Consider the following 225,577-nt stretch of genomic DNA (forward strand, 5'->3'; position numbering starts at 1 on the left):
CACGTCGAGGTCGTGAAGCGGCTGCTGCAGGCGGGCGTGGATCCCAACCACGTCAACCGGCTGGGCTGGACGGGGCTGCTCGAGGCCATCATCCTGAGCGACGGCGGACCGCGCCATCAGGCCATCGTGGCGCTGCTGATAGAGGGGGGAGCGGACGTGAATCTGCCCGACAAGGACGGGCTTACGCCATTGCAGCACGCGCGTCAGCGCGGCCAGACGGAAATCGTGCAGATGCTGGAGCGCGCCCGGGCGCGGTAGCGACCCGGGCGGCAAGATGGGCCGGCGCCGCGGGGCGGCCGGCCCGGCACACGCTTAGAACTGGTGGCGGATGCCCACGCCGGCGGCGGTGCTCTTCAGACCGTCGATGAACGCGTAGTCCGTGCCGTACGAACCGTAGGCGTACAGGTTGGTGCGCTTGGACAGGTCGTAGGTGTAGCCCACGCTGTACACGTTCATGTTGGCATCGCCGCCCGTCAGCTTGTCGTTGGACGGAGCCACGTGCTGCCACGAGGTGAACAGGCTGCCCGAGGCGCCCACCGGGAACGTCGCGCCCAGCATGTAGGAATTGGCCTTGAAGCCGTCCACGAAGCGGTTGGTGCCGAACTCATCGCTGAACGGCGTGCCCGACGGCAGATCCTGGCCGACGAACCAGCCGTCGGTGGTGCGGCCGTAAGCGGCAGCCAGCTTGACCACTTCCAGGTCGTACGAAGCGCCGACGGCGTATTGGCGCGGCGTGGCGCCGTTGTCGACGGTGCTGCGGTTGGCGCCGTTCAGCTGGTCGTACGTCAGCGTCACGTTCAGGGGACCCTGCACATAGCGCAGGCCGGTGGTGATGCCGCGCGTGTTGTCGGCGGTCTGGAAGCCGGTCTGGTCCGAGGTGGTGTCGTCCACGCTGAACGAGTAGCCCACGGCGAATTCAAAGCCGTTCACCGACGGGGTGCGGTACATGACCATGTTGTCCCAGCGCATGGTGTTGGCCGCGCTGAAACCCAGGCCCAGGTTGGATTGGGTGTAGCTGGTGTAGAAGGGGTCGATGTCGGCCAGGTAGTTCGAACCGACCGTGGCCTGACGGCCGAATTCCAGCGAGCCCCAGGCGTCGTTGGCCAGACCGATGGTGGCTTGGCGGCCGAACAGGCGGCCGGATTGGCCGCGCTGGCCGTTGGCCGAATCAAAGCCGCTTTCCAGCTTGAAGACGGCGCGCAGGCCGTCGCCCAGATCTTCGGATCCGCGCAGGCCCCAGCGGGAGCCGGCCTGGATGCCGTTGATCATGCCGACTTTGGAACCACTGTAGCCATCGCCCTTGATCTTGTTGTAGCCGAGCCCGGTGTCGATGACACCGTAGAGGGTGACTGACGGTTCTGCCTGGGCAACGCCTGCGAAAGAGGCCAGCATTGCCGCGGCGAGCAGCGTCTTTTTCATCCGGAAAACTCCTGAGTTGCAGTTGAAGAAAAAGCAAAAGGAACACGACGCCAAGCATCGACCCGACGGTGTTCCTCGGCGCATAGTGTAGAACAATGCGTTAATTGTCGTTATCCACCGTCAATTCTTGCCAAAATTCGAACACTTTCTAGTGGGACGTTCGGGTGCTTTTTCTGGGACGAAGCCGAGCGAATTGACCTTGCGGCGTCATAGTGGCATCTTGCCCAAAACCTCAATCACGGAACCCGCTCCTTGGACTTTCCCCAACCGCTCGTCACCGTCGACGCTGTCCTTCTTACCCTGCGCGAATCCGGCCTGGAAGTCGCGTTGCATCAGCGCGACCGCGAGCCGCTTCAGGGCGCCATGGCGCTGCCGGGTGGCGTGGTGCACGCCAACGAAGACACGTCCACCGAAGACAGCATCCGGCGTGTATTGCGCGACAAGACCGGCTTCGAGCCGCGCTACCTGGAGCAATTGCAGGTGTTTTCCGGTCGGGATCGGGATCCCCGTGGATGGTCGATGTCGGTCGCCTATGTGGCGCTGGTGCCCGCCGCCGAACTGGAAGCCGCCACCCGCGCGGAATTCCGTTTTGTCAGTGTGGACGCCTTGCCGCCGCTGGCGTTCGACCATGCGGACATCATCACTGCCGCCGTGGACCGCCTTCGCAGCAAATCCACGTACTCCACGCTGCCGTTTTTCCTGCTCCCCGAGCGCTTCACGCTGACCCAACTGCAGCACACCTACGAGGCGATCCTGCAGACCCGGCTCGAGAAGTCGAACTTCCGCAGGAAGATGGAAGCGTGGGGGGCGCTGGAGGCAACCGACGACGTGGTCGGGGGCGCGCAGCGTCCGGCGCGTCTTTACCGGTTGAAGGATTTCACCTTTTTCGACCGTAGCGTCGGCTGATTCGACGGGACGAGCCTTTTGCAACGCAAAGATAGTTGCAAAACAACAATAAGTAGGCATATACTGGCCTCACTTAGTTTTGAAATGCCACTAAGGGGCCATCATGTTCACCATCACTGCGGTAATCGAAGGACAGCGCAAGACCGATACGCCAGCCGCGTTCCGGTTTCCCGGCGGCGAAATGCAGGTCACCATTCCCGCCGGCTTGCGTGAACAGGCCGACGCCGCCCGCGAATTCCGCATCCACGCCTTGCTGAAGTCGGCCGACGACGTCATGCAGTTGCTGCTGCTGACCGACGCGCTGCGCCGCCTGAACCCGGCCGCGCCCGTGCACCTGGACATGCCCTATGTGCCGTATGCGCGCCAGGACCGCGTCTGCAATCCGGGCGAGGCGCTGGGCGCCGCCGTGTTCTGCAAGCTCATCAATGACCAGCAGTACGCCACGGTCACCATCGTGGAACCGCACAGCGACGTCACGCCAGCGCTGTTGCAGCGGGTGCGGGTGATCGACGCCGCCGCCTTCCTGAAGAAAGCGCTGGCCGCCCCGGCCTTTGCCCAGGGCGTCACGCTGATGGCCCCGGACGCCGGCGCCCGCAAACGGGTGCAGTCGCTGGCCAAAACGCTGTGCGTGGCGGACGTGCGCTACGCGGAAAAGGTCCGCGACCCGCAGACCGGCCGCATCACGGAAACCCGCGTGCCCGACGATATCCCCGCCCAGCCGGTGCTGGTGGTCGACGACATCTGCGACGGCGGACGCACGTTTCTGGAACTGGCCGCCGCCCTGGCCGACAAGACCCGCCAGCCGCTCTATCTGTATGTGACGCACGGCATCTTCAGCAAGGGCTTGACCGAACTGAAGGCGCGATACGCCGGGATTTTCACCGCCTACGACTGGACCCGCACCGAAGAGGGCGCCGCGACCGCCGCCGGTGCGGTGCTGGTCAACTAAGCATGCAGATCAACCAAGAACACAGATCAACCAAGAAGGAACCCGCCATGAATGCCCCCGACACCCTGGCCCCCCAGCTCAAGAATGGCCTGAATCCCTTCCTGCAGGCGGACTTCTACAAGACCGGCCACCCGTTCCAGTACCCCAAGGGCACGAATAAAATCCTGGCCAACTTCACGCCGCGTTCGGCCCGCCTGGCGCCGGTGCTGTCGGAACTGTTCGACGAGAAGATCGTCTGGTTCGGCCTGCAGGGCTTCATCAAGGAAATCCTGATCGGCCTGTTCAACCGCGAGTTCTTCGGCAAGCCCGCCAGCACCGCCGTGCGCCAGTACCAGCGCCGTGTGGACAACGCGCTGGGCAAGGGCGCGGTCACGGTCGATCACCTGCAGGCGCTGCACGACCTGGGTTATCTGCCGCTGGAGATCCGCTCGGTGCCGGAAGGCGCGCGCGTCGACATCCGCGTGCCGCCGGTTACCTTCATCAACACCCAGCCGGAATTCGCCTGGCTGGTGACCTACATCGAAACCCTGTTCAGCTGCGAGTCCTGGAAGCCGTCCACGGTTGCCACCATCGCCTTCGAATACCGCAAGCTGCTGACGTACTTTGCGCAATTGACCGGCAGCCCGATGGCGTTCGTGGACTGGCAGGGCCACGACTTCTCGATGCGCGGCATGGCCGGCCTGTACGACGCGCGCAAGTGCGGCGCGGGTCACCTGCTGTCCTTTACCGGCACGGACACGATCCCGGCCATCGACTACCTGGAAGACCTCTACAACGCGGATTCGGACCGCGAACTGATCGGCGGCTCGGTGCCGGCGACGGAGCACTCCGTGATGTGCCTGGGCAGCAAGGAAGGCGAGATCGAGACCATCCGCCGCCTGGTCAAGCAGGTGTATCCGGCCGGCATCGTGTCGGTGGTGTCTGACACCTGGGACTTCTGGCAGGTGGTGACGGACTTCGCCGCGGCGCTCAAGTCCGAGATCATGAGCCGCCAGCCGGATGCGCTGGGCAACGCGAAGGTGGTGTTCCGTCCGGACTCCGGCGACCCCGTGAAGATCCTGACCGGCTATTTCTGCACCGACGTGCCGGACGTGCAGGACCGCGCCGCCCTGCAAGCGGCGCAGGCCGCCGGCTTTGAGGCCGTGCGGGATGCGGCCACGGGCACGTACTGGCTCCTGGGCGAAGACGCGAGCGCGCAGCAGACGCTGCGCGCGCCGGAGGTGAAGGGCGCCGTGCAATGCCTGTGGGACACGTTCGGCGGCGTTCAGACCGATCGCGGCTACAAGCTGCTGGATCCGCACGTGGGCCTGATCTACGGCGACTCCATCACGCTGACCCGGGCGCGCGACATCCTGGTGCGCCTGGAACGCAAGGGCTTTGCGTCGGGCAACGTCGTGCTCGGCATCGGGTCGTACACCTATCAGTACCTGACTCGCGACACCTTCGGCTGGGCGTTGAAGGCCACGTATGCCGAGGTCAACGGCGAACCGCAGGAACTGGTGAAGGACCCGGTCACCGATTCCGGCGTGAAGAAGTCCGCCAAGGGCTTGCTGCGTGTGGACAAGACGCCGGACGGCTATGTGCTGCACGACCAGCAGACCCCCGAGCAGGCGGCGGGTGGCGCGCTGGTGCCTGTGTTCCGCGACGGCGAACTGCTGGTCGAACAAAGCCTGGCCGAGATCCGGGCGCGGCTGCAGGGATCGTGGACCTGCCCCGAAGCGGGCAGCATCCGCTGGCCGGCCTGCTGATCCCGCCGGCATTCGCCAGTATTTGCCGGCAGATCAGACGATAACGGCGCCCTTGCGGGCGCCGTTTCTCATACGTGGCGGCGAATCAGTCCGGCCGGCGTGCGCGCTTTTCCTCGCGCACGAAGATCACCACGCCCACGATCACCATCAGCGCCAGCGCATACCAGGTGATGGCGTACGTCAGATGGTTGTTGGGGAAGTTGATCATCGTAAGTCCGCCAACCGGCTCCCGGAGGGCATCCTTGCCGGGGCTGGACGCGGCGTCGGCGTCGATGAAGTAGGGCGCTACGTCGGCAAGTCCGCGCGCCGCCGCGATGCCGGGCAGATCGCGCGAATACCAGAGGTTGGCGGCCGGATCGTTGTTGCGCAGAAAGCCGCTGGCCGGTTCGCCCATGCGCAGCAGGCCCGTGACCTGGCCCGGCGCCGGCGGCTGGGCGCTGTTGGCTGCGTCCTTGCGCCATGCCGGCAGCACGAAGCCCCGGTTCACCAGCACGATGCCGCCGTCCGCCAGCTGCAGCGGCGTCATGACCCAATAGCCGCTACCCAGTTCGGTAGCGGCCTGCACCAGCGTCTGCTTGTCGAAGTGGTAGGTGCCGGAGGCGGTGACGTGGCGGTATTCGGCGTTGTCCTGCGTCAGCTGCGCCCATTCATTCTTGCCGGGGGCGGGCGCTGCCGGCGCATGGGCGCGCTGATCCACCTGCGCGATCAGCGCGCGCTTCCAGGCCAGCCGGTGTACCTGCCAGGTTCCCAGGGCGCAAAGCCCGGCGAAGATGGCAACAGCCAGCAACCCCAGGATGACCAGGGTTGCCTTGCTGCGCGGATTACGGGAGGTGTCGCGTGAAGAAATGTCTTTGACTACAGCCATCAGGGCATCTTGCGCATGTCATGCGGTGACATGGGCATCATGTTGGAGTTCAAGTGGTACATGATCCAGATGGATCCGCTGAGCGTGATGACGACCAGCACGAGCGTGAATATTAACGCCAACATGTTCCACCCGCTTTCGGACTTGGTGTCCAGGTGCAGGAAATAGATGATGTGGACCACGATCTGCACGACGGCAAAGGCCAGGATCACCAGGCCGGTGACCCGCGAGCTGTCGATGACGCGGTCCATGACCAGCCAGAACGGAATCGCGGTCAGGATGGCGGCCAGCACGAAGCCGGTCATGTAGCTCTTGAAGGTGCCGTGGCCGGCGCCGTCGTCATCGTCATGGTGGCCATCGTGATGATCGTGGCCGCTATGGCCTCCGTGGCCGCCGTGGCCGGTGTCGGCCAGGTTATCCATGTGCGACGTCATGGCAGCACTCCCATCAGATACACGAACGTGAACACGCCCACCCAGATCAGGTCCAGGAAGTGCCAGAACATCGACAGGCACATCAGGCGGCGGCGGTTTTCAGGGATCAGGCCGTGCATGCGCACCTGCAGCATCAACGTCACCAGCCACACGATGCCGAACGTGACGTGCAGCCCGTGCGTGCCGACCAGCGTGAAGAACGCCGACAGGAAGGCGCTGCGCTGGGGACCCGCGCCCTGGTGGATCAGGTGCCAGAACTCGTAGATTTCCAGCGACAGAAAGCCCAGGCCCAGGATGCCGGTGACGGCAAGCCACAACTGCGTGGCGCCGATGCGGTTGCGCCGCATCTCCAGCATCGCGAACCCGTAGGTGATGGACGACAGCAGCAGCAGCGACGTGTTCACCGCCACCAGCGGCAAGTCGAACAGGTCCGCGCCGGATGGGCCGGCCGCGAAGCTTCGGCCCAGCACGCCGTAGACCGCGAACAGGCACGCAAAGATGAGGCAGTCGCTCATCAGGTAGACCCAGAACCCAAGCAGCGTGCCGTTCTTGGGGTGGTGTTCGCCAGGAACGTAAAAGACGGGTTCCTGGGAAGACGGCGCGGCGCCGCCGGGCATGGGGTGGGCGAGGGTATCAGACATGTTGCGCTAGCAGCCTTGTGCGGGCGTCTTCCGTGGCGACGACCTCAGCGGCCGGCACGTAGTAGTCGCGCTTGTAGTTGAAGGTATGGATGATCGACACGAGGATCAGCGCCGCAAACGACAGCACCACCAGCGGCCACATGTGCCAGATCAGCGCAAAACCCAGCACCACGCTGATCCCCGCCAGGACGATGCCCGCCCAGGTGTTCTTCGGCATGTGGATCGGAATGAAACCCTGTTGCGGACGCTGGTAGCCGTGCTGCTTCATCTGCCACCAGGCGTCCAGGTCGTGCACGCGCGGCGTGAACGCAAAGTTGTACACAGGCGGCGGCGACGAGGTGGACCATTCCAGCGTGCGGCCATCCCACGGATCGCCCGTGGTGTCGCGCAACTGATCGCGGCGGCGGTAGCTGACCACGAGCTGGATGATGAAGCTGGCGATGCCGCACGCGATCAGCAGCGCGCCGAAGGCCGCGATCTGGAACCAGATCTGCAGCGACATGTCTTCAAAGTGGTTCACGCGGCGCGTCACGCCCATCAGGCCCAGCACGTACAGCGGCATGAAGGCCACGTAGAAGCCCACCAGCCAGAACCAGAACGAGCACTTGCCCCAGAACGGATCCAGCTTGTAGCCGAATGCCTTGGGGAACCAGTATGTGATGCCGGCCATCAGCCCGAACAGCACGCCGCCGATGATCACGTTGTGAAAATGCGCGATCAGGAACAGGCTGTTGTGCAGCGCGAAGTCGGCGGGCGGAACCGCCAGCAGCACGCCCGTCATGCCGCCGATCACGAACGTCACCATGAATCCCAGCGTCCAGAGCATCGGGACTTCAAAGCGGATGCGCCCGCGGTACATCGTGAACAGCCAGTTGAAGATCTTGGCGCCTGTCGGGATCGAGATGATCATTGTCGTGATCCCGAAGAACGAGTTCACGCTGGCCCCGGACCCCATGGTGAAGAAGTGGTGCAGCCACACCAGGTACGACAGCACGGTGATCACGACTGTGGCGTACACCATGGACGCATAACCGAACAGGCGTTTGCGGCAGTATGTGGACACCACTTCGGAAAAGATGCCGAAGGCCGGCAGGATCAGGATGTAGACCTCGGGGTGGCCCCAGATCCAGATCAGGTTCACGTACATCATGGCGTTGCCGCCGAAGTCCGCCGTGAAGAAGTTGGTGCCCACGTAGCGGTCCATCGACAGCAGCGCCAGCACCGCCGTCAGCACCGGGAACGCCGCCACGATCAGCACGTTGGTGCACAGCGCGGTCCACGTGAAGATGGGCATGCGCATCATCTTCATGCCGGGCGCGCGCATCTTCACGATGGTGACCAGCAGGTTCACTCCCGATAGCAGTGTCCCCACGCCCGCTATCTGCAAGGCCCATATGTAGTAATCGACCCCCACGTCCGGACTGTGCAGGATGCCCGATAAGGGGGGATACGCCAGCCAGCCGGTGCGGGCGAATTCCCCCACGAACAGCGACATCATCACCAGGATCACGCCGCCCGCGGTCATCCAGAAGCTGAAATTGTTCAGGAACGGAAACGCGACGTCGCGCGCGCCGATCTGCAGCGGCACGATGAAATTCATCAGTCCCGTGACCAGCGGCATCGCCACGAAGAAGATCATGATGACGCCGTGCGCCGTGAAGATCTGGTCGTAGTGGTGCGGCGGCAGAAAGCCGGTGGAGTCGCCGAAGGCCACGGCCTGCTGGGAACGCATCATGATGGCGTCGGCAAAGCCGCGCAGCAGCATCACGATGCCAAGGATCACGTACATGATCCCGATCTTCTTGTGGTCGATGCTGGTGAACCATTCGCGCCACAGGTAGCCCCACTTCTTGTAGTAAGTGACGGAACCCAGCAGCACGATGCCGCCAGCCGCCACCACGAAGAAGGTGCCTAGCAGGATGGGGTCGTGAAAAGGAATGGCGTCCCAGGTAAGCCGGCCGAAGATCAGCTTGGTGAGGTCAGGTTGATCAGGCATCTCGATTCCAGCAAAAAAACCGCGTTTACATGGAGCACGTCGCGTGCCGAAAAACCTGCCGCGCTAGAGCACCAGTCCTTCAGAGGCCGTGCACATGGCGCCGACATACTTGCGCGGCGGCGTTTCCGTAAGGCCCAGCTTCTCGCGCACTTGCGGGTCCAGGGTGGTGAGGTTGTGCGCGCCCGGTATGCCGGCGCCGCCTTGCGCGTCGATGGCCATCGCATCACGCATGCACATGCGGTTGGGTTCGACGCAGCGGTTCACGATGGCGTCGAAAAGGCCGGGCGCAACGGTGGCGTAAAGCTGCACCGGGTTGCGCTCGCTGGGTTGTTCAAGCTTCAGGTACGCCGCGCGGTCCAGCGTGGCCTGCGATTTCTGGGCCTGCGCGACCCAGTCGTCAAAGCCCTTCTGGTCCAGGCCATGGAAGCGGAAGCGCATGCCCGAAAAGCCCGAGCCGCTGTAGTTGGCGGACAGGCCTTCGTATTCACCGGGATGGTTGATGACGGCGTGCAGCGTGGTCTGCATGCCAGGCATGGCGTAGATCTGACCGGCCAGCGCGGGCACGAAGAAAGAGTTCATGACCGACGACGACGTGATCTTGAACTGGATGGGGCGGTCCACCGGCGCGGCCATTTCGTTGACGGCGGCCACGCCTTGCTCGGGATAGAGGAACAGCCACTTCCAGTCCAGCGCGACCACTTCGACGACCATCGGCTTGGTGTTGGGCGGCACTTCGCGGCCTTCGGACAGGCGCGCCAGCGGCCGGTAGGGATCAAGCTGGTGCGTGCTGACCCACGTGAGCGCGCCAAGCGCGATGATGATGAGCAGCGGGGCCGCCCAGATCAAAAGCTCCAGCATCGTGGAGTGGTTCCAGTCGGGGTCGTAGGCGGCTTCCTTGTTGCTGGCGCGATAGCGCCATGCGAACAACAGCGTGAGGATGATGACCGGCACGATGATGATGAGCATCAAGCCGGTGGAGATGATGATCAAGTTGCGTTGTTGCACGGCCACGTCGCCCGATGGCGACAGCAGGACCGCATTGCACCCGGCGAGCAGCGGCAGGGCGGCAAACAGGATCAATCCGCGGAGCCTTGCGAAGGACGACATGGTCATACCCCGAAACGTAACCGTGCGAAGTAAACGAAACACTACGCTGGAAGCCGCGAAAAATCTAGGGTAAAAAGAGCAAAAGTATGCACGGGAACGCGTGCGGGGCAGTCATGGGCCAAAACGCTTGCGGCTTCCTGCATGATGCGCGTACCGTGGTGCTGGTGTGTTGCAAGATCGTAGACAAGGCGTATTCAGAACCTTCTTTTGCGAGCGAACCCATGTCGACCACCACGCAGTATCCTGGTCATCCCTCTCCCGGTTCCGGACCCGGGGCGATCAGCGGCGGCACCAGCCACGCCAAGGTGGCGCCCGGTGAAATCGCCGTGGGGGTGGTCGTTGGACGCGCCTCTGAATACTTCGATTTCTTCGTCTTCGGCATCGCGTGCGTGCTGGTTTTTCCGAAGGTGTTCTTTCCCTTCGAAGGCCAGCTGGAAGGCACGCTGTCAGCCTTCATCATCTTCTCCTTCGCCTTCATCATGCGTCCCATCGGCACCGCGCTGTCGATGGCGATCCAGCGCCGATGGGGCCGCGCAACCAAGCTGACCGTGGCCTTGTTCGTGCTGGGCACCGCGACCGTCGGCATGGCGTTTTTGCCCAGCTATGAATCGATCGGCGTGCATGCCATCACCTTGCTCGCGGTCTTCCGCTGCTTGCAGGGCCTGGCGTTTGGCGGCTCGTGGGACGGGCTGCCGTCGCTGCTGGCGCTGAACGCGCCGCCCAACCGGCGCGGCTGGTATTCGATGATGGGTCAGCTGGGCGCGCCTGTGGGATTTCTGGTGGCCAGTGCGTTGTTTCTCTATCTGCACATCACGCTGACGGAGGCGGACTTCATTGAATGGGGCTGGCGCTATCCGTTCTTCGTGGCGTTCGCCATCAACGTGGTGGCGCTGTTTGCGCGGCTGCGGCTGGTGGTGACCGAGGAATACACGCAGCTGCTCGAAGAAGGTGAACTCGAGCCCATCGGCATCCGCGAGATCATCAGCCAGCAAGGCTACAACCTCTTCATCGGCGCCTTCGCCGCGCTGGCCAGCTATGCGCTGTTTCACCTCGTCACGGTTTTTCCGCTGTCGTGGATCGCTGTCAGCGGCACGCAACAGATTTCGGATGTGCTGATCGTTCAGATCATCGGCGCGGTGATCGGCATCCTGGGTACGGTCGCTTCCGGGTGGCTGGCTGATCGCATCGGGCGGCGCACCACGTTGGGTTTGCTTGCCATGCTGATCGGCGTGTTTGCGGTGGTGTCGCCCTGGCTGCTGGGCGGCGGGCCGAAGGCGCAGGATGCATTCATCCTGATCGGCTTTGCGCTGCTGGGTCTGTCTTACGGGCAGGCGTCTGGTACGGTCACTGCCAACTTCACGCGGCGGTTCCGTTATACCGGTGCAGCCTTGACCTCTGATATGGCGTGGCTGGTCGGCGCGGCGTTCGCACCGGTGGTGGCGCTGGGGCTGTCGGCGCGATTCGGGCTGGTGGCAGTCAGCGTGTACCTGCTGTCCGGCGTGGCGTGCACGTTGATTGCGCTGCGCATCAACAAGGTGCTTGAAACGCGCGATTGAATACGGGGCAGTGGGTTGCTGCCCCGGTGTCTGACGTTCAGCCCACAAACCCCTCCAGCACGTTTGCGACGTTGATGCCCACGTCGGCGACCGCATAGCCGCCCTCCATCGTGAACACCGTCGGCAAGCCAAGGTCGGCCAGCATGCGGCCGACCTGCGGATAATCGGCGCTCTTCAATTTGAACTTGGATATCGGATCGCCTTCGTACGTGTCCACGCCAAGTGCAACGACCAGCGCGTCGGCCTTGAACGCACGCACCGCATCCAGGCCCTGCTGCAATGCCGCCGTCCATGCCGCAAAGTCGCTGCCGGCGGGCAGCGGCAGGTTCAGGTTGCAGCCCTGGCCCGCGCCTTCGCCACGTTCGTCGGCGTAACCCAGATAGAAGGGGTACTCGGTGATCGGATCACCATGGACCGACACGGTCAGCACGTCCCCGCGGTCGTAGAAGATGCTCTGCGTGCCGTTGCCATGGTGATAGTCCACATCCAGCACGGCGACGCGCTGTGCACCCGCGTCGCGCAGGGCCTGCGCGGCCAGCGCCGCATTGTTCAGAAAGCAGTAGCCGCCAAAGAAGTCCGCGCCGGCGTGATGGCCGGGCGGCCGGGTCAGCGCCATCGCCGCGCGCAGGCCCTGGCCTTGGGATACGGCGCGCGCGGCGTCGATCGCGCAGGCCGCGCCCGCAGTCGCCGCTTCCCACGTGCCCGCCGTCAGCGGACAGCCGCTGTCGAACGAGAACAGCCCGACGCGCGCCGCGAAATTGGTGGGTTCGACGTCGTGCCGAAATCCGCGCACGGGCCAGATCGACGGCAGCACGTCCAGCTCCGCGTTGGCCGGATCCAGCGCAACCCATTCGTTCCAGGCGCTTGCCAGAAAGTCCACGTAGCGCGGCGTGTGCACGCGCTTGATCAGATCCATGTCGGTCGCGGACGGCACGCGCAATTCACCGATGCCGCGCTGACGCAGCGCGTCCAGCACGTATTCCAGCCTGGCCGGCGTTTCGTGGCAGGGAACCAGCTTGCCGCGGAACATCTCCTGGCGGCCGCTGTGTTTGTCGTGAACGGGATTGTGGAAGATCAGCACGATGGAAAGTCCTGGAAGGGGTAGGGCAGGCGGATGCGCCGCTACAGTGGCCGGAAAATATACAGCTCCACGGCGGGCAGCTCGCGCAAAACGGAATAGACGTCGCGTAATTCGAAAAATGCAGGGTACGCGCCGCTTACGTCCGCGACGCCCTGGCGCTTGAGCGCGAGCATCGTGCGCGGCACATGGAAATACTGCGTCACGGCCATCGCGCTTGTGTAGCCGTGCTGGCGCATGTAGGCGCTGGCGTGGCGGGCCGTGGCCCAGGTGTCGACGCCGGCGCTGTCCACGACGATGCGGTCGGCGGGCACGCCGCGCGCCAGCAGGTAATCGCGCATGGCGGCGGCCTCGTCCGTGCCGGCCGGATCCACGCCGCCACTGACGAACAGGACGCGGCATGTCGATGCGGCGTAGCAGTCGTAGGCGCGGTCCAGCCGCGCGGCCAGGCGCGGCGAAGGCTTGCCGCTGGGCTCCACGGTGTTGCCCAGCACGACCGCCACGTCGGCGTTCCGCGCGCTAGCCGACAGGCCGGTCGCGGCCAGCACGACAGCCGCCAGCAGCACGAGCGCCGCCAGCATCAACACGGCGCGGGCCGCAAATCGGTAGATCGAAAACGTCATGTCGCGTGTGGGAAAGAAGACGAGGGCAGGAGCTTACGGCAAAAGACGTTGCTGCCGCATTTGTCGTAATGAGAATCATGATTGATAATGCGGCCCTTTCCGCCTACAACATTCCGCTGCTCTCCATGTCCCGTCCACCGCCCTCCGAAAAAGGCTGGCTCGCGCATTACCGCGAGCTGATCGGGACGTGGACGCGGCGCAGCACGAGCCGGCACGACGCGGAGGACGCCGCGCAGGATGTCGTGACCAACATGCTGCGCAATGGCGAAGCCGCCGTGCTGGACCCGAAGGCCTACCTGTATGGCGCCAGCCAGAACCGCCTGAATGGCGAGTTCCGCCGTCAGTCGCGGCGCGAGGTGCTGAGCCTGGACACGTTGACGGATGCCGAGCATCCCGTCGACGTGGATCCCGAATCCTCGATACGCGCGGCGCAGCTTGCCGATGCGCTAAAGTCGGCGCTGTCCGAGCTGCCCCTCAAATGCCAGCAGGTGTTCCTGTGGAACAAGCTCGAGGGCTACACCCAGGCCGAAATCGCCGAGAAACTCGGGTTGACGCAAAGCACGGTCGAAAAACACATGAAGCGCGCGCTGACCCATATCCATGACCGGTTGCAAGATCATGCCCCGCACTGATTCCCGCGCGGACGCCTCCCGCACGCCTGCGACGCCGCGCGATCAGGCGGCGCACTGGTTCGCGCGCGAGCGATTGGGCGCGCTGGACGAGGCCGAACGGCGCGCGTTCGACGCGTGGCTGGCGGCGGACCCGGAGCACGCACGCCAGTACCGCGCGATGCAGGCCTTGTGGCGCGTGGCGGATAGCCTGCCGAAAGACGAGATGCGCGAAATCCTGGCGCGATCCGATGAGGCCCCCGCACGACCGGGCCGCCGCAGGTTTGCCGTGGGGCTGTCGGCCGCCTGTGCCTTGACGCTTGCCGCCGGTGTGATCGCCCCGCGGCTGTGGTCGCCGGCGCCCGGTTTCACGCAATCGCTTGCGACCGCCCGGGGCGAGCGCAAGCGCGTGGCCTTGCCCGATGGCTCCCTGGTGGAACTGAACACCGACACGCAACTCCAGGTCGCGCTGTATGCGGACCGGCGCGAGGTCGAACTGCTGGCGGGTGAGGCCTTGTTCACGGTCAGCCCCGATGCGGCGCGGCCTTTCACGGTGAACGCGGGCGCGGCGCAGGTGCTGGTGACGGGCACGCGTTTCAACGTCCGCCGCGAGGGGGATGCCGTGGCGCTGGCGGTGGACGAGGGCAGTGTGGCGTTCTCAGCGGGCTCATGGTGGAACAGGACCACGCGCCACCTGACGGCGGGTTACGCTGCCCGCTACGCGCCCGGCACTCCCCTGGACGCGCCGCATCAGGAAAACGTGGCGGCGATCACGGCCTGGCAACGTGGCCGGCTGGTGTTCCGCGACACGCCGCTGGCGCAGGTGGTGGCGGAGTTGAACCGGTATCTGCGCATTCCGTTGCGGATCGACGACCGCAAGCTTGCCCAACTGCGCGTGGCCGGCACCCTGCCGATCGACGAGCCTGAATCGGTGCTGGACGTGCTGCCTCACATCGCTCCGGTGATCGTGCTGTATCCGGCGGGCGGCGGCGCGGTCTTGGCGCCGCGTTAGCGCTGCTCTCGGCCAGGTCTGCGCGGGAAGCCGCAGTGCGGCCGTTGTCAGCCAGAATCATTTTGTTTCAAATATTCTATCGAGAATCATTCCGGTTTTTTCCGGCCTGCGGCGTCTATTCGATGAAAGGGGCCGTACGCGTGAAGCCGATCGACCCTGGAAGCAACCTTTGGCCAAGGGTGTCGAGCGCTTAAAGCGCGGGCAGTTGTACCGGAATTTTCTACTGATGATGGACAAGCAAGTTAAGCAGCGTGCAGCGGCGCGCAAGGCCGCCAAACGCGGTGCGCACGGCGCCTGCGGCGCGCTGGCGATTTCCCTGGCGTTGGCGTGGGGCGCCATGCCCAACGATGCCGTAGCGCAGACCGCGCCGGTGCAGATCAGCATCACGGCGCAGCCCCTGGGCGATGCGCTGCTCCAATTGGGCGAGCAGGCGTCGCTGGTGATCTTCTATCTGCCCGAGACCGTGCGCGGCCGTACGGCGCCAGCGGTGTCGGGACAACTGACGCCGGACGAGGCGCTGCGCCGGTTGCTGGCGGGCACCGGCATCGCATTCCAGCGCGATGGACGCAATGTGTCGCTGTCCGCGCCGTCCGGCGGCTCCGCCCAGCTCGAGCCCGTGACGGTGCACGGCGTGGCGGTGGGAACGGCGGACAGCTACGTGGCGCTGTCCAGCCAGAGCGGCAAGCTGGGTGTGCCGCTGATCGAGACGCCGCGTTCGGTGTCGATCGTGACGCAGGAGCAGCTGAAGGTGCAGGCGCCGCGCAACCTGGAAAGCGCGCTGGCCTACACGCCCGGCGTGCAGACGGAGGTGTCGGGGTCGAGCGATGCGCGGATGACGGGCGCCGTCATTCGCGGTTTCAGCGACGGCAGCGCCTACTTCAAGGATGGCCTGAAGCAACTGTCGACCGGCACGTATGCGTCCTGGAACGACAACATCGAAGAGCTCGACAGCATTGAGGTGCTGAAGGGTCCGGCGTCGGTGCTGTTCGGCCAGGGGCGGCCGGGCGGTGTCATCAACGTGGTCTCCAAGCGGCCCTCCGCGGATCACGTCAACAGCGTCGGCGCCAGCTACGGCACGTACAACCGCCGCCAGCTCACGGCGGACCTGGGTGGCGCGTTCGACGCCGAAGGCAAGGTGCTGTATCGCCTGAACGTGCTGGGCCGCGACAGCGACGGCCGCACGGACGGTTCGCGCGACGACCGGTTCTCCGTGGCGCCGTCGATCCTTTGGAACATCACGAACCAGACCCGGGTGACCCTGCTGGGCACGTATTCCAAGGAGCGCGCGACGCCTAAGAGCTGGTGGCCCAATCTGTATACCTATCCGGAGATCGGTGACCTGCCGCTCAGCCGCACCGCCGGTGACCCGGATTTCGACCGCTTCGACCGCGACACGAAGTCCATCGGCTACGCCTTCGAGCACGACACGGACAACGGCTGGCGTCTGCGCCAGAACCTGCGCTATTCCGAGATCGACATCGACTACCGGCACATCTACGCGATGGACCTGCTGGACGACCGGCGCACGGTCACGCGCGGCAGCCTGGCTCAGCGCACCAACGGCAAGACGTTCGCTGTCGACAGCCGCGCCTCGCGCGACTTCAAGTGGGGCGACCTGCAGCACACCTTTGCGCTAGGCGTGGACTACCTGCGATACAAGGAAAACGATGCGCTGGGCTTTGGCTGGGATGTCCCCAACCTGGACATCTACTCGCCAGTGTATGGGCAGAACATCGACTATCCCGAGCTGGATCCGTCCCGCACCGATCTGAAGCAGACCGGCATTTACACGCTGAACCAGTTCAAGTGGAACAACTGGGTCGGCAACGTCAGCCTGCGGCGCGACTTCGTGCGCACCACCCAGACCAGCACGACGCAACCGCGCATCAGCGACTCGGCCACCACCGGCAGCGTGGGCCTGCTCTATCTCTTTGACAACGGCGTGGCGCCGTACGTCAGCTATTCGACGGCATTCGATCCGATCACGGGGAAGCAGTTCGATGGCTCGGCGTTCAAGCCGCGCGAGGGCAAGCAGTACGAAGTCGGCTTGAAGTACCAGCCGCCCGGCACCGATGCGCTGTTTACCGCGGCGGTTTTCGACATTCGCCAGACCAACGTGACGACGCAGGATCCGGACCATCCGCGCTTCAGCGTCCAGACGGGCGAGGTGCGTTCCACCGGCGTCGAACTGGAGGCCAAGTTTCCGCTTTCGCGTGAACTCAGCGTGATGGCCGGCTACACCTACATCGACCCGCGCACGACCAAGAGCAACCGGCTGCAGGACGTGGGCCGCCAGCTCACGCAGACCGCGCGTCAGACGGCAAGCCTGTGGCTGGACTACCGGCCGCAGCTGGTGCAGGGCCTGATGCTGGGCGGCGGCTTGCGCTATCGGGGCAAGGCGCCGCTGAACACTGCGGCTGATGGCACCACGCAATACAACCCGGCCTTCACGCTGGCCGACGTTGCCATCGCCTATGAGACGCCGCGCTACCGCATCGCGCTAAACGTCAACAACGTGTTCGACAAGCGCTACTACACCTACACGTTCCGCGGCATGGAGCGCGAGACGATGCTGAGCCTGAACTATTACTGGTAGCGGGCCAGGGGGCGGGCCGCCCCGCGCTTGCGGGTAAACGCGCAGTGCGCGTCGGCGGGTGGTCATCCTGGTTAGAATCGGGAAGATATCGTCCCGCGCCGTTGTGGCTGGTGCACCGTCCCCATGAACCTGCCGTTTCCCATCCGCCAAGAATGTCCTCCCGGCGCCTGTGTGTGCGACCGGGAGCAGTTGCTTGCCAATCCAACGACGGACATGCGGGTGCTGCGGCTGACGCGCGAGGAAGAGAAGCGTCTGGTGGCGCGGCTGGAAAACATCACCAGCCTGGACGACCTGCGTGCGATGCAGGGGCGCATTCAGGCGCAGCTTGGCATCGTCATCCACATCACGCCCAGCGAAAACGAGGTGCGGACCTCGCGCGGCATTTCGATCCAGCTTGAAGAACTGCCGGGTCTGTGCCGCAAGACGCGGGCGTCGCTGCCAGCCGCGATCCGTCGCGGTTTCGACAGCCGGCCCGAGATCGTCTATGCGCTGCTGAACGAGCGGGATCTGCTGAGCGGCACGTGATAGGAAAGCGTACGGGTCGTGGGACGGCAATCTCGCCGTAGCAACGCGGTCCGGCGTCAGCAAATGAACGCGATCAATGTTTGCGAGGCGTGGCGCAGGAAAGCAGCGGCACCACGTCCGTAGGCGCGCGCCCGGCATCGGGCCGCGTGACGTCACGCTTCTTTCCGGTGCGGGCGGGATAGATAAGGAGCACGGCGCTGCCGGGTTCCAGCTTGGGACTCTGCGCCGTGCCGTAGGCGACGGTCCAGCCGCGCAGGGCCAGCGGCGCCAGCGTGTACTGCAATGCCGAGCCGGGCGCCACGTGGGCGACCTTGCCTGCGTAGAGTTCCTGCTGCGGCGTGTCGACGCCGTTGACGGTCTGGTAGGTGGCAATGCTGACCAGCGCCGCCGATTCGCCGTGACGCGCCAGGACGGCGGTCTTGTACTTGCCGGGCGGTACGTCCTGCAGGTTGACGGTGACGGTGTTGCCGCCCTGGCCGGCGGCGTTCAGATGCACGCCCACGACGTCCGCGTGGGAAAGCGTCTTGTCCGTGGTGTTGCGCACCCGCACGCTGTATTGCCCCGAGGTCCCCGTCACCGTGCACACGTCGATGCCGTGGGGGGAGGCGGCCTGCGTTGGTGCGGCCTGCGTTGGTGCGGTTTGCGAAGGCGCCGCCTGCCCGGACGTCGCGGCGGCGCTGGCCAGCAGCGCCGCAAACGGCAGGATCAGACGGCGGGTAGATCGAGAGGGCACGGCACGCTCCGGTTGAGGGCAGCGTGCCGGGCGGCGCGTTGCCTGCCCCTTTTTACACCACTTGACGGCCCGGGGCCCTCTGCTGCTCGCGCTTGCCGGCCAGCCAGTGCAGGATCAGCGCAAGCACCAGCAGTCCCGCCATGATGAAGCCCCAGCAGATCCAGCCCAGCACGGTGATCAGCGTACCCAGGCTGCCGGCAAAAGGCAGGACCTGGTTCAGGCCTTGCGCGGCCCAGACCAGGCCCCCTTGCAGCGATGCCAGCCATGCCGGGTCAACCCACGGCGCCGCCCAGGCCGGCGCCACCCACTGCGAGGTGTCGATCGCGGTGCCCGGCACCTGCGCCGTGGCGATGGTGGCCAGCACCCAGTCGGTCAGTTGCAGGGTCAGCGCCACCAGCCCGGTCCAGAGCGCCGCCAGGACGGCAAAAACGAGCCAGATGATTTTCTTCATTTGTTCAGGTACTCCGATGACTCAAAAAGAACGGCCACGATACCGGGGATTCTATTTCTGAAAAACCAGAGTGGATGTGACAAACATTAAGATAAAACCGAAGTTTTCGCCTGCTCGAGGATCTGCCGGACGAGCGGATGATGCTGGCCGCGGCGGTTGCGGATGGCGTGGATTTCCTCGTGCACGTCGTCGCAGCGCGCCAGTGGCCGCAGGCCGCGCAGCAGCGCAACGTCGTCCCCGCCCAGCCGGCTGAGCGGAAAGACGCCCAGGCCACGCGCCGCGAACACGGACATGAGGGCGCTGTCCTCGAACTCGCCCACGACGTTCGGGTAGACGCCCTGTTCGGCAAACCAGCGATCCAGCGTCTGGCGCAACACCGAATGGCCCGTGGGCAGCAGCACGGGCAGGCGCTCCAGACAGCCCGGAAAATCCAGCGTGTCCGGCTTGCGCACCAGCTTGGCCGGGCCGTACCAGTCCACCGGAGACGACACGAGGCGGTCGCTGGTCAGCCGCAGGTTGGGATTGGCGGGGGCGCCTTGGCCGGCCAGCACGAGGTCCAGGTGATGCCGCGCCAGCTCGCCCAACAGTTCCTCGACTTCACCTTCATGGCAGGTCAGATGCAGATCGGGCGTGTGCAGCACGGGCCCCAGCAAGGCGTGTGCCGCCAGCTTGGAGATGCCGTCCGACAGGCCCACTGACAGGCGCACGACGGGCTTGGTGGCGGCGGCACGCACTTCCTGCGGCAACACCTGCCCGATCTGGAAGATTTCTTCGGCGCGGGTAAAGGCGGCTTCGCCGGCGTCGGTCAGCGTCACGCCGCGGCCGGCCGGCTTGAGCAGCTGATGGCCCAGGTTCTTTTCCAGTTCGCGGACCTGCGCGCTGATGGTCTGGATGGCCATGTCCAGGCGCTCTGCGGCGCGGGAAAACCCGCCCTCCTTGGCGACCATCCAGAAGTAGTACAGGTGGCGGTAGTTCAGCATGGGTGTTGGCTCAGTCAGTCGGATCACTTCGGTTTTTTCGAACCTTAACTCACTTTCAGGCTGATTTCTCCATCCCCGGCGGATCCGGATCATGGGCACCTTCGAATCTAGCGGGGCAATCATGGACACTTTGATCACCTTCTTCAATGCCGATTTTCTCGGCACGCCAACCTGGAGCTGGCTGCTCTTCATCAGCATCGTCGTCAGCCTGCTGGCCTTTGACCTGGGCGTGCTGCACAAGGAAGACCGCGAGATCGGCGTGCGTGAAAGCCTGCTGCTTTCCGCCGGCTACATCACCGCCGCCGTGCTGTTCGGTGGCTGGGTCTGGTGGAACATGGGCGCCGAAAGCGGCATGGCCTATTACACGGGCTTCATGATCGAGAAATCGCTGTCCATGGACAACGTGTTCGTGATCGCGCTGATCTTCAGTTTCTTTGCGATCCCGCGCCAGTACCAGCACCGTGTGCTGTTCTGGGGCATCCTGGGCGTGATCGTGCTGCGCGCCACGATGATCGGCCTGGGCGCCGCGCTGGTCAGCAACTTCGGCTGGCTGCTGTATCTGTTCGGCGCGTTCCTGGTGTTCACGGGCATCAAGATGTGGATGATCGCGGACCAGACGCCTGACATCGCGACCAACCCGATCCTGAAGTTCCTGAAGCGTCACATGCGTGTCACGGACGGCCTGCGCGGCAACGCGTTCATGGTGACCGAAACCGATCCGGCGACGTCCAAGAAGGTGCGTTATGCGACGCCGCTGCTGCTGGCCCTGGTGCTGATCGAGTTCGTCGACCTGGTGTTTGCCGTGGACTCGGTGCCCGCAATCTTCGCCATCACGACCGACCCGTTCATCGTGTACACCAGCAACATCTTCGCGATCCTGGGCCTGCGTGCGTTGTACTTTGCCCTGGCGGCGATGATCCACCGCTTCCATTACCTGAAGTACGCGTTGGCCCTGGTCCTGGTGTTCATCGGCACGAAGATCTTCCTGGTCGGCTTCATCGGCAAGGTGCCTCCCGCGATTTCGCTGGGCGTGACCTTCAGCCTGATCCTTGGCGGCGTGCTGTTCTCGCTGTGGAAAACCCGCACGGATGAGCTGAAGCCTCAGTAATCCGGCTTACCGCCCCACGAACCCGCCCGCCGGCAACGCTCGGCGGGCGGTTTTTTTTGTGGCAAGCCATATGCGCCGGATATGGCAGGCGGGTGTTTTGTGGATTTGTCATTGGAAAGGGCCAGGCGTAGAGTCGGCGGCTGACAAACCGCTATTTCCGACGCGCGCTACCGAGTCTCACCACCGGGTCTCACCATCCGGCCGCCAAACAAGGAACGATCATGAATACCTGGTCCGCCAAGCAGTATTCCGCTTTTGAAAACGAACGCACGCGTCCGGTGCGGGACCTGGTGGCGGCGCTGCCCAACCTGGTGGTCAAGCACGCCGTAGACCTGGGTTGCGGGCCGGGCAATTCCACCGAGGTGCTGGCCAGCCGCTATCCGGACGCGGAGATTTCAGGCATGGACAGTTCGCAGGACATGATTGACGCCGCGCGCAAGCGCATGCCTGCACTGTCGTTCGAACTGGCCGACATCGCCAGCTGGAATCCGCCGCAGGCGTACGACGTGATCCTGGCCAATGCCGCGCTGCAGTGGGTGCCCGACCACGCCACGCTGTATCCGGCGCTGGTGGCCAAGCTGGCGCCCGGCGGCAGCCTGGCGGTGCAGACGCCGGACAACCTGGAAGAGCCCGCGCACCGTCTTGCCCGGCAGGTGGCCGGTGAGGCGCCCTGGGCCGCCAAGACGGGCGGCGTGAAGCATCCGCCGCGGCACAGCGCGGCCTGGTACTACGAATTGCTCAAGCCGCATTGCGGCACGCTGGATGTGTGGCGCACGACGTATCACCATCCGCTGGCGGGCGCCGCGGCGGTGGTGGAATGGTTCAAGGGCACGGCCCTGCGGCCGTATCTGGACAAGCTGGATGCCGATGAGCAGGCCAGCTTTCTGGCGCGCTATCAGTCGCTGATCGAAGCGGCCTATCCCGCGCTGGCGGACGGCACCGTGCTGTTGCCGTTTCCGCGGCTGTTCATCGTGGCGAGCGCGAAGCAGGCGTAGGGCGGGCAATCCCGCGGCCACACCGAACCCGGTTCTCCGCGCGAGGCCAAGCCCTTGGCCGGGCATCATTGCACGGCCGTCTGCCCGTCGGTCTTGTCCGCAAAGTAACGCGCGGGCGTCTTGCCCAGCGTCTTCTTGAACATCGTGATGAAGGCGCTGACCGATTCGTACCCCAGGTCGTCCGCCGTGCGTTGCACCGACACGCCCGCCGACAGCCGCTGCAAGGCCAGGATGATGTGCAGTTGCTGGCGCCAGCGGCCGAAACTCATGCCGACCTCCTGCTGCACCAGCCGCGCCAGCGTGCGTTCGCTCATGGCGACGCGCTTGCCCCACTGCGCGACGGTGCTGCGGTCGGCGGGGTCCGCGTTCAGCGCGCCGGCGATTTCGCGCAGACGCGGGTGGTCGGAGATGGGAAGGTGCAGCTGCTCGGTGGGCATGTGCGACAGCTGGTCCAGCAGCACGTCGGCCAGCTTGCGGTTGGCGTCGGCCGCGGCCTCGGCGGGCGTCAGGTTGGCCAGGTGCACGACCAGCTCGCGCACCAGCGGGGTGATCGACAGCGTGCAGCAGGCCGTGGGCAAACGCGGCGTGTCGGCCGGCACGAACAGGAAGCACATGCGCCCATTGGCGGTGACACGATTGCTGTGGGGTTGGCCGCCGGGAATCCAGACCGCGCACTGCGGCGGGACCATCCACAGGCCCTGCGCCACCGAGCACGTGACCCCGCCGCGCAGCGCCAGAACAAGCTGGCCCATGTGATGCTGATGCGTGGGCGATTCGTTGTCCCGCTCGGCCGCATGCACGGGCATGGCGAAGGCCCATTGCGTGGAACTGTCGGGATCGAACGGAGCGGTGGGCGTATCGGGCGTGCGCATGGGCGTCGGCCGGGCAGAAGGGCGCGTTTTGACCGGATTGCAAGAGAGTTTGTCATTATCTCGAAATTCGGTAAAGCGGACGATGCGTAAGCTGGCGGGATCGAATAGGGCCTCGATGCCTGAAGAATTTCCAAGCTGACTCCATGCAAGCCTCCCGCCACCCGATGCCAAGCCACCGCACACCCGGCCACCCCGCACCCGGCCAACCTATGTCCAGCCACGCTTCATCCAGCCACCCCATACCCAGCCGTCCCGCGCTGCTGATCTTGGGCATCCTGTTCATCGCCATGGCCTTGCGCGCGCCGTTCACCGGCGTGCCGCCGCTTATCGGCCTGATCCGTGCCGAGTTGAATCTGTCGTCGGCGGCGGCGGGGATGCTCATCACGCTGCCGCTGCTGGCCTTCGCGGTGGTGTCGCTGTTTGCCGCGGGGCTGGCGCGCCGCTTTGGACTGGAACGCACGCTTTTCGCGGCGCTGCTGCTCATCGCCGGCGGAATCGGGATCCGCGTGCTGGGCGATGCCGTGGGACTCTACGCGGGCACGGCCATCATCGGCGCGGGCATCGCGCTGGGCAACGTGCTGCTGCCCAGTCTGCTCAAGCGCGATTTCCCGCAGCGCCTGGCGGGCCTGACGTCGGCCTATGTGCTGACGATGGGCCTTGCAGCCGGGCTGGCCTCGGCCGTCGCGATTCCCCTGGCCGAATTGCCGTTGGCCAACCTTCAACTGGGCGGCTGGCGGTTTTCCACGCTGTGCATGCTGGCGCTGCCGCTGCTCAGCCTCTTGCTCTGGCTGCCGCAACTGGCCAACCATACGCCGCCCGCCGCGACCACCGCGCACGCACCGCACGGCGTGCGTCTGTGGCGCTCGCCGCTGGCCTGGCAGGTCACGGCGTACCTGGGCATCAATTCGTTCGTGTTTTATGTCGCGGTGAGCTGGCTGCCCGCCATCCTGCACGACGCGGGCTTTTCGCCCGAGCGCGCGGGCTCGCTGCACGGCTTCATGCAGCTGGCGTCCGCAGCGCCCGCGCTCTTTCTGGCGCCGTTGCTGCGCCGCTTGAAGGACCAGCGCGCGGCGGCGTTCTGCGCGGCGGGCGCGTCGTTCGTGGCGTTCACGGGCCTGATCGCGGCGCCCGCATGGGGTGTGGTGTGGATCGCGTTTCTGGGATTGGGCACCGGCGCGGGCATCATCCTGGGCCTGGCGTTTGTCGGGCTGCGCGCCAGCCACGCGCAACAGGCGGCGGCCCTGTCTGGCATGGCGCAATGCGTGGGGTACTTGTTCGCCGCGACGGGCCCCACCCTGGTGGGAAGCGTGCACGACGCGCTGGGCGGCTGGGGCGTTGCGCTGGGCGTGTGTGCGGCGTTGTGCGCGCTGATGGCGCTGGCTGGGCTGTATGCCGGGCGCGCTATCCAGATTGGCCGGCCTGGCGCTTCCACAGCTGCACCAGCGTCGGCGGCGCATCCGCCTCGGGCACGTCAAAAGTGATCCGCGGCGCGTCTGCGCCTTCGAACTCCACTTCAACGTGGAAGTAGCGCTGATCGCCGCGCGCATCCGGCCCGCAGGACACGGCCTTGGGCGCGGCATGCAGCAGCGCCTCGCACACTTCCTGCCGCACGCCGGGCGGGCAGGCAGTCATGTCGATGTGACGCGGCTGCGCCAGGCCCGGCAGGTAGGCAAGACCACCCTCGCGCGTCAAGCGCACCAGTTGGGCGAGATCCAGCGAGGGCAGTTCGATCATGGCAGCACTCCCACGGCCTTCCAGGCGTCGTCGATGGCGCGGCGCACGGCCGCATCGTGCTTCTCGCCGGCGATCTGGATCGTCAGGCCCGCAAAGTCCTTGAAGCCGGCGTCGTGGCGCAGGCGCTTGTCGCACAGCGTGTCGTACCAGACCTGGCCCGCGCCTTGCCACGCATTGCCATTCAACGCCGTGGCGGCCAGATAGAACGCGCGGTTCGGAATGCCCGAATTGATGTGCACGCCGCCGTTGTCGCGCGGCGTGTCGACGTAGTCGCGCATGTGCGCGGGCTGCGGGTCCTTGCCCAGCACCGGATCGTCGTACGCGGTGCCCGGCTCGGCCATGGAGCGCAGTGCGCGCGCCCGCACCTTTTCCGTGAAGAGGCCCTGGCCCACCAGCCAATCCGCCTGGCGGGCGGTTTGCCCCAGCGAATACTGTTTGACCAGCGCGCCGAACACGTCGCACAGCGATTCGTTCAGTGCACCCGACTGGCCCTGATAGAGCAGGGCGGCCTCGGTGTCGATGACGCCGTGCGTGAGTTCGTGGCCGATGATGTCGACGGCGATGGTGAAGCGGTTGAAGATTTCGCCGTCGCCATCGCCGAACACCATCTGCGCGCCGTTCCAGAAGGCGTTTTCGTAGTCTTCGCCGTAATGCACCGTGCCGATCAGCGGCAGGCCGTGCGCGTCGATGGAGTGGCGCTTGTACACGTTCCAGAACAGCTTGTAGGTCGAACCCAGATGCGCGTAGGCCTCGTCGACCGCGGCGTCGCCGCTGGGCCGCGCGCCTTCGGCCCGCACCAGTTTGCCGGGCAGCGTGGTGCTGTTGCCCGCGTCATGCACGGCGCGGTCGGGCGTGCCGGCCGGCGCCACCTGGCGTGCCGGCGCCAGCGTTGCGCGCGGCGGCTGCTCGGCCATCTCGCGCAGGCTGCGTTGCTGCTGATCGATGATCATCGTCTTGACGGCGGGCATGCTGACGCGCGCATCGGTATGCTGCGCAAGCCGGTCCAGCATGTACGGCGGGACCACTCCGATCAATGGAGCGGACTCGGAAGGGCGGGGCATGGTCGGTCTCCGGCAAAGGCGCCGGAGGACACCCCGGCGCATGCCTGGTTAACGTAGCAGATGGGTGAACAGCGCGCCGTAACAGGATGCGGCGCGATGCGCAGCGGCAACGCACGCGCCTCGACAGCGCTGCGCCGATCCGGTAGCGTCTTGCGCTTTCCCGTTTTTCCGGACCCTTGCATGACCACGCCTGACTACCGCATCGTTTCCTTGTCGCTCACCGATACGCACGTGCTGTTGACGCTTGCCGACGGCCGCGAGGTCAAGGAGCCGATCCGCCGGCACATCCGCCTGCACGAGGCGACACCCGAGGCGCGCACGCATTGGCAACTGGTGGACGATGGGCATGGCGTCGTGTGGCCCGCGCTGGCCGCACCTGTGCCGGAAGGGATGCTGAACGTGCACGATCTGCTGTGGGATCTGCGCTACGAGCAAGCCATGGCGACGCTGCAAGCCGCGCAATGGAAGCTCGACCGGCTGTCGGAAACCGATCAGGAACTGGTGGCCTTGTGGCGCATGGAGGCCGACATCAACAATGGCGGCTTCATGCAGTTTCTGTGCAACTGGGGCGACCAGACCTGCCAACTGGCGTTGCAGGCGCTGCGCAAGATCGGCGCGGTGCACATGCTGGATGTGCTGTCGCGCATGCGCGGACTGATCGACCGTTTCGAGGCTTCGCCCGAAGTGGTGCAGCTCAACGACATCTACGGCGCGATGACCGAGCAGGAGCAGGAAGAAATGGAGTCGCTGGATCACGCATTCTGGGACTACCCGGACTCGATAGCGCGGCTGGGATTGCGCTGGTACGGCGCCTGAAACCGGCAGAATCACTGCAGCAGAAACGTTCAGAAACGTATCGCCACATTACGTCGATACACGCCTGCGGCGGGTCGGCCGCTGCGGGATAGAATCCCGTCCTTCTTTCCCGGGGGGGACGCTCGATGCGGTATTTCCTTATCTTGGTGGGGGCGGCGGTAGTCGCCTATCTGCTCGCGCGCGGCATCGCGGCGGTGCTCTCGGACCGTAAACGCAAAAGAACAGACAGGGATTGGAAGTGAAGATGAAGCCGACAGATATCCAGATGGTCAAGACGATCGGCGCGGTCAAGCCGCGCAACGTGAAATTCGCCATTGGAACCGCACTCATCTTCCTGCTGATCCTGTTCATCGCCTTCGGATCGTGGTTCCAGGTCGATCAGGGCGAACGCGGCGTGGTGCTGCGCAACGGCAAGCTCGTGCGCGTGGCCGAACCCGGACTGGATTTCAAGACGCCGTTCATCGACAACGTGATGACGGTGTCCGTGCGCGACCACACCTTCGTGTTCGAAAAGCTCGAGGCCTACAGCTACGACCAGCAGCCCGCAACGCTGCGCGTGTCGGTCACGTACCGCGTGCCGTCCGAGCACGTGGCCGAGCTCTACTCCGAGTACGGCACCATCGCCAACCTGCAGATGCGCGTGCTGGAACGCAAGACGCCGGACGCGGTGAAGAACGTGTTTGGCCAGTACACCGCCGTACGCGCCATCCAGGAACGCCAGAAGCTCGGCCTGGACGTGAACAACGCCGTGCTCAAGACGATGGAAGGCGCGCCGGTCCAGGTGGTGGGCGTGCAGATCGAAGAGGTGGGTTTTTCGCAGGCCTACGAGCATTCGATCGAACAGCGCATGCTGGCGCAGGTGCAGATCGAGACGACCCGCCAGCAGAAGGAAACGGCGATGATCACCGCCGAGATCCAGGTGGTGAAGGCCAAGGCCGAAGCCGATGCGCGCCGTCAGCAGTTCACCGCGGAAGCCGACGGCATCCGCATGCGCGGCGAGGCCGAAGCGGCGTCGATCCGCGCCAAGGCCGAGGCGCTGGCCGCCAACACCAATCTGGTGAGCCTGAACGCCGTTGAAAAGTGGGATGGCGTGCTGCCGTCCACGCAGGTGCCGGGCGCCGCGCTGCCCTTCATCGGCATCAAGTAGCGGCCGCGCTGGCAGGATGCGCCGGCAGGGCGGAGAGCTCCCGCCGCCGACGCGCGAAGTCCACGATGTGTTCGCCGGACATCGCCTTGCTGTAGTACCAGCCCTGCACGACGATCTCCGCGCTGGATGCCAGCGCGGACAACTGCCCCTCCGTTTCCACGCCCTCGACGATGATCTGCAGGTTCAGCGCTTCGCAGAATCGCAGCAGGCCGCTCATCACCAGCGCGCCCCGGTCGTGGCTTTGCGCCATCACGAAGCTGCGGTCGATCTTGACCGCGTCGATCTGAAACTGGTGCAGGTAGCTCAGCGCCGAATACCCCGTGCCGAAGTCGTCGATATAGACGCGTGCGCCGATGCCATGCAGGCGGTCAAAAGCCGTGTGCAGCGCGTCGGCGTCTTCGACCAGCGCGTCTTCCGTGAGCTCGACCGAGACCTGGCCCTGCGCCTGCGCCAGCACTTTGATCAACCGGTCCAGAAAGGCCGGCGCCGTCAACGTGCCGCTTGTGACGTTGATGGTCATGGGCATCGTGAAGCCCTGCGCCCGCCACGCCAGGCATTGCGGCACCGCCTGCCGCGCCACCCAGAGATCGACTTCGCGCATCAGGTCCGCGCGCGCCAGCCAGCGCAGGAATTCCAGCGGCGCCTGTTGCGTGCCTTCGGGGCCGGTGGCGCGCAGCAGGGCCTCGCAGCCGGTGCATAGGCCCGTGCGCATCGATACCTGCGGCTGGAACTCCAGATAGAAGTCGTATTCGCTGATGGCGCGGATGCGTGCGACCTCGGCCTGGCGGCGCGCGCGCGTGGCGTAGGTGGACGCGACCGGGTCATGGGCATACAGCAGGGATTCTTCCTGCAACTGCGGAAAGGTGGTGTCCAGCGACTTGAAGTACACCGTGGCATCGGCTTGGCGCTGCCGCTCCAGCGCGAGCAGAAAGGGCACGTAGATGCAGGCGCCCAGCGCGACCAGCGCGCATTGCAGCACGATTCCCGCCAGGCTTTCGCCCGCGCCCAGGTAGGCGTTGAACAGCACGGGCGATGTCAGCGGCAGCGCCACGGTGGCGGGGGCCAGCCAGCCCAGTTGCACGACCGCCACGGCAACCAGCACGTTGACCACGGGCGTCAGCACGAAGGGCAGCAGCAAACGGGGATTCAGGATGAGCGGCAGGCCGAACAGCAGGATCTCGTTGATATTCAGCAGCGACACCGGAATGCTGGCCACCGCCAGCACCCGCAGCGAATCGCTGCGCGAAAACAGGAGGATCGCCACCACCAGCGACAAGGTTGCGCCGGAGCCGCCAATGAAGACGAACGCGCCCAGCAGCGTGCCGTTCAGCGCATAGACGCCTTCGTATCCCGCGGCCACGCTGGTGGCGTTGAGCCGGGTCGCCTGGTCCAGCACGTCCATGATGGGCGCCATGGCCTGCGCGCCGTGGATGCCGAAGAACCAGAACAGGGAATTGAGCGCCCCGACCAGCGCGCCGGACGTGTAGGGGCTGTCCAGCGACGCAAGGCTCAGCGGAATGTCGACCTGTGCCACGGCGGGGATGCTCAACGCCGCCGACAGCGCCGCCATTACCAGGCCGGCCGTCAGCAATCCCGGCACGATCATGTTCAACGAGTCGCGGACGTTTTCGCCGATCAGTCCGTCCGGCGCCAGTTGGGTCCAGCGGCGCCGGTGCAGCCAGGCCATCGCCGGCACGGCCGCGATGGGCGTGACGATCGCGATGAACAAGGTGAGCGTGGCGGCTGCGCGGGGGTAGGGCGTCAGCAGGTTTTCGGCGATGGCGACAAAGCACAGGCACAGCAGCGCGGTGGGCAGGTGCGGAAGCCGGTGGCGGATCGACAGCATGTAGCCGATGGCCGTGCCGGCCAGCAGCGGGATGACGCCCGACAGCGCGCGGTGCAGACCCGCCAGCAGATCGGCAATGCTGTCGGGCAGGCCGAACAGGCGTGCGCAAACGGACAGCACCAGGAACAAGGCGGAGACCAGCAGGCAGGGCATGGCCCACAGCAGGCCTTCGCGGATGGCGCGCAGGGAGTTGGCGCTTGCCAGGGCGGCCAGCCGATCTCTTGGGTACTGCGGAAAGATCGATTTCGGCATGGCCGTCTTGTGGCGCGAGGGGCCCGGGCGATGCATGTCGCCGGGGGTAAAAATCCGTTGCCGCATGCTAGCGCCTGTGTTCGGGCTTTAGCAATGCAAAAACGTGCCGGCGGCCTAGGGATTCCCCTCTGTCAATAATTGGAAATTCAGTCTTTTTGATAGAGGACAAGCCGGTCCGGACGCTATACGATCGGTGGAATCCGCCTTGCAAGGACCGCGCGTCCTTGCACATAAGCTTCACCAGGAGGAGACCTGGATGCCTCAATTGGATTGGACGCCCGGCGACACCGTGCCGGATCGTCAGGGTTATTACGAGACGCGGCTCGATACCGGCGGCACCGCGATTTCGCTGTACAGCGTGTTGGGCTGGATGCCCTTGAAGACGCCGGGCAACCTGGTGAGCTGGCGCGCGCTGCCGCCCGCCGTCGAACGCCAGGAAGCCGAACGCCATATACAAGAGATACGCGCTGCACAGAGCCACGTGCCGATGGACTACTAGCGGCGACACGCCACCATACGGCGGGCGCGTGGGGCGGCGCCTTGCAAAGACGAAAACCGCATCTATAATTGCGAATCATTTTCATCTCGTCTTGCTCTCAGGCGGCGACGCCGGGCCGCACCGCCATGCCATCCTCCTCATTTGCCTCTCGTGCAGAGGTGCAGTCCGTTTATCAGGCCCATCACCAATGGCTGCGGGGCGTGTTGCAACGCAAGCTGGGCAATGCGTCGGACGCGGCCGACCTCGCGCACGATACGTTCGAGCGCCTGATCCGCGCCAATCTCCGCGAACCGCTCAATGAACCGCGCGCCTACCTGCGCACCATCGCCACCCGTTTGCTGATCGGCCGGGCGCGCCGCGCCGCGCTGGAAGCGGCCTACGCCGAGACGCTGGCGCTGCAGCCCGTGGCCGTCGAACCCTCGGTCGAGGCCCGCGCGCTGATCCTGGAGGCGCTGGCGGAAGTCTGCGAACTGCTCGACGCCTTGCCGATGACCAGCCGCCGGATCTTCCTGATGGCGCAGATCGACGGCCTGTCGTATGCCGAGATCGGCCAGCAGCTGGGACTGACGCCCAACGCCGTGCAGAAGTCGCTGGCGCGCGCGTTGGTGCACTGCTACACGGCCGTATACGGCTGACCCCAGAATTCATGGACAACGCCAAGCTGCTGCGGCCCCACGCGCCCGAGGCCGGCGCCATCGATCCCAAAGTGATCCGGCAGGCGGCGGACTGGTGGGCGCGTCTGCGTGAAGACGCCAGCCCCGCCGAACGCGATCGCTTCGAGCGCTGGCGGCGGGCGGAACCTTCCCACGAGCTGGCCTGGCAGCGGTTGGGCGCCTTGACGCGCGACGTCGCGGCGGGCGTGGCGCAGGCGGGGCCGTCGGTGGCATCGCGCACCTTGCTGCAGGCGCCGCTGATCCAGTCCCGCCGTACCGCATTGCGCCTGATGTTCGCGGCCGTTGGCGTCGGACTGGGCGCCTGGGCCGTGGGTGAGCGTGACGCGATCCGCCGGTTGTCGGCGGACCTGCGCACCGGCACCGGCGAACGCCGGTCAGTGACGCTGCCCGACGGCACGCAGGTGGAACTGAACGCCGGCACCGCGGTGGATCTGCGCTATACCGCAAGCCACCGCGAACTGGTGCTGCTGCAGGGCGAAATCCTGATCGCGACCGCGCCCGATGCGAACGGCCGGCCGTTCAGCGTGCGCACGCGCGGCGGCGTGGTGACGCCGGTGGGCACGCGCTTTCTGGTGCGCGATCTGGAGGCTGGCCGCATGCGGGTGGCGGTGCTGGAAGGCGCGGTTGACGTGCGCGGCCTGTCGACGGACGCAGGCCCGCGGCGCGTGCGGGCCGGCGAACAGGCCGAGTTCACGGCGGGCGGCAGCTTTGCGCCGGGGACGCTGGAACCCGGCGTGTCGGCCTGGCTTGACGGCATGCTGATCGCGGACGAAATGCCCTTGTCGGCGTTCCTGAACGAACTGGGCCGCTACCGTCCGGGCCTGCTGCATTGCACGGACGCGGCCGGCGGGCTGCGCGTGGTGGGGGCGTTCCCGCTGGCCGACACCGACAAGGTCCTGGCCATGCTTGAAGAAATCCTCCCGGTGCAGGTGCGCCGCTATACGCGTTACTGGGTGACGGTGAGCCACGTGTGAATCGCGTGGCCTTGTGATTCTCATCCTTCGGTGAGCCGCGTTTCCCTCATTGCCGGCTTTTTTGTAACAGCAACGGCGGATATCCCGATCTCGCGCTTCATGTCAGGAAAGCAGCCCGTGTCTCGTGGCTGCGCCGACCTTTCATGAGCCTGGGAACCCTTACATGTCACCTCGTCCTGTCCGCGCCGTAAGCGCCGCGGCGCTTGTCCGACTTCCCCTGCGCCGCACGGCGCTGAGCGCCGCGCTGCGGCGTTTCACGCCCCTTGCGGCGGCTGCCGTCCTGGCGCCGGTGGCGGTGCATGCCCAGGCTCAGGCGCCGCGCGCCATCGCTTTCAGCATTCCGGCCGGGCCGCTGAGCGCGGCGCTGGGCACGTTTGGCGTGCAGGCGGGCGTGATGGTGGCGTCCGATCCCGGCCTGACCGCCGGCGCCACGACGCGGGGATTGACGGGCACGTACGCCGTGGGTGCCGCGCTCGAGCGCCTGCTGGCCGGCACGGGCCTGCAAGCTGTGGCGCGCGCCGAGGGCGGCTATCGCCTGCGGCAGGCGCCGGCCGAGGCGGCCACGACGCTGGCGCCCGTGACGGTGACGGGCACCTACAACACCACGACAGACGGCACGGGTTCGTACACGTCGCCGGCGGTCACCATCGGCAGGACGCCGCAGGCGCTCAAAGACATTCCGCAATCCATCACCGTGCTGACGCGGCAGCGGATGGACGACCAGGACATGACCAGCCTGCCGGACGCCGTCAACAACACCGCCGGCATGGTGGGCGTGCAGGGCGTGGGCGCCGGCGTCGCGATCAATTCGCGCGGCTTTCCCGTGGACCTGCTGCAATACGACGGCGTGTCCCTGCTGCGCAACAGCTACAGCCTGGGCAACTGGGAGCAGGATTCGCTGGTGTTCTATGACCGCGTAGAGATCCTGCGCGGCGCGGCGGGCCTCTTGCAAGGCGCGGGCAGTCCCGGCGGTGCGATCAACCTGGTGCGCAAGCGGGGCGGCGCAGAGCCCTCGGTGGTGGTGACGGGCAAGGTGGGATCGTGGGATCACTACGGCCTGACGCTGGATGCGGGCGGTCCGCTCAATGAATCGGGCACGCTGCGCGGGCGCGTGGTGCTGGACGAAGACCGCAGCCATTCGTACATCGACTACGTGTGGGACAGGACGCGCAACCTGTACGCCGCGCTGGACTACGACATCACCGAGAACACGACAGTGGGACTGGGCGTCAGCAATCGGTACAGCAAGTCGCGGCCCATGTTCGTCGGCTATCCCCGTTATGACGATGGCGGCAGCATCGATCTGCCGCGCTCGACGTTCACCGGCTCGACCTGGAACCGCGCCACCAACGACCAGACCATCTTCAATGCGGACATCACACATCGCTTCAACTCGTCGTGGCGCTTCCGGCTGGCCGGCGTGGCGATGGACGAAGACAACACGACCGTGCACCAGCGCGTCACCGGACCCGTGCAGCGTGACGGCAGCGGCCTGGACTATGGCAATTTCGGCGTGGACTTCACGAGCCGCCAGCGCGGCATGGACATGTCGGTGGCCGGTGACTTCAACGCCTGGGGCATGGCACAAGAGGTGGTGATCGGCGCCAACTACTCCAAGCTCACGACGAATGACCGGTTCACCCGCTCGTGGGAAAGCGGCGGCAATATCTTCGATCTGGACCATCACCGTCCGTGGCAGGACATGGATTCCATCGTCGCCGCCAGCGGCTACGATTCGCGCAGCGCCTACGACATCCGGCAGAAGGGCATCTACGGCACGTGGCGCGTCAAGCCCACGCAATCGTTGGCGCTGATCGGCGGCGGCCGCGTCGGCTGGTTCGACTACCGCTACAGCGGCGGGGGCGACACCACGACGTCATCGACCTCGGGCGAGTTCATTCCGTACGCCGGCGTCGTGTATTCGCTATCCGACAACTGGTCGGTCTACGGCAGCTACACCACGGTGTTCGAACCGCAGACCGAGCGCACGGTGTCGGGCAGCCTGCTCAAGCCGATCGAGGGCAACAACTATGAAGTCGGCTTGAAGGGCGAACTGGCGGATGGCCGGGTCAATACCCTGCTTGCCTTGTACCGCTACGACCACAAGAATCGTGCGGTCAATGATTACGACGCCGGGTTTGGCTGCAACGGCTGGTACTGCTCGCGCGCCGCCGGCAAGGTCCGCAGCCAGGGCGTTGAAGCCGAGATTTCCGGCGAGGTGGTCAGGGGCCTGGAGCTGTATGCCGGCTATGCCTACAACACCACCAAGTTCCTGGAGGACCCGGACAACCAGGGCAAGGTCTTCAGCACCTGGACGCCCAAGCACATGCTGCGCCTGGGGGCCAACTACAAGCTGCCGGGCACGTGGAACCGCCTGAGCGTGGGCGCCGGCGTGAGCACGCAGACGTCGACGATCAGTTCGGACCGCGAATTCAAGCTGGCGGGATTCACGATCTGGAACGCGCGCGTGGGTTACCAGGCCACGCCGGAGCTGAGTTTCGGGCTGAACGTGAACAACGTGTTCGACAAGAAATACTACGTGCCGTCGTACAACACGCTGTCCAGCAACAACTACTACGGCGAGCCCCGCAATGTGATGCTGACCGTGCGCTACGCGCCCAAGCTCTAAGGACGTCCGCGGCGCCTCGTGTATAACGTCCGGGACGGCGCCACCCGTGCGCGCCGTGCAAGGAGCCGATTTTGCGCGAGTTCGTGGCGACGTTCCTGGATGCCGGCCTGCTGGTGCTGGCGGTGCTGGCCTTTGTGCTGCCGGCGCTGTCGGCGCTGGCTTTGCTGCTGCGCGCCCGCCCGCATCGATTTCCGCGTTTGAACACCCCCGGCTGGCGCCGCGCCGGCGTGGCGGTGCTGTGGCTGCCGTTCATCGTCATGGCGGTGTATGGCGGGGTTGCGTGGTGGGCGGCCAGTGTTTACGACCGCTACTATTTCTTCGGCCTGCTGATCTGTTTTGTGTACCTGCTGTTCGCCATGCTGCTGTCGGGAGCGGGGCTGTTCTGGATCCGCACGACCCGGCGCCTGCCGTCCGCTTGAGCACCCGCCCGGCCGCGTTTTTCAGCGCATCAGCGCATGCACCTGGCTTGCCAGATCTTCAAGGGTGAATGGCTTCAGCAACACGGGCGCACCCGTCGCCGGTGCGTTGTTCCCCTCGGCGGTTTCGCCGTAGCCCGTGATGAACAGCACTTTCATTTCCGGCCGCAATGTCTTGCCGGTCTCCGCCACCCGCCGCCCGTTCACGCCGCCCGGCAAGGCCAGGTCGCAGACCAATAGGTCGATCCGGGCCTGCGTGGTCAGGTGCTTGAGCGCGCTGGCGCCGTCCGTCGCTTCGATCACATCGAAGCCGATTTCCTTCAGCACTTCGGCGGTGATTTCGCGCACGGCCGGATCGTCCTCGGCCAGCAAAACCGTCCCGCCCTGCAAGACCCGCGACGGCGAGACCGATGCCGTGTCCGCGGCGACCTGGATGCGGGCCCCGCCATGGCGCGGAAAGTAGAGGTCGATATCCGTGCCCAGGTCCGGTTGCGAGCGCACCTGGATGTGACCGCCGGACTGACGGACAAAGTCGTGAACCAGCGCAAGTCCCAGGCCGGTGCCGCGCTCGGCCGGCTTGGTGGTGTAGAAGGGTTCGAACATGCGTCGCATCGTCTCGGGCGTCATGCCGCACCCCGTGTCGGACACGCGCAACCGCACGTGGTCGCCCGGTTCCAGATTGCGCTCGCGCGCGTCCTCGGCGCCCAGGGTCACGTTGGATGTCTCGATGCGCAGCGTGCCGCTCGCGTACAGGGCGTCGCGCGCATTCAGGCACAGATTCAGGAGCGCATTTTCCAGCTGGTGCGCGTCCACCCAGACCGGCCACAACCCGGCGGCGCAGTCCACGTCCAGCGTGATCGCCGCTCCGGCGCTGCGCGTGATCAGCGCCTCCATGTCGGCGATGACGTGGTTGATGTCCACCGCCGTGCGCTCAAGCGGGTGGCGGCGCGAAAAATTAAGCAGGCGGCGCGTCAGGATGGCCGCCTTGTCGGCGCCGCCTTTTGCCACCGCGATGTGACGGGCGAGGTCATCGGTCCGCCCCTGCGCAAGGCGCTGGGACAGAAAATCCAGACTGCCGGAGATTCCCGTCAGCAGATTGTTGAAGTCATGCGCGACGCCACCCGTCAACTGGCCGATGGCGTCCATCTTCTGGCTTTGGCGCAGGGCCTCTTCGGTCAGGCGCAGCGCGTCGGCCTGGGCCTTTTCGGCGCCGACCCGCGCGGTGGTTTCAATGACGGTGTCGATCATGCCGGCGACATTGCCGTTTTCATCGCGCACGGGGCTGTAGCAGAACGTGAAGTTGGCCATCTCGGCGCGGCCGTATCGGTGGACGACGAGTGGGTAATCCTCGATGAAGGTGGCCTCGCCGGCGTAGGCGCGTTCGGCGATCGGGCCGATCAGCGACCAGGCTTCGCGCCAGATCTCATCGAACGGGCAGCCCAGCGCGTCGGGCTTGGCGCCCAGGATGGGGACGAACGCGTCGTTGTAGATCGAGATGAGCTCGGGGCCCCAGACCAGGCAGGACGGAAACCGGGACGACAGCACCATGCTCGCGGCAATGCGCAACGAGGCGGGCCAGGAAGCGATGGGACCGAGCGGCGTGGCAGACCAGTCGTGGCGGCTGACTCGTGCGCCCATTTCCCCGCCGCTGGCAAGGAACAGAGGCTTGGACGGGTCGTTCTGCATGGCACTCGATAGGGTGGCGGGGTAGGTGACCGATTCTATCCCAGCACTCGGGCGCGCGTGCGCGGACAGGAGGCTCGTATAGAATAAGAACAATTCCTATTTGCACATATGCCGAGGTGCGCCTTGCCTGCGCCGCTATCCCCATCCGCCGACAACGTCACCCAGCTTTATCGCGAACACCACGGCTGGCTCTCGATGTGGCTGCGCAAGAAGCTGGGCAGTTCCTTCGACGCCGCGGACCTGGCGCACGACACCTTCGTGCGGCTGATGGCGGGCCGGCGCCGCGACGACACCGGCGCCGAGCCGCGCGCGCTGCTGACCCACATCGCCAAGGGCCTGGTGGCGGACCATTGGCGCCGCCGCGCGGTGGAAGACGCCTACCTGGCCGCCGTGGCGCACGTGCCCGAGGCCGAGGCCCCATCGCCCGAGGCGCGCGCCCTGATCCTGGAAACGCTGCACGCCATCGACGCCGCCCTGCGTTCGCTGCCCGCCCGCACGCGGGAAGTCTTTCTGCTGTCGCAGTTCGACGGCATGGCTTATGACGAGATCGCGCGCAAGCAGCGCGTGTCGCTGTCGACGGTCAAGCGCCATATGCAGGCCGCCTTTGCCGCGTGCCTGATCGCGTATCAGGCGGACGCGGCGTGAACGCGGTCATCGACCCCGCCATCCTCAACGAAGCGGCCGGCTGGCTGGTGCGTTTGCAGTCCGAGACACTCTCAGCGGCGGATCGCGCGGCGCTGGCGCGCTGGCGGGCGCGCAGCGCCGACCATGAAGCCGCCTGGCAACGCGCCGAGGCGATGCTGCGCGGGTTTGGCCAGGTGCCGCCGCGGATCGGCGGGCAAGCGCTGCGGCAGGCGGACCGCGCCGGACGCCGCCAGGCCGTGCGCGCGCTGGCGGGGCTGCTGGTGCTGGGTCCGGCGGCGTGGTTGGGCGTGCGCGAGCTGCCCTGGCGCGAATGGCGCGCGGACCTGCGCACGGCGACGGGCGAGCAGCGCCGCGTCGAACTGGCCGATGGCACGCAACTGGTGCTCAACACGGCCAGCGCCGTGGACATCGACTACACCCCGACGCAACGCGTGCTGTGGCTGCGCGCGGGCGAAATCCTGCTGACGACGGGGCACGACCCCGCGCCCGTGTCGCGCCCGTTCCTGGTGCAGACGACGCAGGGCGTGCTGCGGGCGCTGGGCACGCGCTTCATGGTCCGCGACGAAGGCGCCAGCGTGCGGGTGGCCGTTTACGAGGGCGCGGTCGAGGTCCGGCCGGCCGGGGCGGACGTCCACGGCGTCGTGCTGGCGGCGGGCCAGCAGACCGTCTTTTCGGCCGGTGGCGCTGAGGCGCCGGTCCCCGCCGACGCGTTGGCGGCGTCGTGGGCGGACGGCATGCTGGCCGCGCGCAACTGGCGGCTGGCCGATCTGGTGGACGAGCTGGGCCGCTACCGCCACGGTGTGCTGCGATGCGATCCGGCCGTGGCCGAGCTACGCGTGTCGGGGGCGTTCCCGTTGAACGACATCGAAGCCAGCCTGCGCCTCCTGCAAAAGACGCTGCCGGTTCGGGTGAGCCGCGTGACCCCGTGGTGGACGACGATTGCGCCCCGCGCCGCCGTTACAAATTAATCGCCAATCGGCTGACACTTTTTTCCGCTTCGTCCGGTGTACCGGGTGAACCGCCGCGACATGCGCGTCACCCCAACCCCACGAAGGATCGTTTCATGGTTTCCCGACTCTCCCGATCGCCCCGCCTGCCGCGCGGCATTGCCGTCCTGTCGCCCGCGGCGTCGCTGGTCCGGGCCGCCGGCCTGGGGCTGGCGCTGCTTGCGGCCTCGGGAATGCCGGCGGCCACGTTCGCGGCCGAGACAGCCAGCGCCGCGCCGCGCAAGTCCTATGCCATCGCGCCGGGACCGCTGGGCGACGTGCTGGCGCAGTTTGCCGCCAGTGCGGGCGTGCCGCTGTCGTTCGACCCGGCGTTGGTCGCGGGTCAGCACAGCGACGGTTTGCAGGGTGTCTACACGGTGCGAGAGGGGTTCGCCCGCCTGCTGTCCGGATCGGGCTACGCGCTGGCCGAACAGGGCGGCGGCGCCTATTCGCTGCGCAGGCTGCCGGTGGCCGCCGGCGAGACCACGGTGCTGCCCGCGGTCACCGTCGATGGAGCGGGCATCAGCCCCTCCGCGCTGCCGGCGGAATTTGCCGGCGGCCAGGTGGCGCGCGGCGCGCGGATGGGCCTGTTGGGCAACCGCGACGTGATGGACACGCCGTTCAATGTCACCAGCTACACGTCGGAACTGCTGGCGAACCGCCAGGCCGTGACGCTGGCCGACGCGCTGACCGTCGAGCCGTCCGTGCGCTTTACCGGCCAGATCGGCGGCGTGACCGATTCGTTCTACATCCGCGGCTTTCCCATCGGCGAAGGCAACTTGGGCGAAATCGCGTTTGACGGCGTCTATGGCGTCGCGCCCAACTACCACGTCTTCACCGACTACATCGAGCGCGTGGAAGTGCTGAAGGGGCCTGCCGCGCTGCTGTACGGCATGTCGCCCAACAGCGGGGTGGGCGGCGTCATCAACATGGTGCCCAAACGCTCGCTGCCCGAGGACCTGACCCGCGTGTCGGCCGACTACGTCGGCGACTCGCAGTTTGGCGCCCGGGTCGACCTGAGCCGCCGGTTCGGCGACGCGGGCGAGTGGGGCGTGCGGGTCAACGGCATGCAGCGGCAGGGCGATACGCCGCTGGACAACATGAAATCGCGCACGACCATCGGCGCGCTGTCGCTGGATTACCAGGGCGAACGGCTGCGCGCCTCGCTGGATCTGCTGACGCAGCACGAGAAGATCGACGCCCCGACGCGGCCGTTTCTGGTGGCGCCGGGCATTGCCGTGCCGCGCGCTGCAGACGGACGCCGCAACGCCACGCAGCCGTGGGGCTGGTGGAAGTCCGACGGCCAATCGGCGCTGCTGCGCGTGGAATACGACATCAGCGACCGCCTGACGGTGTTCGCGAACGCGGGCGGCTCGGACACCACCGTGTCGCGCCTGTCGGACCAGACGCCCACCATCGTGAACGAGGCCGGCGACACCGTCGTGACGCCCAACAACTTCCGCTTCCAGGTCAACCGCAGCACCTACAACGCCGGACTGCGCGCCAAGCTGGACACGGGGCCGGTGCGCCACGCCATCAGCTTCATGGGCAGCCTGTACAGCGACCGCAACCTGCAGGCCAGCGTGAACGGCACCCCGCTCACGTCCAACATCTACCACCCGATCACGCGTCCGGAGCAGCACATTCCCGCGCCGGCCAACGTGCCCAAGGTGTCGTCGTCGGATCTGTCCGGCCTGGCGTTGGCCGACACGCTCAGCATCCTGGACGAGCGCGCGCAATTGACGCTGGGCCTGCGCCACCAGCGCATCGAATCGCGCAACTTCAACGGCGCCACGGGTGTGCGGACCGTCAGCTACGACGAAAGCGCGACCACGCCGCTGGCCGGGCTGGTCATCAAGCCCTGGCACAACGTTTCGTTTTACGCCAACTACATCGAGGGCCTGAGCAAGGGCGACGTGGCGCCCGCCACGGCCACCAACGCGGGAGAGGTCTTCAAGCCGTACAAGGCCAAGCAGAAGGAAGTGGGCGTCAAGGTCGAGCTGGACAACGCGATGGTGACGCTGAGCGCCTTCGAGATCACCAAGCCCAGCGGGCAGCTCACGAATGGCGTGTATGCGGCCGATAGCGAGCAACGCAACCGCGGGCTGGAATTGAATGTGTCCGGCGAACCGATGCGCGGCGTGCGCCTGTTGGGCGGCGTGACCTTCCTGGATGGGGAGCTGACGCGCACCAACAGCGCGGCCACGCAGGGCAACCGGCCCGTGGGCGTGCCCACCGTCGCGGTCAACCTGGGCGCCGAGTGGGACACGCCGTGGGTGACGGGGCTGACCTTGACGGGCGGCATGGTCTACACCGGACGCGAATACATCAACCAGGCCAACACGCAGTCGGTGCCGTCGTGGACGACGTTCGACCTGGGCGCGCGATACGCGCTCAAGGTCCAAGGCCGGGACGTCACGCTGCGCGCCAACGTCGTCAACGTGTTCAACCGCGCCTATTGGTCCGGCGTGGCCTCGTACGGCACGATCTCACAAGGCGTGCCGCGCACCGTCATGCTGTCGGCATCGATGGACTTCTAAGCGCCGGCAAACACCATGCACACCGGGCTGCCGACGGACAGCGCGTAGCCGTCGTGCGCCAGCATGCCGCTGGCCGGATCGACACGAAACCGCTGCAGCGTGTCGCTGTCTTCGTTCAGCGCGAAGACAAACCGGCCGTCGGGCGACAGCGTGAAAAAACGCGGTGTCTTGCCGTGCGTGCGGGCATGCTGCACGGTGGTCAGTCGACCGGTGGATGCGTCCACGCGAAACACCGCAATGCTGTCGTCACCCCGATTCGACGCATACAGGTGCCGGCCATCGGCGTCCAGCGCAATGCCGGCGGCGCGGCTGTTGCCGGTATAGGTGTCGGGCAGGGTGGACAGCACCTGGAAGGGACGCAGCGCGCCTGCTTCCACGGCATAGGCCGTGACCGTGTTGTCCAACTCGTTGACGACGTACAGCCATTTCCCTGATGGATGAAAGACCGCATGGCGTGGGCCCGCGCCCTCGCGCGACGTCGCAACGCTGGCAGGCTGCGCGCCGATCCCATGCGCGTCGGCGGGATACAGGAACACCCGGTCCAGCCCCTTGTCCGGCACCGCTACATACTTGCCCGACGGGTCGAGCACGTTGAAATGCGGCTTGGAAAATGGCTGCTCCTTGCGGTGCGGCCCCGGTTCGCCGGCCAGCGGCACCGTCTGCGACACGGCTTGCAGCGCGCCGTCCGCCGCTACGGGCAGCACCGCCAGCGTGCCGGTCAGATGGTTGGACACCATCAGATAGCGGGCCGACGGCCCCAGCGCCAGATGGACGGGATTGCGGCCCTGGCAGTCCTGCGTATGCCAGGGCGTCAGCGTGCCGTCATGCGCATCGCGGCGCAGCGCGCTGACCTCGCTGCTGTCGCCGTGCACGGTGTACAGGATCGGCAGCGACGGATGCGGCAGCAGATACGACGGATTGTGCAGACCCCCCACGACCTGCTTGAGCGTCAGCGTTCCCGTCTCGGGCGCGTAGTCGAACACGCTGATGCCCTCGCCGCGGGCATTGCGTTCCCGGGTGGTCCGGGAACCGATATAGACATGCATGGCGCGAGCCTCATTTTGCCAGTTGAAAACGGCCGCGCCACGCGCGGCCCTACGAAGTCAGGATGCCGCTGATGCGGGCCAGGTTGTCGAGCGTGCTGCGCAGGTGGGCCGAAAGCGCCTCGGCCGCCTCGTCGTTGCGTTCGCGTTCCAGCAGGTCCAGGATGGCCAGGTGCTGGTCGCAATGCTGCTGGTAGCGGCTGCGGTCCTGCATCGAGCGGTAGGACAGCAGGCGGCGTACGCGATTGACGCGTTTGATCGTGTCGATGAAGAACGGATTGCCGGAGGCTTCCACCAGCGATTCATGAAAGCGCACGCCGCGATCGTGGAGCTGGTCTGCGGTGTCGGTGGCGATGCCGCCGTTCAGCAGGTGCATTTCCGCGGCGCGGCAGCGCGCCAGCACGGATTTTTCGATGCGAAAGCCGGGCTCGCGCAGCGCCGCCGGCTCCAGCGCCAGCCGCAGCCGGTAGGACTGCAGCAGGCTGTCGGGCGTCGTCATCATGGACGAGAATTCCCAGCCGTATCCGGGCCGGCGCTGCGCCCAGCCCTCTTGCGAAATGCGGCCCAGCAGCGCCTGCGTTTGCGCATTGGTCAGCGCGTAGCGCGTGCGCAGCTGCGCTTCGCTGCACTGCATCGGCAGTTCGCCGCGCAGCAGTTCGTCGGCAAGCGCAAAGTACGTCTGCGTGACGATGTCGTCGGCCGATGGGGGCGTGATGTCGGCGGGGGCTTCGCCCGCGACGTCGAAGTCGCGCAGCAGGAAGTACCCGCGGTTGGGCTTGCGCGCCACCACACCGTGCTGCTCCAAAATACCCAGCGCATCGTTGACCGGCGAGCGCGACAGCCGCAGGCGGTCGGCGATCTTCTGCGCGCGCAGGTGCGCGCCCTCCTGCAGACGGTCTTCCTTGATGAGGTCCAGGATCTTCGTGACGGTATTGGTTTGCGCGCTCATGGGTGGCGGACGGCCGATGAAATGGTGTCCGACAGGATAGCGGGAATGACGCCGCCCATCTGCAACAGCCGGATCTCAAGCCGGGTCTCGACGGCCGCGGTGGCGGTCAGCGGCTCGGAGCGGCCATCGGCGCGCAGGACGCGCACGGGAATGGCGGCGCGGGGCGCCAGCGCGGCGGCCTCGACGTCGATCTCGATCCGGTCGCCCGGCTGCAGCCGCAGCGTCGCGGGCGTAACCCCGTCGGGCAGGCGCAGCGGCAGGATGCCCATGCCGATCAGGTTGGACCGGTGGATGCGTTCGAAGCTGACCGCCAGCACCGCGCGGATGCCCAAGAGCCGCTGGCCCTTGGCCGCCCAGTCGCGCGACGAGCCTGTGCCGAAGCGCGCGCCCGCCACCAGCACGACGGGCTGCGACGCCTTCGCGTAATGCGCGGCGGCGTCCCAGATGGGTTCCAGCCGGCCGCTGGGTGCGTGCAGGGTGTGGCCGACGGGGGCGGAGGGACAGAGCAGGTTGGTCAGGCTCTTGCTGTAGAACGCGGCGCGCATCATGACTTCCCAGTTGCCGCGGCGCGATGCGAATACGTTCAGGTCGTTGCGGTCGTCGCCGCGTTCGACCAGGAAGTCCGCGATCAGGCTGTCGGGCGGGATGGCGCTGGCGGGCGACAGGTGGTCGGTCGTGACGTCGTCGCCCACGACGAGCAGTGGATGCGCGGTGTAGCGGCCCAGTTGACTGCCGGCCTCGGTGCTGGCAAAGGGCGGGCGGCGCAGCGCGGTGGACGCAGCGTCCCACGGAAACCGCGCCGACGCGGGCGATTGCAGGGCCTGCCAGGCCGGGTTCGCGCTGGCGATCTTGAACGCGGCGCGATAGTCGTCGGGACGCTGCCCTGCGGCCAGCGCGGCGTCGATCTCGGCTTCCGTCGGCCATAGCTCGGACAGGTGAACCGCGCGCCCGTCGGGCGTCACCTGGACCGGCTCGCGGCTCAGGTCTCTTTCCGCGTCGCCGGCCAGCGCAAAGGCGATGACCAGCGGCGGCGACATCAGAAAGCCCAGGTCCAGATCCGGATGGATCCGGCCCGTGAAATTGCGGTTGCCGGACAGCACCGCCACCGGGTGGATGGCGCCGTCGGCCAGCGCCTCCCGCACGACGGGCGGCAGCGGACCGGAGTTGCCGATGCAGGTGGTGCACCCGTAGCCGACGATGTCAAAGCCCACGGCGGCCAGGTCTTCCAGCAGACCGGCGCGCGCCAGGTACTCTGCGGCGGCGGGGGAGCCGGGGCCGAGTGACGTCTTGACCCAGTGCGGCGGCCGTAGCCCGGCCCCGCGGGCCTTGCGGGCCAGCAGCCCGGCGGCCGTCAACAGGCGCGGATCGGACGTGTTGGTGCAACTGGTGATCGCGGCAATGGCGATGGCGTGGCGGGGCAGGGCGGACGGCGCGCGCGGCGCGAAATCCAGCGCCGCAAGAATTTCGCGCGTCTGCCCGTAGGGATGCAGATCCTGCGGACGCTTGGGACCGGCCACGTGCATCTGCACGGCATCCAGCGCGATGTCGACCACACGGGTGTAGCGGGGCTCGGCATCGGGGTCCAGCGCGATGCCGGTGCAACGCGCGTAGGCCTCCACACGCGCGATCTGATCGTCGGCGCGGCCGGTCTGGCGCAGGTAGGCCAGCGTTTCGCCGTCGATGGGGAAGTAGCCGGTGGTCGCGCCGTATTCGGGCGCCATGTTGGCCACGACGCACCGGCTGCCGGCCGGCAGCGTGGCCACGCCCGGTCCGAAGAATTCGACGAACTCGCCGGAGACGTGGATGGCGCGCAGGCGCTGGGTGACGGTCAAGGCCAGGTCCGTGGCCGTGACGCCGGGTTGGAGCGCGCCGGTCAGCCGCACGCCGATCACGTCGGGAATGCGCAGCATCGTCGGCATGCCGAACATGACCGTCTGCGCTTCCAGGCCGCCCACGCCCCAACCTAGCACGCCGATGCCGTTGATCATCGGCGTGTGGCTGTCGGTGCCGATCATCATGTCGGGATAGAGGGCGGTGCCGTCGGGGCCTGGCTGCTGGCAGACCACCGTGGCCAGTTGCTCCAGGTTGATGGTGTGCATGATGCCGGTGCCCGGCGGGTGGATGCGCACGTTCGACAGGGCCTTGGAGGCCCAGCGCAGAAAGCGGTAGCGCTCGGCATTGCGCCGCAGTTCGAGGTCCAGGTTGGCTTGCGCGGCATCGCTGCGCGCATAGGCTTCGACGGCCAGCGAATGGTCCACCGACACGTCCACCGGCAGCATGGGGTTCAGGACCGCCGGGTCAACGCCGGCCTCGGCCAGCGCGTCGCGCATTGCGGCAATGTCGACCAGAGCGGGCGTGCTGGTGGTGTCGTGCATCAGCACGCGGCCCGGTTGAAAGGCGATTTCGGATTCGCTGGTGCCGTGCGCCAGCCAGCCGAACAGCGCGGCGACGGCGGCGTCGCGTTCGGCGCCCTGCATGTTGCGCAGCGCGTTCTCCAGCAACAGGCGCAGCACGACCGGCAGCCGGAAGTAGTCCGCGCCGTATTCAGCCGGCAGGTCCAGGCAGCTGTACGAGGCGCCATTCAGCGTGAAGTGTGCGCGACGGAGCGGGGCATTGGTGTTTTCCATAGCTGCCAGTTTTGCATATTGACTGCATAAAATGCAATTAAGGACAAACCCGGCCGCGCATTGACGCTATGGCCCCATAGGAGACAGACATGCCCCCCATCCGTACCCTGGCCGCCGCCGCGGCCCTGGCGCTCGCCGCCTCGACCCCTCTGCAGGCCGCCGACTTGCCAGCCAACCGCCCGATCACCCTGATCGTGCCCTTTGCCGCGGGCGGGGGCGTGGACGGTATGGGCCGGCTGCTGGCCGAGCGCCTGCGCAGCGAACTGCCTCAGGGCGTGGTCGTGGAGAACAAGCCGGGCGCCAGCGGCATGCTGGGCGCCACCGCAGTCGTGCGTTCCGCGCCGGACGGCGCCACGCTCTTGCTGGGATCGGCCGGCGAGACCGCCATCAACCCGCTCGTCTTCAAGAGCAAGATGCAGTACCAGCCGGAAAAGGACCTGGCGCCTGTCGCGCTGATTGCCCGCGTGCCGAACGTGCTGGTCGCCAATCCCAAGCTGCCGGTGGCCAACGTCGAGCACCTGGTGGCCTATGGCCGCGCCCATCCCGACAAGCTGACGTACGCGACCAGCGGTGTGGGCAACCCGCAGCACCTGAACGGCGAGCTGTTGCAGTCGCTGGCGGGCATCAAGATGGTCCACGTGCCGTACAAGGGCGCGGCGGCGCAACTGGTGGACGTGGCGGCCGGCAGCGTGGACCTGACCTTTGTCAGCCTGGCCGGCGCGTTGCCGTTCATCAAGAGCGGCAAGGTCAAACCGCTGGCGGTCACGTCCGCCAAGCGCGCGTCGTTCGCGCCGGACATCCCCGCGTTGGCCGAATACGCGCCGCTCAAGGACTATGCGTTGGAAAACTGGTTTGGCGTCTTCGTGCCGGCGAATACGCCACCGGAGGTGCAGCAGAAGCTGGCGGCCGCCATCGACCGCAGCCTGAAGGATGAGAAATTCGTGGCCAGCATCCGTGAACTGGGCGGCGAAGTGCAGCCGATGAGCCAAGACGAGTTCCGCGCGTTCATCAAGGCGCAGACGGCCGTGTTTGCCAAGGTCGTGACCGACGGCAACATCACGGCGGAAAACTGAAAGCGGGTTGTGCGGGTTGTGCGGGTTGTGCGGGCTGGCGGGGCGGCGGGGCGGCTGGTCGGGCGCCACGTGGGTCAGCCCGTGGGGCAGCGCGGGGGCGGCCGTTCGCGAAGACGTGCACAGCGCTGCTGCCCGTTACGGCGTGTCGTGCAGCATCAGGTCAAGGCCCACGCGTTCGCCGCTGCGCACCCGACTGACGGCCTGGCGCTCCGTGACGCGGTAGACGCCCTGCGAGCCCGATACGGGCCGGTGCGACGTCGCGATCACCACCCCATCGCCCAGGCCCAACGGCAGCACCATCGGGCGCGACTGCATGCGCGGGCGCTGCTCGGTCATGACAAGTTCGCCGCCCGTGAAATCCACGCCGGGCTCGGACAGCAGCACGATCAGCCGCAGCGGAAACACGCAGGCGCCGTCGGCATGCTGCAGCAGCGGCTGGTAGCCGGGTGCGTGCAGGCGCTGGATCGTGGAAAGGCTGCGCGATTGTCCTGAAAGGCGGTTCTGCTGGAGGTAGGCGGGCAGATCGTCCGGGTAGGAGACATCCATGTCCAGTGCGCTTGCCCACGCGCGCGCCACCGGCAGCAGGCGCGCGTAGAGATCGGTGCGCAGGCTGGCCAGCGGCGCCGGCAGGGGATCGGGCAGGCCTTGCAGCGCTGCCAGCGCGCGTGCTTCAGCCGGCGCATAGAGCGCGGGCAGCAGCGCCCAGCCCTGCGCGTCCAGGTCCTGCGCGATGCGTATCCAGTCGTATTCGCCGAGCGGGCGGGAGGCGGGCGTTGTCATGGTCCGGGGCGCGTCATGGAAGGGATCGTGGTCTTGGGCGTGGTCATGTTCATGTGCATCGTCTTGCGCGGGGCAATCGTCCTGGCGGCCAGGCGTTACCCGCCGCCGGTACGACGCCACAGCTTAGCCAGTCCGGCGCGCCCCGGCACTCCGCCGCTTGCTGTCCGCGGGGCCGCACCAGCCGGCGGTCAGTTGCCGTGCAGTATGCTTACCGGCTTCATCGACACTCCCCCCGCTGCCCGCAATGACTGATTTTCCCTTTGACGCCGTGCTGTTCGACTGCGACGGTGTCCTGGTCGATTCCGAACCCATCACCAGCCGCGTGCTGACCGAGATGCTCAATGAATTGGGCTGGGGCATCACGCACGCCGAGACAATGCAGATCTTTACCGGGAAGGCGGTCAAGGACGAACTGCCGCTGATCGAGGCGCGCACCGGCGCCACGATCGATCAGGCATGGTTCGACCAGTTCCGCCAGCGCCGCAACGACGCGCTGGACCGCGATCTCGTCGAGATCCCCGGGGCGCCCGACGCCGTGCGCGCCTTGCACGAAGCGCTGGATGGGCGCATCGCCGTGGCATCGGGCGCGGACCGACGCAAGGTCGAGCTGCAACTGGCCAAGGTGGGCATCGCCGACTGCTTCGACGGGCGCGTCTTCAGCGGCCACGAGATGCCGCGCAGCAAGCCGTTTCCGGACGTGTACCTGGCGGCCGCGCAGGCGCTGGGCGTGGACCCGAAGCGTTGCGCAATCGTCGAGGACACGGTCACCGGCGCAACAGCAGGCGTGGCCGCCGGCGCCACCGTATTCGGCTACAGCCCCGGCGAACTCGGCCACAGCGGCGCGCAGGCGCTGCGCAACGTGGGCGTGTCGCACGTGTTCACCGATATGCGCGAGTTGCCGGCGCTGCTGGCGGGCTGGCGGGCGCAAGCGGCCTGACGCGCTGGCGCGCGATTGCCGATCGATGTGCCGGCAGGCGGCGGGCGCCTGACGCGCATCCGCCGCGCCGGGCATCAACGCCCGTGCGTGGCGTACTGTTCGCCGCCATCCAGGTCGATCACGGTTCCGCTCAGATAACCCGCGCGCGGCGAGGCGCCGAAGACGATCATGTCTGCCACCTCGCCCGGTTCCATCAGCCGCCCGAACGGTAGATCCGACAGAGTTTCCTGCCAGCGCGATTCGTCGCCCCAGCGCGCCTGCGCGCGTTGCCGAGCCAGCGTCAGCACGCGATCGGTGCGCGTGCGCGACGGATTGACGCCGAACACCCGCACCCCGTGGCGCGGTGATTCGCCGCCCAGCGCCCGCGTGAATGCAATGAGGGAGGCGTTGGCCGCCGCGCCGCAGATGTAATCGGCGCGCGGCGCCGAGCCCGCCATGCCGATGATGTTGGCAATGACGCCCGACCCCGCGTCGCGCATCGCCGGATAGTAGTGGCGCGCCAGGCTGATGTAGCCGTGCACCTTCAACTCCCAGCCCGCGCGCCAGCGTTCGTCCTGAACCTGATCCAGCGCGCCGCCCGGCACGGCGCCGGCGTTGTTCACCAGGATGTCGACGGGCCCCGTTTCCTTGCACAGGCGCTCGGCCGCGCCGGGTTGCGCCAGATCCAGCGTCACCGCGCCGGCCTGCCGCCCCGTCTGCTCGCGGATTGCCGCCGTGGCGTCATGCAGCGCCGCATCGTCACGCGCAACCAATATTGGCTCGGCGCCTTCGCGCGCAAACGCGATGGCGCACGCCAGGCCGATGCCCTTGGAGGCGCCCGTGATGAGGACGCGTTTACCCGCCAGCTGCAAATCCATGTAGCGCTCCTGTCGATGCGCGCCGGTCGGCGCGGCCTTGCAGACGTTGTAAACCGGATGCGCGGCGCTGTGGGATCCAGGGCAGAAATTTTGAAGACGCGAAGGTGCGCCGCGTCCGCGCGCCGCCTGCTATGCTCGGTTTCTCCTCGGATCCAAGGACTCGTCGATGTCGCAAATCTGGCTGGAAATCTGGACTGCAGTGCGTACTGAATTTGCCGATATTCCCGATGTGGCGGAGGCAACACGCATTGTGCTGCGCTTAAGCATGGCCGTCCTGCTGGGCGGCCTGTTGGGTTACGAACGGGAACGCAGAGGCAAGGATGCCGGGCTGCGCACGCACATGCTGGTGGCGCTGGGCGCGGCCATCTTCGTGCTGGTGCCGTTGCAGGGCGGCATGGAAGTCGGAGACCTGAGCCGCGTGCTGCAAGGCGTGATCGCGGGCATCGGCTTTCTGGGGGCGGGCGCCATCATCAAGCTGGGCGCCGAGCGCGAAATCCATGGCCTCACCACATCGGCCAGCATCTGGATGACCGCCGCCATTGGCGTGGCCGCCGGCATGGGCCGCGAGGCCACCGCCGTGGTCAGCACCCTGATGGCGCTGTTTGTGCTGGCCGTGCTGCGGCGCGTCGAGGCGCGCATTTCCGCAAGCCAGGAAAAGCGCGTGATCTCGACGGATGACAAGGGATCGCCGTAGACACCGGAAGCGGATCCGCCCGTCGCAGTCTTGCCGGGCCGCCCGCTAATTGCCGCCCGATACCTCGATGAACGAGCCGCTGGTATAGCCGGCCTCGTCCGAAAACAGCCACATCACCGCCCCGGCCACTTCTTCCACGGTGCCGCCGCGCCGCAGCGGGATGACGCTTTTCAGCCGGTCGACGCGGCCCGGCTCGCCGCCGCTGGCGTGCATCTCGGTGTAGATCGTGCCGGGGCGCACGCCGTTCACGCGGATGCCTTCGGGAGCGACTTCCTTGGACAGCCCGATGGTCAGCGTGTCCATCGCGCCCTTGGACGCGGCGTAGTCCACGTATTCGTTGGGCGATCCCAGCCGCGCTGCGGCCGACGACATATTGACGATGGCGCCGCCCTGGCCGCCGTGGCGCGGCGACATCCGCCGCACGGCTTCGCGTGCGCACAGGAATGCGCCGACCACGTTGGTGGACAACACCCGGTGCAGCCGGGCGGCATCCATGTCCTCGACGCGCATCTGCTTTTCCAGGATGCCGGCGTTGTTGACCAGCGCGTGGATGCGACCCAGGCGCTCGTCCAGCGTGCGGAACATGCGCAGCACCTGGTCCTCCTGGGCGACATCCGCCTGAATCGCGACGGCCTTGCCGCCGTCTCGGGTGATCTCGTCCACGACCGCCTCTGCGGCATCGGCATTGGCGTGGTAATTGACGCCGACCGCGTACCCGCGGCGGGCGGCCAGCTTGGCGATGGCAGCCCCGATGCCGCGGCTGCCGCCGGTGACAAGCATGACTTTGGACATGGTTTCCTCCTGTGGTGGCATCACTGTTGGGCCACACGTTAGCAAACGCGGCCGATCAGATCCATACGTCGTTGGGCGCACGGCGCGGCCCGCCTTCGTCGCCGGTGTTCGCGACGCCGCGCGGCTCGATCAGCATGAGCTGCACTTCCTGCGGCGCACAGGGCTTGTGCTCCACGCCCTTGGGGATCACGGTCATTTCACCGGGACCCAGCGCGATCTCGCCGTCACGCAGCGCGATCCGCAGATGGCCCGCGATGACGATGAACGTCTCGTCCGTGTCGGCGTGCGAATGCCAGACAAAATCGCCTTTCAGCTTGACGAGCTTGAACTGGTAGTCGTTCATCTCGGCAATGACCTTGGGCATCCAGTGGTCGTGGATCAGGGCCAGCTTGGCGGCCAGATTGATGGAAGCAGGGAGGGACATGGCGGGCTCATGGGGATGGAAAGCCCCACGATACGGCGGCGCCGGGCGCGCCGTCTTGTACGATCGAGCAGCTTTTTCCGTTGCGCGCCGGGGCCGCGCGTCAGCCGTTCAGCATCCGCCGCCAGCGGTCGGGCGCCATGCCATAGGCCTGCACATGGCGGCGCGTAAGGTGACTTTGATCGGTGAAGCCTGCGTCGGCGGCAGCCTGCGCCAGCGGCGTGCCCACCGCGATCAGCCGGCGCGCCAGGTCCAGGCGCCGCAGCATCACGTAGCGGTATGGGCTGGTGCCGAACAGCGCGCGGAAATCGCGCGACAGGCTCCAGCGATCCGTGCCCGCCGCGCGCGCCAGGTCGTCCAGCAGAATCGGCTGGTCCAACGATGCATGGATGAACTGCCGGGCGCGTTCGGCCGCGGCGTAATCGGGCGCGCGCCGGCCGGTTCTGCGGCCCGCGGCGGCGCACAGCGCGTGCGCCAGTTCAAACAGCGCGTCGTCTTCCTGCAGCGGATCGATGTCCTGGCCCGTGGCCTGGAGCAGCGCGCCGCTGGCCGCGTACAGCCGCGGATCGGCGCTGATGCCGTCGCGGATGAACGGCAGCGGCCGGCCGCCCAGGATCTGCTGGATCAGCGCCGGCTCCACGTAGATCATCCGGTAATGAAAGCCCGCGTCGGTGCCGGCCTGGCCGTCATGCGCTTCGTCGGGATGCAGCACGATGGTGCCGCCCGGCAGGCTGTGCTGCATGCCGCGCCGGTAATGAAAACTTTGCACGCCGGCCAGGGTGCGGCCGATGGCGTAGGTGTCGTGGCGGTGCATGTCGTAGCCATGCCCGCCGAAGTACGCCTCGATGCGCTCCACGCGGCTGGACGGCGCGGCACGCCGGATCCAGTCCTTGCGGGTCGCATCGAAGGCCATGAGCAGACCCCGCGGCTACGCCGGCTGCTTCAGCTGGACCAGCACGAACTCGTTGCCGTACAGGTCGATGAAGTGGGCGTACGCGGCGGTCTCTTCCTGTACGGGCTCGCGCGTGAAGCGCACGCCCTTGGCCGAGAAGTGCGCGTGATCGCGCAGCACGTCGTCCGTGTAGAACACGCCGACGGGCTGGCCGCCCGTCTGGTCGCCCACGCGATCGCGCTGGGCCTGCGTCTGGGCCTGCAGCAGCCACATGCCCACCGAGGGCTGATCGTGCAGACGCAGATGCACATAGCGCTGCTGGCCGACAGGCATGTCGACAGACACCTCCATCCCGAGCTTGTCCCGGTAGAAGGCGATGGCGGTGTCGTAGTCGTTCACCAGCAGGACGAGACGGCCCAGCGTGTGCATATCAGGACTCTCTTCAAATGGATCGTGCGGCCATGCTAACCCACCAGGAAGTCTTTGACCTCAGTCGGCGGCGTCGGCCTCGCGCAGCAGGCGCACGCCGACCAGCGGATAGCGCGTTTCCTGCGTGTTCCAGTTGCGGTACGACGAGCGCGTGTACAGCGCCCACGTATGCCACGAGCCGCCGCGCCGCACGCGCACGTTGCCGGCTTCCGGACCCTGCGGATCATCAGTCGGGGAGTGGGCGTAGTAGTCCTCGCCGTACCAGTCCGCGACCCATTCCCATGCGTTGCCGTGCATGTCGTACAGGCCGAACGCATTGGGCGCGTAGCTGGCGACCGGGGCGGTGAAGGTGTTGCCGTCGTGGCGCGGCGAGGCAAAGGCCTGCCACTTCGGCCACAACGGGCTGGCGTCGGCATCGAAACCGTTGCCCACGTCAGGCATCGCGGCCGGGTCGTCGCCGTTCTGGTAGCGCGTGCGCGTGCCGGCCCGGCAGGCGTATTCCCATTCGGCTTCGGTGGGCAGGCGGTACACGCGGCCTTCCGTCCTGGTCAGCCATTGCGCCAGCGCCTGCGCGTCGTTCCAGCTGATGTTCACCACCGGGTGATCGTCGCCCTGCACAAATCCCGGGTTGCGCCAGGAATACCGTCGGTCGCGGCCTTCGAAGGCGTCGCCCGACGCGGACGTTTCCGGATCGTACGCGGCGTTGTAGCCGTAGCCGCCGGTGCCGTCGGCTTCGGACTCCGGCACGTAGCCGGACGCTTCGATGAAGCGCCGGAACTGGCCCACGGTGACTTCCGTGCGCTCCAGGTAGAACGGCCGCGTGATGCGAACGGCGTGCACCGGCGCTTCGTCAAAGAGCTGGGCGTAGCGGTCAGGCGGATAGTGCGGATAAGCGGCGGCCAGCGTGTCGGCCCCTTCGTCGCTGCCCATCTGGAATGTGCCCGCCGGGACACGCACGAAGGTCATACCCAGCGAATTTTCGACGATGTCGGGCGGCGTGGCCGCCTGGACGGACGCGCAGGTCAGGGTGCAGAGCAGGGCGAAGGCAGTGCGGGTACGCATGGCAGTCCGACGGGTTAGGCCTGAGGGGTGCGCAATAGTAGGTCCGCTGCGCGGCCGCCGCCAGACATGGTGAACCCTCATGTTGGACGGACGCGTCGCGGAAAGCCGGTCCGCCGGAGCGCCGGATCGCCGGAGCTTCGGACCGCCGGACCGCCGGACCGCCCGCTGGCGGACCCCAAAGGCTGCATCGTCGACTGCCGCCCGCTCAGTTTTCCGCCGCCCGCGCATCCAGCCATTGCCGCGGTGATGCGCCCAGCTTCTGGCTGAAGATGCGCGACAGGGCCGACGCGTTCGCGTAGCCCAGCTCGGCGGCGATCGTCTTGACGGCGATGCCTTCCCGCAAGCGCGACTGCGCCAGCGTCAGGCGCCAGTCGGCCAGGTAGTCCGCCGGCGGCTGGCCGACCACGTGCTTGAACGCGGCGGCAAAGGCGCCGCGCGACATGCCCGCACGGCCGGCCAGCGCTGCCAGCGTCCAGGCCGCGCCGGGCTGCTCGTGCATGGCGACCAGCGCGCGCGCCAGGCGCGGCTCGGCAAGACCCGTCATCAACCCGATCTGTATGCCGGCCTCGGCAGGATGGTCGATCAGCCAGCGCAACAGCTGGATCAACACCACCTCAAACAGGCGGTCCGCCAGCAGCCGCTGTCCGCATCGCACCTGTTCGGTTTCGGCGAACAGCAACGCCAGCGCCTGCGCCAGTCCGTCAACACGCGCCAGCGGCAGCGCGATCAGCGGCGGCAGCGCGCGCACCAGCGGATGGTGGTCGCCGCCTTCGAAGTGCAGCGTGGCGCAGGTGAAATCCGAGCCGTCCTCGGGCGGGTTGTGGAATTCATGGTGCACCGGGCGTGCGTAGAACAGCAGCGTCGGCTCGGCTACGCGCAGCCGGCGGGGCAGACCGCTGCCGGCCCGGTGCGCGACCTCCATGTCGCCGCGTCGCAGCACGTGCAGGAAGGCGCGCCCGGGTTCGGGCGCGAACCGGTTCAGACCGCACAGCGGGCCGGCATGGAACAGGTGCGCCCGCACGCGGAACCGGTCGAGCAGGGCGGACAGACGGTCGAGCGAGGGTGTCATGGCGTCTTGGACGAATAGATATGAATCGTGGACGTTAGGTGCCCAATATTACTCCCGGCCCGCCCATACTGGCGCAAAGGCAGCAGGAAACCAGCCGGCGCCTTTCCCTTAACGATTGAATCAACTCACTGAAAGGAAACATCATGTCCCGCGTTCAACTCATCGACTCCTCCGTTGCTCCCGCTGCCAGCAAGGCGCTGCTTGACCAGATCCACGGCGCGTTCGGCGCGACCCCCAACATGTTCCGCGCAGTCGCGAACTCGCCCGCCGCCCTGAAAAGCATGTGGGGTGCGTTCGGCGCCCTCGGCGGCGGCGTGCTGCCCCCGCAACTGACGGAAAAGATCGCCGTCGCCGTCGCCGACCGCAACCGCTGCGAATACTGCCTGGCCGCGCACACCGCGCTGGGCCGCAAGGCTGGCGCCACTGCCGAACAGATGGCTGCGGCCCAGGCCGGCCACGCCGACGATCCGCAGACGGCCGCGGCGCTGGATTTCGCGCTGAAGCTAGTGCGCCAGCACGGCCAGGTGGCCGACACCGACGTGGCGGCGGTGCGCGCGGCCGGCTTCAATGACGAGCAGATCGTCGAGATCCTGGCGCATGTGGCGTTGAACCTGTTCACCAACTACGTGAACGTGGCGTTCGACGTGCCGGTGGATTTCCCGCGTGTGCAGTTGCGCGCGGCGTGAGCGATCCGGGGCCAACCTGGGCAACCCAGGCGGCCTTCGCAACGCGCGGCCCGCGCTGTCCCCACGGCCCGGGCCACCGGGTTCCACAGGGGCGCCGGCAGCGGCCGCGCGCCCCTATCCCGCCTTGCGTATCGTGAAGTTGATGCGCTGGCTGCCCAGCCGCGGATGCGGCAGGTCCTTCAGCGGCATCACGCCGTGAAACCGCAGGCGGTCCACGCCTCCCCACACGACGACGTCACCGTGAAACAGCGGCACCCGCGCCGCGCGGTCCGCGCGGTCGTCTCCCCCGAACAGAAACATCGCCGGCATGCCCAGCGACACCGACACGATGGGCGCGTTGAAATCGCGTTCATTGCGGTCCTGGTGCAGCGACAGACGCGAGCCGGGTTCGTAGCGGTTGACCAGGCACGCATCGGGCGCAAAATCCGGAAAGCCGGCTTCCCGCGCCGCGTCCTGCGCCAACTGCGTGAAGGCCTGCGGCATCGCCGGCCAGGGCTGTCCGGACACGGGGTCGATGCGGCTGTAGCGATAGCCGCGGGCGTCCGTCGTCCACCCCAAGTCGCCGCAGTTGGTCAGCGCCACCGACATCGTGTACCCGCCGGGCGTCTCCATGTGCCGGAACGGCGCCTGCGCGGTCACGTCGTCCACGCCGGCCAGCAGCGCGTCAACGGTTGGCAGCGCAAAGCCGCGCAACACCACGGATTGCGGGCCGATGGTCACGCGGCCATGCTGGGCGGGATCGTCGCCGCCGAATAGGTCCAGGGTCATGTCACACCGCGTCGTGAAAAATGATGCCAAGCGTGTGGCGGCGCCCCGAACGCAGCTCGCTCACGCCGTGGCGCATGGCCACCTTGCGCCATCCGCGCACGCCGGGAACCGGGCGCTGGTTCACCGTGAAGATCAGCGCATCTCCTTGCTTCAGGGGCAGCACGTCGGCGCGCTGCTCTCGGCTGCCGGTTTCCGTCATGACGAATTCACCGCCCGTGAAGTCCACGTCCGGCGTGGACAACAGCACCGCCACCTGCAACGGAAACACGTGTTCGCCGTACAGGTCCTGGTGCAGGCAGTTGTAGTCGCCCGGCCCGTACTGCAGGATCAATGGCGTCGGCCGGCGCTGGCCGGCCCCGTGGCACCGCGCAAGAAAATCCGCGTGATCTGCGGGGTACTGCACGCCGATGCCCATCTGCCGGTTCCATCGGTTGGCGATGGGCGCCAGCTGGGTATAAAGCGCGCCGCGCAGGCGGGCAAGCAGGTCAGGCAAGGGATAGCGGAAATACTTGTACTCGCCACGCCCGAATCCGTGACGCGCCATCACGATACGGCTTCGGTAGCGATCATCGTGGTCGTAGGCGTCCGACAGCGCGATGCATTGCGCAGGCGTCAGCAAGGCGGGCAGGACAGCGTTGCCGTGCGCGTCGAGGTCGGCAACGGCGCGGTTCCAGTCCTGCTGCGCGAGCAGGGCGTCGGCGGGCGTGGTGGTCATGGTCGTTGAATGGAGAACTACTGCGGCAAATTTACGGCGGCAGATTCACTGCGGAAAATTCACTGCGGAAAATCGCTGCGTCCAGTCTACGCCTTGCGAAATAAACGGCCACTCCGCTTGTTGCGGATTGCGGTAGACCGGGTCGCGTTTGACTTCCACCCCTACAACAACGGCTCCAGCGGCAACAGCGACGCCACCCACACGGTCGCGCGTTGCAAGATGCTGGCGCCGGGCTCGCGGTCATGGCGCACCGTGTGACCGTCGCGATCGTCCAGCCAGTAGAGCTTGCCCATCTCATCCAGCATGACGCGGTAGGCGGTGCGGGGCAGTTCTTCCTCGAAGGCGTCTTCGATGCCACGCGCCAGCGCCGGGCTGTCGATCACGAATCCCAGCTCGGTGTTCAATCGCGCCGAGCGCGGATCGAAATTGAACGACCCGACGAAAACGCGCTCGCCATCCACCGCGAAGGTCTTGGCGTGCAGGCTGGAGCCCGAACTGCCGAAGGGACCCATGCTCTTGTTGCGCTCGACGCCTTGCACCGCGCGCTTCATTTCGTACAGCTCGACGCCGGCGGCCAGCAAGTCCTTGCGGCGCTTGGCGTAGCCTGAATGCACCACCGCCACGTCGGTGGCTTCCAGCGCGTTGGTCAGCACCCGGACCTTGACGCCATTGCGCGCCATCTTGGCAAACGCCTGCGTGCCGGCGGCGGTGGGCACGAAGTAAGGCGACACCAGCAGCAGTTCTTTTGCCGGTTCGCCCACGATCTCGTGCAGTTGGTGCGGCAGCATCGCCTCGGGCGGCGCGGTGCCCAGCGTCTTGCCCGGATCGTCGCTGACCATTTGGGTGCTCGCCCAGATCAGGGGCAGTTCGCCGCCAAGCAACTGCCGGATGAAGGGCAGGTCGCGCATCGCCTGCGCATAGGCTGCGGCCTCGGGCGACTGTTCGACCGCGGCCGCGTCCGCCTCCAGTTCTTCCAGTTCGTTGGACGCAGCCTTCCGGACGATGCCTTCCACCGGATAGGCGGAATCGCTGCGCCAGTAGCGGTCGAAGTCGCCCGACACGTCGCTGACGGCGGCGCCGATGGCCAGCACGTCCATGTCCCTGAACAGCACGCCGTCGGTGGCGCCAAAGTACTCGTCGCCGATGTTGCGGCCGCCCACGATGGTGGCCTGGTTGTCGGCGGTAAATGACTTGTTGTGCATCCGGCGGTTCAGCCGGTTGAAGTCCGTCAGGTAACCAAGCGGCTTGGGCCAGCGCAGCGTGAAAGGGTTGTAGAGCCGCACCTCGATGTTCGGATGCCCGTCCAGCGCGGACAGCGTCCGGTCCAGTCCCGACGTGCCGTTGTCGTCCAGCAGCAGGCGCACGCGAACGCCGCGGTCGGCGGCCTCGTGCAGCGCCTCGAACAGCATGATGCCCGTCATGTCGTCGTGCCAGATGTAGTACTGCACGTCCAGACTGCGTTCGGCCGCACGCGCCAGCATCATGCGCGCGGCAAAGGCGTCCAGGGGATCGGCGAGGGCGTGGATGCCGGACTTGCCGGGATGCGCGGCGGCCAGTGGGGCGATCGCCCGGCCCAGCGGCGTTGCGCCGGCTTCCTCATCGGTAAGTCCCTGCGACACGCTGCGCTTGTCCAGCGAGGGAAGGGAACAACCGGAAGTCAACGCGCAAAAGATGGTCATGTAGAGGTGTTTGCCCAAGTGCATGACCGCTATTGTGCCGAATCCGGCGCGGGTCGCTCGTAGTGTCCGGCGGGCGAACGGATTGCGCATCGGGGAAACCACGCGGTCGACATGTTTTCATATATGGAATAAATTCCCGGATATGGAACAACCACACACCGCCGCCGCCGCCGATGCCGGGCTGGACCTTCGTCTGGCCGCCCGGCTAAAAACACTGCGCCAGGACCGGGGCTGGTCGCTGGACGATCTGGCCGGCCGCGCCGGCATCAGCCGCGCCACGCTCTCCCGCCTTGAAAATGGCGAGGTCAGTCCCACCGCCAGCGTGCTGGGCAAGCTTTGCGCCGCCCATGGCATGACGATGTCGCGCCTCATGCTGATGGTCGAAGACGACTTTGCCGCCCATGTGCCCCAGGCCGCGCAGGCGGTGTGGGTGGATGACAGCGTGGGTTTCCGCCGCCGCTCGGTGTCGCCGCCGTCGCAGCGCCTGGCGGGCGAGGTGCTGGCCTGCGAACTGGCCGCCGACGCCCGCATTAGTTATGACCAATCGCCACGGCCCGGCCTTGAACACCATCTGCTGATGCTGGACGGCGAGCTGTCCGTCACGGCCGACGGCCACACGCATCGCCTGCTGCCGGGCGACTGCCTGCGCTACCAGCTATTCGGCGCCAGCGCCTTCGTCACCCCGCCGCACAGCGGCGCCCGCTACCTGCTTTTCATCGTCTGAGCCTGCCATGACCCCTGCAAACCTTGAATTGACGCTGCTGACGGCCGATGCCGCCGCGGCCGCCATCCCCGAGCTGGCCACCTTGCTGCACGCGTGCGTGCAGGGCGGGGCCAGCGTCAGCTTCGTGCTGCCGTACACGCATGACGACGCGCAGGGGTTCTGGCGCGGCAAGGTGCTGCCGGGCGTCGAAAGCGGGGCGGTGAAGTTGTGGGTGGCGCGCGTGGACGGGCGGGTTGCCGGATCCGTGCAACTGGACGTCGACACGCCGCCGAACCAGCCGCACCGCGCCGAGGTGCGCAAGCTGCTGGTGCATCCGGATTTCCGCCGCCAGGGCATCGCGCGCCGGCTGATGCACGAGGTCGAGGACATGGCGCGCCGCCTGCATCGCAGCCTGCTCACGCTGGACACGCGCACGGGCGATTCGGCCGAGCCGCTGTACGCGTCGCTGGGCTATCAGACGGTGGGGGTGATTCCGGGATTTGCACGAGATCCGCTCGACCCGGCGAAGGTGGACGGAACGACGATCATGTACAAGCCGCTATGACCGGCGTTCCGCGCGGGGCGATCAGGCCAGCGGCTTGATGCCCACGCTGTAGGGCGGCGCGTTGCCGCGCGCGGCGGCCTTGATCTTCAGCATGGACCCGCCGGGCGTGTACTCGAAGTCTTGATAGGGGACTTCGAACCATTGGTGAAAGCTGGTGCGCGAGAACTCGGGCACCCACACCTTTGCCCGTTTGGCGTCGCAGTGGAATTCCACCAGCGTGCGGTCGATGCCCAGTGGGCGGGTATTGCCGATGCGGTAGCTGACGCGCAGTTCGGCGCGTGCGACGCGGCCGGGCTGCCAGGTCAGGCCGATGGATTCCATGAAGTGTTCGATCGCTTCAATGCCGCGATGCATAGCTGACTCCGAAAGCAGCGGGGAAAGAAAGCCCCGCAATGACCCGCCGCGCGTGGCGGCGGCAAACAGACGGATTATCCGCCATATCGCATTGCCGTAGAAATAGGCAGGTTTCACGCAAGATCCAGCCTGTACGCCCGCGCACACGATTCTTACTATCCTGTCCAGGGCCGCGCCGGCCGTGGCTCTGCAGAGCGCGGCGGTATCGGCCGCGCAGCCAGGCATCTTGCCGGCGGCCGCAAGCAAGGGAAGGGAATCGTATGAATACCGAAAAAATCTGGTTGGTGACGGACGCGTCGGCCGGGCTGGGCGTCACGCTGGTCAAGATGCTGCTGGATCACGGGCACAAGGTCGCGGCCACGTCGGACGATGGCGATGCGTTGCTGGAAGCAGTGGGCGCCAAGCTGGAAGGCCGGTTCCTGCCCCTGACCGTCAACCTGGCCGACGAGCGCGCGGTGCGCCGCGCGGTGGACGCCACGGCGGCGGCCTTTGGCGGCATCGACGTCGTGGTGAATGGCGCCGGGCAGGGCGTGCAAGGCTCGCTCGAGCGGTTGTCGGATGCGCAGTTGCGCGGCACGTTCGATACCCACGTGTTTGGGGTGCTGAACGTCATCCGCGCCGTGATGCCGCGTCTGCGCGCGCAGCGCGGCGGGCATGTGTTCAATATCTCGTCGATTCTGGGTTTCGATGGCCGCGCGCCGGAATGGGGCGCCTACAGCGCCGCCAAGTTTGCCGTCAGCGGGCTGACCGAGTCCCTGGCCGCCGATGCCGCGCCGCTGGGCATCCGCGTGTCGCTGGTCTACCCGGGCGCGATGCGCGCGGGTGATGCGCAAGCATCCCCGGAGCTGGCCGCGCGCGGCGAGCAAGGGTGGGACCAGGGCGGCGATCCGGTCAAGGCGGCGCAGGCGCTGATCCAGGCCGCCGAGGCGCAATACGCGCCCCTGCACCTGTTCCTGGGCCGCGATTCCTTCGATCAGGCGCGCATCAAGATCCAGTCGGTGCAACAGGAGCTGGCGCGCTGGCGCGAGATGTCCGTGTCGATCGGTGCGGTTGACGGGAGACGGCTGGCCGCTTGAGGCGTACAGCGCGCCAGCGCATCAGGTGAGGAGCCCGCAGACCGTTTGAGGCGCGCAGCCGCTAGCCGCCCAGCAGCCCGCGCCCGGCCTGGTAGGCGCCCAGCAGCGCCAGGCTGACCATGAAGCACAGCTTGAACGTGCGCGCGGAAAGCCGACCGCGCAGCCGTTGCCCCAGCGCCATGCCGGCCAGTGCCGGCAGCAGCATCAGGAGCGACGCGCTGGCGGCGCCGGCCGTGTAGCCGCCGTTCAGCCACAGCCCCGCGGCCAGCGCCACGGTCGACACCGTGAAGGAAATCCCCATGGCCTGGATGAGCGCGTCCTTGTCCAATTTCAGGGCTTGCAGATAGGGCACGGCCGGGATGACGAAGACGCCGGTGGCGGCGGTGATCACCCCGGTCACCGCGCCGGCCGCGATGCCGATCCATTGTTCATGCCGGGGCTGCACCGTGGGCGGCGAGCCAAACAGTCCCCAGGCGGCATAAGCCACCAGCGCCAGCCCCAGGAAGATGCCGGCCCAGTCGCCCGAGGGCGGACCCAGCCACAGCGCGCCCGCCACCGTGCCCGCGCAGACGCCGGCCTGCATGCCGGCGATCCGGCGCAGGACCGCGCGCAGTGTGACCCACGGCAGCGCCTGCCACAGGTTGGTGATGAGCGACGGCACGATGAGCAGCGCGGCCGCCTGCGCCGGCGCCATCACCAGCGCCAGCAATGCCATCGAAATGGTGGGCAGGCCCAGCCCGACCACGCCCTTGACCACGCCGGCCAGGACGAAGACCGTCACGACAGCCGCGAGCAATACGGGATCGAAAAGATTCATGCGGGCTCGCAGTGCGCGGTCAGCGCGTCCTTGGGGCGGCCGAACAGGGCGAAGGCCACATCCTGCGACGGTCCTTCGTTCTGGCGGGCGGCGCGCAGCAGCCATGCGCGCCCCTCGCACAGGTCGGCGGGCAGCGACGGGCCGTACAACGCGGGAGCGCCGATCAGCACCATGCCCAGCATCCGTTGCGCGGGCGGGTGGTCCGCGCGCGCGGCGGCGCGCAGCCACGTCAGCATTGCGCCATGGTCGCCCTGCGTCTGCGCTTCCAATGCCAGTGCGTACTGCTGGGCGGGGGTGAGGGGGCCGCCAAGTCCGGCCTGCGCTTCGGCTGCGCCTGAGGCGTGCAGCGTCAATGCAACCAAGGCCAGCCCCGGCCAGCGCGCGGTCCGGGTGCACAACATTGCAATGTTCATGATTACCGCCTGTTTGGGTGGGTATGGACGCATTCTCACGCTCGCGCCCGACCGCGCCTATCGGGATCTGGCTTACCCAGACTATGGCTGCGCCTGAGGATAGCGTGCTACGCTTTTTTTCATGCGCTTTGACCTGACCGACCTACGCCTTTTCCTGAACGTGCACGAAACCGGCTCCATCACGGCGGGCGCGGGGCGGTCGCACATGACGCTGGCGTCGGCCAGCGAGCGCATCCGGGGCATGGAAGACGCGCTGGGCGTACCGCTGCTGGTGCGCGAGCCGCGCGGCGTGCAGGCGACGCCCGCGGGGCGCACCCTGGTTCATCATGCACGGCTGGTGCTGGGCCAGATCGACCGCATGCGCGGCGAGCTGGATCATTACGGCGCCGGGCTGAAAGGCCATGTGCGGGTGCTGTGCAACACCACGGCGCTCAGCGAATACCTGCCGCCCGTGCTGGGCGCGTTTCTCAAGGACCATCCGCATATCTCCGTCGACCTTGAAGAGCGCCTGAGCCACGAGATCGCCGACGCGCTGAGGACCGGCGCATGCGACATCGGGGTGCTGGCGGACTCGGCCGATCTGCACGGCCTGCGCACGCGCATCTTCCGCCATGACCCGCTGACGCTGATCGTGCCGCGCAGCCATCCGCTCGCGGCGCTGCAACAGGTGCTGCTGGAGGACGTGGCCGGGTACGAATTCGTCGGATTGGTGCAGGGCAGCGCGTTGCAGGAGCACATCGCGCATCACGCGCGCCGCAGCGGCAAGGCGCTGTCCTATCGCGTGCGGTTGCGCAGTTTCGATGCCGTCTGCCGGATGGTGGGGCAGGGGGTCGGCGTGGCGATCGTGCCGCGCGCGGCGGCGGTGCGCTATGGCCGCGCGGCGGGGGTATGCCGCGTGGCGCTGGCGGATCCGTGGGCGGCCCGCGATCTGGTGCTGTGCGTGCGTGATGATCTTCCCGCGTACGCGGCGGATCTGGTGGCCTATGCGTTGCGCGACGCACCGGCTGGCGATGCGGCCCAAGCGCCCGTGGACCCGGCCCCCGACGCCCCTGCGCGCGTCAGCGTGCAAAAAGCCGGCGCCCCGGCAGGTGGCCGCGGTCGAACCACGAACCCGACGCGACGGCGGCCAGGATGATCAGGCCGTAGATGCACATCGCCACGGCCGCGATCACGAAGAACACCGTCAGCGAACCGGTCATGTGCAGCGCGACGCCGCCTGCGCCGATGCCGATCAAAAGCCGCAGGAACCCCGCCATCAACGGCCACTTCAGCCTTCCGGCGCCTTGCGACGCGAAGTACAGCGAAAAGCCCAGCGCGAAAAACCCATACACCGGACCCACAATGCGCAGATAACCGGCGCCGGCCTCCAGCATGTGATCCTGCGCGCCGAACAGGCGCAGCCACGCGTCGGGGAAAAACGCCGCGGTCAGCCCGATCGCCTCCGCCAGCACGAACGCCATCGCCCCGCCCGTCAAGGCGATGCGCATGGCGCGCTCCGGTTGGCCCGCGCCGATGTTCGAGCCGACCATCGCCACCATGGGCGCTCCCAGCCCGAAAGCGATGGGCATCAACAGATATTCCAGCCGCACCGCCACGCCATAGCCCGCCACCGCTGCCTCGCCCGCGTAGGCGCCCACCAGCGCCGCGGTCAGCGCCACCAGCGCGTTGGTCATGAGCGGGTTGATGGTGGCCAGCGCGCCCACGCTGAGGATGTTGCGCATCAGCGTCGCATGCAGCCGGCTGGCGACCAGCCGCGCCGCGTTGCGTCCGCTGGCGCAATAGGCGCCCAGGATCAGCGTGCCCACGGCGTAGTAGATCACCAGCGCCCAGCCGCCGCCCGCCACGCCCAGGGCGGGGAAGGGGCCCCATCCGAAGATCAGGCATGGCGACAGGGGAATCAGCAGCAGCGCGCCGCCGCAGATGACCGCGCCCGGCACCAGCATGTTGCCGGTGCCGCGGATGGCGCTGGCAAAGGCGTTCATCAGCCACATCAGGACGATGCCGCCGAAGATTACATTGGAATACGCCAGCGCGGCGTCGAGCGCTTCGCCTTCGGCGCCCAGCGCGCGGTACAGCGCCGGACCGAAGGCCAGCAACAACACGCAGAAGGCCAGACCCAGCAAGGCGTTCAGCACGACCGCATGCAGCACGAGCTGATCGGCCTCCTGTTGCCGTCCGCCGCCCAGCGCGCGCGCGACCGCGGCGGAAATCCCGCCACCCATCGCGCCCTGCGACATGTTCTGCATCAGCATCAGCACCGGCACGACGAGCGCCACGCCGGCCAGCACCGGCGTGCCCAGCCGCGCCAGGAACCAGGTCTCGATCAGGCCGGTGGATGACTGCGCCAGCATCATGAGGATGTTGGGCCACGCCAGCCGCGCCAGCGTGGGCGCGATGGGACCATGCAGCATGGCTTGCAAGCGCGCATTGGCGGGGCGTGGGGGAGCGGTCGCTGGCATGGGGAAGGCCGGTGGACGTGATCGGCAAAATTTACGTGCATATGCCAATAACTGTCAATAACGGGCTGGACGTGAACTCGCGCGGGCGGTAGCGTTATGTCCTTGCCCGCCGATTTTCCTTCCTTGGCCGCCATGTCCGACGCCCCGCTCCTCGGCTCTGCCGTTCCCCCGGATCCGCTTGTCTGTAACGGCGCTGCGCTGCGCAAGGCGACGCGTCGCGTGTCCCAGCTCTATGACACAGTACTCGCGCCCTGCGGGCTGAAGGTGTCGCAGCATTCGATCCTGGTGCACATTGCCCGCGCGGGCTCGCCGTCGATGACCGACCTGGCCCGCGCGATGGTGCTGGACCGGTCCGCGCTGGCGCACAACCTCAAGCCCTTGCAGCGCGATGGGTACGTGCAGATGATGCGCGACCCGCTGGATGGCCGCAGCCGCCGGGTGGAGTTGACCGAGACCGGCCGCGCCAAGCTGGCGGAATCCCGCCGCTTGTGGAAGGACGCGCAGAACCGTTTCGAGGCCGCGTACGGCGCCGAGCGCGCCGCGGCATTGCGCCACGCGCTTGCCGACATCTTTTCCGACGACTTCGCGCAGGCCTTCAGCCGCGGCTAGATGCCGTCCCCCGTGCCGTTGCTGCGCGCGCCGCCGCGCCGGGTCATTGCCAGGACGGCGCCCAGCACGCAACTCATGCCGGCAATCTGCGCGCCGGTCACCGGCTCGTCCAGCAGGCCGGCCGACAGCATCACGGCGGAAACGGGCGCCAGTGCGGTAAAAAGCGCCGCCTCTGAGCCAGGCACGCGCGCTGCGCCCGCGTACCAGAGCAGAAAGCCGCCCACCGTGGGCACCAGCGCGTAATACGCCACGGCGGCGACCGCGCCTGGCGTGTAGTCCAACGCCCATGGCGCTTCGGTCAGGCTGGCCACTGCGGAAAACGCCAGGCCGAATGCCGTCATCAACGTCGACAGCGCCAGCGGCGCAACCGGCGTGCGCAGGCGCTTGTTCAACAGGATGAACAGCCCCTCGCAGGCCACCGCGCCCAGGATCAGCGCGTTGCCGGCGAGCGACCCGTCCATGCCCTGCGTGGGGGTTCGGCTGGTCATCAGCCACACGCCGAACGCCGCCATGCCGATGGCAGTCAGGGCCCGCCGGCCTGGGCGCTCGCCCAGCAGCAGCATGGCGATCGCGGCCGTGACGAGCGGCAGCGTCCCCAGAATGATGCCGCCGTCCACCGCCGAGGTCCGCTGCAACCCGGCGATCAACAAGGTCGTATATCCGACGCTGCCCGCCACCGCCTGCACCGTCAGCAGCAGCCAGTCCCGCCGGTGCAGCCGGGGCAGGCGCGCGCCGGTCGCCGCCATCAGCAGGGCGAAACAGGGCAACGCGATGGCAAAGCGCAGGGCGGTCGCGGTGAAGGGCGGCAACCCCGCGCCAATGATCTTGCTGGCGGTCACGGTGCTGCCGACCAGCACCATGGCCAGTGCCAAATAGAGATACCCGTGCCGCAGCCTGTTGATGGCCATCGCCTGAATTCCCGTTGGAAAAGGCGCAGCGTAGGGCGCAGGCGGGAGGCAGGTCTTGAACGAAATTGCAGGGAAGGCGGGTCAGGCGCCCGCGGCCAACGCATAGCGGTGCGGCGACACGCCATAGGCGCGCACGAAAAGCCGCGTCATGTGGCTCTGGTCCGCAAAACCGCCCAGCGCGGCCGCATCGGCCAGCGCCATGCCCTGCCGGATGAGCCGCCGCGCCAGCAGCAGGCGACGCTGCATCTGGTAGGCGTGCGGCGTCAGCCCCGTGGCGCGCGTGAAGGCGCGCAGCACCTGGTAGCGGCTCAGGTCGCTGGCGGTGGCCAGATCGGCGAGCGACAGCGCGGCGGCCGGGTCGTCGTCGATGCGCGCGATCGCATGGCGCAGGGAGGACGGTATCGCCTCGCGCGCAGGGGCGGTGGCCAGCGTGCCGCGCGGACCGCCAGCCTGCGCCAGCACGCGCAACAGCAGGCTGTCGCACGCCAACGGCGATCCGCCTGCGGTGATGTGCGCATAAAGCGCAAGGACGTCACGGGCCAGCGCTGGCTGGTGCCGCGCCGGGTGCTCGAATTCGTAGAGGGAGGCGCCCGACGGCCTGCCCGCATCGTGACGCCGAGGCACGCCCGCACCGGCCAGGTCTTCGGCGCAGGCGGCCACGACACCGGGATCCAGGTAGATCATCTGCCAGGCCCGCACACCGTCGCCGATGGGCGCGCCATCGTGGACCTCGCCCGGATTGACCGTGATGACGTAACCCGGCCCGGCCTCCACCTGACCCCGGCCGCTGTGCGACACCTGTGCGCCTTGGCGCATCACGCCGATGCCGAATTGTTCATGCGTGTGGCGCGCGAACGCGTGGCCGCTGCAGGCGGAGACGGCCTGCACGCCGGCGATGGCGCTGCGCTGCATGAGGAATTGGCCTGCGGGCATGAATGACGTGGCGGCGATGACGGTCGGGCCAGTATCGCCCGCAGATCTCGCGCCGATCAAGCGCCGCTATTGCAGGCCGGTCCAGCGCGCCACGGAGGGTTCGGCCGAGGCCCATTTCCATTGCCCGTCCCGGCGCTGGCAGATCGTGCTGGCGTAGGCAGGTGCGGCGCCTTCGACCTCGACCGTGAACAGCACCTCGCGGCAGTGCGCCAGCGGCGTATCGATGTCGCGCACCGCCTGGATGCTGCCGCGTTCGTTGCCCACCGCCAGGGCACGTTTGATCTGCCACTGCCGGACTTCACCGATGGGCAGCGCGCCAACCGTATTGGCCATGACGTTCTGCTGGTCGTTCTTCCATTCGCGCAACACGTACTTCACCGTGGCGTCCACCGCAGCCTGCACCGTCACGCCAATGGCAAAGCCGGCGACGGGATTGGCTGTGGCCGCGCCGCTCAGCGTGCCGACCACCGCGCCCGTGGCGGGACCGATGGAGGAACTCTGGCAGCCCGCGAGCGCCAGGCTGGCGGTCAGCGCCAGCATGCCAAACGCGCGCGTCACTGCAGCGAACCCCAGCGGGTGGTCGCCGGTTCGGCGCTGGCCCAGCGCCAGTTTTCGCCGTCGCGGCAGACGGTCGTGACGTAGAACTCGCGTTCGGGATCAATGCCGGGCTTCTCGGCAGGCGTGTCCACCGAGAACACCACTTCCTTGCATTGCAGATCTCCGCCGCCGATCAGCCGGCTGACGGTGACCTGGCCGCGCGCGTCGTCCTCGATCGGCAACTTGTGCTTGACGTTCCAGCTGGCGACCTTGCCCACCGCGAGCGCGCCGGCCGCCTTGGCGATGGCGTCCTGCTCTTCACCGCGTGTCTGGCGCTGCGCATAGGCCAGCGCGGCCTTCGCGCCGGCCTGCACGCCCAGACCGATGCCCGTGGCCACCGTGGCGTTGTCGGTCACCTTGTTGGCGATGGCCGTGCCGGCGATACCGGCCGCGGCGCCCGTGCCTTCTCCGAGCATCGAACTGCAGCCTGAAAGCGCGGTCAGCGCGGCGAGTCCCAGCAGGAAAAGCGCGCGGCCGCTCGCAAAGGTTGGCGAGATGGTGAACAAGCTGCGGGCCCTCCTGTGAAACTTGGCGGGCGCAAGTATAGGAGGGCGCGCAGCCGCGCGGCCGCGGCCTTTACATTTGTTGGCATTTTTGTGCGCGAGGCGCGGCGGTCAACCGGGGCGCGCCATCACGCCGCGGTCGACACGTCATGCTGCAGGGCGATGTGCCAGATCGAGCCGGGCGCGCCGCGCGCGCCATGTCCGCAGCACCAGCTTCTCGATCTCCACCACGCAAAAGAGCACCGCGGCGGCCACCAGCGTCAGGGTCCAGTACTCCGGCGGCAGCGGGACGGTGCCGAACACGCGGTTCATCGCGGGCAGGTAGATCAATGCGCATTGCAGCAGGCCCAGCAGGATCGTGACCAGCCACAGCGCCTTGTTGCGGAACATGCTGGGCGTGATCGGCCACCGGTCCTGCAGGCGGCAGTTGAACAGATAGGTCCATTGCGCCGTCACCAGCGTCTGCAGGATGACGGTGCGGATGAAGTCCGGATCGCGCCCGGCGGCAATCAGGCTCTTTTCGATGATGAAGGCGGAGGTGGTGAAGAGCAGCCCCACGAACGCGATGCGCCAGAGCGCGAAGCCGTCCAGGATCGATTTCGCGGGATCGCGCGGCCGGCGCTGCATCATGCCCGGTTCGGCCGGTTCAAACGCCAGACCGAAGGCCAGCGTGATGGAGGTCGCCATGTTCATCCATAGGATCTGCAGCGGCGTCAGCGGCGCCTGTGCGCCGGCCAGCAGCGCCACGATGACCAGCAGTCCCTGCGCCAGGTTGGTCGGCAGGATGAACAGGATCGTCTTCTTCAGGTTGTCGTAGACGCGGCGCCCCTCGCGCACGGCATAGGCGATCGAGGCGAAGTTGTCGTCCGCCAGCACCATGTCGGCGGCCTCTTTGGTGACCTCGGTGCCCTTGATGCCCATGGCCACGCCCACGTCCGCCTGCTTGAGCGCGGGCGCGTCGTTGACGCCATCGCCCGTCATGCCGACCACTTCGCCCATGCTTTGCAGCGCGCGCACCAGGCGCAGCTTGTGCTCGGGGCTGGTGCGCGCAAAGATGTCGTGGTCGCGCGCCAGCGCGGCAAGTTCATCGTCGCCGATCTGCTGCAACTGGGCGCCGGTCACCGCCTCGCGCACATGCGTCATGCCCAGCATGGCGCCGATCGCCAGCGCGGTTTCGGGGTGATCGCCCGTGATCATCTTCACGCGGATCCCTGCCTGGTTGCACTGCGCGATGGCTTCGATGGCTTCGGGACGGGGCGGGTCCATGATGCCGGCCACGCCCAGCAACACCAGCCCGTCCTGAAAGTCCGGATGATCCAGCACTGTGGCGTCCGCCGTGCCGGGCTTGTACGCGGCTGCCAATGTCCGCAGGCCCTGGTGCGCAAAGGCCTCCAGGCCGCGCTCCCAGTAGTCCAGCCGCAGCGGCTGCGGCCCGGCTTCGCCCTGTTCCTGCGCGCACAGCTTGAACAGCACGTCGGGCGCGCCGGTGACGTAGATGACGTTCTGACCATGGTCGTCGCAGCGGCGCGCCATGTACTTGTAGCTGGAATCGAACGGCACCTTGCCGTGCTTGGCCACGCCCTCCAGGCTCTGGCCGGCCTTGGTTGCCAGCACCATCATCGCGCCTTCCGTGGGACCGCCCACGATGCGCCACTGCCCATCGGCATCTTCATGGAGCTGGCTGTCGTTGCAGATGGCGGCCGCACGCACGAAGCGCGTCAGCGCGTCCTCGCGCTGCCAGTCCACCGGCGTCCCGTCGGATTCACGGGTGATCTCGCCGACGGGCCGGTAGTTGTCGCCCGACACGCGATACACGCCTTGCGCCAGCAGCACGTTCTTGGCGGTCATCTCGTTCATGGTCAGGGTGCCCGTCTTGTCCGAGCAGATGACCGTCATCGCGCCCAGCGTTTCGACGGTGGGCAGCTTGCGGATGATGGCGCGGTTGCGCGCCATGCGCTGCACGCCCAGCGACAGGATGATGGAGATGATGGCAGGCAGGCCTTCCGGCACGGAGGCGACCGCGATGCTGATCAGCGACATCAGCAGGTCGGACAGCGGCATGTCGAGCACGTAGCGGCCCAGCACGAAAAGCGCCACCACCATCACCAGCACCACCTGGAAGATGCGCTTGCCCAACAGCTCCATCTGCCGCAGCAGCGGCGTCTGCAGCGTCTGCACATCCGTCATCATGCGGTTGATGTGGCCGATCTCGGTGTCGCTGCCGGTGGCCACCACGATGCCGCGCGCATTGCCCGCGCTGACGTGGGTGCCCGAGAACCCCAGGTTCAGGCGGTCGCCCAGCGGCGCGTCACCCGGCAGGGGCGCATCGTGCTTTTCGACGACGGTGGATTCGCCGGTCAGCATCGATTCCTCGACGCGGAAGTTGTGCGTGTCAAAGAGCCGCACGTCCGCCGGGATCTTGTCGCCGGGTCGCAGGATCACGATGTCGCCCGGCACCAGATCGCGGGCGTCGATCTCTTCCTTCTGCCCGTCGCGCACCACGCGGGCATGGTTCGACAGCATGTTGCGGATGCCGTCCAGCGAACGTTCGGCGCGGCTTTCCTGCACGTAGCCAATGACGGCGTTGATGACCGCCACGGCCAGGATGACCCCGGTATCCAGCCAATGGCCCATCAGCGATGTCACCACTGCCGCACCCAGCAGGATGTAGATCAGCACGTCATTGAAGTGGCCCAGAAATCGCAGCCAGGCGCTGCGGCGGGCAGGCGGGGGCAGTGCGTTCAGGCCGTGTGTCTCCTGCCTGCGCCGGATCTGGTCCTGCGAAAGGCCGGCGGCGCTGGTCACCTGGATGCCCAGCGTCTCGTCGACAGAGAGCTGGTGCCAGGGGCGAGGAGCTTGCGGAACCTGCGTGTTCGCCTGCGTCATGACGTACGGCCTCCCGGAGGGACCGGCCACGTGACCGGGCCGGAAGTCGGGGGCCGCACAGGTCAGTCCGGCGTCCATGATACGACGGGCTGCCGGACCGGGGCGTCACATCGGCCGCGCGCCCTTCAGATAGACCTCGCGCAACGCCGCCGCAAACAGCGCCTCGACGTTGCGCCGCAATCCGTCGGACCGCGTGAACAGCGAGATCGGCGGAAGCGTCCAGTCAAATGAATACGGCACGATGGCCGCGCCCGCGATGCGAACCAGCTCGTCGGCGATGTCGGCCGGCAGGATCGTGACGGCGCGGTCGCTGGCCACGATCATCTCGCCGATCAGCTTGGATGAGTCGCTTTGCACGGACGGCGGCGGGGGCGCCAGGCCGGCGCGCAAGAAGATGTCGGCCACCTGCTCGCGGATCGGACTGCCTGGCGTGCCCAGGATCCAGTCCAGATCGGCCAACCGGTTCCATTCCAGGCGCGACCGCCCCAGCCGGGCGGCCAGCCGGCGGCTGGCGATCAGGCGGGGCTGCTGGTGGTACAGGACCTCGAAACCGATGTTGCTCAGGTCCACCGAGGGCGTGGCCCAGCCGACGACCACGTCCAGCGTGTGGTCGCGCAATTGGCGCAATAGCGCCGGCCCCTGACCCTCGTGGATGGTCGCGGTGAGCTGACGGCCCTGCGGCAGCGTGCGGCCGATGGCCGCCGACAGCATCTGGCCCGACACGAACGGAATGACGCCGATGTGCAGGTGGGCGGCGTGCCCGGCCGCCACGGTTTCCATTTCCTGCACCAGATGGCCCAGATCATGGACCAGCGCCCGGGCGCGCGCCAGCACCACGGCGCCCATGGGCGTAGGCGTCATGCCCCGCACCGAGCGGTCGAACAGCGGCACGCCGAACATGCTTTCCAGCTCGGCCAGGGCATTGGTCACGGCCGGCTGGCTGGTCGCCATGTGTTCGGCCACCCGGGTCAGCGACCCGTGCTGCTCGATCTGCAGCAGCAGCATCAGGTGGCGCATCTTCAGGCGCGAGGTCAATTTCCGGAAAACGGCATCCGGATCAAAGGCTGTCATAGACAAGACATTAGGAAAGCGTGATGGGACGATATTAAATCCGAATGAACGCCTTATGTCTTCCACCCTAGAATTTTGCAAATTCAAGACAGCGAGGCCACAGCCCATGAACAACCCGTCCGACCGCCAGGCAGCCCTGGACTATCACGAGTTCCCCACCCCGGGAAAAATCTCCGTCGTGGCGTCCAAGCCGCTCGTCAACCAGCGCGACCTGGCGTTGGCGTACTCGCCCGGCGTGGCGGCGGCTTGCGAGGAAATCGTGGCCGACCCGTCCAACGTGTACCGCTACACCGCGCGCGGCAACCTGGTGGGCGTGATCTCCAACGGCACCGCGGTGCTGGGCCTGGGCAACATCGGCGCGCTGGCCTCCAAGCCGGTCATGGAAGGCAAGGCGGTGCTGTTCAAGAAGTTCGCCGGCCTGGATGTCTTTGACATCGAAATCAATGAAACCGACCCCGACAAGCTGGTCGAGATCATCGCCGGCCTGGAAGCCACCTTCGGCGGCATCAACTTGGAAGACATCAAGGCCCCCGAGTGCTTCACCGTCGAGCGCAAGCTGCGCGAACGCATGAAGATTCCGGTCTTTCACGATGACCAGCACGGCACGGCCATTACCGTGTCGGCGGCCTTCATCAACGGCCTGAAGGTCGTGGGCAAGGACATCAAGCAGGTCAAGGTGGTCACGTCGGGCGCGGGCGCTGCGGCGCTGGCGTGCCTGGACCTGATGGTGGACCTGGGCCTGCCCCTGGAAAACATCTGGGTGACCGACATCGAGGGCGTGGTCTACGAAGGCCGCACCACGCTGATGGATCCGGACAAGGCGCGCTTTGCGCAAAAGACCGACGCCCGCAAGCTGGCCGAGGTGATCCAGGACGCCGACGTGTTCCTGGGCCTGTCGGCCGGCGGCGTGTTGAAGCCCGAAATGGTCGCCGCCATGGGTTCGCGTCCGCTGATCCTGGCGCTGGCCAACCCCACGCCGGAAATCCTTCCGGAAGTGGCGCACGGCGTGCGCGACGACGTGGTGATGGCCACGGGCCGTTCGGATTACCCGAACCAGGTCAACAACGTACTCTGCTTCCCGTACATCTTCCGCGGCGCGCTGGACGTGGGCGCCACGACTATCACGCGCGAAATGGAAATGGCCGCGGTGCATGCCATCGCCGACCTGGCCGAAGAAGAACAGAACGAAGTCGTGGCCGCCGCCTACGGCACCTACGACATCTCGTTCGGTCCCGAATACCTGATCCCGAAGCCCTTCGATCCGCGCCTCATCGTGCGCATCGCGCCGGCGGTGGCCAAGGCCGCGATGGAAGGGGGCGTGGCCACGCGTCCGCTGGCCGACCTGGAAGCCTACGAAGAACAGCTGCAGCAGTTCGTGTACCACTCGGGCGCGTTCATGAAGCCGCTGTTCTCGGCGGCCAAGCGCATCGTGCGCTCGGGCGGCAAGGCGCGCATTGTCTTCACCGAGGGCGAAGACGAACGCGTGCTGCGCGCGGTCCAGGTCATCGTCGACGAAGGCCTGGCCCGTCCGATCCTGGTGGGACGTCCCGCCGTGCTGCTGTCGCGCATCGAAAAATTCGGCCTGCGCCTGCGTCTGGGCGAAGACGTCGAAGTCACCAACCCCGAATACGACGAGCGCTTCCACCAATACTGGACGACGTACTGGGAGCTGATGAGCCGCCGGGGCATCACCAAGGAAATGGCGCGCGTGGAAATGCGCCGCCGTCTGACGCTGATCGGCGCAATGATGGTGCACCTGGGCGATGCCGACGGCATGGTCTGCGGCACGGTCGGCGCGTATCACGACCACCTGCGTTTCGTGGACGAGGTCATCGGCCGCCGTCCGGGTCACAACGTGTACGCCGCCATGAACATCCTGCTGCTCGACGAGCGCACGGTGGTGCTGGTGGACACGCACGTGAACGACGATCCCACCGCCGAGCAGATCGCTGAATTCACCATCATGGCCGCGCAAGAAATGGCGCGCATGAATCTGGCGCCCAAGGTTGCGCTGTTGTCGCGCAGCAACTTCGGTTCGGGCAGCTCGGCCTCGGGCGAGAAGATGCGCCGCGCCCTGGAACTGGTCCGCGAAGCGGCCCCGGACCTGGAAATCGACGGCGAAATGCACGGCGATTGCGCGCTGGACGAGGGCCTGCGCATGCGCATCCTGCCGTCGTCCACGCTCAAGGGCGAAGCCAACCTGCTGGTGTGCCCGAATGTGGACTCCGGCAACATCGCCTACAACCTGCTCAAGACGGCAGCGGGCGGCAACGTCGCGGTGGGCCCGTTCCTGCTGGGCGCCAATGCCCCCGTGCACATCCTGACCAACAGCTCCACCGTGCGTCGCATCATCAACATGACGGCCATGACGGTGCTCGACGCCAACCGCGTCGAAGGCGCCTGATCGCCATTGAGCCGCCGCGTGATTCGCGCGGCCAAGACAATGCGCGCCGCTCCTCACGGAGCCGGCGCGCATTTTTTTCTGCGGGTGAGCGGCCAGGCCTAGTTTGCGCTGGCCTTCCAGGTGCCGTCCGGTTGCTTGCAGAACCAGAACTGCCAGGTTTCCGTCGTGGTGGTCCGCGCGAAGTTGCCAACCAAAAAGCGGCAGACGCGGTCATTGCCGGTTTTGGTGGTCTGCTTGGGCGTCAATTGCACCGTGATCGGTGCGGCCTTCTTGCGCTGGTGCGTGCTTTTCCATTCGGTGCTCTGGCCGTCGGCCGAGCTGTTCAGCGCCTGCGCCACCGCCTCGTGAAACGAGGCGCGGTCTGCCGGCAATATCTGCGTGATGAGGGCGTCGTTGAGCATGACGGCCGGGGCGGCGACCGCCGCCGACGCCATGCCGGCGGACAGAAGCACTGCGGCAAGAACGCGGGGATATTTCAAGATGGGCTCCTGATGTGAACAGCCAATAAGGCGGTAAGCGAGTCTGCACCGTGAATCTGAGCCGATAGTACGCCAAAAAAAAGGGCCGCCCAACCGGGCGGCCAAGAGTCATCAAGGGGAGGGTAAATCGTCGCTTGGCCGGGATGCCCTATCCGATACGGGCCCCCGTTGCCGTATCAGTTCCCGTGATACACGCCGGCGAACGGCATGTCATTCGGTTCCACGTTCGACACCTGGCCGGCGGCTTTCGCGGCGGCCAGTTCGGCCTTCACGTCGGCGCGGGTCTTGCCGGTGTGCGGCGTGCCATACACACCTTGGAAAGGCGTGTTGTTCGGTTCGGCGTTGGTGTTGATGCCGGCGGCCTTGGCGGCGGCCTTCGCGGCAGCCAGTTCGGCCTGCACCTGAGCGCGGGTGGGGCCTTCGTACGGGGTGCCGTAGACGCCCTGGAAGGGCACATTGTTGGGTTCGATGTTGGGCGAGGCATAGGCGCCGGCGCTCAGTGCAGCCAGCGAGAACATCAAAGCGGTAGCAAGGGTCTTCATGGTAAACCTCCGATTTCTAGAGCCTGGGAGCGAATCCGGCGGCCTTTCCGTCGTGGTTCGTTGCTGTTTCCCGATGGCTTGAATCTTGCGCCGATCTAGAATGCGGATAAACCCGGATATCGGTAAAAGATAATTCCATCAATGGGAAGATGTGGCTTCAATTGCTATTGAGTCACCATTTTTGGAATGCCGAAGCGGGGCGGATCGACAGGACTGTGAATGGAAAAAATCGACCTCACCCGAGAAAAGGCCACGCTTCTCATCACGCTGTACGCCAAGGCGCGAGAAAGCCGGCTGCCCAATTCCGTGCTGCAGGACCATCACGCCGCCGATGCCGTTAGCCGCATCGACTACGATTTTTCCCGCCTGCGCATGCGCCGCGACGAAATGATCGGTCTGGCGATGCGCGCCCACACGCTGGATGGCTGGGCCCGCGAATTCATCGCCGCGCACGGCGATGCCACCGTGCTGCATCTGGGCTGCGGGCTGGATACGCGCGTGCAGCGGGTGAATCCGCCACCGGGCATAAGTTGGTACGAGGTCGACTATCCCGAGGTCATCGAACTGCGGCGCAAGCTGTATCCGCCGCGGCCGGGCTGCACGCTGGTGGGCACGCCCGTCACGGACCTGGACTGGCTGGCGCAGATCCCGGCCGGCAAGCCAACGCTGGTCGTGGCCGAAGGACTTTTTCTTTATCTGCCCGAGGACGCGCTGTTGACCTTGCTGCGCGCGGTGACGGCGCGGTTTCCGTCCGGCGAGGTCGTCTTTGACGCCTACAACCGCCTGGGCTTGAGCTGGGTGGCGCACAACCGCATGATCCAATCGACAGGCGCGGTCACGCGTTGGAGTCTGAGGCGCCCGCAGGATCTGGAGGCGCAGGTGCCCGCCTTGCGGCTGCGCACCGTGCGCGGCGGGTACGAAACCGACGACCCCGCGCAGCGGGCACGATATTCGCTGCCGGCGCAGGCGGCGTTATGGCTGATGCGCCGGGTCGAGCCCTTGGGTAGTATGACCAGGCTGCTGCGCTATCACTATTAGCGATCAGTAGTGCGGCGGCAGTTCGTCGCGCAGGCTGCGGAAGGGGGCTGCCCCCTCAGGCGCCTGCTGGCGCAGGTCGGCGACCTCGCGCATGAGCCGGTCGATCTGCTGTTGTTGGCGGACGATGATCTGGTTCAACTGCTCCAGAAGATCATCCGAGAAGCTGGCTTTGACCTCCAGGTCCATCAGCCGGCGTTCGATGTCTTGCGTATTTTCCATGGCGGGTATTAGAACCCATTCCCGCCCGATCACAGGAGAGAAGTTTGGTACAGCGGCAATGGCGGGACAGCGGCACGTGGTGGTGGACGGCAAGCACGATACTGGCGCTTGCACCGGCTGCGACCGCGCTGGCGCAAGCCCAGACGCTGGCCCCGGTGGTGGTGACCGGCACCCGGCTCGGCACCGCGGTGCTGGACACGCCGGCCTCCGTCGATGTCGTGCAGGGCAGCGCCATGCGCTGGCAGCAGCCCGGCATCAACCTGTCTGAAGGGCTGGCCGGCGTGCCCGGCCTGCAGATCCAGAACCGCCAGAACTACGCGCAGGATCTGCAGATTTCCAGCCGCGGCTTCGGTGCGCGGTCCACGTTCGGTGTGCGCGGCGTGCGGCTGTATGTCGACGGCATTCCCGCCACGATGCCCGATGGCCAGGGGCAGACCTCCAATATCGACATCGGCTCCATCGACCGCGTCGAGGTGCTGCGCGGGCCGTTCTCGGCGCTGTACGGCAATTCCTCCGGGGGCGTCATCCAGGTGTTCACGCAGGACGGCGCCAATCCGCCCGAGATCACCGCCAGCGGCTGGGGCGGCAGCTACGGCACATGGCGCTACGGCGCGCAGGCCAGCGGCGTCACGGGCACGGGCGCGGGTCAGCTGGATTACGTGCTGGACCTGTCGCGTTTCACCACCGACGGCTATCGCGACCACAGCGCCGCGCGCAAGAATCTGGGCAACGCCAAGCTGGGCCTGCAACTGAACGACGACAGCCGCCTGACCCTTGTCGTCAATAGCGTCGACCTGAAGGCGCAGGATCCGCTGGGCCTGACCTACCAGCAGTTCCAGGACGACCCGCGCAGCGCGCCGGTGGCCGAGCAGTACAACACCCGCAAGACGGTCAAGCAGACGCAGGGCGGGCTGGTCTTCGACCACCAGATCGACGGCCGCAACGCGCTGCGCGTGATGGTGTATTACGGCCAGCGCGATACCACGCAATATCAGTCGATCCCGCCCGCCGTGCAGACTCCGCCCACGCAAGCCGGCGGCGTCATTGATCTGAAGCGCCAATACGGCGGCGCGGACGTGCGCTGGACCTCGGAACTGACGCTGGCGGGCCGCGCGCTGACCGTGATCGGCGGCTTCTCGTACGACACCATGCAGGAAGACCGCAAGGGCTACGAGAACTTCGTCGGTTCGGGGGCAAGCCGGCAGTTGGGCGTGAAAGGCGCGTTGCGCCGCGATGAAACCAATCGCGTCTACAACGCCGACCCCTATGCGCAGGCCTCCTGGAATTTCGCCGACCGTTGGACGCTGGACGCAGGCCTGCGCTACAGCACGGTCCGCTTCGACTCCGACGACCACTACATCACGGTCGGCAATACCGACGACAGCGGCGGCGCGCGCTACCGCAAGGCCTTGCCCGTGGCCGCGCTGCGCTACGCCGTCAACGACGACGTCAGCGTCTACACCTCGTACGGCCGGGGTTTTGAGACGCCCACCCTGAACGAGATCTCGTACCGGCCCGGCGGCGACCCGGGGCTGAACTTCGGCTTGATGCCGTCGGTCAGCACCAACGTCGAAGCCGGCGTCAAGGCGCGCATGGCCGGCGGCCTGCTGACGGCCGCGGTGTTCAGCACCCGCACGGACGACGAGATCGTGTCTGCGGGCAGCCTGGGCGGGCGCACCAGCTACCAGAACGCCGGCCGCACGCGCCGCGATGGCCTGGAACTGAGCTGGTCCGGGGAATTTGCGCGCCATTGGCGCACGCAGCTCGCGTACACGATGCTCAACGCACGCTACGCCGACGACGGCAGCGGCGATATCCGCGCGGGCAACAAGATCCCCGGCATCGCGCGCCAGGCGGCGTATGCCTCGCTGGCCTGGGCGCCGCCCGAAGGCTGGCAGGCCGGAGTGGAAGGGCGCTACCTGAGCAAGATCTACGTCAACGATGCCAACAATGGCGACGCGCCCGCCTATTTTGTCGCGGCCGCCAGCGTCGGCTACATCAAGCGCGCCGGCCCGTGGGAGCTGAACGCCTACGCCCGCGTCGACAACCTGTTTGACCGCGACTACGCAGGCTCGGTCATCGTCAACGAAGGCAACGGGCGCTATTACGAACCGGCGCCCGGACGGAATGCGGGCGTGGGCGTGGGGGCGACTTACCGGTTCTGACGCGCGAGGTGCGGCGGGCTGTCGTGGGCCCGCCCGCGCCTTACGCCGCGGCGGGATAGCAGAACGCGCTGTCCTCGCAATCGCTGCATCCCGGCGCGGCCGCGGCGGGCAGGTCGGCGTGTTCGCACGCCGAATGCGCCAGGAATTTCTTCCAGCGCAGATTGTTCACGTTACGGCTCACCAGGCCCGGATAGTGGCGCGCAAGCAGCACGGTGACGTCTTCGCGTCCCGACAGACCCAGATCGCGCCACAGGTGGTCGGGCCGCAGGCAGGCGTGCGCCAGGACGCTGCTGACCCATGGGGTGGTGTCGGGACCGGGCGCGCGGTAGGCGTCGAGCAGGACGCGCATCAACAGCGTGAAACCGGGCTGCGGATCGCTCACGCCGATCCCGACGTAGGCGGCATATTGCTCGCGCAGCGGGGACAGGGATGTGTCGAAGCCGGTCAGCGCGCCCGGGAACAGGTAGTCCAGCAGGTCGTGAAATTCGGCGGGCGACAGACCACTGCGCGCCAGATCCTGGTGGGCAATGCTGGTGCCGATGACGGCGGCGAAAAAGCCGGCGTCGGGATGAACGGGCGGTGCATATCGCAGCAAGGCATGCGCAAACCGCTGGGCCCGATCGGTGATGCTGGTGTCGGGAAGAGAGGGCGGCACAGGCACGGCGTCCATCATGATTCTTAATGCGGTAACGGTTTTATTAAGCTGTTAACTAAACAGTGTAGGGGCGAATATATAACGAAAAATCGGCGCGCTTCTGCCATATGCGGGTGAATCCCCGTTGGGACATACCCGAGGGTAATTAGCGGGGACAGGTATGATCGGCGTCCTATCCATTGCATAACACCCCAAACATGCCGCGCCGTTTCCGTCCCGCTGTCACCCGTCTGTTTGGCGCTGTCGCGCTGGCGCTGGCCGGCATGGCCGCATCGCCGCCGCCCGCCTTGGCCTTCGACGTCGGCGCTGTCATTGATTCGATCCGGCTTTCCCGTTATCCGCTGCGCGAGCCCGAGCGCCGGGTGTGGGGCACCGAGAACGTCAAGGACGCCGTCCTTGTTGGTCAGATGGAAAACCGGCTGTACCTGTACCGGTACGTGCGCGAGGGGGCCAAGACCTTCAAGCTGGATTTCCGCTCGCAGCCGCTGGTGATCGATCCCGAAGGCTGGAAGGCGTCGCGCGAGGACAACGTGGCGGTCCGGTCCCCGCGCGCAGGCGAAGCCTTCTACTGGGTCGGCTATGCCGATCGCGGCGCCGGCGCCGTCAAGGCCACGGGTTTTCTGGTGGACGACAAAGGTGAGGCCGCGTCGGTCAACGCCGACTCGCAGCTAGCGGTGGTCACCAGCAGCCGGCCGTGGGACGAGGCGCGCCGCGCGCAGGCCCTGGCAACATTGCACGCGGCGCTGCGCGACTATCCCACGCGGCTGGACCCATTTCCCGCGCAGGTGCGCTTCGAACACCAGACGGCGCCGGACGTGACGGCCACGTTCCGCACGTTGCACCAGGTGGCGCGCGCCATTCCGCGTGCCAAGACCGCCGAGTTCAACCGTGCGCTGGCCGACCTGCGCCGCTTCGTCATGGCGCAGGATTATCGCGAGATCGATCCGGACGGCAAGGACGCCGAGATGCTGACTGCCTTGAACGACTACGGCTTCTGGCTGGCCGAGTCGGGCGACACGGCGCAGGCGGAACGCATCCTGACCGACGTGCTGCGGCGCGATCCGTCGCGCACCGCCGCCTACCTGAACCGCGCCGACGCCCGCTGGAAACAGCGCGAGAAATCGCGCGAGGAGCGGGCCTATTACGAAGCGCTGGCGCGCGAGGACTACCGGCTGTATTGCGCAAAGCGCCTTGCCGCCAAGGAAGCCATTCCGGCCAACATCGCGTCCCGCATCGGCGCGGCGCTGGAGGCCTCGGCACTGGATGCGCAGGTCTGCCGTCCGCGCCTGGCGATCTTCCAGGCGATCCAGGCGAACGATCTGGACGCGGTGCGCGCTCAGCTTGCAGGCGGACAGGATCCGAACGGCGTGAACGAATACGGCAGGTCCGCTCTGTCCGTGGCCGTGTCGCGCAAGCAGCTTGAGACGGTGCGCGTGCTACTGGACGCGGGCGCCAAGGCGGATGGTCCCGACAACGGGTTCTCGCTGGTCGCCAGCGCGTTGCCGGACGCCAAGGACACGCGTCCGGCCGCAGAGCGCTACGCGCTGGCCGACATGTTGATCGCCGCGGGTGCACCGGTGGATGCGCTGGACTCGAACGGCACGCCGCTGCTGATGCGCCGGATTTCGTACTACAGCGACAGCAAGGAAAACCTGATCTATCTGCTGGAGAAGGGCGCCAATCCGAACGCGCGCGAAAAGAACGGGCGCTCGCTGCTGCATGCCGCGCTGCAAACGCCGAAGAATTTCTGGTTTGCCGAGAAACTGCTCGCGCGGGGGGCGGACATCAATGCCGCCTACACCCGCATGTATTACGGCAACAGCCCCATGTGGGAAACGCCCCTGCTCGAGGCCCTGCGGGAATCGCCGAGCGGCGACCTGACCCCGTCGGCGGCCTATGCCGTGCCCGAGCGCGTGAAATACGTGCTGGCCCACGGCGCCGATCCCGCGGTGGGCGGCTACGGCGCCTCCAAGGACGCGCCCGACCGTAACGGGATGAATGAAGGCCTGTCGCTGGCGGTCCGCTACCTGCAGCCTGGCCTCATCGATCAGCTGGTGCAGGCTGCTCGCCCGCCGCAAGCGCCGCTTTCGACGGAGCCGTTGTCCAGTCTGCTGTCGATGTGGAATCAGGTGGCGCAACGCGCGGCGGCTGACGGCAACAGCGCGGCGTGGGACGGCCAGCGCGCGCGGCTGCGCGCTATCGCGGACCGGCTGGTGGCCGCAGGCGTGCCGCTGGCGGCGCCGGCCGACACGGCGGGACCGCTGCGCAACCGGATCGCGCCGCTCAGCCTGCCGTGGCTGCCCGACGATTTGTACGAGGCTTGGCTGAAGGCGGGTGCGGACCCGACCGACCGGAGCGATTCCGACATGCGGCTCGAGGGCGTCGCGGCGGCGGACGCGCTGCCGCTGGTGACCATGCTGAACCTGGGCATGGACAACAAGGTTCAGTTGCTGCTCGAACACGGCGGCGCGCCAAAGACGCCGGCCCGTTGCGGCATGGCGGTGGCGGACGTGCTGGCCTGGCAGCTTGGCAACAACGGCCCGGTCAGCCCGATGGGCGGACGTGCGGTCAAGCAGGTGCTCGATGCAGCCGCTGGTCCCGCTGGGTGCGACCTGAACCAAACTTCGCGCGTGCAGCCGTTCGAGGGCGTGACGGCAATTGAGCTGGCACGGCGCGCCGAGGTGGACCTGGCGCCGCCGGCTCCGCCGCGCTGAGCCGGCGCGCGCTGCGCGGCGGCAGCGGCCAGCTGGCTGCCCGCGACGCCCCAGCGCCTTCCGCGCGATCTCCCCTCAAAAAAAACAGGCGCCCGAAGGCGCCTGTTTTTGCATGCCTTAACGGCAAGCGGTCATTACATGGCGTGGCCCATGTTGACGTTCATGTTGTACAGCACCCAGGCCGAACCACCGACGATGATGAAGATGATCAGCACGGTGAAGACAAACGTGGCCAGGTTGTCGCGGGACGATTTCGATGCGCCCATGTGCAGGAAGTACACCAGCTGAACCAGCAGCTGGAGAATGCACAGCGCCACCACGCCGATGATCGTGGCGGTGTGGGACAGCGCGCCGTGCATCACCAGGCCGAACGAGCCGAAGGTGAGCAGCAGCGAGAGCACGAAACCGATGATGTAGGACTTCAGGCTGCCGTGATCGGCGGCGTGATCGTCGTGGCCGTGCGCGGCCGCAGCGGAGTGCGACATCAGAGGGCTCCCAGAAGGTAGACAAAGGTGAAGACGCAGATCCAGACGATGTCCAGGAAGTGCCAGAACAGGCTCAGGCACGCCAGACGACGCTTGTTGATCGAGTCCAGGCCATGACGGCGGATCATGTCGAGCATGACGATGATCCAGATCAGGCCAAAGGTCACGTGCAGGCCGTGCGTACCGATCAGCGTGAAGAACGCGGACAGGTAGGCGCTGCGGCCCGGACCGGCGCCGATGCTGATCAGGTGATGGAATTCATAGATTTCCATCGCGATGAAGCCCGCGCCGAACAGGAACGTGACCATCAACCAGCCCATGGCACGGCTCTTGTTGTTGGCGTGCACGTTCAGGTTGGCCATGCCGAAGGTGAAGCTGGACACCAGGAGCAACAGCGTTTCGACCAGGACGAAGTTCAGGTCGAACAGTTCCTTGCCGGACGGACCGCCCGCGGTGGCGTTGGACAACACCGCGAACGTGGCAAACAGCACCGAAAAGATCAGCAAGTCGCTCATCAGATAGACCCAGAAACCGAAAACGGTCTTGGATCCATCGTCGTGATGCGCGTGATCGTCGTGACCCGCGTGGGGGTGAGTGGCTACGGCTTGAATCATGGCTCAGGCGGCCTTCTGCATTTTGTCAAAGTGAGCGTTTTCGATGCGTTCGACTTCCGCGGCCGGGACCCAGTAGTCGACGTCGCGGTCATAGGCGCGAACGATGAACGAACCGATCATGCCCACGAGGCCGGCGATCGACAGCCACCAGATGTGCCAGATCAGCGCAAAGCACATGACCAGGCCAAAGGCGCCAATCCAGACACCAGCGGCGGTGTTCTTCGGCATGTGGATGTCTTCGTACTTGGCCGGGCGCTTGTACGCCTTGCCGCTCTGCTTGTCTTCCCAGAACTGGTCCAGTTCATCAACGTGAGGAACGTGGGCGAAGTTGTAGAAGGGCGCGGGCGACGAGATCGACCATTCCAGCGTGCGGCCATCCCACGGATCGCCGGTGACGTCCTGGTTCTGCTTGCGCTGACGCACGGAGACGAACACTTGCTGCAGCAGGAAGAAGATGCCCAGCATGATCAGCGCGGCGCCAGCCAGCGCGACCAGCAGGTACGGCTGCCATTCGGGGTTGTCGTAATGGTTCAGGCGACGCGTCATGCCCTTGAAGCCCAGGACGTACAGGGGCATGAAGGCCAGGAAGAAGCCGACGAACCAGCAGTAGAACGAGTAGCGGCCCAGACGCTCGTTCAGCGTGAAGCCGAACGCCTTCGGGAACCAGTAGACCATGCCGGCGATGCAGCCGAACACCACGCCACCGATGATGGTGTTGTGGAAGTGCGCGATCAGGAACAGGCTGTTGTGCAGGATGAACGACACGCCGGGGATGGCCAGCATCACGCCGGTCATGCCGCCGATGACGAACACGATCATGAAGCCCAGCGTCCACAGCACCGGCGTCGTGATGCGCAGGCGGCCGCGGTAGATGGTGAACAGCCAGTTGAAGATCTTGGCCCCGGTCGGGATCGAGATGATCATTGTCGCTATGCCGAAGAAGGCATTGACGTTGGCCCCCGCACCCATGGTGAAGAAGTGGTGCAGCCAGACCAGGAACGACAGCACGCCGATGGCGGCCGTGGCGTAAACCATGGACTTGTAGCCGAACAGGGTCTTGCGGGCGAACGTGGCAACGATTTCCGAATACACGCCGAAGGCCGGCAGCACCAGGATGTAGACCTCGGGGTGGCCCCAGATCCAGATCAGGTTCACGTACATCATGACGTTGCCGCCACCGTCGTTCGTGAAGAAGTGCGTGCCCAGGTAGCGGTCCATCGTCAGCAGCGCCAGGGTCGCGGCCAGCACGGGGAAGGCGGCGACGATCAGGACGTTGGTGACCAGCGAGGTCCACGTGAAGATCGGCATCTTCATCAGGGTCATGCCAGGCGCACGCATGCGCAGGATGGTGACGATGAAGTTGATGCCGCTAAGTGTTGTCCCCAGCCCTGATATCTGCAGTGCCCAGAGGTAGTAATCCACCCCCACGCTTGGACTGTAGTCCAGCCCGGACAACGGCGGATACGCGAGCCAGCCGGTCGCGGCGAATTCGCCCACGAACAGCGACAGCATCATCAGCACGACACCGGCGGCGAACAGCCAGAAGCTCAGCGAGTTCAGGAACGGGTACGCCACGTCGCGGGCGCCGATCTGCAGCGGCACGACGATGTTCATCAGCCCGGTGATGAAGGGCATCGCCATGAAGAAAATCATGATGACGCCGTGGGCGGTGAAGATCTGGTCGTAGTGGTGCGGCGGCAGGAAGCCGGCCGAGTCCGCGGACGCGACGGCAAGCTGCGTGCGCATCATGATGGCGTCGGCAAAGCCGCGCAGCAGCATGATCAGCGCAACGATGATGTACATCACGCCGATGCGCTTGTGGTCGACGGTGGTGAGCCACTCCGTCCAGAGGTACTTCCACTTCTTGAAGTAGGTGATGGCGCCGAAGACCGCTAGGCCTCCCAGGCACACGGCGGCCAGCGTAACCATGACGATGGGGTCATGGTACGGAATGGCCTCGAGGGTAAGTTTCCCGAGCATTGTTAGTTGATTCCTGCGATCAGATTATTCGACGTGGAGGTGCACGTGGCGGAGTCCACGCCGGCCATCTTGGTCATCGTGCTGCCCAGAATGAAATCAAACATGGCGGGCGGCGCCGACGAATACTTCACGACCGGGTTGCGCTCGCTGCGCTTGGTCAGTTCCGCATAGACCTCGGGGGTCAGCGCGGTGGGAGCAGCCTTCGCTTCCTTGATCCAGTTGTCGAACCCTTCCTGCGACATGGCGTGCGCCTTGAAGCGCATGCCCGAGAAACCGCCGCCGCTGTAGTTGGCCGAAATGCCGGCGTAGGTGCCGATTTCGCGCGCGTTCAGGTGCAGCTTGGTCTCCATGCCGGCCATCGAATAGATCTGGCTGCCGAGCTGGGGAATGAAGAACGAGTTCATGACCGAAGCCGACGTGATCCGGAAGTTGACCGGAACGTCCACGGGGAACGCGATCTCGTTGACCGTGGCGATGTCGTACTCGGGGTAGATGAAGAGCCACTTCCAATCCAGTGAAACCACCTCGATGGTCACCGGCTTGTGTTCGGACACGAGCGGCTTGTAGGGATCCAGCGCGTGCGTGGAGCGCCAGGTGATCACGGCAAGAATCGCCACGATGATACAAGGGACGGTCCAGACGACGGCTTCGATTGCCGTGGAGTGGGCCCACTTGGGCTGGTAGTCAGCTTTGGTGTTGGAAGCGCGGTACTTCCAGGCAAACGCCACGATCATGATGAGGACCGGGATCACGACGATGAGCATGAGCCCGGTCGCCGTCAGCAGCAACGTCTTTTCCTGGATGCCGATATCTCCCTTGGGGGAGAGGATTTCCATGTTGCAGCCGCCAAGCAGCATGACCGCGCCGACGCCAAATATGCGCGTAAGGGTCGCAAGGAGGGGGTGTTTCACGTACAGCCTTGGATGGAAGGTGGGAAATGCTGCAAAGCAGCAGACTGGAATGCTGCTAGGCAGCAACGTCCATCCTATCGGTTTGATCTGGGTCAAGCCTGCGACGAAAGGTCGCATTGCCTGGGAGAAATCCGGCCCAATGGCGGCGGATTCAGGGTTTTCCTAGGGGAGCAGAAGCCCCGAGGGGAGGGAGGGGGTGCGACGATATGTCGCAGGTGCACATGGGGGTGTTGTAAAGATGTGTCGCCCCGCACAACTCATTCCGGAAGCACCTCGCGTTCCGGCCCCGGTTTTTTCGCCAGCTTGCGTTGCAGCGAGCGCCGGTGCATGCCCAGGAGGCGCGCCGCGGCGGAAACATTGCCGCCGGTCTCGTGCAGAGCCTGGTGAATGTGCTCCCATTCTAGGCGGTGCAACGGCGTCATGGTCGTTTCGATCGTAACTGTTTCTGGCTTCACCAGACCCAGCGTGCGCAGGATCATGGGCGCCGTGGCCGGCTTGGGCAGATAGTCGTCGGCGCCGCGCTTGATGGCTTCCACGGCGGTGGCCACGCTGGCGTAGCCGGTGACCAGCAGGATGCGCATGTCTTCGCGCAGCGCGCGCAGCGGGCGGATCAGGGTCAGGCCGGAGTCTTCGCCCAGGCGCAGGTCGACCAGGGCAAAGGCTGGACGGATTTCCTCGGCCACGCGCAGGGCCTCGGCGATGCCGGTGGCGGTTCGGGTTTCCAGGCCGCGGCGCGACAGGCTGCGCTGCAGGGTGCGCACGTAGAGTTCGTCGTCGTCGATCAGCAGGCCAAGATCGTTTGCATTCATCACATTCAGGTCCCGGGGTTGCCGAGAGGCAAATAAAAGCGGATGCGGGTGCCGCCGCCTTCGGCCGCGGTCATGGTCATTTCGCCGCCCATCTGTTCCACGGTGGCGTGCGACAGGGCCAGGCCCACGCCCAGTCCTCCCGGCTTGCCGCTGTTGAACAGGCTGGTCGCCGGCAGCACGGCATGATCGGGATCGAAACCCCGGCCGTAGTCCCGGACTTCGCCGCGCAGGGCGCCGTAACCGTATTCCAGATGCAGGTCCACGCGGGGCGCGTCGGCGGATTCCCCCGCGTCCGCGGCGTTGTTCAGCAACGCCTGCAGCAAGTGGGCGATGGCGGGATCGACGCGCAGGCTGGTGGGCAGCGTGCCCGAGCGTTGCAGGTCGATGGTCGGCCGGATCAGACGCCACTGCCCCACGACGCGAACCAGATCCACGGCGGTTGGGACCGCCAGATTGCGGATGCGTTCCCGGCACAGGGCCAGAAGCTGGCTCAGGGTGGTGACGTCTTCCCGCAGGTCTTCGTCGTCCTGGACCTCGGCGGCGATCTCGTCGGTCAGGAGCGTCATCGTGGCGAGCGGCGTGTTCAGCTCGTGCGCCATCGCGGCGGCGTGGGTGGCCAGGGCGACGATGCCTTCGTTGCGCGTGAAGCGTTCTCGCAGGCGGGCCAGTTCGCGCTCGCGGGCGCGCATGTCGGCGGCCAGGCGGGTCGAGAACACCAGCACCACCACGACCGAAATCAGGAAATTGGCGCCCAGCCCCCACAACAGCAGGGTGTGGGGGTCGACGTCGCCGCGCAGGGGCTGGCCGAAGATGGCCGCGGCGCCGTAGCCCAGCACGCCAGCCAGCGCCGCGGCCAGCGCCCAATTGCGAGGCAGCGCCAGCGCGGCCAGGGCGGTCAGGATCAGGAACATCGTGCCGAACGGGTTGCTGATGCCGCCGCTCCAGCCCACCATCCAGGCCAGCACCGCCATGTCGATGAACAGGTGGCCGAAGGCGGTGGCGTGGGAGAGGTCGCGCGGATGGCGCAGGCGCAGGCTGGCGTAGACGTTGAAGCCGATCAGCATGCCCACGCCCAGCCACAGCGGTTCCAGCGGCAGATCCAGGCCCAGCACGCTGCTGGCGACGAGGACGGTGGCGGCCTGGCCCGCGATGGCGAGCCAGCGCAGGCTGCAGAGGGTACGCAGGAAGGAAAAGGCGGAACTACCGGGCATATCCAGATACAGAGGGCCGGCCAGCCTGCCGGCAGTTACGGGCGCCCGGCTGCGCGGAACGCTGGCATCCGGAGCGCGGCGGCGGTGGCCGGCTGCTGCCCGGGCCGGAAGGCGCGGGATTCGGACGTGCAGGCATTGTATGGTGAATCGGAGGGCGGCGCTGTCGCGGCGGCGGGGCGATGTGTCCCTGATATGTGGCCGCCGATAGGTGAACATTCGAGCATGGAGCGCCGGCGATAGGCATTCAAATGGCGAGATCGCGGTGCGACCCCGCCACGCGGCAGGCGCGCGATGAACGCCTGCCGCCCGTCATCAGTGGCCGTGACCGGCCGCTGGCGCGGCGGTCGCATTCAGCGGCCGGGCCACTGCGTCGATCGGCACGCGCCGTTGCTGACGGGCCGCGTCTTCCACGATCAGCGTCAGCGCGACGTGATCGCCCGGCACGATCTGCTTGGCCAGGTCGATGAGCATGACGTGGTAGCCGCCGGGTTTCAGGTCCACCGCCTGGCCGGCGGGCAGGTCGATGCCGGGCACCTGGCGCATCTTCATGACGTTGTCCTGCATCGCCATCTCGTGCACTTCCACGTGCTTGGCCGCCTGCGATTCCACGCCGACCAGCCGGCCGGCTTCCTTGGAAGTCAGTTGCATGAACACGCCGGTCGCGTGCTGGTTGGGCACGGTCGCGCGCACCCAGGCGTCTTGCACGGACAGGCCGGCGTCCTGCGCCAGCGCAACATGGCTGAATCCGGCCAGGGCCATCGCGAAGACGGCGGCCAGCGGTTTGATCGAAAGCTTCTTCATGAGGGTTTCCTTTATTGGGTCAGAGCACGGTGCGCAGGTCTTGCGCGCATTCCTGCGCGCTCTGCTGATGGCGCAGCGCCACGCGCAGCTTGCCTTCGGGGTCGATGAGGTACGTCAGCGCGGTGTGGTCCATGGTGTAGGACGAGCCGGTCGGGACCTTCTGGTAGAACACCTTGAAGGCCTGGGCGGCGGCGCGGGTCTGTTCCGCCGTGCCGCGCAGACCGACGAAGCCGGGATCGAAGGCCTGGGTGTAGGCGCGCAGGATCTCAGGCGTGTCGCGCTCGGGATCCACGGTAATGAAGAGAACGCGCAGCTTGTCGGCATCCTTGCCCAGCAGCGTTTTGATCTCGACGGCGCGGGTCAGCGCCGTCGGGCAGATGTCCGGGCATTGGGTGAAGCCGAAGAACAACATGACCGGATGCCCGCGGTAGTCGGCCAGGGTGCGGGTTTTGCCATCGGTGTCCTGCAACTGGAAATCGCCGGTGGTCATGCCGGACAGGTCCATGCCGTGCAGCGGCGGGGCGTCGGGACCGCAGCCCGCCAGCGGCAGCAGCGCCAGTGTCGACAGCAGCAGACGGCGACGCGGGTCGGGCGCGCCCGGCGTGGGGGCGGCGCGCGTCACGCCGGCGGGCGTGCGCGAAAAAAGGGAGTTCATTGAAACCTCTGGATTGACGAGTCGGCCACGCGGTCGGGCCGCACGGCAAGTGCCGTCCGCAGCGCCTTACTAATTAGTAAGGGGCGTGGACGATCCTGGACGAAGTCATGCCAGCGGCGGCGGCGCGCGCGAACCCAGCGGCGGACCGTGGGCGGGCTGCGCGGGCAGGGCGCGATGCGCAGGAGGGAAGACAGGATGTCCGGCGGCCGTCAGCAGCAGCGGCGTCATGGCCGGCGCCGTGGCGGGCGTGACGTGGACAAGCAGGCCGAAGGGACATTGCGCGCCGGTGTTGGCGTTGTCGTGCGGGGCCTTGCCGCCGTCATCGGCCGGCAGCGCCACGCTGAATGACGACACGTTGCCCGCCGCCGAGCAGAATGTGACCTCGAGCCGGCCATCGTGCAGCGCGCGGGCGTCCGGCATGTAGCCAGCGGGAACCAGCGCCCGCAGCGCCAATGCCAGGATCGCCAGCCAAAGCACGGCGTCGGCGCGCAGGGCGCGCAGCGTGCACAGGAGGCGGGTCGACGAAGGCATGCAGGCATTCTATGCCAAGCGTTCCCGATTTCTTGGTACCCTTGAACGCACTTCTTTCCGACACGCGACCCCGTGCCCCAGGTTTCAGAGCTTTCCTTGTCCGTTTCGACTTTGTCCGCCGCCAGTTTGTCCAATGCCGACCCGTCCGCCGGGCCGGGACGCGCGGGCTCATATTCCCGTCTATGGCTGGGCGCGCTGATGGCGGCGCTGCTGGTGTTGCTGACCGCCTGCGGCACGACCAAGGTCCAGCCGGGCTATTACCGGGTCCAGTCGGGCGACACGCTGTACCAGATTGCGCGCAAGGAAGGCACGACCGTCAGCAACCTGGTCCGGTGGAACAAGCTGTCGAACTCCAATTCGATCGAAGTCGGCCAGGTCCTGCGGGTCGAGCCGCCCGCCGGGCAGGCGCGCACCTCGCCGCCCAGCAAGGCCAGCACCAAACCCAAACCCGCGCCGCGCGCCACCGCGTCATCCGGCAAGCGGCGCACGGCGCCGCCGGGCGCGATCTCGCTGGTCTGGCCCGCGCAGGGCAAGGTCACGCGCGGCTACGACGGTTCCCATTCAAACGGCATCGTCATCAGCAATTCCGCCGGCACGCCCGTCGTGTCCGCCGCGCCCGGCACGGTGGCGTATTCGGGCAGCGGCTTGCGCGGCTACGGGCATCTGGTCATCGTCAAGCACAACGCCAGCTTCCTCAGCATCTACGCGCACAACAGCAAGCTGCTGGTCAAGGAAGGGCAACGCGTGTCGCAGGGCCAGAAGATCGCCGAGATGGGCAACAGCGACAGCAAGCAGGTCGGGCTGTATTTCGAACTGCGCTACGACGGTCAGGCGGTCGACCCGGCGGGATCCCTGCCGCCGAAGTAGCAGACGGCGGCTTTGCGCCAAGTAAAACAGTCTCCAACTTGCGGCAGGTGTCTGACACCATGGTGCAGCGTCTCAGAGGGTGTCAGACACCGAGTTCTTTCATCGGGTGTCAGACACCCGGATCTACGGCGCTTCCTGCGTCAGCGTCGATACAAACGCCGCCGTGCGTGAATCACTCGGATTCGTGAACACCGACCGCGAATCCCCGGCCTCCACCACCACGCCATCCAGCAGAAACACCACTTCCCGCGACACGCTGGCCGCCAGCCGCAGATCATGCGTGGCCATCAGCATCGTCATGCCTTCCGCGGCCAACTGACGCAGCACATCCACCACTTCCGCCGCCAATCCCGGATCCAGCGCCGAGGTCGGCTCGTCGCACAGCAAAACCCGCGGCGCCGGCGCCAGCGCGCGGGCGATCGCCACGCGCTGCTGCTGGCCGCCGGACAGATTCGCCGGCCAGGCTTCCGCCTTCTCCAGCATCCCCACCTTGCGCAGCAATTCCTCCGCCCGCGCGCGTGCACGGTCGGCGGGCCACTTCTGTACCGTCACCAACCCTTCCATCACATTGCCGATCACGGTCTGATGCGGAAAAAGCTGAAAGTTCTGGAACACCATGCCGGTCTGCTTGCGCACCGCCTGGACCTGTTCGCGCGCCAGCTTGCGGCCGGGTTCAAAGTCGACCGTTTCCGGACCGATCTCCAGCCGCCCGCGATCCGGCATTTCCAGCAGGTTCACGCAGCGCAGCAGCGTGCTCTTGCCGCTGCCCGACGGGCCGATCAAAGCCGTGACGCTGCCTTCGTCGATCTGGACATCCACCTGCTTGAGCACGGGATTGCCGCCGAAGGACTTTTCGATTTTTTCAAGGCGGATCATCGGGTCTTCTCGCTAAACATCGCATGCTGGCCGAAGCGCCGTTCCAGCCGCACTTGCGCGGCGGACAGGACCGAACTGAACGCCAGATAGATCAGCGCCGCTTCCGTATAGAGAATCAGCGGCTCATACGTGACGGCTGCGATGCGCTGCGCGGCCTGGAAGATTTCCGGCACCGTCAGCACCGCCGCGAGCGACGTGTCCTTGACCAGCGCGATGAACGAATTGGACAGCGGCGGCACGGCCACGCGGGCCGCCTGGGGCAGGATCGTGCGGCGCAAGGCCTGGCCGCGCGTCATGCTGAGCGAATAGGCTGCTTCCCACTGACCCTTGGTAATCGATTCGATCGCGCCGCGGATCACTTCGGAGTTGTACGCGCCGACGTTCAGCGTGAAGCCGATCAGCGCCGCGGGCAACGGGTCCAGCACGATGCCCACGCTGGGCAGGCCATAGAAGATCACGAACAGCTGCACCAGCAGCGGCGTGCCGCGGATGAGCCAGACGTAGAAGCGCACCACCGCCACCAGCGGCGCGGGCCCGAACAGCCGGATCAGCGCCACCACGAACGCCAGCGCCAGCCCCAGCGCAAACGACATCAACGTCAGCGGAACCGTGAAGACCAGCCCCGCGTGCAGCAGCGGCCAGAACGAGTCCGCCATCAGCTGCACCCAGGCCGGCACCGACCATTCGCCTATTTTTGCCAGCAGCCAGTCGGGCAGGACGGCGTGCAGCCAGGGGGGCAGCGTCATGGGCGCTCCAGTGGTTTATTGCGCGGACAGGTCCGTGCCGAAGTATTTGACCGAGATGGTCTTGTACGTGCCGTCAGCCTTGATGTCGGCCAGCGCCTTGTTGATGGCGGCCTGCAGCTCGGGGTTGTTCTTGCGGATCAGGACGCCCGAATTGCTGAACTCCGCCGTCTTGTCGGTGGCCGCAATCTTCACGCGGGCGTTGGGCTTCTGCTTCTTGAAGTCCAGGAACGACAGGTTGTCATTGACGGTGGCTTCGACGCGGCCCGAGGTCAGGAGGTCGATGGCTTCATTGAAGCCCTGCACGGCGACCACTTCCGCGCCGTGGTTCTGCGCCAGCTTGCCGAAGTTGCTGGTCAGCGTGTTGGCGGACTTCTTGCCCTTCAGGTCTGCAAAGGATTTGATGCTGGTGTTGTCGTCGCGCACGATCAGCACGGCGGCGGACGAGATGTAGGGATCGGAGAAGTCGTACTTGGCGCGGCGCGCATCCGTGATGCCCACCTGGTTGATGACGGCGTCGTAGCGCTTGGCGTCCAGCCCGGCGATCAGGCCGTCCCACTTGCCTTCGACGAATTGCGCCTTCACGCCCAGGCGCTCGGCGATGGCGCGGCCAATGTCCACGTCAAAGCCGGTAAGCTTGCCCGATGCGTCGTGGAAGGTGAAAGGCGCGTAGGTGCCTTCGGTGCCGATCTTGAAGACGCCCGCGGATTTGATCTGGTCCAGTTCGGACTGGGCATGGGCGGCGGACAGGGCGGCGACCTGCACGAGGCCGGCGATGAACAGCGTACGGAAGAGTTTCATGGCAATGCTCCACGGATGATCACTGTGGAGAGCATGTGGGCCTGCAATGCCCTCCGGCGTAGCGGCACTCTAACAACCGGCCTATTTTTCCACAAAGCATATGGAATAGTAAAAATATAGCTACAAGTCATATAGCTTTACCGAACGCCCGGGGCACGAACGCCCGGGGCACGAACGCCCGGGGCACGAAAGCCCGGGGCAGTCGGTCCGGGACCTTCTGGCTTTACGTTGACGGAGACGGGTGTGGAACAGCAATGGAACAGGCGTGCGTTCATGGTGGCGGCAGCGGGCGCTGCCGCGGCGGGGGCGATGCCCACGCAGGCCGCTGGCGGCGCGGCGCCCATGCCGGGCGGCGGCAGCATCACCGATGTGGCGGGCTTGCGGGTGGGGCATTACACCGAGACGCGCCGGCCCACCGGTTGCACGGTCATCATTGCCGAGGCCGGCGCGACGGGCGGGGTGGATGTGCGCGGCGCGGCGCCCGGTACGCGCGAGACCGACCTGCTCAACCCCATCAACATGGTCGACAAGGTGCACGCGGTGGTGTTGACGGGCGGCAGCGCGTTCGGCCTGGACGCGGCGTCGGGCGTGATGCGCTATCTGGAAGAAAAGAAGATCGGCTTTGACGTAGGCGTGGCCTTCGTGCCCATCGTTCCAAGCGCGGTGTTGTTCGACCTGGGCGTGGGCGACGCGTCGGTACGGCCCGATGCCGCCGCCGGTTACCAGGCCTGCCGGTCGGCGACAGCCGACGCGCCGCAGGAAGGCAACGTGGGCGCGGGCGCGGGGGCGACGGTGGGCAAGCTGTATGGCCCCAAGCGCGCCATGAAGGGCGGCATCGGCAGCGCGTCGCTGACGGTGGCGGGCGTGACGGTGGGCGCCATCGTTGCGGTCAATGCCGTGGGCGATGTGCTGGACCCGGCCACCGGGCGCATCCTGGCCGGCGCGCGCACCGAAGACGGCAAGATGCTGTTCGACACGCGCGCGGCCATCCTGGCGGGCGACCTGCCCAAGTCGATGCGCGCGGGCGCGGCCACCACCATCGGCGCCGTGGCCACCGATGCGCGGATCACCAAGGCCGAAGCCCAAAAGATCGCCGGCATGGCGCACGACGGCCTGGCGCGCACGATCAACCCCATCCACACCATGCTCGACGGCGACACGATCTTCGCGCTGGGCACGGGCGCGTCGGGCAAATCCGCCAACGTGATGCTGCTGGGTGTCATGGCCGCCGAGGTCATGGCGATCGCGGTGCAGCGCGCGATCCTGGCCGCGCGCGCCATTGACGGCTATCCGGCCGCGGTGGATTTCGTGGGGTGATACCGCTGTCCCGCGCCTGTCACACAAGCCCGCCATGATGACAGGCGCCGGCACGACGCCGGGGCGGGGGCGCACATGCAGGAAGGCGAACGACTCAATGGCGTGACGCATCTGGCCGGGCTGGCGCTGGCGGTGCTGGCTTCCGGCGCCTTGATCACGCGCGCGGCCGAGCTGCGCGTGGACACGCGGCAGATCGTCAGTTGCGCGGTGTTCGCGGCGTCGATGATCGCGGTGTATGCATCGTCTTCGCTGTTCCACTGCACGCAAGGGCGCCGCAAGGCGATGTGGGCCAAGGCGGACCACTGCGCGATCTATCTGCTGATAGCCGGTACGTACACGCCGCTGGCGTACGGCCCCGTGGATCATCGGTGGGGCGCCGCGATGGGGGTGGCGATCTGGCTGCTGGCCTTCGTGGGTATCAGCCGCGAACTCTGGTGGGCGCGCAACGCGCCGCCGGCCTTGCCGCTCTATTTGCTTATGGGATGGCTGGGTGTGGCCTTTGCCGCGCCGATCGCCGGCGCGCTATCGACGGCGGGGCTGACGTGGCTGTTGGCGGGCGCCGCCATCTACACGATCGGGACGCTGTTCTATGCCAACGACAAACGCTGGCGCCATGCGCACGGCATCTGGCATCTGTTCGTCATGGGCGGCACGGCCTGCCATTTCGTGACGGTCTTCGGCTTTCTGGAGCACGCGCCAACCTAGCGCGCCTTGCTTCACGCCGACGGCGAGGTCACCTCAGCGCCAGGCCGCCAGCGGCAGCATGCCTTCGCGGTCCTTCACTTTGCGCATGACGATATGCGAACAGAGATCGCGCACGCCCGGGATCTTGCTGAGCTTGTCCTCGACAAAATTCGAAAATGCCGACAGGTTGCGCGTACGCACGGTGAGGATGTAGTTGGACGCGCCAGTGACGATGGCCGCCTCGGTGATCTCGTCGTGCAGCGCGATGCCCGCCAGAAACTCCTCGTGCCATCCCGCGCGCGACTGGTCCAGCGACACATGCACGATGGCCTCCAGCTCGAAGCCCAGCTTCTCGGCGTCCAGCAGCGCGCGGTAGCCGCGGATGAGCCCGGCTTCTTCCAGCGCGCGCACACGGCGCAGGCAGGCGGAGGGCGACAGCGCCACCTGTTCCGCCAGGTCCTGATTGCTGAGGTGGCCGTCTTCCTGCAGGCGGGCCAGAATGCGCTGGTCTATGACGTCAATCTGCATGGCGCAATCCAGTTCGAAAAAATGATGATGAATGCAATTTAATGCGGAAAACGCGGGTAAGTCACGACGGGATTTGCAATTTTTCGGACTGACTGCGCTGATAGCATGTATCCGGAAATTTGCTGAAGGAACGGAACATGAACACTCGTGAAGCCTGCGTCAACGCCGACCGCCAGGATCCCCTGGCCCACGTGAAAGAACAATTCGACCTGCCGCCCGGCGTGCTCTACCTGGACGGCAATTCGCTGGGCGTGCTGCCCAAGACCGCCGCGGCCCGCGCCGCGCAGGTCATCACCGAAGAATGGGGCACGGGCCTGATCCGCAGCTGGAACACCGCGGGCTGGTTCGATCTGCCTGCGCGCCTGGGCGACAAGCTGGGCCGCCTGCTGGGCGCGCGCGAGGGCGAGCTGGTCGTCACCGACACCACGTCGCTCAACATCTTCAAGGCGCTGGCCGCCGCGCTGCGGATCCAGCAGCACAAGCACCCCGCGCGCCGCGTCATCCTGTCCGAGCGCGACAACTTCCCCACCGATCTCTACATGATCCAGGGCATGATCGACCTGCTGCAGCAGGGCTACGAAATGCGCCTGATCGACGACGACCTGCCGCTGGACAAGGCGCTGGACGACTCCGTTGCCGTCATGCTGCTGTCCCACGTCAATTACCGCAGCGGCCAGATGCACGACATGGCCGCCGTCACGGCGCAGGCGCACGAACACGGCGCGCTGGCCATCTGGGATCTGGCGCACGCCGCGGGCGCGGTGCCCGTCGACCTGAATGGCGCCAATGCCGACTTCGCCGTGGGCTGCACCTACAAGTATCTGAACGGCGGCCCCGGTTCGCCCGCGTTCATCTGGGTCGCCCCGCGTCACACCAAGGATTTCTGGCAGCCGCTGTCCGGCTGGTGGGGCCACAGCCGCCCGTTCGACATGGCCGTGGCCTACGAGCCCGCGGGCGGCATCCGCCGCTACCTGTGCGGCACGCAGCCCATCGTGTCGCTGTCGATGGTCGAATGCGGTCTCGATGTCGCGCATGCCGCCGGCATGGACGAAGTGCGCAAGAAGTCGCTGGCGCTGAGCGACCTGTTCATCCAGCTGGTGGAATCGCGTTGCGCCGGGCATCCGCTGACGCTGGTGACGCCGCGCACGCACGCCGACCGCGGCAGCCATGTCAGCTTCCGTCATCCCAACGGCTTCGAGGTCATGCAGGCGCTGATCGCGCGCGGCGTGATCGGCGATTACCGCGAGCCCGAAGTCCTGCGTTTCGGCCTGACGCCGCTGTATTTCGGCTACGCCGATGTCTGGGACGCGGTCGACATCCTGAAGGACGTGCTGGATACCCGCGCGTGGGACAAGCCCGAATTCAAGCAGCGTTCCGCCGTGACCTGATTCCGGTATCGGGCCTCGTCGCGCCGGCCTCGCGGGCCGTACATCACACAAAAATGCGCAGTACAGGAGGAGACAATGCAACAACAGAAAGGGTTCGGCCAGATTGCCGAACGCGAACAGGGGCTCAAGCGCCGGCTGACGTCCGGCCAGATGAGCATGATCGCCATCGGCGGGGCCATCGGCACGGGCCTGTTCCTGGGCAGTAAATTCGCCATCGGTTTCGCCGGGCCCAGCGTGCTCATCAGCTATGCCATCGGCGGCGTGATCACGCTGCTGCTCATGGCCTGCCTGGCCGAAATGACGGTCGCCCATTCCACGTCCGGCTCGTTCGGCGCCTATGCCGAACACTACATCGGCCCGCTCGCGGGCTTTCTGGTGCGCTATGCGTATTGGTCCTGCGTGGTGCTGGCCGTGGGCACGGAAGTTACGGCGGTGGCCAAATACATGGCTTTCTGGTTTCCCGGCGTGCCCGGATGGCTATGGGTGTGCATTTTTTCCGCAGCGCTCATCCTCATCAACGCCCTGAGCGTCAAGGCCTTCGGCACGATCGAATACTGGTTCTCGACCATCAAGATCAGCGCCATCATCGGCTTCATCATCCTGGGCGCCTTCGTGGTCTGGGGCAACCCGCAGTACGGCACCGCGAACTACACCGCGCATGGCGGGTTCTTTCCGAACGGCGTGTGGGGCATGTGGATCGCGGTCGTGATCTCGATCTTCAGTTACCTGAGCGTCGAGATGATCGCCGTGGCAGCCGGTGAAGCCGAGGATCCGGAACGCGCGGTCAAGCAGGCGTTTCGCGCCACCATTGTCCGGCTTGTCGTGTTCTACCTGCTGACACTGGCGCTCATCCTGGCCATCGTGCCGTGGGATGATGCCGGCAAGGGCGGCAGCCCCTTCGTGCAGGTGATGGAGGTGCTTGATATTCCGGGCGCGGCAGGTGTCATCAACTTCATTGTGCTGGTGGCCGCGCTGTCGGCCATGAACAGCCAGCTCTACATCACCACGCGCATGATGTTCAGCCTGTCGCGCGCGGGCCATGCGCCGTCGGCGTTGGGCCGGCTGTCCAGCAACGGCACGCCGCTGAACGCGCTGTTGCTGTCGACCAGCGGCATCGCCATCGCCACAGTGCTGAACGTGCTGTACCCCGAAACGGCCTTCACGCTGATGATGGCCATCTCGATGTTCGGCGCGCTCTTTACCTGGATGATGATCTTCGTCACGCACTATTTCTTCCGCCGCCGCTGGGTGCGCGAAGGCGGCGCAAAGCTGTCGTTCCGCATGCCGGGCTTTCCGGTGCTGACGCTGCTGGGCGCGGGAGCGATGCTGGCGATTCTGGTGACCACGTACTTCACCAGCGTCTTCAAGCTGACGCTGGTGTTTGGCGTGCCGTTCCTGGTGCTGCTCGCCGCGGCGTACTACCTGCTGTTCAAGAAGCGCGGCGAAGCGGTCGCCATGAATACGCGGCAGCGTGCGTGATGGGTCGTCAACGGCCGCGCTTTTTGGCGCGGCCGTTTGTCATCAGACGGCCGCGACGGCGCGCTCGGTGCGGGGCGCGGCTGGCGCCGGCGCGGGGGCCGGGGCGAACACGCGCAGTCGATGGCCGTCGGGGTCGAGCGCCACAAAGGTGCGGCCGAAATCCATGTCGGTCGGCGCCTGCAGGATGGGCAGGCCGCGCAGGCTCCAGTCCACGTGACGCTGGTTGACCGCATCGGCATCGGCCACGGTGAACGCCAGTTCGGACGCTCCGCCGCGTCCGGCGGCTGCCGGCGCCACCGTGTAGCGCGACCACAAGCCCAGCATCAGCCCCGAGTCCAGCGCAAACAGCGCAAACGTGGGCGACGATTCGATGGGCGGGCGTTGCAGCAGCGCGCTGTAGAACGCGGCGCTGGCCTGCGGCTTTTCCACATACAGAATGACGAAATTGGTGTCTGACATGATGCGCTCCGGGGGGTGGATGCGCTCATGATAGGCAGGGGTACTGTCAGTTTTTGGCAGTAGTGAACATCAGTCCTTGCGCGCCTCGTGATCCAGCGCGCGCCACGCCTTGAGCAGGATGTGCCGCCGTTTGGGATACCTGGCGCCGATGGCCAGCGTGGCGATGCGGTCGGTGCGGAAATGCCGGAAGTCGCCCCGCAATTCACACCAGGCCATCACCAGCCGCACGCTGTCGAAAAAGCCCAGCGCGAACGGCCAGATGATCCGGCTGGAATCGGCTCCCTTGTCGTCGCGATAGGTGATTTCCAGTTTCTGTTCGCCGCGGATGGCCTGGCGGATCAGCGCCACGTCGACACGGTCCGTGACGGCTACGGCGCTGGGCGCAACCAGCAGCGGAATGGCGTCAAGCTCGTCGCGCAGTTCCTGCGGCAGCACCGCACCGATCTTGGCCAGCGCATTGCGCGCGGCCAGCCCCAGGCGTTCGTCCGAGCGGCGGGCCACCCAGCGCGTGCCCAGCACCAGCGCCTCGATTTCTTCGGTGCTGAACATCAGCGGCGGCAGCATGAAGCCGGGCCGCAGCACATAGCCCACGCCCGGTTCTCCCTCGATTTCCGCGCCCTGGCATTGCAGCGTGGCGATGTCGCGATACAGCGTGCGCAGGCTGATGCCCATCTCGGCCGCAAGCCGATGGCCGCTGACGGGCAGGCGGTGGCGGCGCAGGGTCTGGAGCAGCTCCAGGAGGCGTTCGGTGCGGGACATGGGGGCGGGGGAAGGGCAGACGGCGCAATACTGCCATGGATTGGCAGCAGGCGGCGATAGTCCGGCCCGCGATTTCAGCCCCGGATCCTCGCTCCTACTTGGCGACCGGCTTGCCCGACGCCACGTCCAGCACCGACCCGTCTTCCAGGCTGACGCGGTAGATTTCGCGCACGACATTGCCTGCAAAGCCGATCTCAACAATGGACACGTCCTTGAAGGTCGTCTCAATCCCATCGGGCAGCACGGCGTTGAACTTGTCGGATTCCGCCTTCATGGCGTCCTGCAGCCGCGCGTCGTACGGCGTCATGCTGTAGACCAGCGTGGTGTGCGGGTTGTGCGCGCGCACTTCCTTGCCGTCCTGCATGACGTTCACGCCGCTCACGCCCAGCGTCTTGACCAGTTCCTTGCCGGCATCGCCCATCTTGGCGTAGACCGGGCCGGTCACGCGCGGCAGCGGGCCGTCGCGCAGCGGGGCGAGGGCGGCGGTGGCCACGGTGTTGTAGCGCATCATGTCCTCGAAGCCCTGGCCGCTCTTGACCACACCCAGGTCCAGCCACCACGGATGGCCCGCGCCCTTGGCGGCCTCGGTCGGATAGAAGGTCTTGAGCGTGACGCGCAGCGGCGCCGGCGGCTTGGGCAACGCTTTCAGCATGCGCGCGGGCGTCTGCGGATCGGCGTTGTGGATGTGGACAACGGTGACGTGCGGCAGGTTGGGCGTGTCGGCTTCGGTCTTCAGGCCGAGTTTGATCAGATCTTCCTTGAGGACGCCGGTGACTTTGGCGTCGAGCACGGCGTTCACCTCAGCCGGCAAGCGGTAGACCACGCCGTAGGTGGCCTTGTGCGCGCGGAACTCGGGCTGGCCGATGGCGCTGTTGTCGATAGCGGCAGCCTGGGCGGCGCCGGCGGTGGCGAACAGGCCGAATATGGCCAGATGCAATGCACGTTTGATCATGGGATTTCCCTGTTGTCGTGGACGTGACCCGCGAGAGTCATCCGCAGTGTGGCCAGCGCGGATGTACGCCGTATTGCACCAAGGCCAAGATTTCCGATACCAACCGGCGCTTATCCGATTGGTCCTGGCGGCCGCCAGTCATTCGCTAGCCCAGGAACATGACCGCCACGATGGCGATGCCGAGCAGCAGGTTCACACCGACCCAGCGCCGGATGCCGGCCATCGCCTGGCCGCCCCTGGGCCAGTCGGACGCCGCCACGGCAGCGGCCAGGCGCTTGAACAGCGCAAACCGGATGTGGCCGAAGATCGCCATCATGACGATGCCGCCGCTGGCCATCAGCGTCCAGTTGCGGGGCATGAAGAACGAGCCGCCCGTCTGCGCGGCCTGGCTGGCCGACGAGCCGATCATCCAGGCGCCGGTCACGAGAATCAGCACGATGGCCGCCAGCACGGCATTGAGAAAGGGGCCCAGCACCGAGGCCAAGAGCGGCAACCGCACGGGCGGATCCAGTTTCGCGGCCGCCGGCCGCAGAAAACAGTGGGCGAACAGCATGCCGCCCACCCAGAGGATCACGGCCATGACGTGGAGAAATTGCAGGACGGCGTAGAGCATGGGATCAGCCTGTGGAAAGCGCCGCCGCGGGAGGCGGCGGACGTCGTACGGATGATATCTCCGCAAACCCGACGCGCGGACTTGACCAAGATCATGGTTTTGCATTTAGAATGAGAACGATTGTTATTTGTAGTTATGAATTTAGTAGTTAGTGAGTCAGGGAGCCGTCCGTGCCGAATTCCGTGCTCGCCTCGGGCGACGCCGTCAACATGCTGTACCGCACCCATCACGGATGGCTGCATGGCTGGCTGCGCGCCAAGCTGGGCAACAGCTTCGATGCCGCCGATCTTGCGCAGGACACCTTCGTGCGCGTGCTGCGGCACCGGCACGAACTGGACGCGCTGCGCGAGCCGCGCGCGTACCTGACCACCATCGCCAAGCGCCTGCTGCTGAACCACCATCGCCGCCGATCGGTCGAGCAGGCCTACATGGAAGCGTTGGCGTTGATGCCCGAGGCGCTTGCTCCTTCCCCCGAACAGCGCTTCATCATCCTGGAGACGCTGCAGGAAATTGAAGAAATGCTGGCCGGCCTGTCGCTGCCCGCCCGCCAGGCGTTCCTGATGGCGCAACTGGAAGGCCTGAGCCATGGCGAAATCGCAGACAAGCTCAACGTGTCGCTGCGCACCGTGCACCGCTACATCACCAAGGGATACGAGCAATGCATCATGGCGGTGATGTGAGCGCGCCAGCGGAACCGGCAGCCGAGCTGCCCGCCGTCGAGCGCAACGTCGCACGCGAGGCTGCGCGGTGGCTGATGCGGCTGAGCTCAGGCCGGGCTACCGACGCGGACGTCCATGCCTGCGACCAATGGCGCGCCAGCAAGGCCGAGCACGAACATGCCTGGCAGCGGGCGCAGCGCGTGAATGCGCGCTTCGGCCTCATTCCGTCGGCGCTGGGCATGGCAACGCTGAATCGACCGGACCTCAAGAGCCGCCGCGCCGCGCTCAAGACGCTGGTTGCCCTGATTGTGGCCGCGCCGGTCGGCTGGGCTGCCTGGCGGGCCGATCCCCTGGACTGGAGCGCCGACTACCGGAGCGCCGCCGGCGAGCGGCGCGACGTGATCCTGGCCGACGGCTCGACGCTGCACCTGAATACCTCCAGCGCCGTCGACGTGTTGTTCGACGACGCGACGCGCCTCTTGCGCCTGCGCGCCGGCGAGATCGCCGTCCATGCGGTGGCGGACCCCGCCAGCCATCCGCGTCCCTTCATCGTGCGTACGCGGCTGGGCGATATCGAGGCGCATGCCTCGCGCTTCTGTGTGCGCGAGGAGAGCGGGCGTTGCCAGCTCAGCGTGCAGGAAGGGCGCGTGCGCGTCAGCAGCGCCGGACAGCCGGGGCGCTACGTGGACGTGGCGGCCGGCGAGCAGAGCAGCCTGTCGCCCGATGGCGCCGGCCCCGCGACGCCCGCCGATCCGCATGCCAGCGACTGGCTGCGCGGCGTGCTGTACGCCAGCGCGCTGCGGCTGGACACCTTCGCGGCCGAGCTTGGCCGCTACCGGCAGGGCATCCTGCGCTGCGCGCCGGAGATCGCGCACCTGCGCATCTCCGGCGCCTTCCAATTGCACGACACCGACGCGGTGCTGGCGGCGCTGCCCGCCACCTTGCCCGTGCAGGTGCGCTACAGCACGCCGTATTGGGTAACGATCGTGCCTCGCGACACCTCGGCGTGAGGCGCGGGGTCGGCATGGCGGATCACGTTCACGGCGTTGCCGCGTCTTTTTCCGGCGCGCTGAAAATATTTTTGAAAATGCTGTCCGGTTTTGATTTCACGCGGGTCATGGTCTGTATAGGCACACGGATGCCGATACCTGTTGGATCGAAAGGACGACCATGGCTTACTACCCCGCCGGCCGCGCAAGCGGCTCCCGGGCAGCCCGAGGCGCGCAATGCCGGCTGACCCGTCTTACCGCTGCCGTGCATGCGGCGCTGGCCCTGACCGCTGCATCCGCCGCGATGCTGCCGGCCTCTGCCGCGCAGGCGCAAGGCGCCGCGGTGACGCAGGCCGGGGCGCGCGGCTACAGCATTCCGGCGGGATCGCTGGCGGACGCGCTGCCGCGTTTCGCGGACAGCGCCGGCGTGACGGTGCTGTTCGATGCGGCGCTGGTGGGCCAGCGCCGCACCGCCGGACTGCAGGGGGCGTACTCCGTGCATGAAGGGTTCGCGCGTCTTCTGGCGGGCAGCGGGCTGGGCGTGCAGGAACGCAGCGCGGGCGTCTTCGTGCTGCAGGCGTTGCCGCAGGGCAGCGTGACGCAGCTTGCGCCGGTGCAGATCGACGGCGAAGCGGCCGTCGTCACGCCGGCCTGGGAAACCAGCACCGATCGCCGCCGCCTGGACGATCTGCAGATCCGCAACTGGACCGACCTGAGCCGGCGCGCCGAACCGGGCGTGAACTTCAATCGCACGACCAACAGCATCAACATCCGCGGCCTGGATCAGGACCGTGTGCTGACGCGGGTGGACGGCATCCGCCTGCCGTGGCTGGACGACGGCGCGCGCGGCGTGAAGGGCGGCCTGGAAGCGGTGGATTTCAACAGCCTGTCGCGCCTGGACATCGTGCGCGGGGCGGACGCCACCGGCGGCGGCTCGGGCGCGATTTCGGGCATTGCCGACCTGCACACCCTGAATCCGGCCGACCTGCTGGGCGGCGGCAAGACCTTTGGCGCGCTGGCCAAGACCGATTACGACTCCGCCGACAACAGCTGGGGCGCCAACGCGGCGCTGGCCGGCCAGATCCACAGCAACACGTTCTGGCTGGTGCAGGCCGGCGTGCGCAACGGCCACGAACTGGACAACCGCGGCGACGTCGGCGGCTACGGCGCCAGCCGCAGCAAGCCCAGCCCCGAAGACTACGACCAGCGCAGCTTCCTCATGAAGCTGCAGCAGCGCGTGGACGGCGCGCATCTGTTCGGCCTGACGGGCGAATACTTCAAGCGCAATGCCGACATCGACAACAAGTGGGAGCAAGGCCCCGGCACCAGCTACCTCATCGGCGAAAACAGCACCCGCAAGGAAACCGAGCGCGAGCGCGTGTCGTTCGACTACACGTACACGGCGCCGGATTCGGGCGGCCTGGTCGACACCGCACACGCCGTTGTGTATTGGCAGCGCGTGCGACTGGACAACTCGCTGGACGGCATCCGCGGCGTCGATGCGCGCGCGTTCATCATTCCGGGCGATCCATTCCGCTACGGCTTTCCCAACGGCCCCTACGGCCGCAGCAATTCGATCCAGCAGACGCTCTTTGGCGCCAGCACGGAATTCACCAAGCGCATCGCGGGCGCGTCGGTGTCGCAGCTGTGGTCGTTCGGCGGCGAGTGGTACGGCAACAAGACCGAGCAAAATTCCAGCGGCTACGACAACTGCCCGGTGATCCGACCCGGCACGCCCGCGCCGTTCGGCCCGCGCGCGTGCGACATGCTGCACACCAACCAGGCCGACGTCCCGCAATCCAAGGGTGACCAATGGGCGCTGTGGGTGCAGGACGAGTTCAGCTTCGCGGATGGCAGATACACGCTGGCGCCGGCATTGCGCTATGACCACTACGAGCAACGGCCGCAATCCACCGCCGGCTACGAAAGCAATCCCAACGCGGCCGCGCTGCCGCCCAGCAACAGCGGCAGCCGCTTCTCGCCCAAGCTGCTGGGCACGTGGCGGGCGGCCGAACAGCTCAGCCTCTATGCGCAGTACGCTTACGGCTTCAAGGCGCCCAGCGCCACGCAGCTCTACACCAACTACGGCGGCCCTGGCACCTATCTGCGCGTGGGCAATCCGTACCTGAAACCCGAAACCAGCAAGGGCTGGGAACTGGGCGCCAAGCTCGGTTCCGACGATCTCGGCGGTGCGGTATCGTTCTTTGATAATCGTTATCAGAACTTTATCGATGGCGATGTGCCGCTGAATCCCAATTCGCCGCAGTGGCAGCCGGGTTGGGCGGGGCAGTATCCGCTGGGCGTGACCGGCAACGTCAACCGCGCCAAGGTCCGCATCTACGGCGCCGAGGCCAGCGCGCACTGGAAGTTTGCGCCGGGTTGGCGCACGTGGGGCTCGCTGGCTTGGGCGGTGGGCAAGGACGAGGGCACGGGGCAGTACCTGAACTCCGTCGCGCCCCTCAAGGCGATACTGGGCGTCGGGTATGGCCGCGACGTGTGGGGCGTGGACGCCATGCTCACCACAGCCATGCAGCGCAACAAGGTCGAGTATCCCGATGCGTCGCCCGACGCGCCCAATCCCGACTTCAAGGCGCCGGGCTATGGCGTGGTGGACCTGATGGGCTACTGGCGTCCGGCTGCGGTGAAGGGCTTGCAGGTGCAGGCTGGCGTGTTCAACCTGTTCGACAAGAAGTACTGGGAGGCCATCAACGTGCCGACCGCGGGCGCCACCGCGATCCCGCGTGCGGTGGATTGGTACACGGAACCGGGACGCAGCGTGCGCGTCTCACTGACTTATCAATATTGAGTTCGGTCCGCCGCCATTCGGCGCTGACCGGACCGGCGGCGGTTTTCTGCAGTGTTTTTTTGCACCGGCCGGAGGGCCTACGATGACGAATAATGATTTCTCGACCCGCGCTGAAGAACTGCGTGCCCGCAATGAGGCGCTGGCGGCGTCGCAACCCGGGCTGCGCGCCCGCAATCTGGCTCAAGCGTTGGGCGTGTCCGAGGCCGAGTGGGTGGCCGCCGGCTGTGGCGGCGTGAAGGCAACGGCGCTGCATGGCAAGCCGCAGGAGATCTTCCGCGAATTGGGCACGCTGGGCGAAGTGATGGCGCTGACGCGCAACGACTGGTGTGTGCACGAGCGTCACGGCATGTATGAGGACATCCAGGCCGACGGTCCGGTAGGTCTGGTGCTGGGACCGGACATCGACCTGCGCGTGTTCTTCACTGCATGGAAGTCGGCCTGGGCAGTCGAGCAGGACGGCCGTCAGAGCCTGCAGTTCTTCGACGGCGCGGGCGTGGCGGTGCACAAGGTCTACCGCACCGACGGCACGGACGCTGCCGCGTGGGATGCATTGGTCGCGCGCTTCGCGGGCGAGTCGCAATGGCCCGTGGCCCAAGCCTACGCGCCGTCCGCCGACGCCGAGCAGGTCGAGGACGCGTCCGCCTGGCGCGAAGCGTGGCTGGGCATGAAGGACACGCACGAATTTTTCCCGCTGCTGCGCAAGTTCAAAGTGTCGCGCCTGGCGGCCCTGACGGCGGCCGGCGAAGACCTGGCGCAGCCGGTGCCTGCCGACGCCGTGGAGCGCATGCTGCAATCGGCGGCCGAATCGGGCCTGCGCATCATGTGCTTCGTGGGCAACCGCGGCATGATCCAGATCCACTCCGGTCCGGTGCAGTCGCTGCGCCGCACGGGCCCGTGGTTCAACGTGCTGGATCCCAAGTTCAACCTGCACCTGGACACCACGGCCATCGCGTCGGCCTGGGTGGTCAACAAGCCGACGACCGACGGCTGGGTCACTTCGCTGGAGGTGTACGCCAGCACGGGCGACCTGATCGTGCAGTTCTTCGGTGAACGCAAACCCGGTCAGCGGGAAATCCCGCAATGGCGCGACCTGATGGTCAGCCTGTGCAGCGCGCCGCTGGCCGCTTGAGCGCATAAGGAAACGAGAGCGATGAAGAAATGGTTGGCAGTGGCGACCTGGTTGTTGGCGGCAGGCGCGCAGGCGGCGCCGCCCGAACGGGTGGTGACCTTGGGCGGCACCGTGACCGAGATCGTGTATCAGCTCGGGCAGGGCGGCAAGCTGGTGGGAGACGATCTCTCCAGCCTGTACCCGGAGGCCGCGACCAAGCTGCCGCGCGTCGGCTATTACCGTGCGGTGCCGGTGGAAGGCGTGCTGGCGCTCAAGCCGGATCTGGTGCTGGCGTCCGAGCAGGCCGGTCCGCCCGACGCGCTCAAGCGCCTGGGCGACGTCGGCGTGCGCATCGTCACCGTGCCGGACACCCCGTCGGTGGATTCGCTGAAAGCGCGCATCCGCAACATCGCCGAGGCGCTGGACGTGGCCCCGGCGGGTGAAGCGCTGGTGACCGAGATCACCCGCGACCTGAAGGCGGTCGAGGCGATTCCGATCACTGGCGCGCGCGCCATCCTGGTGATGAACCGCACCGGCACGCTGCAAGGCGCGGGCGGCGGCACGGCGGCCAACGAAGTCATGACGATGGCGGGGTTGGCCAATGTGCTGAAGGACCAGCAGGGCTACAAGCCGCTCTCGGCCGAAGCGGTCAGCGCGCTCGCGCCCGACGTCATCGTCGTGACGCGAACTTCGCTGGAAGCTTCCGGCGGCGTGGACAAGCTGCTGGCGCTGCCGGGCCTGGCCTCCACGCCGGCCGCCGCGCGCAAGCGCGTCATCGTCATGGACGACCTGCTCCTCTTGGGCATGGGCCCGCGCCTGCCTTTGGCGCTGACCGAACTCAAGCGGGAGGCGGCCGGTGTCATGGGGCGCTAGCGCAAAGCGCGTCTCCGCGCCGCTGGCGCTGGCAGTGCTGGGCGCCGTGCTGGCGCTGGTGGCGCTGGCCGCCAGCAGCAGCGGCGCGGTCCAGATTCCGTTGCGCGACATGCCCACGCTGCTGTTTGGCGACCCCGCGCCGGGCGATGCGCTGTGGCGCAACGTCCTGATCGACATCCGGCTGCCCCGGGTGCTGTTTGCGATGGTGGCGGGCGCCGCGCTGGCCATATCCGGTGCGGCGATGCAGGCGCTGTTTCGCAATCCGCTGGCCGAGCCTGGCCTTATCGGCATTTCGGCGGGCGGCTCGCTGGGCGCGGTGGCCGCCATCGTGCTGACCTCGGGCGGCTTCTGGGTGCTGGCGCCGGCCGCGTTCGCCGGCAGCCTGCTTGCCACCTTCTGCGCATACGCGCTGGGCCGGCGCGTGCCCGGCATGGCGGGACTGCTGCTCGCGGGCATCGCCATCAACGCGGTGGCGGGCGCCATGATTGGGCTGTTCACGTTCGTGGCCAATGACGCGCAGTTGCGCGACCTCACGTTCTGGACCATGGGCAGCCTGGCCGGCGCCAAGTGGACGTTGCTGGCGTTCCTCGGCCCGTGGGTGCTGCTGATGTCCTGGTGGCTGATGCGCCAGTGGCGCGTCATGAACGCCTTGCTGTTGGGCGAGCGCGAAGCGCAGCACCTGGGTTACGCGCTCAAGCGCGTGCGCGCGCAGCTGGTGCTGGCGTGCGCGCTGATCGTTGGGCCGCTGGTTGCCGCGACGGGCGGCATCGGCTTTGTCGGCCTGGTGGTGCCGCATCTGGTGCGCATGACGCTGGGCGCGAATCACCGCTGGCTGCTGCCGGCCTGCGTGCTGGGCGGGGCGCTGGCGCTGACGCTGGCCGACTGGCTGTCGCGTGTCGCCGTCGTGCCGGCGGAGCTGCCGATCGGGCTGGTGACCAGCCTGGTGGGCGGACCCTTTTTCTTGTGGCTGCTGGCGCGCGGCCGGAGGCACGGTTGATGCTTGCAGCCGACGATCTCGTATTGACGCGGGGCGGCAACCGCATTCTGGACAAGGTGTCGTTGGCGGTGCGGCCCGGCGAAGTGGTCGGCCTTTTGGGCGCGAACGGCGCGGGCAAGTCGACGCTGCTGGGCGCAATGTCCGCCGAATTGGCGCCGGAAGCTGGCTCGGTCCGCCTGGGCGATGCCGACGTGCAGCAATTGGCGCATCGCCAACAGGCCCGCCTGCGCGCCGTGCTGCCGCAAAAGCCCGGGTTGAGCTTCGACCTGGACGTGCGTGACGTGGTGGCAATGGGGGCGTACCCGTTTCCCGAACTGTCGCCCGCGCAGGTGGACACGCTGGTGGATCAGGCGCTGGGCTGGGCCGACGTGTCGCATCTGAATGCGCGCCGCTATCCCGAGCTGTCCGGGGGCGAGCAGCAGCGGGTGCAGTTTGCGCGCGTGCTGGTGCAGTGCAAGGCGGCCCGGGCGCAGGGTGAGCCGCGCTATCTGCTGCTGGACGAACCCACCGCCAGTCTGGACCCCAAGCACCAGGGCGACCTCTTGCGCGTCGCGGCGGGCCTGGCCCACGACGGCGATACCGGCGTACTGGTGATCCTGCACGACATGAACCTGGCGGCGCGCTGGTGCGACCGCTTGCTCCTGCTGTGCGGCGGCCGGGCCATCGCGTCGGGCACGCCGGCCGAGGTGCTGACGCCGAAGAACCTGTTCCTGGCCTACGGCATCGACGCCCATGTCATGCCGCATCCCTTGCAGCCCGAGCGCCTGCTGGTGGTCACGACATGACGGCGTGACGCCGGACGCGGGGCCGGTAAAATGGCGGGCATTACACTTTCCCGCCAATTTTCACAGGACCCCGTGTCATGCCTACTTTTGACGTCGTCTCCGAAGTCGACAAACACGAACTGACCAACGCCGTCGACCAAGCCAACCGCGAACTGTCCACGCGCTTCGACTTCAAGGGCACCGAAGCCAAGTTCGAACTCGAGGGCTATGTCGTGACCCAGGTCGCTTCCAGCGCGTTCCAGCTCAAGCAGATGCTGGACATCCTGCGCGGCCGCCTGTCTGCCCGCGGCATCGACGTGCGCTGCCTGGACGTGGCCGACCCGCTCGAAAACCTGGGCGGCGCCCGCCAGAAGGTCACCATCAAGCAGGGCATCGAACAGCCCGTCGCCAAGAAGCTCATCGCCGCCATCAAGAACGCCAAGCTCAAGGTCGAATCGCAGATCAATGGCGACAAGCTGCGCATCTCGGGCAAGAAGCGCGACGACCTGCAGACCGCCATTGCATTGCTGAAAAAGACCGACGTCGAGCTGCCGCTGCAGTTCGAAAACTTCCGCGACTAAGCCGCGCGGGCCGCACCGATGGGGCATTCCAGCGAACTGCTCCTTGTCGTTGAGCTTGCGCGCGCGGGCGGCATGTCGGCCGCGGCGCGCGAGCTTGATGTCACCCCTGCCGCAGTCAGCAAGCGGCTGGCGCAGATCGAGGCGCGGCTGGGCGTGCGGCTCTTCAACCGCAGCACGCGGCGCCTCAGTCTTACCGCCGAGGGCGAGGTGTATCTGGAAAACGCCCGCCGCATCCTGGGCGAGATCGACGACCTGGACGCGCTCATCGCCAGCCGTCAGGCCGCCCCGCGCGGCCTGCTCAAGGTCAATGCGCCGCTGGGTTTCGGGCGCAGCTATATCGCGCCGGCCATCGCGGAATTCGCGCAGCAGTATCCCGAAGTCTCGCTGCAATTGCAGTTGACCGACCGGCCGGCCGACTTCGTGCGCGAGGCCTTTGACGTTGCGGTGCGCTTTGGCGATCTACCCGACACGAGTCTCATCGCGCGCAAGATCGCGCCCAACCGGCGCCTCGTGTGCGCGTCGCCCGGTTACCTGAAAAAACACGGCACGCCGACCACGCCGCATGATCTGGCGCGGCACCAGTGCATCGTGCTGCGCCAGAACGACGCTGCCTATGGGCTGTGGCGTTTCACGAAAGGCCGGCGCAGCGAAACCGTGAAGGTGCGCGGCAACCTCAGCAGCAACGATGGCGAGGTCACGCTGACCTGGGGCCTGGCCGGCCTGGGCATCCTGCAACGCGCGGAATGGGACCTGGCGCGCTACCTGCGCAGCGGCCGGCTGGTGCAGGTGCTAGAGGACTATGCGCTGCCGCAGGCGGATATCTACGCCGTTTTCCCGGAAAGGCACCACCTGTCCGCCAAGGTGCGGGTGTTCGTGGATTTCCTGGTGGCGTATTTCGGCGAAGGGTCGGAGGGGCGGTGGTGAAGCGCTGTTCTTTTGTGCTAGATCCCGTTGCGCGTGCTTTCTTCAACCTCGATCACGCTGTCCACAGGTGCTGCGCCGCGTAGGCGCGCCACGGCCGCCAGGCCTCAGATCGCGCCAGCAGTTGCGCGGGTGTGTAGGCCCGCGATTCCAGCTTTTCCAGCGCGCGGATCAAGCCGATATCCGCATGCGGAAACGCATCCGGCTCACGCAGTTGCCGCAGCGCGATGTATTGCGCCGTCCATTCCCCCACGCCGCGTATCGTGCGCAACCGCCGCACGGCGTCTTCCAGGTCGACGGCGGCGTCAAAGAGATGCGGGTCCGCGACCGCTGCCGCGGCCACCGCGGACAGCGTCGCCGCCCGGCTGCGCGGCATGCCCAGCGAGGCCAGTTCGGCGGCGGCCACCACGTCCGGCTCGGGAAACACGTGCGTCAGCGCGCCGTCCGGCTGCGCTAGCGGCTTGCCATGCGCCGCCACCAGCTTGCCCGCCAGCCGGATGGCGGCGGCCACGGTGATCTGTTGTCCCAGCACTGCCCGCATGGCCAGTTCAAAACCGTCCCACGCGCCCGGCACGCGCAGCCCCGGCCGCGCCTGCATCAGCGCCGTCATGACTGGATCGGCGGCAAACTGCGCAGCGATTGCCGCCGGGTCGCTGGCCAGGTCGAACACGCGGCGCAGACGCGCGATGATGGCCGGCAGTGACGGCAGATGAGGAAAGCGCACCGCCACCTGCAGCGCGTCGCCCGCGCCCGGCCGCACCGTGACCGTGCCTTGCGCACCATCCAGGCTGACGGTGCGCGCATAGGTGTCGCCCGTCACGGACTCGACGCCGGGAATGGCGCGCAGCCGCAGGAACGCCAGCATGGCGTCCCAGTCGTAGGGCGGGCGGTAGCGCAGCAGCAGCTTGATTTCCCCATCCTGGCCCGCCGGCACCTCCGGCTTGCCTGAACGCCGCAGTTCGCCGGGCGCCCGGCCGAACAGGTCGAGGAACACCTCGTTGAAACGGCGGATGCTGCCGAATCCCGACGCGAAGGCGATCTCGGCCATGGGCAACTGCGTTTCATGGATGAGCTGCTTGGCCAGCAGCACGCGGCGCGTCTGCGCGAATGCGACGGGCGAGGCGCCCAGGTGCTGGCGGAACTGGCGCCGCAACTGCCGCTCGCCCACGCCCAGACGCTGCGCCAGCGCGTCGACGCCGGCCTCGTCCAGCGCGCCCAGCTCGATACGCTGCAATGCGCGCGCCACGGTGGGCGGCAACTCGTGGCCGGGGCCGACTTCGGGCGCCGTTTCCGGGCGGCAGCGCAGGCAAGGGTGGAACCCGGCCTCCTGCGCGGCTGCGGCCGTCGAAAAGAACGTGACGTTTTTCGACAGGGGCGTGCGCGCCGGACAGACCGGGCGGCAATAGATGCGCGTGGTCTTGACGGCCGTGAAGAAGCGGCCGTCGTAGCGGGCGTCGCGCACCTGGATGGCGCTGTAGCAGGCATCGTGGTTCAGGTTCATGAAGCGATGCTAACGCCGCCGGGCGGGCAAGATCTAGCGGATTTCGGACAGGGTTGTGAATGTCACACTGCTGTCCGAAAACCGCCAGCACCCGGTCTGGCGGCGGGTCTATATTGGCGGCTTGCCTACCTATCCGGAGCGACATCATGCCGGTACACACCTTTCTGGTGGAACGGGTTCCCACCCCCATTGGCCGGATGCTCGTGCTGACCGATGCCCAAGCCCACCTGCGCGCCGTGGACTGGGAAGACTACGAATCCCGCATGCACCTGCTGTTGCAGCGCCAGTACGGCCGGGGCGCGGTGCAACTGCAGGACGCCGCGCAGCCTTCGCAGGCAAGCCGCGCGCTGCAAGCGTATTTCGATGGCGACGTGGACGTCATCTCGGATCTTCCGGTCGCCTTGGGCGGCACGCGCTTCCAGCAGCAGGTCTGGCACGCGCTGCGCGGCATCGAAGGCGGCAGCACCATCAGCTACGGCACGCTGGCGACGCGAATCGCCCGTCCCACGGCCGTGCGCGCGGTCGGGCTGGCCAACGGCGCCAATCCCGTGGGCATCGTCATTCCGTGCCATCGCGTGATCGGCGCCAACGCCACGCTGACGGGCTACGGCGGCGGCCTGCACCGCAAGCGCTGGCTGCTGACGCACGAGGCGGCCTGGCGCAGCGCGCAGCCGCAGCGCCGTACCGAGGCGGCACTTTCAACTTCAAGTTGAAAATGTTGTGAATTTCGGCGCGTTCACCACGCGCCGCGCTCGGTACAGTGCCAGCAGACTCATCCGCACGGAGCGCTGGCACCATGAAGACCTATCGCATTGCAACCATCCCCGGCGACGGCATCGGCAAGGAAGTGATTCCCGCCGGCCAGCGCGTCATGCAGGAACTCGCCGCCCAGGGCGGTCTGCGGTTCGAATTTGAAGACTTCGACTGGGGCGGCGACTACTACCGCAAGCATGGCGTCATGATGCCCGCCGACGGGCTGGATGCGCTGCGCGACAAGGACGCGATCCTGTTCGGCTCGGCCGGCGACCCCGACATCGCCGACCACATCACCTTGTGGGGCCTGCGCCTGAAGATCTGCCAGGGGTTCGACCAATACGCCAACGTGCGCCCCACGCGCATCCTGCCGGGGATCGACGCACCGCTCAAGCGATGCACGCCCGAGCAACTTAACTGGGTGATCGTGCGCGAGAACTCCGAAGGCGAGTACTCGGGCGTTGGCGGCCGCGTGCATCAAGGCCATCCCATCGAAGCCGCGACCGACGTGTCGATCATGACGCGCGCCGGGGTCGAGCGCATTCTGCGCTTCGCGTTCAAGCTGGCGCAATCGCGGCCGCGCAAGCTGCTGACCGTTGTCACCAAGTCCAATGCCCAGCGCCATGCCATGGTGATGTGGGACGAGATCGCCGTGCAGGTCAGCCGCGAATTTCCCGACGTGACCTGGGACAAGGAACTGGTCGACGCCGCCACCGCCCGCATGGTCAACCGGCCCGCGACCCTGGACACCATCGTCGCCACCAACCTGCACGCCGACATCCTGAGCGACCTGGCGGCCGCCCTGGCCGGCAGCCTGGGCATTGCGCCCACCGGCAACATCGACCCCGAACGCCGCTACCCGTCCATGTTCGAACCCATCCACGGCTCGGCCTTCGACATCATGGGCAAGGGACTCGCCAATCCGGTCGGGACGTTCTGGTCGGTGGTGATGCTGCTGGAACACCTGGGCGAAACCGACGCGGCGGCGCGGCTGATGCAGGCCATTGAAAGCGTCACCGCCGATCCCGCGCTGCACACCGGCGACCTGGGCGGCCACGCCACGACCGAGCAGGTGACCAAGGCGGTCTGCGCAAAGCTGGCGGAATCGGCGCAAGCCAAGGCGGCATAGACGGCTTCCGGATGTAGGACGGATTCCGGTGTCAGACACCCTTCTTGATGTAGGACTGATTCCGGTGTCAGACACCTGAATCTGTCTTACGGCTTCAGGAAATCCGGTCAGGTAAGAGGACATCAGATCCGACCCCTGCGCCCGGCAACACAACAACAAGCGAAGTTCATTCGTAGTCAGGAGACAAATCATGCATAAGAAAGCGATGACCGCGCGCGCTCTGGCGTTCGCCTGCCTGATCGGCGTTTCATTCGCGGGCGGCGCGCAGGCGCAGTCCTACCCGGCGCGTCCCGTGAGCCTGATCGTGCCGTTCCCGGCGGGCGGCACGACGGACGTGCTGGCGCGCGCGTTGGGGCAGGAGCTGGCCAAGAGCCTCGGCCAGCCGGTGGTGGTCGAGAACAAGCCGGGCGCAGGGTCGACGCTGGGCGCGGACTACGTCGCCAAGGCGGCGCCGGACGGCTACACGTTGCTGATGGGCGCGGTGCATCACACCATCGCCACCAGTGTCTACAAAAGCCTGCATTACGACTTCCAGAAGGACTTCGCGCCGGTCACCACGGTGGCGCTTGTGCCCAACGTGCTGGTCGTCAATCCCAAGCTGCCCGCCAAGGACGTGGCGTCGCTGTTGAAACTGGCGCAGGCGTCGCCCGGCAAGCTGACCTATGGTTCCAACGGCATGGGCACGGGCCAGCATCTGATCGGCGCACAGTTCGAGCGCGCGGGCCATGTGCAGTTGCTGCATGTGCCGTACAAGGGCAGTGGTCCGCTGACGACCGATCTGCTGGGCGGCCAGATCGACATGTCGTTCGACACGATCACGCCGGTGCTGGCGCACATTCAGAGCGGCAAGCTGCGTGCGCTGGCCGTTACCACCAACCAGCGTTCGGCCGCGCTGCCGGACGTACCGACCATGGAAGAGGCCGGTCTGAAGCCCTTCAACATGGGTACGTGGTTCGGCGTGCTGGCGCCAGCGGCGGCGCCCAAGGAGGTGGTCGACCGGCTGAATGCCGAGATGGTGAAGATCATCCGTTCGCCGGACTTCACGCGCCGCATGGCGGAAATCGGCGCGGTGCCGATCGGCGACACGCCCGCGGAGATGAAGGCGCGCATCGGCGCGGACACCGCGAATTACGCGAAGCTGGTCAAGGAAGCGAAAGTTGCAGTGAATTGAGGGGCAGGGCGGGAGCGGCCATTGCGGCCGCTGCCGCGCCGGCCGTCGTGACCCCCGTCATGCGCGGATCCATCCACGCGAAATCGGCAGGGCCAGCACCTTGCGATACAGCCCCTGTACCGCCGCCGTCACCGGCACGCCCGCGCGGCGCCACATGGGAATCGTGACCGCCGCGGCCATGGGCGCCAGCAGCAATCCGCCCAGGATATCCAGCGGGAAATGCACGCCCAGGTACACGCGCGACGTCCCCACGAGCAACGCGCCCGCCAATGCCAGCCAGCCCCATCCCGTCCAACGGCGATCCAGGATCAGCGCGAAGGCGAAGGCCGCGATGATGATCGTGTGATTGCTGGGAAACGACGAGGTCGCCTTGTGCGCGAAGAAGGCGTGCCCCAGGCCGATCACGAAGGGCCGCGGATGCGGCCACAGCACGCCGCATAAATAGCTGGCGGCCAACGCCACGGCGACGCTGGCCAGCGCCTTGAGCATCAGGCTGCGCTGGGCTTCCTTGCCCCACAGCCACACGGCGGCCATGACGCCCGGCACCAGCAGGATGAGCTTGTTCGCCACCAGCATGGCCGCATGGATCCGCCACGCGGGCGTGGCGGGGTCGGCGTTGATCAGAAGAAAAAGGGACTGGTTGAAGCTTTCCGGGAAATCCATGACACGTCATCGCGGCGTAATAAATCGGTTGCCGCGATGGTAATGACCGTACCCGTCAGTTCCCTTACAACGCGCTTCGATACGGCCGCTTTTACTTCTGGATGCGATTGCCCTGCGCATCGACAACCGGCTCGCCGCTTTCCTTCGAGAAGGCCCCCTTCTGCGGCGACGGAAGAATGTCCAGCACCAGTTCGCACGGCCGGCACAGCTTCGCGCCCAGCGGCGTCGACACAAAGGGACGGTTCAGCAGGATCGGGTGGTGCTCGATCGCGTCCAGCAACGCGTCATCCGACAGCGACGTGTCGTCCAGACCCAGTTCCGCGTAGGGCGTGCCCTTTTCGCGCAGGGCATCACGCACGCTGACGCCAGCCTTCTTGAACAGCGCTTTCAGCGTGTCGCGCGAGGGCGGCGTTTCCAGGTACAGGACGACCTGCGGCTCGATGCCGGCGTTGCGGATCAGGCCCAGCGTGTTGCGCGAGGTGCCGCACTTGGGGTTGTGATAGATGATGACGTCGGACATGAGGGCTCCTCCTTCGGGTGATGCGCTGTGAATCTGCACAATGCAACTGCGCCATGCCATTGAGCAAGGCAAGACCCGGAGCATAGTCCATCTACCGCGCCGCAGTCCGGCGCCGCGCCGCCGTCACACCGACAGATGCCGCCGCACGTCCTCGCCGTCGATGGCATCGCGCCCGCCGCTTGCCACCACCTCGCCGCGCGACAGCACGACAAACTGGTCCGCCAGTTCGCGCGCAAAATCAAAATACTGTTCGCACAGCAGGATCGCGATGTCGCCGCGCTGGCGCAGCATGTGGATCACCCGCGCGATGTCCTTGATGATGGACGGCTGGATGCCTTCGGTGGGCTCGTCGAGGATGATGAGCTTGGGCTCGGCCACCAGCGCCCGCGCGATGGCCAACTGCTGCTGTTGCCCGCCAGACAGATCGCCGCCGCGCCGCGCCAGCATGCTTTTCAGCACCGGGAACAGTTCAAAGACTTCCTCCTTGATGCGGCGGGCGCGGGCCGCGGGTTTGGTCGCCATGCCCATCAGGATGTTTTCTTCGACCGTCAGCCGCGCGAAGATGTCGCGGCCCTGGGGCACATAAGCCATGCCGCGCGCGGCGCGCTGGTGCGGCGCCAGGCGCGTGATGTCGGCTCCGTCGAAGGCGATGCCGCCGCGCGCCACGGGCAGTACGCCCATGACGCACTTGAGCAGCGTCGTCTTGCCCACGCCATTGCGGCCCAGGAGCGCCAGGCATTCGCCTTGCCGCACCGACAGCGACACGCCGCGCAGGGTATGGCTGCCGCCGTAGTATTGGTCGATCGTGCTTACGTCCAGCATGTTCAGCGCCCCAAGTAGACTTCGATCACGCGCGGGTCGGCCTGCACACGGCTCATCGGGCCTTCGGCCAGCACCGAGCCTTCGTGCAGCACCGTCACCTTGCCATCGCCCGCGATCTGGTTCACAAAGTCCATGTCGTGTTCCACCACCATCAGGGAATGCCGGCCGCGCAGTTCGTTCAAGAGTTCGCCGGTGCGTTCGGTCTCGGCGTCGGTCATGCCGGCCACGGGTTCGTCCAGCAGCAGCAACTGCGGCTCCTGCATCAGCAGCATGCCGATCTCCAGCCACTGCTTCTGGCCGTGCGACAAGAGGCCCGCGGGCCGCCATACCTCGGGCCGCAGCCGGATCAGGTCCAGCGTCTCGCCGATCCGGTCGGCCTGTTCGCTGGAAAGCCGCGAGAACAGGGTGGGGCGCACGCGCTTGTCCGTCTTCTTCGCCAGCTCCAGGTTCTCGAACACGGTGTGCTGTTCGAACACCGTGGGGCGCTGGAACTTGCGGCCGATGCCCGCGTGCGCGATCTGCGCCTCGCTCAGCGTCGTCAGGTCGATGCTCTGGCCGAAGTACGCCGTGCCCGACGTGGGCCGCGTCTTGCCGGTGATGACATCCATCATCGTGGTCTTGCCGGCGCCGTTGGGGCCGATGATGCAGCGCAGTTCGCCCACGCCGATATCCAGCGTCAGGTCGTTCAGCGCCTTGAAGCCGTCGAAGCTGACCGTGATGCCTTCCAGGTACAGGATGGCGCCGTGGCTGGTGTCCAGGCCCTTGGGGCTGACCCGGCCATAGCCGGCGTCGCCGCTCGGGCCGCCGTCCAGCGTGGCCGATTCGGTGTGCGTGGTGGTCATGCCTTTTTCTCCTGGACGCGGGCCGCGATGCGGCGGGCAAGACCGACGATGCCGGTGGGCAGGAACAGGGTCACCAGCACGAAGATGAGGCCCAGCGCGTACAGCCAGTATTCCGGCAGCACGCTGGTGAACCAGGTCTTCAGGCCGTTGACGGCGCCCGCGCCGATGATGGGACCGATCAGCGTGCCGCGCCCGCCCGTCGCCACCCAGATGACCATCTCGATGGAGTTCTCGGTGGACATTTCACCGGGATTGATGATGCCGACCTGCGGCACGTACAGCGCCCCGGCGATGCCGCACAGCACGGCCGACAGCGTCCACACGAACAGCTTGAAGCCCAGCGGGTCGTAGCCGATGAAGCGCACGCGGCTTTCGGCATCGCGCACGGCGGTCAGCACGCGTCCCAGCTTGCTCTGCGTGACCATGCGCGCAAGAATCAGCGCGCCGGCCAGCGCCGCCAGCGTCACCCAGTACAACGTGGCGCGCGTGCCCGGCGCGGTGATGTCAAAGCCCAGAATGCGCTTGAAATCGGTAAAGCCGTTGTTGCCGCCAAACCCCGTGTCATTGCGAAAGAACAGGAGCATCGCGGCAAAGGTCAGCGCCTGCGTGATGATCGAGAAGTACACGCCCTTGATGCGCGAGCGGAAGGCAAAGTAGCCGAAGACGAAGGCCAGCACGCCGGGCACCAGCACCACCAGCAGCATCGCGTACCAGAAGTGTTCCGTGAACGACCAGTACCAGGGGTAGGTCTTCCAGTCCAAAAACACCATGAAGTCGGGCAGGTCGCTCTGGTAGACGCCGTCGCGGCCGATGGCGCGCATTAGGTACATGCCGTGCGCGTAGCCGCCCAGCGCAAAGAACAGGCCATGGCCCAGCGACAGGATGCCCGCATAGCCCCACACCAGGTCCAGCGCCAGCGCCGCCATGGCGTAGCACATGAACTTGCCCATCAAGGCCACGGCGTAGGCCGACACATGCAGTGCATGGCCGGGCGGAAACACCAGATTCATCAGCGGCAACAGCGCCAGCAGGACGACGCCCGCGGCCAGCGCCGCCCACACGCGGCCCGAGAAGATCGGGCGGCGCGCCAGCAGGTTAAGGTCGGTCAGCGCGGTCTGTTTCATTCGACGCTCCGGCCCTTGGGGGCGAACAGGCCTTGCGGCCGCTTTTGGACGAACAGCACGATGAGCACCAGGATGGTGATCTTGGCCATGACAGCTCCCGCGTAAGGCTCCAGGAATTTATTCACGCCGCCCAGGCCGAGCGCGGCGATGACGGTGCCGGCAAGCTGGCCCACGCCGCCCAGCACCACGACCATGAACGAGTCGACGATGTAGCCGCGGCCCAGGTCCGGCCCCACGTTGCCCAGCTGCGAGAGCGCCACGCCGGCCAGCCCCGCGATGCCGGAGCCCAGGCCGAAGGCCAGCATGTCGACGCGGCCGGTGGGCACGCCCACGCAGTCCGCCATGCGCCGGTTCTGCGTGATGGCGCGCACGAAGAGGCCAAGCCGCGTGTGGTTCAGCAACGCCCACACCAGGAAGACGACAAAGAAGGCAAAGCCGATGATGACGAGCCGGTTGTAGGTGAGCACCAGCCCGCCCAACACGGTCACGCCGCCCGACATCCAGCTGGGGTTGCCGACCTCCACGTTCTGCGCGCCGAAGAGCGACCGCACGCCCTGCATCAGCATCAGGCTGATGCCCCAGGTGGCCAGCAGCGTTTCAAGCGGACGGCCATACAGCCAGCGGATCACGGTGCGTTCCAGCGCCATGCCCACCAGCGCCGTCACCACGAAGGCAAGCGGCAACGCGGCCACGACATACCAGTCCAGCCAGCCCGGCAGCCAGGCGCGAAACACCGTCTGCACCACGTACGTCACATACGCGCCGATCATCAGCAGTTCGCCGTGCGCCATGTTGATGACGCCCATCAGGCCGAAGGTGATGGCCAGGCCCAGCGCGGCCAGCAGCAGCACGCTGCCCAGGCTCACGCCGTAAAAGAGATTGCCGGCCCATTCGATCGTGGCCAGGTGCCGGTCGATCTGCTTGAGCGCATTGGCCGCCGCCTCGCGGACGCCGGCGTCGGGTTCGGTGTACGTCCCGTCGCGCTCCTGCGTCAGGGCCGCCAGCGTGGGCCGGAAGGCCGCATTCTTCGTGTCGCCCAACACCTGCACCGCGTGGCGGCGCTTGGCGGGGTCTTCGCTTTTCAGTTCCAGATTGGCTTGCGCGATCAGCAGTGCGCCGCGCACGGCCTCGCTCTTCTCCGCAGCCAGCGCCTTTTCCAGCATCGGCAGGCGCGCCGGGTCGCCGGTCTGCTGCAGCCGCCGGGCCGCGTCAAGACGCTCGTTGGCGTTGTCGGAGAACAGGCGGGATCCCGCCAGCGCGGCCTCGATGGCGCGGCGCAGGCGGTTGTTGATGGAAATCGTGCCCGCGTCCGCGGGCAGGTCCACGGCAGCGCTCGTGGAAGGGTCAGTGGCGCGCGACCCGCCGGCGCCGATCAGCACGCGGCCGTCGGCAGTGGCGTAGAGCTGGTCGCTGCCCAGCGCCTGCAGCACCGCGGCCGCAGCGGGATCGGGCAGTTGGCCCAGCGCGGCAATCGCCTGCAGCCTGGCGTCGGTGTCGTCGCCGGCCAGCGGCGCAAGCAGGGCCTGGTCCACGCCGGCGGCGGCCGCGGGCGCGGCCAGCGCCGGCACGGCGATCAGCCATGCCAGGAGGAAACGACGCAAGAAGTGTGCGATTGCCGCGATGCGCATGGCTACCTTTTCCTTGGGGTTGAGACTACAGGCCTTGCTTGCCTTCGTTGCCCGGGATGTACGGGCTCCACGGCTGGGCGCGGATCGGACCCTTGCTCTTCCACACCACGCTGAACTGGCCGTCCGCCTTGATCTCGCCGATGTAGACGGGCTTGTGCAGGTGGTGGTTGGTCTTGTCCATTTCGATCGTGTAGCCGTCCGGCGCGTTGAACTTCTGCCCACCCATCGCTGCGATGACCTTGTCGACGTCGGTGGTCTTGGCCTGTTCAACCGCCTGCTTCCACATGTGGATGCCGATGTAGGTGGCTTCCATCGGATCGTTCGTCACGACGGTGTTGGCGTTGGGCAGATTCTTGGCCTTGGCGTAGGCCTTCCACTTCGCGATGAATGCGTCGTTGACGGGGTTTTTGACGGACTGGAAGTAGTTCCACGCAGCCAGGTGGCCGACCAGCGGCTTGGTGTCGACGCCGCGCAGTTCCTCTTCGCCCACGCTGAACGCCACGACCGGCACGTCGGTGGCCTTCAGGCCGGCGTTGCCCAGTTCCTTGTAGAAGGGCACGTTCGAGTCGCCATTGATGGTCGAGATCACGGCCGTCTTGCCGCCCGTGGCGAACTTCTTGATGTTCGCGACGATGGTCTGGTAGTCGGAGTGACCGAACGGGGTGTAGACCTCGTCGATGTCGCTGTCCTTCACGCCCTTGGAATGCAGGAAGGCGCGCAGGATCTTGTTGGTGGTGCGGGGATAGACGTAGTCGGTGCCCAGCAGCACGAAGCGCTTGGCGCCGCCGCCGTCTTCGCTCATCAGGTATTCGACGGCGGGAATGGCCTGCTGGTTGGGCGCGGCGCCCGTGTAGAACACGTTCTTCTCCAGCTCTTCGCCTTCGTACTGCACGGGGTAGAACAGCAGACCGTTCAGTTCCTTGAACACCGGCAGCACCGACTTGCGCGACACCGAGGTCCAGCAGCCGAAGACCACCGCCACCTTGTCCTGCGCGAGCAGCTGGCGCGACTTCTCGGCAAACAGCGGCCAGTTCGAGGCGGGGTCCACCACCACGGCTTCCAGCTTCTTGCCCATCACGCCGCCGTTGGCGTTGATCTCGTCGATGGTCATCAGGGCCACGTCCTTGAGCGACGTTTCCGAGATGGCCATGGTGCCCGACAGCGAATGCAGGATGCCGACCTTGATGGTGTCCTCGGCGGCATGGACCTGCGGCATCCATCCTGTCATGGCCAACAGGCTCACGGCGGTCAGTTGCTTAAGGGCTAGTCTGCGTTTCATGGTGACTCCTGGATGGAAGGTGCCGGCCTGGCCGGCGAGAGAACGTTCTGAAAATGCAGTCGCACAGAGACTCAAAAGCAAAACGCGTGCCAAGTTTTGGCAGGCATGCGGCTGCTGTATGAAGCGGGCGGGTTTACGCGAAGGCGCGTGGCGATGGCGGCGCCGCGCGACGGGGATCAGAACGGTGCCGTCTGCACAGAATCGGTGCGTGTTGCGCGCGATGACGGTGCGGCGTGCATGCCGATGCGATGGCCTGCGAAAGCGCCAGGCGCGCGGTCTTGCCGCGCTTCAGAGGGAAAGCGGCGTGCGCGGCCAACATGGCACGCACTTTGCTTGGGAATCCGTACTTGTATACAAGAAAGGATTCCAGCATGAATGCCGCAGCAACGCAGAAGCACCCCGCCGGTTGGACGATCGCGCAATGGCAGGCCGCCTACCGCGACGGTGCGCAGCCTGAAGGCTTGTTGGCCGGCCATGTGGCCGCGCCGGATGACGTCGAAGACAATGCCTGGATCCGGCGCGTGGACCGCGCGCAGCTCGACGAACAGCTCGACGGCCTGCGTCTCTTGCTGGCCGCGGCGGGCGGCGACATCTCGCGCCTGCCGCTGTATGGCGTTCCCTTCGCGATCAAGGACAACATCGATGCGGCCGGCTGGCCCACGACCGCGGCGTGTCCCGAGTTCGCCTATACACCGCAGGAAGACGCCACCGTCGTGCGCCGTCTGCGCGCGGCCGGCGCCATCCTCATCGGCAAGACGAATCTGGACCAGTTCGCGACCGGCCTGGTGGGCACGCGATCGCCGCATGGCGCCGTGGCCAACACGTTCGATCCCGCCTACGTCAGCGGCGGTTCCAGCTCCGGTTCGGCATCGGTGGTCGCGCGCGGCATCGCGGCGTTTTCGCTGGGCACCGATACCGCGGGCTCCGGGCGTGTGCCGGCCGGCTTCAACAATATCGTCGGGCTCAAGCCGACCAAGGGTTGGCTCAGCACCGCAGGCGTAGTGCCGGCGTGCCGCACGCTGGACTGCGTATCGATCTTTGCGCTGACGGTGGACGACGCCGACAAGGTGGCGCAAGTGGCCGGCGGGTACGACGATGCCGATCCGTATTCGCGCCCCATGCCGGTTGGCGCGTCGCTGCCGTGGCCGAAGGCGCCTCGGTTGGCGGTGCCCGCATCGCTGGAATTCTTTGGCGACACGCAGGCCGCCGCCGTGTTCGACGACGCGGTGCGTGCACTGCGTGCCGAGGGCGCCCAGGTCGAGACCATCGACTTCGCGCCGTTCAGCGAACTGGCCGCGCTGCTGTATCAAGGGCCATGGGTCGCCGAACGCTTTGCGGCCGTGGAATCGTTGTGGAAAGAGAACCCCGGCGCCATCAATCCGGTGGTGCGCGGCATTGTCGAACAGGCCGCGAACTACACCGCGCTGGACGCGTTCAAGGCCGAGTACCGGCGCGCCGAGCTCACCCGCCAGATCCATCGCGCGCTGGAAGGCTTTGACGCGCTGGTCGTGCCGACCTCGCCGTCCATCTACACCATCGCCCAGCTTGAAGCGGACCCCGTCACGCTCAATTCCCGCCTGGGTGTCTACACCAACTTCGCCAATCTGGCCGATCTGTCCGCGCTGGCCGTGCCGGCCGGCATGCGCGCCGATGGGCTGCCGTCCGGCATCACGCTGATCGGACTGGCGTGGCAGGACCGCGCGCTGGCGCAGTTCGGCAGGCAATGGCAGGCGCGGCGCGGGCTGCCGCTGGGCGCAACCGGGATGCCGCTGCCCACGCTGGCGGCGGATGGCGCACCGTCCGCGGACACCGTGCGCGTCGCCGTCGTGGGCGCGCATCTGACCGGCATGCCGCTCAACCACCAACTGACGTCGCGCCACGCGGTGTTTGTCGAGAAGACGGCGACGGCGGGCGACTACCGCCTCTTCGCCCTGGCCAACACCACACCGCCCAAGCCCGGGCTGGTGAAGATGGACAGCGGCGCCGCCATCGAGGTCGAGCTGTGGGACGTGCCGGTGACGGCCTTCGGCGCGTTTGTGGCCGAGATTCCCGCGCCGCTGGGCATCGGCACGCTGGAGCTGGCCGACGGCCGGCTGGTCAAGGGCTTCATCTGCGAACCGCGCGGCCTGGAGGGCGCGCGCGACATCACCGCGTTCGGCGGCTGGCGGGCCTATCTGGCCAGCCTGAATGCCGCCACCTGCTGACTACCCGCTACCCACTCCATAACCCCGCCCTCACCTCAGGGAGTCGCACCGTGTTCGATACTGTTCTGATTGCAAACCGCGGCGAAATCGCCGTCCGCGCCATCCGCACCCTCAAGCGGCTGGGCATCCGCAGCGTGGCCGTCTATTCCGACCCGGACCGCAACGCCGCGCACGTGCGCGAGGCCGATGTGGCCGTGGCGCTGGGCGGCGAGAAGGCGGCCGACAGCTACCTGCGCATGGACCTGCTGCTGGCCGCCGCACGCGAACAGGGTGCGCAGGCGATCTATCCCGGCTACGGCTTTCTGTCGGAAAGCGCTGAATTCGCGGACGCCTGCGAGGCCGCGGGCATCGCCTTCGTCGGCCCCACGCCGCTGCAGATACGCGAGTTCGGGCTGAAGCACCGCTCGCGCGAGCTGGCTGCGGAAGCTGGCGTGCCGATGACGCCGGGCACCGGGCTCCTGTCCAGCCTGGGTGAGGCGCTGTCGCAGGCCGAGCGCATCGGCTATCCCGTCATGCTCAAGAGCACGGCGGGCGGCGGCGGCATTGGGCTCTCGCGCTGCGAGAACGAGGCGGAACTGACCGTGGCGTTCGACAGCGTGCAGCGCATGGGCGAGCACTTCTTTCGCGATGGCGGCGCGTTCATCGAGCGGTATGTGGACAACGCGCGGCACGTCGAGGTTCAGATCTTTGGCGACGGTGCGGGCCGCGTGCTGGCGCTGGGCGAACGCGACTGCTCGGTGCAGCGCCGCAACCAGAAGGTCATCGAAGAAACCCCCGCGCCGTTGCTGCCGGCCGCCACGCGCGCCGCGCTGCTGGATGCCGCCGTCAAGCTGGGCGAATCGGTGAACTACCGCTCTGCCGGCACGGTGGAGTTCATCTACGATCCGGGGCGCGACGCCTTCTATTTTCTGGAGGTCAACACGCGCCTGCAGGTCGAGCATCCGGTGACCGAGGCCGTCACCGGCTTGGACCTGGTGGAGTGCATGTTGCGCGTGGCAGCAGGCGAGCCGCTGGATTTCGCAGCCATGTCGCGCGCGCCGCAAGGCGCGTCCATTGAAGTGCGCCTGTATGCGGAGGATCCGCTGCGCCAGTTCCAGCCGTCGCCAGGCGTGTTGACCGAGGTCTCGTTCCCGGAAGGCGTGCGCGTCGATGGCTGGGTCGAAACCGGCACGGACGTGCCCGCGTTCTATGACCCGATGCTGGCCAAGCTGATCGTGCATGCGGACACGCGCGAGGCCGCGCTGGACAAGCTGGCCGACGCGCTGGCGCGCACGCGCCTGCACGGCATTGCGACCAACCTGGATTACCTGCGCCAGATCGTGGCCGATGCGCGCTTTCGCGCTGGGCAGCTGTCCACGCGCTTTCTGGAAAGCTTTGCGTATCGCCCGTCGGCGATCGAGGTCGTGGAAGCCGGGACCTACACCAGCGTGCAGGACTATCCCGGCCGCGCGGGCTACTGGGACATCGGTGTGCCGCCGTCCGGTCCCATGGACGACTACGCGTTTCGCGTCGCGAATCGCATCGTCGGCAACGCGCCGGACGCGGCCGGCATCGAGACCACGTTGGTCGGACCCACGCTGCGCTTTCACGGCGACGCCGTCGTGGCGTTGACCGGCGCCTCGTGCGCCGCCACGCTGGACGGGGAACCCGTGCCGATGTGGCAGCCGATCTTCGTGACGTCGGGGCAGGTGCTGGCCACCGGCCGTGCGCTGTCCGGCTGCCGCAGCTACCTGGCGGTGCGCAACGGTCTGGACGTGCCGCTGTATCTGGGCAGCCGCTCCACGTTTGCGCTGGGGCAGTTCGGCGGCCATGCCGGCCGCACGCTGCGCGTGGGCGACATGCTGCCCGTGATCCGCCCCGAGCTGGCGGGCGCCACGGCCGCGCCGCCCGAGACGCTGCCGCACGCCGCGCCCGCGGCGCTGATCCCCGAATACGGCAGCACCTGGGAGATCGGCGTGCTGTACGGCCCGCACGGCGCGCCGGACTTTTTTCAGCCGGAAGCCATCGACGCGTTCTTCGCGGCCGACTGGGAGGTGCACTACAACTCCAACCGCCTGGGCGTGCGGCTGATCGGGCCCAAGCCGACGTGGGCGCGTGAGAACGGCGGCGAGGCGGGCCTGCACCCGTCCAACATCCACGATTGCGAGTATGCGATCGGCAGCATCAACTTCACGGGCGACAGCCCCGTGATCCTGACGCGCGACGGCCCCAGCCTGGGCGGCTTCGTGTGCCCGGTCACCATTGCCCGCGCCGAACTGTGGAAGGTGGGGCAGGTCAAGCCCGGCGACCGCATCCGCTTCGTGCGCATCGACTACCCGCAGGCCGTGGCGCTGGAAGCTGCGCAGGACCGCCGCATTGCCGATCTGGCGCCGGCGGTTCCCGCTGCGACGGAGCCGACGCCTGTGCCCGCGACCGTCTCCGAGACGATCGTGGCCGCGCTGCCCGCTGAAGGATCGCGTCCCTCGGTGTCGTACCGGCAGGCGGGCGACGGCTACCTGCTGCTGGAATACGGCGACAACGTGCTGGACCTGGCGCTGCGCATGCGCATCCACCTGTTGATGGAAGCATTGAACGCGAACCCGGTGGCTGGCGTGCTGGAGCTGTCGCCGGGCGTGCGCTCGCTGCAGATCCGCTACGACAGCCGCGTAATCCTGCAGGGCGCGCTCATCGCCAGGCTGCTGAAGATCGAGGAAGGGCTGGCCGACGTCGCGACGCTGAAGGTGCCGACGCGCGTCGTGTACCTGCCCATGGCCTTCGAAGACAGCGCCACGCTGGGCGCGGTGCAGCGTTATCAGGAAACCGTGCGCGCCAGCGCGCCCTGGCTGCCGAACAACGTGGACTTCATCCAGCGCATCAATGGCCTGGATTCACGCGACGAGGTGAGTCGCATCGTGTTCGAGGCCAGCTATCTCATCATGGGCCTGGGCGACGTCTATCTGGGCGCGCCGTGCGCGGTGCCGATCGATCCGCGCCACCGTCTGCTGACGTCCAAGTACAACCCGGCGCGCACCTTCACCGCCGAGGGCACGGTGGGCATCGGCGGCGTCTACATGTGCATCTACGGCATGGATTCGCCCGGCGGCTATCAACTGGTGGGACGCACGCTGCCCATCTGGAACAAGTTCCTGAAGAATCCCGTGTTCCAGGACGGCAAGCCCTGGCTGCTGCGTTTCTTCGATCAGGTGCGGTTCTATCCGGTCACCGAAGCCGAACTGGACGTGCTGCGCGAAGACTTCCGCGAAGGCCGCGCGACGGTCCGCATCGAAGAAGAGATGTTCGACTTCGCGGCGCATCAGCGTTTTGTGGCCGAGCAGGCGGACAGCATTGCCGCGTTCCAGGCGCGCCAGAAGACGGCCTTCGATGCCGAGGTGGCGCTGTGGAAGAACGAGGATGTGGCTGCCGAACCGCCCGCCGCGCAGCCCGAGGCCGAGACCGTGCTGCGCGAGGGCGAACGCCTGGTCAGCGCGGACATGTGCGGCAACATCTGGAAGATCCCGGTCCAGGTGGGGCAGAGCGTGTCGGCCGGCGACACGCTGGTGGTGGTCGAGGCCATGAAGATGGAACTGTCCGTCATCGCGCCCGCGTCCGGCACGGTGTCCGCCATCCGGTGCGTGCCCGGCAAGCCCGTCAACGCGGGCGATCCGCTCGTCGTGATCACCGAAGACGCCACGTGCGTCGTGACCGGATGATGCGGCTGGAAGCCGTCCAGGCCGGTCCGGCCATCCGCCAGTCGCCGGCGCTGGCGGGTTCGCTGGCCGATCAGGTCTACCAGCGCATCAAGGACGACCTGTTCGGCTTCCGGATGCTGCCCGGCGAACGCTTCACGGAGGCCGATCTGGTGGCGCGGCTTGGCGTGAGCCGCACGCCGGTGCGGCTGGGCCTGGCGCGGCTGGAACGCGAAGGCTTCGTGCTGGCGCGGCCGCGCAGCGGCTGGCAGGTGCGGCCCTTTGATTTCGAGCGCTTCGAGGCGCTGTACGACGTGCGCGTGGTGCTGGAGCTGGCGGCGGTGGATAAGCTGTGCGCGCGGCAGGACATGGATCGGGCCGGGATGCTGGGCGCGCTGACCGACGTGTGGCTGGTGCCGCCGCCGCAGCGCATCCAGGACGGCCGGCTGGTGGGGCAGCTTGACGAGGCGTTTCATTGCGCGCTGGTCGCCGCGGCTGGCAACCCCGAGATGGCGCAGATCCACCGCGACGTGACGGAAAAGATCCGCATCGTGCGGCGGCTGGATTTCACGAAGGACTTCCGGGTGGATGCCACGTACGACGAACACGCGGCCATCCTGCGTGCGGTGCTGGCGCGCCGCATCGATGAGGCCGCGCGCTTGCTGCGATCCCATATCGACATGAGCAAGGCCGAGGTGCGCAAGATCACGCTGCACATGCTGCACGAGGCGCGTGCCAGCGCCGGTTGACAGGTCGAGGGCAGTTGGCGGGTTTCGGTTCCGAGCCGCTGTCTTCAGCCCTGAAGCTGCCGGTAGACTTCCTGCGACACGCGCTGCAACTCATCGCGGCTGACCGCGCCGGACAGCGCGTAGCCGAACTCGCCTTCGACCCAATAGAACACGCGGACGGGCCCTTCCTGCGTGAACTGGAAGGCGGTCTGCCCGCCTGCCGCTTCCCGCGTGACGTACAGCGTGAGGCGCTGACCATCGGCAGCGCCGTACATGAACTGCGCGACGGGGCCCGCGCCGCCGGGCAGGAGGCGTCCGCCGATCAGTTCGTAACCCGTTTTCGACAGCGACGGTGCGCGCATCGGCGCGCCCATGCGTTTGGTCAGCCAGGTCACCAGCGCCTTCTCGTTCTCGCCGCTGACTTCAACGGGCCGGCCCATGTCGGGCGCAAACACGGCGTGGGCGATGGCGGCGCGCTGGGCGTAGCCGCCCGCCGCGCGCTCGGGACTGGCGGTGGCCAGCGCGGCTTGCAGATGACGCGCGTCGACGGCGCCGCGCGCGAACCACGCCAGGCTGGCGCTGACCGCGGCAATCGCCACGCTGGCCGCCATCGCGCGCCACGGCCACGTCCGTGCCGGGGCGCGCAGCGGCAGGCGCAGCGGCAGCGGTTCGTCCAGCACGGGGTCCAGCAAGGCATGCAGCGCGCGCCGTTGCGCCTGCCAGTCGTCCACGCGCGTCTGGTCCTGCGGATGCGCGGCCAGAAAGGCGGCCACCTCGGCATGACGCGCGGCGGAGAGTTGGCCGTCCGCGTAGCCATGCAGATCGGCTTCGGTGATCGGCGTGCCCGCGGCGGGAACCGGGTGGAGGCGTTTGTCGTTCATGGCATTTCACGCGGGGTGGGAACGGGCCGCAGGCGCGGCGCGGCATCGCGGCCGCGCATCAGTGCGCCGAGCTTCTCGCGGGCGCGCGACAGGCGCGACATGACGGTGCCGATGGGCACCGACAGGATGCGTGCGGTCTCCTGATAGGAAAGGTCTTCGACCGCAATCAGCAGCAGGACCTCGCGCTGCTCGGCCGGCAGGGCCTGCAGGCAGCGGTCCAGGTCGCGCACTTCAAGCTGATCGGTCTGGGTGGCGCGCACCGGCGCGTCGGGCAGGTTGCCCGGCGCCGTCTGGTCGGTACGCCGGCTGGCGGCGCGCACACCGTCGATGAAATGGTTGTGCATGATGCCGAATATCCAGGCGCGCAGTTCGCCGCGCCGCTGCCAGCGGGAATAGCGGCTCCATGCGCGCTCCAGGGTGTCTTGCACCAGGTCGTCGGCCCGGTCGGGGTCGCCCGTCAGCCCGCGCGCGTAACGCCGCAGGCTGGGGATGCAGGCCAGGATCTGGGCTTCGTCTTCGGCGCGCATGGTCTGATCGGGCAGCAGTCCGGATCAGGGTTTGACGACGTGCCAGATTTCCTTGAAGTTGTCGCCGGTCTTGTCACCCGGCTTGGTGTCCTTGGCGAACAGGTACAGCGGCTTGTTCTTGTAGGCCCATTGCTTGCTGCCGTCGGGGCGGGTGATGACCGTCAGGTCGCCCATCGGCTTGGCGTCGCCGGTGGCCATGGCGGGCGGCCAGGCCTTGGCGCACTGGTCAACGCAGGCGCTCTTGCCCGCGGTGTCCTTGTCGAAGGTGTACAGCGTCATGCCGGCGCTATCGACCAGAATGCCGTTCTGGGTCTTGACGGCCTGGGCGTGGGCGCCGGCCGAGAACAGGGCGGCGCAGGCAAGAGCCAGGGCCGCGGCGGTGTGTTTGCGCATGGTGTGCCTCGTAGAGGGAAAGGATTGGGGGACTGCCCTCTACGGACGCCGGCCGGGGCCGCTTTATTCCAGCGGTCCGGAAAAAAGCTGCCGCGAAGGGTTCAAGCGCCCGGCCGGACCGCGCCGGGGTCATACCGCATTTCATGCTCCAGCTCGGTCTCCTCCACGGAAGTGAACCCCAGCGCCTCGTACAGCCGCCGGGCGGGATTGCCTTTCAGGACGCTCAGGGTGACTGGCGCGCCTTCCTTGTCCGCCCGGTCCAGCACCTTGGCGAGCAGCCGGCGGCCCAGCCCCTGACCCTGGAAGTCGGGATCGATCTGGATCTGCACGATGCGCCAGCCCGCTGGATCGCGGTAATGCTTGAACAGGCCGGCAGGACGGCCGGCCAGCCAGACGATCTGGGCGTCGTCAAAGTGGTAGTGGATGCGCGCCAGGTGCTCGGCATCGTCCACCGGAATGCCGGCGCGCTCCAGATACGCCGTCATCGTGCGCTTGCGCAGGGACAGCAGGAACGGCACGTCTTCTTCGGTGGCGGGCTGCAACGCCAGATCGGGGGTGAGGCTCATGTTGCGGTGCGAAGGGAAGGGGGGGAACGCGGGCGCCGCCGGATGGCGGGCGGGTTGCCTGACGTTATAGATCGGTTGCGCGGTGGGCGCCAGTGCCTAACCCTTCAACATCCCCAACGGCTCCGGCCCGAAATGCCGCAGATTCGGGAACACCGTCCGCAGATCGTCCCGGCCGGCGCCGAACCACGCGCCCAGGTCGGCGCCCAACTGATCCACCGACGTAGTGGGCAGCAGCCGGCCGTTGTCGACGAATCCAGGCCCATTCAGCGCGATTTCCGGGTGGGCGCCGTAGCAGCGGCCGCCGTTGACCGCGCCGCCCAGCACGAAGTGATGCGAGCCCCAACCGTGATCCGAGCCGTTGCCGTTGGAACCCAGCGTGCGGCCGAACTCGGAGGCCGTGAAGGTGGTGACCTGATCGGCTACGCCCATCTCTGCCAGCGCGCTCTGGAACACCGCCAGCGCCTGGCCCATCTCCTTCAGCAGTGCCGGATGCGTGTCGTTCAGCCCCGTGTGGTTGTCATAGCCGTTCTGCGACACAAAAAACACCTGACGCCGCGCGCCCAGCGTGTCGCGGGCGGCGATGATGCGCGCCACGATCCGCAGCTGTTGGGCGAGCGGCGTGGAAAAATCCCCCGGCACGGCGACGTCCGCCAAGGCGGCCCGCAGGCGCGTGTCGGCCGAGATGGATTGCGCGGCGATGCGCGACATCTCGCGTTCCATCAGGTGTTCGCGCGGCTCGGTGATCAGGTCTCGCAGCAGCGCGGTGCAGGCGCTGGAACCGTACATGTCGCGATGCAGCAGGTCGATCTGTGTCGAGCCGTTGATGCCCACGCGATAACCGGCCACCTTGCGCCCGGCCAGCAGCACCGTGCTGCCGCCCGCCGTGATGCCGGTGAAGGTGCGCTGCGCGTTGGCGCCCGCGAACAGATCCGTCAGGCGGCCGGCCCAACCCGACGATGCGCCCTCCGGCGCCAATGCCTGCCAGACCGATTGCTGGTCATTGTGCGAGAACAGCTTGGGCGGCAGCGGCACGCGCGCCCCGATGTATTCGGCCTTGGTCGTGGGCACGATCAGCGGTCCCACGTTGAGCAGCGCCGCCATGTCGCCGCGCTCGTACAGCGGGGCCAGCGGCGCCAGCGCGGGGGCCAGCGCAAACTGCATGCCGCCCTGCGTGTCGGCCTTGCCGCGCAGCAGGGTGGCGCGCAGCGCGTCGCGGGGCAGCGCGATGTCGCTGCGGGCCGTGGAATACGCGCGGTACGACGACGGATCGTACGGGACCAGCGTGTTGTAGGGATCGTTGCCGCCGTACAGGAAGACGCACACCAGCGCCTTGTACGAGGGCGGGGCGGATTGCGCGGCAGCGGCGCCGATGGCGGCCAGGTTCAGCGCCAGCGGGGCGGCCGCGCGGGTCGCGCCCAGCGCAAAGGCGCGCAGCAGGAAGGCACGGCGGTCGAGGTCGCGACGGTCTGTCATTTCTGCACCAGGTATTCGGGCGTGGCGGCCACCAGCATGATCGCGGCGCGAACCCGGTCGCGCGGGCGGTCCGGCGGCAGCGTGGCCACGGCCTTGGCGATGGATGCCGCCGTGCGTGCGCTGAAGGCGTCGCCCGCCAGTAGCAGTACGACGCGCGCCACGAGTGCTTCAGGATCCTTGGCCAGCGCGATCTCGGGCGTATAGCTCGTCTGCAGATCCTCCCAGCCGCGATCCGCGTAGATCGCCAGGAAGTTCAGGTAACCCGCGATGCTGGTCTCGTCCGTGATCTGCAGTTCCGGGGCGACCAGATGGCGGCGGGCCAGTTCGGTGACCGGCGGCACGTAGCGGGGCCGGAAGAAGTTGAACACCGTGGCCGACCGCATGGGGCTTTGCGCCAACCTGATCGTGTTGTCCGTGGTGTCCGGCATGGCCCATTCGCCGTTGGTGGACGTGGCCCCAAATGCGCGGGCCCAGCCCGAAAAACGCAGGATGGGCTCGCGCACCTTGCCCCAATGGGGCGAAGACAGGTCCGGCTGGCGCGCCTCGGGGTCCAGCAGGATGGCGCGCACCACGGCCTTCAAATTGCCGCGCTGGCCCGTGCCGTCGTCGTTGAACACGGCCGACACGCGGCCGACATACGCGGGACTGGGATTGCTGGTCACCATGCGCTGGATGAGCTGCATGCCGATGAAAGGCCCGACGTTGGGATGGGCGCTGATGACCTCCATGGCGCGCTTGAGCGACAGATGGCCGTCGGTGCCGGGCGGGATGACCGCGCCCAGGAAGCGCTTTTCCGACATCGAGTGCAACGCGTTGTTCAGCGCCATGGGACGGCGATGAAACTCCACGTTCGTCTCCGGCCCGTTGATGTCCCAGCCCGTGAAGACCTTGGCCAGCCCCTGCACGTCCGCATTGGTGTAGGTTTCGACGGGCGCGCCGTTCACCATCTTCACCGTGCCGTCCTGGTTCAGCACCAGCAGGCCGATGCTGAACAGCTGCATCACCTCGCGCGCATAGTTTTCGTCGGGGTGGCGGCCGGTCTTGGGATCTTCCTTGCGGTTGCCGCGATAGGTCAGCATGCAGCCCATCGACAGGTTCTGCGTCACGGCGGTCAGCAGGTCCTGGTAGTTGCCCAGCGCGTGCTTGGCCAAGAGGTCCATGAAGCCCGCCGCGCCAAAAAGCGGCCACGACGCCGTGATGGACGAAACGCCGACGACGAAGATCTCCGACAGTGAAAACGCAACCCGCGTGCGCACCTGATCGGGCGCACTGATGAACTTGCGCCACAACGTCGATTCCAGCGGCGCGTTGATGCCGTTGCCCTTGAAGGCCTCGGTATTCCGGTTCTTTTGTAGCAGCCAGTCGAAGTGCGTCTGCGACGGCGGCATCGCCAGCTGCGCGTCCAGCCACGCCGCGTAGCCGCCGCGCACGACGGCGTCTATGTCGGCCGGCGTGGGGCCGAACGTCGCCTGCGCCAGAAAGCGCGAAGCCTGGCCGGGGGTAGGGGATGCGGACTGCTGCGCAGCCGCTGACGGCGTAGCGGTCATGCGCCGGGCACCTCATCGAATGCAAAAACTTACGGTACTAAAAGCCCGGCGGGGCGTTCAATACCGTCATTCGGACGAGGGACTACACCAAACGCATGAGATCAGGCGGATATGACGCGTCGCGCGCGCGTCATACCGCGCGCGTCACACGGAGCGCGTGATGCCGCCGTCGATGCGGATGTTCTGGCCGGTGATGTAGGACGACGCATCGGAGGCCAGGAACGCGATCAGGTCCGCCACTTCCTGCGCCGTGCCGTAGCGGCCCATCGGAATGCGCACGCGGCGGTCTTCCTTTTCGGGCAGGCTGTCGATGAAGCCGGGCAGCACGTTGTTCATGCGCACATTGTGCTGCGCGTATTCGTCGGTGAACACTTTGGTGAAGGCGGCCAGGCCGGCGCGGAACACGCCCGACGTCGGAAACAGCGCTTCCGGCTCGAAGGTGGCGTAGGTGGAAATGTTGACGATGGCGCCGGACTGCTGCTGCTTCATCACCGGCGCGACCAGGCGCGTGATGCGCACGACGTTCAGCAGGTAGAACTCCATGCCCAGGTGCCAATCGTCGTCGCTGATTTCCAGCAGCGGGCCCTTGGGACCGTGGCCGGCGCTGTTGACCACCGCATCGACGCGGCCCCACTTCTGCAGGGTGGCTTCAACCAGGCGGGACAGGTCTTCGGTCGAGCGGTTTGAGCCGGTGACGCCCAGGCCGCCCAGTTCCTGCGCCAGCGCCGCGCCCTTGCCGGACGAGGACAGGATGGCCACGCGGTAGCCGTCCGCCGCCAGCTTGCGCGCCGCCGCCGCACCCATGCCGCTGCCGGCCGCCGTGAGGATCGCCACTTTTTCCGTGCTCATGCTCGCTCCAGTCTGGAATTCGGGAGCGGCCATTGTAGGGGCGGGTGGGCGTGCGGCCCAAGACGCCGGACGCGGACGGCTACGGCTTGGACCCCACGCGCCAGATCACGTTGCCCACGTCGTCCGCCACCAGCAGGCTGCCCTGCGCGTCGATGGCCACGCCCACCGGACGGCCCTGCGCCTGGCCGGCGTCATTGAGAAATCCGGTCAGCACGTCCAGGGCCGGACCGGCGGGCTGGTTCTGGTCGAAGGGCACGAAGATCACCTTGTAGCCGCTGCGCGGATCGCGGTTCCAAGACCCGTGCTGGCCGACGAACATGCCGTGGACGAAGGGCGCCGGCAGCTTGGCGCCGCCCGACCACGCGAGGCCCAACGAGGCGGTGTGCGGGCCCAGCGCGTAATCGGGCACGATGGCCTGCGCCACGAGATCCGGCCGCGGCGGCGTCACACGCGTATCGACGTGCTGGCCGAAATAACTGTACGGCCAGCCATAGAAGCCGCCGTCGCGCACAGAGGTCATGTAGTCGGGTACAAGGTCGCTGCCCAGTTCATCGCGCTCGTTGACCGCCGTCCACAGCGTCTTGCCGTCCGGCCCCCACGCCATGCCGACCGGATTGCGCAACCCCGTTGCAAAGAGGCGCTTCTGGCCGCTGGCCACGTCCAGCTCCCAGATGGCGGCGCGGCCCTCCTCGATGTCCATGCCGTTTTCGCCCACGTTGCTGTTCGAGCCGACGGACACGTACAGCCGCGACCCGTCCGGGCTGGCGATGAGGTTCTTGGTCCAGTGATGGTTCAGGCCCGCAGGCAGGTCGGTGACCTTCTCGGCGGGGGCGGTGATGTGCGTCTGCCCCGGCGTAAAGGGAAAGCGCACGACTGCATCCGCATTCGCGACATAAAGATGGTTGCCAACGAGCGCCATGCCGAACGGTGAATTCAGGTCTTGCAGCAAGACGGTCCGCGTTTCGGCGACGCCGTCGTGGTCGGCATCGCGCAGCAACGTGATGCGGTTTGCGCTGACGGTCTTGGCGCCGGCCCGCTTCATCACCAACCCCGTGGCCCACGCCTTGATGCCGCCCGGCGCGTCCTCGGGCTTAGGCGGCGCGTTGGTCTCGGCGACCAGCACATCGCCGTTGGGCAGCACGTACAGCCAGCGCGGATGGTCCAGTCCGCTGGCGTAGGCGGTGACGGCAAGGCCGGCGGCGGGCGTCGGCTGCGCGCCGTCCTGCCAGCCCACGGCCTTGGCCGTGTTCACCGTGGGAATGAGCGTGGTGTTGGGCGGCGGCAGTTGGGGATCAGGACCCATGCCCGCTTCGACGGGCAACTTGGCAACCTCGCCGCAGGCGCTGAGCAGCGTCAACGCCAGGACGGCCGCGGGCAGGATGCGCAGGGCAGGCATGACGCGCGCCTACTTCACCAGGGTGACCGGCACGTGCGCCAACTGCACGACCTGATTGGCGACCGACCCGATCAGGATGTTGGTCAGCTTGCCATTGCCGCGCGTGCCCATGACGATGCGCGCGCAGCCATGGTCCTGTGCATAACCCGCGATTTCCGCCGGCGCGTTGCCAAAGACCACATGACTGACGTAGTCCACGCCGGCCGAATCCAGCTGCTTGCGCGCCTCTTCTGACGCTTCGCGGCCTTCGCGGGCGTAGAAGTCATTGATCATGTCCTGCGTGATCAGGCGCGACACCCCGGCGCGTTCGCGTGGCGGGGTCTGGATGTTGATGAGATGGATGCGCGCCGATTTGGCGCCCTGCGCGAGGCGGCGGGCATACACGACGGCGCGGTCGGCGTTTTCTGAGCCGTCGACGGGAACAAGGATATTCAGCATCGCAGCTCCTTACTTGACCAGCGTGACCGGCAGTTCGGTCAGGGACAGCACGCCCGTGGCGACCGACCCCATGAAAAGCGCCGACACGGACCCCAGCCCCCGTGTCCCCATGAAGATCTCGTTTGCGCCGGTTTCCTCGGCCACGCGCACGATCGTCTCGGCGGCCGCGCCGCCCTGGATGTGGGTCTCGAACGGCACGCCGGCCTGCGTCAGCAGTGCGCGGGCGGACTCAACCGCGGCCTCGCCTTCTTCCCGGTGATAGGCGTCGATCTCTTCCTGCGACAGGCCGCTGCCGAACGCGCCGGCCTTCAAGGGAATCTGGACTGTCAGCAGGTCCACGCGTTCGACGGGATCGTAGCGGCGCGCGTCGAGCAGCGCCTTGACCGCGTTCAGCGCGGGTTCCGAACCATCGACGGGAATCAGGATGCGTTTCATGAGCGTCTCCTTGCGAACCGTAGGGGGGCGTGCGTTCCACTGTATCCCACATTCGCCCCGCCGGCGGTGCCCCGGCGATGCGTCGGATCAAGGGGGGGGCGTTCCCCGCCACGCGTCGGGCACCGTCTCCGCCGTCATTGCGGTGCCCAGCAGCAGGCTGGCCCGCTGCGCCAGCGCGGGCGCTTCGCCGGTGGTCTGCAAGCGCAGTCCGCCCGGACCCCGTTCCCTCAGCAGGCCGCGTTCCTGCAGTTGGTGGCGCAGCCAGCGCGCCACCGGCGCGCCCGTTTCCAGCAGTGGCACGCCAGGGCCGGCGGCGTCCTGGATCACGTCGCGCAGAAAGGGAAAGTGCGTGCAGCCCAGCACCAGCACGTCGGCGCCGGCCTCGCGCAATTCGGCCACCGGTGCGCGCACGGCCTCAGCGGCCTCGGGGCCCGACAGCACGCCTTGCTCGACCAGCCGGACCCACTGCGGGCAAGGGCGCAGCAGGATGCGCACTTCGGGCGCCTCGCGCTGCACGAGCGCGGCGAACTTGGGGCTGGCCAGCGTCCCCGTCGTGGCAAAGACGCCGACCACACCCGTGTGCGTCAGGTGCGCCGCGGGTTTGATGGCGGGTTCGACGCCGATGATGATGAGCTCGGGATGACGCTTGCGCAGCAACGCGATCGCCGCGGCGGTGGCGGTGTTGCAGGCCACCACCATGGCGCGGGCGCCCTGCGACACGAAATAGTCGGCGATGGCGCAGGCGCGGCGCTCGACGAACGCCTGGGTCTTTTCCCCGTAGGGCACATGCGCGGAGTCGGCGACGTAGAGCAGGGACTCGTTGGGCAGCGCGTCGCGGATCGCGCGCAGGACGCTCAGCCCGCCGACGCCAGAGTCGTACACGCCGATGGGGGATTCGGAAAGCATGGAAAGACGTTGGTCTATGCAGGATGCGGTGGCGGCAAGTGTAGCGCCGGGGCCTACTGGCGTTCTGCCGGCGGGGTTCAGCGGCGGGTTTACTGGCGGGTCTATTGGCGGGACTACTGGCGGGACTACTGGCGGGTCTACTGGCGGGTCTATTGGCGGGTTTATTGGCTTTCCGCCGCCGGCGATGCGTCCCGCTGCCGCCGCGCCTCGTCGATCAGCTTGCGCGCGGCGCCCGACAGCGGCGCATCGCGCCAGATCAGGTTCAGCGGCGCGCGCAGGGCTTTCGGGTGCGTCACGCTGACGTACACCACGCCTTCGATGTTCACGCGGCGCAGCGACGCCGGCACCAGCGACACGCCCAGCCCCGCGGCAACAAAACTCAGCGTGGACAGCATGCGCGGCGCTTCCTGCGTGACGCGCGGGCTGAAGCCTTCGGCGCTGCAGGCGGCAATGATCGCGTCGTACAAACCCGGGCCGCTGTGACGCCGGTACAGGATCAGCGATTCGTCCGCCAGTTCCGACAGCGCGATGCGCTTGCGCGTGCGCCCCTTGACGGCGGGATGGTCGGCCGGAAAGGCCGCCAGCATGGCCTCTTCAAGCACGGTTTCCATCTGCACGCCCGGGTCCGCGTGCGCGCCGCGGATGAAGGCGACATCGATGCGTCCTTCGGCCACGGCCTCGCGCAGTTCCCCGGTGCTGCTTTCTTCCAGCACCAGATGCACGTGCGGCGCGCTTTCGCGGAAACGGCGGATGACCGACGGCACGAACGGATGAAATGCCGCCGACCCCGTGAACCCCACCGTCAAGCGGCCCGCCTCGCCCTGCGACACCCGCCGCACACCGTCCACGGCCTGGTCCACCATCGCGATGATGTTGCGCGCGTCGTCCAGCAGCGCGCGGCCGCTTTCCGTGAGTTCCATGCCGCGCGGCAGGCGGTGGAACAGGGTCACGCCCAGCTCGGCCTCCAGCACCCGGATCTGCTGGCTGAGTGGGGGCTGACGAATGCCCAGCCGGGCGGCGGCCTTGGTCAGGTGGGACTCCTCGGCGACCGCCAGGAAATAACGCAGGAGCCGTAAATCTACGCTTGCCATATGTGTTCGATATGAGTTTTGAACTTGTCATATATTAGACATTATTCAAGGCGAAGCGTACGCTGCAAGTTCGTTATCCACCTCTGGCGCGGCCCCCCGCCAGTTCCCATCGCAGGCCTTACGCCGGCCACCAAAAAGATGAACGCAGCACTTCCCCTTGACGAGGCCGGCGTACGGCCTCCCCCTACTTGCGGCCAGTTGTTCTACGGATTCCTCGTGCTGGGCCTGACCGCCTTTGGCGGCGCGTTGCCCCTGGCCCGGCGCATGGTCGTCGAAAAGCACCGCTGGCTGACCGGCGCGGAATTCACCGAACTGCTGGGCCTGTGCCAATTCCTGCCGGGCGGCAACATCATCAACCTGTCCGTCGCCCTGGGCATGAAATTCCGCGGTCCGCGCGGCGCCTTTGCCGCGCTGATGGGCCTGATCCTGGCGCCGTCCATCATCGTCATCATGCTTGGCATGGTCTACGACCGGTTCCAGAACGATCCCGACATCCAGCACCTGTTCGCCGGCCTGGCCGCCGCCGCAGCCGGGTTGCTGATCTCGATGGCGGTGAAGATCGGCATGCCGGTCATCAAGCGCCGCGACTGGCTGGCGGGCGTGGTCGCCACCGCCTGTTTCATTGCGATTGCCGTGTTGCGCATTCCGTTGCTGCCCACCATGGCGGTCCTGACGCCGCTCAGCATTCTGATGGTCTGGAGGCAACGTCGATGATTCACACACTGATCGCGCTCGTCCTGATCTTTACCCAGCTGTCCGTGCTGGCCTTCGGCGGCGGCAACACCATCCTGCCCGAGATGCAGCGCCAGGTCGTGGAGGTGCACGGCTGGATGACCGCCGCCGACTTTTCCGCGCTCTTCGCGCTGGGCCAGGCCGCGCCGGGGCCCAATCTGATGGTCGTCACGCTGGTCGGCTGGCACGTCGCGGGGTTGCCGGGCGTGCTTGCCACCACCATCGCCAAATTCGGTCCGTCGTCGATCATCACCGTCATCGCGCTGGGGCTGTGGGAAAAATTCAAGGACCGCCCTTGGCGCGGGGTCATTCAGGCGGGCATCTTCCCGATGACCGTGGGCCTGGTCGCGGCCAGCGCCTCGCTCATCACCGAGGCGTCTGTCCATACGTGGTTGCTGGGCGCCATCGCCGCCATCGTGGCGATCCTGGGCAGCGTCACGCGGATTCACCCGCTGTGGCTGCTTTTCGCGGGCGCGCTGGCCGGTTTGCTTGGTATCAGTTAGCGTAGGGGACTCTTGCGAGCCCAGCGCGCGATACGCGCCACGGGTGCGCACTGCGGACAGGAGCCCGCCATGCAGCCGCTCACAGACGAAAACGCTTCAGACGAAAACGCTTCAGACGAAAACGCTTTAGATGAAAGCGCCCGGGGCCGCAGCACCCGGGATGACCGCGCCGAGCAAGACACGCCCCGCGATGCCGGCGCCGGCGCGGCGTCGAATGCCGAGCCGCTGCCGTTCTTCGACGCCCATCGCCGGCTGATGCTGTGCGCCGGCCTGCTGCTCGTCGTCGCGGGCGGGTTATACGCCGCCGGCCTGACGCCCAGCCTCGCCCTCCTGCTGGGCTTTGACGCCGGGGCGCTGGTCTTCCTGATCCTGACCGTGCGCGTGTTCGGCCGCACCAGCGCCGCTTCCATGCGCCTGCACGCCCGCCAGCACGATGTGGGCCGTACTGGCGTCCTGTGGAGCAGCGTCGCGCTGTCCTGCATGGTGCTCGTTGCGCTGTGGGTCGAACTGCATGCGCAAAGCAGCGTCGGCGCCCTGGTGGACACGCTGGCCGCCGCTGTGACCATCGTGCTGTCGTGGCTTTACATGAACATGATCTTCGCGCTGCACTATGCCCACGGGTACTACGGCCATAAGAACGCCATGCACAAGGGTCTGGACTTTCCTGGCACGGACGACCCCGACTACTGGGACTTCGCGTATTTCTCGCTGGTGCTGGGCATGACGTTCCAGGTGTCGGACGTGCAGATCGTCAACCGGCGGCTGCGGCGGATGGCGATGACGCATGGCGTCATCGCGTTCTTCTTCAACGTGTTCATCATCGCGATCAGCGTGAACGTGGCGGCGGGGCGGGCGTAGGGGAATTCCGGCGGCGCCCCTCGCGCGGCCTCAGACCGGGATCGGATTGTCGACCAGGCTCTGATTGAACGCATTCACGAACCCATGCTCGTTCGAGCCGGGGTTGTCCCGCAGGTCACGAATGGCGTCGACCAGCACCTCGGGCGCGTCGGTCGCCAGCTTCTGCATTGTCTCGGCGATGAACGCATCCAGCGGCATGGCGCGCGGATCGCCGCTTTTCTTGATGAGGTCCGTGTCGACCCACGGCGGCGCGATTTCCTGGACCGTCACGTTGGTGTCGCGCAGCATGAACCGCTGCGACAACGCGTACGAATGCAGTGCGGCCTTGGATGCGGAATAGACGGCGTTCGAGGCGATCGGGACATAGGCAAGCATCGACGTGTTGTGGATGATCGTCGCGCGAGGCTGCGCCTTCAAATGGCCGATCAAGGCGGACGTGAGGCGGATCGGACCCAGCAGGTTCGTTTCCAGGATCTGCTGCGACACGGCGTCGTCGATCGTGGCCGACGGGTCATCGAACGGCATGATGCCCGCGTTGTTGATCAGCACGTTCAGCGACGGGTACTTGGCGATCAGGGTCTTGGCGACGCGGTCGATGTCCTGAGCGTCCGAGATGTCGAGCTGGATGCCTTCGATGCCCGGATGCGCCGCTGCGATCTCGTCCAGCAGCGCCTGCCGGCGGCCGGCGATGATGACCTTGTTGCCCAGGTCGTGGAAAGCGACGGCCAGCGCGCGGCCGATGCCGGAAGTGCCGCCTGTGATGAAGATGGTGTTTTGGGTCAGTTGCATGTCGGTGCCTCGGTCGGTTGTGAGCGTCTGGGTTCGTTTCAGATCGCGGTGTGGTTACTATGAGGCAGATTGAGTTTGTCTCAAATGTCAATAAAGCGTCGTTTTAGGACACGCTAATTTTTTGTGTACCTCCCCGTCCGTCGTGCTGATGGGATAAATACTGCGCATGGAGGCCACATCACGGCCCCCGAGCAATTCATCGGTTGACGAGTACTCGCGGCTCAAATAGCCTTAAAGCGTCATTTCCAGACAAAGGTTTAAACATGCGCCAGATCGGCCTCATTCTCGAAGACGGTTTTCAGGTGATGGGCCTGGCAGCGCTGGCGGCGTTTGAATTCGCCAACATCGCCCTGGACCGCGACGGCTACCGCGTCACCATCCTGTCGGAAGGCGGCGGCCTCATCCGGTCCACCATGAACGCCGGCATCGAGACGGTTGCTCTCGGCGTGATGCCTGACACCCTGATCGTGGCGGGCGAACTGATGCCAGGGCCGATCTCGCCCGGCCTGGCCCGCTACGTGGCGCGCGCCGCCACCGAAGCGCGCCGTGTCGCGGGCGTCTGCACGGGCGCGTTCGTCCTCGCGCAGGCCGGCCTGTTGAACGGCCGCACCGCCACCACCCACTGGGCACATGCGCGCAGCTTGCAGGAACGCTTTCCCGAAGTGCGCGTCGACCCTGACCGCATCTTCGTGCGCGACGGCAACATCTGGACGTCGGCTGGCATGTCGGCCGCCATTGACCTGGCGCTTGCCTTGATCGAAGACGACCACGGTGCGGCGCTGGCCCGCGACGTCGCGCGCCGGCTGGTGGTCTATCACCGGCGGCCGGGCGGCCAGTCGCAGTTCTCTGCCTTGCTCGAACTGGAACCGCGCTCCGACCGCGTGCAACGGGCGCTGGTCTATGCCAAGGAGCATCTGCGCAACGCGTTGACAGTGGAGGAACTGGCCGAGGCGGCCAGCTTGTCGCCACGCCAGTTCAGCCGGGTGTTCCGTGACGAGACCGGGCATTCCCCCGCCAAGGTGGTGGAGCTGCTGCGGCTGGAAGCGGCGCGCGGGATGCTGGAAGAAGGGCGGCATTCCCTGGATGTCGTGGCGCGCGATACCGGCTTCGCGGACCGCAATCGCATGCGGCGGGCGTTCCTGCGCGCGTATGGCCAGCCCCCGAGCGAGGTGAGGCGCGGGGTGCAACCTGCCAGCGCATGACGCATCATGCAGACCTGAAACTGACAGCGCGTTGAACGCCGCGCCGCTGTAGCGCATTGTCGCTGACGCCCGGATCGTTGTGATCTAAGATGCGCCATCCGAACGCTGGCGCATGCCTGGCGCGCGGCTCCGGCATATCCGGCGAACCGAGGCAAAGGCCTCGCGCCGATTCCAGGCCGACACCGATCGACATCCACGCTTTCCACGTCTGCCTTGCACTCTCCATCGCCCGCAACGCGCCCTCTCGATTGGCTGAACTTCTTCGTGGCCGATGTGCGGGACGGGCTTGGCCCCTATCTCGCCATCTATCTGCTTGCCGTCCATCATTGGCGCCCTGACAGCATCGGGCTCGTCATGACGATATCCGGGCTGGCGGCGCTGGCAGCCCAGACACCGGCCGGCGCGCTGGTGGACCGCGCCTCCAACAAGCGCGCGTTGCTGATTGCCGCCGCCGTGCTCGTGACGGTGGCGTGCATGGCGGTCCTGGCCAGCCCGAACTTTGTCTGGGTCACGCTGACGCAGGCGGTGGCAGGCATCGCGTCATCGGTGTTCGCGCCCGCGATTGCGGGCATCACCCTGGGACTGACCACCGCGCACGCCTTCACGGAACGCATCGCGCGCAACGAGTCGTTCAACCACGCGGGCAACGGTTTCGCGGCGCTGCTCGCGGGCGGGCTGGCGTATGTGTGGGGGCCGGTCGCGGTGTTCTACCTGATGGCGGCGATGGCGCTGGCCAGCCTGGCCGCCACGATGCGTCTTCCCGCGCATATCGATCTGGACAAGGCGCGCGGGTTGGAGCCCGGCCACGATGCCGCCGCGCATGCGCAGCCCGTGCCGCTGCGCCAGTTGCTGTCCAACCGGCCGCTCGTGCTGCTGGCGCTGAGCTGCGCGCTGTTCCACCTGGCCAACGCGGCCATGCTGCCGCTGGTCGGGCAGAAGCTTGCCCTGGCGAACCCGGCGCTCGCCACGCCGCTCACGGCCGTCTGCATCGTCGCCGCGCAGTTCGTCATGATTCCCGCCGCCATGGCCGTGGGGCGCTATGCGGACCAGTGGGGGCGCAAACCGCTGCTGCTGTTCGGTTTCCTCATCCTGCCGCTGCGCGGCGTGCTCTACACGTTTTCGGATGACACGGCGTGGCTGGTGGGCGTGCAGTTGCTCGACGGCATCGGCGCGGGCATCTTCGGCGCTGTCCTGCCCCTGATGGTGCTGGACCTGACCCAGGGCAGCGGCCGGTTCAACGCCAGCCTGGGCGCCGTCACCACGGTGTTCGGTATCGGCGCGGCGCTCAGCAACGGGCTCGCCGGCCTGATCGTGCAGCACGCGGGTTACAGTGCAGCGTTTCTGGCGCTGGCAGGCATTGCCGGCCTGGCTTGCATGACCTTGCTGGTGTTGCCGGAAACGCGCGTGGCCGCCCCGGCGACCGCCGCATCGGCTTCCAATTCCCTTCCTTGATCCTCTTCTGAAAGCATGTCGCTATCCAACGCCGTGATCTGGTTGATTGCCGCCGCGACCACCATGGCCATTCTTTTTCGTCCGTGGCGGCTCCCCGAGTACGTTTGGGCCACCGCCGGCGCGGTCGCGCTGGTGGCGCTGGGCTTGCTGCCGGCCGCCAAGGCGGGCAGCGCCATTCTGGAAGGCACCGACGTCTACCTGTTCCTGATCGGCATGATGCTGGTGGCAGAAGTCGCCCGGCAGGCAGGCTTGTTCGACTGGGTGGCGGTGGCGGCTGCCGATCACGCGGCCGGGTCCGCCCGGCGGCTCTTCGATCTGGTGTTTCTGGTGGGCACGGTGGTCACCGTGCTGCTGTCCAACGATGCCACCGCGGTCGTGCTGACGCCCGCGGTCTATGCTGTGGCGCGGGTGGTCGGCGCGCCGCCGTTGCCGTACCTGTACGTCTGCGCCTTCATCGCCAACGCGGCCAGCTTCGTCCTGCCGATCTCGAATCCGGCCAATCTGGTCGTGTTCGGCGACCGCATGCCCGCGCTGGGGCCATGGCTGGCGCACTTTGCGCTGCCCTCCGTCTTGGCCATCGGCTCCACGTACGTGACGCTTCGGCTGGTGTTTCGCGATGATCTGCGGCAGCCGTTGAAAGCTTCGCCGCCGTTGCCGCCCATGACATGGCCGCTGCGTATGGCCGCGCTGGGCGTGGCCCTCACGGCGGGGACGCTGCTGATCACGTCGGCGCTCGGCCATCGCCTGGGCTTGCCGACGCTGATTGCCGGCTGCGTGTCGGCGGCGCTGGTGCTGGCGGTAACGCGGTCGGGGCCGCTGCGGCTCATCAAGGGTGTCGCGTGGGGCGTGCTGCCCCTGGTGGCCGGGCTGTTCGTATTGGTCGAAGGCATGGCCGCCAGCGGCGTGCTGCAGGATCTGGCGGACCTGATGCGCGGCCTGTCCGCGGACGCCGCGCTTTGGGCTGGCGGCGTGGGCGCCGCGCTGTCGGGCAACGTCATCAACAATCTGCCTGCGGGGTTGATGGCGGGCACGCTGGCGCGCATGGCCGACCTGTCCAGCACGGCTAATGCTGCGTTGCTGATCGGTATCGACCTGGGTCCCAATCTGTCGGTCAGCGGCTCGCTCGCCACCTTGCTGTGGCTGCTGGCCGTCCGCCGCGAAGGCATGCACATCAGCGCGCTGAGCTTTCTGCGGCTGGGCGTCTTGGTGATGCCGCCTGCGCTGATTCTGGCGTTGGGCGCGCTGCACGTCTTCAGTTGACGCCGCACGTTTTGAATTGACGCTGCACTTATTGAATTGACGCGGCGCGCGGCGCAGGCCTGGCGATGGCCAGCGCGCCGCGCGCCTTTCCGGTCCCGCGTCAGAACGTGCCGCGGACCGTCAGCGTCGCGTTGCGCGGATCGCCATAGAAGCTGCCCCAGCCCGGCGCGCCGATGGTCTGGTAGTAGGTCTTGTCGAAGATGTTGTTCACGTTCAACGCCGCCGACCAGTTCTTGTTGATCTGGTACGCGACGCGCGCATTCCACACCGCGTAAGACCCCTGCGAGACCCGCACCGAGCGCGTTTCCGTGTAGCTGCCCGTCTGGTAGTTCACGCCGCCGCCCAGCGACCATGCCGACAGTTCACCCGGCAGCCGGTAGTCGGACCACAGACGCAGGATGTGCTTGGGCGTAACGGTGCGCGCGAAGTTGGTGTTGGTGACCGAGGTGTCGTCCAGGAACTTCAGCGTGTTGAACGTGTAGCCCGCAAACAGTTGCCAGCCAGGTGCCACTTCGCCGCTGATCTCGGCGTCCAGACCCTGGCTGCGCACCTTGCCGCTCGACAGGTAGCAGATGTCGCCCGTCGAGCACACGCTGGTCAGATCCTCTTGCGCGCGGTTCTTCTGATCGACGCGGAAGAGCGCGATGGACGTGTTCAGGCGCCCATCCATCAGCTCGCCCTTCAGGCCGATTTCGTAGTTCTTGCCCACGATGGGGTCCAGCACCTTGCCCGATGCGTCCACCGCATTCTGCGGTTCGAAGATCTGCGCGTAGCTGACATAACCGGACCACTGCGGATTGAACGCGTAGATCAGGCCGCCATAGGGCGTGACGACGCCGTTGTCCTTGTAGGGATCGACGTACTGCTCGCCGCTGTCGCGGTAGCGGCTGGTGTTCTCGTACCAGCTCACGCGCGCGCCGGCCACCAGCGTCAGCGGGTCGGCCAGGCTGAAGCGGCCGACGCCGTACACGCCGGTCTGCTTCATCTTCACGATGGTCGCGGCGCTGCGGTAGGCGTTCTCGCGCATCCAGTCGTCGGTGGGTTCCGGCACATGGTGATCCGGGTTCCACACGTTCACGGCGCGGTTCAGGCGGTTCAGCGCGAAATCGTTCTTGCTGGTCAGTTCGTTGATGCTGGCGCCGAAGGTCACCGAGTGCTTGCGGCCCAGCGCCTCGAAGGCGCCGTCCACATCCAGGTTCAACGCCTTGTTGTGCGTGGACATGTCGAACAGGCCTGCGTACAGCATGGGCCCCAGGCCGGTCACGGGATTCACGGCGCCTTCCGTGAACGCGTACTTCGAATCGTTGGATTCCTGGGTGGACGTGCCGGTCAGCTTGAGCGACCAGTCCTTGTTGAAGCGATGCGCCAGCTCGGCAAAGACGGTGGTCTGCTTGCCGTTCCAGCGGTTCCAGTCCTGGCCAAGCGAGGTTGACCGCTTCAAACCGATGTCGTCGCCGTTGCTGTAATGCGGCAGGCCGTGGAAGAAGGGCGTGGAGCGCAGTTCCTCGTAGCTGACGCCGCCGGTCAGGGTGGTGTCCGGCGTGAAGTCATAGCTCAGCACGCCGTACAGCACGCCGGTGCGGCTTTTCGCGCTGTCGTAGAAGTATTCGCGGTCGTTGTAGCTGGCCACGCCGCGGGCGCGCAGCGTGCCGGCTTCGTTGAGCGGCGCGCTGGCGTCGATGTCGGCGCGATAGTTGTTCCACGAGCCGCCGCTGGCCAGCATCTGCACCTGGGTTTCAGCAAGCGGGCGCTTGCGCACCAGGTTGACGGCCGCGCTGGGCGAGCCGGCGCCTTGCAGCAGCCCGGTGGCGCCGCGGATGATCTCCACGCGGTCCAGCGTCACGGTTTCGGTGGTGAAGCTGTCGGCCTGGGGATAGTAGAAGGCGCGGTTCACGCCGTCGAACTGGTAGCTGTCCACGCGAAAGCCGCGCGAATACACGTAGCTGCCGCCCATCGGGCTCTTGTAGAGCGTCATGCCGGTGCTGTTGGCCAGCACCTCGTCAAGCGTGTTGGCGTTCTGGTCGTCCATGCGCTGGCGGGTCACAACGGTGACCGACTGGGGAATTTCCTTCAGCGTCTGGCGGCCCTTGCCGATGGTGACGACACGGCTGGTGTAGCTGCCGGTGCCTTCGGTGACGGGATCGTTGGTCATGCCGGTCACCGTCACCGGCGCCAGCGTGGACACGCCCGGCGTGTCCTGCGGGATGCGCCGCAGGTGATAACCCTCGCCGTTGGCGTTGGGGACCGCCTGCAGGCCGGTGCCGGCCAGCAACCGGGACAGGCCCTGTTCCGCCGTGTACCGGCCCGACAAGCCTTGCGTCTGCACGCCGCGCGTCAGGGCGGGCGAAGCGGCCACCGTGATCTTGGCGGCCACGCCGAACTGGCCCAGCGCGACATCCAGCGTGGTGGGTGCGATGGCAAAGGCGACTTCGCCGGACGACGCGGCCTGCGCCCACGACGCGGCGGGGACGGCGAATGTGGCGGCCGCCGTCAGGGCAAGGTGGACGGCTAGGCGCAAGCGCATGCGCGGGGACGATGACAAGGCGATGGGAGAAGGGGAATGGCGTCGTGCCATGGCTGGGGGTTCCTGATTCGTCGATTGAAAAGCGCGGCCCGCGGGCGCCTCGGGGCCTTCTCTTGGTCTAACGAACCAGAAATGAAAATCTGCGGCGTTGTTACAAAATAGTCGGGATGCGCCGTGGGTGGGCGGCGAAATCGGGCGGGAAATCGGGCGACGAATCGGCGCGAATCAGCGCCTTCATGCCCGGCCCACGCTGACCCAGTAGCGCGTGCGATAGCGCAGCCTCAGGTCCAATACGCCGGCAAGCACCTCGAGCGCCTTGTCGGTGTCGTCGATCCGGAACGCGCCGGTGACTTCGCGGTGCGCCACGTCGGCGTCGCAGCGCACGATGCCGGTGCGATAGCGGCCCAGCTCGGCCACAAACCGGTCCAGCCGCATGCGGTTCGCGACCAGCATGCCGCCGGTCCAGGCCGGCGCCGCTTCGTTCACCGCGGTCACGGGCGACAGGCTGCGGCGGTCGAACTCGGCCTGCTCGCCCGCATGCACGACCCGGCGCGCCTGCGCTTGCGCGTCCAGCTCCACCTGCACGGCGCCTTCGAATACCGCGACGTGCGTGGCGCCCCGGCTGTCGTCCATCTGGCGCACGGAAAAGCGCGTGCCCAGCGGCGTCAGCAGGCCGTTTGGCGTTCTTACGCCGAAAGGCCGGCCTGCGTCGTCGGTGCCTGTAGCGATCAGGATCTCGCCGCTGCGCAGTTCGATGCGGCGCTGGTGCGCGTCATAGCGCATCGCCACGGCCGAATCGGTGTTCAGGGTCAGCACGGTGCCGTCGGGCAGGTGCACGACGCGCTGCTCGCCCGTCGCGGTGCGATAGACCGTGCTGCCGTCCCACAACCCTTCGCGCGCGCCCATCCAGCCCAGCGCGCCCAGGCCGACGCCGGCCGCCATCCATTTGAGGGCGCCGCGGCGCGAGCGTTGGTCGCAATAGCGCAGGATGGTCTGCCCCGCGGCGGCGGTCGACACGTTGCCGGTGGTGGCAGCCTTCAGATCCTGGCTGATGCCCTGCAGGCGCTGCCAGGCCAGTTCGTGGCGCGCGTCTGCTTCGCGCCATTGCGTACAGGCGGCCTGCGTGGCGGCGTCCGGGGCGTCGCCGGCGCGCATCATCCACTGCGCCGCCTGCCGGATGATGTCGGGATGCACCCGCTCGGTGTGCGCGGCGCTCATGCGTACAGCACCGTGTAGCAGTGTTCCCACGCCTTGATCATGTCGCGCTGCACGGCCGCCACCGAAATGCCCAGCTCGCGCGCCACGTCCAGATAGGGCAGGCCTTCGACCTGCGCCAGCACGAAAACCCGGCGCACCCGCGCCGGCAACTGCTCCATCATGCGGCACACGGCATCCAGCGCCTCGACCACCAACGCATGCGTCTCGGGACTGGGCGCCACGTCTTCGCTGCGCGCGGCGAGCGTCTCAAGATAGGCTTGTTCGATCGCCCGGCGGCGCGATTGGTCGATCAGCAGACGCTTGGCAACCGTGGTCAAAAAGCCGCGCGGCTCGGCAAACGCGGCGCGAGACTCGCTGCGCATGACGCGTTCGAACGTGTCGTGCGCCAGATCGGCGGCGTTGTCGGCATTGCCGGCAAGCCGGCGGCGCAGCATCTGCACAAGCCAGCCATGGTGCTCGCGGTACAGGCTGACGAATTCGGCGGAGGACGCAAAAGGGGCGGGCGGCACGGGTCTGCTGGTCAGATGCTAATGGGAATGATTGCTAATTGTAGCCAATCAGCGGCGCGTGGCTATTTCTTTTCACGCCCGCCCATTCCCGCTGCGCCCAAGCCGAGGTCGCGGCCTTCCGCTACCTGGGGTTGAAAGGGGCTCCCGCCAGGCGTCGAAAGCCCCGCACCCTCAAGCCCTTCAGGCGTCGGCTGCGCCCAATCTCCACAGCGACGTCATTTCCTTCGACCGCGCCGCGAACAACGGATCCGACGCGTCCCGCGCCTTGCCGTGCACCGGCCGCGTATCCAGCTTGTCGATCACGCGCAGCCCGGCGGTTTCGATCATCTCCAGCAACTGCTCGCGCGTGCGCAACCCCAGGTGCTCGGCCAGGTCCGACAGAATCAACCAGCCTTCGCCGTTCGGCGTCAGATGGTCTTTCAATCCATTCAGAAACCCGCGCAGCATGCGGCTGTCCGGGTCGTACACGGCATGTTCCAGCGGCGAGCTGGGCCGCGCGGGCAGCCACGGCGGGTTGCAGACGATCAGCGACACGCGGCCTTCGGGGAACAGGTCGGTCTGTTCGACCTCGACCTGTCCCGACAGGCCCAGACGTTCCAGGTTCTCGTGCGCGCAGGCGATGGCGCGGGCATCCGTGTCAGTGGCGATGACGCGCTTGCCGCCACGGCGGGCAATCACTGCGGCCAGAACACCGGTGCCCGTGCCGATATCAAACGCCACGCTGCCGCGCGGCATGGGGGTGTTGGCGACCAGGTCCACATATTCGCCGCGCACGGGCGAGAACACGCCGTAGTGCGGGTGGATGCGGTTGTTCAGCGCGGGAATCTCCACGCCCTTCCTGCGCCATTCATAGGCGCCGATCAGGCCCAGCAGCTCGCGCAGCGACGCCACGAATGGCGTATCGCCCGGCACGTGCGCGGCTTCGCAGGCCGGATGCGCGTCGGGCGCGCGGCGCAGGGGGATGGTGTGGCCGGCATCGAAGGGAATCAGCAGCATGCCCAGGATGCGGGCGCGCTGCGACTGGACCTGCCGATGCTGGTTGAAGGCTTCGAGCTGGGTTTCGACCGGCTTGCGCGGGCGCTTGTCGACGCGGCGCGTGATGGCCTGCAACAGCTGGCGCGCGTTCTGGAAGTCGCCGCGCCACAGCAGGCCGACGCCTTCGCAGGCGTGGCGGTAGGCCATGTCGGCGGTCAGCGTGTCGTCGGCGACGATGACGCGCTTGGGCGGCGTGGCGCCGGTTTCCGAGTGCCAGCGGGCCGAGCGGGCGACGCCGTTTTCTTCCCAATGCAGTTCAGGCGCGTTCAAGAGGTCGCTCCGGTGGGGAAAAGGGGGAAGGGCAGGATCATGGGAAATGGCACATAAAAGATAAGGGCGCGGGCTGCCAATGTAGCAGCTTCGCGCCCTGGAACTGCCGCGCGGCGCATGCGGCGCCGCGGCAGGATGGGGTCAGTGGAACAGGACGACGGCCTTTTGCAGCGTGATCCAGATGCCCCAGGCCAGCGGGATGCCGACGCACGCCCATGCAAAGGCGATCAGCGCGGGCGGGGTGCGGAAGTTGGACTTGCCCACGCCGTGGGTTTCAGAGGCGACGGCGCGCTCGTGCGCCAGCGCCTTTTCCTTGGCCAGTTCCTCGTCGGTCATGAAGTACTTGGCGTTGACCGGGCGGATGGCCAGGTTGCACAAAAAGCCCACGACCAGCATGCCGGCCAGGATGTACATGGTGATGTCATACACCTGGGCGCGCGGCACGCCGATGGACAACTGGTACTCGCGGATGTAGTTGACGAGAACCGGGCCGAAGATGCCCGCCGCCGACCACGCGGTCAGCAGCCGGCCATGGATGGCGCCCACCATCTGGGTGCCGAACAGGTCGGCCAGGTAGGCCGGCACCGTGGCAAAGCCGCCGCCGTACATCGACAGGATGACGCAGAACGCCGCCACGAAGAGCGCCAGGGCGCCGATGTGCGCGGTCCAGGGGATGGCGGCGTACAAAAAGAAGCCCAGCACGAAGAAGACGAAGTACGTCATCTTGCGGCCCAGCTTGTCCGACAGGCTGGCCCAGAAGAAGCGGCCGCCGATGTTGAAGAGGCTGAGCAGGCCCGTGAAACCGGCGGCAATGGCGGCGATGGCCGCGAGCTGGTCCTTGTCGAGCTGGCCAAACCCCAGTTCAGGCTTGTCGATGAGCCCGCCGCCGAACACTTCTTGCAGCAGCGGCGACGCCATCCCCAGAATGCCGATGCCCGCGGTGACGTTCAGGCACAGCGCCCACCAGACCAGCCAGAACTGCGGCACGCCCCACACGCGCTTCACGTGGACGTGACGCTGCGTGATCATCACGTTATTGACCTGCTTGGCGGGCGGCGTCCAGCCGGCGGGTTTCCAGCCGGTGGGCGGCACGCGGTAGCCCAGGGCGCCCGACATCATGAAGATGAAGTACACCAGCGCCATGGTCAGAAAGGTCTGCCAGACGCCCGGCGAGGTCGGCGTGGCGAAGTGACGCATCAGCAGGTCGGCCAGCGGCGCGCCGATCATGGCGCCGCCGCCAAAGCCCATGATGGCCATGCCGGTCGCCATGCCGCGGCGGTCCGGGAACCACTTGATCAGCGTGCTCACCGGCGAGATATACCCCAGCCCCAGCCCGATGCCCCCGATCACGCCCGACCCCAGCCACAGCATCCACATCTGGTGCAGGTAGATGCCGATGGCCGAAATGACCAGGCCGCCGCACCAGCACAGCGCCGACACGACGCCTGCCTTGCGCGGGCCCGCACGTTCCAGCCAGCCGCCCCACAGCGCGGCCGAACATCCCAGCAGCACGAAGAACAGGGTGTACATCCACCCCATCGTCGAGATTTTCCAGTCACAGCTCGTGGTGAAGAGCTCGGCCACGAGGCTCATGTCCGGCGGGCAGGCCAGCGGCTTCGCGCCGCCCACCACCTTGGACAACGGCAGCCAGAACACGGAAAAGCCGTAGGCCATGCCGATGCACAGGTGGATGGCCAGGGCGGCCGGCGGCACCAGCCAGCGCGAGAAGCCCGGCCCCGCGATGGTGCGTTCTTTGTCGAAAAAACCCGGCCTTGAGCCGGGCAGGTCCAGGGTGGCGCTACTTTCCATGATGTCTCCTCAGGGGTGCGGCTTTATAGCGTGCGTAGCCCGGAAAAGCCCGGTGACGCCGCCTCTTTTATGGATCTGTTGCTGTCCTGCCACTTCGGGGCGGGCCGTCATGCGGCGGCCCGGGTGCGCTATGCGACGCGCGCAAGCGGGGTGAGACGCTCGCGATGCTGGGTGACCGCCTGCAGCACCAGCGGATGCAGCTGTTCTTCGCCGGCATCGCCGTCGGGGCTGCGCGCCAGGAAGTCCAGCAACTCGTTGCGCATGCGCGGTTCCCAGAATTTCTGGATGTGATTGGTGACGCCTTCCAGCGCCTCGGGCCGGTCCGGCATGGCGTCGAAGAACTGGCCGATGCGGTTGGCCATGCGGATCAGGTTGACGATTTCCATGCTGTCTGGCGTCCGGTTCAGGTAAGGATGCGTTCAGGGTGGGTGTAGATGGCGGCGTCGCCATCGCGCGTGAAGCCCAAGAGCGTCACGTTGGCGTCGGTGGCCAGGCGGATGGCCAGGGCGGTGGGGGCGGAGACCGAGGCCAGCACGGCGACGCCGGCGGATGCCGTCTTTTGCACCATCTCGAAGCTGGCCCGGCTGGACACCACGACGATGCCGTCGCTGCCATTGACCGCCTGGCGCGCCAACGCACCGGCCAGCTTGTCCAGCGCGTTGTGGCGGCCCACGTCTTCGCGTACAAGAGCGACGGCGCCATCGGCGCCCGCCCAGCCCGCCGCGTGCGTGGCGCCGGTGATGTCGTGCAGCGTCTGGCGCGCGCGCATGTCGCGCATGGCGGCCAGCACGGCCTCGATGCGCACGGGTGCGCCGTTGGTCACCGGGGCCACCGGCCGCAGCACTTCGGGCAGGGTTTCGACGCCGCACAGGCCGCAGCCGGTGCGTCCGGCCATGGCGCGGCGCCGCGTCTTCAGCTGCATTTCACAGGCGGACGAGATTTCCAGCTGCACCACGATGCCGCCGCATTGCGGCAGCAGATCGATGCCGCGCACGTCGCTGACGCTGCCGATGATGCCTTCGGACAACGAGAACCCCACGGCAAAGTCTTCCAGGTCCGCCGGCGTGGCCAGCATGGTGGCGTGGCTGATGCCGTTGTATTCCAGCGCCACCGGCGTTTCCTCGGCGACGAAGTCAGTCTCGGCGTCGGGGGCGATGGCCCCCGATCGCACGCGGATGACCTGGGTCGGCGTGCAGTCGGGGCGGGCGGTGGTCGGCGTAGGCATGGGATCCCTGGCGTGCTGGCTGTCGGTTACTTCCCGGTCAGCGCCGCCTCGGACTCGCGCGAGCGTTCGCGCAGGAGCTTTTGCTGGATATCCGCAAATCGCGACCATTGCCGCTGCCATTCCGACGGCTGCGACACGCGCGTCACCTGCACGGCCGTGACCTTGTACTCGGGGCAGTTGGTCGCCCAGTCGGAGCTGTCGGTGGTGACGACGTTGGCGCCGGACTCGGGAAAGTGGAACGTGGTGTATACCACGCCCGGCTGCACGCGGTCGGTCAGCGTGGCGCGCAGCACGGTTTCACCCGCGCGGCTCTGGATGCCGACCCAGTCGCCCTCGGCCACGCCCCGGTCCTCGGCGTCCTGCGGATGGATTTCCAGCACGTCCTCGCCGTGCCACATGACATTGGGCGTGCGGCGCGTCTGCGCGCCCACGTTGTATTGCGACAGGATGCGGCCGGTGGTCAACAGCAGCGGGAAGCGGCGCGTGCTGCGTTCATCGGTGGGCACGTACTTGGTGATCATGAAGCGGCCCTTGCCGCGCACGAACTGGTCGATGTGCATGATCGGCGTGCCGTCCGGCGCGTCGTCGTTGCACGGCCATTGCAGGCTGCCCAGCTTGTCGAGCTTGTCGTACGTGACGCCGGCGAACGTGGGCGTCAGCCGCGCGATCTCTTCCATGATCTCGCGCGGGTGCTTGTAGTTCATGGGGTAACCCAGCGCGTTGGACAGCGCCACGGTCACTTCCCAGTCGGACTTGCCGTTCTTGGGTTCCATCACCTTGCGCACCCGGGAAATGCGGCGCTCGGCATTGGTGAAAGTGCCGTCCTTTTCCAGGAACGAGGAACCCGGCAGGAAGACGTGCGCGTACTTCGCGGTCTCGTTCAGGAACAGGTCCTGCACGACGATGCATTCCATCGCCGCCAGCGACGCCGCCACGTGCTGCGTATTGGGATCGGACTGCACGATGTCCTCGCCCTGGCAGTACAGACCCTTGAACGACCCGCCCAGCGCGGCTTCGAACATGTTGGGGATGCGCAGGCCGGGCTCGGGCTGCAGCGTGACGCCCCAGTCTTTTTCGAATTGCGCGCGCACGGTGTTGTCGGAGATGTGGCGGTAGCCGGGCAGTTCGTGCGGGAACGAGCCCATGTCGCACGAGCCCTGCACGTTGTTCTGGCCGCGCAGCGGATTGACCCCCACACCTTCGCGCCCGATGTTGCCGGTGGCCATCGCCAGGTTGGCGATCGCCATGACGGTGGTCGAACCCTGGCTGTGCTCCGTGACGCCCAGGCCGTAATAGATGGAGCCGTTGCCGCCCGTGGCAAACAGGCGCGCCGCGCCGCGCACCGCCTGCGCCGGCACGCCGGTGATTTCTTCCATGGCTTCCGGCGAGTTCTCGGGCAGCGAGACGAAATCGCGCCATTCCCGGAATGCCTTTTCCTCGCAGCGCTCGGCGACAAAGTCTTCGGCGATCAGGCCTTCGGTGGCGATGACGTGCGCCAGCGAGGACAGCAGCGCGGTGTTGGTGCCGGGCCGCACCTGCAGGTGGAAGTCGGCCTTGATGTGCGGCGAGCTGACGAGCTCGATGCGGCGCGGATCGATGACGATGAGCCGCGCGCCTTCGCGCAGCCGCCGCTTCAGGCGCGAGGCGAACACCGGGTGCCCGCTGCTGGGGTTGGCGCCCATGACGATGACCACGTCGGTATGCATGACGGAGTCAAAGGTCTGCGTGCCCGCCGATTCGCCCAGCGTCTGCTTCAGGCCGTAGCCGGTGGGCGAATGGCAAACGCGCGCGCAGGTGTCGACGTTGTTCGTGCCGAAAGCGGCGCGCACCAGCTTTTGCACCAGCCACGTTTCTTCGTTGGTGCAGCGCGAGGAAGTGATGCCGCCCACCGCGTCCCGCCCGTACTGGCTTTGGATGCGGCGGAATTCCGAGGCCGCGTAGTTGATGGCTTCGTCCCAGGACACTTCCTTCCAGGAATCCGTGATGTGCTTGCGGATCATGGGCTTGAGCACGCGTTCCTTGTGCGTGGCGTAGCCCCAGGCAAATCGCCCCTTCACGCAGGAATGGCCGCGGTTGGCCTGCCCGTCCTTCCAGGGGACCATGCGCACGACTTCCTGGCCCTTCATTTCGGCCTTGAAGCCGCAGCCCACGCCGCAGTAGGCGCAGGTGGTGACGACCGAGTGCTCGGCCTGGCCCATCATGATGACGGTCTTTTCCTGCAGGGTGGACGTGGGGCAGGCCTGGACGCAGGCGCCGCAGGACACGCATTCGCTATCGAGGAAGGGCTGGTCCTGCCCGGCCGACACATGCGAATCAAACCCCTTGCCGGAGATCGTCAGCGCGAACGTGCCCTGGGTTTCTTCGCAGGCGCGCACGCAGCGGTTGCAGACGATGCACTTGGACGCGTCGAAGGTGAAGTACGGGTTGGACTCGTCTTTTTCGGCCTTCAGGTGGTTGGCGCCCTCGTAGCCGTAGCGCACGTTGCGCAGGCCCACCACGCCCGCCATGTCCTGCAGTTCGCAGTCGCCGTTGGCCGGACAGGTCAGGCAGTCGAGCGGATGGTCCGAAATGTACAGTTCCATCACGCCGCGCCGCAGGTCGTGCAGCTTGGGGGTTTCGGTGAAGACCACCATGCCGTTCTCGGCGGGCGTCGTACAGGACGCCGGATAGCCGCGGCGGCCTTCGATCTGCACCAGGCACAGGCGGCAGGAGCCGAAGGGTTCCAGGCTGTCGGTGGCGCAGAGCTTGGGAATGTTGATGCCCGCATCCGCGGCCGCGCGCATCAGCGACGTGCCTTCGGGGACGGTGATCTCCTGGCCGTCGATGGTCAGGGTGACGGTCTTTTCGGACACGCGCGCCGGCGTGCCCATGTCGCGATCGCGCTTGATGACGGTTTCTAGCATGGCGGTCTCGGGTTCAGGCCGCGTGGGCGGCAGACTGGGAGGACTCGATGCCGAAGTCCTGCGGAAAATGGTTCAGCGCGGACAGCACCGGGTAGGGCGCCATGCCCCCCAGCGCGCACAGCGAACCGCCAAGCATCGTGTCGCACAGGTCGCGCAGCAGATGCACCTGCTGCTCGCGCTGGTCGCGGCTCTGGCCGCCAGCGGCGATCTTGTCGATGGTTTCCATGCCGCGCGTCGAACCGATGCGACAGGGCGTGCACTTGCCACAGGACTCGATGGCGCAGAACTCCATGGCGTAGCGCGCCATGCGCGCCATGTCCACGGTGTCGTCAAACGCCACCAGACCGCCGTGGCCGATCATGGCCGAGATCTGGATATAGGCTTCGTAATCCAGCGGCACGTCCCATTGCGATTCGGGCAGATAGGCGCCCAGCGGACCGCCAACCTGCACCGCCCGCAGCGGCCTGCCGGACGCGCTGCCGCCGCCGAACTCATACAGCAGATCGCGCAGGCTGAGGCCAAAGGCCTTTTCCACCAGCCCGCCTTGCTTGAGGTTGCCGGCCAACTGGAATGGCAGCGTGCCATGCGAACGGCCCACGCCGTAGTCGCGGTAGTACGCCGCGCCTTTGGCCAGGATGATCGGCACGGTGGCCAGCGAAATCACGTTGTTGATGACGGTGGGCTTGCCGAACAGACCGGAAATGGCCGGCAGCGGCGGTTTGGCTCGCACCACGCCGCGCTTGCCTTCCAGGCTTTCCAGCAGCGAGGTTTCTTCGCCGCAGATGTAGGCGCCGGCGCCCTTGCGCACTTCCAGGTCGAAGCGGCGGCCGCTGCCATGCACGTCGTTGCCCAGCCAGCCGACGCTGCGGGCGCGTTCGATGGCGGCTTCGAGCGTGGCGATGGCGTGCGGGTATTCAGACCGGACGTAGATGTAGCCGTAGGTCGCGCCGACCGCCAGTCCGGCGATGGTCATGCCTTCGATCAGGACGTACGGATCGCCTTCCATCAGCAGGCGGTCGGCAAACGTGCCCGAGTCGCCTTCGTCGGCATTGCAGACGATGTACTTGGTGTCGCCGGGCGTGCCCGCCACGGTCTTCCATTTGATGCCGGTGGGGAACGCTGCGCCGCCGCGGCCGCGCAGACCGGATTCGACCATTTCGTCGACGATCTGAGCGGGCGCCATGGCCAGCGCGCGTTTCAGGCCTTGCAGCCCGCCATGCGCGGCGTAGTCCTGCAACGACAGCGGATCGATCACGCCGACGCGGGCGAACGTCAGGCGCTCTTGATGCTTGAGGTAAGGAATTTCCTCGGTCAATCCCAGGCGCAGCGCGTGGTCGCCGCCCGTGAGCCAGCCGGCGTCGAACAGCGACGCCACGTCTTCCGGCTGCACCGGACCGTAGGCGACGCGGCCTTGCGGCGTGGCGATTTCGACTAGAGGTTCCAGCCACAGCAGGCCGCGCGAGCCGTTGCGCACCACCTGCACGGACAGGCCGCGCTGGTCGGCCATGCGTTCGATGTCGCGGGCCACGGTGTCGGCGTCCATGGCCAGCGCCGCGGCGTCGCGCGGCACGTAGATGACGACGGGGGCGCTCATGGCGTGTCCTCCAGCGTGCGGGCCAGCAGGCGGTCAAGCTTGGCTTCGGTGACGCGGGCGTGGGGCTGGCCGTCGATCATGACGGCGGGCGACTGCGCGCACAGGCCCAGGCAATACACAGGCTCCAGCGTGAAGTTGCCGTCCGGCGTGCTGCCGTGGAAGTCACAGCCCAGCGCGGTGCGCGCATGGGCGGCCAGGCGTTCGCCGCCCATGGACTGACAGGCTTCGGCGCGGCAGACCTCGAGCGTGTGGCGCGCGGCCGGCTCGGTGCGGAAATGGGGATAGAACGTGATGACGCCGTGGACTTCGGCGCGGGAGAGGTTCAGGGCCTCGGCGATGGTTTGCACCGCCTCGGCCGGAATACAGCCCAGTTCGTGCTGGACCGCGTGCAGCACCGGGAGCAGCGGGCCGGGCTGGTCTTGCAGCCGGGCAAGGATGCGGGCCGTGGCCGCGATGGCCGGGGTGGTGGATGCCTGGGCGGCGTCCAGGGCCAGCTTGCCGCCCCGGGCCCCACCGCTGGATGCCAGATCGGATTTTGCCTCGCGCAGGTGCACGTCGGTCTCCTCCTGTGTTGCGTGACCCCGTCAACGGGGGCTTATGTGGCGGTCGGATGAGGGCAAATTAATATGTTTAAAAAAACATATAAAACACGCATCCGCCGCGTTATTTGTGTACTCTAACGAGGTACTTGAACGCCTTCAATAAGAAATAAATGACATATAAGTTCCGAATCGGCCTGCGGCCGCAATGGACATTGGGCGGAGACGACGAGGCGACCCCCGTGCCGTTGCAGGACATGCTTGCGCTGCTGGCGGCCATCGACGCCACCGGCAACATCGCCGGCGCCTGTCGCGCGTGCGGGCTGTCGTACCGGCACGCCTGGGGCGTGTTGCGGCGCTTCGAGACGCTCTTTGGCACGCAACTTCTCATCACCAATCGCCGCCAGGGCACGCAGTTGTCGCCGTTTGCGGAGCGCCTGCTGTGGGCGAACCGGCGGATCGAGGCGCGGCTGATGCCCACGCTGGACAGCATGGCGTCCGAACTGCAAGAGGAACTTGAACGCCTGCTGCCCGAAAGCGGTCCTCACCTGCGCCTGCATGCCAGCCACGGCTTTGCGGTGGAATCGCTGATGCAGCACATGAGCGGCCGCACACCCGGGCTGGAATTGCGCTATCGCACTGCGATCGAGGCGCTGGCGTCGCTGGAACGGCACGAGTGCGATCTTGCGGGTTTCCAGGTGCCGCTGGGCGATTTCGAATCCCCCATCATGGAACGCTACGCGCAGTGGCTGCATGCGGACGACTACATGCTGATCCATCTGGCCGTGCGCAACACGGGGCTGTTCGTCACCGCCGGCAATCCCAAGCAGATACGCGGCATGGCGGACCTGGCGCGCCGTGACGTGCGCTTCGTGAACCGGCAGATCGGTTCCAGCACGCGCTACCTGGTCGGCCTGATGCTGCAGCGCGCCGGCGTATCGATCGGCGAAGTGCAGGGCTACGAGACCAACGAATTCACCCACATGGCGATCGCCGCGCACATTGCCAGCGGCATGGCCGACACCGGGGTCGGCGTGGAGACGGCGGCCTGCCGCTTCGGACTGGACTTCATCCCCTTGGTGCGCGAGCGGTATTTCTTCGCCATCCGCAAGGCGTCGTTGGACACGCCGGCCATGCAGGATCTGCTGTCCATCATGCGCGGGCCGGACTATGTCGGTTACGTGGGCCAGCTCATCGGCTACGACGCCCGCGATACCGGCCGGCTGCAGACCCTGGACGAGGCGTTCCCCCGTGAACGCGCACCGCGATCCGCCGGGATATGATGTGCCAATGAGCAAAGTGATTTTCCTTGCCGATCACCGCGGCGCGCCGCTTTCCGTGCCGCCCGGGGAACTGCCGCCGCCCGGACAGCCCGCGCTGGACCAGCGCGCGCGTCCGCTGCGCGACCTGCGCATTTCCGTCACCGACCGCTGCAACTTCCGGTGCACGTACTGCATGCCGCGCGAAGTCTTCGACAGCAGCTACAGCTTCATGCCGCATTCGGCGCTGCTGTCCTTCGAAGAAATCAGCCGGCTGGCCGGCATCTTCACGCAGTTGGGCGTTGAAAAGATCCGCCTGACCGGCGGCGAGCCGCTGCTGCGCAAGCACATCGAAAACCTGGTCGGCATGCTGGCCGACCTGCGCACGCCGCAGGGCCGGCCGCTGGACCTGACGCTCACCACCAACGGCAGCGTCCTCGCGCGCAAGGCCGCCGCGCTGAAAAGCGCCGGGCTCACCCGCGTGACGGTCAGCCTGGATGCGCTGGATGCGGCCATGTTCCAGGGCATGAGCGACAGCGGCTTCACGCCGGACGACGTGCTGCGCGGCATCGATGCCGCGGCAGAGGCGGGCCTCGCGCCCGTCAAGGTCAATATGGTGGTGCGCAAGGGGCTGAACGACGGGCAGATCCTGCCGATGGCCGAGCGCTTCCGCCACAGCGGCCACATCCTGCGCTTCATCGAATACATGGACGTGGGCAACAGCAACGGCTGGAACCTCGACGAAGTGGTGCCGTCGCGCGAGGTCCTGGACCGCATCGGCGCGGTCTATCCGCTGGAACCCGTGGAATCCGTCGAAATGGGCCGCGTGGCCGAACGCTGGCGCTACGTGGATGGTGGCGGCGAGGTCGGCGTCATCTCCAGCGTCACGCACGCCTTCTGCGGCGGCTGTACGCGGGCCCGCCTGTCACCCGAAGGCAAGCTCTACATGTGCCTCTTCGCCCATGAAGGCCACGATCTGCGCGCCCCGTTACGCGACGGCGCGACGGACGAGGAAATGGCGCGCATCCTGGCGGGCATCTGGTCCGCGCGCGGCGACAACTATTCCGAACTGCGCGGCCAGAACATGGCTGACCCGTCGCGCAAGATCGAGATGAGCTACATCGGTGGCTGAATCCTCAATGGCGCGTGACGACGTGGCCGGATTGATCCTGGCCGGCGGCCAGGGCTCCCGCATGAACGGGCAGGACAAGGGACTGGTCATCTTGCGCGGCGAACCGATGGCGGCTCACGTGGCGCGTTGTCTGGCGCCGCAGGTCGGACGCTTGATCATCAGCGCAAACCGGCATGCCGCGGTGTATGCGCAATACGGCGAAGTGGTGGCGGACGATGCGTCTGAACTGGGCGACTGGCAAGGGCCGTTGATGGGTATTGCGGCGGCACTGTCGGCGGTTTCTCTGCAAGATACCGCCGCGCCGCAGTGGCTGGTCGTCACGCCGTGCGACACCCCTTTCGTGCCCGCCGGTCTGGCACAGCGCCTGATCGGCGCGGCACTCGCCGCAGATGCGTCAATGGCCTATGCCGTCGCCCACGGCCAGCGGCATTCCGCCTGCATGGCGCTTCGCACGGCGCTGCTACCTGAATTGCTGGCCTACCTGCGCGGTGGTGACCGCAAGGTCGGGTTGTGGCAGGCGAGGGCGGGCGCGGTCGAAGCGAATTTCGACGACGCGCCGCCGCATGCCTTCATGAACGTCAACACGCCAGAAGATCTGGCGCTGGCGGAACGCTACGCCAGCCAGTGACGCAGGTCGTAGTACGAGACCGTGTCCCTGTCCTGCACCAGCACATCCGCCGGCAGGCGCGCCAAGCCAGTGGACCACGGCAATGAGCTGATCACGCCCGACCCCTGATGGCCGTAAGGCACGAGCTCGCTGCCGCCTTCGTCCGCCACGCGGCACTGCACGCGCAGGAATTCCTCGCGGCCATCCTGGCGCGGCTGCGCGGTGCGCAGCGGCAGTTGGCTGACCGGCGGGAAGATTTCTTCGCGGCCCTGCATGCGGCGCATCAGCGGCGTCACCAGCGTGGCAAAGACGGCATAGGCCGACACCGGATTGCCCGGCAGGCTGACCACGGGCTTGCCGTCGATCTGCGCCAGCGCCACCGGCTTGCCGGGCTTCATGCGCACCTTCCACAGCGACAGCTCGCCGCCCAGCGCGGCCAGCGCCGGCTTGACCAGATCGCGCTCGCCGACCGACACGCCGCCGACGCTCAGCACCAGATCGCAATCGGCCAGCAGCGTCTTGAAGGCGGCCAGCAGGTCGGCCTCGGTATCGCGGGCATGCAGCACGTGGACGGGCAGGGCGCTCATGCCGCGCACCATCGCCGCCAGCATCGGGCCATTGGAGTTGTAGATCTGTTCCGTGGCGCGCGGCTGCCCCGGCAGGACCAGTTCGTCGCCGGTAGTCAGGATGCCGACGCGAAGCTGACCGTAAACGGGCACGGTGGCCATGCCTTGCGAGGCCAGCAGAGCAACGTGCGCGGCCTGCAGCAGCGTACCCGCCGGCAGCAGCGCGGCGCCTGCCATCGTGTCTTCGCCGCGGCGGCGGATGTGCTGGCCCGGGCGCGGCTCGCGCGAAATCTGCACATGGTTGTCGGCTTCGGTCGTGTCTTCCTGCATGACGACCACATCGGCGCCCGCCGGAATCACGCTGCCGGTGAACAGGCGAATGGCTTGGCCGGGCTTGAGCGGCTCGGGCACGTCGCCGGCGTAGCAGCGCTGCTGGATCGGCAGTCGCGCTTCCGGACTCCAGTCGGCCAGGCGCAGCGCGTAGCCGTCCATGGCGCTGTTGTCGGCCGGCGGAATGTCCACCGTGGCGTCAAGATGGGTGGCGAGCACCCGGCCGCTGGCATTCGCCAGGTCGACGTGCTCGGTGCGTTGGAGGGGGGCGGCGGCGTTGGCCAGCAGGGTCTGAGCTTGATCGAAATCCAGCATGGGTGTCAGGCTTCTTCTTCGTGATTCTTGAATTGCGAGGCGAAATTGCAGGGGCGGTGGCCACTGTCGAGCTGCTCGCGAAGGATCTTTGTCCAGGCGGTCTCGCAGGCGTTGTTCGAGCCGGGCAGGCAGAAGATCAGCGTCTGATTGGCCGACCCCGCGAACGCGCGCGACTGGATCGTGGAGCTGCCGATCTCGGTGTAGGAGATCTGGCGGAAGAGTCCGCCAAAACCCGGAATCTCGCGGTCCAGCAGCGGCAGGATGGCCTGCGGCGTGTGATCGCGATGCGAGAAGCCCGTGCCGCCGGTGGTCAGGATGACCTGCACTTCCGGGTCGGCGATCCAGTCGCTGATTACGCGGCGGATCTGGTAGATGTCGTCGCGCACGATGTCGCGCCGCACGCACTGATGACCGGCCTGCGCCAGGCTGTTCGCCAGCAGGTTGCCGGACGTGTCATCGCCCGCGCTGCGGGTGTCGCTGATCGTCAGTACGCCGCAGCCCAACGGGACCGGGATGGCTTCGCTCATGGATTCTCCTTTTTGTCGGCAGTGTCTTCGTCCCAGGCGTCCGTGCGGTCCTGGTCGGATTGGCGCTGTTCCACCCAGAAGCTGTCGCCGCCCGCCAGGGTTTCGCGCTTCCAGAAGGGCGCGCGCGTCTTGAGCGCGTCGATGATGTATTCGCAGCCGCGGAAGGCGTCGCCGCGATGGGCGCTGGCCGCCGCCACATACACGATCTGCGCGTTGCGGTGCAGCGCGCCGACGCGGTGGACGATGACCGTGCCGGCCAGATTCCAGCGCGCGCGGGCGGTGGCGGCAATATCTTCGAGCTCGCGCTCGCACATGCCCGGATAGTGTTCAAGAAACAGCGTGTCGGTGGGCGTGTCCGGCGCATAGTCGCGCACGTAGCCCACGAATGTGACGATGCCGCCCACGCCGGGGCCGGCGGATTCCCGCAGCGCGGCGGTGAGCGCCGCGCTGTCAAAGTCGGCTTCCTGGACGCGGATCATGGCGTCAGCCTCCGGTGACCGGTTCAAACACCGCGACTTCGTCGCCGGCGCGGATAGCGGCGGTGGGCTTGGCGTGCGTCTGGTTGATGGCCAGCTTCAGGCGCGTGGCCGGTTCCAGCTGGGGATAGCGTTCGCCCAGCTCGGCCAGCAATTGCGCGCCGGTGGATTCGCCCTGCACGGGCCAGGTTTCGGTGCGCTTGCCGACCAGTTCGGCCACGCGCGCGAAGTACAGCAGATTAATCGTTGCGCCATTCACCGCTTTTACCTCCCGCCTTGTACTTAAGGCGAACTTGTTCGATCACGATGCCTTTGTCGGCCGCCTTGCACATGTCGTAGATGGTCAGCGCGGCCACGCTGCACGCCATCATGGCTTCCATCTCGACGCCCGTCTTGTAGCTGGTGCGGCAGGTGGACAGGATGTCGATGCGATGCTCGGCGTCGTTCAGGGCGAATTCCACGCCGACGAACGACAGCGGCAGGCTGTGGCACAGAGGGATCATGTCGGCGCAGCGTTTGGCGGCCAGGATGGCGGCCACGCGCGCCGTGTTCAGGACCTCTCCCTTGCCTTGGCCCGGCTGGGTCAGCAGGCCATAGGCCACGGCGTTCATGCGGATGCTGGCGGCGGCGACCGCCACGCGCTCGGTGTCCGTCTTGGCGATGACGTCGACCATGCGGACCTGGCCGGCTTCGTCCAGGTGACTCAAGGTGGGGGTGGTCTCGGACATGGAAATCGGGATCAAGAATTGTTAATGAATGAAAAGAGCGGGGCCGGGCAAGCCGGCCGGGTCCGCTGTTCCGCCTATGATAGACGAGCAGTAAAGGGGGCGCGATAATCGCGCCTGCAGTCAGTGGAAGGTTGGATCGCCTTCAATATGTATCAGGAGACTTTCAATGCCCGTGCGGATGCCCAAGCTACGGTTCACCCGACGCGCCGGCAAGATTCTCCTGGGTATTGTGGCGTTCGTGCTGATTCTGTTTGGCGTTGCGGCCTGGCAAGTGCCAAAGGTGCTGCACGGCGTCCTGACTGACGATGTCTCGAAGATGATCGGCCGCGACGTTTCCGTCGGCAGGATCACCTTCAATCCCTTCACGCTGACCGTCCGCGCGCAAGACCTGGCCGTGGCGCAGCCCGGCGCGCAGACGCCGTTGCTGACCTTGGCCGAACTGGATGCCAGCGCATCGTGGACATCGCTGTTCTGGTTTGCACCGGTGGTCGATCGTCTGACGCTGCGGCAGCCTACCATCGCCATCGTCCGCGAAGACGTCCTGCGCTTCAATTTCTCTGACATAGAACAACGCGTCGCCGAATTGGCCGCCGCCAAGCCTGACGAGCCGCCCAAGCCGGACGAAGGCCTGCCGCGTTTTTCGCTGAACAACATGGTGATCGAGAACGGCACGATCACGCTGGACGACAAGGTCACCGGCCGCAAACAGGTTGTCGACGAGTTCGCCATCGGCATCCCGTTCATCTCGACCTTCGGCTATGCCACCGACATCGACGTGCAGCCGCGCCTGCACCTGCGCATCAACGGCAGTCCGTTCGACCTGACCGGCGTGGCGCGTCCGTTCGACGTGGTGCCTTCATCCACCTTGCGCGTGGCCTTTGACGGCCTGCAACTGGAAAAGTGGGCGGACGTCTGGCCCATGCCGCTGCCGTTCAAGGTCGAGAGCGCACTGCTGGATTCGAACCTGCAGGTCGTTTTCGAACAACCCAAGGACGCGCCGCCCAAGATCCGCGTCGTCGGCGATCTGGGCTTGCGCCGTCTGGACGTGCGCGATCCGTCCGGCGGCAGTCTGGCCGCGTGGAGTGCGTTGACCGTCAGCCGGCTGGAACTGGAGCCGATCGCGCGGCAGGTGTATATCGGCGAGGTCGGGCTGTGGGCGCCGCAGATCCATGTGCGGCGTCATGCGAATGAGCACTTGAACTGGCAGGATGTTGTCGCCGGACTGAAGGCGCTGGGCGGGGTGGAGCCGACCGCCACGCCTGTCCGCGATGAAATGCGCAAGGCCAGCGGGCTGAAGCCGCTGGCTGCGGGCGGGGCGCCTGCATCGGCGGGGACACCTGCCGCGGCAGGTGCGCAGGCGCCGGGTACGCAATCGCCTTCGACCTCGGCCCCCGTCGCCAAGGCAGACGCCGGGACGGGGTCAACGGCGCAAGCGCCCACCGGACCAGCGTCAGGCGCGCCACGCCCCGCTGACCCGGCCGGCACTGCCCCGACGGCGGCTGGCACTGCCCCGACGGCGGCTGGCACTGCCCCGACGGCGGCTGGCACTGCCCCGACGGCTGGCGCTGCCCCGGCCGCCGACACTGCCGCCGCTAGCGCGCCCACCCCCGCACCCGCCGAATGGCAAGTCACGCTCGACGCCTTCAACCTCCACGAAGGCGAGGTCTACGTCACCGACGCGGTCAGCAAGCTCGACTACGTGATGACCGGCTTGGCCGCCACTGTTGAAGGCGTCGAACTGCCGCAGCAGCCGGACCGGCCCATCAACCTGTGGCTGACCATGGACAACAGCACCGATGGCGGCTGGCTGCGCGCCAAAGGGCCGCTCGTCATCAAACCGCTGTCGCTCGACATGAACGTGCGCCTGGGCAACGTGGCGCTCGCGCCGTTGGCGCCCGCCGTGCGTAGCGCTGCGCCGATCAGCCTGCTTGACGGCCGACTGGGCGCCACCGCGCAGGTCCACGTGCGCGAAAAAGGCGGCGCGATCGACGCATCCGCCACGGCCGTGCAAGCCGACCTGACACAGTTCAAGGCCCGTGACGAATCGCTCAAGCCCGCGCTCGACATCGCAATGCAGTCCTTGCGCATCACCGCCGACCGCCTCGCCATGGGCCCCGGCCAAAGCAACTTCACCCTGGCCGCTGCCGGCGTCCAGGGCGACGGCAAGCTGGACCTCAAAGGCGTCTTCACCCCGCAGCCGCTTACCCTCAAGACCGCCGTCGACCTCTCCGGCCTGAACGTCGCCAGCTTCGCGCCGTACTTCGCCTCCAGCCTGAACGCCACCGTCCGCGCCGTCACGCTGGGCGCCAAGGGCAACGCCGAATTCATCGCCGCCGCCGGCAACGCCCCGATGAAGGCCGCCTGGAAGGGCGCCGTCGACGTCACCGACCTGGATCTGCAAGACCGCGTCAACAAGGACGACTTCCTGAACTGGAAGCGCCTGGGCTTCGCCGGCATGGACATCTCCGTGGCGGGCGACAAGATCGGCGCCAAACTGGGCGACATCGCGCTCGAAGACTTCTACGGCCGCATCCTGCTCAATGCGCAAGGCCGGCTCAACGTCATGGACCTGGTGGCCGCGCCCGGCCAGGCCGGCGGCTCCATCACGCAGGACACGCAGACCCCAGGCCGCAGCGCCGATACGCCCGCCGCGCCGCCTGCACCCGCAGCGCCTGCGCCGTCCGCCAAGGGCAGCCGGGCAAGCGCCATGCCGGACATCTCGGTCAACAGCGTTACGCTGACTCGCGGACGCATGACCTTCACCGACCGCTTCGTCAAGCCCAACTACGTCGCTGAACTGTCCAGCATCGAAGGCGGCATCACCGCCGTCTCTTCCACCAACCCGCAGCCTGCCAAGGTCAAGGTCACGGGACGGGTCTACACCACCGCGCCGCTCTCCATCAGCGGCGTCGTGCAGCCCTTCGCCCAATACCTGACCCTGGACCTCAAGGCGTCCGCCAAGGGCGTCGACCTGCCACGCTTCAACACCTATTCGGCCAAGTACGTCGGCTACCCCATCAAGCGCGGCAAGCTCTCGGTAGACCTGGAATACAAGATCAAGAACCGCGCCTTGCAGGCCACCAACCACGTCGTGCTCAACCAGCTCACCTTCGGCGACAAGACCAACAGCCCCGACGCCACCAAGCTACCCGTGCTGCTGGCCGTCGCGCTGCTCAAGGACTCGCGCGGCAACATCGACATCAACCTGCCTATCTCCGGCTCGCTCGACGACCCCGAGTTCTCGGTCGGCGGCATCGTCGTGCGCGTGCTGATGAACCTGGTCGTCAAAGCCGTGACCTCGCCCTTCAGCCTGCTCGCGTCCGCGTTCGGCGGCGGCGAAGAACTGTCCTACGTCGAATTCGCGCCCGGCAGCGCCGTTCTCACCAAAGACACGATCCAGCGCATCGATACCCTTACCAAGGCGCTCACCGACCGCCCGGCCCTCAAGATGGACATCAGCGGCCGCGCCGACCCCAAGACCGACTCGGAAGGCCTGCGCCAGGCCTGGGTCGACGCCCAGATCCGCGCCGCCAAGGCCGCCGACGTCGCCCCGCGCGGCAAGAAGCCCGATCCCAAGGGTGTCACGGTCTCCAGCGCCGAACGTGCCAAGTACCTCGAAGACGTCTACGATGACGCAGACCTCAAGGACAAACCGCGCAATTTCATCGGCATGGCCAAGTCCGTTCCGGCCGCGCAGATGGAAGCAATGCTGCGCGCGGCGGCCCCGGTCGGCGAGGATCAACTGCGCCAACTGGCCGATGCCCGGGCGCAGGCGGTATATGAGAAGTTGCAAGCCCAGGAAGGACTCGCGGACCGCGTGTTCATCGTTGCGCCGCAGCTGGACGCCGATGGCATCAAGGACGAGGGGCAACCCTCACGCGTGGACTTCTCCCTGAAGTGAACTCGGCAGGCCCGGGCAGGGACGCGAGGCGCGTCCCTCCGTGCCCGTCTTTTACCAGGAGATTTTTCGATGAAAGACCAGGACGACGCGCACTTCGACAGCCTGCTCCCGCCCTTGCGGCTGGACCGGCGAGGCTTCCTTGCCACCACCGCGGCGGCAGGTTTCTCGCTGGCGGCAGGCCCCGTGGTGGCGCAAACCGCCATCACCACGGACGCCAAGGGCCTCGTGGCCGGCAAGATCGAAATCCCGACCTCCGACGGCAAGATCCCCGCGTTCCGCGCCGCGCCGGATGGCAAGAAGAACCTGCCCACGATCATCGTCGTCCAGGAAATCTTCGGCGTGCACGAATACATCCAGGACGTCTGCAGGCGCCTCGCTCACCAGGGCTACCTCGCCATCGCGCCGGAACTCTATGCGCGCCAGGGCGACCCGTCCAAGTACACCGAAATCCCCAAACTGCAGGCCGAAATCGTCAGCAAGGTCCCCGACAAACAGGTCATCGCCGACCTGGACGCCACCGCTGCCTGGGCCGCCGCCAACGGCGGCAACCCCGACCGTCTGGGCATCCTGGGCTTCTGCTGGGGCGGCCGCCAGGTCTGGCTCTACGCAGCCCACAACCCCAAACTCAAGGCCGGCGCCGCCTGGTACGGCCAGTTGGCGGGTGACCCCACCGAACTGAAACCCAAGTCGGCCCTGGCCATCGTCAACGACCTGAAGGCCCCGGTGCTTGGCGCCTACGGCGGCAAGGACGCCGGCATCTCCCAAGCCGACGTCGACCGCATGCGCGTCGAACTCGCCAAGGGCTCCGCGGCCGCCAAGGCGTCTCGCATCGACATCTATCCCGAAGCCGGTCATGCGTTCCACGCCGACTATCGTCCTTCGTATCGCAAGGCGGAAGCGGAACAGGCGTGGACGCGGATGCTGGATTGGTTCAAGCAGAACGGGTTGTAAGGGACAACTTTCCCGAAGGCTCAGCTATCGGGCCAACTTTGACCTGCTCGGGTCAAGGTTGGCCCGATTTTCTTTGTTTGTTTTCAAGTGCTTGAGAAATGTCGGGCCATTATTGGCCCGAAAAGCCAGTGGAAAGAACACTTTTAGGAATTCGGGCAATTCAATATTGGAGGGCTTTGCGGAAAGGCTTGGCTAAGCGGTTGATAAGAAAGAACAACGCGATCGACACGACCAAGTTGGCACAGACTTTGCATTGGGGACATGGTCATCGCCGGAATCAGCCATGCCCATTCAATCCGATCTGCGCTTCACATTCACCATTGGCGACAAGTCCTTTGAGGTCGTCGAATTCACGCTACAAGAAGGCCTGTCCCAGACCTTCCTGCTGGAAATGGAACTGGCCAGCTCAAATCCCGCCATCGACTTCGGTGAGGTGCTGGACCGCGCCGCGTTGCTCACGATCTGGCACGGCGACACGGCGGTGCGCTACGTGTACGGCGCGGTCTCGTCGTTCGTCCAAGGCGACACGGGGTTTCGCAGGTCACGCTACTCCGCCATCGTCGAGCCGCGTCTGGCGCGCCTTTCGCTCAGTTCCGATTGGCGCATCTTTCAGTCCCAAACCGTCCCGCAGATCGCTGAGGCGGTGCTCAAGGCGCATGGGCTGACTCAAGACTACGAGCAGCGCAGCACCACCGAGCATCAGGCCCGTGAGTACTGCGTGCAAGCCGGCGAAACGGACTATCACTTCATCGAGCGCATCATGCGCGAGGAAGGCTTCTTCTATTCCTTCCGTCATAGCGCTGAGGGCCATCAGCTTGTCCACAGCGATCGCCTGTTCATTCATGGACGCGTGGGCGATGAGCCGGTTCTGTACAACCCCGTCCCCGGCGGCGACCAGCCGCAACCCGCGCTGCGACGTTTCGCATACACCGAAAACGTACGCACCGCGCGGCAGACCCAGCGCGACTACACCTTCCACCATCCCCGGTACACGCACCAGCACAGTCGCGATGGGCGGGGTTTGGACCACCAGGGCCGCCGCTACGAACGCTATGACTATCCCGCACGCGCCAAATTCGACGAGGCCGGTAAGCCCTTCGCCGAGAACCGCCTGCGCGGGCATCGCCGCGATGCCCGCATTGCCGTGGTCCATGGCGATGACCCGCGACTGCAGCCGGGTATCTCCTTCACGCTCGCCGGCCACCCGTGGGAAGACATGAACCGCGGCTGGCGCCCCGTGCGCATTGTCCACCGCGGAATCCAACACACGAGTCAGGCCGAGGAAAGTGCACAAGCCCAGTTGGGAACGCACTATCGCTACGAGGCCGAGCTGGTCCCGGATGACGTCGAGTGGCGCGCGGAACCGCTGCCCAGACCATGCATCGACGGCCCGCAGAACGCCATGGTGGTCGGGCCGCCCAATGAAGAAATCTACACCGATGAGTATGGAAGGGTGAAGGTCCAGTTCCCCTGGGACCGTCTCGGCAAGGAGGACGAACACAGCTCCTGCTGGATCCGAGTCTCGCAGAACATCGCCGGCGCGACGTGGGGCCACATGGCCATCCCGCGCATCGGCCAGGAGGTCATGGTCTCTTACTTCGATGGAGATCCGGACCAGCCTGTCATCACCGGCCGCGCGTACAACCGCCTGCAATTGCCGCCCTACGAACTGCCGCGCCACAAGACGCGGATGACCATCAAAAGCAAGACCCACAAGGGCGAGGGGTACAACGAACTGCGCTTCGAAGACGAGAAAGACCAAGAAGAAATCTACGTCCACGCGCAGAAGGATCAGAACATCCACGTCAATCACGACGAAACCACGTTCGTCGGCCATGACCGCAGCGAGCAGGTTGAGCACGATGAAACCATCAGCATCGGCCACGACCGCAAGGAGACCGTGGGCAATGACGAACATGTGAACATCGGCCAGGACCGGCGGCACGACATCGGGCGAGATGACTTTATAACGGTGGGTCGTAACCACACCATCTACACCGCCAAGGACCGCACTGAAGAAGTGGGCAACAACCGCCGCGACAAAACCACGGCGAATCATTGGGTGAACATCGGCGGAAACCACGAACAGACGGTTGAAGGGCACGCCGAGTTACAGGCCGGACATGCGATTCGTCATCGCACCAAAGTCTACGAGATCCAGGCAGGGGAGAGCCTCTCTCTCAAAGGACCGGGAGGATCCATTCGAATCGACGGTTCGGGCATCACGCTCGATGGAATCAAGATTCAGATGAAGGGGCCGATGCGCCAACAGAGCGGCGGCGCGAGCCCGATTCCGGCTCCGGTGGGCGTTCCCGCGCCGGGCCTGCCTTTCGACGTGCTGTGCATGAAGCGCAGCGATGGCAGTTGCCCGCGGTTGGACTGCCCGTGTGGCAATTTCCAGGGAGGCTGACATGTTGATGGCCCTGGACCAGGTGACGCAAGCCGAACTGAATCCACCTTCGCTGGCCACCTTTCTGCTGCTCGAAACAGAAATTCTTGACGAGTGGCTGATGCGCCAGCCGGACTCGCCGGAGCGCTCCACCATTAGTGACTTCGTACGCAAAGTCGACTATGCCACTTCCCTGCGTTGGGTCTGGAGCGACACCGAGTACGACAGCCACCACACGAATGGGCCGATCCTGGTGCAGTACCAATCGGATTCTCGTCTGCTAGAGCATTTTATGGACCCCTGGGCTTCCACGGGTGGAGCGGTATTCCTGGCCTCGTCCCGTCCGATCGACGAGGTAGTAGCCCAACTGCGCGCGGTCCTGTTCGTGCTGATGCCCAATGGCAACAAGGCACGGTTCCGGCTTCAGGAGACAACCGCCCTCGCGAGCGTGTTGCGAGCGCTTGAACCCTACAGAGCCGGGGCGCTGCTGGGTCCGATTCAAGAGCTGATCTGGCGGGAGAACCTCGGACCGGAACATCAGTGGTGGTGCTATCGCCAACCAGATGGCCCGTGCCCGGTACAAGGCGGCTTCCAATTCAATCACTCAGAAATGACCGCCATCGATGCGGGGCTGACTGACCAGCACCTTCGCAGGCACATCGCGATCACCCGGCGAGCACCCCACAGTTTTCGCGACGACCCGCGCCAGCAGACCGGCGTGTGGATGGAGCACCTCAAAAGCTGGGGATTCAAAGAGTTCTCACATCTGGACGCCGCCTTGGACGCCTTCCGTCATCCCGCTTACCGACGGTGCGCGGCGACGGTCGTTGCGCTGTTGCAGGACACGGCGTTGACACCGGGCGCCCGCGCCGCACAGGCAATGAATCACCTGATGACCGAAGGACACTGATCATGGCAGCAAGCATTGGCTACTGCAGCACCAACGAAAGCTGCAAGGTCCGAATCCCCTTGTTTCCACTGCGCTATTCCGCGCATCCACGGCCCAAGGGTGGCGCCGACTATGCCTATGACGCGGCGTCGCTGGAGACTGGCTTTCAGAAGCTGGACCACGCGCAGTATGGATTGCGTTGCGTGGGCGCGGGATTCGTCTATCTGTTCGATGAGACCGAGGGTACGGTGTTCGTGTGGCGGGTCAACGAAGAGAACGGTCAATTCGTCGAGCTTCTGTCCAGGAATCGCTCACTGGAAGCGGCGCTCGGGGGCTATAAACCGGGACGCTCCCTGTCCCACATCTGGGCGAATGAGCGTTCGGTAGTCCACATTCTATTGACGGACACGCTCCTGACCGAACGAAAAATCCGCGAAATCGAATCGAACCAGGACGGCATCCGGGCAAAGCTGGCAACGACCATTGACATGAAGGCTTGGGCGGACAGCGCGCCATCCAGAAACACCTTTGCAGCAAGCCGGCTAGGCGAACTGGTGGAGGAGTTCAAGGGCACCGATCTCAGCTTTTCGCCCTGGCGCATCAAACAGTCGGCACCTTCCGCTCAGCCATTGATCACGGGCATGATAGCGGTAGCCCCTGCCAGGCAGATCGCGGTCGTCATGCACGACAACATTGCGCTTGTGCAGGATCTGGGCGGCATATTCCACGTATCTCGCTCGGAGATGGAGGCACACAACTCGGCGCCTGATGCTTCAAGCAAGGGCGACGATATCCAGCGCTATCGCAAGACTATCATCGCTCGGTTGATCGGACGGATCTACGAGGCAGCCTATGCCAACAGCAAGGGAATAAATCTGCAGGATAAGGCGGGTCAGGAGAAGCTCGACAAGGCCCTCAAGCGCGATATCGACGAGTACGAGTACAAGCGCAAATGGTTGGAAGACAACCTTGCAGTTCAGGAGCGCGAACCGGCGAGGTATCGGCCGTCTTCGTATCCCAGCGCCAAGGCCCAGCTGGATGCCATGCCCAAAGACCCAGTAGGCCAACGGGCGGCAGTTCTAGCGCTCAATGCCGAGCGCTATTCCAGGCATGTGAAGGAAGACGAGCGGGTCGCCTACTTGAAGAATTTCGAGCGCGAGCTGGAACAGCGGCACATTGCCGTGCTGGACCACAAGAATGACCGTTGCGCCTGGTTGAAAAGCTACCGGCAGAGTGCGAAACCTGCGGACTTTGGCGCAACCTTTCTGCGCTACGACCTTACCGACCCAGTGGCTTCAACGAGCCATGCCACGGCCTTCAGCCATTGCGTCGAAGGCATGATCTGGGGCACAGCAACGACGCCCGCCGGCAAGAAGGACCACGAAAGAGCGCTGTTCGGAGAATGGTGGGCGTTGCCATGGAAGCAAAACCCGATCCTGGAGAACCTGGGGCATGACAAAGGCTTCGGGGACATGCTTGTGGAAAACAAGGCTGACGTGCTCGTAGACACGGCAGCCGGCAAGGTGTTTGCCGGTCTCGTGAGATTCGTGGCTGTTCAATACCTTATGGAGCAGGTCGGGGTCTATACCTTGACCCGTGCCCCGAATTGGCGCGGCGCGGTCCGAAATAGTGTGGATGCCCTTATTCATCGGTTGGCAGGCACAGGCAGTGAGGCTGACGCCGCGCATTTGCGTGGCCTGCTCGAAGAACGCTACGGGGATCGCATCGTTGGACGCAGGCTGACGCTGGAAGAGGGCTACGCGCGGCTCCAACAAGCATCGGGTGTTCGAGGGCTGACTGCTGAAGGGTCGATTGCCCAACGCGCCGGGAATGAAATTGTCCTATTGGAATGGGAGGGTTTGACGCCGCTTACGCGATATGCGAATCCCTTTTTGCAGGTGTTTGAAGGGGGGGCTGCAAGTGGCGTCGCGGTTCTGAGTATGTGGAATTTACTTAAAGCCGCGGAAGATTATCGGTTGGGGGTGAACTCGAACGACCTGGCAACACAATCCAACCTATATGCGGCGGTCGTCGGAACGGGGAGCGCTATAAACGGTGCGTTAACATCGACACGTCCCGTAATACCAAGACTTTTAAATTCAGTCACGGTTGCAGGGCGGCTGCTTAATCGAATGGCTAGCATTTTTGCTGTTCGCCTTTTCGGTTATGCGGGGGCCTTTTTCGATGCTGCCACTCACTGGTTAAAAGCATGGGGGCAGTGGCGGATTGGAAATAGCTCCGCGGCAACCTATTACGCATTTGCAGGCATTGGCATCGCACTCGGTGGGGTCGCCTTGACGAACGCCGGTGCAGGAATAATTTCTACCGGAATTGGTTTGGCAGGGGCTTCAGCCGGATTTCCTGTTTTTGGCTGGATTGTTGCGGGAGTGATTTTCCTGGGGCTCGGTCTTTGGTGGTTATTTCGAGCCGACGATTCCCGGTATTCGGAACTGGAATTCTGGTTCAATAACGGAACTTTTGGAAAGCACATTTCCATGGGGCGCGAAAACGTGATTTATCCGACGCTTGAGGCGGAAAACAAGGCATACGTCGAAATAAACTATGCACCCAGAAAAATAGAATCCGAGTGGAAAGTGATTGGGCTTGATAGGTTGGTTGTTCAGGTGGCATATCCCTTAAAGGGCGACATTCACCGTCTTCAAATTCACAATCAAACGTCGTCAGGGTCTGTTGACGCTTTGAACGACCTCACATCGAAAATTAGCTTGAGCGAAGATGCTCCTGAGGAATTGATTGCTGGCGGGTCCCTTCGTACTTACGTCATTGCTGGCTTAAGCAGCAAGGTTGCGTTTGACCTACGGTTGACGGCCGCATACACGCCGGAGGGATATAGTGAGCCTCTCACTGCAAAATATTCCTTCACGCAGAAGGATGCTCCTTGGTATTACTGATCGATTTCAATATGACGACGCGACATTCTGACGGCGATAGGAAATTGGGCCATGGATTTGAGGGGTGTGTGGCAATGGAGTATTCCAATGAGATTTGATAGACCATCGCATGTGGTGCCGGCGGTGGAAAAGAGTTGGGTGTACAGCCGCGTGGATGCTTTGAGAATTGGTGACCCGCCTCTCGGTGTAGCCCCTGCAGTGGATAACAATTTGATTCGGATGACAGAAGATTGTTTATTCATGCGAACGGCGTCCGGGTCGTTGTATGGTGGCCGCTATAGCATGACTTGGTGGGCAACTGTTGTTGGAGTATTTGCATGGTTTTTCTTCTCCGTGACTCTCCTAGCGTCGTATAAATACTCGGCGGATAGCAAGGAAATTGCTGATGGGTATGGTAGTTACTATGGGGAGTTTTGGTTTTACCCGATCGGAATGGCTGCGGCGCTCTGGGTCAGCTGTTTTTGGATGTACATCCCGTGGCGTCGTCAATTGCCGATCATATTTAATCGAAGGACCAGAAAGGTCTCCTGCTTTGTAGACAGTAGGGTTATCAGCGAAGACTGGGATTCGATCAATGCCTACATCAAAGATGTAACTACCATAGCAGTTGGTGGCGCTCCCGTGAATGAAGGAATTCTGTCCCTCGTGTTTCAGCGGTGGGGGAACGATGGAAAGCAATTGCGTGTCGTGATATACGGCACTCGAGACGCGCCGGCGGCCATGGTCAATCGGGGTATCTATGGCGCCGCGATGGTCTGGGAGTATATCCGCCTTTATATGCGAGAAGGCGCAGATGCGGTCCCTCCGACTACTTCCATTGCAGAGTATCGCTTGTCGCGCCCCCTTGACGCCTTCCGGCATTTCAACCCACTGAAGATGCTGCGCGTGAAGCTCTGGTGGTATCCGATTGCTGTGCCTTTTTTTCTCTTCGTCGCATTGCCGCTGGCACCCATAGCGATCATCGGAGACCTGTTCTACTACACACTTGATCGCGTTCTGCCACGCCGTAAGTGGCCGCAGGGGTTAATCGAGGCATGCGATAACGTTTGGGACGGGCGGGGAGACTGATGAAAAATGCAGCCGTCCCGAGAAAATAATGCAGCCACCTTTATGGCCGCCTAAATATGAAACGGCATACAGTTCCGAAAGAAGAGCGCAGCGTTTTCTTCACGCGTGTTGACGCCTTGCGTCCATCTGGTCCGCCGTTGGCGGTTTCCGCTGCGGCAGACAACAACATGATGAGGCTCTCCGAGAACTGCCTGTTCATGCGTACAGCGTTTGGCAGCAGGTTCGGAGGGCGGTACGGAATCAGTTGGTGGGCGACGGTGGCGGTTCTTTTTTTATTTGTTCTGTTTTCAGTCGGAACTTATGTCGCCTATGTTCACCAGCGCCAGTACGAGGGGTATGGCGGCGGCGTGTCGGCCTTCTTTATGGAAAACTGGGATGTGTTTATTGGAGCGCCTGTCGCATTCGCATTTGCGTGCATCTGGTTGTACATACCTTGGCGGACGCAGCTTCCAATCATCTTCAATCGCCGAACCCGCAAGGTCAGTTGCTTCGTTCAGGGGACGTGGGTCAGTCAACATTGGGACGGGCTGGAGGCTTACATCAAGGACGTGACTACCTTTGCGGCGGGAGGGGCTCCAATCAACGAAGGGGTGTTGACGCTAGCCTTCCCTTATCCGATACAACATAGCCAGCGTATCAATCAAAAACTCCGCGTCGGCATAACCGGCACACAGGACGACGCTCAAGCAATCATCAACCGCGGCATCTATGGGGCGGCGCAGATTTGGGAGTTCATCCGCCTTTTCATGCGGGAGGGGCCTTCCGCAGTGCCTTTAAGCAGCGCGCGAACCCCGTATTCCATTTCCCACTCCACTGAGGCAGTGCGTCATTTCAGTCCGTTGAAGGTGCTAAAGGTCAAGCATGCGGCTTGGTTGCTGTTCGCAGTTCCGTTCTTCATCTTCATCGCGTTGCCGGTGGCGCCGATGCTTATGTTGGGTGACATTTCATACATGTGGCTCGACCGCATGTTGCCACGCCGGCAGTGGCCGCAGGAACTCATCGACGCCTGCGATGGCGAATGGGATGGACGGGAATAAGAGTGGCCGCAGGGGCTGATCGAGGCATGCGATAACGTTTGGGACGGGCGGGGAGACTAAGGCTTGCCCAGTCTCGTTCTGGACACCGTCTCCGCTGCCTACCGAGCCTTCTCCCCCGGCAGCCCATCACTAACCTCAGCCAGCGCCCGCTTCATGTCCTCGTACTTCATCACCCGCTCGCTCTGAAACCCGCCCAGCACCCCACGGCACCCATCCACACCAGACCGCTTCATCTCCTCCATCATCGTCGTACCATCGGCCAGCCCCTTTGCAAACGCAGCATCGAAGCCGCCCGTCGGGAATCCATATTCCTCGGCATACCGCGTCAGATTCTTCCGAGCCGTCTCCTGATGCTGCGCCAGGTCAGGCTCTGAAGCCCCGCAAGCACGCGCCGCGCCATTGGACGCGCCAGCGGCGATAACGAAAGAGTCGTATTGGGCCTGCTCAGCCGCATCGGGAGCCGCCCACGCCGGGGCAGCAGCGGCCAGCGTCAATGCCAGCCCGGTCAGGAATTTGCGCATCGAAAGTCTCCCGGTGAAGCCCTCCGCAGCGGTCAGCCTCTCGCGGCTGCGGCGGGCGTTGTCTACCACGGCATTATGGCAACCGCCCGTTTCCTCCCCATGTGCTCGCCGTGTGGAGTCGTTTCGAACTGTTCATCTTCTTTTCGCCCTCCGCCAAAGGCAGCAAGCCGGCCGCGCTCGAACTATGATGGGGGCTGTGAGGCAGTCCTGCCTCAATGCATTGCCCCCTTTCATTTTGGAGATCTACATGACGATCAAAGTCGGCGACCGCGTGCCCGATGGCACGTTGACCGAATTCATCGAAACCGAAACCGCCGGCTGCTCGCTCGGTCCCAACGCGTTCCAGGTCGCCGACCTGACCCGCGGCAAGACGATTGCGCTGTTTGCCGTGCCGGGCGCCTTCACGCCCACCTGCTCGGCCAAGCATCTGCCCGGCTATGTCGAACAGGCCGCTGCCCTCAAGGCCAAGGGCATCGACGAAATCTGGTGCGTGTCCGTCAACGACGCCTTCGTCATGGGCGCCTGGGGACGCGAACAGAAGACCGACGGCAAAGTCCGCATGCTGGCCGACGGCTCCGCGCTGTGGACCAAGGAACTCGGCCTGGAACTGGACCTCGTCCAGCGCGGCATGGGCGTGCGCTCGCAGCGCTACTCCGCCCTGATCGTCGACGGCGTTGTGAAGCAACTGAACGTGGAAGCGCCTGGCAAGTTTGAAGTCAGCGACGCGGCCACCATGCTCTCGCAAGCCTGATCCCCGCAGGTTCCTGTTTTACCCCCAGTGTTGCGGGCCGCCCAGGCGGCCCGCGGCGCTGAAAGCCAGCAGCGGTTGTCGACGCCATGCTCTCCACGATCTCATCGTTTTCGTCGCTTTATTTTGCGACCTTGCTGATGCTTATCGGCACAGGTCTCTTCAACACCTACATGGGCCTGCGGCTGACCGCGCAGTCCGTCAGCGAAGTGTGGATCGGCACCTTGATCGCCGGTTACTACCTCGGGCTCGTTTGCGGCGCGCGGCTTGGGCACAAGCTCATCATCCGCGTTGGCCACATCCGCGCGTTCGTCGCCTGCGCGGCCATCGCCACCAGCATGATCCTGGCGCAGACGCTGGTCGAATTCATGCCCCTGTGGCTGGTGTTCCGTATCGTCTCCGGCATCGTCATGGTGACCGAGTTCATGGTCATCGAGAGCTGGCTCAACGAACAGACCGAAAACCACCAGCGCGGCCGCGTTTTCTCTGTCTACATGGTCGTCTCCGGCCTGGGCACCGTGCTGGGCCAACTGGCGCTCACCGCCTACGCCACGCTGGACCTGCGCCCGCTTACCCTCGTCGCGATGTGCCTCGTGCTGTGCCTGGTGCCGCTTGCCGTCACAGCCCGGTCCCACCCGCCCACGCCGCTGCCCGCGCCGCTGGACGTAAAGTTCTTCATGCGGCGCGTGCCGCTGTCCATGACCGTGCTCTTCGTAGCGGGCAATCTGTCCGGCGCGTTCTACGGCCTGGCCGCGGTGTATGGCGCCAAGAATGGCCTGTCCACATCGCAGGCCGCCATCTTCGTCGCGGCCGCCGTGACGGCGGGTCTGTTGTCGCAGTGGCCGATGGGCTGGCTGTCCGACCGCATCAACCGCGCCGGCCTCATCCGCTTCAACGCGTTGTTGCTGGTCCTGCTGCCTGCCGTCATGTGGGGCTGGATCGCGTTGCCGTTCTGGGCGCTGGTCGCCATGTCCTGCGTCTTCGGCATCCTGCAGTTCACGCTGTACCCGTTGGGCGCGGCCTTTGCCAATGATCACGTTGAATCGGAAAGACGAGTCAGTCTGTCGGCGGTGTTGCTGATGACCTATGGCCTGGGCGCCTGTGTGGGGCCGATGATCGCGGGCTTCATGATGTCGCTGGGCGGACCCGCCATGTATTACGTGTTCATCTCGGCGTGCGCCGTGATTCTGGTCTGGCAGGTGCGGCCCACGCGCGTCACCGGCGCACACCAGGTCGACGAGGCGCCGACGCATTTCGTACCGATGCCGGACACGCTGCAAAGTTCGCCCGCGGCGGCGGTGCTGGATCCGCGGGTGGATCCCGAGAACGACATCGCCATGGAAATGGTGCAGCCGGATCCGTCCGCGGCGCCGGCGCCGCCGGAGCCGGTGGCCGAGGGCGCATCGGTGGATTCCGCGGCGGGGCAGGGCGGAATGGACGAGACGGCGGATACGGCTGCGGGAGCGGGAGGCGGATCCGACACGATGCCGGATTCGATGTCGGACCAGACACCAGACCGTGTATCGGGCTCCGCATCGACTGCCGCATTGGACGCTGCATCGACCGCAGCATCAACCGCCACATCGACCGCCACATCGGACTCCACATCAGACGCCGCATCAGACGCGCACCCCGAACGCCAGCGCCGCACCGGCACCTGAAGCGCCCCTACCAGGGCGTCATCAGCAAAATGGCGGACAACGCCAGCGCAATGCCCAGCACGTTCACACGCGTGAGCGGTTCACGGAACGCCAGGGCGCCCACCAGGGTGCCCAGCGTGATCACTCCCATATTCATCGACGCGAACACCAGCGCGGGGTGCTCGGGCAGCGACTGGTGCGCGCGCACGTAGGTCAGGATGTTGCCGAAGTTGGCCAGCCCCAGCGCCACCCCCGCGGCCAGATGCCGCGCCTGCCAGCGCACGCGGCGCCACAACAGATACGCAAGCATCAGCGCGCCCGCCATCAGGAACGTCAGCAACAGGCTGCCCGCAAATGCGGTCCCCGTGCGGGCAACCTGCTTGAACAGGATGTCGATCACGCCATAGCCCGCCCAGACAACCAGCGGCCAGAGCCACATCGCGCGCCGGTCCTCGGCCGCCGTGGCTTCGGATAAACGAATGCGCGGCGGTTGGCGCAGCAGGCAGAAGAGGGCGGCGAAGGCCAGCGCGATGGCCGCCAATTTGCGTCCCGTGACCGGTTCGCCGAACAGCGCGAACGCGGCCAGCAGCGGAATGAACAGCGACAGGCGCTGCGCGGCGTCGCTGCGCACGATGCCGGCATGCCGCAACGCGGCCGCCATCGCCAAAAAGACGCTCGGCAGCAGCACGCCCAGCGCGGCCAGCACCAGCCAGGGCGTTTGCGGCGCCAGCAGGCGCGCCGGATCGGGGCGCAGCACCAGCCAGCAGAGCAGGGCGGCCACGGCGTAGTTCATCGCGATCGCCTGGCGCACGTCGATCTGCCAACGTCGCGCCAGCTTGAGCATCACGGCGACCGTGACGCTGCAGGCCACGCTGGCCGTCAAATACAGAAGACCGGGCGTCAACGGCATGCCGCCTCCTCATGGCGGTCGTGCGCGGCGGCGTCGACCCGCATGCCCAATCGGTCGAGCAGGCGCTGGTCGGCCGCCATCTGCGGATTGGCGGTGGTCAGCAGCGCGTCGCCGTAGAACATGGAATTGGCGCCCGCCAGAAAGCACAGCGCCTGCATCGCATCGTCCATCGTCTCGCGCCCGGCCGACAGCCGCACGGCGGCGCGCGGCATTGCAATGCGCGCCACGGCGATAGTGCGCACAAACTCGAAGGGATCGAGGGCTTCGACATCGGACAACGGCGTGCCTTCCACCTGCACCAGGTTGTTGATCGGCACGGACTCGGGATAAGGCTCCATGCTGGCAAGCTGGGCGATCAGGCCGGCGCGTTCGCGGCGCGATTCGCCCATGCCCACGATGCCGCCGCAACACACGCTGATGCCGGCGTCGCGCACGCGGTCCAGCGTGTCCAGGCGGTCCTGGTACGTGCGTGTGGAGATGATCTTGCCGTAGAACTCCGGCGAGGTATCCAGGTTGTGGTTGTAGTAGTCCAGGCCCGCGTTCTTCAATTGCTCGGCCTGGCCGTCCCGCAACATGCCCAGCGTCACGCAGGTCTCCAGGCCCAGCGCCTTGACCGCGCTGACCATTTCGGCCACGGCGTCCAGGTGATGCGGCTTGGGACTGCGCCACGCGGCGCCCATGCAGAAGCGCTGCGCGCCGCCAGCCTGCGCCGCGCGGGCCGCGGCGACCACGTCTTCCAGCGGCATCAGCTTGTCGGCGTCCACGCCGGTGTTGTAGTGCGACGACTGCGGACAATACGCGCAGTCTTCGGGACAGCCGCCAGTCTTGATCGACAGCAGGCTCGACAACTGGATGACGTTCGGATCGAAATGGGCGCGATGCGTTTGCTGCGCCCGGTGCATCAAGTCCATGAACGGCAGCTCGTAGAGCGCCATGATGGCGTCGGCGCTCCAGGCCGAGGCCGGCAGGCGCTTGGGCGATGTCGGGACGGGAATGTACGCAGTCTGCATGGTCGGTGGCTCCTTCGTTCGTGCCGGGGATCTCGCCGCTGGCCTGATGGCCTGGGCTGGATCGGCGGATCGTAAGAAGGGGCGGCGTATTTGCGCAATGCGTTCGATATCGCCGGATTTAGCGGACGGTTGGGAACCGATTCAAAGAAAATGGCCGCTTTTGAGCGGCCAGTCGTCCTAACGCGGCGGCATCTTCGGCGACGCGAAGATACAGGATATTTTGATTCAAATTGTAAAACCGGAGCAAGCCAGTCAGGACTTGCCTTGCTTGTCCCGGTTGCGCGCGCTTTCGTGACCGGTGATGCCGCGGTCACGAGCCCAGACGATGGCGGCGCTGCGTCGGTGCACGCCGATCTTGCTGTAGATCGTGGCCACGTGATTGCGCACGGTGTTGCGCGACAGCTTGAGCGCCTTGGCAATGCCGTCGTCATCGTGACCCTGGCAGAGCAGGCCCAGCACCTCGCGCTCGCGCGACGTAAGCTGCGCCAGTTCTGCCACGTCGCGCGTCGCGGGAGCGGGTTGGCGCAGTTGCGCCAGTTTTTCGATGATGCCGCGGCTGAACCACGAGGTGTCCTGCATGACCGCCTCGATGGCCGTCAGCAGTTCGGTCTCTGACCGCTTGCGCTCGGTGATGTCCTGGATCACGATCAACACGCGGCGCAGCCCGCCGATCATGACGGGCTCGGCGGACACCAGGCAGTCGAGCTCGCCGCCGTCGCGCGCAATCATCACGGCTTCGCGGTTGCGCACGCTTTCGCCACGCTTCAGGGCGGCCAGCATGCCTTCGTACGGCCGCAATCCCAGTTCGACGAGGTCCTGCTCTGCCTTCTCGTCCAACGTCAGACCCGTGGCGGCGGCAAAGGCGTCATTGAGGTTCAGCACGTTCAAGGTGACGCCGTCGCAGACGGCCATCGGCACCGGGGCAAGCTGGAAGGCTTTGGAGAAGCGCTCTTCGCTTTCGCGCAGGGCCTCTTCGGTGCGCTTGCGGCCCTCCAGGTCGATGAACGTGAAAAGCATGCAGGGCTCGTCGTGCATGTCGATGGGCTGGCCTGCCACCACCACGAACTTGGAGGTGCCATCGGGCAGCTTCAGCACGCCCTCGCGCTGCGGAATGGTCTCGCCTTCATTGAGCCGAGCCACAGCCGTTTCTTTGTCGTCGCTCCCGTCCAGCACATCGATTTCATAGGCCGACTTGCCCAGCACCGCGTCGCGCGAGTAGCCGGTCATTTCCAGGAACCCCTGGTTCACCTTGACGTAGCGCAGGTCCGACAGCCGGCAGATCAACGCGGGAGCCGGATTGGCCGAGAAGGCGCGTTCAAAGCGTTCCTCGGCGTTGATCTGCGCGGTCTGGTCGTGCAGGATCAGGACGCGATAGGGCATGGGGCCGCCATCGTCCAGATTGAGGCCGCGCGCAAGCAGGTTGCGCGTGAATTCGTCGTCGTCTTTACGGGTCAGATCGAGCAGCAGGTCTTCGAATTCTTCGCCCGCCGCCAGCCGGTCCAAGGGATACTGTCGCGCCGGCACGCGATGATGGTTGCGATAGGTGAGCGTATATCGCTTGCGAAAGCCCGCGGGCGTGCCGCCCAGGTCTTCCATTGATTCGGCGCCGTGCAGCGCAAGTGCGCTGGCGTTGGCCCAGGCTATCGAGCCATCGGCCTCAAGCAGGATGATGCCTTCGTTGAGGCCCGCGATGATGCTCTGCAGGTGTTGGCGATGTGCTTGGGGTGCGGCGTCGTTGGGGGTCACGTAGGCCTCTTTTTTCTTCGCATGGCGTGTACGCGCAAGCATGAAGCCGCGCGCCGGTGCTGTCCAGAGGTCAAAAGGGAGGAGTCTCGCGGAAGGGGTACAACGAGAGGGGATTGCACCGCGCGAATGGCGGCGCCGGACAGCCCATGCAAAAGCATATGCGAAAGCAAAATCAAAATTGCAGAAATCAAAAGCACAAAAGCAAAAAGCTCCGGAATCCGGAGCTTAAGATGTGTGAACTTTAAATGCGTGCTGCGAGCAGCGTTCGGTAAGCGCAAAGTGCTTGGCGGAGCGGACGGGGCTCGAACCCGCGACCCCCGGCGTGACAGGCCGGTATTCTAACCAACTGAACTACCGCTCCGCAGCGGCTTACTGATGACTTCAACTTCTTTAGTGCAACTTCTTTACTGCGGCTGTGGTGTCAAGACAGCTTGTACTGCATGCCAGATGAAGCTGGCGTCCCCTAGGGGATTCGAACCCCTGTACTCACCGTGAAAGGGTGATGTCCTAGGCCTCTAGACGAAGGGGACCTGGAACCAATAAGTTTACTACTGTACTGCGTTACTACTGTACTGCGTTACTACTGAACTGCGTTACTGCTGAACTGCACTGGTGGAGGTAAGCGGGATCGAACCGCTGACCTCTTGCATGCCATGCAAGCGCTCTCCCAGCTGAGCTATACCCCCAGGGCGTCCTGCTGTTCCAAACTTCAAACAACAAGGTCTCACACTTATAAAACAAAAAAGCCCCGAAAACGGAGCTCTTGAAAGACTCTGAGCGAGAGAGCTTTTGGCGGAGCGGACGGGACTCGAACCCGCGACCCCCGGCGTGACAGGCCGGTATTCTAACCAACTGAACTACCGCTCCGCAGCGGCTTAACTCAACTACATAATCACTTCAACTGCATCACTAATACTGCATGCCAGTAGACTGGCGTCCCCTAGGGGATTCGAACCCCTGTACTCACCGTGAAAGGGTGATGTCCTAGGCCTCTAGACGAAGGGGACTTGGACTTGCTGTACTGCTCTTCGCTTTGGACTGGTGGAGGTAAGCGGGATCGAACCGCTGACCTCTTGCATGCCATGCAAGCGCTCTCCCAGCTGAGCTATACCCCCGTTTCTCTAATCAATTCCTTCAACGTTTTCGCTTGAAACGCGCCGGTTAGAGCGCGTTTTTTGCTGTTTCGTTGCCGGTTTTGTTTAGTGCCGTTGGCGAAGAAACGAGATTATGCACGAACTAAATTGGGCGTGCAAGTCGCTTCATGGCAAAAAGCAAAAAAGTTGCGAAAAAAGAGGGTTGGATGGGCATTCTGAGGGCGGATTTAGCGCTGTATAGGTTGCCGAGCGAGCCTTCGATTGATGCGGAAATCAATGAAATCAAAGACTTGTGCTGGTGCTATCGTGGATGGGAAAAATTTTTTCGGCGTGTGGGATTTTCCACGCGAGGGCAGCGCGGAAAGTTGACGCGGATCGGCAAGGAAATCGACACATGAGCACTTATCCATGAGCAGCACAGGCTTTCCCACCGTCGCTCTGGGGCGCACGGACATGAACATCACGCGCATCGGCCTGGGCGCTTGGGCCATGGGCGGCAACGGGTGGGCGGTGGGCTGGGGGCCGCAGGACGACGCCGAATCCATCAAGGCGATCCGGCACGCGATCGACCGCGGCATCAACTGGATCGACACCGCCGCGGTTTACGGCCTGGGCCATTCCGAGGACATCGTGCGGCAGGCGTTAGGCCAGATGCCCGCGAGCGAACGTCCGTATGTGTTCACCAAATGCGGCCTGACCTGGTCGCCCGAGCAGCCACAGGCGATGCCCCGGCGCACCGGCGCGCCGTCCAGCATTCGCCGAGAGCTTGAAGGGTCGTTGCGGCGGTTAGGCGTCGAGCGCATCGACCTCTATCAGATGCACTGGCCTGCGGGAGACGGCACGCCGCTGGAGGCGTACTGGCAGGAATTGCTGGATCTGAAGCAGGCCGGGAAAGTCCGCGCGGTGGGATTGTCGAACCACAACCTTGCCCAGTTGCAGGCGGCGGAACACCTGGGGCATGTAGACACCCTGCAGCCGCCGTTCTCGGCGATCCAGCGCGCCGCGGCTATCGACCTCATTCCCTGGTGCGCGGTAAATGGCACGGGCGTGATCGTCTATAGCCCCATGAATTCGGGTTTGCTGACCGGCAAGTTCAGCGCCGAGCGTGCACGGGCCTTGCCGCCGGACGATTGGCGGGCGCGGCACGCGGATTTCCGGTCGCCCGAGCTGGAGCGCAACCTGGCGCTGGCCGATGCCTTCAAGCCCATTGCGGAGCGGCACGGCGCCACCGTGGCCGCCGCCGCAGCGGCATGGACGCTGGCGTGGCCGGGTGTGACGGGCGCTATTTTGGGGGCGCGCAGCGCATCGCAGGTGGACGGACTGATTGGCGCGGCCGAGCTGGAGCTGGATGCCGACGACATGCAGGCGATTGCAGACGCGATTGAAGTCACGGGAGCGGGGAACGGCCCGCTGCGCCCGCCCGACGAAACAGGCTCGCTGCCCGCGAACCTGTTTGCCTGAAGGAAGTCAGCCGCGCCGGGAAATCAGTCGCGCGGGGACGTCGGGGCTGCGTGGAATCAGCCGAGAAGTGGAATCAGCCGCGGCGCGGGCGGCGGGCGCTGCCCACGGCCGCGATCAGCGCCAGACCGATCAGCGCCAGCGCGGTCTTGTCCCCAAAACGCGCGTAGGGCGTGAGCCCCGTCATGCCCTGCACCGATACCGGCAGCACACCCGCCTGCAACGGCGTGAGTTGGGCGGCAACCTGGCCCTTTGCGTCGATGGCGGCGGTGATGCCGGTGTTGGTGGCGGTCAGCATCGGGCGCGCGGTCTCGATGGTGCGCAGCCGGCCGATCTGCAGATGCTGCCGCAGCGCCCAGCTATCGCCGAACCAGCCCAGGTTGCTGACGTTGACCAGGATGGTCGCGCCGGGCTCGCCGTTGGGGCCGGGCTGCAACGCGGGCAGCAGGTCGGGACCGAAGAGGTCTTCGTAGCAGATGTTGAACGCGATGTGCTGGCCGCCGACGGCAAACGGGGTCTGGCGTTCGCCGCCGCGATCGAAGTCGCCCAGCGGGATGTTCAGCATTTCGACAAACCAGTGAAAGCCGGGCGGCACGTATTCGCCCCACGGCACCAGGTGGCGCTTGTCGTAGCGCATGGCGGTGTTGCCGCGCACCAGCTGTTCAACGGGCGTGGCGCCGTCAAAACCGATGACACTGTTGGTATAGCGCTCGCGGCCGTTGACGCGGTCATGCAGCGGCACGCCCATCGCGATGACGGTGTTGCGTTGGCCGGCCAGGTCGCGCCAGACTTCCCAGACCCGCGGATCGAGCTGGTCCTGGAAGATGGGCACCACGGTTTCCGGCAGGATCACCAATTGCGGCGCGGGTACGTCGGGCGCCGCGGGCAGGGCCGTCAGCTCCAGATGGCGCCGCAGGCTTTGCTCGAGGAGCGCAGGATCGAATTTCTGGGATTGTCCGATGTTGCCCTGCACGAGCCGCACGTTGAGCGGGTCGCCAACCGGCGACGACCAGTCGATGCGGGACAGCGGCCAGCCCGCCGCAGCAAGCGCCACCGCGACGCCAGCGGCCAGCGCGTGGCGCGGACCCATGCCGGCCGTGCGGGAAGGCTGCCATAGGCTTGCGGCCGCCGCCGCGACGAATGCGGCCAGGAATGCCATGCCGTGCACGCCGAGCAGCGGCGCCCAGCCTGCAATGGGGCTGTCGACCTGCGCATAGCCGATGTTCAGCCACGGAAAGCCGGTGAGCAGCACCGAACGCAGCCATTCGAACGCGCCCCACATCGCAGCCCAGGCCAGCGTGGCGGCCAGGATGCGGGACGGGGCGGAATCGGCGGACAGCGGCGCGTAGCGGCGCGCCAGCGCATTGGCGGTCGCGGGAAACAGGGCCAGGAATGCCGACAGCGCCAGCACGGCCGCGACAGCCAGCGGTGCGGCCAGATCGCCGTAGCGGTGCAGGCTGATGAAGATCCAGTACAACCCGAGCGCGTAGCTGGCAAAGTTGAACAGCCAGCCGCGTAGCCACGCCTGACGCGCCGACGGCGCATACAGCGTGACGCGCGCCAGCACGGCCAGCGCGGCGATCTGGGTGAACGCCAGCGCCCATCCGGGCAGCGGGCCGGGGGCAAAGGTCAGGGCGTGGACGGCGCCCGCCAGCACGAGGCCGGCGGCGCCACGCAGGAGTCGGCCGCGCGGGGTGCTGGTCATGCGTCGGTGGCGGGTGCTTCGGTCTGGGGTGTGGCCAGGCGCTTGACGCGCAGCCAGATGGCCCGGCGGGCGTCGCCGCGCGCCACTTCAAGGCGCAGGCCGTCGAAATCGGCGTGGTCGCCGCGGCGCGGAATACGGCCCAATTGGCCGCCCATCCAGCCGCCCACGCTGTCGTACTCGTCGTCGGGCAGTTGGCAGCCGAACACTTCGTTGAAGTGCGAGATGTCGGTGGCCGCGAGCACGCGCCACTGGTTCTCGCCTTCGGGGAAGATGGAATCTTCTTCGGTCTCGTCGAACTCGTCTTCGATGTCGCCGACGATCTGTTCCAGCACGTCTTCCATCGTCACCAGGCCCGAAATGCCGCCATGCTCGTCAATGACGATGGCCTGGTGGTTGCGGCTGGCGCGGAACTCGTGCAGCAGCACGTTCAGGCGTTTGGATTCGGGAATGAAGACGGCGGGGCGGACCAGCGTGCGCATTTCGATGTTGGGCTCGAGCATGCAGCGCAGCAGATCCTTGGCCAGCAGGATGCCGATGATGTTGTCGCGATCGCCCTCGTAGACGGGGAACCGCGAATGCGCGGTTTCGATCACCGAAGCCACCAGGTACGGGATGGGCTGCGTGACATCGAGCAGATCCATGCGCGAGCGCGGGACCATGATGTCGCCGACAGTGCCCTCGGACACGGCGAGCGCGCCCTTGATCATCTTGTACGACTCCGCGTCGAGCAACTGGCGTTCGTGCGCGGCTTCGAGGACGGCCTTGATGCCTTCGCGGTCCTCGGGCTCTTTGCGCACAAGGGAAAGCAGGCGGTCTAGGAGGGATTTGGTGGCGGGTTTGGTAGAGCGAGCAGGCGTCGCTTCGGGAGCAGGGTAAGGGTCAGACATCGTCCGGGAGGACAAGTTAGGGAGGAGCCAGCATAACCGATACTGGCCCATCGTTTGTAACGCCGGCCCGGAAAATGGCTGCAATGGACGCGATCTGCGCCTTGCTGCACGCCATTTGCCGGCATTTTCTCAGGGTTGTCCCGAGGCTACCGGCACGCGGGCGGCGGCGGTCAGTCTGCCACGTACGGATCGGCAATGCCCATCTGCGCAAGCGTCGCGGTTTCCAGGGCTTCCATGCGCTTGGCTTCGCGCGCCTTGATGTGGTCGTAGCCCAGCGAATGCAGCACGCCGTGGATGGTGAGGTGCGCGGCGTGGTCCAAAAGCGTCTTGCGCTGCTCGCGGGCCTCGCGCACCAGCACGGGCACGCACATGACGATGTCGCCGCGCGCCACGCCCACGGGATCCACGCCGTACTCGAAGGTCAGCACGTTGGTGGCGTAGTCGCGGCCGCGGAAGTCGCGGTTCAGGCGGCGGCCCTCGGCCGCGCCGACCAGCCGCAGGCTCAGTTCAGCGGCCGAAAACTCCACCAGACCGTCTTCAAAGGCGGCGCCCAGCGCGCGCTCTGCCCAGCGGCGCAGGCGCCAGCGGGGCAGGCGGGCCTCTTCGACGCCGTACTGCACGGACAGGGACAGCTCAGGCTTCATCTTCGGCGGCGCGGTCGTAAGCGTCGACAATGCGGGCGACCAGGGGGTGTCGCACGACATCGCGGCTGGTGAACTTGGTGGTGGCGATGCCCTGCACGTCGTGCAGCACCTTGACCGCATGCGCCAGCCCGCTTTCCTGGCCGCGCGGCAGGTCGACCTGCGACGGGTCGCCGGTGATCACCGCCTTGCTGCCGAAGCCGATCCGCGTCAGGAACATCTTCATCTGCTCGGGCGTGGTGTTCTGCGCCTCGTCGAGGATGACAAAGGCGTGGTTCAGCGTGCGGCCGCGCATGTAGGCCAGCGGGGCGATCTCGATGGTCTGCTTCTCGAACAGGCGCTGGACCTTTTCGAAGCCCATCAGGTCGTACAGCGCGTCATACAGCGGGCGCAGGTACGGGTCGACCTTTTGCGCCAGGTCGCCAGGCAGAAAGCCCAGGCGTTCGCCGGCTTCGACGGCGGGGCGGGTCAGCACCAGGCGTTGCACCGTGTCGCGTTCCATGGCGTCGATGGCGCAGGCCACGGCCAGCCAGGTCTTGCCCGTGCCGGCAGGACCGACGCCGAACGTGATGTCGTGCTTGAGGATGTTGTTCAGGTAGTCGCGCTGGCGCGGCGTGCGCGGGCGCAGGTCGCTGCGCTTGGTGCGCAGCGCGATGCCGTCGCTTTCGTCGTCCAGGGCGGGCAGGGCGTCCAGTTCCCGGGCCTGCTCTTCCTTGAGCTTGTCTTCCTGGCGGCCCACCCCGATCTCGACCAATCCAAGCTGGATGTCATCGATGGACAGGGCGCGGTGCACGGCCTGTTCGTGGAAGCGGCGCAGGATGCGGCCCGCCAGTTCGGCCCGCTCGCCTTCGATGGTGACGCGGCTGCCGCGGCGCGACAGCTTGACGGTCATGCCGTCGGCCAGTTGCCGCAGGTTTTCGTCCAGGGGGCCGCAGAGATTGGCCAGGTGGGTGTTGTCGCCGTCCAGGTTGACGATGACGGGCATGCTGCGACGCGCGCGGGGGCGGGGTGTGGTCATTCAGCCTCTTGCGAAGTGCGGTCCACGTCGGCCACGCGGGCACGCAGCGAATTCGTGTGCGCCTCGGTGATGACGACGTCGACCATTTGTCCGATGAGCCGCGCGGGCGCGGGGAAATTGACGATGCGGTTGTTCTCGGTGCGGCCCATGAGTTCGTTCGGGTCGCGGCGCGAGGGGCCTTCGACCAGCAGGCGCTGACGCGTGCCCACCATGTTGCGGGCGATCGTTGCCGCCTGGTCGTTGATGAGCGCCTGCAGGCGCTGCAGACGGCGCAGCTTCACGTCCTGCGGGGTGTCGTCGGTGAGGTCCGCGGCGGGCGTGCCCGGGCGGCGCGAGTACACGAACGAGAACGAGGTGTCGAAGCCGACGTCCTCGATCAGCTTGAGCGTCTTTTCGAAGTCTTCCTCGGTCTCGCCGGGAAAGCCCACGATGAAGTCCGAGGACAGCGTCAGATTCGGGCGCGCGGCGCGCAGGCGGCGCACGACCGACTTGAATTCCAGGGTGGTGTAGCCGCGCTTCATGCCGGCCAGCACGCGGTCGCTGCCGGCTTGCACGGGCAGGTGCAGGAACGACACCAGCTTGGGCAGGCGGGCGTAGGCGTCCACCATGCGCTGGGTCATTTCCTTGGGGTGCGAGGTCGTGTAGCGGATGCGCTCGATGCCGGGGATTTCATGCACGTATTCCAGCAGCATCGCAAAGTCGGCGATCTCGTCGGAGTCCGTCATGCGGCCGCGGTAGGCGTTCACGTTCTGGCCCAGCAGCGTCACTTCCTTGACGCCCTGGTCCGCCAGGTCGGCCACTTCGATCAGGACGTCGTCGAACGGACGCGAGACCTCTTCGCCGCGCGTGTAGGGCACGACGCAGAAGCTGCAGTATTTGCTACAGCCTTCCATGATCGAGACAAATGCCGTGGCCCCTTCGACGCGCGGCGGCGGCATGTTGTCGAACTTTTCGATCTCGGGAAAGCTGATGTCGACCTGCGAACGGCCTTCGTCGCGGCGGCGCTTGATGAGGTCCGGCAGGCGGTGCAGGGTCTGCGGTCCGAACACCACGTCGACATACGGCGCGCGTTTGACGATGGCCTCGCCTTCCTGGCTGGCGACACAGCCGCCCACGCCGATGACGAGGTTAGGATTGGTCTTCTTCAGGTGCTGCACGCGGCCCAGATCCGAAAACACCTTTTCCTGCGCCTTTTCGCGCACGGAACAGGTGTTGAACAGGATGACGTCCGCCTCTTCCGGGTTGTCGGTCAGTTCGAGCCCGCCCTGGTCCTCGCGCAGCACGTCGGCCATCTTGTCCGAGTCGTACTCGTTCATCTGGCAGCCGAAGGTGCGGATGTACAGCTTGCGGGGAGAGCCGGCGCCGGGAGTGGTCGTAGGCAGGGCGGCGGAGACGCCGTCGCGGGGGTTGCCCGCGCGCTTGAGAGAGGTTTCTTGCATGATGGTCGCCGTGACGGGTGTAGATCCCGGGGGCTGGAAAGGGGGAAAGGGCGGATTTTAACCCTTGCCCAAGAATTGTTTCTTGGACGCGCGCGCGTTGGCCGTTACGATAGCGGTCCGCGCGCCCGCAGGCGCCGGTAAAATCCCTTTTTTCTCCCGAGCGGCACCGATGAATTCCAATCGCCTTACGCCTCCGGCAGCCGCTCCGTCCCTCGCTGGCGGGACCGGTTCCGCAGTCCAGGACGAATACCGTAATCCGTACCCCGCGTCCGTGTGGGCGCTGCTGGCGGGCGCGCTGGCGCTGGCCGCCGCGGCGTGCGCGCTGTGGGTCGACCTGCCGCTGGCCATCTGGATCCAGAAATCGGTGTCGGAAGGCGTCGACCAGTCCTTTGAATGGGTGGGCGAGCTGGGCGAAAGCGGCCATTACATCGTCATGGCGCTGGCGTTCTACGTGACCGGCCTGGTGGGCCTGGCGCGCGGATGGCGCAATCCGCTGCGTGTCAGCTATGCCGCCATGGCGCGCGGCAGCTTGCTGATGCTGTCGACCATGGCGGTCGGCGGGCTGGTGGTGCTGGTGCTAAAACGCACCGTGGCCCGGGCGCGGCCCGAGTTGTTCTTCGAGCAAGGCATTTACGGGCTGGGCGAATCGTTTTCGCGCGCCCAGCAGTTCAATTCGTTTCCGTCCAGCCACACTTACGCGGCCTTCTCCGTGGCGGTGGTGTTGGGCATTCTGGCGCCGCGTTGGCGCTGGGTGTTCCTGCTGCTGGCGGCGCTGGTGGCGATCAGCCGGCTGGTGAACCTGGATCACTACCTGTCGGACGTGATGACGGCTGCCGGCATCGCCGTGCTGGTCGGGCACTATCTGGCGCCCCGCGTGCTGTGCAGCAAGTATCAATGGCCGCTGCGCGCGCCGTGGCGCTGGTGGAAGAAAGGCTAAGGCAGCACCTGGACGCCAGAGAAGACCGCGGGAGGCAGATCACCCCGCGGTTTATTTTCGGTCGTTGAAAGGCGTCGTCGCGAGGCATGGCGTGCAGGGACGGATACTCCATGGCGGCAGGCTATGGATGCAACCAAGGCGTCCGGCTTCGGAAGCACCCAACGCGCGTCAGGTCACGGCTACACCGCAGGCGTCACGTCAGCAGCTTGATTCCGGACGGCGTTTCGATCTGCGCGCGCAGGCGGGGCGGGCCATCGGCCTGCTCGACGTCGATCAGGCTATCCGCACCCATCCAGGCGAGCCCCTGGCGCAGCAGCGAGGCGCGGGGGTGGCAGCCGGTCAGACGCAGCAGCCGCAGCGGCTGGCGCGGCAGCGTCGCGCCCGGCGTGTTTTCCACGTCCCATTGGATCAGCGTCGGCAGCAGGCCTTCGCCGGCCTCGTAACCGGCTTCGCGCCACGCCGGCAGGCTGCCGTCGTCCGGCACGGTCAGGCGCCAGCGCAGGTCGCCGCGCGTCATGGCGATGGCGGGCGGCAGCCGGTCGGGGTGTTCGGCCTGCATGCGCGTCAGGTCCAGCGGCGCCTCCACGCGCGCGGCCCAATGGGCCAGGAATGGCCCTTGTTCGATGCGTGCGCGCACGTCGCCCTGGTCCAGCCCGAACCAGCGGGGGCGATCAGGCGCCGGCGCGTCGGGATCGATGGCAATGACTTCCAGGTACACGCCGTCCGCCATGCCCAGCACCCGGTTATGAGTGCCCATGCGCGGATGCCCCCCGCCGCCCTGCGGCGCGATGCCGAGCAGGCCGGCAACATATTCGGTGCCGCTGGCGAGGTCCGCGGCGGCGATGACGAGGTGGTCGATGGAGAGTTTCATGAGGGGCATGGTAACGAATCCGTGGATTGCCGTGCCCGAATACTTTCAAGGGATCCGCTCAGAGGCACTGCCCGAACGTCAAAAGAAAAACCCGTCGCAAGCGACGGGTTTTGCATGTCAGCAGGCCGGCAATCAGGCGACTTCGCCTTCCTCGCCTTCCTTCTTGACCGGCTTGACCAGGTCTTCGCGCTTGACGCCCATCCACATGGCCAGCGCGGCGGCGACGAACACCGACGAGTAGATGCCGAACCAGATGCCGATGGTCAGGGCCATGGCGAAGTAGTGCAGGGTGGGGCCGCCGAAGAACAGCATCGCCAGCACCATCATCTGGGTCGAACCGTGGGTGATGATGGTCCGCGAGATGGTCTGGGTGATGGCGCTGTTGATGACTTCGTGCACGTCCGCCTTGCGGTACTTGCGGAAGTTTTCACGGATCCGGTCCATGATGACCACGGATTCGTTCACGGAGTAACCCAGCACGGCCAGCACGCCTGCCAGCACCGCCAGCGAGAACTCCCACTGGAAGAACGCAAAGAAGCCCAGGATGATGACCACGTCGTGCAGGTTGGCGATGACGCCGGCGACCGCGAACTTCCATTCGAAGCGGAAGCCGAGATAGATCATGATGCCGATCACGACGACCAGCAGGGCCATCAGGCCGTTGTGCAGCAGTTCTTGCCCGACCTGCGGACCCACGAACTCGACGCGGCGCAGTTCCACGCCCGAGTCGGCGGCCTTCAGTGCGGCCATGACGGTCTCGCTCTGCGTGGCGGACGTCTGGCCTTCCTGCAGGGGCAGGCGGATCATGACGTCGTGCGAGGTGCCGAAGTTCTGGACCTGGAAGTCGGTGTAGCCCAGCTTGGATACCACGCCGCGCACGTTTTCAAGCTGCGCCGTCTGGGCGTAGTTGACTTCCATGACCGTGCCGCCGGTGAACTCGATCGACAGGTGAAAGCCGCGCGTGACGATGAAGAAGACCGCCAGCAGGAAGGTGACGAGACTGATGATGTTCAGCACCAGCGCATGGCGCATGAACGGGATGGTGCGGTGAATCCGGAAAAATTCCATTTTTCGCCTTCGGTTCTTTTCTGTGGCGGACGGCCCGGGCCGTCCGCCCTATTTTCAGTTTGCCTTCGGCTTCCAGACTTCGCCGATGGAGATCGAGGTGAGCTTCTTTTTGCGGCCGTAGTACAGGTTGGCCAGCGCGCGCACGCCCACGACAGACGAGAACATCGAGGTCAGGATGCCCAGGCAGTGAACCACCGCGAAGCCCCGGATCGGGCCCGAACCGAACGCCAGCAGCGCCAGGCCCACGATCAGCGTGGTGAGGTTCGAGTCAAGAATGGTGCCCCACGCGCGTTCGAAGCCGTGATGGATGGCCTGCTGGGGTGTGGCCCCCGCGCGCAGCTCTTCCCGTATGCGCTCGTTGATCAGCACGTTCGAGTCAATGGCCATGCCCAGCGTCAGCGCGATAGCCGCGATACCCGGCAGCGTCAGCGTCGCCTGCAGCATGGACAGCAAGGCCAGCAGCAGCAGCACGTTGAAGGTCAGACCGATCGTGGAGAACACGCCGAACAGGTGGTAGTAGATGATGATGAACGCGGCGATGGCCAGGAACCCGTACAGCGTCGAGTAGAAGCCCTTCGAGATGTTGTCGGCGCCCAGGCTCGGGCCGATGGTGCGTTCCTCGATGATGGACATCGGAGCGGCCAGCGCGCCGGCGCGCAGCAGCAGTGCGGTGTCGGCGGCTTCTTCGGACGACATGCTGCCCGAGATCTGCACCTGGCCGCCCGCGATTTCGCCGCGGATGACAGGCGCGGTGACCACTTCGCCCTTGCCGTTTTCAAACAGCAGGATGGCCATGCGCTTGTTAATGTTGTCGCGGGTGACGTCGCGGAAGATGCGGGCGCCCTTGGAATCCAGCGTCAGGTGGACGGCGGCCTGCTGGGTCTGCGAATCGCGGCCGGGCTGGGCGTCCTGCAGGTTTTCGCCGGTCAGGATGACCTGGCGGCGGACCAGGATGGGACGGCCGTCGCGGTCGTTGTAGCGCTCGAGACCGAACGGGACGCTGCCGCCCAGCAGCGCGGCCTGCGCGGCGGGGGAGTCGTCGACCATGCGGATTTCGAGCGTGGCGGTGCGGCCCAGCAGTTCCTTGGCCTTGGCCACGTCCTGCACGCCAGGCAGTTGCACCACGATGCGGTCCGAACCCTGTTGCTGGATGACCGGTTCGGCCACGCCCAGTTCGTTGATGCGGTTGTGCAGCGTGTTGATGTTCTGCTTGAGCGCGGAATCCTGCACGCGGGTGACGGCGGCCGGGTTCAGGGAGGCCAGCAGCAATTGCTTGCCGCCTTCTTCGCGTTCGGTGAACTCCAGGTCCGGCAGGCGCGAGCGCAGCGTCGAGATGGCGCGGTCGCGGTCGTCGGTGTTGGCGAAGGTGGCGGCGATGCTCTGGCCGGAGCGTTCAACGCCGGCCACAGGAATCTTCTGGTCGCGCAGCACCGAGCGCACGTCGGCGGACAACGAGTCGTAGCGGGCGGTCAGGGCGCCCTGCATGTCGACCTGCAGCAGGAAGTGCACGCCGCCGCGCAGGTCCAGACCGAGGTACATGGGCTTGGGCGCGAACCAGCCCAGCGCGCGCATCCAGGGCGGCGAGGCCGGCAGCAGGTTCAGCGCGACGGTGTATTGCGGGTCGCCGGGAACGGTATTGAGCGATTTTTCGATCAGGTCGCGGGCCTGCAGCTGCACGTCGGTCGACGGGAAGCGGGCGCGCACGGTGCCGAGCGTGCCGTTCAATTCGAAATAGGCGCCTTCGTTGGGGATCTTGGCGTCGGCCAGGATCTGTTCCACGCGGGCCAGCACGGCGGTGTCGACCTTGACCGTGGCTTTGGCGCTGGACACCTGTACGGCGGGGGATTCGCCGTAGAAATTGGGAAGCGTGTACAGCAGGCCAATGAGGACCGCGACCAGGACCGTAATGTACTTCCAGAGGGGATAGCGGTTCATTGCCGGCTACTTCATTTAAAGAGATGAAAGGGCCGCCCGAGCGGGTGAGCGCGGCGGGCGGCGGTAGGCGCCTTCAAGGACAAGAGCCCCGTTGGGGCTCTTCTGGGACGCTTACAGGGCCTTGATGGTTCCCTTGGGCAGAACGGTCGAGACCGACGACTTCTGCATGATCACTTCGACGGGCTTGTCGGCCAGTTCGGAGACTTCGACGGTGACGTAGCTGTCGTTGACCTTGGTGACCTTGCCGAGCAGGCCGCCGGCGGTGACGACTTCGTCACCCTTGGCCAGGGCCGCGATCAGGTTGCGGTGTTCCTTCTGGCGCTTCATCTGCGGACGGATCATCAGGAAATAGAGGATCACGAACATCAGGATGATGGGCAGCATGCCCATCAGCGCATTGCCTTCGGGGGCGGCGGCCTGGGCCACGACGAGGCTGGCGGTATCGATAACGGACATTGAATTCTCCTGCGTTTGAGTCTGTTTGGGTTTATCGCTATGTTTTTAATGCGCCCATCCCCGCGCGAGCCATGGATAGGGCAAGCCGACTATTGTATAGAGGTTATCGCCCGCCTTTAACCAGGATGTCATCCCGGGCGTCAAGGCGGCTTCCGCTTGCAGCGGCGGCCTGCCCGGACAAATGGGGGCGAAACCTGCCGGTAAAAGCCCCTGGCGGGGCTTTTTTAACCGGCTACTCGATGCCGCGGGCGCGGTCCGCGGCGAACTGGGCGCGCCAGGCCTCAAAGCGGCCTTCCGCAATGGCCTCGCGCATTTCTTGCATGATAGTCAGATAGAAGTGCAGGTTGTGCAGCGTGTTCAAGCGCGCGCCGGTGATTTCGTTGGCGCGCTGCAGGTGGTGCAGGTAAGCGCGCGAGAAATTGCCGCAGGTGTGGCAGCTGCAGCTCGGGTCCAGCGGGCGGGTGTCGTCGCGGTACTTGGCGTTGCGGATCTTCACGTCGCCAAAGCGCGTGAACAGCCAGCCGTTGCGGGCGTTGCGGGTGGGCATGACGCAGTCGAACATGTCGACGCCGCGGCTCACGCCCTCGACCAGGTCTTCGGGAGTGCCCACGCCCATCAGGTAGCGCGGAGCCTGGACGGGCAGCTTGGGCGTCACGTGCGCCAGGATGCGCATCATGTCTTCCTTGGGCTCGCCCACCGACAGGCCGCCGATCGCGTAGCCATGAAAGCCGATGTCCTGCAGTCCGGCCAGGGACTCGTCGCGCAGCGACTCGTACATGCCGCCCTGCACGATGCCAAAAAGCGCGTTGGGGTTGCCCAGGCGGTCGAATTCGTCGCGGGAGCGCCGCGCCCAGCGCAGCGACATGCGCATGGAGCGCGCGGCTTCTTCGACGGTGGCGGGGCGGCCGTCGATTTCATAGGGCGTGCACTCGTCGAACACCATGACGATGTCGGAATTGAGCGAGCGCTGGATGCGCATCGATTCCTCGGGCGTGAGGAACAGGCGCGCGCCGTCGATGGGCGAGGCGAACTTCACGCCTTCCTCGGTGATCTTGCGCATGCCCTGCAGGCTGAACACCTGGAAGCCGCCGGAGTCGGTCAGGATGGGCTTGTCCCACTGCATGAAGCCGTGCAGGCCGCCATGCTTTTCCATGATTTCCGTGCCGGGCCGCAGCCACAGGTGGAAGGTGTTGCCCAGCACGATCTGCGAGCCGACTTCCTTGAGCTCGTGCGGCATCATCGCCTTGACGCTGCCGTAGGTGCCCACCGGCATGAAGATGGGGGTCTCGACCACGCCGTGGTTCAGCGTGATGCGGCCGCGGCGGGCGCCGCCGTCGGTGGCGAGCAGTTCGAAGTTGAGTCCGGTCATGAGGCAGGGGTTTCGATGAACATGGCGTCGCCGTAGCTGAAGAAGCGGTAGCGCGCGGCGACGGCGTGGGCGTAGGCGCGGCGGATGGGCTCGACGCCGGCCAGCGCAGACACCAGCATCAGCAGGGTCGACTGGGGCAGATGGAAGTTGGTGACCAGCGCGTCCACCACCCGGTACTGGTAACCGGGGGTGATGAACAGACGCGTGTCGCCTTGGGCGGGGGCCAGCGGGACGCCGGGGGCGGTGCGGCCCTCGGTCTGCGCGGCGGCCGATTCCAGCGCGCGCACGCTGGTGGTGCCGACAGCGATCACGCGTCCGCCCTTGGCCCGGGCCGCGGCAATCGCGTCCACGGTGGCCTGGGGAACGGTGAACCATTCGGCGTGCATGACGTGGTCGGCCAGGTTGTCCACGCGCACGGGCTGGAAGGTGCCGGCGCCCACGTGCAGGGTGACGAAGGCGCGGGCCACGCCCAGGCCTTCCAGACGCTCAAGTGTGGGCTGGTCGAAATGCAGGCCGGCCGTGGGGGCGGCGACGGCGCCGGGTTCGCGCGCGTAGACGGTCTGGTAGCGGTCGTCGTCGCCCGCGTCCGCGGCGTGCGTGATGTACGGCGGCAGCGGCGTCGCGCCGTGGGCGTCCAGCAGGTCGAGCACGGGGCCGGGGAAGCGGATGTCGAAGAGTTCGCCTTCGCGGCCCAGCACCGTGGCCTCGAAGGCGTCGGCCAGGCGCAGCACCATGCCCGCGCCGGGCGACTTGCTGGCACGCACGTGCGCCAGGACGCGGTCGGGTTCGGTGATGCGTTCGACCAGCACCTCGATCTTGCCGCCGGTGATCTTGTGGCCCGGCAGACGCGCCTTGATGACGCGGGTGTCGTTGAACACCAGCAGGTCGTTGGGCCGCAAGAGGGAGGTCAGGGCGGCGAACTGGCGGTCATGCAGATGGCTGGCGGCGTCCAGGTGCAGCAGGCGGCTGCCCGTGCGCTCGGCGGCCGGCGTCTGCGCAATGAGCTCGGGCGGCAGTTCGTAGTCGAAATCGGAAACGGTGAAGGACTGGGTCACGCGGGTATCTGGTGCAATGGGATCGGCCCTGCAAATGACGAGCCATGCCGGTTGGGCGGGCTTGGGGCAACCGCATATTGTAAAGGGGACGGTTAATAGGGGCGGATCGGCGTCCCGCGCAAATAAATACGCCGCCAAAAGGCCCCGAGGGCCGTCCCGTGCCGCCCGTAACCGTTCCAGGTTTTGTATGCTCTCGGTTTTGCTGGACGAGCAACCAGGTGGGCGAGGCATGACGGGACAAGTGATCAGGCGGGTGGGCGGACTGAAGCAGTGGCTGGCCGGCGGTGTCCTGGCCTTGGCCGCGTGCGCTGCCTTTGCGCAGGTTCCCGGGTTGCCGCCCGACGTGGTGAAGGCCTGGAAAGCCAGCAAGCTGCCCGATAGTTCGCTGTCGCTGGTGGTGCAGGAGGTGGGCGGCCCGCGGCTGGTGGCGCTGAACGCCAAGGAGGGCCGCAATCCCGCGTCCGTGATGAAACTGGTCACGACCTGGGCGGCGCTGTCCGAGCTGGGGCCCAATTACGTCTGGCGCACCGAATTCATGACGGCGCCCGGCTCGCGCCCGGATGCCAAGGGCGTGCTGACCGGTCCGCTGTACCTGCGGGCCGGGGGCGACCCGCAATTCCTCATGCAGGATCTATGGACACTGCTGCGCGAGCTGCGGCTGCGCGGCGTCAAGCAGATCAATGACCTGGTGATCGACCGCAGCATCTTCGGCCAGGTGTCGATCGACCCCGGCGCGTTCGATGGCGCGCCCGACCGGGCCTACAACGCCAGTCCTGACGCGCTGATGGTGGGCTTTGGCGCGCTGCGGCTCCTGTTCACGCCGGACCCGGTCGCCAATAAATGGGTGCCGCTGATCGACCCGCCGCTCCCCGGCCTGAAGATCGAAGGCCAGGTGGAGTGGAGCGACATCCGCTGCCCGGGTCCGCCGGTGGTCACGACCGATCCCGTCATTACCCAGCAGGGCGTGACCATCCGCGTCAACGGCAAGGTGGCGGGTTCGTGCGGGGAGTTCAGCCTGTATCGCCTGGCGCTGTCCCAGCCCGAGTACGCCACCGAGGTCTTCCGCATGCTCTGGAAGGAACTGGGCGGCACGTTCAAGGGACAGGTCCGGTCGGGCATGGTGCCGGCGGACGCGGTGGTGCTGGCCTCGCATGATTCGCCGACGCTGGCCGAGGCCATCCGCCAGATCAACAAGCGCAGCAACAACGTCATGGCGCGCACCCTGCTGCTGACGCTGGGCGCCGAGCGCGGCCGCCGGCCGGCCACTGTGGCCAGCAGCGAAGAGGTTGCCAAGCAACTCCTGGCCAAGCAGGGGCTGGACATGCCGGAGCTGGTCATCGACAACGGCGCCGGCCTGTCGCGCGAGGCCCGTGTGTCCGCGGATAGCCTGGCGTCGATGCTGACCGTGGCCTGGAATTCGCCGGTGATGCCGGAATACATTTCGTCCTTTGCCATCGCCGGCGTGGACGGAACGGTGCGCCGCCGCCTGAAGGGCAACGGCACGCTCGGCATGGCGCATCTGAAGACCGGCTCGCTGCGCGACGTGCGTTCGATCGCCGGCTACGTGCTGGGGGCGAGCGGCAAGCGCTATGTCGTCGTCAGCATCGTCAACCACGAACAGGCTGGCGCGGTCCGAGCCTTCGACGACGCCTTGATCTCCTGGCTCGCCGAACAATGAATGTAGGCCCCCACGCCGCGCGCACGTTGTGCGCTAGCTGCCCCCCGAGGGGGCTGCCCCGCCTTGGGGCGGCCCGGCGGCGGGGCGGGCTTAAAACGTTTACGATCCTCCCGTATGGCCCGCCACCGGCTGGCGCAAACGCGCCGCGCCGTGCCCGGTCCGCCTGAGGCCAAAAGAATTCTGACCAACAAATACTCTGGAGAGTTACGCACATGCCCGTGCACGAAATCCGCCATCCGCTGATCCGCCACAAGCTCGGGATCATGCGGCGCGCCGACCTCAGTACCAAGAGCTTCCGTGAACTGTCGCAGGAAGTGGGCGCGTTGCTGACGTATGAAGCGTCCAAGGACCTGCCGCTGGCGCCCGCCACCGTCGAGGGCTGGTGTGGCCAGGTCGAGGTCGAGAAGATCGCCGGCAAGAAAGTCACCGTCGTGCCGATCCTGCGCGCCGGCATCGGCATGCTGGACGGCGTGCTGAGCCTGATTCCGGGCGCCAAGGTCAGCGTCGTGGGCGTGGCCCGCAACGAAGAGACGCTGGAAGCCCACACGTATCTGGAACGCCTGGTCGGCGAACTGGACCAGCGCCTGGCGCTGATCGTTGACCCCATGCTGGCGACGGGCGGCTCGATGGTCGCCGCCATCGACCTGCTCAAGCGCGCCGGCTGCAAGGAAATCCGCGCGCTGGTGCTGGTGGCCGCGCCGGTGGGCATCGACGCGGTGCTGGCCAAGCACCCGGACGTGCACATCTACACCGCGTCCATCGACGACGGCCTGAACGAGCACGGCTACATCATGCCGGGCCTGGGCGACGCCGGCGACCGCATCTTCGGCACGCAGCAAAAGGGCTGAAGACGCGTTTCGGCCGGTTCGCTTCCCGGGATCGGCCGGAACTTGACCGCACAGCGGCCCAGGACCGCGCGCGGTCAGCAGGTCAGGTTTTCACGCCGTAACCGCCGGCTGTCCCAGGTGCTGGCCGAACCAATGCAACTGCGGCGCCAAGCCGGCGACCTCGCCCACGATCAGCAGGGCGGGGGACCGGACGGCATGTTCCCGCGCCAGTTCCGGCAGGTGCGCCAGCGGACCCGACACCACACGCTGTTCGGGCCGGCTGCCGTTTTCGATGAGCGCGAACGGCGTCTCGGGCGAACGGCCATGGCGCAAGAGGCGCTGGGTCAGCAATTCAAGCTGCCCCACACCCATATAGAACGCCAACGTCTGCTTTTCGCGCGCCAGCGCGGGCCAATCCAGGTTGTCTTCATCTTCGCGGCAATGCGCGGTGATCAGGCGCACCGATTGCGCGTGCTCACGGTGCGTCAGCGGAATGCCGGCATAGGCGGCACAGGCCAGCGCCGCCGTAATGCCCGGCACCACTTCATAGCGCACGCCGTGCGCGCGCAGAAATTCCAGTTCCTCGCCGCCGCGGCCAAAAATGAATGCATCGCCACCTTTTAGCCGCACCACGCGGCGGCCGGCGTGCGCGTGTTCGACCAGCAGCGCATGGATGCGCGCCTGCGTCGCGTGATGGTTTTCGCCGGGCAGCTTGCCCACCGACACGCGTTCGGCGTCGCGCCGGGCAAGCGACATGACCTCGTCGCTGACCAGCCGGTCGTAGAGGATAACGTCGGCCTCGTTCAGGGCGCGCAGGGCCTTGAGCGTCAGGAGACCGGGGTCGCCAGGGCCAGCGCCGACCAGCACCACGCTGCCCTCGGCGGGCGCGATGGGCGAGGCCAGCGCATCGGCCAGCGCGGCCTCGGCCTGCGCCGGTTGTTGCTGGCGCAGGAATCCCGCGACCGGGCCATCCAGCAACCAGTCATAGAAGCGGCGGCGCGCGCCCAGGTCCGGGTGGCTGGCGCGGATGCGTTTGCGGTAGGTGGCCGCCAGGCCGGCAAGCTGGCCCAGCGTGTGATCGAACAGCGATTCAATGCGCTCGCGGATGCGGCGGGCCAGCACGGGGGCCACGCCCGACGACGAAATGGCGACGATGACCGGCGACCGGTCGACGATGGACGGCACCTGGAAAGACGACAGCTCGGGGTCGTCCACGACGTTGGTGAATATGCGGCGCGCTTTCGCAGCCTCTGAGACCCCGGCGTTGACCGCGCGATCGTCGGTGGCGGCCACGACCAGCCACATGTCGTGCAGCCAGGCGGGGTCGAACGGCCCCGGCAGATGGCGGATACGGCCCTCGGCCGCAAGGGCCGCCAGGGCCGGCGTTAGTTCGGGCGCGCCCACGACCACATTGGCACAGGCCTCCAGCAGCGCGAGCGTCTTGCGTTCGGCGACGGCGCCGCCGCCAACAACGAGTACCAGCCGGTCTGTCAGATCGGCAAAAATCGGGAAAAGCTTCATGAATGCCAGCCTCGGGCGTACCCGGCTCAATGTGGGTCGATGATAGGGACGGGTTCTCATCCCCACAACTTTTGATTTCTTTATTTCATATAGCCAAAACTTATTTGGCAGCGTGTCAGGCGCTGCCCAGCCATTGGCTCATTTCGACGACTTCGCGGGCGACTTCGCCCAGCCGTTTCTGGCTTTGCATGGCGCGCTCGCGCAGCAGCCGATGCGCGTCTTCCTCGGAAACGGCGCGCGTCTTCATCAGGATACCCTTGGCCTTCTCCACCCACTGCCGGTCCGCCAGGCGGAGCTGGGCCTCGCGCAGTTCCTCGCGGCGGGTCTTCTCCACGGCAAAGCGCTCGATCGCCACGGTCAGCAGGGGTTCGATGCGGGCGGCCGGCACATCGCCCACCACATAGGCGGCCACGCCTGCGCGTAGCGCCGTGCGGATGGTCTCGCGGTTGTCGTTGTCGGTGAACATCACGACTGGCCGGTCGCTGTACGAACTGGCGACGCAGATGTTCTCCAGCGTGTCGCGGCCGGGGGCGTCGCTGTCGATCAGTACGACGTCGGCGGCGGACTGCGCGATGCTGGCGGCCAGGTCGGCGCCCGGGGCCACCTCGGCGACGACGTGCACGCCCGCTGCGGCAAGCGTTTGCCGCAGCGACGCCGCGCGTCCTTCGCCATCGTTGAGCAGCATGACCTTCAGCATGAAACACCCCCTGTCTGCTTGCTGATGCAAGTTCCATGCCATGGTTGCCGCACGCGGCGGCGGGTGCCTGAGCAAGGTGGCGGGGCGCGCGCCGCACAGCGATGGTGCGCTGCCGCATCGCACTGCGCACCAATATGGCTCGGCCCCTGATTCACGGCAACACGGCGCTGACGCCGCGGAATCGCCGCAGCGCCAGCGCCCGCGCGGCCTGCAGGGCGGTTGGCATCTTTCCGCGAAAAACTGGCACAGCGATTGCTTAAGTGAAAACGGGGCGGCCAACGGCGGTCGCCCGACGCAACACGCCGCGACACGCGGCCAGGGACAACGACGTTCCGCTGCGCCATCGGATCCAGATCCGTGGCGCGCGGGACGTTTTTTTTTGCCGCCATTTTTTCCGTCACCCCGCAAGGAACCCTCCATGACGCTCATGACCCGCAGTTCCTCGACCGTCACCGCGCCCGCCGACGCGACCGCCAACGCCAGCCGCCGCAAATGGCTGGGCGGCACGGCGCGCGCGGTAGCCGGCGCCGGCCTGCTTTCGCTGGTCGATCCGCTGGTGCGCGCCGGCGCATGGGCCGCCGGGACAGACGCGCCGGAAAAGACCGAGGTCAAGATCGGCTTCATTCCGCTGACCGACTGCGCCTCGGTGGTGATGGCGTCGGTGCTGGGCATCGACAAGAAGTACGGGGTCAAGATCACGCCGTCGAAGGAAGCATCTTGGGCCGCCGTGCGCGACAAGCTCATGAACGGCGAACTGGACATGGCGCATGTGCTCTACGGCCTGGTCTACGGCGTGCACATGGGCATCGGCGGTCCGAAGAAGGACATGGCCGTGCTGATGAGCCTGAACCAGAACGGTCAGGCGATCACGCTATCGAACAAGCTGCTGGAAGCGGGCGCGCGCGACGGCGAATCGCTGGCCAAGCTGATGGCGGCCGACAAGCGCGAATACACCTTCGCACAGACCTTTCCGACGGGCACGCACGCGATGTGGCTGTATTACTGGCTGGCGGCTCATGGCATCAATCCCATGAAGGACGCCAAGGTGATCACCGTGCCGCCGCCCCAGATGGTGGCGAACATGCGCGTGGGCAACATGGACGGCTACTGCGTGGGCGAGCCCTGGGGGGCGCGCGCCATCATGGACAAGATCGGCTTCACCACCGTGACGTCGCAGGGCATCTGGACCGACCACCCCGAAAAGGTCCTGGGCGCCAGCGCCGACTTCGTGAACCGCAATCCCAATACCGCGCGTGCGGTCACCGCCGCGATCCTGGAAGCCGGCAAGTGGATCGACGCGTCGCCCGAGAACCGCCGCAAGACGGCCGAGACCATCGCCGCCAAGTCCTACGTCAACACCGATGCGGGCGTCATCGTGGACCGCATGCTGGGGCAGTACGACGATGGCTTGGGCAAGAAGTGGTCGGACGCGCACGCCATGCGCTTCTATGCGGACGGCGCCGCCAATTTTCCGTACCTGAGCGACGGCATGTGGTTCCTGACGCAGCACAAGCGCTGGGGCCTGCTGAAAGAGCATCCCGATTACCAGGCGATCGCCACCCAGATCAATCGCGTCGACGTCTACAAGCAGGCCGCGCAGGCCGCGGGCGTTGCACTGCCCGCCAGCGAAACGCGTACGTCCAAGCTGATCGACGGTGTGGTCTGGGACGGCAGCAATCCGGCGGCGTATGCCGACGGTTTCAAGGTCAAGGTCTGATGGCCACCACCAAAGGGGACTCGCAATGTCTACCGTAACGATGACAACCCGCGGCGACGCATTCGCCGCGTTGTGGCGGGAACGCCTGGAATCCGCGCTGAAGGCGGTCGTGGGGCCGGTCGCCGGCTTTGCGCTCTTCGTGCTGGTCTGGCAGGTGGTGGCGATGCGCATACCCGAGATCCCGACGCCGGGCGTCACGTGGCATGCGGCCGTCGAGCTTTTCTCGGACCCGTTCTACGACAACGGCCCCAACGACAAGGGCATCGGCTGGAACCTGCTGGCTTCGCTGGAACGCGTGGCGATCGGCTTTGGCTTGGCCGCGCTGGTCGGCATCCCCGTGGGCTTTGCGATCGGCCGTTACGCCGCCGTGCGCGCCATGTTCTCGCCGATCGTCAGCCTGTTGCGGCCGGTGTCGCCGCTGGCGTGGCTGCCGCTGGGGCTGCTGCTGTTCAAGGCGGCCAATCCCGCCGCGATCTGGGCGATTTTCATCTGTTCTATCTGGCCGATGATCATCAACACCGCCGTGGGCGTCTCGCGCGTGCCGCAGGACTACCTGAACGTGGCGCGCGTGTTGAACCTGTCCGAATGGAAGGTGACGACCAAGGTGCTGCTGCCCGCGGTGCTGCCCTACATGCTGACCGGCGTGCGGCTGTCGATCGGCACCGCCTGGCTGGTGATCGTGGCCGCCGAGATGCTGACGGGCGGCACGGGCATCGGATTCTGGCTGTGGGACGAATGGAACAACCTGAAGGTCGAGCATATCGTCATCGCCATTTTCGTGATCGGCATCGTGGGGCTGCTGCTGGAAACCCTGCTGGTCGCGCTGGCCCGCCGTTTCACCTATACCGAGGAATAGCGCCATGAAGAAATTCGTACGCATCGAACGCGTGGGTCAGACCTTCGACACCCGCAAGGGCGCCTTCGTGGCGCTGCGCGATATCGACCTGACGGTCGAGCAGGGCGAGTTCATCACGCTGATCGGCCACTCCGGCTGCGGCAAGTCGACCTTGCTCAACCTGATCGCCGGGCTGACCCGGCCGACCAGCGGCGTGCTGCTGTGCGCCGAACGCGAGATCACCGGCCCGGGGCCCGACCGCGCGGTGGTGTTCCAGAACCATTCGTTGCTGCCGTGGCTGACGTGTTTTCAGAACGTGCACCTGGCGGTCGAGCGGGTGTTCGGCGCCACGGAAAAGCGCGCCCAGCTGGCCGAGCGCACGCGCGCCGCGCTGGATCTGGTGGGCTTGCTGCCCGCGCAGAACAAGCTGCCGCGCGAGATCTCCGGGGGCATGAAGCAGCGTGTGGGCATCGCGCGCGCACTGGCGATCGAGCCGGGCGTGCTGCTGATGGACGAACCGTTTGGCGCACTGGACGCGCTGACCCGCGCGCATCTGCAGGACGAGTTGCTCAAGATCGTGGCCAAGACGCGCACGACCACGATCATGGTCACCCACGACGTGGACGAAGCGGTGCTGCTGTCGGACCGCATCGTGATGCTGACCAACGGGCCGGCCGCGACCATCGGGGAGATCCTGCCGGTGCCGCTGTCCCGCCCGCGCGACCGCGTGCGGCTGGCCAACGATCCGGCGTATCTCGCGTGCCGCGCGGGCGTGGTGGACTTTCTGCATCGCCGGCACGGTAATCCCGAACGTTCGCAGGCTGCGGCGCAGGCGAATGCGGTCCTGTCGGTTGTGCCCGCGCCGTTGGAAGAAGCAGCGGCGACGGCACGCGCCGCCGCGTAGGAGGTCTGTCATGCAAGCCAGGCAGAAGCTGGTCGTGGTCGGCAACGGGATGGCCGGCATTCGCACCGTGGAGGAGCTGCTCAAGCTCGCGCCGGATCTCTACGACATCACGGTGTTCGGCGCCGAGCCTCACACCAACTACAACCGGATCCTGCTGTCGCCCGTGCTGACCGGCGAACGCACGCTGCAGGACATCGTGCTGAACGACGAGGACTGGTATGCACGCCACGGCATCCGGCTGCTGCGCGGCCGCACGGTGACGGATATCGATCGCGCGCGGCGCGTGGTGCAGGCCGACGACGGTTCTCGTACGCCTTACGACAGGCTGCTGCTGGCAACCGGGTCCACGCCTTTGATCCTGCCGGTGCCGGGTCATGATCTGGACGGCGTGGTGGCGTTTCGCGACATCGGCGACGTCAATCACATGATCGACGCCGCCACGCGCTACCGTCACGCGGTGGTGATCGGCGGCGGATTGCTGGGCCTGGAGGCCGCCAACGGCCTGGCGGCGCGCGGCATGACCGTGTCGGTGGTGCACCTGGGCGCGGCGCTGCTGGACCGCCAACTGGACGGCGAGGCTGCCGCGCTGCTGCGCGAAAACCTGGAAGCGCGGGGGCTGACGTTTTTGCTCCAGCACCAGACCGAGTCGATCCTGGGCGGCACGGACGGGCGCGTGCGCGCGGTGCGCTTTGCCGACGGCACGGAAGTCCCGGCGGATCTGGTGGTAATGGCCGCCGGGGTGCGGCCCAACACCGAACTGGCCCAACGCTGCGGATTGCATGTGGATCGGGGGGTGGTGGTGAGCGACACCTTGCAGACGTTCGACCCGCGCATCTATGCGGTGGGGGAATGCGTCAGCCACCGTGGCACGGCCTACGGGCTGGTCGCGCCGCTGTTCGAGCAGGCCAAGGTCGCGGCCAATCATCTTGCGCTGCACGGCATCGGCCGTTACGAGGGCAGCGTCACGTCGACGAAACTCAAGGTGACCGGCATCGACCTTTTCTCCGCGGGCAACTTCGCGGGCAGCGCGCAGACGGAGACGATCACGCTGGCCGACATGCCGGGCGGCGTCTACAAGAAACTGGTTATTCGCGACGACCGCCTGGTCGGCGCCTGCCTGTACGGCGACACGGCGGACAGCGCCTGGTACGTGCGGCTGATCCGCGAAGGCGTCGGCATCGGCGCGCTGCGCGACCGGCTCATGCTGGGCGAAGCGGGGGCGGAGTAGGACATGGACATGCCGATGGCGCGACGGATTGAAATCGTCAACGAAGCGGCGCGAGACGTGGCGTCGGTCTGTTGTTATTGCGGCACCGGCTGCGGGGTGCGCGTGCAGGTGCGCGATGGTGCGGTCGTTGGGGTGCGCGGCGACGAGTCGCATCCGGCCAATCGCGGCCGCTTGTGCAGCAAAGGTCTGGCGCTTGCCGACACCGTGCGGCGCGATGACGCGCGCGTGTTGTCGGCGCAATGGCGTTCGGCGCGCAATCAGCCCCTTGAGGATGTCGCGCTGGCGCAGGCGCTGGACATCGCCGCGGACCGGCTGGCCGACGCGATTACCCGGCACGGCCCGGATGCGGTGGGCTTTTATCTGTCCGGACAGTTGCTGACCGAAGACTATGCCGTCTTCAACAAGCTGGCGCGCGCGCTGGCGGGCACGAACAACATCGACACCAATTCGCGCCTGTGCATGTCGAGCGCGGTGTCGGGCTACAAGCGCACGCTGGGCGCGGACGCGCCGCCCGCCTGCTACGAAGACCTGGAACTGGCCGACACCGTGCTGATCGCCGGGTCCAACATGGCCTACGCGCACCCCGTGCTGTTTCGGCGGCTGGAAGCCGCGCGGGCCAGCCGGCCGCACATGAAGGTGATCGTGGTCGACCCGCGGCGCACCGACACGGCCGCGTTTGCCGACCTGCATCTGCCGATCGCGCCAGGTTCCGACGTGGCGCTGTTCAACGCCATGCTGCATGTGATGCTGCGCGAGGGGCTGGTCGACGAGGACTACATCGCGCGCCATACCGAGGGCTTCGAGACGCTACGGGCGCGCGTGCAGACGGTGACGCCCGAGGCGGCGCAGCGCCTCTGCGGCGTGCCGGCGCAGGACATCGTCCAGGCGGCGCGCTGGTTTGGCCAGGCGCCGGCGGCGCTGTCGCTGTACACGATGGGCTTGAACCAGTCGGTGGCGGGCACTGACAAGAATGCGGCGCTGATTCACCTGCATCTGGCCACCGGCCAGATCGGGCGTCCCGGCGCGGGGCCGTTTTCGCTGACGGGCCAGCCCAACGCCATGGGCGGGCGCGAAGCGGGCGGCATGGCGACCCTGCTGCCGGGCCATCGCGATCCCGCGTCGGCCACGGACCGCGCCGAGGTCGCGCGGCTGTGGGGGGTGAAGCGCCTGCCCGACGCGCCAGGCGCCACGGCGCTCGACATGTTCGACGCGGTGCTGGACGGGCGCATCAAGGTGTTGTGGATCGCGGCCACCAATCCCGCGCAGTCGCTGCCGGATCAGGCGCGCGTGCGGGCCGCGTTGGCCCGCGCGGAGTTCGTCATCGTGCAGGAGGCATTTGCCGGCACCGAGACGCTGGCCCATGCCGACCTGGTGCTGCCCGCGGCGACCTGGCCCGAGAAATCCGGCACGGTGACCAACTCCGAGCGGCGCATCAGCCGGGTCCGCGCCGCCATCGCGCCGCCCGGCGACGCGCAGCCCGACTGGCGATTGGCACAGGCAGTTGCGCAGCGGCTCGCGGCGCGCATCGCGCCGGCCAAGGCGGCGCTGTTTGCCTATCGCGACGAAAGCGAGGTCTTTGCCGAGCACGCCCGCATGACCGCCGGCCGGGACCTGGACTACAGCACGCTGGATTACGCCGTGCTGGCGCAGCACGGACCGCAGCAATGGCCGTACCGGGCGGGGCAGGGCACCGCGCGCCTGTACGCCGACGGCGTGTTTCCCACCGCCAGCGGCCGCGCCCGGTTCTGCGACGTCGCATGGCGGCCGACCGCCGAAACCGTTTCCGGCGACTTTCCGCTGCAACTGACGACGGGCCGGTTGCGCGATCACTGGCACACGATGGCGCGCACCTCGCTGGCTCGCGTGCTGACGCAGCATGTCGAGGAGCCATGGGTATCGCTGCATCCGGAGGACATGCGCCGCCTGGATCTGGCGCCCGGGTCACTGGCCCGGCTGCAGTCGCGGCGCGGCGCGCTGGTGCTGCCGGTGCAGGCGGACGCGTCGCTGCTTCCCGGCCAGGCCTTCGTGCCGATGCACTGGGGTAGCGCGTTCATGGCCGGCTTGGGCGTGAACGCGCTGACCAACCCGGCAGCCGATCCGATATCGCGCCAGCCCGAGCTCAAATTCAGCGCCGTGCGCGCCGAGCGGGCGGGCCTTGCGTGGCAGGCGGCGGCGTGGCGGCAGGGCGATGCAGCGGCGCTGCGCACCCGGCTGGCGCCCTGGCTGCACCGCTTCGACTATGCCGTCGTCCTGCCGGTGGGCGCGGGCGGCGTCCGGTTGCGGCTCGCCAGCCGCGTCGCGCCGGAAGCCGACGTGCTGCACGAGTTGGCAGACACGCTGGACCTGCGGCGTCCCGATGTGGCGTACGACGATCCGGCGCGCGGCTATTTGCGCCGGGTCAGCGCCGGCCAAGGCACACTGCATGCCTTTCTGCTGACCGGCGACCTGCGTGCGCAGGAGCCGCTGCTGGCGTGGGCTGCGGGGGGCGAGGCGCCGGCCAGCACCGCGGCGCTGCTGATGGGACGCGTTGCGGGCGCGGTGCGTTCGCGCACCCTCTGCGTCTGCAATGGCGTCAGCGAAGCGGCCATCCTGAAAGGCATCGAAGGCGGCTGCGATCTGGCGGGGCTGAAGGACTCGCTGGGTTGCGGCACCGGCTGCGGTTCGTGCGTGCCGGAGATCCAGGCGCTGATGGCGCGCGCCCCCGCGGCGCCGGTGCTGGCGTGACGACACGTTCGGACATACGCCGGGCACGGCAACCGGTGTAGTATCAAGCCAGCTGTCCCCAAGGCGGGACGGCGCTTTCGGATTTCTGGAGTGGCTTGTGACGACGATGCGAAAAATGGCATCCCTGGTTTTTGCGGCCGGCGCATTGGGCGCGGCCGGTACGGCGCAGGCCGGCGTGTGTGACGCGAAGTTCATGCACGACGGCGGCGCCGTCCAACTGACCGGCTCGGGCAATCTGGCGCTGGGCGCGGATCTGACCTTTGCCGAAGTTACAAAAAGCAATGGCGACAACTGCCGCGCGCGCGTGCAGGGCGTTGCCCGATTCAGCTACGCGGGCCTGCCGCCCGGCAAGTCCAAGCTCGACTACCTGATGACCGTCAAGGGTGGCCAAGCCACCTTCCTGCGCTACGCCAGCGCGGGCGAAGCGCCCAAGCCTTCCGAAGGCCAGTTCGACTTGCGCATGCTGGGTCTCTTTGCCTACGACGGCAAGCTGGCGGCGGGCCAGAAGCTGCCCGGTTCGTCGTTCCGCCTGAAGATCGGCAAGGAAGCGCCGGTGGGCGGCCAGCCCAGCACCACGGTGCGCATCGGTGAAAAATCGGTTGGTCAGAAGACCTCGATGGACACCGCACTGGGCAAGCAGTCGTGCCACCCGATCACCTACACGCGCAATTCGGATCCCACGATGGCCACGTTTCAGGGCCTGACCATTCCCATCCCCGGCATGAACACGACGGTCACCGATTGGTATTGCCCGGCCGTGAATCTGGTGATGAAGCAGGACATCGATCAGGGCGGCGTGAAATCCGCCGTTGAGATTACGCAGATCAAGTAGCACCCGGTAGCAAGCGGGCGTTTCCGCCCGCATGGCCGCTGGTATCATCGTTTCCGTCATGGACACACAACAGGAGCTCAGAAAATGGCAACGAGAAAATCCGAAGACGTCGCAAAAGAAAAACTCATGGACAGTGTCAAGACCAGCCTGAACGACGCCGAAAGCCTGCTGCGCGAAGCCGCCAGCAGCACCGGCGACAAGGCCAACGAACTGCGCGACCGCGCCATGACCTCGCTGCGGCGCACGCGCGAGGCCCTGTACGAAGCGCAAGACGCCGTCCTCGAACGTGGCCGCAAGGCTGCCCGTGCGACGGATGACTACGTGCACGACAATCCCTGGCAAGCCATCGGGGTCGCAGGCGTGACCGGCCTGCTGCTCGGCTTGCTGATCAGCCGCCGCTGACAGGGCAGGACGTCCGGGCGGCAGGCACGGCTTCATGCCGTTGCCTGCCGCCCGGCGTTCTTTCAGCCATGGGTCTAAGAAAAACTGTTTTCGGTGTTGCCTCCAGCCTGGTCGGGCTGATGCGCACGCGGCTGGAGCTGCTGGCTCTGGAAGCCGCGGACGAAAAGGCGCGCCTGCTCAAGCTGCTGGGCCTGGCGTTTGCGGCCCTGCTATTTCTGACGCTGGCGGTGCTGGTGGCCACCATCACCATCGCCGTGGCGTTCTGGCCCACGGAAGACCGCTATCTGGCCCTCGGGCTGCTGGCGGCGTTCTATGGGGTCGCCGGCGTGGTGCTGTTGCTGGTGGTGCGCCACGGACTCGTGTACGGACAGACGCCGTTTTCGGCCACGCTCGAAGAGCTGGGCCGGGATGCGGAACTGCTGGACCGGGTGCGCGACATGCATGCCGACGACGAGACGCCGGTGCGCCGGCGCGAGGAGTTCTAAGCCATGTCGAAAAGATCTCCGACCGTCGACCGCGCCGTGCGCATCGAATTGCTGCGCGCCCGCGCCGCCATCGAGCGCGAGTCGCTGGCACAGAACATCGTGTCGGCCGGGCGCAGGCTCGAGCCCAGCGCGCTCATCCGCGGCATGCTGCCGGGCCTGGCGTCTGGCGGCGCGTCCCGCTGGGCGTTGCAGGCCATCACGATGGCGCGGCGTTATCCCATCATCAGTTCGTCGCTGTCCGCCATGTTCATGCGTGGCGGCAAGCGCGGCAAGCTGTTGAAGCTGGCCGGCGGCGCCTTCGTGGGCTGGCAGCTTTTGAAGGCCTGGCGCGGCGCGCGCCAGGACGACGACCGGGAACGCGACTGACGCCAGCTGCCAGATAAAAACCCCGCCGCTCAACCGGCCCCGCACCGCCAGACTTTCGTCCAGCAATGCGGGCCCGGCCAGGCGGCGGGGTTTTTTTATGCGCAGGCAGTGGCGCGTCTACAGTCCCAACTGCCCCCACATATCGTCCACGCGCTTCTTGACATCCGCGTCCATCGTGATGGGGGTGCCCCATTCACGATTCGTCTCGCCCGGCCACTTGTTGGTGGCGTCCAGGCCCATCTTGCCGCCCAGGCCGGACACGGGCGACGCGAAGTCCAGGTAGTCGATCGGCGTGTTCTCCACCAGCAACGTGTCGCGCACCGGATCCATGCGGGTGGTCATCGCCCAAACCACTTCCTTCCAGTCGCGCGGATTGATGTCCTCGTCCACGACCACGATGAACTTGGTGTACATGAACTGGCGCAGGATGCTCCACAGCCCGAACATGACGCGCTTGGCGTGGCCCGCGTACTGCTTGCGGATCGACACCACGGCCAGCCGGTAGCTGCAGCCTTCGGGCGGCAGGTAGAAATCCACGATTTCCGGAAGCTGGCGGCGCAGCAGCGGCACGAAGACTTCGTTTAGCGCCACGCCCAGCACGGCGGGCTCGTCGGGCGGCTTGCCGGTGTAGGTGGAGTGATAGATGGGGTTGCGGCGCATCGTGATGCGCTCGACGGTGAAGACCGGGAACCAGTCCTGCTCGTTGTAATAGCCCGTGTGGTCGCCGTACGGACCTTCCAGCGCCATTTCGTAGCCGGTGTCGGGTGGCGGATTGACGCCTTCGGGCACCACGGGCTTGATGGCACGCGGATCCGAGGACGGCAGCAGATGGCCTTCCAGCACGATTTCGGCCCACGCGGGCACGGACAGGTTGCTGCCCAGCGCCTGCGCGACTTCGGTGCGCGAACCGCGCAGCAGCCCCGCAAACTGGTATTCGGACAGGCTGTCCGGCACCGGCGTGACGGCGCCCAGCGTGGTGGCCGGGTCGGCGCCCAACGCCACCGCAATCGGGAAGGGCGTGCCGGGGTTGGCGATCGCGTGGTCGCGGAAATCCAGCGCGCCGCCGCGGTGCGACAGCCACCGCATGATGAGCTTGTTCGGGCCCAGCAACTGCTGACGGTAGATACCCAGGTTCTGGCGCTTGGCGTTGGGACCGCGAGTAATGACCAGGCCCCACGTCAGCAGCGGCGCCACGTCGCCCGGCCAGCAGGTCTGGATGGGCAGCCGGTTCAGGTCCACGTCCTTGCCTTCCCAGACGATTTCCTGGCAGGCGGGGCTTTTGACGTTCTTGGGGCTCATGTCCCACAGCGCCGATTTCAGCATCGACACCTTGGCCAGCGCGTCGCGCAGGCCCTTGGGCGCCTCGGGTTCGCGCAGCGAGGCCAGCAGTTCGCCGATGTCGCGCAGCGCGCTGACGTTGTCGGCGCCCATGCCGCGTGCCACGCGGGCAGGCGTGCCGAACAGATTGGCCAGCACCGGCATCTGCGCGGGCTGGCCGTTGTGGCGGGCGTTTTCGAACAGCAGGGCGGGGCCTTCGGCCCGCAGCACGCGGTCGGAAATCTCCGTCATTTCAAGCTGCGTCGACACCGGCGCAGCAATGCGTTTGAGTTCGCCCATTCGTTCAAGTTGGGCGATGAAGTCTCTAAGGTCGCGGTATTTCACTACAGATCCCAGCGATTTGGTTACATTTCGGATTCAAAGAGAGGTTAACATTGACTCCCTCTTTTTTACGCAGGAGGTTTTATGCCCGATGCGTCAGTGGCCAGCCTGTTCAGGAACATGGCCCAAGGAGTGCACCAATATCTTGCCGAATCCCTGCGCATTTGCTCTGTCTACCTGGGCATCGCGGTCATTGTGACGGTAAGCATGGGATTCGCCCTGCCTGGTTTGCGCGACCAGGCATTGCAAGTGCACAAAGCCTTGTTGACCGCCCTCGCGCCTTCATCCATGCAGGCCAGCTCCGAGTCCGAAGCCGGCTCCGAACTGGGTGCCGACACCTCGTCGGCAATTGCCATGGCCGTACCCACCGCACCCGCCAGCAACGCCACCGGCATGCTGGGGCCGGCTCGTGTCGCGCCGCCCGCGCCCAAAAAGACCGCGTCGGCGGCCACGGGACCGCAGGCCGAAGCACTGCGCAACTATATCTCGCGCAAGTACAAGGTTGCGTATGACGCGACCGGTCCGCTGCTGAACACCGTGTACAAGGTCAGCCGCGAAAAGCAGTTGGACCCCTTGCTGGTCCTGGCCGTGATCGCCATCGAATCGCGTTACAACCCGCTGGCCGAAAGCCATGTGGGCGCACAGGGCCTGATGCAGGTCATGACCAGCGTGCACCAGGACAAGTTTGACGCGGTCGGCAAGAATCCGCTGGACCCGGCCGCCAACATCGGCGTCGGCGCCACGATCCTGCGCGACTGCATCAACCGCCGCGGTTCGATCGACGGCGGGCTGGCGTGTTACGTGGGGGCCACCGGCCCGGACGACAACGGCTACGGCGCCAAGGTGCAGGCGGAACGCCGGCGCCTGGCGCTGGCGTCGGGCATTGCGCTGGCGCGCGACTGATCCTCGCTGTCCGTTCTGAAAAAAGGCGCGTCCCGCAAGGACGCGCCTTTTTCATGGGGACGGCACAGCAGGGTCAGCGCTGCAGCAGCACGCCCATCCGCGCGACCGCTTCTTCCAGGCGGTCCAGGCCGGTGGCGTACGAAAACCGCATGGTGTGCGCCGCGTGCGCCGGTCCGAAGTCCAGGCCCGGCACGGCGGCCACGCCGGCTTCCAGCAACAGGCGCTGCGAGAACGCGGCGCTGTCCATGCCCAGGCTGCTGATATCGGCATAAATATAGAAGGCGCCGTCCGGCTTGACCGGCACGTCGATGCCCAGGCGCGCGAATTCCGGCAGCAGGTAATCGCGGCGCTGCTTGAAGGCTTCGCGGCGGTGTTCGAAGGTCTTCAGTGCGGCGGGGGTGAAGCAGGCCAACGCGGCATGCTGGGCCAACGTGGGCGCGCAGATCGCCAGGCTGGAGGCAATCTTTTCCACCGGCGCGACCATGTCGTCGGGCACGATCATCCAGCCCAGGCGCCAGCCCGTCATGTGGAAGTACTTGGAGAAGCTGTTGATGACGATGACGTCGCCGTCCAGCGTCAGCGCCGAGCGCGGCTGGCCGTCATAGGACAGCCCCAGATAGATTTCGTCGACGATGGCAAAGCCGTCGCGGGCGCGCACCTGCGCCAGCAGCTCGGCCAGCTCGCCGTGGGCGATCGACGTGCCGGTGGGATTGCTGGGCGAGGCCACCATCACGCCCTGCGTGGCGGGCGTCCAGTGACGCGCGACGTCGTCGGCGGACAGCTGGAAGCGTTTTGCCGCCGTGCTGGGAATCAGGCGCGGCACGCCGCCCGCGGCCAACACGAAATTGCTGTTCGCCGGATACGACGGATCGGGCATCAGCACCTCGCCGCCGGTATTCACCAGCGCCGCGCAGGCCAGCGTCAGGGCGCCAGAGGCGCCCGCGGTCACAATGACGCGCCGCGGGTCGATGGCGGCGCCGAACTGGTCGCGGTAGAACTGCGCGATGGCCTCGCGCAGCGGCGCGATGCCCGCGCCCGGGCTGTAGCCGCTGAGGCCGGCGCGCGCGGCGCGGTCCAGCGCTTCCACCACCTGGGGTGGCGCGGTAAAGTCCGGTTCGCCGATGCCCAGGCTGATAATGTCCCTTCCGGCCGCCTGCAGCGCCTGCGCCTGCTTGAACAGTTCCATCACCTGGAACGTCAGGAAATCGTGGGTGCGGGTAGCAAGGCGGGGCATCGGAATCTCGAAAGCGTCATCTAGCAAAAAAAGGAATTGTAGTCATGCAGCCATCCCGGCGCGCCTTTCTCATGGGCCGGCGACCCGTCCAGACGCCGTGGGCGGCCTTCGTGCAACGCCTGGCGCTGGTGTGCCGCGGCAAGGTCCGCGACCTGGGCGAGGGTGGGGCGGACGGCACCTGCGCCATGCTCACGCCGGCGTCCGGGGCCGACGTCGTCCAGGCGCGCAAGCTCTGCGCCGAGTACCACGTGACGCTGGAATTGGAAGGGGCGGCGGGACCCTTCGCGCCCTCGGCCCGACCGCGCCTGCGGGTGGATCCCGTCTTGCTGACCGCATTGACCCGGTTGGATGGGGATGCACCACGGTGGCACGCGCAGCCCGGCGTGACCGTGGCGGCGTTGGCCAGCGCGGGGCTGCGGCAGTTCGCAGGGCTGCCGGGCGACATGACGCTGGCCCAGTGGGTGGCGGCGCCGGCGTCCTGGCCGGCGGGCCATTGCGCGGCCTCGGGCCTCGTGGCGGCGGACGTCCTGCTGGCCGATGGCGTCGAGGAAACGCTGGGCGCGTTCGGCGAAACCGATGTGCAGCCGCTGCGGTCGGCGACCGTGCAGCGCCTGGTGCCCGCGCTGTTCCAGCTTGCGTCCGGCGGCGATGCGTTCGCGACCAACGATGGGTATCACTGGCTGGGCCGCTACCGGCTGGACGCGCTCAAGCCCGTCACGCCGGCCACCGTCAACCTGGCGCAGTTGCTGCTGGGACACGGCGGCACGCTGGCCTGGCTGCAGGGCGCGGTGCTGGTTGACGTGCCGCCCGGCGACGATGTCCGGACCGGCGCCGCGACCGCGTCCCGGCCTGAACCGGCTGCCCCGGGATTGGCAACCGTCCGCCTGGACGGCCGCGTCAAAACCCAGTTCGACCCCGACGGCTGCTTCCCGGAACTCCTGTGGCCGGAAGTCTGACAAACATTCAGCTTGCTGTAAGATTCCGGCGCTCGACCTCAAGAAAGAGCAGGGCCCGCGTATCGCACGGCCCGTCATGGGAATAGAATTCCTCCCTCTTTCGTGTCACACACTCTAGCCAGTAGCCGCCCTATGGATGCCAACCTTCGCAAAGCCGCCCTTGAATATCACGAGCACGGGCGCCCCGGCAAAATCTCGGTCACGCCGACCAAGCAGCTGACGAACCAGCGCGATCTGGCGCTGGCGTACTCGCCCGGCGTGGCGGCGGCCTGTGAGGAAATCGTGGCGGATCCGGCCAACGTGTTCCGCTACACGGCCCGAGGCAATCTGGTGGGCGTCATCACCAACGGCACCGCGGTGCTGGGCCTGGGCAACATCGGCGCGCTCGCGTCCAAGCCGGTCATGGAAGGCAAGGCCGTGCTGTTCAAGAAGTTCGCCGGCCTGGATGTCTTCGACATCGAAATCAATGAAACCGACCCCGACAAGCTGGTCGAGATCATCGCCGGCCTGGAAGCCACCTTCGGCGGCATCAACCTTGAAGACATCAAGGCGCCGGAGTGCTTCACCGTCGAGCGCAAGCTGCGCGAACGCATGAAGATTCCGGTCTTCCATGACGACCAGCACGGCACGGCGATCTGTGTGTCGGCGGCCTTCATCAACGGCCTGAAGGTCGTGGGCAAGGACATCAAGCAGGTCAAGGTGGTCACGTCGGGCGCGGGCGCTGCGGCGCTGGCGTGCCTGGACCTGATGGTGGACCTGGGCCTGCCGCTGGAAAACATTTGGGTCACCGACATCGAGGGCGTGGTTTTTGAGGGCCGCACCACGCTGATGGATCCGGACAAGGCGCGCTTTGCGCAAAAGACCGACGCCCGCAAGCTGGCCGAGGTGATCCAGGACGCCGACGTGTTCCTGGGCCTGTCGGCCGGCGGCGTGCTGAAGCCCGAAATGGTCGCCGCCATGGGTTCGCGTCCGCTGATCCTGGCGCTGGCCAACCCCACGCCGGAAATCCTGCCCGAAGTGGCCCACGGCGTGCGCGACGACGTGGTCATGGCCACGGGCCGTTCGGATTACCCGAACCAGGTCAACAACGTGCTGTGCTTCCCGTACATCTTCCGCGGCGCGCTGGACGTGGGCGCCACGACCATCACGCGCGAAATGGAAAAGGCGGCGGTGCATGCCATCGCCGACCTGGCCGAAGAAGAACAGAACGAAGTCGTGGCCGCCGCCTACGGCACCTACGACATCTCGTTCGGTCCCGAATACCTGATCCCCAAGCCCTTCGATCCGCGCCTCATCGTGCGCATCGCGCCGGCCGTGGCCAAGGCCGCAATGGAAGGCGGCGTGGCCACGCGTCCGCTGGCGGATCTGGAAGCCTACGAAGAGCAACTGCAGCAATTCGTGTACCACTCGGGCGCGTTCATGAAGCCGCTGTTCTCGGCGGCCAAGCGCATCGTGCGCGAAGGCGGCCCGGCGCGCATCGTGTTCGCGGAAGGCGAAGACGAGCGCGTGCTGCGTGCTGTGCAAGTGGTGGTGGACGAAGGCCTGGCCCGCCCGATCCTGGTCGGCCGCCCGTCGGTGCTGCTGACCCGTATCGAAAAGCTGGGCCTGCGTCTGCGCCTGGGCGAGGACGTCGAAGTCACCAACCCCGAATACGACGAGCGTTTCCACCAGTACTGGACGACCTACTGGGAACGCATGTGCCGCCGCGGCATCACCAAGGAAATGGCGCGCGTGGAAATGCGCCGCCGTATGACGCTGATCGGCGCGATGATGGTGCATCTGGGCGATGCCGACGGCATGGTCTGCGGCTCCGTCGGCGCGTATCACGATCACCTGCGTTTCGTGGATGAAGTGATCGGCCGCCGCCCGGGCCACAACGTGTACGCCGCCATGAACATCCTGCTGCTCAACGAGCGCACGGTGGTCCTGGTGGACACGCACGTGAACGACGAACCCACGGCCGAGCAGATTGCGGAATTCACCGTGGCCGCCGCGCGCGAGATGCGCCGCATGTATCTGGCGCCCAAGGCCGCGCTGCTGTCGCGCAGCAATTTCGGTTCGGGCAGCTCGGCGTCGGGCGCCAAGATGCGCCGCGCGCTGGAACTGGTGCGGCAGATGGATCCGGAACTGGAGATCGACGGCGAAATGCACGGCGACTGCGCGCTGGACGAGGCCCTGCGCATGCGCATCCTGCCGTCGTCCACGCTCAAGGGCGAAGCCAATCTGCTGGTGTGCCCCAACGTCGACTCGGGCAACATCGCCTACAACCTCCTCAAGACGGCGGCGGGCGGCAACGTCGCGGTGGGTCCGTTCCTGCTGGGCGCCAATGCCCCCGTGCACATCCTGACCTCCAGCTCCACCGTGCGCCGCATCGTCAACATGACCGCGATGACGGTGGTCGATGTCAATACGCCACGTTGAAGTCAAACCGGCCGGCAGGGCGTGCCCGCGCACGCCCACCGGCCTGGTCCTGACGGGCGGCGGCGCGCGCGCCGCCTATCAGGTCGGGGTGCTCAGCGCCATCATGGAGCTGCTGGACCCGGACTGGCATTCCCGATTCCAGAACCCCTTCGACATCATCTGCGGCACGTCCGCCGGCGCCATCAACGCCGCCGCGCTGGCCTGCCGCGCCGACCGGCCCCATCTGGGCGTACGGCGCATCCGCCGCCTCTGGTCGTCGCTGAACACCGACATGATCTACCGGGCCGACGCGCCCGGGCTGATCCGCACCGGCGTGCGGTGGCTGGGCCTTCTGTCGCTGGGGTGGATGTATTCCGGTTTGACGCGCAAGCGTCCGCACTCGCTGTTGGACAACACGCCGATGCAGGGGCTGCTGGAACGCGTGCTGGACTTCAGCAATCTGCGTTCCAACCTGGAGAGCGGTTCGCTGTCCGCGCTGGCCATCACCGCGTCGGGCTACACCAGTGGCGAGCACCTGACGTTCTACCAGGCGCACACCCCGATCGAACCCTGGCACCGCTACCTGCGGCTGGCCATCCCCACGCCCATCGGCATCGAACACCTGATGGCCTCGTCGGCCATTCCTTTTGTCTTTCCGGCGCGCCAGGTGCAGGTGCACGGCAAGGGCGAATGGTGCGGCGACGGTTCGATGCGCCAGCTTGCGCCTATCAGCCCGGCGATCCACCTTGGCGCGCACCGCGTCATGGTGATCGGCACGGGCTACCGCGACGACACCCACCCTGAGAATCGCGAGGATTCGCCGCCGTATCCGTCGCTGGCGCAGGTCGGTGGTCATGCGCTGTCCAGCATCTTCCTGGATGGGTTGTCGGCGGATGTCGAGCGTCTGGAGCGCATCAATTACCTGATGGACCACGCCGGTCCGAACGGCGCGCCGCCCACCGTGCGCCGCATCGAGGTGCTTACCATCACGCCCAGCCAGTCGCTGGATTTGATGGCGCTTGAACATTTGCACGATATGCCCGCACAAGCGCGTGCGCTTTTCCGCGTACTCGGTGTATCGTCCGATCCAAACCGTCCGGGGGGCGGGGCGCTGATGTCCTACCTCCTGTCGAAGCCGGCTACACCAAGCGATTGATAGAACTGGGTTATGCCGATACGATGCGACGTAACGATGAAGTGATCGCCTTTTTCAGGGAGGCACAGGCATGACGCGCAATGGCCAATCTACTTTGCAGCGGCAGCTGATGCGCGGCGGTGCGCTGGCTCACGACGGGCTCGACAAGAAGGCCGTGGTGGACGCCGCGCACGAACTTGGCCTGTCCTTGTTTGTTGCCAATTGCGACCCGTGCCGCAGCCGCTCGGCCGTATTGCGCGCCATCGTCAAGGCGGTGGATTTTCCTGAATACTTCGGCGGCAATCTCGACGCCCTGTACGACTGCCTGTGCGACACGGTGCTGGATCACAAATCCGGCGTGGTGCTGTGGCTGTACCGCCTGCATTCCGGTGATCCGGCACTTGAAGAGGACGCCGGCCGCATCGAAACCGTGTGCTCCGATGCCGCGGATTTCGCGCACGAAAACGGCCGCGTGTTTGCCTATGTGATCGAACACGCCGGCGCGCATCCCGAACCCGAGCCCGGCGTGGCCGCTGCCCCTTACGGCGAGAACGACTGACCTACCACCCGCGCAGGGCGCTGATCGCCGACAGCAGCGCCAGCCCGGCCGTCTCGGTGCGAAGCACCCGGGGGCCGAAGCGCACGGCCTGCACACCCGCCTTGCGGGCCGCTTCC

207 protein-coding genes, 6 tRNA genes and 2 pseudogenes (2 of these 215 cut by a window edge) are annotated in these 225,577 nt (G+C 66.4%); 92 read left to right on the forward strand and 123 right to left on the reverse strand.

Annotated features, from left to right (window positions below):
• On the forward strand, positions 1-258 hold the 3' portion of the coding sequence (locus AC6CIE_RS17280) for an ankyrin repeat domain-containing protein (RefSeq protein ID WP_239212988.1). It extends 426 nt beyond the left edge of the window; the window shows 258 of its 684 coding nt (coding positions 427-684); the start codon falls outside the window, past its left edge; the stop codon is at positions 256-258.
• A gap of 54 nt (positions 259-312) precedes the next feature.
• Here AC6CIE_RS17280 and AC6CIE_RS17285 read toward each other — a convergent pair whose 3' ends face one another.
• Positions 313-1,419: a porin gene (locus AC6CIE_RS17285; RefSeq protein ID WP_175122742.1), complete on the reverse strand. Its 1,107-nt coding sequence runs from the start codon at positions 1,417-1,419 to the stop codon at positions 313-315.
• 252 nt (positions 1,420-1,671) lie between these two features.
• Between AC6CIE_RS17285 and AC6CIE_RS17290 the strand changes: the two genes are divergently transcribed.
• The 3 genes from AC6CIE_RS17290 (at position 1,672) to AC6CIE_RS17300 (ending at position 5,022) form a co-directional block, all read left to right on the forward strand.
• Positions 1,672-2,325 (forward strand): NUDIX hydrolase, encoded by a 654-nt coding sequence (locus AC6CIE_RS17290; protein WP_498093101.1) that lies wholly within the window; start codon positions 1,672-1,674, stop codon positions 2,323-2,325.
• A gap of 103 nt (positions 2,326-2,428) precedes the next feature.
• Positions 2,429-3,274: a ribose-phosphate diphosphokinase gene (gene prs / locus AC6CIE_RS17295; protein WP_498093103.1), complete on the forward strand. Its 846-nt coding sequence runs from the start codon at positions 2,429-2,431 to the stop codon at positions 3,272-3,274.
• A gap of 47 nt (positions 3,275-3,321) precedes the next feature.
• On the forward strand, positions 3,322-5,022 hold the full coding sequence (locus tag AC6CIE_RS17300; RefSeq protein ID WP_498093105.1) for a nicotinate phosphoribosyltransferase: 1,701 nt from the start codon (positions 3,322-3,324) through the stop codon (positions 5,020-5,022).
• 85 nt (positions 5,023-5,107) lie between these two features.
• Here AC6CIE_RS17300 and AC6CIE_RS17305 read toward each other — a convergent pair whose 3' ends face one another.
• From AC6CIE_RS17305 to cyoA (AC6CIE_RS17325), 5 genes are all read right to left on the reverse strand, one after another.
• A complete protein-coding gene (locus AC6CIE_RS17305; protein WP_498093107.1) occupies positions 5,108-5,887 on the reverse strand; it encodes an SURF1 family protein in 780 nt (259 codons plus the stop codon).
• Positions 5,887-6,309 carry a cytochrome o ubiquinol oxidase subunit IV gene (gene cyoD, locus AC6CIE_RS17310; protein WP_370647789.1) on the reverse strand — a complete coding sequence of 141 codons (423 nt, stop codon included), beginning with the start codon at positions 6,307-6,309 and terminating at the stop codon, positions 5,887-5,889. Before cyoD (AC6CIE_RS17310) ends, AC6CIE_RS17305 begins: the two co-directional genes overlap by 1 nt.
• 8 nt (positions 6,310-6,317) lie before the next feature.
• Complete coding sequence (gene cyoC / locus AC6CIE_RS17315; protein ID WP_105240366.1) at positions 6,318-6,962, reverse strand: cytochrome o ubiquinol oxidase subunit III; 645 nt, start codon at positions 6,960-6,962, stop codon at positions 6,318-6,320.
• The gene (cyoB, locus tag AC6CIE_RS17320; RefSeq protein WP_105240365.1) at positions 6,955-8,958 is read right to left on the reverse strand and encodes a cytochrome o ubiquinol oxidase subunit I; all 2,004 of its coding nucleotides are present in this window, start codon (positions 8,956-8,958) and stop codon (positions 6,955-6,957) included. The genes cyoC (AC6CIE_RS17315) and cyoB (AC6CIE_RS17320) overlap by 8 nt, the downstream gene beginning before the upstream one ends.
• 63 nt (positions 8,959-9,021) lie before the next feature.
• Complete coding sequence (gene cyoA, locus AC6CIE_RS17325; RefSeq protein WP_498093109.1) at positions 9,022-10,065, reverse strand: ubiquinol oxidase subunit II; 1,044 nt, start codon at positions 10,063-10,065, stop codon at positions 9,022-9,024.
• A 221-nt stretch (positions 10,066-10,286) separates the two neighbouring features.
• Between cyoA (AC6CIE_RS17325) and AC6CIE_RS17330 the strand changes: the two genes are divergently transcribed.
• A complete protein-coding gene (locus tag AC6CIE_RS17330) occupies positions 10,287-11,621 on the forward strand; it encodes an MFS transporter (RefSeq protein WP_498093111.1) in 1,335 nt (444 codons plus the stop codon).
• Positions 11,622-11,658: 37 nt separating this feature from the next.
• On the opposite strand, the gene AC6CIE_RS17335 is transcribed toward AC6CIE_RS17330, so the two are convergent.
• Complete coding sequence (locus AC6CIE_RS17335; protein WP_498093113.1) at positions 11,659-12,702, reverse strand: histone deacetylase family protein; 1,044 nt, start codon at positions 12,700-12,702, stop codon at positions 11,659-11,661.
• Positions 12,703-12,743: 41 nt separating this feature from the next.
• Positions 12,744-13,322 (reverse strand): YdcF family protein, encoded by a 579-nt coding sequence (locus AC6CIE_RS17340; RefSeq protein WP_498093115.1) that lies wholly within the window; start codon positions 13,320-13,322, stop codon positions 12,744-12,746.
• 77 nt (positions 13,323-13,399) lie between these two features.
• Between AC6CIE_RS17340 and AC6CIE_RS17345 the strand changes: the two genes are divergently transcribed.
• The 4 genes from AC6CIE_RS17345 (at position 13,400) to AC6CIE_RS17360 (ending at position 18,063) form a co-directional block, all read left to right on the forward strand.
• Entirely contained in the window at positions 13,400-13,954 is a 555-nt protein-coding gene (locus tag AC6CIE_RS17345; protein ID WP_498093117.1) for an RNA polymerase sigma factor, read from the forward strand.
• Positions 13,941-14,942: a FecR family protein gene (locus AC6CIE_RS17350; protein WP_498093119.1), complete on the forward strand. Its 1,002-nt coding sequence runs from the start codon at positions 13,941-13,943 to the stop codon at positions 14,940-14,942. Before AC6CIE_RS17345 ends, AC6CIE_RS17350 begins: the two co-directional genes overlap by 14 nt.
• Positions 14,943-15,168: 226 nt before the next feature.
• Positions 15,169-17,538, forward strand: coding sequence for a TonB-dependent siderophore receptor (locus AC6CIE_RS17355; protein ID WP_498093121.1), 2,370 nt, complete (start codon positions 15,169-15,171; stop codon positions 17,536-17,538).
• Between the two features lie 123 nt (positions 17,539-17,661).
• A complete protein-coding gene (locus tag AC6CIE_RS17360) occupies positions 17,662-18,063 on the forward strand; it encodes a hypothetical protein (protein WP_191576163.1) in 402 nt (133 codons plus the stop codon).
• Between the two features lie 73 nt (positions 18,064-18,136).
• On the opposite strand, the gene AC6CIE_RS17365 is transcribed toward AC6CIE_RS17360, so the two are convergent.
• The 3 genes from AC6CIE_RS17365 to AC6CIE_RS17375 all read right to left on the reverse strand — a co-directional run bounded on the left by AC6CIE_RS17365 (position 18,137) and on the right by AC6CIE_RS17375 (position 20,227).
• Positions 18,137-18,796, reverse strand: coding sequence for a hypothetical protein (locus AC6CIE_RS17365; protein WP_498093123.1), 660 nt, complete (start codon positions 18,794-18,796; stop codon positions 18,137-18,139).
• A gap of 52 nt (positions 18,797-18,848) precedes the next feature.
• A complete protein-coding gene (locus AC6CIE_RS17370; RefSeq protein WP_498093125.1) occupies positions 18,849-19,247 on the reverse strand; it encodes a hypothetical protein in 399 nt (132 codons plus the stop codon).
• Positions 19,248-19,333: 86 nt separating this feature from the next.
• Positions 19,334-20,227 carry a LysR family transcriptional regulator gene (locus AC6CIE_RS17375; protein ID WP_175137668.1) on the reverse strand — a complete coding sequence of 298 codons (894 nt, stop codon included), beginning with the start codon at positions 20,225-20,227 and terminating at the stop codon, positions 19,334-19,336.
• A 121-nt stretch (positions 20,228-20,348) separates the two neighbouring features.
• On the opposite strand from AC6CIE_RS17375, the gene AC6CIE_RS17380 reads away from it, so the two are divergent.
• Positions 20,349-21,335 (forward strand): TerC family protein, encoded by a 987-nt coding sequence (locus AC6CIE_RS17380; protein ID WP_175122755.1) that lies wholly within the window; start codon positions 20,349-20,351, stop codon positions 21,333-21,335.
• A 221-nt stretch (positions 21,336-21,556) separates the two neighbouring features.
• Positions 21,557-22,330, forward strand: a complete 774-nt coding sequence (tam, locus tag AC6CIE_RS17385; RefSeq protein WP_175122756.1) for a trans-aconitate 2-methyltransferase — start codon at positions 21,557-21,559, stop codon at positions 22,328-22,330.
• A gap of 65 nt (positions 22,331-22,395) precedes the next feature.
• On the opposite strand, the gene AC6CIE_RS17390 is transcribed toward tam, so the two are convergent.
• Positions 22,396-23,202 carry an AraC family transcriptional regulator gene (locus tag AC6CIE_RS17390; protein ID WP_498093128.1) on the reverse strand — a complete coding sequence of 269 codons (807 nt, stop codon included), beginning with the start codon at positions 23,200-23,202 and terminating at the stop codon, positions 22,396-22,398.
• Between the two features lie 209 nt (positions 23,203-23,411).
• Between AC6CIE_RS17390 and AC6CIE_RS17395 the strand changes: the two genes are divergently transcribed.
• Complete coding sequence (locus AC6CIE_RS17395) at positions 23,412-24,683, forward strand: MFS transporter (protein ID WP_498093130.1); 1,272 nt, start codon at positions 23,412-23,414, stop codon at positions 24,681-24,683.
• On the opposite strand, the gene AC6CIE_RS17400 is transcribed toward AC6CIE_RS17395, so the two are convergent.
• A complete protein-coding gene (locus AC6CIE_RS17400) occupies positions 24,604-24,936 on the reverse strand; it encodes a protealysin inhibitor emfourin (protein ID WP_175122759.1) in 333 nt (110 codons plus the stop codon). The genes AC6CIE_RS17395 and AC6CIE_RS17400 overlap by 80 nt on opposite strands.
• Positions 24,933-25,997, reverse strand: coding sequence for a M4 family metallopeptidase (locus AC6CIE_RS17405; RefSeq protein WP_175122760.1), 1,065 nt, complete (start codon positions 25,995-25,997; stop codon positions 24,933-24,935). The genes AC6CIE_RS17400 and AC6CIE_RS17405 overlap by 4 nt, the downstream gene beginning before the upstream one ends.
• Before the next feature lie 180 nt (positions 25,998-26,177).
• On the opposite strand from AC6CIE_RS17405, the gene AC6CIE_RS17410 reads away from it, so the two are divergent.
• A complete protein-coding gene (locus AC6CIE_RS17410) occupies positions 26,178-26,813 on the forward strand; it encodes a DMP19 family protein (RefSeq protein WP_175137671.1) in 636 nt (211 codons plus the stop codon).
• A gap of 244 nt (positions 26,814-27,057) precedes the next feature.
• Entirely contained in the window at positions 27,058-27,960 is a 903-nt protein-coding gene (locus AC6CIE_RS17415; protein ID WP_370632992.1) for a prohibitin family protein, read from the forward strand.
• On the opposite strand, the gene AC6CIE_RS17420 is transcribed toward AC6CIE_RS17415, so the two are convergent.
• Positions 27,953-30,058, reverse strand: coding sequence for a PTS sugar transporter subunit IIC/EAL domain-containing protein (locus AC6CIE_RS17420; protein WP_498093133.1), 2,106 nt, complete (start codon positions 30,056-30,058; stop codon positions 27,953-27,955). The two genes, AC6CIE_RS17415 and AC6CIE_RS17420, sit on opposite strands and share 8 nt — an antisense overlap.
• Positions 30,059-30,314: 256 nt before the next feature.
• Here AC6CIE_RS17420 and AC6CIE_RS17425 point away from each other — a divergent pair, with 256 nt between their 5' ends.
• From AC6CIE_RS17425 to AC6CIE_RS17445, 5 genes are all read left to right on the forward strand, one after another.
• Complete coding sequence (locus AC6CIE_RS17425; protein WP_191576154.1) at positions 30,315-30,557, forward strand: hypothetical protein; 243 nt, start codon at positions 30,315-30,317, stop codon at positions 30,555-30,557.
• Between the two features lie 125 nt (positions 30,558-30,682).
• A complete protein-coding gene (locus tag AC6CIE_RS17430; RefSeq protein ID WP_218343037.1) occupies positions 30,683-31,192 on the forward strand; it encodes a sigma-70 family RNA polymerase sigma factor in 510 nt (169 codons plus the stop codon).
• An 11-nt stretch (positions 31,193-31,203) separates the two neighbouring features.
• Positions 31,204-32,205: a FecR domain-containing protein gene (locus tag AC6CIE_RS17435; RefSeq protein WP_175137675.1), complete on the forward strand. Its 1,002-nt coding sequence runs from the start codon at positions 31,204-31,206 to the stop codon at positions 32,203-32,205.
• Between the two features lie 163 nt (positions 32,206-32,368).
• Positions 32,369-34,834 carry a TonB-dependent siderophore receptor gene (locus AC6CIE_RS17440; protein ID WP_498093135.1) on the forward strand — a complete coding sequence of 822 codons (2,466 nt, stop codon included), beginning with the start codon at positions 32,369-32,371 and terminating at the stop codon, positions 34,832-34,834.
• A 71-nt stretch (positions 34,835-34,905) separates the two neighbouring features.
• Entirely contained in the window at positions 34,906-35,253 is a 348-nt protein-coding gene (locus AC6CIE_RS17445) for a hypothetical protein (protein ID WP_175122767.1), read from the forward strand.
• 21 nt (positions 35,254-35,274) lie between these two features.
• On the opposite strand, the gene AC6CIE_RS17450 is transcribed toward AC6CIE_RS17445, so the two are convergent.
• Positions 35,275-36,936 (reverse strand): ATP-binding protein, encoded by a 1,662-nt coding sequence (locus AC6CIE_RS17450; protein ID WP_498093137.1) that lies wholly within the window; start codon positions 36,934-36,936, stop codon positions 35,275-35,277.
• A 123-nt stretch (positions 36,937-37,059) separates the two neighbouring features.
• On the opposite strand from AC6CIE_RS17450, the gene AC6CIE_RS17455 reads away from it, so the two are divergent.
• The 3 genes from AC6CIE_RS17455 (at position 37,060) to AC6CIE_RS17465 (ending at position 41,107) form a co-directional block, all read left to right on the forward strand.
• Positions 37,060-37,581: a sigma-70 family RNA polymerase sigma factor gene (locus AC6CIE_RS17455; RefSeq protein ID WP_175184463.1), complete on the forward strand. Its 522-nt coding sequence runs from the start codon at positions 37,060-37,062 to the stop codon at positions 37,579-37,581.
• Positions 37,578-38,549 carry a FecR domain-containing protein gene (locus tag AC6CIE_RS17460; RefSeq protein WP_175137678.1) on the forward strand — a complete coding sequence of 324 codons (972 nt, stop codon included), beginning with the start codon at positions 37,578-37,580 and terminating at the stop codon, positions 38,547-38,549. Before AC6CIE_RS17455 ends, AC6CIE_RS17460 begins: the two co-directional genes overlap by 4 nt.
• A 95-nt stretch (positions 38,550-38,644) precedes the next feature.
• Positions 38,645-41,107: a TonB-dependent siderophore receptor gene (locus AC6CIE_RS17465; protein WP_498093139.1), complete on the forward strand. Its 2,463-nt coding sequence runs from the start codon at positions 38,645-38,647 to the stop codon at positions 41,105-41,107.
• On the opposite strand, the gene AC6CIE_RS17470 is transcribed toward AC6CIE_RS17465, so the two are convergent.
• From AC6CIE_RS17470 to acnA, 3 genes are read right to left on the reverse strand one after another with little or no spacing between them, the layout of a single operon-like run.
• Positions 41,104-42,153, reverse strand: a complete 1,050-nt coding sequence (locus tag AC6CIE_RS17470) for a lactonase family protein (protein WP_175124411.1) — start codon at positions 42,151-42,153, stop codon at positions 41,104-41,106. The two genes, AC6CIE_RS17465 and AC6CIE_RS17470, sit on opposite strands and share 4 nt — an antisense overlap.
• Positions 42,154-42,202: 49 nt before the next feature.
• Positions 42,203-43,099 carry a GntR family transcriptional regulator gene (locus AC6CIE_RS17475; protein WP_175124412.1) on the reverse strand — a complete coding sequence of 299 codons (897 nt, stop codon included), beginning with the start codon at positions 43,097-43,099 and terminating at the stop codon, positions 42,203-42,205.
• The gene (gene acnA, locus AC6CIE_RS17480; protein WP_498093141.1) at positions 43,096-45,726 is read right to left on the reverse strand and encodes an aconitate hydratase AcnA; all 2,631 of its coding nucleotides are present in this window, start codon (positions 45,724-45,726) and stop codon (positions 43,096-43,098) included. The genes AC6CIE_RS17475 and acnA overlap by 4 nt, the downstream gene beginning before the upstream one ends.
• 89 nt (positions 45,727-45,815) lie before the next feature.
• Between acnA and AC6CIE_RS17485 the strand changes: the two genes are divergently transcribed.
• Positions 45,816-46,799 (forward strand): Bug family tripartite tricarboxylate transporter substrate binding protein, encoded by a 984-nt coding sequence (locus tag AC6CIE_RS17485; protein WP_498093143.1) that lies wholly within the window; start codon positions 45,816-45,818, stop codon positions 46,797-46,799.
• A gap of 135 nt (positions 46,800-46,934) precedes the next feature.
• Here the strand turns inward: AC6CIE_RS17485 and AC6CIE_RS17490 are convergent, their stop codons facing one another.
• A complete protein-coding gene (locus AC6CIE_RS17490) occupies positions 46,935-47,579 on the reverse strand; it encodes a 2OG-Fe(II) oxygenase (RefSeq protein WP_498093145.1) in 645 nt (214 codons plus the stop codon).
• A 244-nt stretch (positions 47,580-47,823) separates the two neighbouring features.
• Here AC6CIE_RS17490 and AC6CIE_RS17495 point away from each other — a divergent pair, with 244 nt between their 5' ends.
• Positions 47,824-48,516, forward strand: a complete 693-nt coding sequence (locus tag AC6CIE_RS17495; protein ID WP_175137684.1) for an HAD family hydrolase — start codon at positions 47,824-47,826, stop codon at positions 48,514-48,516.
• 74 nt (positions 48,517-48,590) lie between these two features.
• Here the strand turns inward: AC6CIE_RS17495 and AC6CIE_RS17500 are convergent, their stop codons facing one another.
• Entirely contained in the window at positions 48,591-49,373 is a 783-nt protein-coding gene (locus AC6CIE_RS17500) for an SDR family oxidoreductase (RefSeq protein WP_175184458.1), read from the reverse strand.
• Between the two features lie 166 nt (positions 49,374-49,539).
• On the opposite strand from AC6CIE_RS17500, the gene AC6CIE_RS17505 reads away from it, so the two are divergent.
• Positions 49,540-50,067: an MgtC/SapB family protein gene (locus AC6CIE_RS17505; protein WP_175124417.1), complete on the forward strand. Its 528-nt coding sequence runs from the start codon at positions 49,540-49,542 to the stop codon at positions 50,065-50,067.
• 45 nt (positions 50,068-50,112) lie between these two features.
• Here the strand turns inward: AC6CIE_RS17505 and AC6CIE_RS17510 are convergent, their stop codons facing one another.
• The 6 genes from AC6CIE_RS17510 to AC6CIE_RS17535 all read right to left on the reverse strand — a co-directional run bounded on the left by AC6CIE_RS17510 (position 50,113) and on the right by AC6CIE_RS17535 (position 54,732).
• Positions 50,113-50,859 (reverse strand): SDR family oxidoreductase, encoded by a 747-nt coding sequence (locus tag AC6CIE_RS17510; RefSeq protein ID WP_498093148.1) that lies wholly within the window; start codon positions 50,857-50,859, stop codon positions 50,113-50,115.
• A gap of 55 nt (positions 50,860-50,914) precedes the next feature.
• Positions 50,915-51,283 carry a cupin domain-containing protein gene (locus AC6CIE_RS17515; protein WP_175137687.1) on the reverse strand — a complete coding sequence of 123 codons (369 nt, stop codon included), beginning with the start codon at positions 51,281-51,283 and terminating at the stop codon, positions 50,915-50,917.
• A gap of 100 nt (positions 51,284-51,383) precedes the next feature.
• Complete coding sequence (locus AC6CIE_RS17520) at positions 51,384-52,193, reverse strand: AraC family transcriptional regulator (RefSeq protein WP_175137688.1); 810 nt, start codon at positions 52,191-52,193, stop codon at positions 51,384-51,386.
• A gap of 15 nt (positions 52,194-52,208) precedes the next feature.
• Complete coding sequence (locus AC6CIE_RS17525) at positions 52,209-52,601, reverse strand: VOC family protein (protein WP_175124421.1); 393 nt, start codon at positions 52,599-52,601, stop codon at positions 52,209-52,211.
• Positions 52,602-52,661: 60 nt separating this feature from the next.
• On the reverse strand, positions 52,662-53,663 hold the full coding sequence (locus AC6CIE_RS17530) for a formylglycine-generating enzyme family protein (RefSeq protein WP_175124422.1): 1,002 nt from the start codon (positions 53,661-53,663) through the stop codon (positions 52,662-52,664).
• Between the two features lie 205 nt (positions 53,664-53,868).
• On the reverse strand, positions 53,869-54,732 hold the full coding sequence (locus AC6CIE_RS17535; RefSeq protein ID WP_498093150.1) for an AraC family transcriptional regulator: 864 nt from the start codon (positions 54,730-54,732) through the stop codon (positions 53,869-53,871).
• Between the two features lie 143 nt (positions 54,733-54,875).
• Here AC6CIE_RS17535 and AC6CIE_RS17540 point away from each other — a divergent pair, with 143 nt between their 5' ends.
• Positions 54,876-55,418 carry a carboxymuconolactone decarboxylase family protein gene (locus AC6CIE_RS17540; RefSeq protein ID WP_175137691.1) on the forward strand — a complete coding sequence of 181 codons (543 nt, stop codon included), beginning with the start codon at positions 54,876-54,878 and terminating at the stop codon, positions 55,416-55,418.
• Between the two features lie 114 nt (positions 55,419-55,532).
• On the opposite strand, the gene alkB is transcribed toward AC6CIE_RS17540, so the two are convergent.
• The 3 genes from alkB to AC6CIE_RS17555 all read right to left on the reverse strand — a co-directional run bounded on the left by alkB (position 55,533) and on the right by AC6CIE_RS17555 (position 58,580).
• A complete protein-coding gene (alkB, locus tag AC6CIE_RS17545) occupies positions 55,533-56,186 on the reverse strand; it encodes a DNA oxidative demethylase AlkB (RefSeq protein WP_175124423.1) in 654 nt (217 codons plus the stop codon).
• A 1-nt stretch (position 56,187) separates the two neighbouring features.
• Positions 56,188-56,901 carry a 2OG-Fe(II) oxygenase gene (locus tag AC6CIE_RS17550; RefSeq protein ID WP_175124424.1) on the reverse strand — a complete coding sequence of 238 codons (714 nt, stop codon included), beginning with the start codon at positions 56,899-56,901 and terminating at the stop codon, positions 56,188-56,190.
• A gap of 161 nt (positions 56,902-57,062) precedes the next feature.
• On the reverse strand, positions 57,063-58,580 hold the full coding sequence (locus AC6CIE_RS17555) for a phospholipase D family protein (RefSeq protein ID WP_498093152.1): 1,518 nt from the start codon (positions 58,578-58,580) through the stop codon (positions 57,063-57,065).
• A gap of 142 nt (positions 58,581-58,722) precedes the next feature.
• Between AC6CIE_RS17555 and AC6CIE_RS17560 the strand changes: the two genes are divergently transcribed.
• Together AC6CIE_RS17560 and AC6CIE_RS17565 are read left to right on the forward strand one after the other, a co-directional pair.
• Positions 58,723-59,304, forward strand: coding sequence for a helix-turn-helix domain-containing protein (locus AC6CIE_RS17560; RefSeq protein WP_175124426.1), 582 nt, complete (start codon positions 58,723-58,725; stop codon positions 59,302-59,304).
• A gap of 7 nt (positions 59,305-59,311) precedes the next feature.
• The gene (locus AC6CIE_RS17565; RefSeq protein ID WP_175124427.1) at positions 59,312-59,848 is read left to right on the forward strand and encodes a GNAT family N-acetyltransferase; all 537 of its coding nucleotides are present in this window, start codon (positions 59,312-59,314) and stop codon (positions 59,846-59,848) included.
• A gap of 21 nt (positions 59,849-59,869) precedes the next feature.
• Here AC6CIE_RS17565 and AC6CIE_RS17570 read toward each other — a convergent pair whose 3' ends face one another.
• A complete protein-coding gene (locus tag AC6CIE_RS17570; protein WP_056558301.1) occupies positions 59,870-60,202 on the reverse strand; it encodes a hypothetical protein in 333 nt (110 codons plus the stop codon).
• 260 nt (positions 60,203-60,462) lie between these two features.
• Here AC6CIE_RS17570 and AC6CIE_RS17575 point away from each other — a divergent pair, with 260 nt between their 5' ends.
• On the forward strand, positions 60,463-61,278 hold the full coding sequence (locus tag AC6CIE_RS17575) for an SDR family NAD(P)-dependent oxidoreductase (protein WP_191576130.1): 816 nt from the start codon (positions 60,463-60,465) through the stop codon (positions 61,276-61,278).
• Positions 61,279-61,339: 61 nt separating this feature from the next.
• Here the strand turns inward: AC6CIE_RS17575 and AC6CIE_RS17580 are convergent, their stop codons facing one another.
• Together AC6CIE_RS17580 and AC6CIE_RS17585 are read right to left on the reverse strand one after the other, a co-directional pair.
• Entirely contained in the window at positions 61,340-62,095 is a 756-nt protein-coding gene (locus tag AC6CIE_RS17580; RefSeq protein ID WP_175124429.1) for a sulfite exporter TauE/SafE family protein, read from the reverse strand.
• Entirely contained in the window at positions 62,092-62,508 is a 417-nt protein-coding gene (locus tag AC6CIE_RS17585) for a sel1 repeat family protein (RefSeq protein WP_498093154.1), read from the reverse strand. The genes AC6CIE_RS17580 and AC6CIE_RS17585 overlap by 4 nt, the downstream gene beginning before the upstream one ends.
• 121 nt (positions 62,509-62,629) lie before the next feature.
• Here AC6CIE_RS17585 and AC6CIE_RS17590 point away from each other — a divergent pair, with 121 nt between their 5' ends.
• A complete protein-coding gene (locus AC6CIE_RS17590; protein ID WP_175137698.1) occupies positions 62,630-63,643 on the forward strand; it encodes a LysR family transcriptional regulator in 1,014 nt (337 codons plus the stop codon).
• Here the strand turns inward: AC6CIE_RS17590 and AC6CIE_RS17595 are convergent.
• Positions 63,567-64,967 (reverse strand): MATE family efflux transporter, encoded by a 1,401-nt coding sequence (locus AC6CIE_RS17595; protein ID WP_175124432.1) that lies wholly within the window; start codon positions 64,965-64,967, stop codon positions 63,567-63,569. The genes AC6CIE_RS17590 and AC6CIE_RS17595 overlap by 77 nt on opposite strands.
• A gap of 132 nt (positions 64,968-65,099) precedes the next feature.
• Between AC6CIE_RS17595 and AC6CIE_RS17600 the strand changes: the two genes are divergently transcribed.
• On the forward strand, positions 65,100-65,576 hold the full coding sequence (locus AC6CIE_RS17600) for a MarR family winged helix-turn-helix transcriptional regulator (protein WP_175137779.1): 477 nt from the start codon (positions 65,100-65,102) through the stop codon (positions 65,574-65,576).
• Here the strand turns inward: AC6CIE_RS17600 and AC6CIE_RS17605 are convergent.
• The 6 genes from AC6CIE_RS17605 to AC6CIE_RS17630 form a co-directional block, all read right to left on the reverse strand.
• Positions 65,573-66,478, reverse strand: a complete 906-nt coding sequence (locus AC6CIE_RS17605; RefSeq protein ID WP_425484337.1) for a DMT family transporter — start codon at positions 66,476-66,478, stop codon at positions 65,573-65,575. The two genes, AC6CIE_RS17600 and AC6CIE_RS17605, sit on opposite strands and share 4 nt — an antisense overlap.
• An 87-nt stretch (positions 66,479-66,565) precedes the next feature.
• Positions 66,566-67,417, reverse strand: a complete 852-nt coding sequence (locus tag AC6CIE_RS17610) for an AraC family ligand binding domain-containing protein (RefSeq protein ID WP_498093156.1) — start codon at positions 67,415-67,417, stop codon at positions 66,566-66,568.
• A gap of 66 nt (positions 67,418-67,483) precedes the next feature.
• Complete coding sequence (locus AC6CIE_RS17615) at positions 67,484-67,975, reverse strand: hypothetical protein (protein WP_291378003.1); 492 nt, start codon at positions 67,973-67,975, stop codon at positions 67,484-67,486.
• The gene (locus AC6CIE_RS17620; protein WP_498093158.1) at positions 67,972-68,520 is read right to left on the reverse strand and encodes a hypothetical protein; all 549 of its coding nucleotides are present in this window, start codon (positions 68,518-68,520) and stop codon (positions 67,972-67,974) included. The genes AC6CIE_RS17615 and AC6CIE_RS17620 overlap by 4 nt, the downstream gene beginning before the upstream one ends.
• Before the next feature lie 144 nt (positions 68,521-68,664).
• Positions 68,665-71,403, reverse strand: coding sequence for a cation-transporting P-type ATPase (locus AC6CIE_RS17625; RefSeq protein WP_498093160.1), 2,739 nt, complete (start codon positions 71,401-71,403; stop codon positions 68,665-68,667).
• A gap of 105 nt (positions 71,404-71,508) precedes the next feature.
• Positions 71,509-72,474 carry a LysR substrate-binding domain-containing protein gene (locus AC6CIE_RS17630; RefSeq protein WP_191576121.1) on the reverse strand — a complete coding sequence of 322 codons (966 nt, stop codon included), beginning with the start codon at positions 72,472-72,474 and terminating at the stop codon, positions 71,509-71,511.
• A 106-nt stretch (positions 72,475-72,580) separates the two neighbouring features.
• On the opposite strand from AC6CIE_RS17630, the gene AC6CIE_RS17635 reads away from it, so the two are divergent.
• Positions 72,581-74,878 (forward strand): NADP-dependent malic enzyme, encoded by a 2,298-nt coding sequence (locus tag AC6CIE_RS17635; protein ID WP_175124439.1) that lies wholly within the window; start codon positions 72,581-72,583, stop codon positions 74,876-74,878.
• A 98-nt stretch (positions 74,879-74,976) separates the two neighbouring features.
• Here AC6CIE_RS17635 and AC6CIE_RS17640 read toward each other — a convergent pair whose 3' ends face one another.
• Together AC6CIE_RS17640 and AC6CIE_RS17645 are read right to left on the reverse strand one after the other, a co-directional pair.
• Positions 74,977-75,357 carry a hypothetical protein gene (locus tag AC6CIE_RS17640; protein WP_175124440.1) on the reverse strand — a complete coding sequence of 127 codons (381 nt, stop codon included), beginning with the start codon at positions 75,355-75,357 and terminating at the stop codon, positions 74,977-74,979.
• Positions 75,358-75,533: 176 nt separating this feature from the next.
• Positions 75,534-75,899 carry a DUF4148 domain-containing protein gene (locus tag AC6CIE_RS17645; RefSeq protein ID WP_105240312.1) on the reverse strand — a complete coding sequence of 122 codons (366 nt, stop codon included), beginning with the start codon at positions 75,897-75,899 and terminating at the stop codon, positions 75,534-75,536.
• A 219-nt stretch (positions 75,900-76,118) separates the two neighbouring features.
• On the opposite strand from AC6CIE_RS17645, the gene AC6CIE_RS17650 reads away from it, so the two are divergent.
• Entirely contained in the window at positions 76,119-76,937 is an 819-nt protein-coding gene (locus AC6CIE_RS17650) for a class I SAM-dependent methyltransferase (protein WP_175124441.1), read from the forward strand.
• 3 nt (positions 76,938-76,940) lie between these two features.
• On the opposite strand, the gene AC6CIE_RS17655 is transcribed toward AC6CIE_RS17650, so the two are convergent.
• The gene (locus AC6CIE_RS17655) at positions 76,941-77,156 is read right to left on the reverse strand and encodes a SlyX family protein (RefSeq protein WP_056558252.1); all 216 of its coding nucleotides are present in this window, start codon (positions 77,154-77,156) and stop codon (positions 76,941-76,943) included.
• A 98-nt stretch (positions 77,157-77,254) separates the two neighbouring features.
• On the opposite strand from AC6CIE_RS17655, the gene AC6CIE_RS17660 reads away from it, so the two are divergent.
• A complete protein-coding gene (locus AC6CIE_RS17660; RefSeq protein ID WP_286937735.1) occupies positions 77,255-79,321 on the forward strand; it encodes a TonB-dependent receptor domain-containing protein in 2,067 nt (688 codons plus the stop codon).
• A 40-nt stretch (positions 79,322-79,361) separates the two neighbouring features.
• Here the strand turns inward: AC6CIE_RS17660 and AC6CIE_RS17665 are convergent, their stop codons facing one another.
• Entirely contained in the window at positions 79,362-79,994 is a 633-nt protein-coding gene (locus AC6CIE_RS17665; RefSeq protein ID WP_498093162.1) for a nitrogen fixation protein NifQ, read from the reverse strand.
• A 179-nt stretch (positions 79,995-80,173) separates the two neighbouring features.
• On the opposite strand from AC6CIE_RS17665, the gene AC6CIE_RS17670 reads away from it, so the two are divergent.
• The gene (locus AC6CIE_RS17670) at positions 80,174-82,690 is read left to right on the forward strand and encodes an ankyrin repeat domain-containing protein (protein WP_498093164.1); all 2,517 of its coding nucleotides are present in this window, start codon (positions 80,174-80,176) and stop codon (positions 82,688-82,690) included.
• A 134-nt stretch (positions 82,691-82,824) separates the two neighbouring features.
• Here AC6CIE_RS17670 and cyoD (AC6CIE_RS17675) read toward each other — a convergent pair whose 3' ends face one another.
• The 9 genes from cyoD (AC6CIE_RS17675) to AC6CIE_RS17715 all read right to left on the reverse strand — a co-directional run bounded on the left by cyoD (AC6CIE_RS17675) (position 82,825) and on the right by AC6CIE_RS17715 (position 90,687).
• Entirely contained in the window at positions 82,825-83,175 is a 351-nt protein-coding gene (cyoD, locus tag AC6CIE_RS17675) for a cytochrome o ubiquinol oxidase subunit IV (RefSeq protein ID WP_175124443.1), read from the reverse strand.
• A complete protein-coding gene (gene cyoC / locus AC6CIE_RS17680; RefSeq protein ID WP_056326361.1) occupies positions 83,175-83,789 on the reverse strand; it encodes a cytochrome o ubiquinol oxidase subunit III in 615 nt (204 codons plus the stop codon). The genes cyoD (AC6CIE_RS17675) and cyoC (AC6CIE_RS17680) overlap by 1 nt, the downstream gene beginning before the upstream one ends.
• 3 nt (positions 83,790-83,792) lie before the next feature.
• Entirely contained in the window at positions 83,793-85,769 is a 1,977-nt protein-coding gene (gene cyoB, locus AC6CIE_RS17685) for a cytochrome o ubiquinol oxidase subunit I (protein ID WP_175186325.1), read from the reverse strand.
• A 2-nt stretch (positions 85,770-85,771) separates the two neighbouring features.
• Positions 85,772-86,680, reverse strand: coding sequence for a ubiquinol oxidase subunit II (gene cyoA, locus AC6CIE_RS17690; RefSeq protein WP_175124445.1), 909 nt, complete (start codon positions 86,678-86,680; stop codon positions 85,772-85,774).
• 257 nt (positions 86,681-86,937) lie between these two features.
• On the reverse strand, positions 86,938-87,489 hold the full coding sequence (locus AC6CIE_RS17695) for a response regulator transcription factor (RefSeq protein ID WP_056558235.1): 552 nt from the start codon (positions 87,487-87,489) through the stop codon (positions 86,938-86,940).
• Positions 87,490-87,494: 5 nt separating this feature from the next.
• Entirely contained in the window at positions 87,495-88,700 is a 1,206-nt protein-coding gene (locus AC6CIE_RS17700; protein ID WP_175124446.1) for an ATP-binding protein, read from the reverse strand.
• Between the two features lie 312 nt (positions 88,701-89,012).
• Positions 89,013-89,501, reverse strand: coding sequence for a copper chaperone PCu(A)C (locus AC6CIE_RS17705; RefSeq protein ID WP_498093167.1), 489 nt, complete (start codon positions 89,499-89,501; stop codon positions 89,013-89,015).
• Positions 89,502-89,520: 19 nt separating this feature from the next.
• A complete protein-coding gene (locus AC6CIE_RS17710) occupies positions 89,521-90,156 on the reverse strand; it encodes an SCO family protein (RefSeq protein WP_498093169.1) in 636 nt (211 codons plus the stop codon).
• Between the two features lie 105 nt (positions 90,157-90,261).
• Positions 90,262-90,687 (reverse strand): DUF2946 family protein, encoded by a 426-nt coding sequence (locus AC6CIE_RS17715; RefSeq protein WP_498093171.1) that lies wholly within the window; start codon positions 90,685-90,687, stop codon positions 90,262-90,264.
• Positions 90,688-90,885: 198 nt separating this feature from the next.
• Here AC6CIE_RS17715 and AC6CIE_RS17720 point away from each other — a divergent pair, with 198 nt between their 5' ends.
• A complete protein-coding gene (locus AC6CIE_RS17720) occupies positions 90,886-91,554 on the forward strand; it encodes a peptidoglycan DD-metalloendopeptidase family protein (protein WP_175124570.1) in 669 nt (222 codons plus the stop codon).
• A gap of 123 nt (positions 91,555-91,677) precedes the next feature.
• On the opposite strand, the gene AC6CIE_RS17725 is transcribed toward AC6CIE_RS17720, so the two are convergent.
• The 3 genes from AC6CIE_RS17725 to AC6CIE_RS17735 form a co-directional block, all read right to left on the reverse strand.
• Entirely contained in the window at positions 91,678-92,430 is a 753-nt protein-coding gene (locus AC6CIE_RS17725; protein WP_239212921.1) for an amino acid ABC transporter ATP-binding protein, read from the reverse strand.
• The gene (locus tag AC6CIE_RS17730) at positions 92,427-93,107 is read right to left on the reverse strand and encodes an ABC transporter permease subunit (protein ID WP_056327000.1); all 681 of its coding nucleotides are present in this window, start codon (positions 93,105-93,107) and stop codon (positions 92,427-92,429) included. Before AC6CIE_RS17730 ends, AC6CIE_RS17725 begins: the two co-directional genes overlap by 4 nt.
• Before the next feature lie 84 nt (positions 93,108-93,191).
• Positions 93,192-93,974, reverse strand: coding sequence for an amino acid ABC transporter substrate-binding protein (locus AC6CIE_RS17735; protein ID WP_105240302.1), 783 nt, complete (start codon positions 93,972-93,974; stop codon positions 93,192-93,194).
• Positions 93,975-94,247: 273 nt separating this feature from the next.
• Between AC6CIE_RS17735 and AC6CIE_RS17740 the strand changes: the two genes are divergently transcribed.
• Both AC6CIE_RS17740 and trhA read left to right on the forward strand, forming a co-directional pair.
• Positions 94,248-95,291, forward strand: coding sequence for a P1 family peptidase (locus AC6CIE_RS17740; protein ID WP_218343312.1), 1,044 nt, complete (start codon positions 94,248-94,250; stop codon positions 95,289-95,291).
• Positions 95,292-95,366: 75 nt separating this feature from the next.
• The gene (gene trhA, locus AC6CIE_RS17745; RefSeq protein WP_367352988.1) at positions 95,367-95,996 is read left to right on the forward strand and encodes a PAQR family membrane homeostasis protein TrhA; all 630 of its coding nucleotides are present in this window, start codon (positions 95,367-95,369) and stop codon (positions 95,994-95,996) included.
• A 33-nt stretch (positions 95,997-96,029) separates the two neighbouring features.
• Here the strand turns inward: trhA and AC6CIE_RS17750 are convergent, their stop codons facing one another.
• Positions 96,030-96,503, reverse strand: a complete 474-nt coding sequence (locus AC6CIE_RS17750; RefSeq protein ID WP_175124452.1) for an Lrp/AsnC family transcriptional regulator — start codon at positions 96,501-96,503, stop codon at positions 96,030-96,032.
• A gap of 137 nt (positions 96,504-96,640) precedes the next feature.
• On the opposite strand from AC6CIE_RS17750, the gene kynU reads away from it, so the two are divergent.
• Positions 96,641-97,891, forward strand: a complete 1,251-nt coding sequence (kynU, locus tag AC6CIE_RS17755; protein WP_239212918.1) for a kynureninase — start codon at positions 96,641-96,643, stop codon at positions 97,889-97,891.
• A gap of 75 nt (positions 97,892-97,966) precedes the next feature.
• Complete coding sequence (locus AC6CIE_RS17760) at positions 97,967-99,370, forward strand: amino acid permease (protein WP_498093173.1); 1,404 nt, start codon at positions 97,967-97,969, stop codon at positions 99,368-99,370.
• A 42-nt stretch (positions 99,371-99,412) separates the two neighbouring features.
• Here the strand turns inward: AC6CIE_RS17760 and AC6CIE_RS17765 are convergent, their stop codons facing one another.
• From AC6CIE_RS17765 to AC6CIE_RS17780, 4 genes are all read right to left on the reverse strand, one after another.
• Complete coding sequence (locus AC6CIE_RS17765) at positions 99,413-99,829, reverse strand: VOC family protein (protein ID WP_175124455.1); 417 nt, start codon at positions 99,827-99,829, stop codon at positions 99,413-99,415.
• A gap of 69 nt (positions 99,830-99,898) precedes the next feature.
• Positions 99,899-100,588 carry a helix-turn-helix transcriptional regulator gene (locus AC6CIE_RS17770; protein ID WP_218343065.1) on the reverse strand — a complete coding sequence of 230 codons (690 nt, stop codon included), beginning with the start codon at positions 100,586-100,588 and terminating at the stop codon, positions 99,899-99,901.
• A gap of 94 nt (positions 100,589-100,682) precedes the next feature.
• Positions 100,683-101,540 carry a hypothetical protein gene (locus AC6CIE_RS17775; RefSeq protein WP_175137708.1) on the reverse strand — a complete coding sequence of 286 codons (858 nt, stop codon included), beginning with the start codon at positions 101,538-101,540 and terminating at the stop codon, positions 100,683-100,685.
• Positions 101,541-101,685: 145 nt separating this feature from the next.
• Positions 101,686-102,153, reverse strand: a complete 468-nt coding sequence (locus tag AC6CIE_RS17780) for a CopD family protein (RefSeq protein WP_218343067.1) — start codon at positions 102,151-102,153, stop codon at positions 101,686-101,688.
• Positions 102,154-102,323: 170 nt separating this feature from the next.
• On the opposite strand from AC6CIE_RS17780, the gene AC6CIE_RS17785 reads away from it, so the two are divergent.
• The 9 genes from AC6CIE_RS17785 to AC6CIE_RS17825 all read left to right on the forward strand — a co-directional run bounded on the left by AC6CIE_RS17785 (position 102,324) and on the right by AC6CIE_RS17825 (position 111,854).
• Positions 102,324-102,833: a sigma-70 family RNA polymerase sigma factor gene (locus tag AC6CIE_RS17785; protein ID WP_175124461.1), complete on the forward strand. Its 510-nt coding sequence runs from the start codon at positions 102,324-102,326 to the stop codon at positions 102,831-102,833.
• The gene (locus AC6CIE_RS17790; RefSeq protein ID WP_498093175.1) at positions 102,830-103,822 is read left to right on the forward strand and encodes a FecR domain-containing protein; all 993 of its coding nucleotides are present in this window, start codon (positions 102,830-102,832) and stop codon (positions 103,820-103,822) included. Before AC6CIE_RS17785 ends, AC6CIE_RS17790 begins: the two co-directional genes overlap by 4 nt.
• Before the next feature lie 160 nt (positions 103,823-103,982).
• Positions 103,983-106,607 carry a TonB-dependent receptor gene (locus tag AC6CIE_RS17795; RefSeq protein WP_498093177.1) on the forward strand — a complete coding sequence of 875 codons (2,625 nt, stop codon included), beginning with the start codon at positions 103,983-103,985 and terminating at the stop codon, positions 106,605-106,607.
• An 82-nt stretch (positions 106,608-106,689) separates the two neighbouring features.
• On the forward strand, positions 106,690-107,736 hold the full coding sequence (locus AC6CIE_RS17800) for a hemin-degrading factor (protein ID WP_498093179.1): 1,047 nt from the start codon (positions 106,690-106,692) through the stop codon (positions 107,734-107,736).
• Positions 107,737-107,757: 21 nt separating this feature from the next.
• Positions 107,758-108,588, forward strand: a complete 831-nt coding sequence (locus AC6CIE_RS17805; protein WP_498093181.1) for a heme/hemin ABC transporter substrate-binding protein — start codon at positions 107,758-107,760, stop codon at positions 108,586-108,588.
• Between the two features lie 34 nt (positions 108,589-108,622).
• On the forward strand, positions 108,623-109,585 hold the full coding sequence (locus AC6CIE_RS17810) for a FecCD family ABC transporter permease (RefSeq protein WP_414631294.1): 963 nt from the start codon (positions 108,623-108,625) through the stop codon (positions 109,583-109,585).
• Positions 109,585-110,370, forward strand: a complete 786-nt coding sequence (locus AC6CIE_RS17815) for a heme ABC transporter ATP-binding protein (RefSeq protein ID WP_370647783.1) — start codon at positions 109,585-109,587, stop codon at positions 110,368-110,370. Before AC6CIE_RS17810 ends, AC6CIE_RS17815 begins: the two co-directional genes overlap by 1 nt.
• A gap of 77 nt (positions 110,371-110,447) precedes the next feature.
• On the forward strand, positions 110,448-110,930 hold the full coding sequence (locus AC6CIE_RS17820) for a YajQ family cyclic di-GMP-binding protein (protein WP_056571865.1): 483 nt from the start codon (positions 110,448-110,450) through the stop codon (positions 110,928-110,930).
• An 18-nt stretch (positions 110,931-110,948) separates the two neighbouring features.
• Positions 110,949-111,854, forward strand: a complete 906-nt coding sequence (locus AC6CIE_RS17825) for a LysR family transcriptional regulator (protein ID WP_175124467.1) — start codon at positions 110,949-110,951, stop codon at positions 111,852-111,854.
• Between the two features lie 52 nt (positions 111,855-111,906).
• Here AC6CIE_RS17825 and AC6CIE_RS17830 read toward each other — a convergent pair whose 3' ends face one another.
• Complete coding sequence (locus AC6CIE_RS17830) at positions 111,907-113,352, reverse strand: AlkA N-terminal domain-containing protein (protein WP_175124468.1); 1,446 nt, start codon at positions 113,350-113,352, stop codon at positions 111,907-111,909.
• Between the two features lie 146 nt (positions 113,353-113,498).
• Between AC6CIE_RS17830 and ogt the strand changes: the two genes are divergently transcribed.
• From ogt to AC6CIE_RS17845, 3 genes are all read left to right on the forward strand, one after another.
• The gene (gene ogt, locus AC6CIE_RS17835; protein ID WP_498093183.1) at positions 113,499-114,065 is read left to right on the forward strand and encodes a methylated-DNA--[protein]-cysteine S-methyltransferase; all 567 of its coding nucleotides are present in this window, start codon (positions 113,499-113,501) and stop codon (positions 114,063-114,065) included.
• Between the two features lie 83 nt (positions 114,066-114,148).
• Positions 114,149-115,234, forward strand: coding sequence for a tartrate dehydrogenase (locus tag AC6CIE_RS17840; protein ID WP_175124470.1), 1,086 nt, complete (start codon positions 114,149-114,151; stop codon positions 115,232-115,234).
• A gap of 190 nt (positions 115,235-115,424) precedes the next feature.
• Entirely contained in the window at positions 115,425-116,405 is a 981-nt protein-coding gene (locus AC6CIE_RS17845) for a Bug family tripartite tricarboxylate transporter substrate binding protein (RefSeq protein WP_286937626.1), read from the forward strand.
• Between the two features lie 57 nt (positions 116,406-116,462).
• On the opposite strand, the gene AC6CIE_RS17850 is transcribed toward AC6CIE_RS17845, so the two are convergent.
• The 7 genes from AC6CIE_RS17850 to urtA form a co-directional block, all read right to left on the reverse strand.
• On the reverse strand, positions 116,463-117,068 hold the full coding sequence (locus AC6CIE_RS17850; protein WP_175124472.1) for a phosphatase PAP2 family protein: 606 nt from the start codon (positions 117,066-117,068) through the stop codon (positions 116,463-116,465).
• A gap of 91 nt (positions 117,069-117,159) precedes the next feature.
• Positions 117,160-117,588, reverse strand: a complete 429-nt coding sequence (arsC, locus tag AC6CIE_RS17855; protein ID WP_498093185.1) for an arsenate reductase (glutaredoxin) — start codon at positions 117,586-117,588, stop codon at positions 117,160-117,162.
• 123 nt (positions 117,589-117,711) lie between these two features.
• Positions 117,712-118,410 carry an urea ABC transporter ATP-binding subunit UrtE gene (urtE, locus tag AC6CIE_RS17860; RefSeq protein WP_175137720.1) on the reverse strand — a complete coding sequence of 233 codons (699 nt, stop codon included), beginning with the start codon at positions 118,408-118,410 and terminating at the stop codon, positions 117,712-117,714.
• Between the two features lie 2 nt (positions 118,411-118,412).
• On the reverse strand, positions 118,413-119,252 hold the full coding sequence (gene urtD, locus AC6CIE_RS17865; protein ID WP_498093187.1) for an urea ABC transporter ATP-binding protein UrtD: 840 nt from the start codon (positions 119,250-119,252) through the stop codon (positions 118,413-118,415).
• Complete coding sequence (gene urtC, locus AC6CIE_RS17870) at positions 119,249-120,376, reverse strand: urea ABC transporter permease subunit UrtC (RefSeq protein WP_175137722.1); 1,128 nt, start codon at positions 120,374-120,376, stop codon at positions 119,249-119,251. Before urtC ends, urtD begins: the two co-directional genes overlap by 4 nt.
• Positions 120,373-122,004, reverse strand: coding sequence for an urea ABC transporter permease subunit UrtB (gene urtB / locus AC6CIE_RS17875; protein ID WP_239212906.1), 1,632 nt, complete (start codon positions 122,002-122,004; stop codon positions 120,373-120,375). Before urtB ends, urtC begins: the two co-directional genes overlap by 4 nt.
• Positions 122,005-122,029: 25 nt before the next feature.
• The gene (gene urtA, locus AC6CIE_RS17880; RefSeq protein WP_128827272.1) at positions 122,030-123,283 is read right to left on the reverse strand and encodes an urea ABC transporter substrate-binding protein; all 1,254 of its coding nucleotides are present in this window, start codon (positions 123,281-123,283) and stop codon (positions 122,030-122,032) included.
• 371 nt (positions 123,284-123,654) lie between these two features.
• On the opposite strand from urtA, the gene atzF reads away from it, so the two are divergent.
• Genes atzF through AC6CIE_RS17895 form a run of 3 tightly spaced genes read left to right on the forward strand, consistent with a single transcriptional unit; the run spans position 123,655 to position 129,901 of the window.
• A complete protein-coding gene (gene atzF / locus AC6CIE_RS17885) occupies positions 123,655-125,487 on the forward strand; it encodes an allophanate hydrolase (protein WP_286937632.1) in 1,833 nt (610 codons plus the stop codon).
• Positions 125,488-125,537: 50 nt separating this feature from the next.
• Entirely contained in the window at positions 125,538-129,176 is a 3,639-nt protein-coding gene (gene uca, locus AC6CIE_RS17890) for an urea carboxylase (RefSeq protein ID WP_498093189.1), read from the forward strand.
• Positions 129,173-129,901, forward strand: coding sequence for a GntR family transcriptional regulator (locus AC6CIE_RS17895; protein ID WP_498093394.1), 729 nt, complete (start codon positions 129,173-129,175; stop codon positions 129,899-129,901). The genes uca and AC6CIE_RS17895 overlap by 4 nt, the downstream gene beginning before the upstream one ends.
• 44 nt (positions 129,902-129,945) lie before the next feature.
• Here AC6CIE_RS17895 and AC6CIE_RS17900 read toward each other — a convergent pair whose 3' ends face one another.
• The 12 genes from AC6CIE_RS17900 to AC6CIE_RS17955 form a co-directional block, all read right to left on the reverse strand.
• Positions 129,946-130,761, reverse strand: coding sequence for an anti-sigma factor family protein (locus AC6CIE_RS17900; RefSeq protein WP_218343082.1), 816 nt, complete (start codon positions 130,759-130,761; stop codon positions 129,946-129,948).
• Positions 130,758-131,288 (reverse strand): RNA polymerase sigma factor, encoded by a 531-nt coding sequence (locus tag AC6CIE_RS17905; RefSeq protein WP_498093191.1) that lies wholly within the window; start codon positions 131,286-131,288, stop codon positions 130,758-130,760. Before AC6CIE_RS17905 ends, AC6CIE_RS17900 begins: the two co-directional genes overlap by 4 nt.
• A 24-nt stretch (positions 131,289-131,312) precedes the next feature.
• Complete coding sequence (locus AC6CIE_RS17910; RefSeq protein WP_175137728.1) at positions 131,313-131,681, reverse strand: COG4315 family predicted lipoprotein; 369 nt, start codon at positions 131,679-131,681, stop codon at positions 131,313-131,315.
• A 101-nt stretch (positions 131,682-131,782) separates the two neighbouring features.
• Positions 131,783-132,247 carry a GNAT family N-acetyltransferase gene (locus AC6CIE_RS17915; RefSeq protein WP_239212897.1) on the reverse strand — a complete coding sequence of 155 codons (465 nt, stop codon included), beginning with the start codon at positions 132,245-132,247 and terminating at the stop codon, positions 131,783-131,785.
• 96 nt (positions 132,248-132,343) lie between these two features.
• Positions 132,344-133,720: a DUF1501 domain-containing protein gene (locus AC6CIE_RS17920; protein WP_498093193.1), complete on the reverse strand. Its 1,377-nt coding sequence runs from the start codon at positions 133,718-133,720 to the stop codon at positions 132,344-132,346.
• Positions 133,717-135,267, reverse strand: coding sequence for a DUF1800 domain-containing protein (locus AC6CIE_RS17925; RefSeq protein WP_175137731.1), 1,551 nt, complete (start codon positions 135,265-135,267; stop codon positions 133,717-133,719). Before AC6CIE_RS17925 ends, AC6CIE_RS17920 begins: the two co-directional genes overlap by 4 nt.
• Positions 135,268-135,411: 144 nt before the next feature.
• A complete protein-coding gene (locus AC6CIE_RS17930; protein ID WP_175124487.1) occupies positions 135,412-136,116 on the reverse strand; it encodes an SDR family oxidoreductase in 705 nt (234 codons plus the stop codon).
• 79 nt (positions 136,117-136,195) lie between these two features.
• Positions 136,196-137,512: a PQQ-dependent sugar dehydrogenase gene (locus tag AC6CIE_RS17935; protein WP_498093195.1), complete on the reverse strand. Its 1,317-nt coding sequence runs from the start codon at positions 137,510-137,512 to the stop codon at positions 136,196-136,198.
• A gap of 9 nt (positions 137,513-137,521) precedes the next feature.
• The gene (locus AC6CIE_RS17940) at positions 137,522-137,950 is read right to left on the reverse strand and encodes a universal stress protein (RefSeq protein WP_498093197.1); all 429 of its coding nucleotides are present in this window, start codon (positions 137,948-137,950) and stop codon (positions 137,522-137,524) included.
• A 9-nt stretch (positions 137,951-137,959) separates the two neighbouring features.
• Positions 137,960-138,385: a universal stress protein gene (locus tag AC6CIE_RS17945; RefSeq protein ID WP_343737536.1), complete on the reverse strand. Its 426-nt coding sequence runs from the start codon at positions 138,383-138,385 to the stop codon at positions 137,960-137,962.
• 87 nt (positions 138,386-138,472) lie between these two features.
• On the reverse strand, positions 138,473-139,291 hold the full coding sequence (gene murI, locus AC6CIE_RS17950; protein ID WP_498093199.1) for a glutamate racemase: 819 nt from the start codon (positions 139,289-139,291) through the stop codon (positions 138,473-138,475).
• Positions 139,292-139,452: 161 nt separating this feature from the next.
• A complete protein-coding gene (locus AC6CIE_RS17955) occupies positions 139,453-140,382 on the reverse strand; it encodes a LysR family transcriptional regulator (protein ID WP_175124492.1) in 930 nt (309 codons plus the stop codon).
• A 138-nt stretch (positions 140,383-140,520) separates the two neighbouring features.
• On the opposite strand from AC6CIE_RS17955, the gene AC6CIE_RS17960 reads away from it, so the two are divergent.
• The 3 genes from AC6CIE_RS17960 (at position 140,521) to AC6CIE_RS17970 (ending at position 142,475) form a co-directional block, all read left to right on the forward strand.
• Entirely contained in the window at positions 140,521-141,096 is a 576-nt protein-coding gene (locus AC6CIE_RS17960; protein WP_175186300.1) for a chromate transporter, read from the forward strand.
• Positions 141,093-141,617: a chromate transporter gene (locus AC6CIE_RS17965; protein ID WP_175124494.1), complete on the forward strand. Its 525-nt coding sequence runs from the start codon at positions 141,093-141,095 to the stop codon at positions 141,615-141,617. Before AC6CIE_RS17960 ends, AC6CIE_RS17965 begins: the two co-directional genes overlap by 4 nt.
• A 69-nt stretch (positions 141,618-141,686) precedes the next feature.
• Positions 141,687-142,475 (forward strand): DUF1345 domain-containing protein, encoded by a 789-nt coding sequence (locus AC6CIE_RS17970; protein ID WP_498093201.1) that lies wholly within the window; start codon positions 141,687-141,689, stop codon positions 142,473-142,475.
• A gap of 30 nt (positions 142,476-142,505) precedes the next feature.
• On the opposite strand, the gene AC6CIE_RS17975 is transcribed toward AC6CIE_RS17970, so the two are convergent.
• A complete protein-coding gene (locus AC6CIE_RS17975; RefSeq protein WP_498093203.1) occupies positions 142,506-143,264 on the reverse strand; it encodes an SDR family oxidoreductase in 759 nt (252 codons plus the stop codon).
• Positions 143,265-143,527: 263 nt separating this feature from the next.
• Between AC6CIE_RS17975 and AC6CIE_RS17980 the strand changes: the two genes are divergently transcribed.
• The 3 genes from AC6CIE_RS17980 (at position 143,528) to AC6CIE_RS17990 (ending at position 147,178) form a co-directional block, all read left to right on the forward strand.
• Entirely contained in the window at positions 143,528-144,466 is a 939-nt protein-coding gene (locus tag AC6CIE_RS17980; RefSeq protein WP_175186297.1) for a GlxA family transcriptional regulator, read from the forward strand.
• Positions 144,467-144,730: 264 nt separating this feature from the next.
• Positions 144,731-145,918 carry an MFS transporter gene (locus tag AC6CIE_RS17985; RefSeq protein WP_254594358.1) on the forward strand — a complete coding sequence of 396 codons (1,188 nt, stop codon included), beginning with the start codon at positions 144,731-144,733 and terminating at the stop codon, positions 145,916-145,918.
• Positions 145,919-145,933: 15 nt separating this feature from the next.
• Positions 145,934-147,178 (forward strand): arsenic transporter, encoded by a 1,245-nt coding sequence (locus AC6CIE_RS17990; protein ID WP_175124499.1) that lies wholly within the window; start codon positions 145,934-145,936, stop codon positions 147,176-147,178.
• A 100-nt stretch (positions 147,179-147,278) separates the two neighbouring features.
• On the opposite strand, the gene AC6CIE_RS17995 is transcribed toward AC6CIE_RS17990, so the two are convergent.
• The 10 genes from AC6CIE_RS17995 to AC6CIE_RS18040 form a co-directional block, all read right to left on the reverse strand.
• On the reverse strand, positions 147,279-149,753 hold the full coding sequence (locus AC6CIE_RS17995; RefSeq protein ID WP_498093205.1) for a TonB-dependent siderophore receptor: 2,475 nt from the start codon (positions 149,751-149,753) through the stop codon (positions 147,279-147,281).
• A 183-nt stretch (positions 149,754-149,936) separates the two neighbouring features.
• Positions 149,937-150,920 (reverse strand): FecR domain-containing protein, encoded by a 984-nt coding sequence (locus AC6CIE_RS18000; RefSeq protein ID WP_498093207.1) that lies wholly within the window; start codon positions 150,918-150,920, stop codon positions 149,937-149,939.
• A complete protein-coding gene (locus tag AC6CIE_RS18005; RefSeq protein ID WP_175124502.1) occupies positions 150,917-151,429 on the reverse strand; it encodes a sigma-70 family RNA polymerase sigma factor in 513 nt (170 codons plus the stop codon). The genes AC6CIE_RS18000 and AC6CIE_RS18005 overlap by 4 nt, the downstream gene beginning before the upstream one ends.
• A 180-nt stretch (positions 151,430-151,609) precedes the next feature.
• Positions 151,610-152,734, reverse strand: coding sequence for a methyltransferase (locus tag AC6CIE_RS18010; RefSeq protein WP_498093209.1), 1,125 nt, complete (start codon positions 152,732-152,734; stop codon positions 151,610-151,612).
• Between the two features lie 141 nt (positions 152,735-152,875).
• Positions 152,876-154,543, reverse strand: coding sequence for an OFA family MFS transporter (locus AC6CIE_RS18015; RefSeq protein ID WP_191576062.1), 1,668 nt, complete (start codon positions 154,541-154,543; stop codon positions 152,876-152,878).
• 128 nt (positions 154,544-154,671) lie between these two features.
• Positions 154,672-154,929 (reverse strand): formate dehydrogenase subunit delta, encoded by a 258-nt coding sequence (locus AC6CIE_RS18020; protein ID WP_105240256.1) that lies wholly within the window; start codon positions 154,927-154,929, stop codon positions 154,672-154,674.
• Positions 154,930-154,946: 17 nt separating this feature from the next.
• Positions 154,947-155,768 (reverse strand): formate dehydrogenase accessory sulfurtransferase FdhD, encoded by an 822-nt coding sequence (fdhD, locus tag AC6CIE_RS18025; protein ID WP_239212864.1) that lies wholly within the window; start codon positions 155,766-155,768, stop codon positions 154,947-154,949.
• Positions 155,769-155,794: 26 nt separating this feature from the next.
• Positions 155,795-158,671: a formate dehydrogenase subunit alpha gene (fdhF, locus tag AC6CIE_RS18030; protein WP_175137748.1), complete on the reverse strand. Its 2,877-nt coding sequence runs from the start codon at positions 158,669-158,671 to the stop codon at positions 155,795-155,797.
• 13 nt (positions 158,672-158,684) lie between these two features.
• Positions 158,685-160,265 (reverse strand): formate dehydrogenase beta subunit, encoded by a 1,581-nt coding sequence (locus tag AC6CIE_RS18035; RefSeq protein WP_218343100.1) that lies wholly within the window; start codon positions 160,263-160,265, stop codon positions 158,685-158,687.
• Entirely contained in the window at positions 160,262-160,819 is a 558-nt protein-coding gene (locus AC6CIE_RS18040) for a formate dehydrogenase subunit gamma (RefSeq protein WP_056571757.1), read from the reverse strand. Before AC6CIE_RS18040 ends, AC6CIE_RS18035 begins: the two co-directional genes overlap by 4 nt.
• A gap of 158 nt (positions 160,820-160,977) precedes the next feature.
• Here AC6CIE_RS18040 and AC6CIE_RS18045 point away from each other — a divergent pair, with 158 nt between their 5' ends.
• From AC6CIE_RS18045 to mobA, 3 genes are read left to right on the forward strand one after another with little or no spacing between them, the layout of a single operon-like run.
• Positions 160,978-162,087: a substrate-binding domain-containing protein gene (locus AC6CIE_RS18045; RefSeq protein ID WP_175124509.1), complete on the forward strand. Its 1,110-nt coding sequence runs from the start codon at positions 160,978-160,980 to the stop codon at positions 162,085-162,087.
• A 7-nt stretch (positions 162,088-162,094) separates the two neighbouring features.
• The gene (gene moaA / locus AC6CIE_RS18050) at positions 162,095-163,195 is read left to right on the forward strand and encodes a GTP 3',8-cyclase MoaA (RefSeq protein ID WP_175124510.1); all 1,101 of its coding nucleotides are present in this window, start codon (positions 162,095-162,097) and stop codon (positions 163,193-163,195) included.
• Between the two features lie 7 nt (positions 163,196-163,202).
• Positions 163,203-163,823: a molybdenum cofactor guanylyltransferase MobA gene (gene mobA, locus AC6CIE_RS18055; protein WP_498093396.1), complete on the forward strand. Its 621-nt coding sequence runs from the start codon at positions 163,203-163,205 to the stop codon at positions 163,821-163,823.
• On the opposite strand, the gene AC6CIE_RS18060 is transcribed toward mobA, so the two are convergent.
• From AC6CIE_RS18060 to moaC, 5 genes are read right to left on the reverse strand one after another with little or no spacing between them, the layout of a single operon-like run.
• Positions 163,808-165,013: a molybdopterin molybdotransferase MoeA gene (locus AC6CIE_RS18060; protein WP_175124511.1), complete on the reverse strand. Its 1,206-nt coding sequence runs from the start codon at positions 165,011-165,013 to the stop codon at positions 163,808-163,810. The genes mobA and AC6CIE_RS18060 overlap by 16 nt on opposite strands.
• A 5-nt stretch (positions 165,014-165,018) precedes the next feature.
• Entirely contained in the window at positions 165,019-165,540 is a 522-nt protein-coding gene (moaB, locus tag AC6CIE_RS18065; RefSeq protein WP_498093212.1) for a molybdenum cofactor biosynthesis protein B, read from the reverse strand.
• A complete protein-coding gene (locus AC6CIE_RS18070) occupies positions 165,537-166,019 on the reverse strand; it encodes a molybdenum cofactor biosynthesis protein MoaE (protein WP_175124513.1) in 483 nt (160 codons plus the stop codon). The genes moaB and AC6CIE_RS18070 overlap by 4 nt, the downstream gene beginning before the upstream one ends.
• A gap of 4 nt (positions 166,020-166,023) precedes the next feature.
• The gene (locus AC6CIE_RS18075) at positions 166,024-166,275 is read right to left on the reverse strand and encodes a MoaD/ThiS family protein (RefSeq protein ID WP_175124514.1); all 252 of its coding nucleotides are present in this window, start codon (positions 166,273-166,275) and stop codon (positions 166,024-166,026) included.
• Positions 166,256-166,744 (reverse strand): cyclic pyranopterin monophosphate synthase MoaC, encoded by a 489-nt coding sequence (gene moaC, locus AC6CIE_RS18080; RefSeq protein WP_175124515.1) that lies wholly within the window; start codon positions 166,742-166,744, stop codon positions 166,256-166,258. Before moaC ends, AC6CIE_RS18075 begins: the two co-directional genes overlap by 20 nt.
• 166 nt (positions 166,745-166,910) lie before the next feature.
• Between moaC and AC6CIE_RS18085 the strand changes: the two genes are divergently transcribed.
• From AC6CIE_RS18085 to AC6CIE_RS18115, 7 genes are all read left to right on the forward strand, one after another.
• Positions 166,911-170,645, forward strand: a complete 3,735-nt coding sequence (locus AC6CIE_RS18085; RefSeq protein WP_498093214.1) for a DUF748 domain-containing protein — start codon at positions 166,911-166,913, stop codon at positions 170,643-170,645.
• A 69-nt stretch (positions 170,646-170,714) separates the two neighbouring features.
• On the forward strand, positions 170,715-171,596 hold the full coding sequence (locus AC6CIE_RS18090; RefSeq protein WP_175186282.1) for a dienelactone hydrolase family protein: 882 nt from the start codon (positions 170,715-170,717) through the stop codon (positions 171,594-171,596).
• Between the two features lie 283 nt (positions 171,597-171,879).
• On the forward strand, positions 171,880-174,006 hold the full coding sequence (locus tag AC6CIE_RS18095; protein WP_498093216.1) for a type VI secretion system Vgr family protein: 2,127 nt from the start codon (positions 171,880-171,882) through the stop codon (positions 174,004-174,006).
• A 1-nt stretch (position 174,007) separates the two neighbouring features.
• On the forward strand, positions 174,008-174,895 hold the full coding sequence (locus AC6CIE_RS18100) for a DUF4123 domain-containing protein (protein WP_175124519.1): 888 nt from the start codon (positions 174,008-174,010) through the stop codon (positions 174,893-174,895).
• Between the two features lie 2 nt (positions 174,896-174,897).
• Positions 174,898-177,786, forward strand: coding sequence for a toxin VasX (locus tag AC6CIE_RS18105; RefSeq protein ID WP_498093218.1), 2,889 nt, complete (start codon positions 174,898-174,900; stop codon positions 177,784-177,786).
• A gap of 87 nt (positions 177,787-177,873) precedes the next feature.
• Positions 177,874-178,854 carry a DUF6708 domain-containing protein gene (locus AC6CIE_RS18110; protein WP_498093220.1) on the forward strand — a complete coding sequence of 327 codons (981 nt, stop codon included), beginning with the start codon at positions 177,874-177,876 and terminating at the stop codon, positions 178,852-178,854.
• A 56-nt stretch (positions 178,855-178,910) separates the two neighbouring features.
• Positions 178,911-179,891 (forward strand): hypothetical protein, encoded by a 981-nt coding sequence (locus tag AC6CIE_RS18115; protein WP_175186276.1) that lies wholly within the window; start codon positions 178,911-178,913, stop codon positions 179,889-179,891.
• Between the two features lie 98 nt (positions 179,892-179,989).
• On the opposite strand, the gene AC6CIE_RS18120 is transcribed toward AC6CIE_RS18115, so the two are convergent.
• A complete protein-coding gene (locus AC6CIE_RS18120) occupies positions 179,990-180,412 on the reverse strand; it encodes a hypothetical protein (protein WP_175124522.1) in 423 nt (140 codons plus the stop codon).
• Between the two features lie 247 nt (positions 180,413-180,659).
• Here AC6CIE_RS18120 and AC6CIE_RS18125 point away from each other — a divergent pair, with 247 nt between their 5' ends.
• On the forward strand, positions 180,660-181,163 hold the full coding sequence (locus tag AC6CIE_RS18125) for a peroxiredoxin (RefSeq protein ID WP_056326595.1): 504 nt from the start codon (positions 180,660-180,662) through the stop codon (positions 181,161-181,163).
• 86 nt (positions 181,164-181,249) lie between these two features.
• Entirely contained in the window at positions 181,250-182,821 is a 1,572-nt protein-coding gene (locus AC6CIE_RS18130; protein WP_498093222.1) for an MFS transporter, read from the forward strand.
• 7 nt (positions 182,822-182,828) lie between these two features.
• Here the strand turns inward: AC6CIE_RS18130 and AC6CIE_RS18135 are convergent, their stop codons facing one another.
• The 9 genes from AC6CIE_RS18135 to AC6CIE_RS18175 form a co-directional block, all read right to left on the reverse strand.
• A complete protein-coding gene (locus AC6CIE_RS18135) occupies positions 182,829-183,704 on the reverse strand; it encodes a DMT family transporter (protein ID WP_175124575.1) in 876 nt (291 codons plus the stop codon).
• Positions 183,701-184,720: a biotin synthase BioB gene (gene bioB / locus AC6CIE_RS18140; protein WP_239212852.1), complete on the reverse strand. Its 1,020-nt coding sequence runs from the start codon at positions 184,718-184,720 to the stop codon at positions 183,701-183,703. The genes AC6CIE_RS18135 and bioB overlap by 4 nt, the downstream gene beginning before the upstream one ends.
• Before the next feature lie 252 nt (positions 184,721-184,972).
• On the reverse strand, positions 184,973-186,508 hold the full coding sequence (locus AC6CIE_RS18145) for a helix-turn-helix transcriptional regulator (protein ID WP_239212850.1): 1,536 nt from the start codon (positions 186,506-186,508) through the stop codon (positions 184,973-184,975).
• A gap of 242 nt (positions 186,509-186,750) precedes the next feature.
• Positions 186,751-186,827: transfer RNA gene (locus AC6CIE_RS18150), tRNA-Asp, on the reverse strand.
• A 93-nt stretch (positions 186,828-186,920) separates the two neighbouring features.
• Positions 186,921-186,996: transfer RNA gene (locus AC6CIE_RS18155), tRNA-Glu, on the reverse strand.
• A gap of 80 nt (positions 186,997-187,076) precedes the next feature.
• Positions 187,077-187,152: transfer RNA gene (locus tag AC6CIE_RS18160), tRNA-Ala, on the reverse strand.
• 104 nt (positions 187,153-187,256) lie between these two features.
• A tRNA-Asp gene (locus AC6CIE_RS18165) sits at positions 187,257-187,333 on the reverse strand.
• Between the two features lie 64 nt (positions 187,334-187,397).
• Positions 187,398-187,473 (reverse strand) — tRNA-Glu (locus tag AC6CIE_RS18170).
• Positions 187,474-187,505: 32 nt separating this feature from the next.
• A tRNA-Ala gene (locus AC6CIE_RS18175) sits at positions 187,506-187,581 on the reverse strand.
• A 146-nt stretch (positions 187,582-187,727) separates the two neighbouring features.
• Between AC6CIE_RS18175 and AC6CIE_RS18180 the strand changes: the two genes are divergently transcribed.
• Both AC6CIE_RS18180 and AC6CIE_RS18185 read left to right on the forward strand, forming a co-directional pair.
• The gene (locus tag AC6CIE_RS18180) at positions 187,728-187,958 is read left to right on the forward strand and encodes a hypothetical protein (protein WP_498093224.1); all 231 of its coding nucleotides are present in this window, start codon (positions 187,728-187,730) and stop codon (positions 187,956-187,958) included.
• Positions 187,959-188,013: 55 nt separating this feature from the next.
• Positions 188,014-189,021: an aldo/keto reductase gene (locus tag AC6CIE_RS18185; protein ID WP_498093398.1), complete on the forward strand. Its 1,008-nt coding sequence runs from the start codon at positions 188,014-188,016 to the stop codon at positions 189,019-189,021.
• 73 nt (positions 189,022-189,094) lie between these two features.
• Here AC6CIE_RS18185 and lnt read toward each other — a convergent pair whose 3' ends face one another.
• The 5 genes from lnt to miaB form a co-directional block, all read right to left on the reverse strand.
• Positions 189,095-190,723 (reverse strand): apolipoprotein N-acyltransferase, encoded by a 1,629-nt coding sequence (gene lnt / locus AC6CIE_RS18190; protein WP_498093226.1) that lies wholly within the window; start codon positions 190,721-190,723, stop codon positions 189,095-189,097.
• Positions 190,720-191,610 (reverse strand): CorC family transporter, encoded by an 891-nt coding sequence (locus AC6CIE_RS18195; RefSeq protein ID WP_175124529.1) that lies wholly within the window; start codon positions 191,608-191,610, stop codon positions 190,720-190,722. Before AC6CIE_RS18195 ends, lnt begins: the two co-directional genes overlap by 4 nt.
• Positions 191,611-191,780: 170 nt before the next feature.
• Entirely contained in the window at positions 191,781-192,254 is a 474-nt protein-coding gene (ybeY, locus tag AC6CIE_RS18200; RefSeq protein ID WP_175124530.1) for an rRNA maturation RNase YbeY, read from the reverse strand.
• Positions 192,244-193,269: a PhoH family protein gene (locus AC6CIE_RS18205; protein ID WP_175138175.1), complete on the reverse strand. Its 1,026-nt coding sequence runs from the start codon at positions 193,267-193,269 to the stop codon at positions 192,244-192,246. The genes ybeY and AC6CIE_RS18205 overlap by 11 nt, the downstream gene beginning before the upstream one ends.
• Positions 193,266-194,708 (reverse strand): tRNA (N6-isopentenyl adenosine(37)-C2)-methylthiotransferase MiaB, encoded by a 1,443-nt coding sequence (gene miaB / locus AC6CIE_RS18210; protein WP_175186219.1) that lies wholly within the window; start codon positions 194,706-194,708, stop codon positions 193,266-193,268. Before miaB ends, AC6CIE_RS18205 begins: the two co-directional genes overlap by 4 nt.
• Positions 194,709-194,877: 169 nt before the next feature.
• Here miaB and AC6CIE_RS18215 point away from each other — a divergent pair, with 169 nt between their 5' ends.
• Positions 194,878-195,645: a phosphatase PAP2 family protein gene (locus tag AC6CIE_RS18215; protein ID WP_175124533.1), complete on the forward strand. Its 768-nt coding sequence runs from the start codon at positions 194,878-194,880 to the stop codon at positions 195,643-195,645.
• Between the two features lie 193 nt (positions 195,646-195,838).
• Here AC6CIE_RS18215 and AC6CIE_RS18220 read toward each other — a convergent pair whose 3' ends face one another.
• From AC6CIE_RS18220 to queA, 6 genes are all read right to left on the reverse strand, one after another.
• On the reverse strand, positions 195,839-196,516 hold the full coding sequence (locus AC6CIE_RS18220) for a VOC family protein (RefSeq protein ID WP_498093400.1): 678 nt from the start codon (positions 196,514-196,516) through the stop codon (positions 195,839-195,841).
• A gap of 132 nt (positions 196,517-196,648) precedes the next feature.
• Positions 196,649-197,584 carry a protein translocase subunit SecF gene (secF, locus tag AC6CIE_RS18225; protein WP_175124534.1) on the reverse strand — a complete coding sequence of 312 codons (936 nt, stop codon included), beginning with the start codon at positions 197,582-197,584 and terminating at the stop codon, positions 196,649-196,651.
• 54 nt (positions 197,585-197,638) lie between these two features.
• The gene (secD, locus tag AC6CIE_RS18230; protein WP_175124535.1) at positions 197,639-199,519 is read right to left on the reverse strand and encodes a protein translocase subunit SecD; all 1,881 of its coding nucleotides are present in this window, start codon (positions 199,517-199,519) and stop codon (positions 197,639-197,641) included.
• A gap of 111 nt (positions 199,520-199,630) precedes the next feature.
• Positions 199,631-199,975: a preprotein translocase subunit YajC gene (gene yajC, locus AC6CIE_RS18235; protein ID WP_042794815.1), complete on the reverse strand. Its 345-nt coding sequence runs from the start codon at positions 199,973-199,975 to the stop codon at positions 199,631-199,633.
• Positions 199,976-200,207: 232 nt separating this feature from the next.
• Positions 200,208-201,344: a tRNA guanosine(34) transglycosylase Tgt gene (tgt, locus tag AC6CIE_RS18240; RefSeq protein ID WP_175124536.1), complete on the reverse strand. Its 1,137-nt coding sequence runs from the start codon at positions 201,342-201,344 to the stop codon at positions 200,208-200,210.
• Positions 201,341-202,399 (reverse strand): tRNA preQ1(34) S-adenosylmethionine ribosyltransferase-isomerase QueA, encoded by a 1,059-nt coding sequence (queA, locus tag AC6CIE_RS18245; protein ID WP_498093229.1) that lies wholly within the window; start codon positions 202,397-202,399, stop codon positions 201,341-201,343. Before queA ends, tgt begins: the two co-directional genes overlap by 4 nt.
• Positions 202,400-202,628: 229 nt before the next feature.
• On the opposite strand from queA, the gene dacB reads away from it, so the two are divergent.
• Positions 202,629-204,077, forward strand: a complete 1,449-nt coding sequence (gene dacB, locus AC6CIE_RS18250; RefSeq protein ID WP_175124538.1) for a D-alanyl-D-alanine carboxypeptidase/D-alanyl-D-alanine endopeptidase — start codon at positions 202,629-202,631, stop codon at positions 204,075-204,077.
• Between the two features lie 212 nt (positions 204,078-204,289).
• Entirely contained in the window at positions 204,290-204,925 is a 636-nt protein-coding gene (upp, locus tag AC6CIE_RS18255; RefSeq protein WP_175124539.1) for a uracil phosphoribosyltransferase, read from the forward strand.
• A 90-nt stretch (positions 204,926-205,015) separates the two neighbouring features.
• On the opposite strand, the gene cysG is transcribed toward upp, so the two are convergent.
• Together cysG and AC6CIE_RS18265 are read right to left on the reverse strand one after the other, a co-directional pair.
• Positions 205,016-206,425 (reverse strand): siroheme synthase CysG, encoded by a 1,410-nt coding sequence (gene cysG / locus AC6CIE_RS18260; protein ID WP_498093231.1) that lies wholly within the window; start codon positions 206,423-206,425, stop codon positions 205,016-205,018.
• A 115-nt stretch (positions 206,426-206,540) separates the two neighbouring features.
• Positions 206,541-207,122 carry an ANTAR domain-containing response regulator gene (locus AC6CIE_RS18265; protein WP_175124541.1) on the reverse strand — a complete coding sequence of 194 codons (582 nt, stop codon included), beginning with the start codon at positions 207,120-207,122 and terminating at the stop codon, positions 206,541-206,543.
• Positions 207,123-207,540: 418 nt separating this feature from the next.
• On the opposite strand from AC6CIE_RS18265, the gene AC6CIE_RS18270 reads away from it, so the two are divergent.
• The 9 genes and pseudogenes from AC6CIE_RS18270 to AC6CIE_RS18310 all read left to right on the forward strand — a co-directional run bounded on the left by AC6CIE_RS18270 (position 207,541) and on the right by AC6CIE_RS18310 (position 216,615).
• Complete coding sequence (locus AC6CIE_RS18270) at positions 207,541-208,839, forward strand: CmpA/NrtA family ABC transporter substrate-binding protein (protein ID WP_239212833.1); 1,299 nt, start codon at positions 207,541-207,543, stop codon at positions 208,837-208,839.
• 25 nt (positions 208,840-208,864) lie between these two features.
• Positions 208,865-209,695 (forward strand): nitrate ABC transporter permease, encoded by an 831-nt coding sequence (gene ntrB, locus AC6CIE_RS18275; protein ID WP_175124542.1) that lies wholly within the window; start codon positions 208,865-208,867, stop codon positions 209,693-209,695.
• A 4-nt stretch (positions 209,696-209,699) separates the two neighbouring features.
• Positions 209,700-210,578, forward strand: a complete 879-nt coding sequence (locus AC6CIE_RS18280; protein WP_498093234.1) for an ABC transporter ATP-binding protein — start codon at positions 209,700-209,702, stop codon at positions 210,576-210,578.
• 10 nt (positions 210,579-210,588) lie between these two features.
• Positions 210,589-211,791 (forward strand): annotated as a pseudogene (locus tag AC6CIE_RS18285) (NAD(P)/FAD-dependent oxidoreductase); the annotation flags it as partial.
• Between the two features lie 18 nt (positions 211,792-211,809).
• Positions 211,810-214,530 (forward strand): nitrate reductase, encoded by a 2,721-nt coding sequence (locus AC6CIE_RS18290; RefSeq protein ID WP_498093236.1) that lies wholly within the window; start codon positions 211,810-211,812, stop codon positions 214,528-214,530.
• Between the two features lie 106 nt (positions 214,531-214,636).
• Entirely contained in the window at positions 214,637-215,362 is a 726-nt protein-coding gene (locus AC6CIE_RS18295) for a hypothetical protein (RefSeq protein ID WP_452004041.1), read from the forward strand.
• A gap of 84 nt (positions 215,363-215,446) precedes the next feature.
• Complete coding sequence (locus tag AC6CIE_RS18300) at positions 215,447-215,764, forward strand: ElaB/YgaM/YqjD family protein (protein WP_105240220.1); 318 nt, start codon at positions 215,447-215,449, stop codon at positions 215,762-215,764.
• 68 nt (positions 215,765-215,832) lie between these two features.
• The gene (locus AC6CIE_RS18305) at positions 215,833-216,249 is read left to right on the forward strand and encodes a phage holin family protein (RefSeq protein ID WP_175124547.1); all 417 of its coding nucleotides are present in this window, start codon (positions 215,833-215,835) and stop codon (positions 216,247-216,249) included.
• A gap of 3 nt (positions 216,250-216,252) precedes the next feature.
• Positions 216,253-216,615, forward strand: coding sequence for a hypothetical protein (locus AC6CIE_RS18310; protein WP_175124548.1), 363 nt, complete (start codon positions 216,253-216,255; stop codon positions 216,613-216,615).
• A 117-nt stretch (positions 216,616-216,732) separates the two neighbouring features.
• Here AC6CIE_RS18310 and ubiD read toward each other — a convergent pair whose 3' ends face one another.
• Positions 216,733-218,277, reverse strand: coding sequence for a 4-hydroxy-3-polyprenylbenzoate decarboxylase (gene ubiD, locus AC6CIE_RS18315; RefSeq protein WP_175124549.1), 1,545 nt, complete (start codon positions 218,275-218,277; stop codon positions 216,733-216,735).
• Between the two features lie 81 nt (positions 218,278-218,358).
• Between ubiD and AC6CIE_RS18320 the strand changes: the two genes are divergently transcribed.
• A complete protein-coding gene (locus tag AC6CIE_RS18320; protein WP_175124550.1) occupies positions 218,359-219,177 on the forward strand; it encodes a lytic transglycosylase domain-containing protein in 819 nt (272 codons plus the stop codon).
• Between the two features lie 73 nt (positions 219,178-219,250).
• Here the strand turns inward: AC6CIE_RS18320 and AC6CIE_RS18325 are convergent, their stop codons facing one another.
• Positions 219,251-220,411 carry a pyridoxal phosphate-dependent aminotransferase gene (locus tag AC6CIE_RS18325; RefSeq protein ID WP_498093240.1) on the reverse strand — a complete coding sequence of 387 codons (1,161 nt, stop codon included), beginning with the start codon at positions 220,409-220,411 and terminating at the stop codon, positions 219,251-219,253.
• Between the two features lie 44 nt (positions 220,412-220,455).
• On the opposite strand from AC6CIE_RS18325, the gene AC6CIE_RS18330 reads away from it, so the two are divergent.
• The 4 genes and pseudogenes from AC6CIE_RS18330 to AC6CIE_RS18345 all read left to right on the forward strand — a co-directional run bounded on the left by AC6CIE_RS18330 (position 220,456) and on the right by AC6CIE_RS18345 (position 225,461).
• Positions 220,456-221,367: an FAD-binding protein gene (locus AC6CIE_RS18330; protein ID WP_239212828.1), complete on the forward strand. Its 912-nt coding sequence runs from the start codon at positions 220,456-220,458 to the stop codon at positions 221,365-221,367.
• A 132-nt stretch (positions 221,368-221,499) separates the two neighbouring features.
• On the forward strand, positions 221,500-223,788 hold the full coding sequence (locus tag AC6CIE_RS18335; protein ID WP_498093242.1) for an NADP-dependent malic enzyme: 2,289 nt from the start codon (positions 221,500-221,502) through the stop codon (positions 223,786-223,788).
• Positions 223,769-224,997: pseudogene (locus AC6CIE_RS18340) on the forward strand (patatin-like phospholipase family protein). The gene AC6CIE_RS18335 and the pseudogene AC6CIE_RS18340 overlap by 20 nt, the downstream one beginning before the upstream one ends.
• Positions 224,994-225,461 carry a barstar family protein gene (locus AC6CIE_RS18345; protein WP_056570977.1) on the forward strand — a complete coding sequence of 156 codons (468 nt, stop codon included), beginning with the start codon at positions 224,994-224,996 and terminating at the stop codon, positions 225,459-225,461. Before AC6CIE_RS18340 ends, AC6CIE_RS18345 begins: the two are co-directional and overlap by 4 nt.
• Position 225,462: 1 nt before the next feature.
• Here the strand turns inward: AC6CIE_RS18345 and AC6CIE_RS18350 are convergent, their stop codons facing one another.
• Positions 225,463-225,577, reverse strand: partial view of a 16S rRNA (uracil(1498)-N(3))-methyltransferase gene (locus tag AC6CIE_RS18350; RefSeq protein ID WP_498093244.1) — the end only. It continues 617 nt past the right edge of the window; 115 of the gene's 732 nt are visible here — the last part of the coding sequence; its start codon lies beyond the right edge, outside the window; it ends in the stop codon at positions 225,463-225,465.

The organism is Achromobacter sp. GQ309 (assembly GCF_059759315.1).

Bases quoted from the DNA above. Each gene is read 5' to 3' on its own strand.
- AC6CIE_RS17285 (WP_175122742.1), bottom strand. From the start codon at position 1,419: ATGAAAAAGACGCTGCTCGCCGCGGCAATGCTGGCCTCTTTCGCAGGC.
- prs (WP_498093103.1), top strand. From the start codon at position 2,429: ATGTTCACCATCACTGCGGTAATCGAAGGACAGCGCAAGACCGATACG.
- AC6CIE_RS17300 (WP_498093105.1), top strand. From the start codon at position 3,322: ATGAATGCCCCCGACACCCTGGCCCCCCAGCTCAAGAATGGCCTGAAT.
- AC6CIE_RS17305 (WP_498093107.1), bottom strand. From the start codon at position 5,887: ATGGCTGTAGTCAAAGACATTTCTTCACGCGACACCTCCCGTAATCCG.
- cyoD (WP_370647789.1), bottom strand. From the start codon at position 6,309: ATGGATAACCTGGCCGACACCGGCCACGGCGGCCACGGAGGCCATAGC.
- cyoC (WP_105240366.1), bottom strand. From the start codon at position 6,962: ATGTCTGATACCCTCGCCCACCCCATGCCCGGCGGCGCCGCGCCGTCT.
- cyoB (WP_105240365.1), bottom strand. From the start codon at position 8,958: ATGCCTGATCAACCTGACCTCACCAAGCTGATCTTCGGCCGGCTTACC.
- cyoA (WP_498093109.1), bottom strand. From the start codon at position 10,065: ATGTCGTCCTTCGCAAGGCTCCGCGGATTGATCCTGTTTGCCGCCCTG.
- AC6CIE_RS17330 (WP_498093111.1), top strand. From the start codon at position 10,287: ATGTCGACCACCACGCAGTATCCTGGTCATCCCTCTCCCGGTTCCGGA.
- AC6CIE_RS17340 (WP_498093115.1), bottom strand. From the start codon at position 13,322: ATGACGTTTTCGATCTACCGATTTGCGGCCCGCGCCGTGTTGATGCTG.
- AC6CIE_RS17345 (WP_498093117.1), top strand. From the start codon at position 13,400: ATGATTGATAATGCGGCCCTTTCCGCCTACAACATTCCGCTGCTCTCC.
- AC6CIE_RS17350 (WP_498093119.1), top strand. From the start codon at position 13,941: ATGCCCCGCACTGATTCCCGCGCGGACGCCTCCCGCACGCCTGCGACG.
- AC6CIE_RS17355 (WP_498093121.1), top strand. From the start codon at position 15,169: ATGATGGACAAGCAAGTTAAGCAGCGTGCAGCGGCGCGCAAGGCCGCC.
- AC6CIE_RS17360 (WP_191576163.1), top strand. From the start codon at position 17,662: ATGAACCTGCCGTTTCCCATCCGCCAAGAATGTCCTCCCGGCGCCTGT.
- AC6CIE_RS17370 (WP_498093125.1), bottom strand. From the start codon at position 19,247: ATGAAGAAAATCATCTGGCTCGTTTTTGCCGTCCTGGCGGCGCTCTGG.
- AC6CIE_RS17375 (WP_175137668.1), bottom strand. From the start codon at position 20,227: ATGCTGAACTACCGCCACCTGTACTACTTCTGGATGGTCGCCAAGGAG.
- AC6CIE_RS17380 (WP_175122755.1), top strand. From the start codon at position 20,349: ATGGACACTTTGATCACCTTCTTCAATGCCGATTTTCTCGGCACGCCA.
- tam (WP_175122756.1), top strand. From the start codon at position 21,557: ATGAATACCTGGTCCGCCAAGCAGTATTCCGCTTTTGAAAACGAACGC.
- AC6CIE_RS17390 (WP_498093128.1), bottom strand. From the start codon at position 23,202: ATGCGCACGCCCGATACGCCCACCGCTCCGTTCGATCCCGACAGTTCC.
- AC6CIE_RS17395 (WP_498093130.1), top strand. From the start codon at position 23,412: ATGTCCAGCCACGCTTCATCCAGCCACCCCATACCCAGCCGTCCCGCG.
- AC6CIE_RS17400 (WP_175122759.1), bottom strand. From the start codon at position 24,936: ATGATCGAACTGCCCTCGCTGGATCTCGCCCAACTGGTGCGCTTGACG.
- AC6CIE_RS17405 (WP_175122760.1), bottom strand. From the start codon at position 25,997: ATGCCCCGCCCTTCCGAGTCCGCTCCATTGATCGGAGTGGTCCCGCCG.
- AC6CIE_RS17410 (WP_175137671.1), top strand. From the start codon at position 26,178: ATGACCACGCCTGACTACCGCATCGTTTCCTTGTCGCTCACCGATACG.
- AC6CIE_RS17415 (WP_370632992.1), top strand. From the start codon at position 27,058: ATGAAGCCGACAGATATCCAGATGGTCAAGACGATCGGCGCGGTCAAG.
- AC6CIE_RS17420 (WP_498093133.1), bottom strand. From the start codon at position 30,058: ATGCCGAAATCGATCTTTCCGCAGTACCCAAGAGATCGGCTGGCCGCC.
- AC6CIE_RS17425 (WP_191576154.1), top strand. From the start codon at position 30,315: ATGCCTCAATTGGATTGGACGCCCGGCGACACCGTGCCGGATCGTCAG.
- AC6CIE_RS17430 (WP_218343037.1), top strand. From the start codon at position 30,683: ATGCCATCCTCCTCATTTGCCTCTCGTGCAGAGGTGCAGTCCGTTTAT.
- AC6CIE_RS17435 (WP_175137675.1), top strand. From the start codon at position 31,204: ATGGACAACGCCAAGCTGCTGCGGCCCCACGCGCCCGAGGCCGGCGCC.
- AC6CIE_RS17440 (WP_498093135.1), top strand. From the start codon at position 32,369: ATGTCACCTCGTCCTGTCCGCGCCGTAAGCGCCGCGGCGCTTGTCCGA.
- AC6CIE_RS17450 (WP_498093137.1), bottom strand. From the start codon at position 36,936: ATGCAGAACGACCCGTCCAAGCCTCTGTTCCTTGCCAGCGGCGGGGAA.
- AC6CIE_RS17465 (WP_498093139.1), top strand. From the start codon at position 38,645: ATGGTTTCCCGACTCTCCCGATCGCCCCGCCTGCCGCGCGGCATTGCC.
- AC6CIE_RS17470 (WP_175124411.1), bottom strand. From the start codon at position 42,153: ATGCATGTCTATATCGGTTCCCGGACCACCCGGGAACGCAATGCCCGC.
- AC6CIE_RS17475 (WP_175124412.1), bottom strand. From the start codon at position 43,099: ATGAGCGCGCAAACCAATACCGTCACGAAGATCCTGGACCTCATCAAG.
- acnA (WP_498093141.1), bottom strand. From the start codon at position 45,726: ATGGAAAACACCAATGCCCCGCTCCGTCGCGCACACTTCACGCTGAAT.
- AC6CIE_RS17485 (WP_498093143.1), top strand. From the start codon at position 45,816: ATGCCCCCCATCCGTACCCTGGCCGCCGCCGCGGCCCTGGCGCTCGCC.
- AC6CIE_RS17490 (WP_498093145.1), bottom strand. From the start codon at position 47,579: ATGACAACGCCCGCCTCCCGCCCGCTCGGCGAATACGACTGGATACGC.
- AC6CIE_RS17495 (WP_175137684.1), top strand. From the start codon at position 47,824: ATGACTGATTTTCCCTTTGACGCCGTGCTGTTCGACTGCGACGGTGTC.
- AC6CIE_RS17500 (WP_175184458.1), bottom strand. From the start codon at position 49,373: ATGGATTTGCAGCTGGCGGGTAAACGCGTCCTCATCACGGGCGCCTCC.
- AC6CIE_RS17505 (WP_175124417.1), top strand. From the start codon at position 49,540: ATGTCGCAAATCTGGCTGGAAATCTGGACTGCAGTGCGTACTGAATTT.
- AC6CIE_RS17510 (WP_498093148.1), bottom strand. From the start codon at position 50,859: ATGTCCAAAGTCATGCTTGTCACCGGCGGCAGCCGCGGCATCGGGGCT.
- AC6CIE_RS17515 (WP_175137687.1), bottom strand. From the start codon at position 51,283: ATGTCCCTCCCTGCTTCCATCAATCTGGCCGCCAAGCTGGCCCTGATC.
- AC6CIE_RS17520 (WP_175137688.1), bottom strand. From the start codon at position 52,193: ATGGCCTTCGATGCGACCCGCAAGGACTGGATCCGGCGTGCCGCGCCG.
- AC6CIE_RS17525 (WP_175124421.1), bottom strand. From the start codon at position 52,601: ATGCACACGCTGGGCCGTCTCGTCCTGCTGGTGAACGACTACGACACC.
- AC6CIE_RS17530 (WP_175124422.1), bottom strand. From the start codon at position 53,663: ATGCGTACCCGCACTGCCTTCGCCCTGCTCTGCACCCTGACCTGCGCG.
- AC6CIE_RS17535 (WP_498093150.1), bottom strand. From the start codon at position 54,732: ATGACACCCTCGCTCGACCGTCTGTCCGCCCTGCTCGACCGGTTCCGC.
- AC6CIE_RS17540 (WP_175137691.1), top strand. From the start codon at position 54,876: ATGTCCCGCGTTCAACTCATCGACTCCTCCGTTGCTCCCGCTGCCAGC.
- alkB (WP_175124423.1), bottom strand. From the start codon at position 56,186: ATGACCCTGGACCTATTCGGCGGCGACGATCCCGCCCAGCATGGCCGC.
- AC6CIE_RS17550 (WP_175124424.1), bottom strand. From the start codon at position 56,901: ATGACCACCACGCCCGCCGACGCCCTGCTCGCGCAGCAGGACTGGAAC.
- AC6CIE_RS17555 (WP_498093152.1), bottom strand. From the start codon at position 58,580: ATGACCATCTTTTGCGCGTTGACTTCCGGTTGTTCCCTTCCCTCGCTG.
- AC6CIE_RS17560 (WP_175124426.1), top strand. From the start codon at position 58,723: ATGGAACAACCACACACCGCCGCCGCCGCCGATGCCGGGCTGGACCTT.
- AC6CIE_RS17565 (WP_175124427.1), top strand. From the start codon at position 59,312: ATGACCCCTGCAAACCTTGAATTGACGCTGCTGACGGCCGATGCCGCC.
- AC6CIE_RS17570 (WP_056558301.1), bottom strand. From the start codon at position 60,202: ATGCATCGCGGCATTGAAGCGATCGAACACTTCATGGAATCCATCGGC.
- AC6CIE_RS17575 (WP_191576130.1), top strand. From the start codon at position 60,463: ATGAATACCGAAAAAATCTGGTTGGTGACGGACGCGTCGGCCGGGCTG.
- AC6CIE_RS17580 (WP_175124429.1), bottom strand. From the start codon at position 62,095: ATGAATCTTTTCGATCCCGTATTGCTCGCGGCTGTCGTGACGGTCTTC.
- AC6CIE_RS17585 (WP_498093154.1), bottom strand. From the start codon at position 62,508: ATGAACATTGCAATGTTGTGCACCCGGACCGCGCGCTGGCCGGGGCTG.
- AC6CIE_RS17590 (WP_175137698.1), top strand. From the start codon at position 62,630: ATGCGCTTTGACCTGACCGACCTACGCCTTTTCCTGAACGTGCACGAA.
- AC6CIE_RS17595 (WP_175124432.1), bottom strand. From the start codon at position 64,967: ATGCCAGCGACCGCTCCCCCACGCCCCGCCAATGCGCGCTTGCAAGCC.
- AC6CIE_RS17600 (WP_175137779.1), top strand. From the start codon at position 65,100: ATGTCCGACGCCCCGCTCCTCGGCTCTGCCGTTCCCCCGGATCCGCTT.
- AC6CIE_RS17610 (WP_498093156.1), bottom strand. From the start codon at position 67,417: ATGCCCGCAGGCCAATTCCTCATGCAGCGCAGCGCCATCGCCGGCGTG.
- AC6CIE_RS17625 (WP_498093160.1), bottom strand. From the start codon at position 71,403: ATGACGCAGGCGAACACGCAGGTTCCGCAAGCTCCTCGCCCCTGGCAC.
- AC6CIE_RS17630 (WP_191576121.1), bottom strand. From the start codon at position 72,474: ATGACAGCCTTTGATCCGGATGCCGTTTTCCGGAAATTGACCTCGCGC.
- AC6CIE_RS17635 (WP_175124439.1), top strand. From the start codon at position 72,581: ATGAACAACCCGTCCGACCGCCAGGCAGCCCTGGACTATCACGAGTTC.
- AC6CIE_RS17645 (WP_105240312.1), bottom strand. From the start codon at position 75,899: ATGAAGACCCTTGCTACCGCTTTGATGTTCTCGCTGGCTGCACTGAGC.
- AC6CIE_RS17650 (WP_175124441.1), top strand. From the start codon at position 76,119: ATGGAAAAAATCGACCTCACCCGAGAAAAGGCCACGCTTCTCATCACG.
- AC6CIE_RS17655 (WP_056558252.1), bottom strand. From the start codon at position 77,156: ATGGAAAATACGCAAGACATCGAACGCCGGCTGATGGACCTGGAGGTC.
- AC6CIE_RS17665 (WP_498093162.1), bottom strand. From the start codon at position 79,994: ATGATGGACGCCGTGCCTGTGCCGCCCTCTCTTCCCGACACCAGCATC.
- AC6CIE_RS17670 (WP_498093164.1), top strand. From the start codon at position 80,174: ATGCCGCGCCGTTTCCGTCCCGCTGTCACCCGTCTGTTTGGCGCTGTC.
- cyoD (WP_175124443.1), bottom strand. From the start codon at position 83,175: ATGTCGCACTCCGCTGCGGCCGCGCACGGCCACGACGATCACGCCGCC.
- cyoC (WP_056326361.1), bottom strand. From the start codon at position 83,789: ATGATTCAAGCCGTAGCCACTCACCCCCACGCGGGTCACGACGATCAC.
- cyoB (WP_175186325.1), bottom strand. From the start codon at position 85,769: ATGCTCGGGAAACTTACCCTCGAGGCCATTCCGTACCATGACCCCATC.
- AC6CIE_RS17695 (WP_056558235.1), bottom strand. From the start codon at position 87,489: ATGAATGCAAACGATCTTGGCCTGCTGATCGACGACGACGAACTCTAC.
- AC6CIE_RS17700 (WP_175124446.1), bottom strand. From the start codon at position 88,700: ATGCCCGGTAGTTCCGCCTTTTCCTTCCTGCGTACCCTCTGCAGCCTG.
- AC6CIE_RS17705 (WP_498093167.1), bottom strand. From the start codon at position 89,501: ATGAAGAAGCTTTCGATCAAACCGCTGGCCGCCGTCTTCGCGATGGCC.
- AC6CIE_RS17710 (WP_498093169.1), bottom strand. From the start codon at position 90,156: ATGAACTCCCTTTTTTCGCGCACGCCCGCCGGCGTGACGCGCGCCGCC.
- AC6CIE_RS17715 (WP_498093171.1), bottom strand. From the start codon at position 90,687: ATGCCTTCGTCGACCCGCCTCCTGTGCACGCTGCGCGCCCTGCGCGCC.
- AC6CIE_RS17720 (WP_175124570.1), top strand. From the start codon at position 90,886: ATGGCGGCGCTGCTGGTGTTGCTGACCGCCTGCGGCACGACCAAGGTC.
- AC6CIE_RS17725 (WP_239212921.1), bottom strand. From the start codon at position 92,430: ATGATCCGCCTTGAAAAAATCGAAAAGTCCTTCGGCGGCAATCCCGTG.
- AC6CIE_RS17735 (WP_105240302.1), bottom strand. From the start codon at position 93,974: ATGAAACTCTTCCGTACGCTGTTCATCGCCGGCCTCGTGCAGGTCGCC.
- AC6CIE_RS17740 (WP_218343312.1), top strand. From the start codon at position 94,248: ATGGTGGCGGCAGCGGGCGCTGCCGCGGCGGGGGCGATGCCCACGCAG.
- trhA (WP_367352988.1), top strand. From the start codon at position 95,367: ATGCAGGAAGGCGAACGACTCAATGGCGTGACGCATCTGGCCGGGCTG.
- AC6CIE_RS17750 (WP_175124452.1), bottom strand. From the start codon at position 96,503: ATGCAGATTGACGTCATAGACCAGCGCATTCTGGCCCGCCTGCAGGAA.
- kynU (WP_239212918.1), top strand. From the start codon at position 96,641: ATGAACACTCGTGAAGCCTGCGTCAACGCCGACCGCCAGGATCCCCTG.
- AC6CIE_RS17760 (WP_498093173.1), top strand. From the start codon at position 97,967: ATGCAACAACAGAAAGGGTTCGGCCAGATTGCCGAACGCGAACAGGGG.
- AC6CIE_RS17765 (WP_175124455.1), bottom strand. From the start codon at position 99,829: ATGTCAGACACCAATTTCGTCATTCTGTATGTGGAAAAGCCGCAGGCC.
- AC6CIE_RS17770 (WP_218343065.1), bottom strand. From the start codon at position 100,588: ATGTCCCGCACCGAACGCCTCCTGGAGCTGCTCCAGACCCTGCGCCGC.
- AC6CIE_RS17775 (WP_175137708.1), bottom strand. From the start codon at position 101,540: ATGATCAAACGTGCATTGCATCTGGCCATATTCGGCCTGTTCGCCACC.
- AC6CIE_RS17780 (WP_218343067.1), bottom strand. From the start codon at position 102,153: ATGCTCTACGCCGTCCTGCAATTTCTCCACGTCATGGCCGTGATCCTC.
- AC6CIE_RS17795 (WP_498093177.1), top strand. From the start codon at position 103,983: ATGGCTTACTACCCCGCCGGCCGCGCAAGCGGCTCCCGGGCAGCCCGA.
- AC6CIE_RS17800 (WP_498093179.1), top strand. From the start codon at position 106,690: ATGACGAATAATGATTTCTCGACCCGCGCTGAAGAACTGCGTGCCCGC.
- AC6CIE_RS17805 (WP_498093181.1), top strand. From the start codon at position 107,758: ATGAAGAAATGGTTGGCAGTGGCGACCTGGTTGTTGGCGGCAGGCGCG.
- AC6CIE_RS17815 (WP_370647783.1), top strand. From the start codon at position 109,585: ATGCTTGCAGCCGACGATCTCGTATTGACGCGGGGCGGCAACCGCATT.
- AC6CIE_RS17820 (WP_056571865.1), top strand. From the start codon at position 110,448: ATGCCTACTTTTGACGTCGTCTCCGAAGTCGACAAACACGAACTGACC.
- AC6CIE_RS17825 (WP_175124467.1), top strand. From the start codon at position 110,949: ATGGGGCATTCCAGCGAACTGCTCCTTGTCGTTGAGCTTGCGCGCGCG.
- AC6CIE_RS17830 (WP_175124468.1), bottom strand. From the start codon at position 113,352: ATGAACCTGAACCACGATGCCTGCTACAGCGCCATCCAGGTGCGCGAC.
- ogt (WP_498093183.1), top strand. From the start codon at position 113,499: ATGCCGGTACACACCTTTCTGGTGGAACGGGTTCCCACCCCCATTGGC.
- AC6CIE_RS17840 (WP_175124470.1), top strand. From the start codon at position 114,149: ATGAAGACCTATCGCATTGCAACCATCCCCGGCGACGGCATCGGCAAG.
- AC6CIE_RS17845 (WP_286937626.1), top strand. From the start codon at position 115,425: ATGCATAAGAAAGCGATGACCGCGCGCGCTCTGGCGTTCGCCTGCCTG.
- AC6CIE_RS17850 (WP_175124472.1), bottom strand. From the start codon at position 117,068: ATGGATTTCCCGGAAAGCTTCAACCAGTCCCTTTTTCTTCTGATCAAC.
- arsC (WP_498093185.1), bottom strand. From the start codon at position 117,588: ATGTCCGACGTCATCATCTATCACAACCCCAAGTGCGGCACCTCGCGC.
- urtE (WP_175137720.1), bottom strand. From the start codon at position 118,410: ATGCTGGACGTAAGCACGATCGACCAATACTACGGCGGCAGCCATACC.
- urtD (WP_498093187.1), bottom strand. From the start codon at position 119,252: ATGACCACCACGCACACCGAATCGGCCACGCTGGACGGCGGCCCGAGC.
- urtC (WP_175137722.1), bottom strand. From the start codon at position 120,376: ATGAAACAGACCGCGCTGACCGACCTTAACCTGCTGGCGCGCCGCCCG.
- urtB (WP_239212906.1), bottom strand. From the start codon at position 122,004: ATGCGCATCGCGGCAATCGCACACTTCTTGCGTCGTTTCCTCCTGGCA.
- urtA (WP_128827272.1), bottom strand. From the start codon at position 123,283: ATGAAACGCAGACTAGCCCTTAAGCAACTGACCGCCGTGAGCCTGTTG.
- atzF (WP_286937632.1), top strand. From the start codon at position 123,655: ATGAATGCCGCAGCAACGCAGAAGCACCCCGCCGGTTGGACGATCGCG.
- AC6CIE_RS17895 (WP_498093394.1), top strand. From the start codon at position 129,173: ATGATGCGGCTGGAAGCCGTCCAGGCCGGTCCGGCCATCCGCCAGTCG.
- AC6CIE_RS17900 (WP_218343082.1), bottom strand. From the start codon at position 130,761: ATGAACGACAAACGCCTCCACCCGGTTCCCGCCGCGGGCACGCCGATC.
- AC6CIE_RS17905 (WP_498093191.1), bottom strand. From the start codon at position 131,288: ATGCGCGCCGAAGACGAAGCCCAGATCCTGGCCTGCATCCCCAGCCTG.
- AC6CIE_RS17910 (WP_175137728.1), bottom strand. From the start codon at position 131,681: ATGCGCAAACACACCGCCGCGGCCCTGGCTCTTGCCTGCGCCGCCCTG.
- AC6CIE_RS17915 (WP_239212897.1), bottom strand. From the start codon at position 132,247: ATGAGCCTCACCCCCGATCTGGCGTTGCAGCCCGCCACCGAAGAAGAC.
- AC6CIE_RS17920 (WP_498093193.1), bottom strand. From the start codon at position 133,720: ATGACAGACCGTCGCGACCTCGACCGCCGTGCCTTCCTGCTGCGCGCC.
- AC6CIE_RS17925 (WP_175137731.1), bottom strand. From the start codon at position 135,267: ATGACCGCTACGCCGTCAGCGGCTGCGCAGCAGTCCGCATCCCCTACC.
- AC6CIE_RS17930 (WP_175124487.1), bottom strand. From the start codon at position 136,116: ATGAGCACGGAAAAAGTGGCGATCCTCACGGCGGCCGGCAGCGGCATG.
- AC6CIE_RS17935 (WP_498093195.1), bottom strand. From the start codon at position 137,512: ATGCCTGCCCTGCGCATCCTGCCCGCGGCCGTCCTGGCGTTGACGCTG.
- AC6CIE_RS17940 (WP_498093197.1), bottom strand. From the start codon at position 137,950: ATGCTGAATATCCTTGTTCCCGTCGACGGCTCAGAAAACGCCGACCGC.
- AC6CIE_RS17945 (WP_343737536.1), bottom strand. From the start codon at position 138,385: ATGAAACGCATCCTGATTCCCGTCGATGGTTCGGAACCCGCGCTGAAC.
- murI (WP_498093199.1), bottom strand. From the start codon at position 139,291: ATGCTTTCCGAATCCCCCATCGGCGTGTACGACTCTGGCGTCGGCGGG.
- AC6CIE_RS17955 (WP_175124492.1), bottom strand. From the start codon at position 140,382: ATGGCAAGCGTAGATTTACGGCTCCTGCGTTATTTCCTGGCGGTCGCC.
- AC6CIE_RS17960 (WP_175186300.1), top strand. From the start codon at position 140,521: ATGAACGCAGCACTTCCCCTTGACGAGGCCGGCGTACGGCCTCCCCCT.
- AC6CIE_RS17965 (WP_175124494.1), top strand. From the start codon at position 141,093: ATGATTCACACACTGATCGCGCTCGTCCTGATCTTTACCCAGCTGTCC.
- AC6CIE_RS17970 (WP_498093201.1), top strand. From the start codon at position 141,687: ATGCAGCCGCTCACAGACGAAAACGCTTCAGACGAAAACGCTTCAGAC.
- AC6CIE_RS17975 (WP_498093203.1), bottom strand. From the start codon at position 143,264: ATGCAACTGACCCAAAACACCATCTTCATCACAGGCGGCACTTCCGGC.
- AC6CIE_RS17980 (WP_175186297.1), top strand. From the start codon at position 143,528: ATGCGCCAGATCGGCCTCATTCTCGAAGACGGTTTTCAGGTGATGGGC.
- AC6CIE_RS17990 (WP_175124499.1), top strand. From the start codon at position 145,934: ATGTCGCTATCCAACGCCGTGATCTGGTTGATTGCCGCCGCGACCACC.
- AC6CIE_RS17995 (WP_498093205.1), bottom strand. From the start codon at position 149,753: ATGGCACGACGCCATTCCCCTTCTCCCATCGCCTTGTCATCGTCCCCG.
- AC6CIE_RS18000 (WP_498093207.1), bottom strand. From the start codon at position 150,920: ATGAGCGCCGCGCACACCGAGCGGGTGCATCCCGACATCATCCGGCAG.
- AC6CIE_RS18015 (WP_191576062.1), bottom strand. From the start codon at position 154,543: ATGGAAAGTAGCGCCACCCTGGACCTGCCCGGCTCAAGGCCGGGTTTT.
- AC6CIE_RS18020 (WP_105240256.1), bottom strand. From the start codon at position 154,929: ATGGAAATCGTCAACCTGATCCGCATGGCCAACCGCATCGGCCAGTTC.
- fdhD (WP_239212864.1), bottom strand. From the start codon at position 155,768: ATGCCTACGCCGACCACCGCCCGCCCCGACTGCACGCCGACCCAGGTC.
- fdhF (WP_175137748.1), bottom strand. From the start codon at position 158,671: ATGCTAGAAACCGTCATCAAGCGCGATCGCGACATGGGCACGCCGGCG.
- AC6CIE_RS18035 (WP_218343100.1), bottom strand. From the start codon at position 160,265: ATGAGCGCCCCCGTCGTCATCTACGTGCCGCGCGACGCCGCGGCGCTG.
- AC6CIE_RS18045 (WP_175124509.1), top strand. From the start codon at position 160,978: ATGACATATAAGTTCCGAATCGGCCTGCGGCCGCAATGGACATTGGGC.
- moaA (WP_175124510.1), top strand. From the start codon at position 162,095: ATGAGCAAAGTGATTTTCCTTGCCGATCACCGCGGCGCGCCGCTTTCC.
- mobA (WP_498093396.1), top strand. From the start codon at position 163,203: ATGGCGCGTGACGACGTGGCCGGATTGATCCTGGCCGGCGGCCAGGGC.
- AC6CIE_RS18060 (WP_175124511.1), bottom strand. From the start codon at position 165,013: ATGCTGGATTTCGATCAAGCTCAGACCCTGCTGGCCAACGCCGCCGCC.
- moaB (WP_498093212.1), bottom strand. From the start codon at position 165,540: ATGAGCGAAGCCATCCCGGTCCCGTTGGGCTGCGGCGTACTGACGATC.
- AC6CIE_RS18070 (WP_175124513.1), bottom strand. From the start codon at position 166,019: ATGATCCGCGTCCAGGAAGCCGACTTTGACAGCGCGGCGCTCACCGCC.
- moaC (WP_175124515.1), bottom strand. From the start codon at position 166,744: ATGTCCGAGACCACCCCCACCTTGAGTCACCTGGACGAAGCCGGCCAG.
- AC6CIE_RS18085 (WP_498093214.1), top strand. From the start codon at position 166,911: ATGCCCGTGCGGATGCCCAAGCTACGGTTCACCCGACGCGCCGGCAAG.
- AC6CIE_RS18090 (WP_175186282.1), top strand. From the start codon at position 170,715: ATGAAAGACCAGGACGACGCGCACTTCGACAGCCTGCTCCCGCCCTTG.
- AC6CIE_RS18095 (WP_498093216.1), top strand. From the start codon at position 171,880: ATGCCCATTCAATCCGATCTGCGCTTCACATTCACCATTGGCGACAAG.
- AC6CIE_RS18100 (WP_175124519.1), top strand. From the start codon at position 174,008: ATGTTGATGGCCCTGGACCAGGTGACGCAAGCCGAACTGAATCCACCT.
- AC6CIE_RS18105 (WP_498093218.1), top strand. From the start codon at position 174,898: ATGGCAGCAAGCATTGGCTACTGCAGCACCAACGAAAGCTGCAAGGTC.
- AC6CIE_RS18110 (WP_498093220.1), top strand. From the start codon at position 177,874: ATGAGATTTGATAGACCATCGCATGTGGTGCCGGCGGTGGAAAAGAGT.
- AC6CIE_RS18115 (WP_175186276.1), top strand. From the start codon at position 178,911: ATGAAACGGCATACAGTTCCGAAAGAAGAGCGCAGCGTTTTCTTCACG.
- AC6CIE_RS18120 (WP_175124522.1), bottom strand. From the start codon at position 180,412: ATGCGCAAATTCCTGACCGGGCTGGCATTGACGCTGGCCGCTGCTGCC.
- AC6CIE_RS18125 (WP_056326595.1), top strand. From the start codon at position 180,660: ATGACGATCAAAGTCGGCGACCGCGTGCCCGATGGCACGTTGACCGAA.
- AC6CIE_RS18130 (WP_498093222.1), top strand. From the start codon at position 181,250: ATGCTCTCCACGATCTCATCGTTTTCGTCGCTTTATTTTGCGACCTTG.
- bioB (WP_239212852.1), bottom strand. From the start codon at position 184,720: ATGCAGACTGCGTACATTCCCGTCCCGACATCGCCCAAGCGCCTGCCG.
- AC6CIE_RS18145 (WP_239212850.1), bottom strand. From the start codon at position 186,508: ATGCTTGCGCGTACACGCCATGCGAAGAAAAAAGAGGCCTACGTGACC.
- AC6CIE_RS18180 (WP_498093224.1), top strand. From the start codon at position 187,728: ATGGCAAAAAGCAAAAAAGTTGCGAAAAAAGAGGGTTGGATGGGCATT.
- AC6CIE_RS18185 (WP_498093398.1), top strand. From the start codon at position 188,014: ATGAACATCACGCGCATCGGCCTGGGCGCTTGGGCCATGGGCGGCAAC.
- lnt (WP_498093226.1), bottom strand. From the start codon at position 190,723: ATGACCAGCACCCCGCGCGGCCGACTCCTGCGTGGCGCCGCCGGCCTC.
- AC6CIE_RS18195 (WP_175124529.1), bottom strand. From the start codon at position 191,610: ATGTCTGACCCTTACCCTGCTCCCGAAGCGACGCCTGCTCGCTCTACC.
- ybeY (WP_175124530.1), bottom strand. From the start codon at position 192,254: ATGAAGCCTGAGCTGTCCCTGTCCGTGCAGTACGGCGTCGAAGAGGCC.
- AC6CIE_RS18205 (WP_175138175.1), bottom strand. From the start codon at position 193,269: ATGACCACACCCCGCCCCCGCGCGCGTCGCAGCATGCCCGTCATCGTC.
- miaB (WP_175186219.1), bottom strand. From the start codon at position 194,708: ATGCAAGAAACCTCTCTCAAGCGCGCGGGCAACCCCCGCGACGGCGTC.
- AC6CIE_RS18215 (WP_175124533.1), top strand. From the start codon at position 194,878: ATGAATTCCAATCGCCTTACGCCTCCGGCAGCCGCTCCGTCCCTCGCT.
- AC6CIE_RS18220 (WP_498093400.1), bottom strand. From the start codon at position 196,516: ATGAAACTCTCCATCGACCACCTCGTCATCGCCGCCGCGGACCTCGCC.
- secF (WP_175124534.1), bottom strand. From the start codon at position 197,584: ATGGAATTTTTCCGGATTCACCGCACCATCCCGTTCATGCGCCATGCG.
- secD (WP_175124535.1), bottom strand. From the start codon at position 199,519: ATGAACCGCTATCCCCTCTGGAAGTACATTACGGTCCTGGTCGCGGTC.
- yajC (WP_042794815.1), bottom strand. From the start codon at position 199,975: ATGTCCGTTATCGATACCGCCAGCCTCGTCGTGGCCCAGGCCGCCGCC.
- tgt (WP_175124536.1), bottom strand. From the start codon at position 201,344: ATGACCGGACTCAACTTCGAACTGCTCGCCACCGACGGCGGCGCCCGC.
- dacB (WP_175124538.1), top strand. From the start codon at position 202,629: ATGACGGGACAAGTGATCAGGCGGGTGGGCGGACTGAAGCAGTGGCTG.
- upp (WP_175124539.1), top strand. From the start codon at position 204,290: ATGCCCGTGCACGAAATCCGCCATCCGCTGATCCGCCACAAGCTCGGG.
- cysG (WP_498093231.1), bottom strand. From the start codon at position 206,425: ATGAAGCTTTTCCCGATTTTTGCCGATCTGACAGACCGGCTGGTACTC.
- AC6CIE_RS18265 (WP_175124541.1), bottom strand. From the start codon at position 207,122: ATGCTGAAGGTCATGCTGCTCAACGATGGCGAAGGACGCGCGGCGTCG.
- AC6CIE_RS18270 (WP_239212833.1), top strand. From the start codon at position 207,541: ATGACGCTCATGACCCGCAGTTCCTCGACCGTCACCGCGCCCGCCGAC.
- ntrB (WP_175124542.1), top strand. From the start codon at position 208,865: ATGTCTACCGTAACGATGACAACCCGCGGCGACGCATTCGCCGCGTTG.
- AC6CIE_RS18280 (WP_498093234.1), top strand. From the start codon at position 209,700: ATGAAGAAATTCGTACGCATCGAACGCGTGGGTCAGACCTTCGACACC.
- AC6CIE_RS18290 (WP_498093236.1), top strand. From the start codon at position 211,810: ATGGACATGCCGATGGCGCGACGGATTGAAATCGTCAACGAAGCGGCG.
- AC6CIE_RS18295 (WP_452004041.1), top strand. From the start codon at position 214,637: ATGCGAAAAATGGCATCCCTGGTTTTTGCGGCCGGCGCATTGGGCGCG.
- AC6CIE_RS18300 (WP_105240220.1), top strand. From the start codon at position 215,447: ATGGCAACGAGAAAATCCGAAGACGTCGCAAAAGAAAAACTCATGGAC.
- AC6CIE_RS18305 (WP_175124547.1), top strand. From the start codon at position 215,833: ATGGGTCTAAGAAAAACTGTTTTCGGTGTTGCCTCCAGCCTGGTCGGG.
- AC6CIE_RS18310 (WP_175124548.1), top strand. From the start codon at position 216,253: ATGTCGAAAAGATCTCCGACCGTCGACCGCGCCGTGCGCATCGAATTG.
- AC6CIE_RS18320 (WP_175124550.1), top strand. From the start codon at position 218,359: ATGCCCGATGCGTCAGTGGCCAGCCTGTTCAGGAACATGGCCCAAGGA.
- AC6CIE_RS18325 (WP_498093240.1), bottom strand. From the start codon at position 220,411: ATGCCCCGCCTTGCTACCCGCACCCACGATTTCCTGACGTTCCAGGTG.
- AC6CIE_RS18330 (WP_239212828.1), top strand. From the start codon at position 220,456: ATGCAGCCATCCCGGCGCGCCTTTCTCATGGGCCGGCGACCCGTCCAG.
- AC6CIE_RS18335 (WP_498093242.1), top strand. From the start codon at position 221,500: ATGGATGCCAACCTTCGCAAAGCCGCCCTTGAATATCACGAGCACGGG.
- AC6CIE_RS18345 (WP_056570977.1), top strand. From the start codon at position 224,994: ATGACGCGCAATGGCCAATCTACTTTGCAGCGGCAGCTGATGCGCGGC.